Source organism: Heyndrickxia sp. MSNUG, assembly GCF_049532715.1.
Lineage (GTDB): Bacteria > Bacillota > Bacilli > Bacillales > Cytobacillaceae > Mesobacillus.
Map to the genome: position 1 here is coordinate 1626246 of NZ_CP150978.1, position 230686 is coordinate 1856931.

The 230686-nt window shown below is 41.9% G+C and carries 224 protein-coding genes, 5 pseudogenes and 1 other annotated feature (2 of these 230 only partly in view); of the genes and pseudogenes, 210 read left to right on the forward strand and 19 right to left on the reverse strand.

Features of this window, described 5'->3' with window-relative positions; genetic code table 11:
* A protein-coding gene (locus AABM38_RS07940) for a polysaccharide deacetylase family protein (protein ID WP_423409903.1) crosses the window boundary here: on the forward strand, positions 1-226 show its 3' portion. 641 nt of this gene lie to the left of the window's left edge; 226 of the gene's 867 nt are visible here — the last part of the coding sequence; its start codon lies off the left edge, out of view; the stop codon is at positions 224-226.
* Between the two features lie 59 nt (positions 227-285).
* Here the strand turns inward: AABM38_RS07940 and AABM38_RS07945 are convergent, their stop codons facing one another.
* A complete protein-coding gene (locus AABM38_RS07945; RefSeq protein WP_423409904.1) occupies positions 286-720 on the reverse strand; it encodes a DUF1885 family protein in 435 nt (144 codons plus the stop codon).
* 158 nt (positions 721-878) lie between these two features.
* Here AABM38_RS07945 and AABM38_RS07950 point away from each other — a divergent pair, with 158 nt between their 5' ends.
* Together AABM38_RS07950 and AABM38_RS07955 are read left to right on the forward strand one after the other, a co-directional pair.
* On the forward strand, positions 879-1178 hold the full coding sequence (locus AABM38_RS07950; protein WP_335379098.1) for a DUF3055 domain-containing protein: 300 nt from the start codon (positions 879-881) through the stop codon (positions 1176-1178).
* A 570-nt stretch (positions 1179-1748) separates the two neighbouring features.
* Complete coding sequence (locus AABM38_RS07955) at positions 1749-1871, forward strand: GapA-binding peptide SR1P (protein ID WP_335378247.1); 123 nt, start codon at positions 1749-1751, stop codon at positions 1869-1871.
* 39 nt (positions 1872-1910) lie between these two features.
* On the opposite strand, the gene AABM38_RS07960 is transcribed toward AABM38_RS07955, so the two are convergent.
* The gene (locus AABM38_RS07960; protein WP_423409905.1) at positions 1911-3380 is read right to left on the reverse strand and encodes an aminotransferase class I/II-fold pyridoxal phosphate-dependent enzyme; all 1470 of its coding nucleotides are present in this window, start codon (positions 3378-3380) and stop codon (positions 1911-1913) included.
* Between the two features lie 247 nt (positions 3381-3627).
* Here AABM38_RS07960 and AABM38_RS07965 point away from each other — a divergent pair, with 247 nt between their 5' ends.
* Together AABM38_RS07965 and AABM38_RS07970 are read left to right on the forward strand one after the other, a co-directional pair.
* The gene (locus AABM38_RS07965) at positions 3628-4590 is read left to right on the forward strand and encodes an NAD(P)H-dependent flavin oxidoreductase (RefSeq protein ID WP_423409906.1); all 963 of its coding nucleotides are present in this window, start codon (positions 3628-3630) and stop codon (positions 4588-4590) included.
* Between the two features lie 247 nt (positions 4591-4837).
* On the forward strand, positions 4838-5128 hold the full coding sequence (locus tag AABM38_RS07970) for a UPF0223 family protein (protein ID WP_423410689.1): 291 nt from the start codon (positions 4838-4840) through the stop codon (positions 5126-5128).
* 204 nt (positions 5129-5332) lie between these two features.
* Here AABM38_RS07970 and AABM38_RS07975 read toward each other — a convergent pair whose 3' ends face one another.
* Complete coding sequence (locus tag AABM38_RS07975; RefSeq protein WP_423409907.1) at positions 5333-5953, reverse strand: YktB family protein; 621 nt, start codon at positions 5951-5953, stop codon at positions 5333-5335.
* Between the two features lie 167 nt (positions 5954-6120).
* Here AABM38_RS07975 and AABM38_RS07980 point away from each other — a divergent pair, with 167 nt between their 5' ends.
* The 3 genes from AABM38_RS07980 (at position 6121) to AABM38_RS07990 (ending at position 8424) form a co-directional block, all read left to right on the forward strand.
* A complete protein-coding gene (locus AABM38_RS07980) occupies positions 6121-6315 on the forward strand; it encodes a hypothetical protein (RefSeq protein WP_335378242.1) in 195 nt (64 codons plus the stop codon).
* Between the two features lie 850 nt (positions 6316-7165).
* Entirely contained in the window at positions 7166-7969 is an 804-nt protein-coding gene (locus AABM38_RS07985; protein WP_423409908.1) for an inositol monophosphatase family protein, read from the forward strand.
* Positions 7963-8424, forward strand: coding sequence for a GNAT family N-acetyltransferase (locus AABM38_RS07990; protein ID WP_423409909.1), 462 nt, complete (start codon positions 7963-7965; stop codon positions 8422-8424). The genes AABM38_RS07985 and AABM38_RS07990 overlap by 7 nt, the downstream gene beginning before the upstream one ends.
* A 50-nt stretch (positions 8425-8474) precedes the next feature.
* Here the strand turns inward: AABM38_RS07990 and AABM38_RS07995 are convergent, their stop codons facing one another.
* Positions 8475-8660 carry a YlaF family protein gene (locus AABM38_RS07995; protein WP_423409910.1) on the reverse strand — a complete coding sequence of 62 codons (186 nt, stop codon included), beginning with the start codon at positions 8658-8660 and terminating at the stop codon, positions 8475-8477.
* A gap of 153 nt (positions 8661-8813) precedes the next feature.
* On the opposite strand from AABM38_RS07995, the gene typA reads away from it, so the two are divergent.
* The 3 genes from typA to AABM38_RS08010 are packed head-to-tail and all read left to right on the forward strand — an operon-like array spanning position 8814 to position 11290.
* Complete coding sequence (gene typA, locus AABM38_RS08000; RefSeq protein ID WP_335427857.1) at positions 8814-10649, forward strand: translational GTPase TypA; 1836 nt, start codon at positions 8814-8816, stop codon at positions 10647-10649.
* A 21-nt stretch (positions 10650-10670) separates the two neighbouring features.
* Positions 10671-10985: a YlaH-like family protein gene (locus tag AABM38_RS08005; RefSeq protein ID WP_423409911.1), complete on the forward strand. Its 315-nt coding sequence runs from the start codon at positions 10671-10673 to the stop codon at positions 10983-10985.
* Positions 10986-10996: 11 nt separating this feature from the next.
* Positions 10997-11290, forward strand: coding sequence for a hypothetical protein (locus tag AABM38_RS08010; RefSeq protein WP_423409912.1), 294 nt, complete (start codon positions 10997-10999; stop codon positions 11288-11290).
* A 74-nt stretch (positions 11291-11364) separates the two neighbouring features.
* On the opposite strand, the gene AABM38_RS08015 is transcribed toward AABM38_RS08010, so the two are convergent.
* Positions 11365-11565, reverse strand: a complete 201-nt coding sequence (locus AABM38_RS08015) for a YlaI family protein (protein WP_423409913.1) — start codon at positions 11563-11565, stop codon at positions 11365-11367.
* A 157-nt stretch (positions 11566-11722) separates the two neighbouring features.
* Between AABM38_RS08015 and AABM38_RS08020 the strand changes: the two genes are divergently transcribed.
* A complete protein-coding gene (locus tag AABM38_RS08020) occupies positions 11723-12178 on the forward strand; it encodes a pyridoxamine 5'-phosphate oxidase family protein (protein ID WP_423409914.1) in 456 nt (151 codons plus the stop codon).
* A 201-nt stretch (positions 12179-12379) separates the two neighbouring features.
* Here AABM38_RS08020 and AABM38_RS08025 read toward each other — a convergent pair whose 3' ends face one another.
* A complete protein-coding gene (locus tag AABM38_RS08025; RefSeq protein ID WP_423409915.1) occupies positions 12380-12964 on the reverse strand; it encodes a YhcN/YlaJ family sporulation lipoprotein in 585 nt (194 codons plus the stop codon).
* Positions 12965-13252: 288 nt separating this feature from the next.
* On the opposite strand from AABM38_RS08025, the gene AABM38_RS08030 reads away from it, so the two are divergent.
* Entirely contained in the window at positions 13253-14593 is a 1341-nt protein-coding gene (locus tag AABM38_RS08030; RefSeq protein WP_423409916.1) for a PhoH family protein, read from the forward strand.
* 127 nt (positions 14594-14720) lie between these two features.
* Here AABM38_RS08030 and AABM38_RS08035 read toward each other — a convergent pair whose 3' ends face one another.
* Positions 14721-15221, reverse strand: a complete 501-nt coding sequence (locus AABM38_RS08035; protein WP_423409917.1) for a peptidyl-prolyl cis-trans isomerase — start codon at positions 15219-15221, stop codon at positions 14721-14723.
* Positions 15222-15409: 188 nt separating this feature from the next.
* Between AABM38_RS08035 and AABM38_RS08040 the strand changes: the two genes are divergently transcribed.
* A complete protein-coding gene (locus AABM38_RS08040; RefSeq protein WP_335378230.1) occupies positions 15410-15691 on the forward strand; it encodes a YlaN family protein in 282 nt (93 codons plus the stop codon).
* Between the two features lie 210 nt (positions 15692-15901).
* Entirely contained in the window at positions 15902-17110 is a 1209-nt protein-coding gene (locus AABM38_RS08045; RefSeq protein WP_423409918.1) for an FtsW/RodA/SpoVE family cell cycle protein, read from the forward strand.
* A 282-nt stretch (positions 17111-17392) separates the two neighbouring features.
* Here the strand turns inward: AABM38_RS08045 and AABM38_RS08050 are convergent, their stop codons facing one another.
* On the reverse strand, positions 17393-18349 hold the full coding sequence (locus tag AABM38_RS08050) for a COX15/CtaA family protein (RefSeq protein WP_423409919.1): 957 nt from the start codon (positions 18347-18349) through the stop codon (positions 17393-17395).
* A gap of 619 nt (positions 18350-18968) precedes the next feature.
* On the opposite strand from AABM38_RS08050, the gene cyoE reads away from it, so the two are divergent.
* The 8 genes from cyoE to AABM38_RS08090 all read left to right on the forward strand — a co-directional run bounded on the left by cyoE (position 18969) and on the right by AABM38_RS08090 (position 26892).
* Positions 18969-19895, forward strand: a complete 927-nt coding sequence (gene cyoE, locus AABM38_RS08055) for a heme o synthase (RefSeq protein ID WP_423409920.1) — start codon at positions 18969-18971, stop codon at positions 19893-19895.
* 100 nt (positions 19896-19995) lie between these two features.
* Positions 19996-21069, forward strand: coding sequence for a cytochrome c oxidase subunit II (gene coxB, locus AABM38_RS08060; RefSeq protein ID WP_423409921.1), 1074 nt, complete (start codon positions 19996-19998; stop codon positions 21067-21069).
* Between the two features lie 31 nt (positions 21070-21100).
* Positions 21101-22972 carry a cytochrome c oxidase subunit I gene (gene ctaD / locus AABM38_RS08065; RefSeq protein WP_423409922.1) on the forward strand — a complete coding sequence of 624 codons (1872 nt, stop codon included), beginning with the start codon at positions 21101-21103 and terminating at the stop codon, positions 22970-22972.
* Positions 22972-23601 carry a cytochrome (ubi)quinol oxidase subunit III gene (locus AABM38_RS08070; protein ID WP_423409923.1) on the forward strand — a complete coding sequence of 210 codons (630 nt, stop codon included), beginning with the start codon at positions 22972-22974 and terminating at the stop codon, positions 23599-23601. The genes ctaD and AABM38_RS08070 overlap by 1 nt, the downstream gene beginning before the upstream one ends.
* Positions 23602-23605: 4 nt before the next feature.
* On the forward strand, positions 23606-23941 hold the full coding sequence (ctaF, locus tag AABM38_RS08075) for a cytochrome c oxidase subunit IVB (protein ID WP_423409924.1): 336 nt from the start codon (positions 23606-23608) through the stop codon (positions 23939-23941).
* Positions 23942-24105: 164 nt separating this feature from the next.
* Positions 24106-25014: a cytochrome c oxidase assembly factor CtaG gene (ctaG, locus tag AABM38_RS08080; RefSeq protein WP_423409925.1), complete on the forward strand. Its 909-nt coding sequence runs from the start codon at positions 24106-24108 to the stop codon at positions 25012-25014.
* A gap of 136 nt (positions 25015-25150) precedes the next feature.
* The gene (locus AABM38_RS08085; protein ID WP_335378539.1) at positions 25151-25615 is read left to right on the forward strand and encodes a DUF420 domain-containing protein; all 465 of its coding nucleotides are present in this window, start codon (positions 25151-25153) and stop codon (positions 25613-25615) included.
* Positions 25616-25716: 101 nt separating this feature from the next.
* Complete coding sequence (locus AABM38_RS08090) at positions 25717-26892, forward strand: GNAT family N-acetyltransferase (protein ID WP_423409926.1); 1176 nt, start codon at positions 25717-25719, stop codon at positions 26890-26892.
* Positions 26893-26995: 103 nt separating this feature from the next.
* Here the strand turns inward: AABM38_RS08090 and ytvI are convergent, their stop codons facing one another.
* Positions 26996-28054: a sporulation integral membrane protein YtvI gene (gene ytvI / locus AABM38_RS08095; RefSeq protein ID WP_423409927.1), complete on the reverse strand. Its 1059-nt coding sequence runs from the start codon at positions 28052-28054 to the stop codon at positions 26996-26998.
* Between the two features lie 637 nt (positions 28055-28691).
* Here ytvI and AABM38_RS08100 point away from each other — a divergent pair.
* The gene (locus AABM38_RS08100; RefSeq protein ID WP_423409928.1) at positions 28692-29048 is read left to right on the forward strand and encodes a hypothetical protein; all 357 of its coding nucleotides are present in this window, start codon (positions 28692-28694) and stop codon (positions 29046-29048) included.
* A 76-nt stretch (positions 29049-29124) separates the two neighbouring features.
* Here the strand turns inward: AABM38_RS08100 and AABM38_RS08105 are convergent, their stop codons facing one another.
* Complete coding sequence (locus tag AABM38_RS08105; protein WP_423409929.1) at positions 29125-29484, reverse strand: YugN family protein; 360 nt, start codon at positions 29482-29484, stop codon at positions 29125-29127.
* Between the two features lie 413 nt (positions 29485-29897).
* Here AABM38_RS08105 and AABM38_RS08110 point away from each other — a divergent pair, with 413 nt between their 5' ends.
* Both AABM38_RS08110 and AABM38_RS08115 read left to right on the forward strand, forming a co-directional pair.
* Positions 29898-30326: a CBS domain-containing protein gene (locus AABM38_RS08110; RefSeq protein WP_423409930.1), complete on the forward strand. Its 429-nt coding sequence runs from the start codon at positions 29898-29900 to the stop codon at positions 30324-30326.
* A gap of 517 nt (positions 30327-30843) precedes the next feature.
* A complete protein-coding gene (locus AABM38_RS08115; RefSeq protein WP_423409931.1) occupies positions 30844-31824 on the forward strand; it encodes a CAP domain-containing protein in 981 nt (326 codons plus the stop codon).
* Positions 31825-31875: 51 nt separating this feature from the next.
* On the opposite strand, the gene AABM38_RS08120 is transcribed toward AABM38_RS08115, so the two are convergent.
* Positions 31876-32241 carry a hypothetical protein gene (locus AABM38_RS08120; RefSeq protein WP_423409932.1) on the reverse strand — a complete coding sequence of 122 codons (366 nt, stop codon included), beginning with the start codon at positions 32239-32241 and terminating at the stop codon, positions 31876-31878.
* 9 nt (positions 32242-32250) lie between these two features.
* A complete protein-coding gene (locus AABM38_RS08125) occupies positions 32251-32742 on the reverse strand; it encodes a PaaI family thioesterase (protein ID WP_423409933.1) in 492 nt (163 codons plus the stop codon).
* A gap of 272 nt (positions 32743-33014) precedes the next feature.
* On the opposite strand from AABM38_RS08125, the gene AABM38_RS08130 reads away from it, so the two are divergent.
* The 3 genes from AABM38_RS08130 (at position 33015) to AABM38_RS08140 (ending at position 34239) form a co-directional block, all read left to right on the forward strand.
* Positions 33015-33416, forward strand: coding sequence for a YlbD family protein (locus AABM38_RS08130; RefSeq protein ID WP_423409934.1), 402 nt, complete (start codon positions 33015-33017; stop codon positions 33414-33416).
* Between the two features lie 13 nt (positions 33417-33429).
* Positions 33430-33669 (forward strand): YlbE-like family protein, encoded by a 240-nt coding sequence (locus tag AABM38_RS08135; RefSeq protein WP_335378529.1) that lies wholly within the window; start codon positions 33430-33432, stop codon positions 33667-33669.
* 102 nt (positions 33670-33771) lie between these two features.
* Positions 33772-34239, forward strand: coding sequence for a YlbF family regulator (locus tag AABM38_RS08140; protein WP_423409935.1), 468 nt, complete (start codon positions 33772-33774; stop codon positions 34237-34239).
* Positions 34240-34336: 97 nt separating this feature from the next.
* Here AABM38_RS08140 and AABM38_RS08145 read toward each other — a convergent pair whose 3' ends face one another.
* Positions 34337-34663, reverse strand: coding sequence for a hypothetical protein (locus AABM38_RS08145; RefSeq protein ID WP_423409936.1), 327 nt, complete (start codon positions 34661-34663; stop codon positions 34337-34339).
* A 218-nt stretch (positions 34664-34881) separates the two neighbouring features.
* Here AABM38_RS08145 and AABM38_RS08150 point away from each other — a divergent pair, with 218 nt between their 5' ends.
* Complete coding sequence (locus AABM38_RS08150) at positions 34882-35157, forward strand: YlbG family protein (protein WP_251483168.1); 276 nt, start codon at positions 34882-34884, stop codon at positions 35155-35157.
* Positions 35158-35216: 59 nt separating this feature from the next.
* Here AABM38_RS08150 and AABM38_RS08155 read toward each other — a convergent pair whose 3' ends face one another.
* Complete coding sequence (locus tag AABM38_RS08155) at positions 35217-35606, reverse strand: DUF7147 family protein (RefSeq protein ID WP_423409937.1); 390 nt, start codon at positions 35604-35606, stop codon at positions 35217-35219.
* Positions 35607-35846: 240 nt separating this feature from the next.
* Between AABM38_RS08155 and AABM38_RS08160 the strand changes: the two genes are divergently transcribed.
* The 3 genes from AABM38_RS08160 (at position 35847) to coaD (ending at position 38628) form a co-directional block, all read left to right on the forward strand.
* Positions 35847-37268, forward strand: coding sequence for a stalk domain-containing protein (locus AABM38_RS08160; protein ID WP_423409938.1), 1422 nt, complete (start codon positions 35847-35849; stop codon positions 37266-37268).
* A 295-nt stretch (positions 37269-37563) separates the two neighbouring features.
* Complete coding sequence (gene rsmD / locus AABM38_RS08165) at positions 37564-38136, forward strand: 16S rRNA (guanine(966)-N(2))-methyltransferase RsmD (protein ID WP_423409939.1); 573 nt, start codon at positions 37564-37566, stop codon at positions 38134-38136.
* Positions 38137-38628 (forward strand): pantetheine-phosphate adenylyltransferase, encoded by a 492-nt coding sequence (gene coaD, locus AABM38_RS08170; protein ID WP_423409940.1) that lies wholly within the window; start codon positions 38137-38139, stop codon positions 38626-38628.
* Positions 38629-39042: 414 nt separating this feature from the next.
* On the opposite strand, the gene ylbJ is transcribed toward coaD, so the two are convergent.
* Positions 39043-40263 carry a sporulation integral membrane protein YlbJ gene (ylbJ, locus tag AABM38_RS08175; protein WP_423409941.1) on the reverse strand — a complete coding sequence of 407 codons (1221 nt, stop codon included), beginning with the start codon at positions 40261-40263 and terminating at the stop codon, positions 39043-39045.
* 315 nt (positions 40264-40578) lie between these two features.
* Between ylbJ and AABM38_RS08180 the strand changes: the two genes are divergently transcribed.
* Both AABM38_RS08180 and AABM38_RS08185 read left to right on the forward strand, forming a co-directional pair.
* Complete coding sequence (locus AABM38_RS08180; RefSeq protein ID WP_423409942.1) at positions 40579-41370, forward strand: patatin-like phospholipase family protein; 792 nt, start codon at positions 40579-40581, stop codon at positions 41368-41370.
* Positions 41367-42392: a SepM family pheromone-processing serine protease gene (locus tag AABM38_RS08185; RefSeq protein ID WP_423409943.1), complete on the forward strand. Its 1026-nt coding sequence runs from the start codon at positions 41367-41369 to the stop codon at positions 42390-42392. The genes AABM38_RS08180 and AABM38_RS08185 overlap by 4 nt, the downstream gene beginning before the upstream one ends.
* 153 nt (positions 42393-42545) lie before the next feature.
* Here AABM38_RS08185 and AABM38_RS08190 read toward each other — a convergent pair whose 3' ends face one another.
* On the reverse strand, positions 42546-43757 hold the full coding sequence (locus tag AABM38_RS08190; RefSeq protein ID WP_423409944.1) for a nucleotidyltransferase: 1212 nt from the start codon (positions 43755-43757) through the stop codon (positions 42546-42548).
* A 146-nt stretch (positions 43758-43903) separates the two neighbouring features.
* Here AABM38_RS08190 and AABM38_RS08195 point away from each other — a divergent pair, with 146 nt between their 5' ends.
* The 4 genes from AABM38_RS08195 (at position 43904) to AABM38_RS08210 (ending at position 46317) form a co-directional block, all read left to right on the forward strand.
* On the forward strand, positions 43904-44425 hold the full coding sequence (locus AABM38_RS08195; RefSeq protein ID WP_423409945.1) for a YceD family protein: 522 nt from the start codon (positions 43904-43906) through the stop codon (positions 44423-44425).
* An 83-nt stretch (positions 44426-44508) separates the two neighbouring features.
* Positions 44509-44682: a 50S ribosomal protein L32 gene (rpmF, locus tag AABM38_RS08200; protein WP_041965520.1), complete on the forward strand. Its 174-nt coding sequence runs from the start codon at positions 44509-44511 to the stop codon at positions 44680-44682.
* Between the two features lie 151 nt (positions 44683-44833).
* The gene (locus AABM38_RS08205; RefSeq protein WP_423409946.1) at positions 44834-45604 is read left to right on the forward strand and encodes an enoyl-CoA hydratase/isomerase family protein; all 771 of its coding nucleotides are present in this window, start codon (positions 44834-44836) and stop codon (positions 45602-45604) included.
* Positions 45605-45684: 80 nt separating this feature from the next.
* Entirely contained in the window at positions 45685-46317 is a 633-nt protein-coding gene (locus tag AABM38_RS08210) for an RsfA family transcriptional regulator (protein ID WP_423409947.1), read from the forward strand.
* Positions 46318-46384: 67 nt separating this feature from the next.
* Here the strand turns inward: AABM38_RS08210 and AABM38_RS08215 are convergent, their stop codons facing one another.
* Complete coding sequence (locus AABM38_RS08215; protein WP_423409948.1) at positions 46385-46858, reverse strand: N-acetyltransferase; 474 nt, start codon at positions 46856-46858, stop codon at positions 46385-46387.
* A 241-nt stretch (positions 46859-47099) separates the two neighbouring features.
* Between AABM38_RS08215 and AABM38_RS08220 the strand changes: the two genes are divergently transcribed.
* The 48 genes and pseudogenes from AABM38_RS08220 (at position 47100) to pyrE (ending at position 98815) form a co-directional block, all read left to right on the forward strand.
* On the forward strand, positions 47100-48443 hold the full coding sequence (locus AABM38_RS08220; protein WP_423409949.1) for an acetyl-CoA carboxylase biotin carboxylase subunit: 1344 nt from the start codon (positions 47100-47102) through the stop codon (positions 48441-48443).
* Between the two features lie 13 nt (positions 48444-48456).
* Positions 48457-48669, forward strand: a complete 213-nt coding sequence (locus tag AABM38_RS08225; RefSeq protein WP_335375078.1) for an acetyl-CoA carboxylase biotin carboxyl carrier protein subunit — start codon at positions 48457-48459, stop codon at positions 48667-48669.
* Positions 48670-48690: 21 nt separating this feature from the next.
* Positions 48691-50232, forward strand: coding sequence for an acyl-CoA carboxylase subunit beta (locus AABM38_RS08230; protein WP_423409950.1), 1542 nt, complete (start codon positions 48691-48693; stop codon positions 50230-50232).
* Between the two features lie 258 nt (positions 50233-50490).
* A complete protein-coding gene (locus tag AABM38_RS08235) occupies positions 50491-51387 on the forward strand; it encodes a 2-dehydropantoate 2-reductase (RefSeq protein ID WP_423409951.1) in 897 nt (298 codons plus the stop codon).
* Entirely contained in the window at positions 51387-51776 is a 390-nt protein-coding gene (locus AABM38_RS08240; protein WP_423409952.1) for a DUF3397 domain-containing protein, read from the forward strand. Before AABM38_RS08235 ends, AABM38_RS08240 begins: the two co-directional genes overlap by 1 nt.
* A gap of 585 nt (positions 51777-52361) precedes the next feature.
* Entirely contained in the window at positions 52362-53996 is a 1635-nt protein-coding gene (bshC, locus tag AABM38_RS08245) for a bacillithiol biosynthesis cysteine-adding enzyme BshC (RefSeq protein WP_423409953.1), read from the forward strand.
* Positions 53997-54214: 218 nt separating this feature from the next.
* Positions 54215-54646, forward strand: a complete 432-nt coding sequence (mraZ, locus tag AABM38_RS08250) for a division/cell wall cluster transcriptional repressor MraZ (RefSeq protein WP_335375103.1) — start codon at positions 54215-54217, stop codon at positions 54644-54646.
* Positions 54647-54703: 57 nt separating this feature from the next.
* Positions 54704-55642 (forward strand): 16S rRNA (cytosine(1402)-N(4))-methyltransferase RsmH, encoded by a 939-nt coding sequence (gene rsmH / locus AABM38_RS08255; RefSeq protein WP_423410690.1) that lies wholly within the window; start codon positions 54704-54706, stop codon positions 55640-55642.
* A gap of 149 nt (positions 55643-55791) precedes the next feature.
* On the forward strand, positions 55792-56151 hold the full coding sequence (gene ftsL / locus AABM38_RS08260) for a cell division protein FtsL (protein ID WP_423409954.1): 360 nt from the start codon (positions 55792-55794) through the stop codon (positions 56149-56151).
* Positions 56151-58364: a penicillin-binding protein gene (locus tag AABM38_RS08265; protein ID WP_423409955.1), complete on the forward strand. Its 2214-nt coding sequence runs from the start codon at positions 56151-56153 to the stop codon at positions 58362-58364. The genes ftsL and AABM38_RS08265 overlap by 1 nt, the downstream gene beginning before the upstream one ends.
* A gap of 209 nt (positions 58365-58573) precedes the next feature.
* Complete coding sequence (locus tag AABM38_RS08270; protein ID WP_423409956.1) at positions 58574-60487, forward strand: stage V sporulation protein D; 1914 nt, start codon at positions 58574-58576, stop codon at positions 60485-60487.
* A gap of 415 nt (positions 60488-60902) precedes the next feature.
* A complete protein-coding gene (locus AABM38_RS08275) occupies positions 60903-62363 on the forward strand; it encodes a UDP-N-acetylmuramoyl-L-alanyl-D-glutamate--2,6-diaminopimelate ligase (protein WP_423409957.1) in 1461 nt (486 codons plus the stop codon).
* A 1-nt stretch (position 62364) separates the two neighbouring features.
* Positions 62365-62814: a hypothetical protein gene (locus AABM38_RS08280; protein ID WP_423409958.1), complete on the forward strand. Its 450-nt coding sequence runs from the start codon at positions 62365-62367 to the stop codon at positions 62812-62814.
* Between the two features lies 1 nt (position 62815).
* A complete protein-coding gene (gene mraY, locus AABM38_RS08285) occupies positions 62816-63790 on the forward strand; it encodes a phospho-N-acetylmuramoyl-pentapeptide-transferase (RefSeq protein WP_423409959.1) in 975 nt (324 codons plus the stop codon).
* Complete coding sequence (gene murD / locus AABM38_RS08290; protein ID WP_423409960.1) at positions 63791-65143, forward strand: UDP-N-acetylmuramoyl-L-alanine--D-glutamate ligase; 1353 nt, start codon at positions 63791-63793, stop codon at positions 65141-65143. It begins immediately after the preceding gene.
* 101 nt (positions 65144-65244) lie between these two features.
* Positions 65245-66345, forward strand: a complete 1101-nt coding sequence (gene spoVE / locus AABM38_RS08295; protein ID WP_423409961.1) for a stage V sporulation protein E — start codon at positions 65245-65247, stop codon at positions 66343-66345.
* Positions 66346-66667: 322 nt separating this feature from the next.
* Entirely contained in the window at positions 66668-67762 is a 1095-nt protein-coding gene (gene murG, locus AABM38_RS08300; RefSeq protein WP_423409962.1) for an undecaprenyldiphospho-muramoylpentapeptide beta-N-acetylglucosaminyltransferase, read from the forward strand.
* Positions 67763-67823: 61 nt separating this feature from the next.
* Positions 67824-68732, forward strand: coding sequence for a UDP-N-acetylmuramate dehydrogenase (gene murB / locus AABM38_RS08305; RefSeq protein WP_423409963.1), 909 nt, complete (start codon positions 67824-67826; stop codon positions 68730-68732).
* 292 nt (positions 68733-69024) lie between these two features.
* On the forward strand, positions 69025-69816 hold the full coding sequence (locus AABM38_RS08310) for a cell division protein FtsQ/DivIB (RefSeq protein ID WP_423409964.1): 792 nt from the start codon (positions 69025-69027) through the stop codon (positions 69814-69816).
* On the forward strand, positions 69764-70498 hold the full coding sequence (locus AABM38_RS08315; protein WP_423409965.1) for a DUF881 domain-containing protein: 735 nt from the start codon (positions 69764-69766) through the stop codon (positions 70496-70498). Before AABM38_RS08310 ends, AABM38_RS08315 begins: the two co-directional genes overlap by 53 nt.
* 151 nt (positions 70499-70649) lie before the next feature.
* A complete protein-coding gene (locus tag AABM38_RS08320) occupies positions 70650-71384 on the forward strand; it encodes a DUF881 domain-containing protein (RefSeq protein ID WP_423409966.1) in 735 nt (244 codons plus the stop codon).
* Positions 71384-71734, forward strand: a complete 351-nt coding sequence (locus AABM38_RS08325) for a small basic family protein (RefSeq protein ID WP_207498512.1) — start codon at positions 71384-71386, stop codon at positions 71732-71734. Before AABM38_RS08320 ends, AABM38_RS08325 begins: the two co-directional genes overlap by 1 nt.
* Positions 71735-71870: 136 nt before the next feature.
* A complete protein-coding gene (gene ftsA, locus AABM38_RS08330; protein ID WP_207498511.1) occupies positions 71871-73154 on the forward strand; it encodes a cell division protein FtsA in 1284 nt (427 codons plus the stop codon).
* Positions 73155-73194: 40 nt separating this feature from the next.
* A complete protein-coding gene (ftsZ, locus tag AABM38_RS08335) occupies positions 73195-74337 on the forward strand; it encodes a cell division protein FtsZ (RefSeq protein WP_335375059.1) in 1143 nt (380 codons plus the stop codon).
* A 351-nt stretch (positions 74338-74688) separates the two neighbouring features.
* On the forward strand, positions 74689-75627 hold the full coding sequence (gene spoIIGA, locus AABM38_RS08340) for a sigma-E processing peptidase SpoIIGA (RefSeq protein ID WP_423409967.1): 939 nt from the start codon (positions 74689-74691) through the stop codon (positions 75625-75627).
* 44 nt (positions 75628-75671) lie between these two features.
* A complete protein-coding gene (gene sigE / locus AABM38_RS08345) occupies positions 75672-76391 on the forward strand; it encodes an RNA polymerase sporulation sigma factor SigE (protein WP_207498508.1) in 720 nt (239 codons plus the stop codon).
* A 178-nt stretch (positions 76392-76569) separates the two neighbouring features.
* Positions 76570-77349: an RNA polymerase sporulation sigma factor SigG gene (gene sigG, locus AABM38_RS08350; RefSeq protein ID WP_335375057.1), complete on the forward strand. Its 780-nt coding sequence runs from the start codon at positions 76570-76572 to the stop codon at positions 77347-77349.
* Positions 77350-77647: 298 nt separating this feature from the next.
* Positions 77648-77920: a YlmC/YmxH family sporulation protein gene (locus AABM38_RS08355; RefSeq protein ID WP_423409968.1), complete on the forward strand. Its 273-nt coding sequence runs from the start codon at positions 77648-77650 to the stop codon at positions 77918-77920.
* 66 nt (positions 77921-77986) lie between these two features.
* Complete coding sequence (pgeF, locus tag AABM38_RS08360) at positions 77987-78814, forward strand: peptidoglycan editing factor PgeF (protein ID WP_423409969.1); 828 nt, start codon at positions 77987-77989, stop codon at positions 78812-78814.
* Positions 78815-79502, forward strand: a pseudogene (locus AABM38_RS08365) (YggS family pyridoxal phosphate-dependent enzyme).
* 1 nt (position 79503) lies between these two features.
* Positions 79504-79944: a cell division protein SepF gene (locus AABM38_RS08370; protein ID WP_335427759.1), complete on the forward strand. Its 441-nt coding sequence runs from the start codon at positions 79504-79506 to the stop codon at positions 79942-79944.
* A gap of 6 nt (positions 79945-79950) precedes the next feature.
* The gene (locus tag AABM38_RS08375; RefSeq protein WP_423409970.1) at positions 79951-80211 is read left to right on the forward strand and encodes a YggT family protein; all 261 of its coding nucleotides are present in this window, start codon (positions 79951-79953) and stop codon (positions 80209-80211) included.
* An 85-nt stretch (positions 80212-80296) separates the two neighbouring features.
* Positions 80297-81070, forward strand: a complete 774-nt coding sequence (locus AABM38_RS08380) for an RNA-binding protein (RefSeq protein ID WP_423409971.1) — start codon at positions 80297-80299, stop codon at positions 81068-81070.
* A gap of 91 nt (positions 81071-81161) precedes the next feature.
* Entirely contained in the window at positions 81162-81683 is a 522-nt protein-coding gene (locus tag AABM38_RS08385) for a DivIVA domain-containing protein (RefSeq protein WP_207498500.1), read from the forward strand.
* Positions 81684-81732: 49 nt separating this feature from the next.
* Positions 81733-81971, forward strand: a binding site (T-box leader).
* A 156-nt stretch (positions 81972-82127) separates the two neighbouring features.
* A complete protein-coding gene (gene ileS / locus AABM38_RS08390) occupies positions 82128-84887 on the forward strand; it encodes an isoleucine--tRNA ligase (protein ID WP_423409972.1) in 2760 nt (919 codons plus the stop codon).
* A gap of 181 nt (positions 84888-85068) precedes the next feature.
* Entirely contained in the window at positions 85069-85356 is a 288-nt protein-coding gene (locus AABM38_RS08395) for a hypothetical protein (RefSeq protein WP_423409973.1), read from the forward strand.
* Between the two features lie 159 nt (positions 85357-85515).
* Positions 85516-86007 carry a signal peptidase II gene (gene lspA, locus AABM38_RS08400; RefSeq protein ID WP_423409974.1) on the forward strand — a complete coding sequence of 164 codons (492 nt, stop codon included), beginning with the start codon at positions 85516-85518 and terminating at the stop codon, positions 86005-86007.
* The gene (locus AABM38_RS08405; RefSeq protein WP_423409975.1) at positions 85979-86890 is read left to right on the forward strand and encodes an RluA family pseudouridine synthase; all 912 of its coding nucleotides are present in this window, start codon (positions 85979-85981) and stop codon (positions 86888-86890) included. The genes lspA and AABM38_RS08405 overlap by 29 nt, the downstream gene beginning before the upstream one ends.
* Before the next feature lie 213 nt (positions 86891-87103).
* Complete coding sequence (gene pyrR / locus AABM38_RS08410) at positions 87104-87646, forward strand: bifunctional pyr operon transcriptional regulator/uracil phosphoribosyltransferase PyrR (protein WP_423409976.1); 543 nt, start codon at positions 87104-87106, stop codon at positions 87644-87646.
* Between the two features lie 151 nt (positions 87647-87797).
* Complete coding sequence (locus AABM38_RS08415) at positions 87798-89111, forward strand: solute carrier family 23 protein (protein WP_423409977.1); 1314 nt, start codon at positions 87798-87800, stop codon at positions 89109-89111.
* 185 nt (positions 89112-89296) lie between these two features.
* Positions 89297-90240: pseudogene (locus tag AABM38_RS08420) on the forward strand (aspartate carbamoyltransferase catalytic subunit).
* Positions 90203-91486, forward strand: coding sequence for a dihydroorotase (locus tag AABM38_RS08425; RefSeq protein WP_423409978.1), 1284 nt, complete (start codon positions 90203-90205; stop codon positions 91484-91486). Before AABM38_RS08420 ends, AABM38_RS08425 begins: the two are co-directional and overlap by 38 nt.
* Entirely contained in the window at positions 91483-92586 is a 1104-nt protein-coding gene (locus AABM38_RS08430) for a carbamoyl phosphate synthase small subunit (protein ID WP_423409979.1), read from the forward strand. The genes AABM38_RS08425 and AABM38_RS08430 overlap by 4 nt, the downstream gene beginning before the upstream one ends.
* A pseudogene (carB, locus tag AABM38_RS08435) lies at positions 92573-95784 on the forward strand (carbamoyl-phosphate synthase large subunit). The gene AABM38_RS08430 and the pseudogene carB overlap by 14 nt, the downstream one beginning before the upstream one ends.
* Complete coding sequence (locus AABM38_RS08440; protein WP_423409980.1) at positions 95781-96554, forward strand: dihydroorotate dehydrogenase electron transfer subunit; 774 nt, start codon at positions 95781-95783, stop codon at positions 96552-96554. Before carB ends, AABM38_RS08440 begins: the two are co-directional and overlap by 4 nt.
* Positions 96551-97492, forward strand: a complete 942-nt coding sequence (locus tag AABM38_RS08445; RefSeq protein WP_423409981.1) for a dihydroorotate dehydrogenase — start codon at positions 96551-96553, stop codon at positions 97490-97492. The genes AABM38_RS08440 and AABM38_RS08445 overlap by 4 nt, the downstream gene beginning before the upstream one ends.
* Positions 97464-98180 carry an orotidine-5'-phosphate decarboxylase gene (pyrF, locus tag AABM38_RS08450; RefSeq protein ID WP_423409982.1) on the forward strand — a complete coding sequence of 239 codons (717 nt, stop codon included), beginning with the start codon at positions 97464-97466 and terminating at the stop codon, positions 98178-98180. Before AABM38_RS08445 ends, pyrF begins: the two co-directional genes overlap by 29 nt.
* Entirely contained in the window at positions 98177-98815 is a 639-nt protein-coding gene (pyrE, locus tag AABM38_RS08455; RefSeq protein WP_423409983.1) for an orotate phosphoribosyltransferase, read from the forward strand. The genes pyrF and pyrE overlap by 4 nt, the downstream gene beginning before the upstream one ends.
* A gap of 57 nt (positions 98816-98872) precedes the next feature.
* Here pyrE and AABM38_RS08460 read toward each other — a convergent pair whose 3' ends face one another.
* The gene (locus AABM38_RS08460; RefSeq protein WP_423409984.1) at positions 98873-100582 is read right to left on the reverse strand and encodes an Rqc2 family fibronectin-binding protein; all 1710 of its coding nucleotides are present in this window, start codon (positions 100580-100582) and stop codon (positions 98873-98875) included.
* Positions 100583-100871: 289 nt separating this feature from the next.
* On the opposite strand from AABM38_RS08460, the gene AABM38_RS08465 reads away from it, so the two are divergent.
* The 17 genes from AABM38_RS08465 (at position 100872) to spoVM (ending at position 119792) form a co-directional block, all read left to right on the forward strand.
* Positions 100872-103562 carry a cation-translocating P-type ATPase gene (locus AABM38_RS08465; RefSeq protein WP_423409985.1) on the forward strand — a complete coding sequence of 897 codons (2691 nt, stop codon included), beginning with the start codon at positions 100872-100874 and terminating at the stop codon, positions 103560-103562.
* A 373-nt stretch (positions 103563-103935) separates the two neighbouring features.
* Positions 103936-104811 (forward strand): YicC/YloC family endoribonuclease, encoded by an 876-nt coding sequence (locus tag AABM38_RS08470; protein WP_423409986.1) that lies wholly within the window; start codon positions 103936-103938, stop codon positions 104809-104811.
* A gap of 56 nt (positions 104812-104867) precedes the next feature.
* A complete protein-coding gene (gene remA / locus AABM38_RS08475; RefSeq protein ID WP_023614949.1) occupies positions 104868-105131 on the forward strand; it encodes an extracellular matrix/biofilm regulator RemA in 264 nt (87 codons plus the stop codon).
* A 9-nt stretch (positions 105132-105140) separates the two neighbouring features.
* A complete protein-coding gene (gmk, locus tag AABM38_RS08480) occupies positions 105141-105755 on the forward strand; it encodes a guanylate kinase (protein ID WP_423409987.1) in 615 nt (204 codons plus the stop codon).
* Complete coding sequence (rpoZ, locus tag AABM38_RS08485; RefSeq protein WP_335427717.1) at positions 105756-105980, forward strand: DNA-directed RNA polymerase subunit omega; 225 nt, start codon at positions 105756-105758, stop codon at positions 105978-105980.
* A gap of 433 nt (positions 105981-106413) precedes the next feature.
* A complete protein-coding gene (gene coaBC / locus AABM38_RS08490; RefSeq protein ID WP_423409988.1) occupies positions 106414-107625 on the forward strand; it encodes a bifunctional phosphopantothenoylcysteine decarboxylase/phosphopantothenate--cysteine ligase CoaBC in 1212 nt (403 codons plus the stop codon).
* A complete protein-coding gene (priA, locus tag AABM38_RS08495) occupies positions 107622-110036 on the forward strand; it encodes a primosomal protein N' (RefSeq protein ID WP_423409989.1) in 2415 nt (804 codons plus the stop codon). Before coaBC ends, priA begins: the two co-directional genes overlap by 4 nt.
* A 393-nt stretch (positions 110037-110429) precedes the next feature.
* Positions 110430-110915 (forward strand): peptide deformylase, encoded by a 486-nt coding sequence (def, locus tag AABM38_RS08500; RefSeq protein ID WP_423409990.1) that lies wholly within the window; start codon positions 110430-110432, stop codon positions 110913-110915.
* Complete coding sequence (fmt, locus tag AABM38_RS08505) at positions 110912-111865, forward strand: methionyl-tRNA formyltransferase (RefSeq protein ID WP_423409991.1); 954 nt, start codon at positions 110912-110914, stop codon at positions 111863-111865. The genes def and fmt overlap by 4 nt, the downstream gene beginning before the upstream one ends.
* Positions 111858-113207 carry a 16S rRNA (cytosine(967)-C(5))-methyltransferase RsmB gene (rsmB, locus tag AABM38_RS08510; protein ID WP_423409992.1) on the forward strand — a complete coding sequence of 450 codons (1350 nt, stop codon included), beginning with the start codon at positions 111858-111860 and terminating at the stop codon, positions 113205-113207. Before fmt ends, rsmB begins: the two co-directional genes overlap by 8 nt.
* A gap of 1 nt (position 113208) precedes the next feature.
* Positions 113209-114300: a 23S rRNA (adenine(2503)-C(2))-methyltransferase RlmN gene (gene rlmN, locus AABM38_RS08515; RefSeq protein WP_423409993.1), complete on the forward strand. Its 1092-nt coding sequence runs from the start codon at positions 113209-113211 to the stop codon at positions 114298-114300.
* A 4-nt stretch (positions 114301-114304) separates the two neighbouring features.
* On the forward strand, positions 114305-115054 hold the full coding sequence (locus AABM38_RS08520) for a Stp1/IreP family PP2C-type Ser/Thr phosphatase (RefSeq protein ID WP_423410691.1): 750 nt from the start codon (positions 114305-114307) through the stop codon (positions 115052-115054).
* A 5-nt stretch (positions 115055-115059) separates the two neighbouring features.
* On the forward strand, positions 115060-117003 hold the full coding sequence (gene pknB / locus AABM38_RS08525) for a Stk1 family PASTA domain-containing Ser/Thr kinase (RefSeq protein WP_423409994.1): 1944 nt from the start codon (positions 115060-115062) through the stop codon (positions 117001-117003).
* A gap of 18 nt (positions 117004-117021) precedes the next feature.
* Complete coding sequence (gene rsgA, locus AABM38_RS08530; protein ID WP_423409995.1) at positions 117022-117903, forward strand: ribosome small subunit-dependent GTPase A; 882 nt, start codon at positions 117022-117024, stop codon at positions 117901-117903.
* Between the two features lie 2 nt (positions 117904-117905).
* Positions 117906-118550, forward strand: a complete 645-nt coding sequence (rpe, locus tag AABM38_RS08535) for a ribulose-phosphate 3-epimerase (RefSeq protein ID WP_423410692.1) — start codon at positions 117906-117908, stop codon at positions 118548-118550.
* 316 nt (positions 118551-118866) lie between these two features.
* A complete protein-coding gene (locus tag AABM38_RS08540; RefSeq protein WP_423409996.1) occupies positions 118867-119514 on the forward strand; it encodes a thiamine diphosphokinase in 648 nt (215 codons plus the stop codon).
* Positions 119515-119711: 197 nt separating this feature from the next.
* Positions 119712-119792, forward strand: coding sequence for a stage V sporulation protein SpoVM (gene spoVM, locus AABM38_RS08545; RefSeq protein ID WP_144475002.1), 81 nt, complete (start codon positions 119712-119714; stop codon positions 119790-119792).
* A gap of 257 nt (positions 119793-120049) precedes the next feature.
* On the opposite strand, the gene rpmB is transcribed toward spoVM, so the two are convergent.
* Positions 120050-120238: a 50S ribosomal protein L28 gene (gene rpmB / locus AABM38_RS08550; protein ID WP_023614934.1), complete on the reverse strand. Its 189-nt coding sequence runs from the start codon at positions 120236-120238 to the stop codon at positions 120050-120052.
* Between the two features lie 296 nt (positions 120239-120534).
* On the opposite strand from rpmB, the gene AABM38_RS08555 reads away from it, so the two are divergent.
* The 106 genes and pseudogenes from AABM38_RS08555 to AABM38_RS09080 form a co-directional block, all read left to right on the forward strand.
* Positions 120535-120897 carry an Asp23/Gls24 family envelope stress response protein gene (locus tag AABM38_RS08555; protein ID WP_041965977.1) on the forward strand — a complete coding sequence of 121 codons (363 nt, stop codon included), beginning with the start codon at positions 120535-120537 and terminating at the stop codon, positions 120895-120897.
* 16 nt (positions 120898-120913) lie between these two features.
* Positions 120914-122584, forward strand: coding sequence for a DAK2 domain-containing protein (locus tag AABM38_RS08560; RefSeq protein ID WP_423409997.1), 1671 nt, complete (start codon positions 120914-120916; stop codon positions 122582-122584).
* Between the two features lie 169 nt (positions 122585-122753).
* Positions 122754-123416, forward strand: a complete 663-nt coding sequence (gene sdaAB, locus AABM38_RS08565; protein ID WP_423409998.1) for an L-serine ammonia-lyase, iron-sulfur-dependent subunit beta — start codon at positions 122754-122756, stop codon at positions 123414-123416.
* 27 nt (positions 123417-123443) lie between these two features.
* Positions 123444-124331 (forward strand): L-serine ammonia-lyase, iron-sulfur-dependent, subunit alpha, encoded by an 888-nt coding sequence (gene sdaAA / locus AABM38_RS08570; protein WP_423409999.1) that lies wholly within the window; start codon positions 123444-123446, stop codon positions 124329-124331.
* On the forward strand, positions 124324-126372 hold the full coding sequence (recG, locus tag AABM38_RS08575; RefSeq protein WP_423410693.1) for an ATP-dependent DNA helicase RecG: 2049 nt from the start codon (positions 124324-124326) through the stop codon (positions 126370-126372). Before sdaAA ends, recG begins: the two co-directional genes overlap by 8 nt.
* Before the next feature lie 386 nt (positions 126373-126758).
* On the forward strand, positions 126759-127328 hold the full coding sequence (gene fapR / locus AABM38_RS08580) for a transcription factor FapR (protein ID WP_423410000.1): 570 nt from the start codon (positions 126759-126761) through the stop codon (positions 127326-127328).
* Between the two features lie 12 nt (positions 127329-127340).
* A complete protein-coding gene (plsX, locus tag AABM38_RS08585) occupies positions 127341-128339 on the forward strand; it encodes a phosphate acyltransferase PlsX (RefSeq protein WP_423410001.1) in 999 nt (332 codons plus the stop codon).
* Between the two features lie 19 nt (positions 128340-128358).
* Positions 128359-129306, forward strand: coding sequence for an ACP S-malonyltransferase (gene fabD / locus AABM38_RS08590; RefSeq protein WP_423410002.1), 948 nt, complete (start codon positions 128359-128361; stop codon positions 129304-129306).
* Positions 129303-130046, forward strand: a complete 744-nt coding sequence (gene fabG, locus AABM38_RS08595; protein WP_423410003.1) for a 3-oxoacyl-[acyl-carrier-protein] reductase — start codon at positions 129303-129305, stop codon at positions 130044-130046. The genes fabD and fabG overlap by 4 nt, the downstream gene beginning before the upstream one ends.
* Positions 130047-130398: 352 nt before the next feature.
* The gene (locus tag AABM38_RS08600) at positions 130399-130632 is read left to right on the forward strand and encodes an acyl carrier protein (protein ID WP_423410004.1); all 234 of its coding nucleotides are present in this window, start codon (positions 130399-130401) and stop codon (positions 130630-130632) included.
* Positions 130633-131014: 382 nt separating this feature from the next.
* Positions 131015-131782 carry a ribonuclease III gene (rnc, locus tag AABM38_RS08605; RefSeq protein ID WP_423410005.1) on the forward strand — a complete coding sequence of 256 codons (768 nt, stop codon included), beginning with the start codon at positions 131015-131017 and terminating at the stop codon, positions 131780-131782.
* Between the two features lie 79 nt (positions 131783-131861).
* Entirely contained in the window at positions 131862-135428 is a 3567-nt protein-coding gene (gene smc / locus AABM38_RS08610; RefSeq protein ID WP_423410006.1) for a chromosome segregation protein SMC, read from the forward strand.
* Between the two features lie 19 nt (positions 135429-135447).
* Positions 135448-136443 (forward strand): signal recognition particle-docking protein FtsY, encoded by a 996-nt coding sequence (gene ftsY / locus AABM38_RS08615; RefSeq protein WP_423410007.1) that lies wholly within the window; start codon positions 135448-135450, stop codon positions 136441-136443.
* Between the two features lie 108 nt (positions 136444-136551).
* Positions 136552-136881 carry a putative DNA-binding protein gene (locus AABM38_RS08620; protein ID WP_423410008.1) on the forward strand — a complete coding sequence of 110 codons (330 nt, stop codon included), beginning with the start codon at positions 136552-136554 and terminating at the stop codon, positions 136879-136881.
* A gap of 13 nt (positions 136882-136894) precedes the next feature.
* Positions 136895-138247 carry a signal recognition particle protein gene (gene ffh / locus AABM38_RS08625; RefSeq protein ID WP_423410009.1) on the forward strand — a complete coding sequence of 451 codons (1353 nt, stop codon included), beginning with the start codon at positions 136895-136897 and terminating at the stop codon, positions 138245-138247.
* A 109-nt stretch (positions 138248-138356) separates the two neighbouring features.
* Complete coding sequence (rpsP, locus tag AABM38_RS08630) at positions 138357-138629, forward strand: 30S ribosomal protein S16 (RefSeq protein ID WP_207498460.1); 273 nt, start codon at positions 138357-138359, stop codon at positions 138627-138629.
* A 14-nt stretch (positions 138630-138643) separates the two neighbouring features.
* Positions 138644-138874, forward strand: coding sequence for a KH domain-containing protein (locus tag AABM38_RS08635; RefSeq protein ID WP_125479141.1), 231 nt, complete (start codon positions 138644-138646; stop codon positions 138872-138874).
* Positions 138875-139274: 400 nt separating this feature from the next.
* Positions 139275-139667 carry a YlqD family protein gene (locus tag AABM38_RS08640; RefSeq protein ID WP_335375005.1) on the forward strand — a complete coding sequence of 131 codons (393 nt, stop codon included), beginning with the start codon at positions 139275-139277 and terminating at the stop codon, positions 139665-139667.
* A gap of 6 nt (positions 139668-139673) precedes the next feature.
* The gene (gene rimM / locus AABM38_RS08645; RefSeq protein WP_423410010.1) at positions 139674-140192 is read left to right on the forward strand and encodes a ribosome maturation factor RimM; all 519 of its coding nucleotides are present in this window, start codon (positions 139674-139676) and stop codon (positions 140190-140192) included.
* Positions 140189-140932, forward strand: a complete 744-nt coding sequence (gene trmD, locus AABM38_RS08650) for a tRNA (guanosine(37)-N1)-methyltransferase TrmD (RefSeq protein ID WP_423410011.1) — start codon at positions 140189-140191, stop codon at positions 140930-140932. Before rimM ends, trmD begins: the two co-directional genes overlap by 4 nt.
* Before the next feature lie 131 nt (positions 140933-141063).
* Entirely contained in the window at positions 141064-141408 is a 345-nt protein-coding gene (gene rplS, locus AABM38_RS08655; protein WP_041964491.1) for a 50S ribosomal protein L19, read from the forward strand.
* Positions 141409-141645: 237 nt separating this feature from the next.
* Positions 141646-142200, forward strand: coding sequence for a signal peptidase I (lepB, locus tag AABM38_RS08660; protein WP_335375002.1), 555 nt, complete (start codon positions 141646-141648; stop codon positions 142198-142200).
* Between the two features lie 65 nt (positions 142201-142265).
* The gene (ylqF, locus tag AABM38_RS08665; RefSeq protein WP_423410012.1) at positions 142266-143150 is read left to right on the forward strand and encodes a ribosome biogenesis GTPase YlqF; all 885 of its coding nucleotides are present in this window, start codon (positions 142266-142268) and stop codon (positions 143148-143150) included.
* Between the two features lie 77 nt (positions 143151-143227).
* Positions 143228-144010, forward strand: a complete 783-nt coding sequence (locus AABM38_RS08670; RefSeq protein ID WP_423410013.1) for a ribonuclease HII — start codon at positions 143228-143230, stop codon at positions 144008-144010.
* 12 nt (positions 144011-144022) lie between these two features.
* Positions 144023-145924 (forward strand): hypothetical protein, encoded by a 1902-nt coding sequence (locus AABM38_RS08675; protein ID WP_423410014.1) that lies wholly within the window; start codon positions 144023-144025, stop codon positions 145922-145924.
* Positions 145921-146205, forward strand: coding sequence for an EscU/YscU/HrcU family type III secretion system export apparatus switch protein (locus AABM38_RS08680; RefSeq protein WP_423410015.1), 285 nt, complete (start codon positions 145921-145923; stop codon positions 146203-146205). The genes AABM38_RS08675 and AABM38_RS08680 overlap by 4 nt, the downstream gene beginning before the upstream one ends.
* A gap of 527 nt (positions 146206-146732) precedes the next feature.
* Entirely contained in the window at positions 146733-147893 is a 1161-nt protein-coding gene (sucC, locus tag AABM38_RS08685) for an ADP-forming succinate--CoA ligase subunit beta (protein WP_423410016.1), read from the forward strand.
* 22 nt (positions 147894-147915) lie between these two features.
* The gene (sucD, locus tag AABM38_RS08690; protein WP_423410017.1) at positions 147916-148818 is read left to right on the forward strand and encodes a succinate--CoA ligase subunit alpha; all 903 of its coding nucleotides are present in this window, start codon (positions 147916-147918) and stop codon (positions 148816-148818) included.
* A gap of 144 nt (positions 148819-148962) precedes the next feature.
* Positions 148963-149749: pseudogene (dprA, locus tag AABM38_RS08695) on the forward strand (DNA-processing protein DprA).
* A gap of 250 nt (positions 149750-149999) precedes the next feature.
* Positions 150000-152075 (forward strand): type I DNA topoisomerase, encoded by a 2076-nt coding sequence (gene topA, locus AABM38_RS08700; RefSeq protein WP_423410018.1) that lies wholly within the window; start codon positions 150000-150002, stop codon positions 152073-152075.
* A gap of 257 nt (positions 152076-152332) precedes the next feature.
* Positions 152333-153640, forward strand: a complete 1308-nt coding sequence (gene trmFO, locus AABM38_RS08705) for an FADH(2)-oxidizing methylenetetrahydrofolate--tRNA-(uracil(54)-C(5))-methyltransferase TrmFO (protein ID WP_423410019.1) — start codon at positions 152333-152335, stop codon at positions 153638-153640.
* Between the two features lie 60 nt (positions 153641-153700).
* A complete protein-coding gene (gene xerC / locus AABM38_RS08710) occupies positions 153701-154600 on the forward strand; it encodes a tyrosine recombinase XerC (RefSeq protein WP_423410020.1) in 900 nt (299 codons plus the stop codon).
* Positions 154601-154620: 20 nt separating this feature from the next.
* Positions 154621-155163: an ATP-dependent protease subunit HslV gene (gene hslV, locus AABM38_RS08715; protein ID WP_423410021.1), complete on the forward strand. Its 543-nt coding sequence runs from the start codon at positions 154621-154623 to the stop codon at positions 155161-155163.
* 19 nt (positions 155164-155182) lie between these two features.
* The gene (hslU, locus tag AABM38_RS08720; protein WP_423410022.1) at positions 155183-156586 is read left to right on the forward strand and encodes an HslU--HslV peptidase ATPase subunit; all 1404 of its coding nucleotides are present in this window, start codon (positions 155183-155185) and stop codon (positions 156584-156586) included.
* A 174-nt stretch (positions 156587-156760) separates the two neighbouring features.
* Positions 156761-157540: a GTP-sensing pleiotropic transcriptional regulator CodY gene (gene codY / locus AABM38_RS08725; protein ID WP_423410023.1), complete on the forward strand. Its 780-nt coding sequence runs from the start codon at positions 156761-156763 to the stop codon at positions 157538-157540.
* Positions 157541-157994: 454 nt separating this feature from the next.
* Entirely contained in the window at positions 157995-158390 is a 396-nt protein-coding gene (gene flgB, locus AABM38_RS08730; protein WP_423410024.1) for a flagellar basal body rod protein FlgB, read from the forward strand.
* A gap of 2 nt (positions 158391-158392) precedes the next feature.
* The gene (flgC, locus tag AABM38_RS08735; RefSeq protein WP_423410025.1) at positions 158393-158845 is read left to right on the forward strand and encodes a flagellar basal body rod protein FlgC; all 453 of its coding nucleotides are present in this window, start codon (positions 158393-158395) and stop codon (positions 158843-158845) included.
* 46 nt (positions 158846-158891) lie between these two features.
* Positions 158892-159170, forward strand: coding sequence for a flagellar hook-basal body complex protein FliE (gene fliE, locus AABM38_RS08740; protein WP_423410694.1), 279 nt, complete (start codon positions 158892-158894; stop codon positions 159168-159170).
* Positions 159171-159247: 77 nt separating this feature from the next.
* Positions 159248-160843, forward strand: coding sequence for a flagellar basal-body MS-ring/collar protein FliF (fliF, locus tag AABM38_RS08745; protein ID WP_423410026.1), 1596 nt, complete (start codon positions 159248-159250; stop codon positions 160841-160843).
* A gap of 11 nt (positions 160844-160854) precedes the next feature.
* Positions 160855-161871, forward strand: a complete 1017-nt coding sequence (gene fliG / locus AABM38_RS08750) for a flagellar motor switch protein FliG (protein ID WP_335374985.1) — start codon at positions 160855-160857, stop codon at positions 161869-161871.
* Positions 161864-162631, forward strand: a complete 768-nt coding sequence (gene fliH / locus AABM38_RS08755; protein WP_423410027.1) for a flagellar assembly protein FliH — start codon at positions 161864-161866, stop codon at positions 162629-162631. Before fliG ends, fliH begins: the two co-directional genes overlap by 8 nt.
* Complete coding sequence (gene fliI, locus AABM38_RS08760; RefSeq protein ID WP_423410028.1) at positions 162631-163944, forward strand: flagellar protein export ATPase FliI; 1314 nt, start codon at positions 162631-162633, stop codon at positions 163942-163944. The genes fliH and fliI overlap by 1 nt, the downstream gene beginning before the upstream one ends.
* Positions 163945-163952: 8 nt before the next feature.
* Positions 163953-164399 carry a flagellar export protein FliJ gene (gene fliJ, locus AABM38_RS08765; RefSeq protein WP_335427629.1) on the forward strand — a complete coding sequence of 149 codons (447 nt, stop codon included), beginning with the start codon at positions 163953-163955 and terminating at the stop codon, positions 164397-164399.
* 4 nt (positions 164400-164403) lie between these two features.
* Positions 164404-165009: a MotE family protein gene (locus tag AABM38_RS08770; RefSeq protein WP_423410029.1), complete on the forward strand. Its 606-nt coding sequence runs from the start codon at positions 164404-164406 to the stop codon at positions 165007-165009.
* Between the two features lie 30 nt (positions 165010-165039).
* Positions 165040-166275 (forward strand): flagellar hook-length control protein FliK, encoded by a 1236-nt coding sequence (locus AABM38_RS08775; RefSeq protein ID WP_423410030.1) that lies wholly within the window; start codon positions 165040-165042, stop codon positions 166273-166275.
* Between the two features lie 12 nt (positions 166276-166287).
* On the forward strand, positions 166288-166920 hold the full coding sequence (gene flgD, locus AABM38_RS08780) for a flagellar hook assembly protein FlgD (protein ID WP_423410031.1): 633 nt from the start codon (positions 166288-166290) through the stop codon (positions 166918-166920).
* Between the two features lie 17 nt (positions 166921-166937).
* Positions 166938-167327, forward strand: coding sequence for a TIGR02530 family flagellar biosynthesis protein (locus AABM38_RS08785; RefSeq protein ID WP_423410032.1), 390 nt, complete (start codon positions 166938-166940; stop codon positions 167325-167327).
* A 76-nt stretch (positions 167328-167403) separates the two neighbouring features.
* On the forward strand, positions 167404-168594 hold the full coding sequence (locus AABM38_RS08790; protein ID WP_423410033.1) for a flagellar hook protein FlgE: 1191 nt from the start codon (positions 167404-167406) through the stop codon (positions 168592-168594).
* Between the two features lie 54 nt (positions 168595-168648).
* Complete coding sequence (locus AABM38_RS08795; protein ID WP_423410034.1) at positions 168649-168870, forward strand: flagellar FlbD family protein; 222 nt, start codon at positions 168649-168651, stop codon at positions 168868-168870.
* Positions 168860-169288: a flagellar basal body-associated protein FliL gene (gene fliL, locus AABM38_RS08800; protein WP_423410035.1), complete on the forward strand. Its 429-nt coding sequence runs from the start codon at positions 168860-168862 to the stop codon at positions 169286-169288. The genes AABM38_RS08795 and fliL overlap by 11 nt, the downstream gene beginning before the upstream one ends.
* A 42-nt stretch (positions 169289-169330) precedes the next feature.
* On the forward strand, positions 169331-170332 hold the full coding sequence (gene fliM, locus AABM38_RS08805) for a flagellar motor switch protein FliM (RefSeq protein ID WP_423410036.1): 1002 nt from the start codon (positions 169331-169333) through the stop codon (positions 170330-170332).
* A complete protein-coding gene (fliY, locus tag AABM38_RS08810; protein WP_423410695.1) occupies positions 170319-171554 on the forward strand; it encodes a flagellar motor switch phosphatase FliY in 1236 nt (411 codons plus the stop codon). Before fliM ends, fliY begins: the two co-directional genes overlap by 14 nt.
* Positions 171555-171572: 18 nt before the next feature.
* Positions 171573-171935: a response regulator gene (locus tag AABM38_RS08815; protein WP_423410037.1), complete on the forward strand. Its 363-nt coding sequence runs from the start codon at positions 171573-171575 to the stop codon at positions 171933-171935.
* 84 nt (positions 171936-172019) lie between these two features.
* The gene (locus AABM38_RS08820; protein WP_423410696.1) at positions 172020-172667 is read left to right on the forward strand and encodes a flagellar biosynthetic protein FliO; all 648 of its coding nucleotides are present in this window, start codon (positions 172020-172022) and stop codon (positions 172665-172667) included.
* On the forward strand, positions 172660-173325 hold the full coding sequence (fliP, locus tag AABM38_RS08825; RefSeq protein ID WP_423410038.1) for a flagellar type III secretion system pore protein FliP: 666 nt from the start codon (positions 172660-172662) through the stop codon (positions 173323-173325). Before AABM38_RS08820 ends, fliP begins: the two co-directional genes overlap by 8 nt.
* Positions 173326-173340: 15 nt before the next feature.
* Positions 173341-173610: a flagellar biosynthesis protein FliQ gene (gene fliQ / locus AABM38_RS08830; protein WP_335374970.1), complete on the forward strand. Its 270-nt coding sequence runs from the start codon at positions 173341-173343 to the stop codon at positions 173608-173610.
* Positions 173611-173614: 4 nt separating this feature from the next.
* On the forward strand, positions 173615-174391 hold the full coding sequence (gene fliR / locus AABM38_RS08835; RefSeq protein ID WP_423410039.1) for a flagellar biosynthetic protein FliR: 777 nt from the start codon (positions 173615-173617) through the stop codon (positions 174389-174391).
* Positions 174392-175477: a flagellar biosynthesis protein FlhB gene (flhB, locus tag AABM38_RS08840; RefSeq protein ID WP_423410040.1), complete on the forward strand. Its 1086-nt coding sequence runs from the start codon at positions 174392-174394 to the stop codon at positions 175475-175477.
* Positions 175478-175511: 34 nt separating this feature from the next.
* On the forward strand, positions 175512-177548 hold the full coding sequence (flhA, locus tag AABM38_RS08845; RefSeq protein WP_423410041.1) for a flagellar biosynthesis protein FlhA: 2037 nt from the start codon (positions 175512-175514) through the stop codon (positions 177546-177548).
* A complete protein-coding gene (flhF, locus tag AABM38_RS08850; RefSeq protein ID WP_423410042.1) occupies positions 177545-178726 on the forward strand; it encodes a flagellar biosynthesis protein FlhF in 1182 nt (393 codons plus the stop codon). Before flhA ends, flhF begins: the two co-directional genes overlap by 4 nt.
* Positions 178719-179585 carry a MinD/ParA family protein gene (locus AABM38_RS08855; protein ID WP_423410043.1) on the forward strand — a complete coding sequence of 289 codons (867 nt, stop codon included), beginning with the start codon at positions 178719-178721 and terminating at the stop codon, positions 179583-179585. The genes flhF and AABM38_RS08855 overlap by 8 nt, the downstream gene beginning before the upstream one ends.
* A gap of 8 nt (positions 179586-179593) precedes the next feature.
* A pseudogene (locus tag AABM38_RS08860) lies at positions 179594-180693 on the forward strand (protein-glutamate methylesterase/protein-glutamine glutaminase).
* Between the two features lie 19 nt (positions 180694-180712).
* On the forward strand, positions 180713-182761 hold the full coding sequence (locus tag AABM38_RS08865) for a chemotaxis protein CheW (protein ID WP_423410044.1): 2049 nt from the start codon (positions 180713-180715) through the stop codon (positions 182759-182761).
* A gap of 57 nt (positions 182762-182818) precedes the next feature.
* Positions 182819-183274: a chemotaxis protein CheW gene (locus AABM38_RS08870; RefSeq protein ID WP_423410045.1), complete on the forward strand. Its 456-nt coding sequence runs from the start codon at positions 182819-182821 to the stop codon at positions 183272-183274.
* A gap of 19 nt (positions 183275-183293) precedes the next feature.
* Positions 183294-183935 carry a chemotaxis protein CheC gene (locus tag AABM38_RS08875; protein WP_423410046.1) on the forward strand — a complete coding sequence of 214 codons (642 nt, stop codon included), beginning with the start codon at positions 183294-183296 and terminating at the stop codon, positions 183933-183935.
* On the forward strand, positions 183928-184425 hold the full coding sequence (locus tag AABM38_RS08880; RefSeq protein ID WP_423410047.1) for a chemotaxis protein CheD: 498 nt from the start codon (positions 183928-183930) through the stop codon (positions 184423-184425). The genes AABM38_RS08875 and AABM38_RS08880 overlap by 8 nt, the downstream gene beginning before the upstream one ends.
* 289 nt (positions 184426-184714) lie before the next feature.
* A complete protein-coding gene (locus AABM38_RS08885; protein WP_423410697.1) occupies positions 184715-185473 on the forward strand; it encodes a FliA/WhiG family RNA polymerase sigma factor in 759 nt (252 codons plus the stop codon).
* 17 nt (positions 185474-185490) lie between these two features.
* Entirely contained in the window at positions 185491-186867 is a 1377-nt protein-coding gene (locus AABM38_RS08890; RefSeq protein ID WP_423410048.1) for a FapA family protein, read from the forward strand.
* A 12-nt stretch (positions 186868-186879) separates the two neighbouring features.
* Entirely contained in the window at positions 186880-187194 is a 315-nt protein-coding gene (locus AABM38_RS08895) for a hypothetical protein (RefSeq protein WP_423410049.1), read from the forward strand.
* A 9-nt stretch (positions 187195-187203) separates the two neighbouring features.
* A complete protein-coding gene (locus tag AABM38_RS08900; protein ID WP_423410050.1) occupies positions 187204-187761 on the forward strand; it encodes a hypothetical protein in 558 nt (185 codons plus the stop codon).
* Positions 187762-187911: 150 nt separating this feature from the next.
* Complete coding sequence (rpsB, locus tag AABM38_RS08905; protein WP_251482945.1) at positions 187912-188622, forward strand: 30S ribosomal protein S2; 711 nt, start codon at positions 187912-187914, stop codon at positions 188620-188622.
* Positions 188623-188806: 184 nt separating this feature from the next.
* Positions 188807-189691, forward strand: coding sequence for a translation elongation factor Ts (gene tsf / locus AABM38_RS08910; protein ID WP_423410051.1), 885 nt, complete (start codon positions 188807-188809; stop codon positions 189689-189691).
* A gap of 86 nt (positions 189692-189777) precedes the next feature.
* Positions 189778-190503: a UMP kinase gene (pyrH, locus tag AABM38_RS08915; protein WP_335374954.1), complete on the forward strand. Its 726-nt coding sequence runs from the start codon at positions 189778-189780 to the stop codon at positions 190501-190503.
* A complete protein-coding gene (frr, locus tag AABM38_RS08920) occupies positions 190503-191060 on the forward strand; it encodes a ribosome recycling factor (RefSeq protein ID WP_335374953.1) in 558 nt (185 codons plus the stop codon). The genes pyrH and frr overlap by 1 nt, the downstream gene beginning before the upstream one ends.
* 455 nt (positions 191061-191515) lie before the next feature.
* Positions 191516-192292 (forward strand): isoprenyl transferase, encoded by a 777-nt coding sequence (locus AABM38_RS08925; protein WP_423410052.1) that lies wholly within the window; start codon positions 191516-191518, stop codon positions 192290-192292.
* Positions 192293-192311: 19 nt separating this feature from the next.
* The gene (locus AABM38_RS08930; protein ID WP_423410053.1) at positions 192312-193100 is read left to right on the forward strand and encodes a phosphatidate cytidylyltransferase; all 789 of its coding nucleotides are present in this window, start codon (positions 192312-192314) and stop codon (positions 193098-193100) included.
* 174 nt (positions 193101-193274) lie between these two features.
* Positions 193275-194417, forward strand: a complete 1143-nt coding sequence (locus AABM38_RS08935) for a 1-deoxy-D-xylulose-5-phosphate reductoisomerase (protein WP_423410054.1) — start codon at positions 193275-193277, stop codon at positions 194415-194417.
* A 62-nt stretch (positions 194418-194479) separates the two neighbouring features.
* Positions 194480-195742, forward strand: a complete 1263-nt coding sequence (gene rseP / locus AABM38_RS08940) for an RIP metalloprotease RseP (protein ID WP_423410055.1) — start codon at positions 194480-194482, stop codon at positions 195740-195742.
* A 192-nt stretch (positions 195743-195934) separates the two neighbouring features.
* Positions 195935-197638 carry a proline--tRNA ligase gene (locus AABM38_RS08945; protein ID WP_423410056.1) on the forward strand — a complete coding sequence of 568 codons (1704 nt, stop codon included), beginning with the start codon at positions 195935-195937 and terminating at the stop codon, positions 197636-197638.
* A gap of 331 nt (positions 197639-197969) precedes the next feature.
* Positions 197970-202295, forward strand: coding sequence for a PolC-type DNA polymerase III (locus AABM38_RS08950; protein ID WP_423410057.1), 4326 nt, complete (start codon positions 197970-197972; stop codon positions 202293-202295).
* A gap of 281 nt (positions 202296-202576) precedes the next feature.
* Positions 202577-203047 (forward strand): ribosome maturation factor RimP, encoded by a 471-nt coding sequence (gene rimP, locus AABM38_RS08955; RefSeq protein ID WP_335427573.1) that lies wholly within the window; start codon positions 202577-202579, stop codon positions 203045-203047.
* Between the two features lie 70 nt (positions 203048-203117).
* On the forward strand, positions 203118-204227 hold the full coding sequence (nusA, locus tag AABM38_RS08960; RefSeq protein WP_423410058.1) for a transcription termination factor NusA: 1110 nt from the start codon (positions 203118-203120) through the stop codon (positions 204225-204227).
* Positions 204228-204242: 15 nt separating this feature from the next.
* Entirely contained in the window at positions 204243-204524 is a 282-nt protein-coding gene (gene rnpM / locus AABM38_RS08965) for an RNase P modulator RnpM (RefSeq protein ID WP_423410059.1), read from the forward strand.
* A complete protein-coding gene (locus AABM38_RS08970) occupies positions 204524-204826 on the forward strand; it encodes a YlxQ family RNA-binding protein (RefSeq protein ID WP_335374944.1) in 303 nt (100 codons plus the stop codon). Before rnpM ends, AABM38_RS08970 begins: the two co-directional genes overlap by 1 nt.
* Positions 204827-204845: 19 nt before the next feature.
* Positions 204846-207140, forward strand: a complete 2295-nt coding sequence (infB, locus tag AABM38_RS08975) for a translation initiation factor IF-2 (protein WP_423410060.1) — start codon at positions 204846-204848, stop codon at positions 207138-207140.
* Positions 207140-207421: a DUF503 domain-containing protein gene (locus AABM38_RS08980; RefSeq protein ID WP_423410061.1), complete on the forward strand. Its 282-nt coding sequence runs from the start codon at positions 207140-207142 to the stop codon at positions 207419-207421. The genes infB and AABM38_RS08980 overlap by 1 nt, the downstream gene beginning before the upstream one ends.
* An 18-nt stretch (positions 207422-207439) precedes the next feature.
* Positions 207440-207814, forward strand: coding sequence for a 30S ribosome-binding factor RbfA (gene rbfA / locus AABM38_RS08985; protein WP_207498393.1), 375 nt, complete (start codon positions 207440-207442; stop codon positions 207812-207814).
* Between the two features lie 181 nt (positions 207815-207995).
* On the forward strand, positions 207996-208919 hold the full coding sequence (gene truB / locus AABM38_RS08990; RefSeq protein ID WP_423410062.1) for a tRNA pseudouridine(55) synthase TruB: 924 nt from the start codon (positions 207996-207998) through the stop codon (positions 208917-208919).
* A 66-nt stretch (positions 208920-208985) separates the two neighbouring features.
* Positions 208986-209939: a bifunctional riboflavin kinase/FAD synthetase gene (gene ribF / locus AABM38_RS08995; protein WP_423410063.1), complete on the forward strand. Its 954-nt coding sequence runs from the start codon at positions 208986-208988 to the stop codon at positions 209937-209939.
* Between the two features lie 124 nt (positions 209940-210063).
* Entirely contained in the window at positions 210064-210333 is a 270-nt protein-coding gene (rpsO, locus tag AABM38_RS09000; RefSeq protein ID WP_207498390.1) for a 30S ribosomal protein S15, read from the forward strand.
* 262 nt (positions 210334-210595) lie between these two features.
* Positions 210596-212710: a polyribonucleotide nucleotidyltransferase gene (pnp, locus tag AABM38_RS09005; RefSeq protein WP_423410064.1), complete on the forward strand. Its 2115-nt coding sequence runs from the start codon at positions 210596-210598 to the stop codon at positions 212708-212710.
* Between the two features lie 122 nt (positions 212711-212832).
* A complete protein-coding gene (locus AABM38_RS09010; RefSeq protein WP_423410065.1) occupies positions 212833-213795 on the forward strand; it encodes a polysaccharide deacetylase family protein in 963 nt (320 codons plus the stop codon).
* A gap of 85 nt (positions 213796-213880) precedes the next feature.
* Positions 213881-215113: a M16 family metallopeptidase gene (locus tag AABM38_RS09015; protein ID WP_423410066.1), complete on the forward strand. Its 1233-nt coding sequence runs from the start codon at positions 213881-213883 to the stop codon at positions 215111-215113.
* Positions 215114-215249: 136 nt separating this feature from the next.
* Positions 215250-215495, forward strand: coding sequence for a YlmC/YmxH family sporulation protein (locus AABM38_RS09020; RefSeq protein ID WP_335374936.1), 246 nt, complete (start codon positions 215250-215252; stop codon positions 215493-215495).
* Positions 215496-215679: 184 nt separating this feature from the next.
* Positions 215680-216582 carry a dipicolinic acid synthetase subunit A gene (dpaA, locus tag AABM38_RS09025; protein ID WP_335374935.1) on the forward strand — a complete coding sequence of 301 codons (903 nt, stop codon included), beginning with the start codon at positions 215680-215682 and terminating at the stop codon, positions 216580-216582.
* Positions 216579-217175 carry a dipicolinate synthase subunit B gene (gene dpaB, locus AABM38_RS09030; RefSeq protein WP_423410067.1) on the forward strand — a complete coding sequence of 199 codons (597 nt, stop codon included), beginning with the start codon at positions 216579-216581 and terminating at the stop codon, positions 217173-217175. Before dpaA ends, dpaB begins: the two co-directional genes overlap by 4 nt.
* Before the next feature lie 187 nt (positions 217176-217362).
* Entirely contained in the window at positions 217363-218412 is a 1050-nt protein-coding gene (asd, locus tag AABM38_RS09035) for an aspartate-semialdehyde dehydrogenase (RefSeq protein WP_423410068.1), read from the forward strand.
* 45 nt (positions 218413-218457) lie between these two features.
* Complete coding sequence (gene dapG / locus AABM38_RS09040; RefSeq protein ID WP_423410069.1) at positions 218458-219702, forward strand: aspartate kinase; 1245 nt, start codon at positions 218458-218460, stop codon at positions 219700-219702.
* Positions 219703-219783: 81 nt separating this feature from the next.
* Positions 219784-220650: a 4-hydroxy-tetrahydrodipicolinate synthase gene (gene dapA, locus AABM38_RS09045; protein ID WP_423410070.1), complete on the forward strand. Its 867-nt coding sequence runs from the start codon at positions 219784-219786 to the stop codon at positions 220648-220650.
* Positions 220651-221395: 745 nt separating this feature from the next.
* The gene (locus AABM38_RS09050) at positions 221396-223066 is read left to right on the forward strand and encodes a ribonuclease J (RefSeq protein WP_423410071.1); all 1671 of its coding nucleotides are present in this window, start codon (positions 221396-221398) and stop codon (positions 223064-223066) included.
* Between the two features lie 370 nt (positions 223067-223436).
* Positions 223437-224189, forward strand: a complete 753-nt coding sequence (locus AABM38_RS09055; protein WP_423410072.1) for a ClpP family protease — start codon at positions 223437-223439, stop codon at positions 224187-224189.
* Positions 224186-224398, forward strand: coding sequence for a YlzJ-like family protein (locus AABM38_RS09060; RefSeq protein ID WP_423410073.1), 213 nt, complete (start codon positions 224186-224188; stop codon positions 224396-224398). The genes AABM38_RS09055 and AABM38_RS09060 overlap by 4 nt, the downstream gene beginning before the upstream one ends.
* A 155-nt stretch (positions 224399-224553) precedes the next feature.
* Entirely contained in the window at positions 224554-226890 is a 2337-nt protein-coding gene (locus AABM38_RS09065; protein WP_423410074.1) for a DNA translocase FtsK, read from the forward strand.
* Positions 226891-227200: 310 nt separating this feature from the next.
* The gene (locus tag AABM38_RS09070; RefSeq protein ID WP_335374926.1) at positions 227201-227926 is read left to right on the forward strand and encodes a GntR family transcriptional regulator; all 726 of its coding nucleotides are present in this window, start codon (positions 227201-227203) and stop codon (positions 227924-227926) included.
* 87 nt (positions 227927-228013) lie between these two features.
* Positions 228014-229108 carry a BMP family lipoprotein gene (locus tag AABM38_RS09075; protein WP_423410075.1) on the forward strand — a complete coding sequence of 365 codons (1095 nt, stop codon included), beginning with the start codon at positions 228014-228016 and terminating at the stop codon, positions 229106-229108.
* A 192-nt stretch (positions 229109-229300) separates the two neighbouring features.
* Positions 229301-230686, forward strand: partial view of an ABC transporter ATP-binding protein gene (locus AABM38_RS09080; RefSeq protein ID WP_423410076.1) — the 5' portion only. It continues 138 nt past the right edge of the window; only the first 1386 of its 1524 coding nucleotides appear in the window; the start codon lies at positions 229301-229303; its stop codon lies off the right edge, out of view.

Below are 230686 nucleotides of genomic sequence, written 5' to 3' on the forward strand. Positions count from 1 at the left end.
TTACGGCTATGATTGGGAAAAGGCATACCAATCGAAGGAAGCTATAGCAGATATTATGGTCAATACTCCACTTCTAAGGAATGGAGCAAACCTGCTGATGCATGACAGAGAATGGACAAGCGCAGCCTTGGGTGACATTGTGAAGGGACTGCAGAATAAAGGGTATAAAATAGTTGATCCAGATCAAATAGAGACTCCTGACCGTAAAGAAACGGCTGCTCAATAGCAGCCGTTTCTTTATTGTTTAAGTCGATGTTCCTTCAATTGAAGATTGTTTTACTCTTCTTATTTTCGTGGATTGAAATACATTACTCTACCGTTGAATAAATGCAATTCACCCTGCAGTTTTTTTCCAAGGAATTTGCTGAACTCGTTAGCTTTCCCTTTGTCGCCAGCGGTAGCTGTCGGAGGAAGCGTAATTTGTATGTATGCTTGCTCGCGTTCTGTATCATTTTCATCGACGATTGTTTCTTTGTCTACTCCAAATAAAATCGCATTGTAGCGGTCTTGGGAGGAGTGTAGATAAAACCATGTCCCTTTGCCTTCTTCTTTTTCTTTTAGCTCATAAGGAAATGCGGAGTTTTCATAGTTCCAATCTACCTGGTCTCCGGTTTTAGCCGTTATTTGTTTGTAGTAATTAAATAAATCTTTGAGTTCATCGGTGGAAATGGCTTGCTGAGTTGATGATGGAACAAGTTTTATATAAGCATTACTAGACATTGTCCAATCCCCTTTTTCAATCGATTCTCCATCATTTTATCACTGAGGGAAAAGCATTGACAATAGAATATGAGCTTTTTAGCTTCATATGTCTTGCCTTTTTGGCAAAAATGAATTATAATAATATTCTAAATATTTAATTAAAAAGGAGGAGGCATATGGAACTATTCGAAAAGCTTTATGATGAACACGAAAAAGTTCAGGTCAGATTTGTGGGGTTCACAACCTATGATACTCGGTATGACTTTGGGATTGTGTTTACAAATATGTTTTTCGGAAAACCGCTCGTTGTATGTATGCAGACGGGGCGTTCAGCACTCCTCGATCCAAAGGATATTGAAGATGTAGAATTTTTGCAGAAAGCTTTCCATATCACCGAAGTACGTCAGGCTGAAGATCTCGCATTATTTTTCAATGAAGAGCTGCCAACGTCCCCATTCCAGACTCAATACGAATAACATCCTGGAGCAGGCCAAAAAGGCCTGTTTTATTTTTTTGTGTTTTCTTAAAGATTATTGTTATTAAAGTAATGCTTGAAAGTAAACGATTGAATAAATTGATTTGAACAGAATGGGACAGACTCCTGAGAAAATGCTAGCGCATTTCCATCGTGCGTGGGTGTATTCGGGGAAGCTCTTCAAAGTCTTTAGAGAGCAGCGGGACAGATGAGACCCTAAAGTACGATAAAAAGCCGAAGACGCTAACTGCATCCCATGAAGAATTTGTTTATGAAAAAGCTGGTCCTCGGGCTTTTTCGTGATTTTCTGCGGAAAGCGAATCGCCTGAAACGATAATCAACAGCCGTGTTTAACAGAGCTTTTTACTTTAAAGGGGATTTAAGGTATTGGATTAAAAGTGACATACTGATATGCTATACATCATATTATTAGTAAGTGAATAACCTAAACAACCAATAAATAATTAAAAGTGTTATACAATTAACCCTTGAAATATCAATAGTGTTATATTATTATATATCTAAAGAGGTTAAAGCGCTTTCAAAACAATATGAAAAGGGGTTTGAAAAGATGGGTACAATCGTTTGTCAAACTTGCAATTCTACAATTGACCATTTCGAAGATGAAAAAGTTTCTGTACTTTATTCAAAAAAATGCGACTGCTGTGACCATGAGGGTGCAGAAGAAAGATAAGAATATATAAAAGGGCATGCGCTGCATGCCCTTCTTTTTTTATCGAATTGCTTTATGTTCTTTGATTACCCTGAAATATTTCAATTCATCATCTTCTGGTCCTTGAACGGGCAGGCCAGCTTCCATATTTGTTTTGATATAAACAAGGTTTTCTTCGGTAATGATTTCTCCAGGAATGAAGATTGGTATCCCTGGCGGATAAACCATAACAAATTCTGCGATGATTCTTCCTTCTGATTCTTCAAATGGAACAACCTCTGTATCCGCGTAAAAAGCATCTCGAGGTGTTAGCGCCAATAACGGAATGTCTGGCAGCATGACTTCAGCATGAACTTTTTCTGCTAGATGGTGAAATTCCTTAGAAAGTTCACGCAATGCTTCAACAAGAATTTTTGCTTCCTTTTCTGTGTCACCAGGAGTTATGATGCACAGAATATTGTACAAGTCGGATAATTCAACTTCGATATTGTATTTTTCACGAAGCCAGTTTTCAACCTCATAGCCTGTGATGTTCAGATCTTTAATGCTGATCAGCACTTTTGTTGGATCAAAATCGAATGTAGCATTCGTTCCAAGCAAGTCTTCACCTGGACAATAAAGATGTTCAATCTCATTAACCTGTCCGCGGATCCATTGTGCCAATTTTATAGTGCGATCAATAATCTCTCTTCCTTCCGTCGCAAGCCTTCTCCTTGCAGTATCCAGTGAGGCAAGCAAAAGGTATGAAGTAGAGGTTGTCGTAAGCATGCTGATGATTGATTGTACGCGTTTTGAGGACACAAGTCCTTCTTTTACATTCAAGATTGAACTCTGGGTCATCGAACCACCTAGCTTATGGACACTGGTAGCGGCCATGTCAGCACCAGCTTGCATAGCTGATAATGGAAGATCTTCATGGAAGTGGATATGGACTCCATGAGCCTCGTCAACCAAGACAGGCACTTTGTAGGAATGAGCAATGTCGACAATCTTCTTTAAGTCGGCAGCAAAACCGAAATAAGTTGGATTAATGACAAGCAAGCCCTTTGCATCAGGATGCTGTTCCAAGGCTCTCTCAACAGAATCCGTTGTGATTCCGTGGGATATACCAAGGTTTTTATCAATTTCCGGATGGATGAAGATTGGAATTGCACCTGAAAATACAATGGCAGACATAATAGATTTGTGCACGTTCCTCGGGACAATAATTTTATCCCCAGGTCCGCATACAGTCATGATCATGGTCATGATCGCTCCGCTAGTACCTTGTACGGAGAAGAATGTATGGTCCGCTCCAAAAGCTTCAGCAGCCAGTTCTTGTGCTTGCTTGATGATTCCCTTCGGAGAATGGAGGTCATCAAGAGGTCCAATGTTAATCAAATCAATTGATAATGCGTTATCTCCAATGAAATTCCTGAATTCAGGATCAATTCCGCTCCCTTTTTTATGTCCTGGAATGTGAAACTGAATTGGGTTCTTTTCTGCGTGTTTTAATAGGCTAGTAAATAACGGTGTTTCGTATTGTGACAATTGATAATCACACCTCTTTATTTAATTAGATTTTATCGTTCAAATGGAAGTTATTTTTGTTTTGTTTTTAAAAAAATAAAACACATGCATTATAGCACTAATCATACCCTTTGCAAAGAAATATTCAGGACTGCATTTTATTTATGGATACATATTGAGGTGTGTGCAATGGGTGCAAAAGAAAAAAAGGAATAGCAGCAATAAGATAGAAGTAATTATAAAACAGATTAATTGAGGGAGAGAGCATATGAACTGGAAAACTGAAGTGACTGAACTATTAGGAATTAAATATCCAATCATTCAGGGGGGGCTTGCTTATTTAGCTTATTCAGATTTGGCGGCGGCTGTTTCGAACGCCGGCGGGCTAGGACAGATTACTGCTATGTCATTGCCTGATCCTGAGGCACTCCGCAGTGAAATTCGAAAAGTCAGGGGGTTAACTGACCAACCGTTTGGAGTGAATTTCGCGATTGGCCAGCATGGAAGACCATTCTCTCATTATCTGGATGTAGCGATTGAGGAAAACGTGCCAGTTATTTCGATGACAGGAGGAAATCCTTCCCCGATTTTTGAACAGCTGAAGGGAACAACTATAAAAAAAATGGTTCTTGTAGCGGCAAAAAGGCAGGCTCAGAAAGCAGAAGAGCTGGGGGCAGATGCTGTCATGGTTGTAGGTCAAGAAGGCGGAGGTCACTTGGGTAAAAGTGATATCGGTACGATGGTATTGATCCCGGCTGTGGTGGATGCAGTCGATATACCTGTCATTGCTTCAGGTGGAATTGGCGATGGAAGAGGCCTGATGGCAGCGTTAAGCCTTGGGGCACAGGGGATAGAAATGGGAACTAGGTTCATAGCGACGAAGGAATGTGTCCATGCAAATGAAGTGTATAAACGCAGATTGGTTGAAGGAACTGAAAACGATACAACAGTTATTAAAAGAACACTAGGGACGCCAGCAAGGGCTATTACAAATCCTCTAACAAAACGGATAATAGAAATCGAAAAAAATGATGGGGGCAATTATGAAGCAGTGAAAGATTTAATAAGCGGCGCTGCCAATAGGAAATATATATATGATGGTGATGAAGAGAATGGATTCGGCTGGGCAGGACAGATAATGGGTCTTATCAAGGATTCGCCAGCAGTAGGTGAATTATTTGAGAGAATAATAAAAGAAGCGGAAGAAATAAGAAGGGGCTGGGGCAATTAGGGTATTTGTTGCACTGTAGATTAATTAACTGTAAAATCTACTAAGATTAATCATTAAAATCGTACTCATTGTTGTTTTTTCTGGGATCATTAACCTTTATGTTGAATTCCCTGTAATTATTGGCACTGTAATAGATAATTATTTATTTGGAATATGTTGATTGGAATGGAATCAACAGGCAATTTCAACAGCGCCAAACTATGAAAAGCAGCAATTACATACGCAAGTCTATAAAGCAGGTGAAATGATGGATTATCAATATCCGATTGACTACACATGGTCGACAGATGAGATTGTCGATGCAATCCATTTCTTTGAATGTATCGAAAAGGCTTATGAAAATGGAATTGACCGGGACGTATTGCTGCATGCATATCGTCGCTTCAAGGAAATCGTACCGGGAAAAGCACAAGAAAAGTCACTCTTCAATGAATTTGAAGAGGTGAGCGGCTACGCTTCCTATCAGGCTGTAAAATCGATAAAAGAAATTAGCTCAGGAAAAAAGATAAAAATATCTCAACAAAAACGAAAGCATTGATCAATCAACACGAAAGGAGCCCATTTAGAATGGGCTCCTTATTTTGTTAGAAGAGCTTCCAATTGCCTGCCTATAAGGGCAAACTATTTTACTGCATAAGTACAAAAACGGCCTATCTGTGGTATGCAAGTGCAGACAACAGATAGGCCGTTTTAGGCAGGCAGCGCTTGATGGAGTTGAGAAGACGCCGCCGTTTTTCTATGTTTATGCCAATTTATATAGGGGTAATATCTCTTTAAATACAAACTCAATTTTGGAAAGCATTTCTTCACCGCTAATGTTGACGGCTTGCTCGCGGGGAATGTTCATTCCGCATAAGATTTCAGCCTTTTTCACAGTCTGAAGGCGAGTGAACATTGTAAGGAGTTCTTCCTTGGTTAATTCGCTGTGCAAGTTGGCATCTGGCTTCATATGATCGCCAGACCAGTAGAAATCCTTCGGAATCTGCTTGTAGATGGAATGTATGTTTTTTTCCAGCTTCTTGCCGAATGCTTCCTTATTAGGTGCTTCATAAATAACGGCAAACCAGATAAAAACATGGGTTTCCCATAGTCCGATTTGAAAATGAGGGAGCATTTTATAACCTCTTGGATTACTTGCAAAAGCAACCCATGTATCCTTTGGAGGATTCTTTGTTCTTCGCGCATGTTTTGCAACATGGTAATGCATTTCATCTCCTGCGAGGCTCGATAACGTTGGAGCAAAGTGCTGACCTAGCGCTTCCAGCTTGGGTCGGATTTGAGATTTCAAGGCCTCCATTCGTTCGTCGAGACCGTCAATATTAAAAACATTAAAATCAGCTTGTGTGAATCCTGAAAATGACAATATGATAACCTCCTACTGCTTTGTCAAATATTGTAGCAAAAGCTTATCGAAATTTGAAGCAACAGGCATTTTCGAAAACTAGGTATACGCACATATTTGTACCAATGCCACTTAAAAGTTCATACAATAAATAAAAATCCAGAAAATAAATAGAGGAGTGTAGAATAATGAAACAACTAATAAATTCGACAAGAAAAAAAAATGGTGAAATGCAGCGGACAGCAGTACTTAGATTGGAAATGGATTATGAATTGGCTACACTTTTTGACGCTATGAATGACTCTGATAAGCCTAAAATGAAAGAATGTAAACAAAGATTAGAAAGAATCAGACAGGAATTATTGCGGTTAAAAGCATTGTAATTTTGATAAAATGAATCAGAAAGTAAAAGGAAAAGAAATAATGAAGAAATTAGCTATACTAAACTGCAGCATCATCCGACTTTAACGAACTCCTGTATTGATGACGGAGTTCGTTTCTTATGTTTTTGGCTCTGTAAATCCTGAATGCTGATTTACATACCCTGTTGATTGTGGTGAAAGGGCGTAGACTCCTCCGAAAATGCTATCGCATTTTCATAGTGCGTGGTCAGGTTCGAGGGAACTGTTTAGAGTCTGGGGGCTCAGTGCCAGCATCTAGAAGAATTTGTTTATGAAAAAGCAGGCATAGGGTTTTGCATAATTCTTCCTCTGAAAGCGAAGCACGTGAAACGAAAATCAACAGTCTTGTTTAGCAGCGCCATTTTTAGATAAGATCATTCAATCCTTGCATGTAAGATCACCATAAGGGGGAATCCTAAAACTTGATGTGAAGGAAATAAATCCGCTAAGCTAGGATTATACTCCATACTTATGTCGGGGCTTAGAAGTGAATTAAAAACATTAACCTATATTGTTAATCATGGCCAGAAAATTTAGGCTGTGTTAACGATCAATGTTGATTTTTTAAGCTCTGTTGATTGTAGTGGAAGGAGCGCATACTCCTCCGAAAATGCTACCGCATTTTCATCGTGCGTGGGCAGATTCGAGGAAGCTATTCAGTGTCCTGCGGGCGCAGCTGGTCAGGTGAGACCACGCTGGAGCGAATGACGAGGAGACTCAACGCCAGCCCCGCGGAAAGCGAAGCGCCTGGAACGGAAATCAACAGCCAAGTTTAACACAGCCAAAATTCAAGTAATGATCTGAATAAAATAAAGGATCGGGGGAAAGCTGAATGGATTACAATTTGAAAGAGATTGATACATATGCAAAAAAATGGGTTAAAGAGGCTGGAGAAAATATAAGGGCTTCTTTTCCGAAAACATTGAATGTCACGTCAAAATCCAATCCAAATGACTTGGTTACAGATATAGACAAAGGGACAGAAAAATATTTCATCGAGAAAATCAAAGGAACTTACCCAAATCATCGGATTTTGGGAGAGGAAGGCTACGGTGATAAAGTAACCGCCCTTTCAGGGGTAGTCTGGATTATCGACCCAATCGATGGAACAATGAATTTTGTCCATCAGCAGCGCAACTTTGCAATTTCAATCGGGATTTATATTGACGGTGAAGGAATGATTGGTTTAATTTATGATGTGGTTCATGATGAACTGTACCATTGCATCAAAGGAAATGGTGTTTATTTGAATGAGAATTCAGTCCCAAACCTTGAGCCATCTATAGTGAGTGAATCCATCATTGCCCTAAATGCAACATGGGTAGCTCCTAATAAGCGAATTAACCATGAATTACTTATTCCTCTTGTCAAAGATGTACGCGGGACCCGGTCATATGGTTCAGCAGCCATGGAAATGGTCTATGTTGCAACAGGAAGAATAGATGCTTATCTCACTCCGAGACTGGCTCCATGGGATATTGCCGCAGGTATCATCATGATTAAAGAGCTTGGCGGGGAAGCTACTACACTCAGGGGAGAAGAATTCAATATGCTGCAGGAAAATTCCTTGTTTGTATCGAAACCGGGTCTTCATGCAGATATATTAAAAAATTACCTTAAGGATGGAAAATGGTAAAAGTGTTGTGGAGGGCATTCCAGAAAAGTGATCTTCCTTTTTTTCAAGAAGTCATTTCTGAAAGTGGGAAATGGCTGGAAAATGAATTGCAAGGTGCTGACCTAGAACATTATATGAATCAATATGATGAATTAGCTGGTGAATGGAGAGTATGGGAGTGGGAAGGCTCTCCAGCTGCAATCACATTCCTTTTGGAGTCAGCTCCCTCAAATCGAAAAGCCTGGCTGGGAACGATCCTGGTCAAAGCCTCGGAAAGAAGAAAAGGTATAGCAACTAAGATTTTGAATGATCTTGCTTCAGAGCTGAATGGCAGAGGGCATAGGGCGATATTCGCAGGGGTGCCGATTAATGAATATGAATGGTCAAATTTCCTTAGTGATTGTGGATTCGAACAATTTAAAGCAGAAGAAAATGATGATGAAACCTTTTTGATCATGGTTCGCCCGATTGATTAGCCGGCTGGTATTTGCAGCCGGCTTTGATTTTGATTGGCTTTATTGGAAGGTTAAAGCTCTCCGGCTTCCCTCATTTTCTTTTTCTTTTTAAAACCGAACCCCATTACGAAAATAAGAGCAACAGTACATGCGATTACACCAAGTACGCTCCGTTCCCCAATGGCAATGCCTATCCCAATCATGCATGAAGCGGCTGCAAAAGCGAAAAATAATAATGGCCATTTTATTTGCTGCAAGGTAGTTCCCCCATTCGACATTTGGTTGGAAATAATAATATATTTAATTGTACATTAAAATGCTTTTAGGTTTCTACTCAAATTATGTTATAATATGTAGGTTGTGAAAAAAGCCAATAGATAAATTATGATATTAAAGGCAGGGTGACTTTTTTGAAATTAAGAGAAGATATTAGAAATATAGCAATTATTGCCCACGTTGACCATGGTAAAACAACGTTGGTTGACCAGCTTCTGAAGCAATCAGGTACATTCCGTACCAATGAGCATGTTGAAGAACGCGCAATGGATTCAAATGATTTAGAAAGAGAACGCGGTATTACCATTCTTGCGAAAAATACAGCGATTCAATATAAGGATAACCGCATCAACATTCTTGATACACCTGGCCACGCCGATTTCGGCGGTGAGGTTGAGCGCATCATGAAGATGGTTGATGGCGTATTATTGGTAGTCGATGCATATGAAGGTTGTATGCCACAGACTCGCTTTGTTTTGAAAAAAGCACTTGAACAGCATTTGACTCCAATTGTTGTTGTTAACAAGATCGACCGTGATTTCGCTCGTCCTCAGGAAGTAGTGGATGAAGTAATTGATTTGTTCATTGAACTTGGTGCAGATGAAGACCAGCTTGAATTCCCGGTTGTCTACGCTTCAGCGATTAATGGTACTGCAAGCTTAAATCCGGAAAAGCAAGACGAAAACATGCAGTCACTTTATGATTCAATCATCGAACACATCCCTGCTCCAGTTGATAATCGCGAAGAGCCGCTTCAATTCCAGGTTGCGCTTCTGGATTACAATGACTATGTTGGCAGAATCGGAATTGGCCGTGTTTTCCGCGGAACAATGAAAGTAGGCCAGCAGGTAGCCCTAATGAAGTTGGATGGATCAGTTAAGCAATTCCGCGTTACGAAAATCTTCGGATTCTTTGGCCTGAAGCGCCAGGAAGTCGAAGTAGCATACGCTGGAGATTTGATTGCTGTTTCTGGTATGGAAGATATTAACGTAGGTGAAACAGTTTGTCCGTTTGACCAGCAGGATGCATTACCAGTTTTAAGAATCGATGAGCCAACTCTTCAAATGACATTCCTAGTGAACAACAGTCCATTTGCCGGCAGAGAGGGTAAATACTTAACTTCAAGGAAAATTGAAGAAAGACTTCGTGCTCAGCTTCAAACAGATGTAAGCTTAAGGGTTGATAACACTGATTCACCTGATGCATGGATCGTTTCTGGTCGTGGAGAACTTCACTTATCGATCTTAATCGAAAATATGCGCCGTGAAGGTTACGAGCTTCAAGTATCTAAACCTGAAGTTATTGTTAAAGATGTTGACGGTGTAAGATGCGAGCCAGTTGAACGCGTACAAATCGATGTTCCAGAGGAAAACACAGGAGCTGTTATGGAGTCAATCGGTGCGCGTAAAGGTGAAATGCTCGACATGATCAATAATGGAAGCGGCCAGGTTCGTTTGATTTTCAATGTTCCTGCACGTGGACTTATTGGATATACAACAGAATTTTTAACTTTAACTCGTGGATATGGTATCATTAACCACACATTCGATAGCTACCAGCCGATGCTTCAAGGACAGGTAGGCGGACGCCGCCAGGGTGTTCTTGTATCAATGGAGTCTGGAAAAGCTTCTACTTATGGAATCATGCAGGTTGAAGACCGTGGAACAATTTTCGTTGAGCCAGGTACGGAAATTTATGAAGGCATGATCGTGGGCGAACACACTCGTGAAAACGATATTACTGTAAATGTCACGAAGGTCAAGGCAGCAACGAATATTCGTTCTGCAAATAAGGATCAGACTTCTGTCATCAAAAAGCCAAGAATTATGACTCTTGAAGAGTCATTAGAGTACTTGAATGATGATGAGTATTGTGAAGTAACACCTGAGTCTATTCGCCTTCGCAAAAAGATTCTTGATAAAAATGAACGTGAAAGACAAGCGAAGAAGAAAAAGTTTGCTGAGATTTAAGCTTAAGTAGGGGGAAGAGGTATGGACGTAAGCCAGAGATTATCATTTTTTGCAGCACTTTTTAGAGTCGATGAGAACCCGACCGTTGGCATGTGGCTGCTGTATCTTACAATCGTAGCGTTAAGCATTGTCGTATATAAACTTGGCTTTGCTCAAAAATTGCCATTGCTCAAAAATATTTTAATTTATGCATTCTTGTCACTTGGCTCTACCGTCCTTACCTTCCTTGCTATTTTTCTTCCAATTGCTGAGGGACTGGTCGCTGCAGCGTTAATCCTGATCATTTATAAAATGAGACTGCGCCAGCATAAAAAAGAAGAAATGAATGCGAAATAGGAGTTGGCAATATGAAATCACTCCAGGATGCTATCTATAATTGGCTGACAATTAAAATTGTCAGTGATGCCCGGCCGGACGACACTGCTGCGGTTGAAACTACTCAGCTGTTTGAACAAATCCTTGCTGAAGAGCACAAAGTTGATTCTCATGAGATGAAACGCGATGCTATCATGTACTATGTAACAGTAGTTCAGGAAGGTCAATCAAAGGAATATCGGTTTCCGAGAGACCTGATTGAAGTGATGCTCGACCAAATCAGGCAGGAGCCTGACAAATATGTGAATTACCCTGAAGAAGACTAAAAAAAAATCCGCCTCGTATAAGGCGGATTTTTCATTTTAATCGGTTCACACAGTTATGTGGGAAGCCAGGACTTTTACCATTCGTCTTTTTCGACCCGTGAACGGTAGAGCCGGAAATTGCCTGTAGCCAGTCTGAGCTTTGTTTTTTCGGCAATCCTTTCATCACAGGAATTACACATATATGTATGGATCGGACGATTCCGGAGCCGCTTTGCCTGAAGGGTATCACTATTGATTGTTTCAATTTTATCGCAGAGCACACATTTTACTCTCATTACCACACCTCTTATCAATAATAATCATACATAGCATGTTTCGGATTGGATTATATTATAGTATATCATTGTTTTTAGTCTAAAAAGTGAAAAATCGTTTGATTTGCCCTGTGTAAAGGGTTCGTAGTACTATTATGATAGTTTAAGGAGGGTGTATATGGCAAATCAAGTTGAACCTAAACTGATAAAAGCTTTATTTGATGAACTGCAAAAAGAACGTTTTGTTACATTGGCGACAGTTGACCATGAAACAGGCGGTCCGAATGTAAGTGCTATTTCATGGGTGCTGGCAAAGGATGAGCAAACCATTTACTTTGCGGTAGATAACCGTTCCCGAATCATCGAGAACATTAAAAGTAACGATAAAGCGGTGATCAATTTAATCGCAAATGAATCTACATACTCAATCAGCGGGGAAGCAAGTGTAAAGCAAGAGAAGCTTGAGGATGTCCCGTTGAAGCTTGCTCTCGTAGAAATTAATATCCGTGAAGTAAGGGATGTAATGTTCTATGGGTCAAAAATTGTCGCAGAACCACAATATGACAAAACTTATGATAAAGATGCAGCCGCCCGTTTGGATAAGCAGGTTATGGATGCAATGAGAAAAGCTTAGTCTAAATGACTAAGCTTTTTTTGTTGACCCGCCGCACCGTTTATTCCAGGGAATCATAAGGTAAAATTATGACCAAATCAATTATTCTTAGAAGGAGCCAAAAATACGTTGGAATGGTCTAAGTGCTGCAGATATACCATTCGATGTCCAAGGCTAATAAGTCCTTCTCTTTCAAAATAGAGAATCTACTCCCAAAGATCACTATTTATGATAATTTGATTCTTGCTCCTGATTCTTTTCGAGTTTTTTCTTTTCTTTGTCGCTCAGCTTATTTTTAGGTTCTTCGGTCGGACTCTTTCTTTGGGGCTCAATCATGTCAGCCGGTACCTCTGGCATTACTCTTCCAGTTATGTCCGAAAGTTCATTCATGATGCCCTGGATTGGTTTTCCGTCTTTGATATCTGCTGAAATTTCTTTTAGCCGAGCAGTAACGTCTGGGTCAGCAACGACAACCGCACGTGCTCCATGTGGATCTTTTTTCAAGGTTTCAGCAACGGTGTATTTAACAGTGTCAACCTCTGATCTTTCCATTTTGTCATTAACATCAATTCCCACGATTGCATACCTTCCAATCACGACTGCTGTTGCATCATCTACATTGGGCACTCGAGTCGTCAGTCCCACCAGATGCTTTGAAATCTGCTGACCTGACTTACGGTCTACCTGTTCAATGGCAGTGTTTTGGACTTTTACTTTATGGTCATTATTTCCTTCGTTTGCATTATTCAGGGCATTACAGGCGCTCATAAATAATAATAAGGACAAAACGGCAAGTAATCTAATCATCTTAACCCCTCCGGTTATAAATTTTTTGCTGAAAGGTTGATTGGAACTTTTGGAATGTTACTTCAATCTAAAATTCATCTTTCAAGAGACCAAATGAAAAGCATCGGCCGCTCATTGCATTGCTAATTGGATAAAATACGCGGAAGTATGCTTGATAAAAGAAATCCTCAGTGGTTATTGTGCAAAATATCTTCTATCTTTATACAGGAAGTCATATATTTTACAAAAGTCACGGCCAAGGCTGCCAAGTCGGTCGGAGTCGAGATCAAGAAGGCGGGAGGCATCAATTTGAGTAAAATATACGTACTGGATACAAACGTTTTATTACAGGATCCGCATGCTATTTTCTCCTTTCAAGATAATGAAGTTGTCATACCTGCTGTAGTGCTGGAGGAAGTTGATTCGAAGAAAAGATATATGGATGAGATAGGGCGTAATGCTCGCCAGGTTTCAAGGCTTATAGATGGGATGAGGGACACAGGAAAACTGCATGAAAAGATTAACCTTGAAGGAGGGGGCACTCTCCGGATAGAGCTTAATCACCGCTCATTCCATCAGCTGCAGGAAATATTTGTAGAAAAGACAAATGATAACCGAATACTGGCTGTAGCGAAGAACTTGAGCCTTGAAGAGCAAACAAAGGAAGATGGCCGTCAGGTAATCCTTGTCAGCAAGGATGCACTGGTGAGAGTAAAAGCCGATGCGATTGGGCTGCTCGCAGAAGACTTTCTGAGCGACCGGGTAGTGGAAGTAAATCATCAGTACTCAGGTTACGCAGAGGTATATCTGGATATTTCGGTTCTTAATCGTTTTTATGAAAAGGGAGAGCTTGATCTATCAGATCTGAATGGTCAAAATTTTGTTTTTCCCAATCAATTTTTAATCATGAAGGATCTTCTAGGGAGTTCAGCATCCGCAATTGGCATGGTTGACAGCAAGAAGAAAAAAGTGAAGAAACTGGTTTTTGAACATGAAGTGAAACATATTTGGGGAATCAGACCAAGAAACGTACAGCAAATAATGGCTTTAGAGTTACTATTACGTAAAGACCTGCCTCTTATAACGCTCATTGGACGCGCGGGGACAGGTAAAACGCTGCTTGCACTGGCATCTGGCCTTATGCAGACGGAAGATCTCGGTATCTTTAAAAAACTGCTTGTGGCCCGGCCTATAGTTCCTGTTGGGAAGGACTTAGGTTTCCTTCCTGGCGAGAAAGAGGAAAAGCTAAGACCGTGGATGCAGCCGATTTATGATAATCTTGAGTATTTATTCAATACAAAAAAACCAGGAGAACTAGATGCCATCCTTGCTGGAATGGGTTCTATTGAAGTGGAAGCATTAACCTACATCAGGGGCAGGAGTATTCCAGATCAATTCATTATTATCGACGAAGCGCAGAATCTGACTAAACATGAAGTGAAAACAATTCTTACAAGGGTAGGGGAAAGAAGCAAAATTGTATTGATGGGAGATCCAGAACAAATTGACCATCCATACCTTGACGCTTACAATAATGGCCTTACGTATGTGGTTGAAAAATTTAAAGACCAGCAGATTGCTGGCCATGTGAAACTTGTGAAAGGTGAGAGATCCGCTCTCGCACAGCTTGCTGCAGATTTGCTTAAATAAAATTCGGATACGTAAACAACTATATCCGCAGTTTTTAATAACCGTGAATATACAGAAACAGTCTTAAGCAGAACTTTTTAAAAAAACGGGCATCACTCAAGATGCCCGTTCGGTTAACCCATACATATTATTCAACTGTAAATCCAGTCACTTTTTTGATTGGATTTTCCGAATTAGAGCCGTCATGATAGTAAACATGTAATGGGCCATCTTCCGTTAATGGCTTACCGTCTTTTGAAAACCCCAAAACTACCCTAGAAGCTTCTGATAAAGTAAGTTTAACATCTTCCTCCATGCCGCATTCAATAAGAACATACTTCGCATCGGATTCAGGCTCAGCATTCTCAAGAAATGGCTTGAATGGGATGCCAAAGGTACCTGTCAGCACCTTTTCCTTTTGGAACTTAACTTCTGTCTTTAATGTTGGGGGATATACAGCACCTTCCATAATTTCACGGTCCCAATGCTTAGAGATGGACTTGGTGTATTCTTCAAGATCACTGATTTGTGATTGTTCTTGCTGGAAATATGTATTCAAATCCACTTTTCGGTCGTCAAATATCCAGACTCCTGGATCTAATGTGATCTTGTATTTCACTTTGCCTTTAATAGGGATAATAGTTTCCATGATGTTCCTCCTGCTATTAGACATCTTCTTTCCTAAGTATATCGATAAATTGAAAAAATGTCATTCTGACAGGTGTTTCAGCTTGTATCCAATAATTTCTGAATCCTTAATATTCTTGCATTTTTGGTGGCTTAAGGGTAAAATTTAAAGATAGGATCGGGTAATCGCTCGGAAACGGGGGGATCAAGTTGGCGTCTGATATGATAATAAACCATCAGGAAAAAGCCCATGCCTTACTAAAGGCTGACGCTGATAAAATTTTAAAGCTGATCAAGGTGCAAATGGATAACCTTACAATGCCTCAATGTCCTCTTTATGAAGAGGTTTTGGATACGCAAATGTTCGGCTTATCAAGAGAAATAGATTTTGCAGTCAGACTCGGCTTAATCGAAGAATCGGACGGTAAAGTTATTCTTGGCCAATTGGAAAGAGAACTTTCTGCTCTGCATGAGGCTTCGTTAAGAAAATAAATTCATAAAAACTCAAACAGTCCGAAATGATTGTTTGAGTTTTTTTGTGATTATGTATTCATGAAATGAAAGACCCACTTATTTTAATTACTCCCATATGACATAGTTTAAAGATGTTTTAAGTTTTCACGAACTTTTACTTAAACTAAGGCAGGATATTTCAACTTATAGTAGAATAGATAAAACAACTTAGAAGATGGGGAAGAGACGATGTTAAAAAAAATACTGAAATCATATGACTATTCATTGATCATTGTAATTACGCTCCTATGCTTGTTCGGACTTGTCATGGTTTACAGTGCCAGCATGGTCACTGCCATCCAACGATATGATTATCCCAGCGACTTCTTTTATCAAAAACAGAAATTAAATCTAACTCTATCAGCTATTCTGTTTGTGTTTGCTGCTTTCTTTCCTTATAAAGCGATAAAAAGCACAAAAATTCTCTTGCCGATGGTCGGCTTAATTTTAGGCGGGCTTGCTGCTCTATTCCTATTTGGGAAGGTAACGAATAATGCCCTCAGCTGGTTCGAAATCGGTGCGAGAAGCGTCCAGCCTTCAGAATTTGCTAAGCTGAGCGTAATCATTTATCTGTCTGCTGTTTATGCAAAAAAGCAATCGTACATAAATGAATTTAATAGAGGCGTTGTGCCTCCTCTAGTGTATCTGGTATTGGTGTGCATCCTTGTAGCGATACAGCCGGACTTTGGTACAGCCGCCATCATTTTTGCGATTGCAGCGACGATTATTTTTTCTTCAGGAATGAACCTGAGGAATATATCTAAGCTGATCCTTATTGGTTTGGTCTTTCTTATCCCATTAGTTCTTTTGCTTCAGAATGAGATTTTCTCGAAAACGAGAATCGAGCGTTTTACTGCGTACAGCAATCCTTTTACAGATGAAAAGGATTCCGGATACCATCTCGCGAACTCTTATTATGCGATCGGTTCAGGTGGTCTGAAGGGGCTTGGACTTGGTGAAAGTGTCCAAAAGCTAGGCTATCTGCCAGAACCGCATACAGATTTTATCATTGCGGTTATATCTGAGGAACTTGGTATATTTGGAGTGGGGTTTGTATTACTAAGTCTCGCTTTTATTGTCTTAAAAGGAATATTTATAGGCTTGAGGTGCAAGGACCCATTTGGCAGCCTGCTCGCAATTGGAATTTCAAGCATGATTGGCATTCAGTCTTTTATCAACTTAGGGGGAGCTTCCGGTGTTATACCGTTAACTGGCGTACCGTTGCCATTTGTAAGCTATGGAGGATCTTCGCTGCTGCAGTTGGCGATTGCTACTGGAATTCTCGTGAACATTTCGATGTTTGTTAATTACGAAGAGAAGTATAAAAAGGATAAAACTGCCGAACCGACTCCTAAGCCTTCGATCGTAACTCAGAACACATTTAAATTCCGATCATAAAAAGAACAAAAAGCGCAAGCGCCTTGGTCAGCCCCGACAAGCGCTGGCCGACTAAAACCGCCACGTCCTGTGGCAACGTCGGCACTAAGACATCGTGTCTGTCGAAGGGCCGACCAGTGAAGTCGTTCTTTGACTTCATTGGGCGGACCGAAACTAGACAAGCGACTCGTGGGGCTAGGCGCTGGAACTGGATTAAGCAAATCCGCCTTGAGTAATCCACACCTGAAAAAATTTATAATTTCCTAATCAATAAAAAAAAGCTGCAGCAATCGCTGCAGCTTTTTATTTTGCTGTGGCAGGCGGGAGATCCACTGGTTTATGCTTTTGGATATTTGCTGCATTTTTCTTGCTTCTGGAAACAAGTAGAATAAAGTAGCTAAATACACCAAACAGTACAGAGATAAAGAATGCGTGTGCTAATGCAACATATAGGTTAAGTCTTGTAAATATGATCATTGAGCCTGCAGTTACCTGAAGGGATACAAGAATGAAAGAAATAATCCAGCCCCAATACAATACTTTCTGATCCTTGTATTTTTTAATTGCCAGGTAGGTGACATATGCAATCCATATAAAAATGAATCCGGCTGCCGCCCTGTGGCCCATCTGGACCCATTCATAAATATTAGTCGGAAGCAGTGGACCTTCATTGGTGCATAATGGCCAGTCTTTGCAAACGAGGCTGGCGTTCATATGTCTTACTAGTGCACCTGTATATACAACCATATAGCTGTATACAGAAAGCCCGATGATATGAAATTTCATTCTCTTATCAATCACAAGCTTTTCGGCCTGAAATTTTTTATCGACTTCAAAAATAAGCATGGTCAATAAAAGAACAGCAGCAAATGAGATGAGGGAAATGCCGAAATGGAGCGCCAATACAAAATCAGATTGACCCCATTTTACGGCTGCTGCACCAATCAATGCCTGGAGCATCAAAAAGAAAAACGATAATACCGATAAAAACTTTGTTTCTCGAATATGGCCGATTGTCCTCCATGTCCATATTGACAGGGCCAAGACCATTATACCGACGCTTCCGGATACAAGCCTGTGAGCAAGTTCAATGATTAATTCCGGTGTAATATCAGTCGGAACGAATTCTCCATTACATAGCGGCCAGGATCGGCCGCATCCCATGCCTGAATCTGTCTTAGTTACAAGTGCTCCTCCGAGCAAAACAAATAGCATTCCAATCGTGGTCAATACAGCAAGCCACTTAAGGGAACGTTTCATAAAACATCACCTGCTTATTTAAAGTTCGATAAGTTGTCAAATAATAATCTTGACATGTATAATAAAAGAATCTTGTAGAAAAGTAGAAATTCTATCCATATAATAACGAATTTTGACGAAAAAGGATAGAAAGCAATACTTAAGATACTACACAATAAAAGATAAATATTCAATACTTCTTGTCCTTAATGGACATTCAGGATTTTTATAGGTAAAATGTGCAGTGCAAGGCATGTACTTGTCATACAAATTAGAATACATACAAGCTTTATGGCTATCATGAAAATATTATCCAAAAATATATATATTAAGATGAAAGACAGTGAAATCATCTTGTCTTGATTTTATAGGATTATTTCTTGCAATGGAAAAGAACTTTATGGATAATGGCGGTAAGACACAAATTAGTCAAATTTTGTTCAAAAAAATTCACAAAAAAGTTGTGAAGTGTGATTTAATATACAACGTAGGTGTTATTTTTCTACACAAACAATTAACAGCCTTTACACGTTGGGATTAGTGAAAACTATCGTTAGATATAGCACTAAAAACTCTTCTTTTTTTTGTTAAAATTTGTTTACCAAATTTAACAGATTATTGGGGATGAAGGAGGATATGGATGTCTAATTCAAAAGCTTTCAGTGAAGCTGTATTAGAGGACGGACAGCCTGCAGCCGTGGGGAACACGGTGCTTAAGGACTTTCTGGCATTAATAAAAGTAGGCATTGTGAATTCAAACGCGATGACCACTTTTACTGGATTATGGCTGGCGCTTCATTTCAGTGGTGCCCATTTTCTGGATAATATTGATTTAATCCTGGTTACGTTAGTAGGATCATCCCTTATTGTCGCGGGCTCATGCAGCCTTAACAACTATATTGACCGTGACATTGACCATCTAATGGAAAGAACAAAGGGCAGGCCGACTGTGACCGGCAGGGTGCAGCCTGGCAAAGTAGCACTAATGAGTTTCCTTCTTATTGGGGCGGGAACGGCATTCTTATTAACCACTACATTAACAGCAGCGGTTATTGGGATCATAGGCGTATTCAGCTATGTAGTTCTTTATACGATGTGGTCAAAGCGCCAGTATGTTTCTAACACGATCGTCGGAAGTATATCAGGTGCGGTCCCGCCGTTAATCGGCTGGGCAGCAGTGGATGCCAATCTTGATGTGATGGCCTGGATGCTGTTTGCCATTGTATTTGTTTGGCAGCCTCCTCACTTTTATGCGCTAGCAATGAGAAGGGTAGAAGAATACCGGGCAGCTGGCATACCAATGCTTCCTGTTGTAAAAGGATTCAAGGCAACGAAGAGATCAATCTTTTTGTGGGTAACTGCATTGCTGCCATTGCCATTTTTCCTTCCAACACTTGGAATTCCATTCATCATTCTCGCTACAGTGCTGAATATTGGCTGGCTGGCTTTGGGAGTCTATGGTCTTAAGCTTAAAGATGATATAAAATGGGCGAAAATGATGTTTATCTATTCATTACAATACTTAACAGTCATGTTTGTCGCTATGGTAATTGTCACATTAATATAACCTTTGTTAGGAGATCCTCTCTTTGACGAGAGGGGATTTTTCCATATATTTTAACAACAAAATTTATAAGTTTTTTACGAAAGAGGGGTTTAATTAAGCTATGAAGATGCTTGCTAAATGGCGTCTGCTATCAGTGTTCGCAATGATAGCATTAGTCTTGTCCGGCTGTGGTGAACCTTACCTGTCTACATTAAGACCTGCAGGTGAAGTTGCGCAATCACAGTATGAACTCATGTTATTGAGTACGGCAATTATGGTGGGAGTAATTGCTGTTGTCACAATCATTTTTATTTATGTAGTAATGAAATTCCGCAGGAAGAGTGACAGTGAAATTCCAAAGCAGGTTGAAGGAAACCACAAACTTGAAATCCTGTGGACAGTTATTCCGATCTTATTGCTTCTAATTCTTGCTGTACCAACTGTTGCACAAACTTTTAATTTGGCGGATGTTTCACCAATGGATGAGAAAAACAAAGATGGTAAAACGGATGTCCTAGTTGTTAATGTTCGTGCAAATCTTTACTGGTGGGAATTCGAGTATCCGAATGAAAAAATTATTACAAGCCAGGAATTAGTGGTCCCTACAGATGAAAAGGTTTACTTTAACCTTAAAGCTTCTGATGTAAAACACTCATTCTGGATTCCGTCAATTGGCGGTAAAATGGATACAAACACAGATAACGTCAACAAATTCTGGCTGGAATTTGACAGCAAGGGTGCTGATGAAGCTGGCGGACTTTTCTATGGAAAATGTGCTGAGCTTTGCGGACCTTCTCACGCATTGATGGACTTCAAGGTTAAGGCTTTGCCACGCGCTGAATTCGATCAATGGGTAGCAGGCATGCAGACAGTTAAAGAGCCTGTTAAAGCAGAAACCCAAACTGCACAAGAAGGACAAGAAATTTTCAATAACAGCTGTATTGGCTGCCATGCTGTAACTCCGGCAAACACTGCTCCTGAAAAGGCTCGTGTAGGCCCTAACTTAACAAACTTTGGCGATCGTTCACGTATTGCTGGTGTTCTTGACCATACTCCAGCAGACCTTAAGAAATGGTTAGAGGATCCAGATGCATACAAGCCAGGCAACAAAATGACTGGTGCATATGGTGAATTATCCGATGACCAGATTGCAGCATTAACAGAATATCTGATGGGCTTGAAAGTCCAGAAATAACAGGGGATTTGTTTGAAAGGGAGGTAAAACTGTGAGTACCTATGCTCAGAAAAAAGGATTCGGCGCTACGATATGGGAGTTCTTAACAACAGTCGACCATAAGAAAATCGCGATCCTTTATCTAATTGCTGGCGGATTCTTCTTTATCCTTGGTGGATTGGAAGCGTTATTCATCCGTATTCAGCTGGCTGTACCTAACAATGATTTTGTAAGCGCAGGATTTTATAATGAAATTCTGACTATGCACGGAACAACAATGATTTTCCTTGCAGCGATGCCGCTTATTTTTGCTTTTATGAACGCTGTTATGCCGCTTCAGATTGGAGCGCGAGATGTAGCGTTCCCTTACATGAATGCATTAAGTTTTTGGCTGTTCTTCTTTGGTGGAGTTTTCTTGAACCTATCATGGTTCCTTGGCGGAGCTCCTGATGCAGGGTGGACTTCATACGCATCACTATCCATTGCGTCCTCAGGCCATGGTATCGACTTCTACGCATTGGGATTGCAGATTTCCGGTGCGGGAACACTAATGGGTGGGATTAACTTCCTGGTTACAATTATTAACATGCGTGCACCAGGGATGACTTATATGCGTATGCCGATGTTCACTTGGGCAACTTTTGTAACATCAGCATTGATCCTATTTGCATTCCCTCCGTTAACTGTTGGTTTATTCTTAATGATTTTTGACCGTATGTTCGGATCTAATTTCTTCGATGCAACGATGGGTGGTAACACAATTATCTGGGAACACCTTTTCTGGATTTTTGGACACCCTGAAGTTTATATCTTGATTCTTCCAGCGTTCGGTATTTTCTCTGAGATTTTCTCCATTTTCTCTAGAAAACGTCTATTTGGATACTCATCCATGGTATTCGCAACCGTATTGATCGGTTTCCTTGGATTCATGGTATGGGCTCACCATATGTTTACAACTGGATTGGGACCAATTGCGAACGCTATTTTCGCGGTAGCAACAATGGCAATTGCGGTTCCGACTGGTATTAAGATCTTTAACTGGATGTTCACTATGTGGGGAGGAAGCATTAAGTTCACGACGCCAATGCTGTGGGCAGTTGCTTTCATTCCTTCATTCGTTGCCGGTGGTGTAACTGGGGTTATGCTTGCATCTGCTGCAGCTGACTATCAGTATCACGACAGCTATTTCGTAGTAGCTCACTTCCACTATGTTATCGTCGGCGGTGTAGTGTTCGCGCTATTTGCAGGAGCACACCTATACTGGCCAAAAATGTTTGGAACAATGCTAAATGAAACATTAGGCAAAATTACTTTCTGGTTATTCCTTATAGGATTCCATTTAACATTCTTTATCCAGCACTTCTTGGGATTGATGGGGATGCCACGCCGTATCTTTACATTCCTTCCTGGACAAGGATTTGAAATGGGTAACCTAATTAGTTCTATTGGTGCAGGCTTCATGGCTGTTGCAGTAATCGTTCTATTAATCAACGTCATCATGACTACCGTTAAAAACGAAAAAGTTGGGAATGACCCATGGGGCGATGGCCGTACACTTGAGTGGGCTATTCCATCACCACCGCCATTCTACAACTTTAAGCAGCTTCCTTTAGTTCGTGGATTGGATGCATATTGGCTAGAAAAAATGGAAGGCAAAAAAGTCATGACTCCAGCTGAACCGCTTGGAGATATCCATATGCCTAACAATTCTTTCCTTCCATTCGTAACGTCATTTGGACTTTTCGTTGCTGCATTTGGGGCTACGTACCACGCAGAAAAAGATTGGGGACTTCTCGTTCTGATTCTCGGTATGGCTATTACTTTAGGATCTATGTTCGTACGTTCTATTAAGGATGATCATGGATTCCACATTCATAAAGAAGACTTAATTGATGAAGATAATGATAAGGGGGTAAAGGCATAATGCAAGCTGAAGAAAAATTCACTTATGAAACATGGCCTGCCGCGCCTGAAAAAGCAACCCTCGAAGCAAAGAACAAGTTTTTGGGCTTCTGGTTTTTCCTTGGGGGAGAGACGGTATTGTTTGCCACTCTCTTCGCCACTTATCTTGCACTAAAAGACAAAGTTCCAAATGCAGAAATGGCTCTTGCAAAAGACCTATTCGAAATTCCGATTGCTTTTGCAGCGACAATGCTGCTCCTTACAAGTTCTTTAACAAGTGTATATGCTATGTATCACATGAAGAACTTCAACTTCAAGAAAATGCAGCTTTGGTTAGGATTAACGATCCTTTTAGGAGCAGCTTTCCTTGGTTTGGAAATTTACGAGTTCAATCATTATGTACATGAGTTTCACCATACATTCACGAGCAGTGCATTTGGATCAGCCTTCTATACATTAGTAGGCTTCCATGGTGGTCACGTTGCTTTCGGTTTACTATGGATCACTACATTAATGGTTCGTAACTCAAAGCGTGGATTAAATCTCTACAACGCTCCTAAGTTCTATGTTGCCAGCCTTTACTGGCACTTCATCGACGTTGTGTGGGTATTTATCTTCACAGTAGTATATCTAATGGGAATGGTGGGATAATCTGATGGCGAATCAACAACCAAGTTCAGGGAACCCAAGAGTAGACATCGAATATCGTCGCAAAAAAAGCGCCGAAGAGATGAGATACCAAATCGTTTCTTTCACATTGATGATTTTCTTGACAATCATTGCCTTCGTTGCTGTAGGATATGAAGGATTTTCAGGCTGGTTTACAGTACCATTTATTCTGCTGCTTGCAGTAGTTCAGGTTATTTTCCAGCTTTACTATTTCATGCACATGAGCCACAAAGGACATGAAGCAGTTTCATTATTCCTATACTCCGGAGTACTTGTCGGAGCAATCACAGTCCTGACTTTTACGACCATTATTTGGTGGTAAGGTTTAAAAAAAATAATTCAAAGAAAAAATCGGCCAAAAAAGCCGATTTTTTCTTTGAATGCTATTGCTCTAGCATTTAATGGAAGACGCAATACGTTGAAGTTGTATTCCAATGAAAGTATAATGGAAGTAAAGTTTTTTATTTAGACGGGGTGGAAAAGATTATGCTTACTCTAGATATATTTGGATTCAGAGCCTTATGGAGCCCGTTTTTTTTCCTTGCACTAGCAGGATTATTAATAGCTTACTACCTTATTGTTTTTAAATATTTCGGACGGTTTAAGGATGGAGTACCAGCTACGAAAAAGCAGGCTGCTTATTTTACTGCCTTCATCATCGTGCTCTATTCAATAAAAGGTTCACCTGTAGATTTAATGAGCCACATCATGTTTTATATGCACATGATCCAGATGTCGGTCCTTTATTTGATTGCACCTCCTCTATTGATTTTTGGTGTGCCTAATTGGCTTTGGAGGACATTTTTAAGTCTTCCATACATTGAGCCGGTTTTTCGTTTTTTAACTAAGCCGCTGGTTGCCTTAATCATGTTTAATGGAATATTTTCAATTTATCATATTCCGCTTGTTTTTGACTTTGTCAAAACGGATATGTGGCTTCATGCCGGGTATACTTCAATTCTATTTGTTTTTGCTATACTAATGTGGTGGCCGCTCATAAATGAACTGGAAGAATATCAGACATTATCTGGTGTTAAAAAGATGGGGTATATCTTTGCCGATGGTGTACTGATAACTCCTGCCTGTGCGTTAATTATTTTTGCTGATGCTCCAATGTATGCTACTTTTTCGGATCCCAATGCATGGGCACAGGCTCTGCAATTATGTGTACCAACAACAACTCTTTCTTCGCTCAATCTTAGTGGTCCGGAAACCTTCAGTTCTATGTCGTTGCTGGAAGACCAGCGGCTGGGTGGAGTAATCATGAAAGTCATCCAGGAACTCGTTTATGGTTTCTTCCTTGGATATGCATTTTTCCAATGGTTCCGAAGTGAAGAGGACCAGACTGAGCAGGATGCTATAAATCTGGCACGTGCTCCGCAAACAGTAGAGTAATCGAGAATAAATTATGGCTTTCCAGATCGTGGGAAGCCATTTTTATTTTACATTGATTAGAATCAATGATTGAAAAAATAACTCCTGTCACCTACAATTAACCTTATGGAGAAATAATGATTGTGAGGGAATTTACATGTCGAATTTACCAATCTTGCCAACGATCAGCACATCGTTTATCGTTTTGAGTGCCATCTTTGTTGCGATCGGCTGGGCCCAGATAAAACAACGAAAAATTGAGAAACACCAAAAGACAATGATGCTGGCTGGAATATTTGCGTTAATATTCTTTATTATATACGCATCTCGGACAATCTTTATCGGCAATACATCATTTGGAGGACCAGACAATATCAAGATTTTTTACACCATTTTCTTGATCTTTCACATTTCACTGGCAACAATCGGTGCTGTTCTTGGAATTATCTCCTTGTACACAGGCTATAAGAACAAGCTTGAACGTCACCGCAAATTAGGTCCAATTACAAGTATCGTGTGGTTCTTTACCGCGATTACCGGAGTAGCAGTTTACATGCTGCTTTATGTATTTTATAAAGGCGGAGAAACTACTTCTGTTATAAAAGCCATACTTGGATTTTAATTTTCGTTTTAAAAACATTGCGTGAAGCAATGTTTTTTTATTTATTTGAAGGGTTTAAAGGTTCTGAACCGAAATATTGATAAATAAGGGGTGAGATTAGTTTGGAAATCAAAGTGTTATCAGAGAAAGATTTTATACAATCGATGAAACTATCCATGTATGCATTCCAATATCAAGTTCCGGAAAAAGATATTCCAAAGAGATTAGAAAAATTAAAACAGCATAGGCTGCTTGGCATTTTTAATGGTGAAGAGCTTGCTTCAAAGTTACATATTTTATCTTTGAGAATCAAGCTTGGTAAAATGGATTGGAAAATGGGAGGGATTGCTGGTGTGGCAACTTATCCAGAGCACAGGCGAAAGGGATATGTAAACGCGCTAATGAAAAAATCACTTGAAGTGATGTATGAAGAAAATCATATTGTTTCATTCCTTCACCCATTCGATATCCATTTTTACAGAAGGTTTGGCTGGGAAATCATCTCTGATTTTCGGACTATCCAGATTGGAAAAAACGATTTGAAACCCATTGGGGACTATACAGGTAAAATTAAGAGGTATCAACAAGAGTCCCATTCCCCTGATATAGAATTGGTTTATGATCAATATGCTGCGAGGCACAGTGCAATGCTTGAAAGGGATCTTAGCTGGTGGCAGAACAGTATATATGGCAGCCAGACTGCTGCTGTCTACTATAATTCTCAGAATGAACCAACAGGTTATCTTTTATATGATATAAGCGATCAAGTAATGAAGGTCGAGGAATACGTACCTCTAGATCATGAAGCACGGCTTGGTCTGTGGAACTACATCTGTCAGCATGATTCAATGATAGACAGGGTTGAAATGCGGCTTTCAGTGCATGAACCCTTTCCTTATTTTTTATCAACGCCTAAGCTTAAGACAGAGGTATATCCTTATTTTATGGGCAGGATTGTAAATGCTAAAAAAGCAATAGAGTCCTATCCTTTTCATGATGATGGCAGTAAAGTCTTTTTACATTTAGAAGACTCTATGGCATCCTGGAATAATGGAACCTTTTTAATAGGAGGGGAAGAGGGTGTTACATTCTATCCTGTTAAAGCAGGAAGTTCTTGTGTAAAGCCGCCGCAAAGAGGACTGCAGCTTAATGTGAACGCCCTTACCGCTATGCTATTCGGCTATAAACGGCCATTGGAGTTGTATGACATGGATATGCTCAGAGGCAATTTTGAGGAAGTAGAGGACTTGGAGAAAAAGATTCCTCTATTTAAGCCTTTTTTCTATGACTTCTTTTAATCGAGCCAAAAGTTTAGGGGAATGAGTTCATCTTCGTTTTATTCAGCCACTATATCGAAATATATTGATAAACCCGGGTGCTATAAAGCCCCGGGTTTTTTTGCTATATTTTAAATTTCATTTTAATAATGCCGGCTTCTTTAGCAGAGTTGAAGCCAATAAGGATCAGCGGACCGATGATGAAGCCCAGAATACCGAACAGTTTTAGGCCCAGGTACATGGCGATCAGTGTTGAAAGTGGGGAAAGGCCGATATGGCTTCCCATTACCTTTGGCTCCACTGTGCGGCGGATGATTAATAAAATGACTGCCAGTACTGCCAACTGGGTTCCGAGCGCAATATTGCCTGTAGCAAGGTGGAAGATGGACCATGGTGCCAATATGACAATTGAACCGATGAGCGGTATAAAATCAATCACCCATATGATAGCAGACATAACAATAGCATATTCCGGCGCAATGAAGAGCAAGCCAATCAAGGATACGATGAATATGATGACGCTGACCAGAAATTGTGCTTTTAGAAATCCAAATACGACATATGACAGCCTTGAAGTCATAAAGTGGACCTTATCAGCCGTTTTCTCAGTTAAATGGCTGTATACCCCTTGTCTTAATGCTGGTAATTCAAGCAAGAACAACACTAATGCAATCAAGTAGACAAGGAAACTGATCAGAAAGTTAGGGATATAGGTCAGCAATGCCTTCAAATTATTTATATTAATGAAGGCGATCATGTCATTTTTGAGCTTAGTCAAAAATTCCTCAGCCCGGTCGCTTATTTCTATAACTACTTCCTTAGGAAGATCATTAGCTGCTTCCACAAAACTGTTTTCTGCTTTGTACCAGGCATTCGTAACTTCATTTATGTATACTGGCGTGTTCTCGATAAGGTCTATTGCTTCTGTTACTGCCGTCGTGGTTAGGAAGTAACCGGTCACTACCATAAGCAAAACAAATAATAAAAAGATGCCGAGTACAGAGAGGCGGCGACCTATTTTGAATTTATTCTGGAAATACACAACCGCTGGTTCAAGAAATAGAGCTGTGATCAGTGCAACAATAAGCGGAATAGATACTGGCAGGATGACGTAAAGCGCTGCAGCTACAAGCATGACAATCAATGTTATGATGATGAATCGTTTAGTGAAAATACCGGACAATGGGAACTCCTTTCTATACTCCTTTTGAGTATATACCACATGACAAACAAAATATTTTGGCCCTATAAGCCTTTCAGCTAAAAATGCTGTTTATAGGTTAGTGTTGATTTGGAAACTTGTTGATTGAAGACAGCTAAAAATTAGGCTCTGTTAAAGCCCAATGTTGTTTTTAAAATCTGTTGATTGTAGTGGAAGGCGCGCAGACTCCTCCGAAAATGCTACCGCATTTCCATCGTGCGTGGGCAGATTCAAGGAAGCAAATCAATGTCCTGCGGGCTAAGCTGGTCAGGTGAGACCCCGCAGGAGCGAAGCGACGAGGAGGCTCAGCGCCAGCCCCGCGGAAAGCGAAGCGCCTGGAACGAAAATCAACAGCCTTGTTTAACAGAGCCAAAAATTAAAAAACCTTAACATTTAAATTATAGTACGCATTTAATATAAGAAACAACAAAAATCAACGTTAAACCGTTATTTCTATGCAATTTTTGAGGACAATGTTCCTTTTCTTTTCCGCCTATTTAATGAACACTTCTTTCTCGAGACATAAGAAATGAAATTGAATCTAATTAATATACGGAATAAAGTCGAAATATAAAAAGAATCTATGTGAAATCAGCCTTCAATAATAAGGGGTGGGGCAATGAAGAACACTAAGAACATCATGCCGCCATTTTTAAGGGAGGTATGCAGTGCTGTCTGTGCGATTGTTCACGCCAATATTAACGAATGCCACTATTTTAAGCAATCTAGGTTCAAGAAGAGAACAAGCATATCCTCAAAATTAAGAAAGAATGTTCTTTCTGACCATGGGGTAATAGTAGAAATTGATCAAGAAATAATAAATGTTAAAATTCATGTAAGCGTGAGGGTTAGTGAATTATCCATTTTTCACAATGCTTTGGAACTGCAGAATAAAATCATGGAGGAAATTCTGTTGTTAACTTCGTTTAAAGTGCAGCGCGTGGATATTATTATTACTGGAATACATCGGATGTAAAAAAGACGCATTTGCATGCGTCTTTTGTGTTCAGAAAGCTTGTGGGCTTCTTTTTCACATATTGGATATTTAGCTCCTATAATGCGAATTTCTCGACTTCTGCTTTAACATCTTTAAGAAGCTTATCGCACTGGCTTACAAGTGTTTTAGGGAAATGTTCACCTTCACCATATTCCACACCATGCGGATAATAATGTTTTCCAAGCAATGGAGTCATCAGCTGAATGATTGCTTTATGAGCCCCAACGTCACCTTCATGTACATGGCCTTGAACGCGAAGATAGTATGTACCTTCTTTGATCTCGTACTTCTTGTCATAAGTTACACGTTCATAATCCCATTGCCCTTCACGTACAAGACCGTGCTCAAGCATAACCTCGTCAAGACGGTTTAAGTCTGCCTTTAATGTTTCAATGCCGGTATTTTCAAATTTCATCTTATTCCCTCCTAAAAAACCACTGCTAAAATATACTAAAAAAAGATTATATCTCAGTTTCAATAATAGTAAAAAATTGAATAAGTTGCAATGAATATAAAGTGAAACTTCAATCACTTTGGTTTTTTTTCAACTGCTGATGTTTCTAAGATTCAGCCATCGGTCGTTTATCGAGAGCTGCCCAAATTTTGAGCCTTATTTTTTTCACTTGAAAAGTCTTTAAAACTGATGCACGCACTGATCGTCAATCTCGCCAAAATAATGGTCAATTTCTAGTCTTTTAACTCGCGGCAAAGATAGTATCTGATAGGTAAGCTAGAATTATGTAGACTTTCCAGCATAAAATGCCTTGTCCGGGAAATCCTAAAGTAAAGTAAAGCGAAGCAAAGCTTTTACAAAAGGAGGATCCTGAGGTGCGAAAAATTCGTGAAATCATGACTAGTGATGTTGAAACATGTACTTTGCTGGATAATGTCTTCGAGGTTGCTGTGAAGATGAAGGAATTAAATGTAGGTGCTATTCCAATTGTAGATGGAGACAGGCTGGTTGGAATGATTACCGACAGGGATATTGTCATTCGGGGCATAGCTGAGAAGCACCCGCCATCTTCTAAAGTAGAGGCAGTCATGAGCAACCATCTGGTCACTGCCACACCAGACATGTCAACACAGGAAGCAACAAAGCTTATGGCACAGCATAAGGTCAGAAGATTGCCAGTTGTGGATGGAGATAAACTTATAGGAATTGTGGCTTTGGGAGACTTTGCTATAGATGAACTTACCGATGACCAGGCGCAGCAAGCACTTTCAGAGATATCTGAACCTGGCAGCCAACTGCAGTAAAACATGGCTCAGCACCAGCCTCGCAAAAAGCGAAGGGTCTGGAGCGGAAATCAATGTCCCATTTATACTGCAGTCCTAAAAATAAAAAGAGGGTGTCCTAAAAGTTTAAACCTTTTGGGACACCCTCTTTTGTTTTCGGTTAAAGCGGACTGCTGAGTAATCCAAATGAAGATGTTTATAATGTTTTTCGCTGCGAATTCAATGCTTCTATCAAAAAGAACTCATTAAATGATATAATAATTTTAAAAATTGCTCATATAGTAATAGAAAGAATCTAGTAGGCAGATTTCTAGAAAAATGGGAATCATGGAGATAGAAAGGGTTCAGAGCATTTTGCTGCCTTGTATGTTCTTACGAATGGATCTATGCTTAATAGTTATCAACAATAAAACATTCGAACAGAGCTGAATAGAAAGGGGGTTTCCATCTGCGCACGATAGGAAGGATTTTAATCATTGCAGCAATATTTTTAATAATTGGCTTATATCTTGGGTTCACCAAGGATAACGGTGATGACTTGGTATTAGAACAGGAAACAAAGCCTAAAGTAGATGAATCTCTTGATAAAAAGGTCAGTGAACAGAGCCTTCATGGGGGAATTCGCCAGCCGGAAAAGGGTGTAGGGTCGCTTTTGGGTAAAGATATTGATGCCCTGAAGTCTGTCCTGGGAAAGCCATCAAGAGTGGATCTTTCTGCTTATGGTTTTCATTGGTGGATATTCAATAATGACCTTGACCAATATATCCAGGCAGGAGTCCTTAATGGAAGGGTCGTTACTGCTTATGGCATAGGTCCGGCTCTCAATGTAGAGCCATTCAGAATTGGACAGCCTGTAGATGAAATTTTTGCCCTTAATGTTATCGAACCTGAAGTTACATTTGAACTAAATGGAAGCACTTATAAATTTGAACTCTCAGAGCAGGATATGAATACGAGGCCAATCGTAAAAATGGGTGAATACTTCGTACAGCTGTATATAGACAAATTTACCGGGTCTGTTTCCAGCATTCGCTATATGGATAAAGACACGTTCGTAAAGCAAAGGCCGTATGAAATGGTATACAGGGGTGACTTAATAGAACCTACAGAGCCATCTGAAGAGGATTGGCAGAGAATTGAAGCTGGGACGGAAAAACAAATCCTCGATATCACTAATGTAATGAGGTCACGTCACGCATTAGGAAATCTCCAATGGGATGACCAAACAGCAGAAGTTGCATATGCTCACAGCAAAGACATGGCAGAAGAGGAATACTTTTCACATGAGTCCGAAAAATTCGGGAATCTTTCAGATCGTTTAAAAGCAGCAGATGTGTTGTACGAGCTGGCAGGAGAGAATATTGCGGCCAACTATACGGATGCCCCAGCAGTCGTAGAAGGCTGGCTGAACAGTGAATCCCACCGGGAAGCTTTACTAAATAATGAATTTACACACTTGGGAGTCGGTGTTTACCGAAAGCATTACACACAGAATTTTGTGAAACGCTGGGAAGAGTAATAGCTATCATAACTTTATCTATTTAAGGAAAAGAAGCCTGATAAATTTTTGTCAGGCTTCTTTTTCTTGTTTTATGGCACGATTGATCGAGAACTGTCCTTCTTTCCAATTCCCGTATAAATGTACAACTTCACCTGCTTTAAATACTGGTATTTGAACTTCGCTACGCAAAGGGGTCACCTTTTTTACATATATTTCTTTCACGCCAGTCTGGATCTTCATGATAGAAATATGGTTGAACCTGTGATAATAGAATCGTTCTTTCCGTTCGCTTACATCGATGATTTTTCCGCTAACAATTGCTTCTTCAGGAATATCCTCTAACTTAATCCACTCCTCGTAATTTTCCTGCATTTCTCTCCTGGTAAGCCAGTAAAAATAAGCAAGTACGATTGGGATTACAATTGCCGTAACCATTAAATCACCCTATTTGTGTTGTTTTTCCACGACGAAAAAACTTCCTGAAGAATGCGCTATTTTCTTGCCGTCAGATCTTAATACGTCCGCTTCAACAACAACTGTACTTCTGCCTTTATGGACAATAGTCGCTTTGCAGTGCAGGCGTTTTCCGATGCCAGGCGACAGATAGTGGATATTAAGCTGTGATGTGACTGCAGCATATCCTTCAGGGAGAATCTTATTCGCGAGAGTTCCCATTGCGGTATCCAGCACCGTGGCAGTAAAGCCGCCATGCACGATGCCAAGGGTATTATCGAGCATTTTCGTGATTGGTATGTCAATCTCACATGATTCATTATCCAGTCTTCTATCCATGTGAAGGAGGCCATCTATGAATGTACTGTTTTTTCCTGTAAGTTTATTTTTGACACCTGACAAAACGACCTGGAGAGTTTCTAAATCTTGTTCGCTGGAGAGTGAGATGCATTCTTCTAATAGCTGTTGCAATTCTTTTTCCATCTATCTATTTACCTCTTTCTATATGGCCCTTTTCGTATTAAAAAGGATATTTGCCCCACTTACAAACCTTGTAGCAAAAGTAGGATCTTAGCGAAAATAGCCAGCATTTACATTCTGTTTTTTATTTTAACACTTTAAAAAAAATTGATGAACAAGAACGTCTGTGAAAGATAAAAATACAGTCAATATTTATTGGGCATTTTCCTCACCAATCGGAAATGTAAATCATAAGTTATTATAGGCATTTGTTACACAGCGAGGTGAAAAAAGTGATGGCCAAAAAAAGTCTTCATCCCTCTGTTCAAAAATTCAAGGAGTTTGTGAAGGATCATCCTGAACTCATCCAGGAAGTGAGAAAAGGGAACTCGACCTGGCAGGAGTTGTACGAGGATTGGTATCTGCTTGGTGAGGATGACCCTAAATGGAGCAGCAGCAAAACCAGTGAAAATAAAGATTCAGTAGAAGGACAGGAAAAGAAAACTGATTGGCTTGGAACCATCATGGGTGCGGTGAAAAATATGGATCCAGAACAATTGCAGGGACAAATCTCTAACATCAGTCAGGCACTTGGAGCGATTCAAGGGGTACTTTCGCAGTTCCAGGGAAATAAGGGAGGCCAGCAGTCTGCAAAAAGCTCTGGTCCGGGACATCCTTTTTCATTCAGGAAGGATTAGGAAGGAGCTAACTATGAGAAAAGAGGTAATAGAGCAATTGCGGTCCAATAAAGAATTGATTGAGTTTGTCCGAGCCCAGCCACACTGGTATAGAAAGCTTAGCAGAGACCCACGTGACATTTACTCTGCTCAGATTGCTGCGCTCCACCATTTCGAGAAAACCATTCCGCATAAAGTACAGAAATTTTCTAATAGTGTCCAGATGGCATCAATGATGATGCATATGTTCTCAAGCATGAACTCCCAATCATAATGAAGCTTTCTTCTGTGTGAAGAGAGCTTTAATTTTTTGCCTCGGCTATCTTAAAATGCAGCGTACCAGAAAATTTCGCATTTCTGGCAGATTCATGGTAAAATGGGGGTTGGAGGTGAGCCAGCATTGCTTGCTGTTACATCAGAAAGAGTTATGTTATTAGAAGAAGCTGAACAACTTGTCAGCATGATTTTGCAATCTGATATTGCCGAGCATTATCGGCAATGTTTATATAGTGTTAAAAACGATCCTGAAACTCAAAGAAAGATTCACGAGTTTGTGGATATGAAGGATCGCTACGAGGAAGTCCAGCGGTTCGGAAAGTATCATCCTGACTATAAGGAAGTTATGGGCAAGATTCGCATCGTTAAAAGGGATCTTGATATGGATGAGGTCGTAGCGGAGTTCAAGAAAGCTGAGAATGACCTTCAAGGGCTTCTTGATGAAGTAAGTGTCATTATCGGCAGGTCAGTCTCAGAAAGCGTGAAAGTGCCGACTGGGAACCCTTTCTTCGAAAGCTCCTGCAGCGGCGGCTGTGGCAGCGGCGGAAGCTGTGGATGTTCCGCATAATAGATCAGCAAGAGCATGGACCGAATCCATGCTCTTTTCTTTACCCCGTTAAAGCAGTGGGGGTCTGACCCCCACTGCTTTAACGCGTTGCTGTGCGTTATTCCTGGTTTTTAAGTCTTATACAATCTGGGCATACGTTTCCGCAGCAGAACATTTTTCTCTGCGGGACATAGAAGCGATGGCGGAATACAAAGAGATGATCTTCAGTTCTGATAAACTCGGTTTCGCTATGAAGCTGTTTGCCTTTCATAGCTCCAGCTGCTGATTGCCTTATGGCTTTTTCCAGTTCATTTTTGCTTGGATGTTCATTCGCATGGATATACAAGAAGGGGATACCTGCGGACTTTTTGTAAGTTGCTTGAGCAACTGAATCGTATTCACAAAGCATTTTTAAAAATAGTTTCCATATTACTTCAATATCCATATAATCACCTTATAAAATTCTTTATTTGTCCCGCTCCAGTGAGCAGCCAGCTTTCAATTTTCATTCATCCAGGAATGCTTTTATAAGCCCTTAAGCTATTCTTAACATCATACGCAATAACCACAAAAGGGGCAAACTGGATATTCATTATTGAAAACTTAGGTTTTTATATGCTAGACTATTACAAAGCAAACGTTTACCAAAGGGGAACCAAGAATATGATAGGACAGAGGCAAGGAATAATCGTCTGGCTCTATTCACTGAAACAAGCCAAGATGCTTAGAAGATTTGGAAATGTTCATTTTGTCTCGAAAAGACTTAAATATGCCGTGATCTATTGCAACCTTGAAGAGACAGAGGCGTTAATGGAAAAGATCAGTTCATATTCATTTGTTAAAAAGGTGGAACCTTCTTATAAGCCATTCTTAAAAATGGAATTCGAAAACTCTTCACCCGATAAAGCGAAGGAATATGATTATAAAATGGGTATATAAAAAAGGTAAAAGGTGAGGAGTAACTCCTCACCTTTTTTCTGTATTTTTGCCTGATCAGGCTATTGCATGGGCGGGATATAGTGGTTCAGCCGGAGAATGCCTATTAAATATTGATAATACAAGTCTTTCTCTGCGAATTGGTTTGATGGCTTTGCATCGAACTCAATGATTGTTTTGTCCAATTCTGCTGCCAGCTCTGCAAACAAGTCATATCTTTTGTTTTTCAGCACATGCGGATTGGGAATCCCTTCCCTGCAAACATACATTGCCTGAAAGCTGCCAGGATTAGTCGGCTTAAGGATAACAATAAGTGAGGTGACGTCTTTATTATTTATCTTTGAATGGATTGCCATTAAATGCATCAGTCGATTGCGGTTCGCTTTAGCGGTTTCAATCAGTTCGTAAATATCGGAATATCCTTCGCCTAGCTCAATAAAACGCTGAATCAATCTTAAAATCCCCTTCCAACATATCATTCCATCATACTTTATCATTTACAGCTAAAAATTTGAAGGCATTCCTGATGATCTTCCATATTTGAAACTATTTTCTAAAAATAACTTACTCCTGGGCCTTGTTTTTGTTATTTTAATTATATAAAACTGTAATTTGTGGACCTATTATATTATTTAAAATTAGATTAAATATTTTATAAATACAGATTCAGAAAGACTTCAAGGAGAACGACGATGAAAAAAGTTTCCGTTCTGATCTTATCCGTTTTGTTTATCTTTCTTAGTGTAACAGTAGTATGGCAATGGATTATTTATTCGAATCATACAAGTCAGGTGGCAAGTACCCCAGATGAAAGCATAACACAGTCTGTTACAGTCAAGGTTGGCGAAAAGGGATTAACAATTAAACAGGTATTCAAAAACCTGCAAAATGGCAGCCGATATGGTGCGATAATTCCAGAGCAGGCCTCAGAACTTGTCTGTAAAGATTCAGAGGGTGTGCCTTGCCAGAATGATTTAGAAACGCAATCAATAAAAGCTAAAGGAGATGATCTTCAATTTGAATATTTCATAAAATCTGATTCAGCAGCAGTAGAGTATATCTTGAACGACTGGCTTGTTTCGTTTAGTGAGCGGGAGATAGCTTCAACAAGAATTGAAATAGTGGATAGGATCCATCGGAAAGGAACATGGGTCGCAGGTCTGCCTCTAAAGGGCTATAGGCAAATGGAAGTCGTGAAATACTATGTCTTTGAAGGATTGGGAGAAAACCCCTCCCTTTATTGGCAGAACAGGAGCCTCGAGAAATTCTCGAGTCAAAAAGGAATCCAGTACTACAGCAATTCCCAAGAACAGCCTGGAATCTACAAATTTGATAGTCTTAAAGGTCTTGCTGATAAAAATCATTTATCAGTAATCTTTAATAGTGAAAATCGCAACTTCCATGGAAATGGTCTTCTTCTTGCTGCGAGCAGCCTATCGAAAAATGAACTTGAACAGCAATTGGCGATATCTTTCCTTTCTCAGAAAATTCAAGGACTGGGCCAGAACAACAAACGGCTGCTTGAGGCACTTGCTTCATTAATCATAAAACAACCTGCATCCAATCCGAAAAGCCAGGGAATCGTTAAAGAGCTTCAAACTAAATTAACTGCCGAAGAAATAAATGACTTTACTCTTATCCTCGCAGGAGTTGAAACAAGCATTGATTATACTGAGCTTAACGATCAGCTAGCTGCAATCAAGGGAATGGAAACCAAATTCTTCACCCTAAATAAACAAGATGAATCAGGTCTTTATCCATTGCTTTTTAATGATGGCAGGAGACTCATTGTGAATGGCCAAAAGATAATGGATTGGGATATTCTATTAGAAGGAGACTCAAAATTATTCCCACTCATAAAAACAATGAGTTCATTGGGTAACCAGACAAATGTCGATTCCCGGATGACTTCGATTGAAGTGACATCTAACAACAGCAAGTATTCCTTTAATTTAAAGAATAATACTTTTGTAATGAATGGGAAAAATTTTGGCTTACTGGAAAACCCCTTTAAGATTATTAGCGGAACTGTATATATTGAGGGGCATTGGCTCCAAGCTCTTTTTAAAGTGTCGGTTGACGAAAGTGAAGAGGAAATCGCTCTATCCCTGTAATCTGGGGAAATCCTTATCTAATCTGCCTTAAAAGAAGGCAAAAAAAAGCCCTGCAAAATCTGCAGGGTCCTTCTACATCCATTTTAACAGGATAGAAGGCAAAGGGAGAGGAGAAACCGGAGGAAGAACTTATGGGGAAACGTAAGTCTTCTCCGCGGTTGGCAACAACATCCTCGAATTGATGTTGTTATTTTTCATTATTTCCACTTTAGGAAGTGTTATACACTTATTTGGTTAATTTTTTGTATGTGTGGTAGGATAAGGGAGTAATTTGCATAATTGAGGAGTACATAAGATGAGAGTTGTATCAGGTGATTTAAAGGGCCGTATTTTGAAGGCGGTACCCGGGACGAGTACGAGGCCTACAACTGACAAAGTGAAGGAATCATTGTTCAATATGATTGGTCCTTATTTTACAGGTGGAATTGCCCTGGATTTGTTTGCTGGCAGTGGAGGACTTGGAATAGAGGCTCTCAGCAGGGGCCTTGAAAAAGTCATATTCGTAGACCGTGAAGGCAAAGCGATACATATTGTCAATGAAAACCTTAAGTCATGCGGGCTTGAAAATAGCGCCGAGGTTTACAGGAATGACGCTGTCAGAGCACTGAAAGCTATACAGAAAAGGAATCTAACCTTTAATTACATATTCTTGGATCCTCCTTACAAAAAACAGCAGCTTGTTAAACTGCTTGAAATGATTGAAAAGGAAAAGCTGATCCATGAAGAAGGATTAATAGTATGCGAGCATGCTTCAGATATTCAGCTGCCTGAAAGAATAGGCGTGTTAAAGCAATCTAGAAATGAGAAATATGGAATTATCGGCATAACGCTTTACAAGCTTGATGCACAAGATGAGGGGGAAGTCTAAGTGGCAAGAATTGCTGTTTGTCCAGGAAGTTTCGATCCTGTTACTTTCGGGCATCTCGATATCATTACAAGGGCAGCAAAGGTTTTTGACGAGTTATATGTGGTGGTATTGAATAACTCATCTAAACAACCGCTATTTTCTGTGGATGAAAGAATTGAACTCATCAAGATGGTAACTAAGAATATACCGAATGCTAAAGTTGACTCCTTTCAGGGCCTGCTTGTCGACTATGCGGAAAGCGTTAATGCTAATGCGATCATAAGGGGGCTGCGCGCCGTTTCCGATTTTGAATATGAGATGCAGATCACCTCAATGAACAGAGTATTAAATGATAAAATTGAAACCTTTTTCATCATGACGAACAACCAGTACTCATTTTTGAGCTCCAGTATCGTTAAAGAAGTGGCCAAGTATGACGGGAAAATATCCGAATTAGTTCCTCCAGAGGTGGAAGAGGCACTGATCAGCAAATTTAAAGGAAATAAAGAATAACGGGCAGAATTTCTGCCCGTTATTTTTCTTTTATAAGATAAGAAACATAAAATTCACTTCAAGAAATGTCTAGCTTCAGCGCCTAGCCCCTCGAGTCGCTTGTCTAGTTTCGCCTCCTAGAAACGCAGAAACTTCAACTCCGCCGGCAGAAGCAAAAAGCGCTTCTTTGTCGGAGTCTCCAGTTTCTGCGTTTCTGGCCAGTCGGCTACACATTTCGATTTCGGTCCGCCCAATGAAGTCAAAGAACGACTTCACCGGCCGGCCCTTCGACGGACACGATGTCCTAGTGCCGACGTTGCCACAGGACGTGGCGGTTTTAGTCGGCCAGCGCTTGTCGGACTTGCACAGGATGTGCTGACGGCGACGTTGCCACAGGACGTGGCGTAGTTAGTCGCCGTTCCTTTTACGAGACGCTTACGCTTTTCTTAATATGCGGTTGCCGAGAATCAATACATACATAATTAAACTTACTATCGTAATTAGGGGACCGACAGTAATCAGCGTATTATGGGCATCAGCAAGGCGGCCACCTTCCGTTGAAAGGTATTCCATCACAGGAAGGGCATTTGATGGCTGTCCGCCTTCAAAGAACCTCACATACACCGGCTTCCATAAGATAAAGGCATAAAAAGCAGCAAAAAAACCATGCAGGATTCTGGCCACGAAAAAAGGCTGGAATCGAATGTCAGTCTGTGCGAGGATGCTTGCAACCTGGGCCTGTACGCTGAAACCGCTGAAAGCGAGAATGAAGCTCGTGATGATTGCCTGGTGCATGAGAGTAGCATCCTGAACCTGGCTGGTCATCTGGCTCCCCAGGGTGATTTCAAACAGACCTGAGATAAAGGGCATGCTGAGCATTTCAGTCATCCCAAGCATCCCTAATGCAATCTCGATGAATTTGGCTAGAAAAGCTGTGATATGTAAGTGGAATAAGAGCTTGTTGATGACAGAGAATAAAATGATGAACCCGCCGATCATTAACAGGGTTTGGATCGATGATGTCACAGCGTCACCAAGCAGCTTGCCGATTGGGCGGTTGTCTTTGATCCTTGTCCTGTGCAAGGCTGCGAAGGCAGCTCGAATAGACAGCTTTGACTCGGTTTCTTTTTGACTTTCCTCGTTTTTTCCATAAAACCTCATAATCAGTCCCACACTGATATTACCCAGATAATGTGCCAAGGCAAGGATGATTCCAAGTTGTACATTATAAAAGAAGCCCACTGATACAGCTCCAAAAATAAACAGCGGGTTTGATGAATTGGTGAAGGATACTAGTCTTTCAGCTTCTATTTTTGTCAGCTGCTTTTCCTGCCTGAGGCGTGCAGTTAATTTAGCTCCTGCAGGGTAGCCGGAAGCCATGCCCATTGCCCAGACAAATCCGCCAACACCCGGAACCTTAAACAAGGGCCTCATCAGTGGTTCGAGCAGGACACCGATAAACCGGACCACACCAAAACCAATCAGCATTTCCGAAACAATGAAAAAAGGGAGGAGGGAAGGAAAGACGATTTCCCACCACATATTTAATCCTCTGATCGAGGCATCAAAGGATTCCTGCGGAAAAGATATTAAAGATGCAGCCATTAAAGTGACAGAGGCTGCAAGGAATAGCGTTTTTAATCTGGATTTAAGCACCTTTCACCCTCCCTTTTGTGGTATGTAGCTGTGAAACTTATTTAAACAGTGGTAAAATAAAGTAAAACTTCATAAGAGGGGGATTTTCAACCCCGGCTGTTTGTTAGTTGAACAAACCATTCTTTTTTCAGCAAATGACCTTTTGAATCCTTGAATACTTCCAATTACTTTAGGAAAAGGGTTTGCAGCAACTTCATAAATATTTGTGCAGTTGTCTGCCTTGTCCTCATATAAATCAATATACTCGCTGAACAGCAAATTAGACCAAGTTTAGTTTGTATGGTTAAAATATAGGATCTAAGGGAGGAAAAAGCTTTGCCGCGTCCAAAGGTAGGTTTAGCCCTTGGTTCAGGTGGCGCAAGAGGATTTGCCCATCTGGGTGTAATAAAGGTATTGAAAGATGAGGGAATCCCCATTGATTTGATCGCGGGGAGCAGCATGGGGGCTCTTGTTGCTTCATTTTATGGAGCGGGTCTTGACATCGACAGGCTGTATAAGCTTTCAAGAGTGTTTAAACGAAAGTATTATCTGGATTTTACCGTGCCAAAAATGGGGTTTATTGCTGGAAAAAGAGTAAAAGAGTTAATTAGGATCTTTACACATGGAAAAACAATCGAAGAGCTCGATATTCCTATCGGGATCGTGGCAACAGACCTGATGTCGGGAGAGAAGGTTGTTTTTAAGAAAGGGCCAGTGGCAGAGGCTGTCAGGGCAAGCATCGCAATCCCTGGTATTTTTGTCCCGGAAAAATTGGATGGACGGCTTTTTGTGGACGGAGGGGTAGTGGACAGAATTCCTGTTTCCGTTGCTAAGGAAATGGGAGCTGACCTCGTGGTTGCCGTTGATGTCTCCCATGTAAAAGTGAACGTTGATATCACCTCCATTTTTGATGTGATCATCCAAAGCATTGATATAATGCAAATGGAGCTTGTTGCCAATCGAGAGGTTGCGTCTGATGTGATGATCAGGCCAAGAGTAGAAATGTATAATTCGAAAGCTTTTACGAATATAGAAGAAATCATTGCAATTGGTGAAGAAGAAGCGAAGAAGCATGTAGCTAAGATAAAACAGTGTATTGAGCAGTGGAAGGAGTCCCAGACGGAATGAAAAGAAAAACATCTATAAAGCTGAGCATCTTGGCAGCTATACTTTTAATGGCGAGTGCCCTATATTATTTGCCTTATTATGTCACAAAGCCGGGAATGGCGAAAGAACTAGAGCCCATTATCAAGGTTGAAGGCGGTTTTGAGGAAGAGGGAAACTTCATGCTGACAACTGTAAGGATGGGGAAGGCGAATATTTATGCTTACATCATCGCAAAGCTAAGCAAATATCAAGAGATCTATCCGGTTGAAGATATCCGGGCCGAGGATGAGTCCGATGAAGAATATAACATCCGCCAGCTTCACATGATGGCTGACTCAAAAACATCAGCAATCGAAGTTGCGTATACAAAAGCGGGAATCCCAGTGAATTACACTTATAAGGGAGTCTATGTGCTCAGGGTCATGCCTGGAATGCCAGCTGAAGGAAAATTGATGCCAGGTGACCATGTTTTTGAAATCGACGGCAAAGCATTCAAGTCTTCGGATGAGTTTATTAAATATGTCAGCTCCAAAAAGGCAGGAGAGGTCGTCAAGCTATCATATAAACGTAATGGAAAGACAGATCAGGCAGAGGTACAGCTTAAAGCATTAGAGGATGGGAGCAATCGTGCTGCTGTCGGTATCCAATTGGTAGATGACAAAGAAATCGACGTTGATCCGGATGTCACAGTACAATCAGAAGAAATTGGAGGACCATCAGCAGGTCTGATGTTCTCACTTGAAATATACAATCAGTTAACTAAAGAGGATTTGACTAAAGGTTACCAAATAGCTGGTACAGGTACAATTACACCAGATGGAATCGTAGGCAGGATTGGCGGTATCCAGCAAAAAGTAGTCGCTGCAGACAAGGCTGGTGCCGAAATCTTTTTTGCGCCTAATGAAGAGGGTGCGAAGGACTCGAATTATCAAGAAGCAATGATTGCCGCGAAGGATATCAAAACCAAAATGAAAATCGTACCAGTCAACACATTCGAAGATGCTGTATTATACCTGGAGAATTTAAAAGAAAAAACAAGCTGATTTTATCAGCTTGTTTTTTTAATACTTAAGGCTGTGTTAAAGGTCAATGTTAATCTTTAGCACCTGTTGATTGTAGCGGAAATCAACATTCCAGATTAACAGCGACATGCTTAAAGCAGGTTATTTTGTGACAGTGCAGCTTTAAACATCTAGTTACAACATTATTGGAGGTCTTGAAAATTCTTCGCGAAGAAGTTCTTCTTGTCCTTCGCCATTCTGGCCTAGTGCATAGATTCTTGACGCCTTGATATCAAGGTCAAGATCTGGATCAGAATATGCAGAAAGCTTTGATATGACAGGAAGAGTAAAAATTTTCTTATTTTGCTTTAAATATTCTCTTCCTTTTTCAGTAGCTCCTAATAATCTTAAATAATTGACGGTGTTTTTGGTTTTTTTCATCTCATCTTTTTTTGTATTGGTTAATATATGAAGGCAGACTCTTTGGAGTCGAGCCCATGTATAGCGTTTTGTTTTGATGGATTCCATAAATTCATGGAAGGATTTTGATGAAGCAGCTTTGGATAACAGCCTGTTTTCAAGGCCTTCTTCAACCTCATAAAAATCTCTTATTTCAGCAGGGCTGCTTTGGAGCAATTTATATTTTAGCAAATGCCAATAATTCTCCCAGGACTGAAATCCGCCGAACTTCTCTTTATATAGTGCCAGTTGTTCAAATGTAGAGTCTGGGACAAGGCTTTTTATTGTATCCATTTCTCCAGAGGCTCCAAATAAAGCCTTCCTTATACTAGTTGCACTGGCTATGGTTGCTGAGGAAAAATGCTCATCATGATAGCCAGCGCTTTTTCTCGTGATCGTATCAGGCAGCATCCTGCTTTCCTGCCTGTTGATTGCTTGTATGTAATGAAGACCAAGGATGTTGTTTGGACTTGAGATGTCGATGAATGTTTCTGATGGTGATAATGATTGAAAGCTTAGAGAAATGGATTTGGGATAGCTATTTCCCTTTGATGTGAAGTACTTAATATTTTCTTGAAATTGTTCGTTGTTTTTTTCGAGAAATAGGACAGTCCGCTTAAATGCACGCAAATCTCCTGATTCACTGCCGAAAATAAGGCTGCTGCAGCCGGCTGCGGAGAGAATGGACACAGCACCATCAGCAAAAATTTCCGCATGCTGGGTGGCAAATCGATAGGGAAGCTCAAAGACGATGTCCACACCGGCAGACAAAGCCATTCTGGTTCTTGCCCATTTTGAAACAAGCGCCGGTTCGCCCCGCTGCAGGAAATTCCCGCTCATAGCTGCGATTGCTATATCAGCACCCGACTGCTCTTTAGCCTGCTGCAGATGAAAAAGATGACCATTATGGAAAGGATTATATTCAACAACAACGCCAACAGCTTTCATTATTGTGCTCCTTCGTGGTAATATGGATATTGCATTATCTAGAAGTTTAATTTACAGTAATAATGTAAATTATAGTGTAAAGAAAAAATATTGACAAATGATTATACGAGTTGCTATAATTACCTTTGTTGCCTTGGGGTGATTCTATGAAATGGACAATAAGTCAAATACAAAAACATCGAAACAAGGACTTTCTAATCGACGAGATTGTTCGGATGGATTCGGTTAAGGAAACAGATCCCACGATCCGTGAGGTCTCTCCGATTCACCTCACTGGAAGGGCCGATATAAGTGCCACTAGAGTGACGTTCCATATTCGGATTGAAGGCCATCTTATCCTTCCATGTTCCCGGACATTGGTTGACGTAAATTTTCCAATTGATGTTGAAACCACGGAAACTTTCCTTTTAAACAGCCACGATTACGAGGCTGATGAGGAAGTTTATCAAGTAACAGGCGATGTCCTTGATCTTGAACCACTCATCAGGGAAATCCTGCTGCTGGAAGTTCCAATACAGGTGTTTTGTGATGATAGCGCTGGTCAGGAAGGCGCACCCCAGTCAGGTAAGGATTGGGAAGTAATCGAGGAACAGGAAAAAACTGAAAAACTCGATCCCCGACTTGCCGGACTTGCAAAATTCTTTGAGGAATCTGATTCCTCTGACTAATTAATCGATTAAAAAAGAGCGTGAAGGTCCAGATTGGACTGGCCTTCATAAACTTTCTTATTCTCTTTAAGGAGGTGGGAAGAATGGCTGTACCATTTAGAAGAACGTCTAAAACTGCGAAAAGAAAACGCCGTACTCATTTTAAATTACAGGTTCCGGGTATGGTAGCATGCCCAAACTGCGGTGAAATGAAACTTGCTCACCGTGTATGTAAGGCTTGCGGAACATACAAAGGAAAAGAAGTTGTAAACAACTAATTTTCTGTACAAAAAAGCACAGGATGCTCATGCGTCCCTGTGCTTTTTTGTTTTCTTGTGAAAAAATATATTAAGCAGGAACATTGCTTTTTCATTTTACGGAAAATTGATAAAATTTAATGGAACAAGATTAGTTTATAGGAGGGCAAGGATGGAACCGTACATAATATCCAAAGAAAATGAAGGTGTATTGCTTTTTAAGATAAATAGACCGGATAGAAGAAATGCGATAAATTTTGATGTAATGAATGGACTTGAAGAAGCGATCAGACTGGCATCCGCTGATGATGTTAAGGTTTTCGCAATCACTGGTGCGGGCAGCCAGGCTTTTTGTTCTGGAGGTGATCTAGCGGCATTTCACCTGCTTAAGACAGAGGAGCAGGCATATGGGATGCTGTCGAGGATGGCAGAAATTCTATATAAACTCCTTGTCCTCCCAAAACCGACTATTGCTATTTTAAATGGCATCGCAGTTGGAGGAGGCTGCGAAATAGCTTCTGCCTGTGATTTCAGAATCGGGAAAAACGGCATGAAAGCTGGGTTCGTACAAGCCAATTTGGCCATTACCACAGGCTGGGGCGGGGGAACGCTGCTTTTAGAAAAACTTCCGCATCCGAATGCACTTAAAATGCTCTTAGAAGCAAAAATACATTCAGCAGAAGAACTCAGGGAAATAGGGTTCCTGCATGATCTGTATGAAGGTGACCCAATGGAAGCGTGTCTCTCATTTTTAAAAGAAAGCTTAGAAAAAGAAACTGGGGTATTAGAAGCCTATAAAACTTTAGTAAATAAAAAGTGGGAGCTTTTATCGATGAAAGAAAGAATGAAGGAAGAGGCAGCCGGATGTGCTCTGTTATGGGAGGGAGAGGCACACCACAAAAAAGTGGACGAATTTATGCACCAAAAAAATAAAAATAATTAACAGTCACAAGGCATGTAATCAGTCTATCTTTCCTAGCAGATGCATATGAATGAATAAAAAACAATAGGAGGGATTTTCTGATGCCATTAACCCGTCAGGATGCCTGGTCACTAGATGAAGATTTATTACTGGCTGAAGTAGTATTGCGCAATATCCGTGAGGGCGGAACGCAATTAAAAGCTTTTGAGGAAGTAGGGAAACAGCTCTCCCGGACAGCCGCAGCCTGTGGTTTCCGCTGGAATTCCTGCGTCCGGAAGCAATATAAATCTGGTATTGAACTGGCTAAAAAGCAGAGGAAGGAAGCCAAGAAGCAGTCCAAACCTGCTGAAAAGGCAGAAGAAACTACCGCGCCAGTGCCTGAGGCTCAGACTGCTTCTCCTGTATTAGAAGAAAAGCAAGCAAATATCAGCTTGCAGCAGGTGAAACGATATCTTGAAGATCTCTATGAAAAAGCGGGCTTAGCATCCGGAAACAAAGAAAGCCTTGATGAGCATAAAGAAAAAATTCACAGCCTTGAAAAGCAAATCTATTACTTGTCTGCTGAAAATGAAAAATTAGAAACTCAACTAAAATCAATGGAAGAAGATTATCGCGCTTTGATTGATATTATGGAGAGGGCGAGGAAAAGGGTTGGCCCAAGGGAAGATGAGAAACAACAGAAAATGAAATTTCAGGTTGAACCAAAAGGAAGCCTTGAGAAAGTAGAGAAGTAGATAGCAAACAAACACCTGCCGGGCTCCCGGCAGGTGTTTGTTCTGCTTAAAAGGCGCATATGCATTTCTATTGAATCTGTTCCGTTACACCAGCAGGGTACCAGACAAGCGGATTTTCGCCACGGTCCCTTTCCATATCATAGTGGACTGGAGTGAAGTCCATTTTGTCCCAGAAATCCTGGGATTTTACACGTGGATTTGTCTTGATTGGCAAGCCGAAGCTTTTTGCGAACTCAACCAGTGTTTTGCCATAGCCTTTGCCCTGATAGTCTGGAAGAACTTCCAGCTTCCATAATTCCAGATAGTCTTGAGCCGGTTCAAAATAACGGTCAAATTGTCTCTTAACCTGATAGAGGCTCATCCTTGCGACCAGCTTATCACCAAAATAAATACCGTAAAAAGGTGAGTCGCTATCATTTTCAACAATATTCGCTTCAAGATCCTCGAGCATGGAAAGTTCTTGATGGCCATACTCCCTGAATTTTTTGAATTCCTCTAGTGTCTTATAATTGATTTTTAGTTTTTCCACTTTATTGGTCATATTACATCCCCCGCTTATGCTGCCGTAAATTTTAATGTATAAATCTATACCCAGAATATACGTATTTTAAAGGCAGCTAAAATAAAATTGTTTTTAATAACTCTTTTTTTATTATATTATAAAAACATGAAAAATTCTGCATTTGATTTTTAGAAAGCGGTTCCAATTTTTGCAGGAAAAAAACAGAATATTGTAGAATTTTAATAGTGAGTGTACTTTTTAACGGGAAAGGGGAAAAAGCGTGCAAAAAATATTAATTGCAAACAGGGGAGAAATTGCGCTTCGCATCATCCGCACTTGCCGTGAATTAGAAATTAAAACCGTGGCTGTCTATTCTGATGCTGATAAGGACCTGCCGTTCGTGAAGGAAGCGGATAGCGCGTTCAGAATTGGGGAACCTCCAGTTCAAAAATCATACTTGAATGCAGATGAGATTTTAAGGATCGCTAAAGCTGAAAATGTTGACGGCATCCATCCGGGCTACGGTTTTTTATCGGAGAATGCAGAGTTTGCCCGAAAAGTCAGGGATGCTGGCCTGACATTTATTGGACCATCACCAGATACGATTGACAAAATGGGCGATAAGATTGTTGCAAGAACAACGATGGAGATCGCTGGCGTTCCAGTTGTCCCAGGCAGTGAACTTGGTGTTAAAACGCTTGACGAGTCATTTGAGCTCGCAGCTGAGATTGGCTATCCTGTCATGCTTAAGGCTAGTGGCGGTGGTGGCGGCATCGGTATGGTGCTCTGCGAAAATGAGCAAGCGCTCGCTAAGAATTTTGATTCTACCAAAGGAAGAGCAAAAGCATACTTTGGGACAGATGAAGTTTTCATCGAAAAATACATTAAAAATGCGCGGCATGTGGAGGTCCAGGTTTTTGGTGATTCGCATGGCAACTATGTGCATTTGTTTGAACGGGACTGCTCGATTCAACGTCGCCATCAAAAAGTAATCGAAGAGGCCCCGTCACCTTTCTTGAAGGAAGAAGCAAGACAGAAGATGTATGAAACGGCAGTGAAGGCTGCTAAGGCAGTTGATTACGTTAACGCCGGCACTGTAGAATTCATCGTTGATGAAAATGAAAATTTCTATTTCCTTGAAATGAATACACGGCTTCAGGTTGAGCATCCGGTAACTGAGTCGATTACTGGTCTTGACCTCGTTAAGTGGCAGATTCTTGTGGCACGAGGTGAAAAGCTGCCTCTAATGCAGGGGGAAATTCAAAAAAAGGGCTGGGCAATTGAATTCCGTCTGTACGCTGAAGACCCTGTAAGGTTTTTGCCTTCTCCAGGAAAAATCAGTGAATTTTCCTGGATGGAATCAAATGGAGTTCGTGTTGACCCAGGATATGAATCAGGCTCAACTGTTACACCATTTTATGATCCGATGGTTGCCAAGTGCATCGTTACAGGCAAGACAAGGGACGAAGCGATCCGTTTAGGACAGGAATTCTTCGCAAAGTTAAAACTTGAAGGAATAAAGTCTAATGCACCTTTATTCGCAGAAGTTTTACAGGAAAAGGGTTTCCAGTCAGGAAATTACACAACAGCCTATTTATCAGAAAGAAAATTGGCATCTAAATAGAGGAGGAAAAAACATGAAAGAGATTACAGCAAACATGGCAGGAACCGTTCTTAATGTATTAGTGGCAGCAGGGGATACAGTGTCTGAAGGTCAAGAAGTATTGATGCTGGAATCGATGAAAATGGAGATCCCGGTTGAAAGCCTTGGAGCAGGTACAGTAGCAGAAATTAAAGTGAACATTGGTGATTTTGTAAACGAAGGCGACGTCCTGCTTGTATTAGAATAATAAGTTTTGAGGAGGGTGAAAATGACTACTGCTAAGATTCTCTCTGAAACATTAGAAGAAAAGATCAAACAAATAGAAGCAGGCGGGCATCCGAAGTATCATGAAAAGAATGCCGGCCAGAATAAGCTTTTTGTACGTGAACGTCTAAATCTTTTATTTGATGGGGGCGTTTACGAAGAAGACGGAAAGTTTGCCAACTACCAGGCAGGTGATCTTCCTGCAGACGGAGTTGTCACTGCAATCGGCATGATCAGTGGCGAGACTGTCTGTGTAATGGCAAACGACTCTACTGTAAAGGCTGGATCATGGGGAGCCAGAACGGTAGAAAAAATTATCAGGATCCAGGAAACAGCAGAAAAGCTTAAGGTGCCTTTGCTGTATCTTGTTGATTCCGCTGGTGCAAGGATTACGGATCAGCTTGATATGTTTCCTAACAGACGCGGAGCGGGCAAAATCTTTTACAATCAGGTAAAGCTTTCCGGCGTGATTCCGCAAATTTGCCTGCTTTTCGGTCCTTCAGCTGCAGGCGGTGCCTATATACCAGCCTTCTGTGACATCGTGATCATGGTAGATCAAAATGCCTCCATGTATCTTGGATCACCAAGGATGGCAGAAAAAGTAATTGGCGAAAAAGTTACATTGGAAGAAATGGGCGGCGCCCGCATGCATTGCTCGGTCAGTGGTGTTGGTGACATGCTCGTGTACAGTGAGCAGGAAGCGATTGAAGCAGCAAGGAAGTATTTGAGCTATTTTCCCTCCAACTTCCAATCCAAGACAGAGCTGATTGAGGGAGTCGCTCCAAAGGCGGGCAGGAGCCTTGAGGAGATTGTTCCTGTAAACCAGAACGCTCCATTTGATATGTACGAAGGTATTGATGCGCTGATCGATGAAGGAAGCTTTTTTGAAATCAAGAAGCTTTTTGCTCCTGAATTAATCACTGGACTTGCCAGGATTGACGGCAGGGCAATCGGAATCATCGCCAACCAGCCTAAGGTAAAGGGTGGTGTCCTGTTTGTGGATTCTGCCGACAAGGGCGCTAAATTCATCCAGCTATGCGACGCATTCCATATTCCATTGCTATTCCTTGCAGATGTACCAGGCTTCATGATTGGGACAAAGGTAGAACGTGCGGGAATTATCCGCCATGGTGCAAAGCTGATTGCTGCTATGAGCTCTGCGACAGTTCCAAAAATATCTGTAATTGTAAGGAAAGCATATGGAGCAGGGCTATACGCCATGGCCGGCCCGGCATTTGAACCTGATTGCTGCATCGCTTTGCCTACTGCACAGATTGCTGTTATGGGGCCAGAAGCTGCTGTAAACGCGGTATATTCAAATAAGATTAATGAAATTGCGGATCCTAAGGAGAAGATTGCTTTTGTCCAGGAGAAGCATCAGGAATATAAAGAGAGTATCGATATCTACAAATTGGCTTCGGAATTAATCGTTGATGATATAGTCGCAGCTTCCGATTTACGAAATGCCCTGATTGGAAGATTCAAACTATATGAAACAAAAGATATGGTATTCAGTGTCAGGAAGCATCCAGTTTATCCAGTATAATCCTAGCGGAGGTCCCTCGAAGGGCCTCCGTTTCATTTTTGTCCTCTTAGCAGCCTCTTAATATATGTGTTATAAATATTCATAGACTTTTCTAAACACTTCTTCCAAATAAAGCATTATTTCTGATAAAATATGACTAAGTCCTTTAAGGTTTATTTTATAAAAAGCCGAAATAACAGGCACTTTAATAGGTTTTAGTTTTTTAATTATTTTTTTTTACATGCAAAGGTTTTACACGGGAGGGAGCAGAAGGGTTTTATGAAGATTGCAATTATCGGGGGCGGCTCGTTGGGCTTGCTGTTCTCTTATTACCTAAGCGAGAAGCATGAAGTCCATTTGTACACCCGTACACAGCAACAAGCAGACTTAATTAATACTCATGGATTACATAGGATAAAACTTGGAGATAAGAGGACGACCCATAATGTATATGCTGCCCCACTTCATGATTGGCAGGGGACTGTAGATATGGCGATTATTGCTGTGAAACAATACCAGCTGCCAGAAATAATACCAATGTTAACTGCAAAGGCAGTTGGAAGCCTCCTATTCCTTCAAAATGGTTATGGCCATATCAAACTGCTCAAGGATTTGACTGTCCTGCCTATATTTGTAGGTTCTGTGGAACATGGTGCTGTGAGGTCAAATGGCAATACCGTAATCCATAATGGTGTCGGAGTGACCCGGGCTGCGTTATACAAGGGAAGTGAAAATCTTTTAAGAGAATTATCCGCTTCACTTGCCTCAGATTTCCCGTTGATTCATGAAGATGATTATGAGTCCATGCTGATCAAAAAGCTGGTAGTCAATTCCGTCATCAACCCATTGACAGCAATCCTTAATGTGAAGAATGGAGACCTGATCAAGAATCCTTATTACAAGGGAATTTTTGTAAACCTTTTCGATGAATGTGCACAAGTGCTTGAATTACATAATAAGGAAGACTATTTCGAGAACTTATTGAACGTTTGTAAAAAAACAGCCGAAAATTATTCATCTATGTATAAAGATCTGGAGAATGGCAGGAAGACAGAAATAGATGCCATCCTCGGCTATTTGCTGGAAGAAGCTGCAAGGAAAAATATAAAAGCTCCATTAATACATAATTATTATGATTGCATCAAGGGGAAGGAGCACGAAAGGGAGGGGGCATAATGCCGGGAATTTTCTCCGCATTCGTTGCCACATTGATCACAGTCCCAATGGTTGGTTACTTAGCTGTGTTCATTATCAGCAAGCAAATTTCAGGAAACCATCGGCGGTCAGTCAATCTTGCAATTGATTTCAGTACTTTACTGTTAGTGCTGTCCGTCCATTTTTTAATTATTACAATATGGGGAAAATCCTTTTTGTGGCTGATATTGCTTGTCTTGTTCGGACTGGCGGCAATCTTTGTCCTGATTCATTGGAAGTACAAAGAGGAAATCGTGTTGCCCAAAGTGTTCAAAGGGTTCTGGCGATTTAACTTTTTGCTGTTTTTTTCAGCGTATGTCATTCTTGTATTATTCGGCTTATTCCAAAGGCTGACATTGTTGTTTGTTTAGTCTTTTTTCGCTCTTAATTCGCTTTGGGGAGCAGCTTTCCGTGAAAAGCTGATTTTTAAGCTTTGGAAGTCGAATCGGCATTTGCACCCAATAATGATAGTACAATAACAAACTAAGAATACTTTAGTGTTGGTCCGCTCACGCAGCAGTGAGATGGTCCAGCGCTTTTTGTTTTAGGCTCTGTTTAAGCTGAATGTTGATTTCCATACCCTGTTGATTGTAATGGAAGTCGCGCAGACTCCTCCGAAAATGGTACCGCATTTCCATCGTGCGTGGGCCGGTTCGAGGAAGGTATTCAATGTCCTGAGGGCGCAGCTGGACAGGTGAGACCTAGGTGAAATGATTCTCGTGAGGAATCATTTGCACCCCGCAGGAGCGAAGCGGCGAGGTGCCTCAGCGCCAGCCCCGGGGAAAGCGAAGCGCCTGGAACGAAAATCAACAGCCTTGTTTAACAGAGCCTGTTTTAAGCAGCAAAAATAATTCTGATTTTAGAACTTTCGCAAAGCAAAGTTTTTTTCTTTTCATTTCAAACAATGCTATACTCATAACAGTGAAAATTGTTGACGAGAAAGGAAGTACACGTAAATGGAGATGTTGAATCTCTCTCTTCCGGCTGCGAACCGGTTTGCGACAGATTACCTTGCTGGAAGCACTGAACTCCAGAGCTTCTTTCATTATAATTTTAAAAATGGTGATGAATATGTTCATCGGTTAGATGAACTCAAAAATAGAACATTCATGAGAAATGAACTGGCTGACCATATACAATCGTTCATGTCACGATATGCCCATTCGGATAAAACCGGTGCTAACTTAGAGAAGCTTCGTCAGGAGAATAGTGTAGCAGTCATCGGAGGACAGCAGGCTGGCATCATGACAGGACCGCTATATACGATCCACAAAGTCATCTCTATACTTAAGCTTGCGGAACAAAAAGAGGCTGAACTTGGCGTTCCTGTTGTGCCGGTCTTTTGGATTGCAGGAGAAGATCATGATTATCAGGAAGTAAATCATGTTTATGTTATGAATAACAATAAACAGGAAAAGTGGATATACCCAGAGAAGAATCTAGAAAAGAAAATGATTTCCGAAGTCTGTATCAATAAGGAATTGTGTTATTCATGGGTTGAAGAGATTATTGAAACCTACGGTGAAACAAAGCATACAAAAGAAATTTTGTCATTTGCACTGGAATCATTGAAAACAGCTGAATCGTTTGTGGATTTTTTTGCTTCGATCATCATGGAGCTTTTCAAGGATTCAGGCTTGTTGATTGTTGATTCAGGGAACAAGGAATTGCGGAAGCTTGAAAAAGAATATTTTATGCAACAGATGAACAACCATCAGGAAATCACCGCTGCAGTTCTTAAACAGCAGCATCAGACAGAAGCTGCTGGATATCCTAATATGATCGATATAAATGAAAATGCAGCCAATCTCTTCTATTACGATGAAGAGGCAAATGAGAGGATTTTGCTCCAGTTTGACCCAGAAACTGGCGGATTTACCGGAAAAAATGGAGAGGTAAGCTTCTCTTTTGATGAATTGCAGGAGATTGCAAATGAATTTCCTGAAAAGCTTAGCAACAATGTCGTTACAAGACCGCTGATGCAGGAATGGCTTTTTCCGACTCTTGCCTTCATTGGCGGGCCGGGCGAGATTGCTTATTGGGCTGAATTAAAGCTTGTATTCGAACACTTCGGCTTAAAGATGCCTCCGTTGGTGCCAAGGCTGAATATCACCATCCTGGAGCGTTCCATCGAGACAGATTTGAAGGAACTGAACCTTGACCTTAAGGAAGTGCTCATTTCTGGAACAAACAAGCATGAATTGAAATTTATTGAGTCACTGAAAGACCGTGAAGTTGAAGAGCTTTTTGAAAATGTTAAAGTCACACTTGCTAAGCAATATACGCTTGTCAGAGAAAAATCGAAAACAATCGATCCGGTGCTTATGCCGCTGCTTGAAAAGAACGAACAAATCTTGATGAAGCAAATTAGCTTTATGGAGGGAAAAATCGTCGAAGCGGTCTGCCGCAAGCATGACCACATCTTGAAGAAATTCACAAGGGTGGAAAATGCATTAAGGCCAGGTGGCTCTCCACAGGAACGAGTATGGAATCCTTTTTACTATTTAAATAAGTACGGTTTAAATTTTGTCTCAGATTTGCTTGGGCTCCAATATGAATTCGATGGCTCTCATAAAATAATCAAAATGTAAGCGAAAGCTCCACCCAATCCGGGTGGAGCTTTTTTAGGCACGAATATCATTAAATTGTACCTCAACTCTGGGACAATGAGTTGCTAAAAAAGTGATAAGAAATTATGGAAAAAGATACTTTTAAGGAGGAAATCCAAACAGGGGGGAGAATATTTAAAATAAGGTGGTGAAAAGTGGGGGAATGTGGTACATTGTATTTAGAAAGTGGGGGTAGTGGCATGTTCATGGGCGAATATCATCATAACATTGATAGTAAAGGCCGTTTGATCATCCCTGCCAAGGTCCGTGATAACCTGGGTGAAATGTTCATTCTTACTCGTGGACTCGACCAGTGTTTGTTTGGCTATCCCGTTTCTGAGTGGTCAGTTATTGAAGACAAGCTTAAAGGCCTTCCGCTGACTAAGAAAGATGCAAGGGCATTTACCCGTTTTTTCTTTTCGGGTGCTACCGAGAGTGAAATTGACAAACAGGGGAGAGTCAATATCCCATCCCCGCTGATGCAATACGCAAAGCTTGATAAAGAGTGTGTGATTTTAGGGGTTTCCAATCGAATTGAAATTTGGAGCAAAGCAATTTGGGAAGAATATTTCTCAGAATCTGAGGAATCTTTTGCTGAAATTGCAGAAAATATGATTGGATTTGATATTTAAGGGTAACATTATTCTGATATAATATTACCTGCTCCTCGATTGGAAAGGTGGATTATGATGTTCAAACATACAACAGTTTTACTGGAAGAAACAGTAGACGGGCTTAATATCAAGCCAGATGGTACATATGTGGATTGTACTCTCGGTGGTGCCGGCCACAGTGAATTAATTTTGTCCAGGCTTTCGGAAAAAGGAAAGCTCTATGCATTTGACCAGGATGATATTGCAATCGCAAATGCTAAAGAAAAACTGGCAAGCTACGGTGACAGACTGACAATCATTAAAAGTAATTTTCTTTATTTGCAAGAGGAACTTGAAAAGCTTGGTGTGACGGAAGTGGATGGCGTTCTATATGATTTAGGAGTTTCATCACCACAGCTCGATACTCCAGAACGAGGCTTCAGCTACCACCATGATGCGCCGCTTGATATGAGAATGGACCAGGACGCGCCATTGTCAGCTTATGATGTGATCAACGATTGGCCTTATGAGAAATTGGTCAAAATCTTCTTCCAATATGGGGAGGAGAAATTTTCAAAACAAATAGCCAGGAAAATCGAAGCAGCACGGGAAACAAAACCGATTGAATCCACAGCAGAACTTGTGGAACTGATCAAAGATGCCATACCCGCACCTGCAAGAAGAAAAGGCGGCCATCCTGCAAAACGGGTATTCCAGGCTGTAAGGATTGCCGTAAATGATGAACTAGGTGTATTCGAGAAATCGCTTGAGCAGGCTATAGACTTGATTGCCGTTGGCGGCAGGATCAGTGTCATCACCTTCCACTCCCTGGAAGACAGGATCTGTAAGGTAACCTTTAAAAAAGCGAGTGAAACACCACAACTTCCTCATGGCCTGCCAATCATTCCAGAGGAATTCCAGCCAAAATTAAAACTGATTACCAGAAAACCAATCCTTCCGTCAGAGGAAGAGCTTGAGTTCAATAATCGAGCAAGATCAGCAAAACTTCGTATCGCAGAAAAATTAAAAAAATAGGCTGTGTTAAGGTCAATAAAGATTTTAACATCTGATGATTTTCCATTATCAATCTGAAATTCCCTGTAGAAGCCTCTCGAGTGAGAGGAGTTTTATAGGATTCACCAGGCGGAAACAGCCAATAAATAAAAAAATTCTCAGGAGGGAAAATGATGAGCAATCTGGCAAGAAAATTGCAGCAGGAACAGCAGCAGCGCACTGTTCAATCACCGGTAAAAGCCCCGGCAAAAAGAAATTCGATACTGACGCCTGGCGAAAAGATCATGATGTTTGTTTTCGGAGTGATGGTATGCTTCGGAGCAACATTCATGGTATCAAAACAGGCAGCTATTTACGAAGTCAACAAAGATATCCAGGTCATCGAAGGCAATATCGAGGAGCAGCAAAAAGTTAACAGTGATCTTGAAGTCCAGGTTAGCGAATTAAGTACCTATGAACGGATTAAGAAAGTAACTGAAAAGCTTGGTTTAACATTGAATGAAGACAATGTTAAGGGTGTTGAAAACTGATGATGAAGAAACAACCCAATATGAATGCAGGAGCAGCGGTATTATTCGTAATATTCAGCCTGCTCTTTTTTATCTTGATTTTCAGATTTGTGTCAATCCAGGTTACAGGTGAAGTGCATGGACAAGCACTTGCTGCCAAAGCTCAGCAAAAATACTCTAATGAAAAAGTCATTGAAGCGGTCAGGGGTACTATTTTCGACCGTAAAGGCGAAGTGGTTGCTGAGGATACAACAGCTTATACGCTTGTCGCGATTCTCGATGATTCGGTAACAACGAATAAGAAGAAACCGAAACACGTAGTCGATCCGGACAAAACAGCGAGCAAGCTTGCGAAGTATCTTGATATGAGCGAGTCTGAAATTTATAAACGACTTACAAAAAAAGGGGTATTCCAGGTTGAATTCGGCAAGGCTGGACGTGACATTTCTCATCAGACTAAAAGAGAAATAGAAGAATTGAAACTTCCTGGAATTACGTTTTTAAGAGATTCAAAGCGGTTTTATCCAAATGGCATATTTTCTTCGCACTTAGTAGGATATGTTGAAAAAGAAGAAAAGGAAGATGGAAAGTCCATCTCTACCGGCAGGCTTGGAGTGGAAAAAACCTTAAATAATGAGCTTACAGGTAAGAATGGTTCTCTTTCATTTGAGAGTGATTTATGGGGATTCCTGTTGCCTGACAGCGATAAAAAGATTACTCCTGCCCATGATGGTGATAATGTCTATTTAACGATCGATAAGAAAATCCAGACATTCGTTGAGGATGCAGTAAGCCGTGTTCAGGAAGAGTATAAGCCTAAAAAAATCATCGCAATTGTTGCTGACCCCAAGACAGGAGATATTTTAGCGATGGCGCAGCGCCCGACCTTCCATCCGACCACAAGGGAAGGTCTGGATAAAAACTGGCACAATGAGGTTGTAGAAACACCTATCGAACCAGGTTCGACGATGAAAGTCTTTACGCTTGCGGCAGCGGTTGAAGAGAAGAAATGGAACCCGGGTGAGCTTTATAAATCGGGATCTTACAGAGTAACAGAAAAATCAGGCCGAATCCATGACCACAACAATGGGGAAGGCTGGGGAACGATTTCCTATCTTGAAGGGATTCAGCGATCCTCAAACGTAGCGGTTGCCAAATTGGTAAACGAAAAAATTGGTACTGAAGTGTTCCGTCAGTATTTAACTGATTTTGGCTTTGATAAACCAACCGGCATTGACCTTCCGAATGAGGCAGTAGGGAAAATTGTATATAAATGGCCAATTGAAAAAATCACTACATCTTATGGGCAAGGATCTACCATTACGCCAATCCAGATGATCCAGGCAGCCACTGCCGTCGCTAATGATGGGAAAATGATGAAGCCGCAAGTCATTGATAAAGTGGTCGATTCCAATACAGGTGAAATCATTAAACAAAGTGAACCAAAGGTAGTGGGTCAGCCGATTTCTGCTGAAACTGCGAAAGAAGTCCGTGATGTTCTTGAAACGGTTGTGACAGCTGAACACGGAACGGGAAAATCCTATGCGATTGAAGGATATAAGGTGGCAGGCAAAACTGGTACAGCGAATATCACCACAAATGGTAAATACCTGGATGGTGCTAACGATTATCTGTTTTCTTTCCTGGGAATGGCACCGAAAGACGATCCAAAACTTATTGTATATGTAGCAGTGCAGCAGCCGGAAATCGATCATTATTTCAAAGGCTCGATTCCGACTTCAATGATATTCAAATCAGTCATGAAAAGCAGTCTCCAATATTTAAACATCAAGCCAGCTTCGCAGGAAAAAGCGGAATCTAGCTCAGTACCTGATATTAAAGGCTTTAATGCAACTGAAGCTAGCAAACTATTGGTGTCTAAAGGCTTTAAAACCGTGATAATAGGTACTGGAACCCAAGTTGATGAGCAGCTTCCAAAACCAGATACAGTGGCTTTGGAAGGTGAAAAAATCATAATCAAAACTTCAGGAACTCAAACATATCCTGATATGACGGGCTGGTCATTAAGGGATGTTATGAAGCTTGCACAAATTTCCGATGTGAAATTGAACAAGGCAGGCAGTGGTTATGTCATAAAGCAGAACCTCAAACCTGGTTCGCCAATTAACAAAGGTGAAGACTTGATTGTCTCACTTGAAACCCCTCTCGAACAATTCGAGAAATCGTTAAAAAAAGAAGATAAGAAAGAAGGAACAGAGGAAGTCGGTGACTGACCCCTCTGTTCCTTCTTTTTTTATGGGTATATATATCAATCTCCATAGTTTCAAACTCAAAACCTATATTTTCATCACTCCATCAAGCTTGTCTCTGACTTCTTGTTATATTCAAAAAAGTACAAGCATATATTTGAACTATTGAAACAGATTGTCCATAGAAATTTAACTGCTTCGGTCTTAATAGAAAAAGGAGGTTCGTTCATTTTATGCGTGTTTCCAACGTTACCGTCAGAAAACGATTGGCGCTGGTTTTGTTAATTGGGATACTGGTGTTTTTTATCATAGATGTGCGCCTTGGGTATGTACAATTCATGCTTGGTGATTTTTTGACAGGGAAGGCGAAGGACTCCTGGAGCAGGAACGTGCCATTTGAACCTCAGCGTGGTGAAATAATGGACAGGAACGGCGTTGCGCTTGCAACAAATATCAGTGCACCTACCGTCTATGCTGTACCTCGCCAGATTGAAGACCCTGCAATGGTTGCAGAAAAATTGGCTGCTGCACTGAATATGTCAAAGGAAAAGGCTTATCAGCATATCACGAAAAAATCGATGATTGAAAGGATCCCTGAAGGACGGAAAATCTCGCATGAGAAGGCTAAAGAAATCAGGGCAATGAACCTGAAAGGAATTTATATCGGCGAGGATTCAAAACGGCATTATCCTTTCGGGAGCTATCTCTCACATGTACTTGGCTTTGCTGGAGTTGATAATCAGGGCCTGATGGGCTTGGAGCTATATTATGATAAGCAACTGAAGGGAACAAAGGGTTCTGTACAATTTTATGCAAATGCAAAGGGTCAGCGAATGAATGATATGGCGGATGATTATGAACCTCCTGTTGATGGATTGGACCTCAAGCTGACAATTGACAGCAAAGTCCAGACTATCGTAGAAAGGGAGCTTGACATAGCTCAGGCAAAATATAACCCGGACGGGATTATTGCGATTGCGATGAATCCTACAAATGGCGAAATACTGGCTATGTCTAGCAGGCCAGACTTTGATCCGGCGAACTTCAGGAATGTAGCGCCAGAGGTATATAACCGGAACCTTCCTGTCTGGAGTACATATGAGCCGGGTTCCACATTTAAAATTGTTACATTGGCTGCGGCTCTCGAAGAAGGAAAAGTTGATCTTGAAAAAGATCATTTCCATGATCCGGGTTTTGTAGAGGTTGCTGGGGCAAGGATCCGCTGTTGGAAAAAAGGCGGGCACGGCAGCCAATCATTTCTTGAAGTCGTTGAAAACTCATGCAACCCGGGTTTCGTAGAACTGGGCGAGAGACTGGGTAAAGAAAAATTATTTAAATATGTGAAGGATTTTGGTTTCGGGCAAAAAACTGGTATTGACCTGCAGGGCGAAGGAAAAGGAATTATGTTTAATATTGACAGGGTAGGACCGGTCGAACAGGCAACAACAGCGTTTGGTCAAGGGGTATCGGTTACACCGATCCAGCAGGTTGCTGCGGTGGCAGCGGCTGTGAATGGAGGAATTCTTTATACCCCATATATTGCCAAAGAACTAATCGATCCGATTACAGGCGAAATTGTAATGAAGAAAACACCTGAAGCAAAAAGAAGGGTGATTTCGGAGGAAACATCAAAAGAAATCAGGCATGCACTTGAAAGTGTAGTAGCAAGAGGCTCAGGTAAGAATGCATTTGTGGATTCGTACCGGGTGGGAGGGAAAACTGGAACTGCACAGAAGGCTCAGAACGGAAGATATCTCGAGAATAACCACATCGTTTCCTTTATCGGATTTGCACCAGCAGATGATCCGCAAATCGTAGTTTACGTGGCAGTCGATAATCCGAAAGGAACGGTCCAATTCGGCGGAGTCGTGGCTGCTCCTATCGTCGGTGATATCATGGAAGACAGCTTGCATGCTATGGAAGTGCCGCCGCGAAAAGACCAAATTGAGAAAGAATTGACATGGCTGGACACGCCAATGGTTGAGGTACCAGATCTTATTGGAATGTCAAAGAAAGAGCTTCAGCAGCAACTTGTCAATTTAAAGCTGGATGTAGCTGGACAAGGCGAAAGGGTTGTGAAACAGCTTCCGTCCCCAGGGGTTAAAATTAAAGAAGGCTCTACAATCAGGATATATATGAACAATTAAACAAAGATTTTTAGTTTTAACGGGCGGCGAAAGGATGAAAATCCGCCGCCCGCTTTTGCATGTGCTTAAAAATCGTATTTAATCTGGTGCTATATAAGATAAGAAATTCCCTTTTTGTTATTCTATTGCAAAAAGATGGCTGTAAAGGGAGAAAAGTTCAAATCATTCAATCGAGGGTTCATTTGAACTTGCAAACATACTGTGCCGCGGAAAGAACTGAATGGGAGCGGAAGCAAGCGTTTGAAGAGGAAATCAACAACCGAGTATGACAGAATCATATTGATCAACAGCAAACTAGTTTTCACGAAAATTACCTTGTAAAAAAGGGCTTGGACTTTTTGTCTCAACAATGGCTAATTTTAGCCTAATCATGTAAAATAAGAGTCGCCATGTTGTTTGAGAGGATTTGATAAATATGAAATTACACGAATTGATGGGTTATTTGCACCCATTCGTGGATTACAAGGGAGAAAATCCCGAAATTACTTCGATTGAAAATGATAACCGCAGAGTGATGCCAGGAAGTTTATTCATATGTGTAAAAGGCTATACAGTTGATGGTCACGATTTTGCTGGCTCCGCTGTTAAAAATGGAGCATCCGCAGTACTGGCAGAAAGAGAGCTCCCATTAAATGTACCTGTCATTGTAGTTAAGGATACTGTTAGGGCTATGGCGGTGCTTGCTGATGCTTTTTACGGCCAGCCAAGCCACAAGCTCCATTTGATTGGAATTACTGGTACAAACGGGAAGACTACGACAAGTCTTATAATCGAAAAGATTTTTATTGATGCAAAACAGAAAACAGGTTTAATTGGAACGATGTACACTAAAATCGGCGATCAGGTTTTTGAGGCAAAAAATACAACTCCTGAAAGCCTTACACTCCAAAAGACGTTTAAAAAGATGGTCGATGAACAGGTAAAAACGGCTGTTATGGAAGTATCATCCCACGCCCTTGTTTATGGCAGGGTTCACGGGACTGACTATAATGTCGCGGTATTTACGAATTTGACACAGGACCATCTTGACTATCATAAAACGATGGAGGAATACAAGAAGGCAAAAGGTCTGCTCTTTTCACAGCTTGGAAATGCATTTAATCATGCTTACCCTAAGTTTGCCGTCCTGAATGCAGATGATCCTGCGAGTGAGGAGTTTGCCACTCTGACAACGGCACATATTCTAACTTATGGAATCGACAACCACGCTGACCTTCAGGCAACGAACATCTCGATGTCTGCGAGTGGAACATCCTTTGATTTAGTCAGCCCTTTTGGTATCCGCCGTGTAAATATACAGCTGATCGGGAAATTCAGTATTTATAATGTACTCGCGAGCATTGGAGCCGCATTGGTATCTGGATTGCCATTAGAACAAATCATTTCCGCTGTGGAAAGCGTTAAAGGTGTTTCCGGCCGCTTTGAGGTTGTTGATGCCGGCCAGGATTTTTCCGTAATTGTCGACTATGCTCATACACCTGACAGTCTTGAAAATGTCCTTAAGACGGTTCAGCAGTTCGCACAGAAACGGGTATTCTGCATTGTTGGCTGCGGCGGCGACCGTGACCGGACAAAACGGCCTTTGATGGCAAAGATTGCTTGCGACTACGCTACTGACACAATTTTTACTTCTGACAATCCTCGAAGTGAGGATCCTGGACAAATTATCAAGGATATGGAAGAAGGAGTAAAAGGAGAGGTCTATACTGCCATCCTCGATCGGAAGGAAGCAATCCAATACGCAATATGCAAAGCGTCTGCTGGAGATGTGATCCTGATTGCCGGGAAGGGCCATGAAACCTACCAGCAAATAGGTGACCGAACATTTGATTTTGATGACAGAATAGTAGCACGCGAGGCAATAGAGGAGAGGTAATATGCTGACATATCAGGATGTTTCAGGTCTGTTTCCGAAGACTTCTGGAATCAAAGATGATGCAATCCAATTTTACACTGTAAGCTGCCAAGCTGGCGCTAAACAGCCAAAAGGACTGTTTGTCCCGGTTTCAGAGGAATCGGGATCACTTCAAGAAGCAATTTCTAACGGTGCTATAGCAGCTGTCTGGCCTGAGAACGTGCCCGTTCCAGGTTATGCACCAAATCATTTTCCATTATTTTATGCAGAAAACATACTGAAAGGCTTAGAGAAAATCATGAAATCATACTTAGACTATTTAACACAACATGAAGAATTAAACGACAGTACAAAAGTCATTTTTGAACATAAAGGACTTCTTAATGAACAAGATTCAACATATGATATAGCTGTGATGGCTGAAAACATCAATAAATTTGGCTGCGGACAGACTAAGGCAGGTGAGGAATAGAATGCTGGAGCAAGTTATCTTTTTCACAATTTTAATGGGCTTCCTTATTACGGTTTTGCTTTCTCCAGTTTTTATTCCGTTTTTAAGAAGGCTAAAATTCGGGCAGAGCATCAGGGAAGAAGGGCCGAAATCACACCAGAAAAAAACAGGTACGCCAACCATGGGCGGAATCATGATTCTGCTTTCGATAACTGTGACAACTCTTGTCATGACTGGCAAGTTTTCGCAGCCTACCGTTGAAACCTACTTATTATTATTCGTAACATTAGGATTTGGCCTGCTCGGCTTCATGGATGACTTTATCAAAGTAGTCATGAAACGGAATCTTGGACTCACTTCAAAACAAAAGCTGCTTGGCCAAATCATTATTTCTGTCATTTTTTATTTTATTTTTAAGCAAAGTGAATTTTCCACTATAGTCAATATCCCGCTTACGGACTATTCTTTTGATCTTGGCTGGGGTTATGTATTATTCATCATCTTTTGGATGGTTGGTTTTTCAAATGCTGTTAACTTGACGGACGGGCTTGACGGGCTGGTGTCTGGAACGGCTGCGATTGCATTTGGAGCATTCGCCGTGCTTGCGTGGAATCAATCACAATACGAACTTTCAATTTTTTCAGTAGCCGTGGTTGGCGCAGTTTTAGGCTTTCTTGTATTCAATGCTCATCCTGCTAAAGTGTTCATGGGAGATACAGGTTCTCTTGCACTGGGCGGAGCGATTGCAACTGTTGCCATCCTGGCAAAGCTTGAGATTATTTTGATCATTATTGGCGGCATTTTTGTAATTGAAACTTTGTCTGTTATCCTTCAGGTAATCTCATTTAAGACAACAGGAAAGAGAATTTTCAGGATGAGCCCGCTTCATCATCATTATGAGCTTATAGGCTGGTCTGAATGGCGTGTAGTTGTAACATTCTGGACAGTAGGTCTTCTTTTCGCTATTCTTGGAATTTACATTGAGGTGTGGATCTAGATGAAACATATCAAAATTTATCAACATAAAAAAATTCTTGTACTTGGCCTGGCCAAGAGTGGAGTAAGCGCTGCTTCTCTTCTACATAAACTGGGTGCATTTGTAACAGTCAATGACAGTAAGCCGCTATCTGAAAATCCAGAGGCTCAAGGACTATTGGAGCAGGGAATCAAGGTTGTCTGCGGAAGCCACCCAATCGAACTGATGGACGAAGGCTTTGAACTTGTTGTAAAAAATCCAGGAATTCCATACTTTAACCCTATGATTCAAAAAGCAATCGAGAAACAAATCCCGATCATTACAGAAGTCGAACTCGCATACCAGGTTTCTGAGGCTCCTTTAGTGGGGATCACAGGAACGAATGGGAAGACAACGACTACTACTCTTATCTACGAAATGCTGAATGAAGGAAATAAAAAACCGCTGATTGCAGGAAATATCGGTACGGTTGCCTCAGGTGTTGCCCAGGAAGCAGCGCCCGACAATACAATCGTTATCGAACTATCATCCTTTCAGCTTATGGGAATAGATCAGTTCAAGCCGCGGATCGCCATGATAACAAATCTGTATGATGCCCATCTTGATTATCATGGCACGAAATCTGAGTATGTAGAAGCAAAAGCAAGGATTACAAAAAACCAGACTGAAGAAGATTATTTAATCGTAAATGCTGATCAGGATGAAGTAATGGAAATTGCCAGAAATTCTCGTGCGCAAATCGTACCTTTTTCAACGAAAAGGGTGTTAGACCATGGTGCATATGTGAAGGATGGCTGGGTTTGTTTTAATGGAGAACAAATTATTGAAACAAAGGATATTGTCCTTCCGGGAAAGCATAATCTAGAGAACATTTTATCTGCAGTAGCGGCAACTATCCTTTCAGGTGCTGATAAAAAAGCAATATACAAAGTTCTTACTACCTTTGCTGGCGTTCGCCACAGGCTGCAGTATGTTGCCAATGTGGAAGACAGAAAGTTTTATAATGATTCAAAAGCTACTAACATTTTAGCGACTGAAAATGCGCTTGCAGCATTCAATGCACCTATCGTGTTGCTTGCTGGCGGGCTTGACAGAGGCAATTCATTTGATGAACTTGTTCCATCGTTAAAAAATGTAAAAGTATTGATCACTTTTGGCCAGACAGCCGAGAAAGTTGGACAGGCTGGGCAGGAGGCAGGAATAAAAACGATTTTGCGGGTCGATAATGTTGAAAAGGCCGTTCCTGTGGCGTTTGAACATTCAGAACCTGGCGATGTTATTTTACTTTCGCCTGCCTGTGCAAGCTGGGATCAATACAAAACTTTCGAGGTCAGGGGAGACATGTTTATCGAGGCCGTGCATAAGCTTAAGTAAGGGCTTGTCTCGAGCATCATGAATCAGGTTGCCTTGGCCTGTTGCAGGCTGGATGGGAAGCGGTATATGAGCCCTAAATCATACAGCCGAGGTGTATTGCATTGCCAACGAAAAAAACCACTCCAGACATTTTTCTGATGATTGTTACCTTTACGCTTTTGGCAGTAGGCTTGATCATGGTCTATAGCGCGAGTGCTGTCTGGGCGGATTATAAGTTTAATGATTCATTCTTTTTTGCCAAGCGCCAAATGCTGTTTGCCGGGGTCGGAATCATCGCGATGTTTTTTATCATGAATATCGACTACTGGACCTGGAGGACTTGGGCGAAGGTAATAGTGATTGTTTGTTTTGTTTTGTTGATTCTGGTACTGATCCCCGGAATCGGCAACGTGCGCAATGGATCAAGAAGCTGGATTGGCGTCGGGGCATTTTCGGTTCAGCCTTCTGAATTCATGAAGATTGCGATGATTGCGTTCCTGGCCAAATTCCTTTCTGAAAACCAAAAAGCAATCACTACACTGAAGAATGGACTTTTTCCTTCATTGGGACTTGTTTTCGTAGCTTTCGGTTTGATTATGCTGCAGCCGGATTTAGGAACAGGCACTGTTATGGTAGGTACATCAGTCGTCATGATTTTTATTGCGGGGGCAAGAATTAGTCATTTCGTGGGTCTAGGGCTTATAGGTGTCGCCGGTTTCGTTGGTCTGATCATTTCTGCACCTTACAGGATGAAACGGATCACTTCATTCCTTGATCCATGGCAGGATCCGCTGGGAAGTGGTTTCCAAATGATTCAGTCGCTGTACGCAATTGGCCCTGGCGGATTGTTCGGTCTGGGACTGGGGCAGAGCAGACAAAAGTTCTTTTATCTGCCAGAACCGCAAACAGACTTTATTTTTGCCATACTGGCCGAGGAGCTTGGTTTTATCGGAGGATCCTTCATCCTTCTGCTGTTCTCCTTGTTACTTTGGCGAGGAATAAGGATTGCGCTTGGAGCCCCAGACCTTTTTGGAACCTTCCTTGCCACGGGAATTATTGCGATGATTGCCATTCAGGTAATGATCAACATTGGAGTTGTAACAGGATTAATGCCGGTAACCGGCATCACACTTCCCTTCCTCAGTTATGGAGGTTCATCCCTTACTCTGATGCTTATGGCTGTCGGTGTTCTGCTTAACATCAGCCGTCATTCCAGATACTAAAGATTGAAGACCCTGCCAGCAGGGTCTTTTATTTGTGGCAAGTAGTTTTTACGTTTTAATCGGTTGTATCAAGATAGTTATTTTAGCTGAGTATCATCGAATACCGAACACCTGAATTTTTCTAAAAAAAGGTTGCTTGGCCAATGGATTAATATAGGATTATCATCCTGTTCATGCTATATTACATTTAAATGACATTATCTTTAAAATCTGTTCTTAAGTTTTGAATATAGTAGAATAGGGTAAAACCGTGAAGTGCCTTTTTATAAAGGCTTGCCACAAGAATTTAGAGAAATAGAGATTTTTTGCTGAGGTGTGGATAATGAAGATTGCAGTTAGCGGCGGCGGTACAGGTGGGCATATTTACCCTGCGCTCGCACTGATCAGGGAGATACAAAAGAAAGATAAAAATGTTGAGTTTCTCTACATAGGGACTGAAAAAGGGCTCGAGAGCAAGTTAGTGCCCAGGGAAGACATTCCTTTCAAATCCATACATATTACAGGTTTCAAAAGAAAAATATCATTTGAGAATGTTAAAACGATTTTTCGCTTTCTAAAGGGAGTCAGAGACAGCAAGAAAATGCTTAAAGACTTCAAGCCAGATGTCGTCATTGGCACTGGGGGCTACGTATGCGGACCAGTTGTCTATGCGGCCGCAAAAATGGGGATATCTACAATTATCCATGAACAAAACAGTGTTCCTGGGCTGACTAATAAATTCTTGAGCCGATATGTAGATAAGATTGCGATTTGCTTCGAGGAAGCTAGAGAGTTTTTTCCAGAACAAAAGGTGGTGCTTACAGGTAATCCTAGAGCTTCAGAAGTGTTAGGGCAGGATGGAATCAGGGGCAGGTTGTCAACCGGCTTGAAGCTGAAGTTGCCAACTGTGCTGATTTTTGGCGGCAGCAGGGGAGCGAGACCTATTAATGAAGCGGTCATCAAAAGCTTAACAGAATTAAGTGGCAAGCCCTATCAGGTTTTGTACGTTACCGGTGACGTTCATTTTGATGAAGTTCAAAAAGAAGTTGATCTTGTTGGAAATCCAGAAAATGTGATAATAAAACCATTTATCCATAATATGCCTGAAGTACTTGCGGGCGTGGATCTAACGGTTTCCCGTGCAGGAGCGACTACACTTGCGGAACTTACATCTTTAGGCATTCCCAGCATCCTGATTCCGAGCCCGTATGTTACGGATAACCATCAGGAGAAAAATGCTCGTGCTTTAAGTGAAAATGGGGCAGCTCGCTTGCTGCTAGAAAAAGATTTGACTGGCCCTAAATTGGTTGAGAATATTGACCAAATATTAGGGAATGATGAGAGATTGGCCGATATGAAGAAAGCTGCAAAAAAGTTGGGCATACCTGACGCCGCTGAAAGACTTCACCGCTTGATGGGGGACTTAGCTAAAAAGTAGCCTGCGGGCTTGTGGCTGCATAAAATGGTCAAAATGATTGAAGCCTGAAAGGGAGGTAAATATGAAGGATCTAGCTGACAAACTTAGAGAATTGAACATCGGCTCAGTTAAGGAAAACGAGCCGCTGGCAAACCATACAACAATGAAAATTGGCGGACCTGCCGACATACTTATTGAGCCTTCATCAATCGAGAATTTAAAAAAATCAATTGATGTAATCAAAAACTCCGGACTGAAGTGGACGGTAATCGGCAGGGGATCTAACCTTCTGGTTTCGGATAAAGGAATTGAAGGGGCTGTTATTAAGCTAGGAACTGGTTTGGATGAATTGGAAATAGAGGGCAACAGAGTGACAGCCGGTGGAGGAATGTCACTTGTAAACTTCGCGATCACGATCAGCCGCAAAGGTCTGTCAGGCCTGGAATTTGCGGGTGGCATTCCAGGTTCAATTGGCGGTGCTGTTTATATGAACGCTGGCGCCCATGGGTCAGATGTTTCAAAAATCCTTGAAAAGGCCTATGTGTTATTTGAGGATGGAACACTGGAGTGGCTTACAAATGAAGAGATGAAATTCTCTTATAGAACCTCAGTCCTCCAGAAAGAACGCCCTGGCATCGTGGTTGCTGCCGTATTTCAATTGAAGGAAGGCAATAAAGAAGAAATTGTAGCTGAATTGCAAAAAAATAAAGATTACCGCAAAGAAACCCAGCCATATAATTATCCAAGCTGCGGAAGTGTTTTCAGAAACCCGCTTCCTAATTATGCTGGCAATTTAATTGAGAAATCCGGTCTGAAAGGCCATCGCATCGGTGGAGCTCAAATATCTGAACTGCATGGCAACTTCATTGTAAACACAGGGAATGCAAAGGCTGAGGATGTGCTTGGCCTCATTCAGCATGTAAAAGATACTGTCCTTGATTTACATGGAGTTAAAATGGAGACAGAGGTAGAAATAATAGGCCGAAAATAGCAGGAAATTGCTTTAAGCTGTCAAATTCTGTGATATAATATTTCATTAGATTAGATGCAAACCCTGTAGGGATACGGCATGATTTTCTTCGTGCCGTTGGTTTCTCTTTTTGTGCATGTAAAAATGCACAAAGCCTGGCGGAATCGTTATTACGAATTTTAATATATACGATGACTGTACAGGAATCCTTTAATAATATGTTGCAATATTTCAGGGCTTTAACCTGCAAAATTACAATCAAAGATGTTAGTCTTTTATGGAATGGGTACAGCCGGTAAAGAGGGGATTGAAAATGGACAAGGGGAAAATCGTCTCAATAGAAGACCGAATTCCAAAACTAAAACATCAAAGACGCAAGAAAGCAAATCGCAGGCTAATTATGCTGCTGGCTTTGTTTTTTGTATTGATTGCCGGTGTAATCTATTTTCAATCTCCGCTCAGCAAGGTGAAAAGTATTACAGTGTCAGGCAATGAATCTTATAACTATGATCAAATTGTTGAGGAGAGCGGGATTTCACTTCAAACGAATGTATGGCAGATCAACAGGGAAGAGACAGAAAAAAAACTGGAGAAGATCCAGGAAATTAAGAACGCATCAGTCAAAGTCAAGTTTCCCAATACTGTTGCGATTGAGCTTGAAGAATTCAACCGACTTGCTTACATATCAAAAGGCAAGAATTTTTATCCGGTCCTTGAAAATGGCCATATTCTTAGTGAAAAGCAAATCGATGAAATTCCCGTCAACGCACCAATTTTAATTGGCTTTAAGGAAGGGAAAGTTTTGGATGAAATGATCGATTCACTCGAGGCTCTTCCTGGAGTGGTGATTAATTCAATTTCGGAAATTCATTCAAAACCGGACAAGACGGATAAGTTCCTAATTAAGCTGTATATGAATGACGGTTTTGAAGTGAATGCCAGCCTGAGGACTTTTTCAGAAAAAATGGCACATTATCCTTCGATTGTCAGCCAGCTCGACCCTGATAAAAAGGGTGTGATCGACCTCGAGGTGGGCTCTTATTTTAAAGCTTATGAAGCAGAGGAAGCTGAGGAAGTTGAAATTGAAAAAGAAAGTGAACAGTAATCGTGTGATCCTTTCGCTCGTTTCCCTGGTGCTTGGCTTTATGGTCGCTTTTTCATTCCGTGTTACACGGAATGAAACTAACAATGGCAAAGGCTTGACAAACAAGCAGTGGGAGCAGCATTTAAACCTGAGAAACGAATTAATTGATCAGGAAGAAAAAAACCGTGAACTGCAAAAAGAGTTAAATGCTAAACAAGAAAAGGTAAGGAAAATTGAAACAAACCTTTCGAAAGAGGCACAGGTATTTTTTAACATGGCAGAAGATGCTGAAAAATACCGAATGTTTCTTGGCAAGGTGAAGGTCAGCGGTAAAGGTGTCAAAGTCACTCTTGCAGATGGAGAGTATGATCCTGACGAAGAGAATATCAATAACTATCTCGTTCATGAGCACCATGTTTTCAAAGTGATCAATGAGCTATACATTTCAGGAGCAGCTGCTATCGCCGTAAATGGGCAAAGAATTTCTCATAATTCCTATGTCTTATGCACCGGGCCTGTCATTACTGTCGATGGCTACCAGCATCCTGCCCCCTTTGAAATTACTGCTATTGGAGACCCCAATGTTCTTTCTTCCGCATTAAATATTACCGGTGGGATAAAAGATCAGCTTGTAAACGATCAAATTGTTTTTACAATGGAAGAAATGGATGATATCAAGATGGATCCGATTCTTGGGAATTGATGCTTGAAAATTCATCCTGCTTCCTAAATACTGAATTAATGTAAGCTTATGAATGTTTATAGAGGCTTTTTCATACGGGGATCCATTTCCAGGCAGCATTTTAGCAGAAGTGGCATCGTATACAGCCTTACAGAAAGCAAGGTGAATACTTTTGGGCCGCCCTAAAAATCTAAGTTTTAGCATCATTGCCGCTATAATCGGATTGATGGTCGCCATTCAGTTCCAGACCGTAAGGGAACCTGAAGTCAGGGACACGAGGGACACCTGGCAGCTTCGAGAGGATTTAATGAAAGAGAAGGAAATTCAATCCAAGCTGCTTCTTGAAATCAGGTCAAATGAAGAGAAAATCGCGAAGTATGAAACTGAGCGGCAACAGAGCAAAGAAGAAGTACTCCGTGAAACCTTGAATGAACTAAAGGTAGAGGCAGGGTTAACGGAGATAACAGGCCCAGGAATCACACTGTCAATCGCCCCGGCTTTCAATTTGATTGTGGATGGAGACGAGGTTCCCACCATTTCTCCGGACATGCTGAAAAGGCTTTTAAATGAGTTGAATATGTATGGTGCCCAGCATGTCTCCGTTGATGGAGAAAGGATTATCAATACAACGGTCATTCGTGACATCAACAGAGAAACGAAAATAAATGGGCACTCCCTGAACCGTTTTCCAATTGAAATCAAAGTTATTGCCGGGAATGCCCAGGCAGCTGAAAAGTTATACAATCGCATGAAGGTTTCAACAGTTGCCGAGGATTTCTTCATTGATAACCTAGAAGTAAAGGTGAACAGGCCTGAAAGCAAATTGGTTGTTCCGGCATATCAGGATACAATCAGGATTCGGTACATGGATCCCGTTAATAAAGATAAAGGAGGAGGCAACGGATAATGTGGCTTCCAATAATGGGGTTGATAATCGGTGTAATCATCGGGCTGTTGACCGATATAAAAATTCCGGATGAATACTCGAATTACTTGTCGATCGCAATCCTTGCTGCCCTCGATACTTTGTTCGGAGGAATTCGTGCGCAGCTTCAAAATATTTATGATGAAAAGGTTTTTGTATCAGGTTTCTTTTTTAATATAGTATTAGCTGCAAGTTTAGCTTTTCTAGGGGTTCATCTTGGTGTAGACTTGTATTTAGCAGCAGTTTTTGCCTTTGGGGTAAGACTGTTTCAAAATATCGCTGTGATTAGGCGGATATTATTAACAAAATGGTCCACTACAAGTGAAAAGTAGAAAAAAAATGATATTTTAAAAGGGAAATATTTAATTGTGACGAATAAAGTAATGTAATTAAAAGTGAAACGCAATTAGAAGTGCGGCAACAAATTGTTGTTCAAACATTAGGAATTGTTGAAGGAGGTGCCACAGAATGAACAGCAATGATATATATGTCAGTCTTGACATCGGTACATCCAGTGTGAAAGTTATCATTGGTGAAATGGTCAACGACTCTTTAAACATAATTGGTGTTGGCAATGTGAAGTCCGAAGGATTAAGAAAGGGCTCCATTGTTGATATAGATGAAACCGTTCATTCTATTAAACGGGCAGTAGAGCAAGCTGAAAGAATGATAGGTATGAAGATTAACCAGGTGATCGTAGGAGTCACCGGGAACCATGTTTCGCTCATGCCATGCCATGGTGTGGTTGCAGTATCAAGTGATAATCGCGAAATCACGAATGAAGATGTTGCGAGAGTCATTGACGCTGCACAGGTGGTTTCAATCCCGCCAGAGAGAGAGATAATAGACGTGATTCCAAAGCAATTTATCGTGGATGGCCTTGATGAGATCAATGATCCAAGAGGCATGATCGGTGTAAGGCTTGAAATGGAAGGAACGATTATTACAGGTTCTAAGACCATCTTACATAATACACTTCGCTGTGTAGAGCGGGCTGGCCTTGAAATTTTGGATATTGGCCTGCAGCCGCTTGCAGCTGGAGCTTTCGCCCTTTCTAAGGACGAAAAAAATATGGGTGTCGCGATGATTGATATCGGCGGTGGTTCTACAACAGTCGCTGTTTTTGAAAACGGGCATTTAAGAGGGACATCTGTTATTCCTGTAGGCGGGGACCATATTACAAAAGACTTGTCAATCGGCCTGCGTACAACAACGGAAGAAGCGGATAAATTGAAAATTAAACATGGACATGCTTTTTATGACCATGCTTCCGAAGATGAATTTTTCGAAGTCCCAATCATTGGCAGTGACCAGCAGCAGCAGTTCAACCAGCTGGAAGTTGCCGATATTATTGAAGCAAGGATGGAAGAGATATTCTCCTTGGTTCAGGACGAATTGAAAATCATGAACATCAGGGATCTTCCAGGTGGATTTGTCCTTACTGGAGGTATTGCAAATATGCAGGGTGTTCTGGAGCTTGCCCAAGATATTTTCCAGAGCCGTGTCAGAATTGCGATTCCTGATTATATCGGTGTAAGGGAACCACAATACACGACTGCAGTCGGATTGATACAATTTGCGTATAAAAACGCAAAATTAAAAGGAAAGAAAATGGAAGCTGCTTTCAGTGAATTAGAACCAAAAGAAAAGAGAGTTCAGAAACAGCCGCATCCAAAATCGAAGCCTGAGAAACAGCCTGAAGAAAAAGTGTCATCAAGAATGAAGAAATTTCTTGGCTACTTTTTTGAATAATCAGAGCTAACAGGAAATCGACGAATTAGGAGGATTTGTCATGTTGGAATTTGATACTAATTTAGATTCACTTGCTACTATAAAAGTTATCGGTGTTGGCGGCGGCGGAAATAATGCGGTTAACCGAATGATTGAACACGGAGTTCAGGGTGTTGAATTTATCGCGGTTAATACGGACGCACAGGCATTAAATCTTTCCAAAGCTGAGATCAAAATGCAAATCGGTGCAAAGCTCACTCGTGGACTTGGTGCCGGCGCTAATCCTGAGGTTGGCAAAAAAGCTGCCGAGGAAAGCAAAGAGCAAATCGAAGAAGTGCTTAAAGGCGCTGATATGGTATTTGTTACTGCTGGAATGGGTGGCGGAACAGGAACTGGTGCAGCCCCGGTCATTGCACAAATTGCAAGGGACCTCGGCGCACTGACTGTTGGTGTAGTTACACGTCCATTCACATTTGAAGGACGCAAGCGCGCAGGACAAGCTGGCGGCGGTATCGGCGCAATGAAGGAAGCGGTAGATACGCTGATCGTCATCCCTAACGACCGTTTGCTTGAAATCGTTGATAAGAGCACTCCTATGCTTGAGGCATTCCGTGAAGCGGATAATGTTCTTCGTCAAGGTGTACAAGGTATCTCCGATTTGATCGCAACACCAGGTTTGATTAACCTTGACTTTGCTGATGTTAAAACAATTATGTCCAATAAAGGTTCTGCCTTGATGGGTATTGGTGTAGCAGCTGGTGAAAACCGTGCTACTGAAGCAGCTAAAAAGGCAATTTCATCACCATTGCTTGAAACATCACTTGATGGAGCACAAGGTGTTCTTATGAATATCACTGGCGGAACGAACTTAAGTTTATATGAAGTTCAGGAAGCTGCAGATATCGTTGCATCAGCTTCAGACCAGGATGTAAACATGATCTTCGGTTCCGTTATTAATGAGAACCTAAAGGATGAAATCATCGTCACTGTTATCGCAACAGGTTTCAATGAAGAAGTCGTTCAGCCTAAGCCAACAAGACCGAGCTTTGGCGGCCAGCAGAAGCCGCAAATCGGTGCAATCAAGCGTGAACAGCCAAAGCGTGAAGAAATTCAGCAGGAAGCTCCAAGGAGCAATCCTTCACCACAAGGCGAAGATGCACTTGATATCCCAACATTCCTGCGCAACCGAAACAGAAGACGCTAATATCAAGATATATTATAAAAAGGCACAGCCAACAGGCTGTGCCTTTTTCGCATTAAAGCGGTGGGGGTCAGACCCCCGGTGCGGTGGTGCGTTAAAGTGGTTTTTATTGGAACAAAACTTTGGAAAAAGTTTTTCTTTACCAAGTTGGGGAGGAATCTACTTTAATAATTAATAATCTGAAAATTGACAAAATCCGAATGTAAAAGCGAAAATCTCTGTTGTTTTGTATACAGAATGTGACACACTTCATGATGCAATGACGATATACTTTTCCGTAACGGAATGATAGAGCAGGCAGCGAAGGAACATTCACCTTATAAATGTTTGTGTTTTTGGACTGGGGGAGGCAAGGTGAAGATCTATCTTGATGTTATATGGGCTCTGAATCTATTATTTGATGCATTCCTCCTGTATTTGACCGCTTTGATCCTGAAAAGGCAGGTAAAGCTTTGGCGAGTCGCACTAGGGGGCATCATTGGTTCATTGCTCATTATATTGTCAATTACTCCGTTACATGCAGCAGCGGGGCACCCGGTGGGAAAATTATTTTTCTCGATCTTCATGGTGCTGTCAGTATTTGGGTACAACAGATTGCGGTTTTTCATTAAGGCTCTAATGACATTCTATGTAACGACCTTTTTGCTCGGAGGAACGCTGACGGGTGTCCATTATTTTATCCAATTTGATATGGACCTCGCCTCCAATGTTGCTCTGAATCATATAAAAGGTTATGGAGATCCGATTAGCTGGCTGTTCGTACTATTAGGATTCCCGCTGGCATGGCATTTTTCCAGGAGGAATATAGAACAGTTTGAAATGACCAAGATTCAATATGAGTCTTTGGCAGATGTTGAGGTTCAATTCATGGGAATGTCATTTAATATCCGTGGTTTGATAGACAGCGGGAATCAGCTTTATGATCCAATCTCTAAAATGCCGGTGATGATCCTGTCCATCGCCAAATTAATGGAACAGATGCCAAAGGAGATCAGGAGGATTGCTGAGAACCCTGACGGTGTTTTGTCAGGGGAAGGGGGTTATTCTCAAGAGCTGGAAAACAAAATGAGAATAATTCCATGCAAGGTGGTTGGACAAGAACATCAATTAATCATAGCTTTTCATCCAGAGAGCATCAAAATCACAAATGGGAACGAAATTTATTTTGCAGAAAAGGGGCTGATTTCGTTTACCGCCCAGGAACTGTCAGCAGATGGCAGCTTCCAGTGTATTATCCATCCAAAGATGATGGCAGGAATGGCAAAGGCTGATTCAACCGTGAAGGTAAGTTAATATTACTATACTCAGAAATACATAATTTAGAAGGAGGACAATCAATGAAAAATTTACGGCTTCGGTTATCCTATTACTGGTATAAACTATTAATAAAACTTGGTTTGAAAACAGATGAAATATACTATATCGGCGGAAGCGAAGCATTGCCACCTCCTTTAACGAAAGAAGAGGAAGAAGTACTCCTGAACAAACTTCCAAATGGGGATAAAGCTGCGAGGTCTATCCTGATCGAGAGAAATCTGCGGCTGGTTGTTTACATTGCCAGGAAATTTGAAAACACTGGCATTAACATTGAAGATTTAATCAGTATTGGAACGATTGGTCTAATTAAAGCAGTCAACACCTTCAATCCCGAAAAGAAAATCAAACTCGCTACGTATGCATCTAGATGTATAGAGAATGAAATCTTAATGTATCTGCGCAGGAACAATAAACTGCGCTCAGAAGTGTCTTTTGATGAGCCATTGAATATTGACTGGGATGGGAACGAACTTCTTCTTTCAGACGTTCTCGGAACAGATGATGATATCATAACGAAAGACTTAGAATCGAATGTTGATAAAAAGTTGCTTGTAAAAGCACTCCAGCAGCTGTCAGACCGAGAAAAGCAAATCATGGAATTGCGGTTCGGGCTTGGCAGTGGCGAAGAAAAGACGCAAAAAGATGTAGCCGATATGTTAGGCATCTCCCAGTCTTACATTTCACGTCTGGAAAAAAGAATCATTAAGCGTCTTCGAAAGGAATTCAATAAGATGGTATAGCGATATAGGGTTTTCGCATTTAACGCAAAAAAATTTTTTTGTTGTTTAACATTGATAATCTGGGGTTTTACTGGCGCTTTCTTCCTTTAGTCTGCCAGGTACCCGGTAAATAGTGCATATTTTTCCTTCCTGCGGAGATACTGAATTTTGACAGCAGCTCCTGTGAGGAGGGAAAAGATTGACACGAAACAAAGTTGAAATTTGCGGTGTTGATACATCAAAGCTTCCCGTTCTGAAAAACGAGGAAATGAGAAAACTGTTTAGAGAAATGCAAAGTGGTGACATCACAGCTAGAGAAAAACTTGTGAATGGGAACCTAAGGCTTGTTTTAAGTGTAATCCAGCGTTTTAACAACCGGGGCGAGTTTGTCGACGATCTGTTTCAGGTCGGGTGTATAGGCCTTATGAAATCCATTGATAATTTTGATTTGGGACAGAATGTAAAATTTTCTACATATGCCGTTCCGATGATAATAGGCGAAATCAGAAGGTATTTGAGAGATAATAACCCAATCAGAGTTTCACGCTCGTTAAGGGATATAGCCTATAAAGCTTTGCAAGTAAGGGAAAGGCTGATGAGTGAGGCATCAAGGGAGCCAACTGCTGAAGAAATCGCGAAAGTTCTTGAAGTGCCTCATGAAGAAATTGTTTTTGCGCTAGATGCAATTCAGGATCCCGTTTCCCTCTTTGAACCAATCTATAACGATGGCGGGGACCCAATTTTTGTCATGGACCAGTTAAGCGATGAGCGGAACAAGGATATCCATTGGATTGAAGAAATAGCGCTAAAAGAAGGAATGAGACGCCTGAACGAAAGGGAAAAACTGATTTTAAGGAAAAGGTTTTTCCAGGGAAAAACGCAAATGGAGGTTGCTGATGAAATCGGGATCTCACAGGCACAAGTTTCCCGGCTTGAGAAGGCGGCAATTAAACAAATGAATAAAAATATCCAAAGCTAAAGCTGCCTCCCTGGCAGCTTTTTATTTTGCCATTGCTTCTCCAAAAATCATACATCTTTTTTCTTTTCATATATCTAATATAGGATCTTTTTTAGATTGGCTGGGTTATAGGACAATTTTGATTTAGCACCTTTTGGTTGGAGCGGAGGTTAATCGACTCAGCAGAAAGCGAGATCCTGGAGCTTAAATCAACAATCTGTATAAAAAAGCCTTAGTTTAATAGGCGGAATCACAAATAAATTTTTTTTGAAATAGCTATGTATCAAATAATTCAAAAGTAATATCCGGGGGGATCTGAATGGTTAAGGTGACTGAATTCCAGGTGAAAGATGTCGTGAACGTATCTGATGGGAAAAGACTCGGGAATATTGAGGATTTTGAAATCAATTTAAATACAGGGAAAATTGAAGCGGTAGTCATTGGAAGTTCTGGAAAAGTCCTGGGCTTTTTTGGTAAAGAAGACGAGGTCATCATTCCGTGGAAGAACATTCTTAAAGTTGGAGAAGACGTCATACTTGTCCGCTACAGGGACAGCGGAGAATACATTGAACCTGATGGAGGGGGACAATAGCCGTATCACTGTTGTGTTACGGCCTTGTTGTGATAAACTAGACAAAAACAGCGAGAGGTATAAAATATGGAACCATTCATCTTAACCAATAAAGAATACTTTTCCATTAAAGAGTGGATGGACCGTTATCCCGGCCTTGAAGTTGGTTTTACGACGAAAAATGGCGGTGTCAGTGAGCAGGCTTTCTCTGGATTAAACTTTGGATTTCATGTTGGAGATCAGCAGGATGCTGTATGTCAGAATCGTAACCTGTTGGCGAATAAGATCGAATTTCCCCTTGAAAGCTGGGTTGGAGCAGAGCAAACCCATGAAATTCACATCGAGAAAATCTCCAAAAACGATCAAGGAAGAGGGTCTGATGACTATGCCAGCTCTTTTTCTGGAACAGATGGTTTTTTAACAAATGAGGCAGGTATATTGCTTACCCTTTGCTATGCTGACTGTGTCCCGCTTTATTTTATCGAGCCGGACAAGAGGCTGATCGGTGTGGCCCATGCTGGGTGGAAAGGCACGGTCAACGGTATTGGAGCAGAGATGATTAGCAAATTTCAGCAAAATGGGGCAAAAATAGAAAAAATTTCTGCAGTAATTGGCCCATCAATATGCAAAAAATGTTATATTGTTGATGAGAGAGTGATTCTTTTAGTAAAAAATGTACTAGAAGGTGTCGAAAATTTACCATATAATCAAGTTAGTGAAGGTCAATATTCTCTCAACTTAAAGGAAGTGAACCGGCAGATCTTATTAAAGGCCGGTGTAAAAAGTGAAAATTTATTTGTCACCGATTATTGCACAAGCTGCCACAGTGAGCATTTTTATTCTCACAGGCGGGATAAGGGCAATGCTGGCAGAATGATTGCCTACATAGGGTGGAAGGAGGATAGCCGTCCATAAATGAAAGTATCCAGAAATCTGGAGGTTATCCAGAGTCAAATAGCAGAAGCCTGTCAAAAGGCAAATCGCAGTCCGGAAGATGTGAAGTTAATCGCGGTGACTAAATACGTATCTGCGGAACGGGCTCAGGAAGCCATTGAAGCAGGTATTGTCAATTTAGGTGAAAACCGTGATGAGGGACTCCTTGAAAAAGATCAGCCTTCTAAAGGACAAGCCTGTCTGGCATTTTATCGGTACGCTGCAAACAAGAAAAGTAAAAAATATGATTGAACATGTTACATATATCCACTCGCTTGACAGACTGTCACTTGCAAAGGAAATCGATAAGCGTGCTAGCGCTAAAATAAATTGCCTCATTCAGGTCAATGCATCTGGAGAGGAAAGCAAGCACGGATTAAAGCCTGAACAGGTAGGGGAATTCATCTCTGAATTGAAAGATTACCCGAACATCCTTGTTAGTGGATTAATGACAATGGCTCCAAATACAAAGGACGAGCTAGTGATCAGAGAGTGTTTTAAAGCACTTAAAAAGCTTCAGGGAGAAATCCAGGGCCTTAACCTTGAGTATGCTCCATGCACTGAGCTGTCAATGGGAATGTCAAATGATTTTCAAATCGCAGTTGAAGAAGGTTCTACCATGGTCCGCATCGGCACTGCGCTGGTAGGTAACGAATCGGAGGTGCAATAATATGAGCTTAAAATCAAAAATTAAGACATTTTTTTTCCTGGAAGATGAATATGACTATAATGATGAGGAAATGCTCGAAGAGGAAGCGGAGCCATTTAAGCCAAGCAAGCAGCCGGCTCAGCAAAAGCAAAATGTTGTAAGTCTCCAGAGTGTGCAAAAATCATCAAAAGTAATCCTGATGGAGCCAAGGATGTATGCTGAGGCGCAGGAAATTGCTGATCACCTGAAAAATCGCCGAGCCGTAGTCGTTAACCTTCAGCGGATTGACCACGACCAGGCTAAGCGGATTGTAGATTTCCTTAGCGGAACAGTCTATGCGATCAGTGGTGATATTCAGCGTATTGGTATGAATATCTTTTTATGTACCCCGGATAATGTGGAAGTGACAGGGAATATTTCTGAACTGATGCAGGAGCGGGATATTCAAGAGTCGAGGTGGTAGGAGTAAATGGATGTAGTAGTTGGTATTTTAGCTCAATTAATAAGTCTTTACCAGTGGGCATTGATTATCTATATTTTCATGTCATGGTTCCCTAATGCAAGAGAGACTGCGATTGGCCAGTTTTTAGCCCGTATTTGCGAGCCGTTTTTGGAACCGTTCCGCAGGATCGTCCCTTCAATTGGTATGATCGATATATCACCAATTGTAGCTTTCCTGGTATTGAAATTCGCGGTATCAGGCTTATATCAGCTGGCTCATTGGTTTTAAAATATGACTATTTTTGCAGGGTCTGTTTCAGGCCCTGTTTATTTTCTATTTAGGGATATAAGGTTTTGTAACAAAGGAGATCACAATGAACATTTATCAGCATTTTCGTCCTGAGGAACGTGAATTTATTGACCAGGTCATAAATTGGAAAGAGTACGTGGAGCAGAGCTATGCGCCAAAATTAACAGACTTTCTCGACCCTAGAGAACAGCAAATCCTAGCAACCGTCATTGGAAAACATCCTGATGTCAAATGGAAGCTTTTCGGCGGTGCTAATGGAACTGAACGAAAGCGTGCTTATCTTTATCCAGATTATATGGAAGCCCAGCAGGAGGATTTTCAAATCAAGCTATTTGGAATTGAATATGCGAAGAAATTCATTACCATCGAACATCGACAGGTACTGGGAAGCCTGATGTCGCTCGGATTAAAGCGCGGGAAATTTGGTGATATCCTCATTGAAGGCGACACCGTTCAGTTTTTTGCGGCTGCAGAGATTGCAGATTATATAAGAATGCAGCTTGAATCGATCGGAAGGGCTTCGATAAATCTGACAGAACTGGATATTGGCGAAGCCCTAGCGATTGCCGATGAATGGAATGAAATGAATGCGACAGTGACCTCCTTACGGCTTGATACGGTTATGTCATCACTGTTCAATCTTTCTAGACAGAAATCGCAGCTTTTGATCCAGCATGGCCATGTGAAAGTCAACTGGACGGCTATTGAAAACACGGCCTTTGAATGTGGGGAAGGTGACGTTCTATCTGCGCGAGGATTTGGCCGTGCGAAAATTATCGGTATAGAAGGCAAAACGAAAAAAGATAAATATCGAGTTATTGCCGGAAGGAAAAAATAATTATATAGTTATAAAAGAAGGATTTTTAGTTTTTTTGTCGAATCATTGCTTTAAGTACATATAGGACTATAACTTAATGGGAGGTGGCGTCATGCCTTTAACGCCGTTAGATATACACAACAAAGAATTCAACAAAGGATTCCGCGGGTATGATGAAGATGAAGTAAATGAGTTTCTTGATCAGGTCATCAAAGATTATGAACTTATTATCCGTGAGAAAAAAGAGCTTGAAGAAAGGCTCAACGAAATGAATTCAAGGCTTGGACATTTTACGAATATTGAAGAAACCCTCAATAAATCAATCGTAATTGCCCAGGAAGCCGGAGAAGAAGTTCGCCGCAACGCGCAAAAAGAGGCTAAGCTGATCATTAAGGAAGCAGAGAAAAATGCTGACAGGATCATCAATGAATCACTATCCAAAGCACGTAAAATCGCGTTAGAAATCGAGGAACTGAAGAAGCAGTCAAAGGTATTCCGGACCAGATTCAAGATGCTGATCGAAGCACAGCTTGATATGCTGAACACAGATGATTGGGATCACTTGCTGGAATACGAACTTGATTCTACTGAATTAAAGACTGCGCAAAGAGAAGAAGAAGATTCACTGGCTTGACGCAAGCAGTTCATTTCGCATATAATTTCATAACAAAGTGCAATACATGAAAGAAACGATGATAGGGACAGTACGGCTGTTCAAATGCTTGCCAAAAGCGAAATGGGGAAGGTGGAAGCCCATTGCGAGCGAGTAGCCTGAAAATCACCCTTTAGTTCCGAGCTGAACATTCGATTTGAATAAGTAAGCGCAGGCGTGACATTCGCGTTAAGAATGCTAAGAGGACAGAATGATTCATTCTTGTCTATTTAGGGTGGTACCGCGGGAATAAACCTTCTCGTCCCTTTTCAGGGATGAGGAGGTTTTTTTATTTTCCTGGGCTGTGTTAAAGGACAATGTTTAACACCTGTTGATTGAATCGTAAATCAACAGACAAGTTTAATGCAGCCATTTCCTAACATCGCGATCATGATTGCAGGGTAAAGAATAGGGAGGATTAATTTAATGGAGTACAAAGATACGTTGCTTATGCCGAAGACCGAATTTCCAATGCGCGGAAACCTTCCAAACAGGGAACCGGAAATCCAGGCAAAATGGGAAGAAATGAATATTTACGAAAAAGTGCAGAAACACACGGCAGACCGCCCGCTGTTCATTCTGCATGACGGCCCTCCATACGCAAACGGAGATATCCATATGGGTCACGCATTGAATAAAATTCTTAAAGATTTCATCGTGCGTTACAAATCAATGAGCGGTTTCTGTTCACCATATGTTCCTGGCTGGGATACACATGGTTTACCGATTGAGCAGGCGCTTACCAACAAAGGTGTAAAGCGTAAAGAAATGACTGTCGCTGAGTTCAGGAAGCTCTGTGAAGAGTATGCCTACCAGCAGGTTGACAACCAGCGCGAGCAATTTAAGCGCCTTGGTGTAAGGGGCGACTGGGAAAATCCATACATCACATTAAAGCCTGAATATGAAGCACAACAAATCAAGGTTTTCGGTGAGATGGCAAAGAAGGGCTACATCTATAAAGGTAAGAAGCCAGTATACTGGTCTCCTTCAAGTGAATCTGCTTTGGCTGAAGCTGAAATTGAATATCAGGATAAGCGTTCTGCATCGATTTATGTTGGCTTTAAGGTGAAGGATGGAAAAGGAGTTCTTGACCAAGATACTGAAATCGTCATCTGGACAACAACTCCATGGACAATTCCTGCAAACCTTGGAATTTCTGTCCACCCTGACTTATCTTACGTTGTAGTTGAAGCGAACGATAGGAAATTCCTTGTAGCGGAAGCATTGCTTGAAACGGTGACGAACGAAATCGGCTGGGAAAATCCAGTAACTCTTAAAAAGGTTGCAGGTAAAGAGCTTGAAGGCATTCTTGCAAGCCACCCTTTGTATGATAGAGATTCACTCGTTATGCTTGGTGAGCATGTTACGACAGATGCTGGAACTGGCTGTGTACACACCGCGCCTGGCCACGGGGAAGATGACTTCTATGTTGGTCAAAAGTATGGTCTGGAGGTTCTATGCCCTGTAGATGATAAGGGGGTTATGACTGCTGAAGCTGAAGGCTTCGAAGGATTATTTTATGATGAAGCGAACAAGCCAATCACAGAAAAGCTTGAAGAAGTTGGCGCATTGCTGAAACTTTCTTTCATCAAACATTCATATCCACATGACTGGAGAACAAAGAAGCCAGTAATCTTCCGTGCTACAGCTCAGTGGTTCGCATCCATTAAAGATTTCCGTAATGAGCTGCTACAGGCTGTTGAGGAAACGAAATGGGTACCAGCATGGGGGGAAACAAGATTATTCAATATGGTTCGCGACCGCGGTGACTGGTGTATTTCCAGACAGCGTGCATGGGGTGTTCCAATTCCGGTTTTCTATGCAGAAAATGGCGAAGCGATCATCACTGATGAAACAATTGACCATGTTTCAAATCTATTCCGCGAGCAAGGTTCAAATATCTGGTTTGAAAAGGATGCAAAGGACTTGCTTCCTGAAGGCTTTAGCCACCCTGGAAGCCCTAATGGAACTTTCACAAAAGAAACGGACATCATGGATGTTTGGTTTGATTCCGGTTCTTCACATCAGGCAGTGCTTTTAGAGCGAGATGATCTTCGGCGTCCGGCAGACCTTTACCTTGAAGGCTCTGACCAATATCGCGGCTGGTTTAATTCATCACTTTCTACATCTGTAGCGGTCACTGGCAAAGCGCCATACAAGGGAGTATTGAGCCATGGTTTTGCTCTTGATGGCGAAGGACGCAAAATGAGTAAATCCATTGGAAACGTCGTAGTACCTGCAAAGGTCATGAACCAGCTTGGTGCCGATATCCTTCGCTTATGGGTTGCGTCTGTTGACTATCAGTCAGACGTTCGTGTATCTGATGCCATCCTTAAACAGGTTGCTGAAGTGTACAGAAAGATTCGCAATACTTACCGATTCTTGCTTGGTAATTTGGCAGATTTCAACCCCGAGACGGATGCTGTGCCGTTTGAGCAGCTTCGTGAGGTAGACCAGTTCATGCTGGTGAAGCTAAATAAATTAATTAAATATGTACGGAACGCTTATGATAATTATGAGTTTGCAGGCGTTTACCATGCGGTGAACAATTTCTGCACTCTTGATTTAAGTGCTTTCTACTTAGATTTCGCTAAGGATGTTCTGTATATCGAAGCTGCTGACAACGCAGATCGACGTGCCATCCAGACTGTATTGCACGAGAGTCTCCTTGCACTAGTTAAGTTGACTGCGCCAATCCTTTCACATACAGCTGATGAGGTATGGAACTTCATTCCATCCGCGAAAGAAGAAAGTGTCCAGCTTACAGATATGCCAGAATACAAAGAAATTCCGAATGCAGTGGCACTTGAAAAAAAGTGGAATGCATTCATGAAGCTTCGTGATGATGTCCTCAAGGCACTTGAAGAAGCAAGGAATGAAAAAGTAATCGGCAAGTCATTGACAGCAAAGGTTTCTTTATATGTTAATGACAACACTAAGGAGCTTTTGGACTCCATTTCTGAAAATCTGAGCCAGCTATTCATCATTTCAGGTTTTGAAGTGGCAGGCAGCTACGACCAAGCGCCTGAAAACGCAATTAAGCTTGAAAATGCAGCTATCGCTGTAACTAAAGCTGAAGGCGAAACATGTGAAAGATGCTGGATTGTCACTCCTGAAGTAGGCCAGGTTGAAGACCATCCAACACTTTGCCCACGATGTGCAACTGTGGTAAAAGAAAATTATTAAAATGATGAAAGCTCCAGGTTTGCCTGGAGCTTTTTTTTGTCTTTAGATTATGTGCATTGATCCCTTGAACAAACAAATATCTTCCACCTTCGGGAATTCCTGCAGTACATGTAAAAAGTTTTCCTGAGTCAGCATTATGCGCGGGGAAATAATAGCTGTAAACAGGAACGGGGGCAGATATATGGAAGGTAATCTTGATTACATTTACAATGAACTCCGTGAAACGAAAACAGAACTGTTAGCGTACCTGAATTCTGAAAACACCAGTGAAAGGATCTTACAGTACATCAAGGATGAACTTGATGATATCGATTCGGCGCTTCAGAAAATTGAAAATGGTGAGTATGGAAAATGTGAAATATCAGGAGAGATTTTGCCGCCAGAGTTTTTGCAGAGTATACCAACAGCAAAATCTTCCTATGAAATTGCCCGGATAGAACAATATTGCCGCAAGCCGCTGTATTCTTAAAAACACCCACCTTCTATAAGGGGATGGTTCATGCTGCAATTTTTAAAAATATGGTATGTTAACTATAATCAACACCTGTACTCTAGAAAATCTGTCGTTTTCGTCTTATATGTGCTAAAATGCAAAGGTAATGAATTGCTGAATGTGGAGGTTACCTTTGTGTTTTATTACATAATTGCACTTTTTGTTATTTTGCTTGACCAGCTGACAAAATGGATGATCGTTAAAAACATGGAACTTGGAGATAGCATCCAGGTTATTGAAAACTTTTTTTACATCACCTCTCACCGCAATCGTGGTGCAGCATGGGGAATCCTGCAGGGGCAAATGTGGTTTTTTTATGTTATAACCATCGTTGTAATTGTTGGCCTTGTCATTTATATTCAGAAAGCAGCTAAAGGAAAGCTCTTGCTCGGTGTTTCACTTGGCTTTATGCTGGGGGGAGCGATCGGGAACTTTTTGGACAGGCTGTTCCGAAAAGAAGTTGTTGATTTCATCAACACATATATTTTCGGGTACGATTTCCCTATTTTCAATATAGCTGATTCTGCACTTGTTATTGGTGTAGGTTTGTTGATGATTGATATAATCAGGGAAGAGAGAGAGGCGAAAAGAAAAGCATATGGAGAAAATGGAACACATCATCAGTGATACCCAGGCTGGTGACAGAATAGATAAAGTTGTATCAACGCTTGATCCGGAATGGTCAAGAAGCCAGGTGCAGCAATGGATCAAGGATGGCAATGTCCTTGTTAACGGTGCTTCGGTAAAAACAAATTATAAATGCAGCTATGAAGACAGGCTTGTAATCAGCATTCCAGAACCTGAAGCGTTGGATGTTGTACCGGAAGAAATGAATTTAGAGATTTTTTATGAGGATCAGGATGTCCTTGTTGTGAACAAACCTAAAGGAATGGTTGTTCACCCTGCTCCAGGGCATATGACAGGAACACTGGTAAATGGCTTGATGGCACATTGCAAGGATTTATCTGGGATTAATGGCGTGCTGCGACCAGGAATTGTCCACAGAATCGATAAGGATACTTCAGGTTTGCTTATGGTTGCCAAAAATGATTTAGCTCATGAAAGCCTGGTGAACCAGCTTGTTGCCAAGACTGTAACCAGGAAATATAAGGCGCTGGTTCATGGTAATATCCAGCATGATTTTGGCACGATTGACGCTCCGCTTGGCAGGGATACGAAAGACCGCCAGAGTATGACGGTCGTTGATAATGGGAAGCATGCCGTTACTCATTTTAACGTACTTGAGCGTTTCAATGATTTCACGTTTGTGGAATGCCAGCTTGAGACTGGCCGCACTCACCAAATTCGCGTCCATATGAAATATATTGGATATCCGCTTGCAGGGGACCCGAAATACGGACCTAAAAAGACTCTTGATATCGGGGGACAGGCTCTTCATGCGGGACTCCTTGGCTTTAATCACCCAAGAACTGGTGAGTACGTCGAATTTGAGGCACCGCTGCCATCATATTTCGAAGAGCTTTTAATTGATTTAAGAGAAAATAGTTGACAAATTTCTACAAGTATCTTAAGATGACTATAGTTTAATAAGTCCTTTAAGAGACAGTCCCGTGAGGCTGAGAAGGAAACGGATTTGCAACAGGCATCACTGCATGTTCTGCTGCATACTTACAACGTCGTTTACCCTCTTGCCTGTACAGGCAAGAGGTTTTTTGGTTTTTAGATCCGTTTTCAATCGTAAAGAGAGAAGGAGTGAAAACAAATGACTGAAAAAGCAGTTGTGTTAGACAATCAGGGAATTAGAAGAGCACTAACGAGAATAGCCCATGAAATCATTGAGAGAAACAAGGGAATTGAAGATTGTGTCCTGGTTGGGATTCGCACTCGAGGAATTTATATTGCCCAAAGGCTGGCAGATAGAATCCGGGAGATTGAAGGAGCTGAAATGCCGGTCGGAGAACTGGACATCACACTTTATCGCGATGACCTGACGAAGAAGACAAATGACCTTGAACCAGAAGTAAGAGGTTCTGACATCCCGGTTGATATTGGGAATAAGAAGGTTATTCTAGTGGATGATGTACTGTATACAGGCAGGACAGTCCGCGCTGCAATGGATGCATTGATCGACATTGGCCGCCCTGCGACAATCCAGCTTGCAGTGCTTGTAGACCGGGGCCATAGGGAGCTGCCGATCAGAGCTGATTTTGTAGGAAAAAACATTCCGACTTCAAGCTCAGAAAAAATTGTTGTCGAACTGCAGGAAGTGGATGAAGAAGAACGCGTAAGCATTTACGAAAAATAAATAGCGCCCTTTTAATACAGTCCAGAGAGGCTGAAAAGGGGGAGCACAAGCGTTGGTTTGTGCGGGTTTTCTTACCCATACCCTCTTTGCACCTTCTGGCAAAGAGGGTTTTTTGTTTAAATAGTGTCTTAAAACGAAGGGGGAAAAAACAATGAACAAACCATTACTCGATATCACAGATAGACCAGCACCCATTCAATGGTTCACACTAAGCCTTCAGCACTTATTCGCCATGTTTGGCGCAACAATCCTTGTACCTTATCTAGTCGGGCTAAGTCCGGCAATCGCCTTGATCTCAAGCGGACTAGGAACAATCGCATTCCTGATCATCACCAAATTCCAGGTCCCAGCTTACCTTGGCTCATCATTCGCCTTCATCGCGCCTATCATCGCAGCGAAAGCAGCTGGCGGACCAGGATCGGCGATGGTTGGAACCTTCCTTGCGGGTCTTGTTTATGGAATCGTTGCCTTGATAATCAAAAAGGCAGGCTATCACTGGATCATGAGATTATTGCCGCCGGTTGTAGTCGGACCAGTCATCATCGTTATTGGCCTTGCGCTTGCGGGTACAGCAGTAAACATGGCAATGAACGTCCCTGGCACAACTGAATACAGCCTGCTTCACTTCTCAGCAGCACTTGTCACACTTGCTGCCACAATCGTGTTCTCGATATACGGTAAAGGAATGCTGAGCATGGTACCAATCCTTGCAGGGATCATCATCGGTTATGTTTATTCACTAGCAATAGGAATCGTAGATTTCTCAATCGTACAAAAAGCTGGCTGGTTTGAAATGCCTGACTTCATCTTCCCATTTGTAGATTACAAAGTAAGCATCAACCTGGATATCATCCTCCTGATGGTACCTGTAGCCATCGTAACTTTATCTGAACATATTGGCCACCAGCTCGTCCTGAGCAAGGTAGTAGGCCGTGACTATATCAAAGAACCAGGTTTGCACCGCTCCATCCTTGGCGACGGAATGGCAACAATGATTTCTGGATTGATCGGCGGACCGCCAAAAACAACATATGGTGAAAATATCGGTGTCCTGGCAATCACAAGGGTGTACAGTGTCTATGTGCTGCTGGGAGCAGCGGTTATCGCAACTGTTTTCGGATTCGTCGGTAAAATCACTGCCTTGATCAGCTCAATCCCAACGCCAGTCATGGGCGGAGTATCCATCCTGCTTTTCGGAATCATCGCTTCATCTGGTCTGAGGATGCTGGTCGACAGCAAAATTGATTTTGGTAATACGAGAAACTTGATCATCTCTTCCGTCATTCTTGTAATCGGAATCGGCGGAGCATTCATAAAGGTATCTGAGCAATTCCAAATTCAGGGTATGGCGCTGGCAGCGATCATTGGTGTAGCGTTGAACATCATCCTGCCTGGCCGCCCGGAAATTGAAGAAGATATGTTTGAAGTTGAAGCAGAAAAAAAACTGAGAAAAAGAACGATGTAGCATAGTATCACCTTTTAATAAAGTCCAGAGAGGCTTAGAAGGGTGTTATGAGCGAACCGGCTTATTCGATTACACATAAAACCGATATCAAATGGTTTTATGCCGGCAAGTTCATGGCAAAGCACCCTGTTAAAATGACAGGGTGCTTTTTTATCGGGATTAATGCTGAACGGGAGGATATAAAAATGAAAAAGGACCTTCTTACGACCTCACAGTTGAGTATAAAAGAAATCGAGGACATCTTAATGTCAGCGAGTGAATATTCAAAAGGGCAATCATGGCAGCCCAGCAAAAAAACATTTATTAGCAATTTGTTTTTCGAGCCAAGCACGAGGACAAAATCCAGCTTCGAGATGGCAGAAAGAAAGCTTGGTCTCGAAGTAATACCATTCGAGGTTCAAACCTCAAGTGTCCTAAAAGGTGAAACATTATATGACACGGTAAGGACGCTCGAAGCAATCGGCCTGGACGCCCTGGTCATCAGGCATAGCGCAGACAATTACTTCAATGAACTCGAAAAAGGTATCTCAATCCCGATCATAAATGCCGGGGATGGGCGAGGGCATCACCCAACCCAATCATTGCTTGATTTAATGACAATCCAGCAGGAGTTTGGAAAGTTCACGGGCCTTAAAGTGGCGATTATCGGCGATATCCTTCACAGCCGTGTCGCAAGGTCAAATGCTGATGCCCTTATAAGATTGGGAGCCAAGGTGATTTTTTCAGGACCGGAGGAATGGATAGGGAAAAATGAGCTTCCTGCTGGCTGTAGTTATATGGAAACTGATGAGGCAATCCAGAAAGCAGACGCAGTAATGCTGCTTCGCGTCCAGCATGAAAGACATGATGGCACTGCGCTTTTTGAAAAAAAGATTATCATAAAAGATTCGGTTTAACGATTGAAAGAGAAAAGAAGATGAAGCCTGGAAGTATCATCCTTCATCCAGCGCCAGTCAATCGCGGGGTAGAAATCGCTGATGAATTGGTTGAAAGCCCAAGATCAAGGATCTTCAAGCAAATGGAAAATGGAGTTCATGTAAGAATGGCCGTCTTGAAAAGAGCACTTGAAAATACGAATGGGGGAAACGTACATGTCGATGTTAATCAAAAATGGCAAATTGCTTACTGAAACCGGATTTGAAGCAATAGATATCTTAATAAAAGATGGGAAAATAGCACATATAGGCGTTAACCTGACAACCAATGCCAGTCAAATCATCGATGCAGGTGGAAAACTAATTGCTCCGGGATTTGTTGATCTCCATGTCCATTTACGAGAACCAGGCGGTGAGAAAAAAGAAACAATCGCTACAGGTACACTTGCCGCGGCAAAAGGCGGCTTCACTACCGTGGCTGCTATGCCAAACACAAGGCCAGTTCCTGATTCAAAAGCTCAGATGGAGTGGCTGCAGGAAAGAATCAAGGACACGGCTTCAGTCAGAGTCCTGCCGTATGCCTCGATTACGGTAAGAGAGCTTGGCCAGGAACTTACAGACTTTACAGAATTAAAAGACGCTGGAGCATTCGCATTAACCGACGATGGTGTAGGAGTACAGTCAGCTGGAATGATGCTTGAGGCAATGAAAAGGGCAGCGAAGCTTGACATGGCCGTCGTCGCTCACTGTGAAGACAATACATTAATAAATAAAGGCTCCCTGCACGAAGGGAAGAAATCTGCAGAGCTTGGATTTAACGGAATTCCTTCTGTTTGTGAGTCCGTACATATTGCAAGGGATATCCTTCTCGCTGAAAAGGCGGGCTGCCATTATCACGTATGCCATATCAGTACAAAAGAATCGGTCAGAGCTGTAAGGGATGCTAAGAGATATGGCATTAAAGTCACTGCTGAGGTAACACCGCATCATTTGCTTTTAAATGAAGAAGACATACCAGGTAACGATGGTAATTATAAAATGAATCCTCCATTGAGAGGGAAAGCAGATCAAGAAGCGTTAATCGAGGGTTTGCTCGATGGCACGATTGATTTTATCGCCACTGATCATGCACCACATACGAGCGAGGAAAAAGCAGAGGGCATAGAACTTGCACCGTTCGGTATCGTGGGACTCGAAACAGCATTCCCGCTCTTGTATACACATTTAGTGGAAACAAACATTATTACACTGAACCAGCTAATCGACTTTTTGACAGTAAAACCTGCAGCTGCTTTCGGGCTCCCGTTCGGTGAAATAAAGGTCGGGGCTGCTGCGGACTTAGTATTGATCGACCTGGATGAGAAAAGAGAAATCAATCCAGATGAATTTTTATCAAAAGGAAAAAACACACCATTTGCTGGCTGGAGCTGTAAAGGATGGCCAACATTAACGATTGCCGAAGGAAAAATAGTCTGGGATAAAGGATGTGTAACAGCATGAAGAAACAGCTGATCTTAGAGGATGGAACGATATTTATTGGAGAAGGATTCGGAAGTGAAGCATCGACTGCTGGCGAGGTTGTTTTTAACACTGGCATGACTGGCTATCAGGAAATCCTGTCAGATCCATCTTACTGCGGACAGATTGTTACCCTCACGTACCCGTTGATTGGAAATTACGGAATAAATCGTGACGACTTTGAGTCGATCAATCCGGCTGTCCAAGGACTTGTAGTAAAAGAAAATGCTGAATTCCCTTCAAACTGGCGATCTGAATTACCGCTCGACACCTACTTGAAAATGAAGAATATCCCTGCAATCGCAGGTATTGATACTCGGAAACTGACGAAAATCATCCGTCAGCACGGTACATTAAAGGGTACAATTTGCGGAATAGAAGAAAATCCTGAAGATATTATTGCTTCACTAAGAGGCAAAACATTGCCAAACGATCAGGTAAGGCAGGTATCAACGAAAACTCCGTACCCAAGTCCTGGCCGGGGGCACCGTATCGTACTGGTTGACTTTGGCCTGAAACACGGCATTTTAAGAGAATTGAATGATCGGAATTGTGATGTGATTGTTGTACCTTACAACACAACTTCCCAGGAAATCCTTAGTTTAAGCCCAGATGGCATTATGCTTTCTAACGGCCCTGGGGATCCAAAGGATGTTCCTGAAGCAATCGAAATGATCAAGGGCTTGATTGGCAGGATACCGATGTTCGGAATTTGTCTGGGACATCAACTATTCGCATTAGCATGCGGAGCTGACACGGAGAAAATGAAATTTGGTCACCGCGGCTCTAACCATCCAGTCAAGGATTTAAGTACCGGAAAAGTTGCTCTTACTTCGCAAAACCATGGCTATACCGTAAAAGAAGATTCAATCTTTGGGACAGAGCTGGAAGTCACTCATATTGCCTTGAATGATGGAACAATAGAAGGACTTTCGCATAAAAATGCTGCGGCATTTGCATTTACAGTCCAATACCACCCGGAAGCGTCCCCTGGCCCAGAAGACGCCAACGGATTATTCAATCAATTTTTAGACATCGTAGAAGCAGAGAAAAGGGAGGCTGTTGCAAATGCCAAAGCGTAAAGATGTAAACAGTATTTTAGTAATCGGGTCAGGCCCAATCATCATCGGTCAGGCTGCAGAATTTGATTATGCCGGAACACAGGCTTGCATCGCTTTAAGGGAAGAAGGCTACAAGGTCATCCTCGTCAATTCCAATCCAGCGACAATCATGACTGATACTGAAATCGCCGATGCTGTGTACATCGAGCCGCTTACTCTCGAGTTTGTGTCGAGGATCATCCGGAAGGAACGTCCTGATGCCATCCTGCCTACATTAGGAGGGCAGACTGGACTGAATCTGGCGGTGGAACTGGCAAAGTCAGGAGTGCTAGAAGAATGCGGTGTTGAAATCCTTGGCACAAAACTTGACGCGATCAACCAGGCCGAGGACAGGGAGCTATTCAGAAACCTGATGAATGAGTTAGGCCAGCCTGTTCCGGACAGTGACATCATCCACAACCTTGAAGAAGCATATGCTTTTGTAGAAAAAATCGGATATCCGGTCATAGTCCGCCCTGCGTTCACTATGGGAGGAACTGGCGGAGGAATCTGCAGCAACGAAAAGGAACTGATTGAAATTGTCACTAGCGGTATAAAGAACAGCCCAGTAGGTCAATGCCTGCTTGAAAAAAGCATTGCCGGATTCAAGGAAATTGAGTATGAAGTGATGCGGGACAGTAATGACAATGCCATTGTTGTCTGCAATATGGAGAACTTCGACCCTGTCGGAGTCCATACAGGAGACTCCATTGTCGTCGCGCCGAGCCAGACATTAAGTGACCGTGAATACCAGCTGCTTCGTAACGCGAGTTTGAAAATTATCAGAGCATTAAAGATTGAAGGTGGCTGTAACGTACAGCTGGCACTAGATCCAGACAGCTTCAATTATTATGTTATCGAAGTCAATCCACGTGTCAGTCGTTCATCAGCCCTTGCATCAAAAGCAACTGGATATCCAATCGCAAAGCTTGCAGCTAAGATTGCGGTAGGGTTGACTCTTGATGAAATGCTGAACCCAGTTACCGGTAAAACATACGCTTGCTTTGAGCCTGCACTTGACTATGTGGTTACAAAAATCCCGCGTTGGCCATTTGATAAATTCGAATCTGCCAACCGTACACTTGGCACTCAGATGAAAGCAACTGGGGAAGTAATGGCGATTGGCCGGAATTTCGAAGAATCACTTTTAAAGGCAATTCGTTCCCTCGAAGCGGACGTCACACATCTTTCTTTGAATAATAGCAGTGACATTCATGATGAACTGCTGGAAAAAGAATTCGCAAAGCTGGGGACGAAAGATTATTTTACCTTGCAGAGGCAATCAGAAGAGGAGTATCGATTGATACGCTGCACAGCTGGAGCAAAATTGATCTCTTCTTCCTTCATAAATTAGCAAGATTAATAGCTTTTGAGCAGGTAATCACTCAAAACCCGTTCGATCTTGAGACAGCGAGAACAGCAAAACAGAAAGGCTTTTCAGATAAAGTCATCTCCCAGCTTTGGGAAGTAGAAGAAAAAGATGTATATCAATGGCGATTAAAGAATGGACTGATTCCGGTCTTTAAAATGGTAGATACGTGTGCGGCAGAATTTGAGTCCGAAACATCGTATTTTTATAGCACCTATGAAGAAGAAAATGAGTCTGTAGTGACAGACAAGCCGAGCGTGATCGTTCTAGGATCTGGCCCGATCCGCATTGGGCAGGGTATCGAGTTCGACTATGCAACGGTCCATTCCGTAAAAGCCATCAAGGAAGCGGGCTACGAGGCTATCATTGTAAATAACAACCCTGAAACAGTATCAACAGATTTCAGCATATCTGATAAGTTGTATTTCGAACCACTGACAATCGAAGATGTCATGAATATCGTCAATCTGGAAAATCCAATCGGGGCGGTTGTCCAGTTTGGCGGGCAAACGGCTATAAATCTAGCTTCAAAGCTTGTGGAACGAGGCGTTAAGATTCTGGGAACGAGCCTGGAGGATCTAGATCGTGCAGAAGACAGGGATAAGTTTGAACACGCACTTTCAGACCTTAACATCCCTCTGCCAAAGGGGAAAACGGCGATGTCTGTAGAAGAGGCAGCAGAAATAGCTTCTGAAATCGGTTATCCGGTTCTTGTCCGTCCTTCTTATGTGCTTGGCGGCAGGGCAATGGAAATTGTCTATAAGGAATCCGAGCTCATGCATTACATGAAGAACGCAGTAAAAATCAATCCTGAACACCCTGTATTGATTGACCGCTATCTAACAGGCAAAGAAGTAGAAGTCGATGCGATATCAGATGGTGAAACAGTACTGATTCCGGGAATCATGGAGCATATCGAGAGAGCGGGAGTACACTCGGGCGATTCAATCGGTGTATATCCTCCTCAAAGTCTAAGCGATAATGTGAAACAAAAGCTTGTTTCCTACACAATGGATCTTGCAAGAGGCTTGAACATCGTCGGACTGCTGAATATTCAGTATGTCATTACCAATGAGGAAGTCTATGTGCTTGAGGTCAACCCGCGTTCAAGCCGCACCGTTCCTTTCCTAAGCAAAATCACGAATGTACCAATGGCAAGAATCGCAACAAAAGTGATACTTGGCCAAAACCTGAAAGAGCAGGGCTATGATTCAGGCATTGTACCGGAACAAGACGGAGTGTTTGTTAAGGTACCGGTGTTCTCTTTTGAAAAATTGCGCCGCGTTGACATTACGCTTGGGCCTGAAATGAAATCGACTGGCGAAGTGATGGGCAAGGACAGCACACTTGAAAAAGCTCTCTATAAAGGGATGATTGCTGCCGGAATGAAAATCCAGGAATTCGGTACAGTCTTGTTGACGGTTGCTGATAAGGATAAGGAAGAAGCATTGTCACTTGCCAAAAGGTTCACGAATATAGGCTACCAATTGATGGCGACAGAGGGAACGGCAAACTATCTGGAAAATGCAGGAGTCCGGGTTAAAACGGTAGGCAAAATTGGTTCAGAAGGCCATAGCCTATTGGATGTTATCCGCAGCGGTGAAGCGCAGTTTGTCATCAATACACTGACTAAAGGAAAACAGCCTCAGAGGGATGGCTTCCGAATCCGTCGTGAGTCGGTAGAAAATGGTGTGCCATGCTTAACCTCACTCGACACAGCGGCAGCAATCCTCAAAGTCATTGAATCAATGACATTTTCAGCGGAGGCACTAGCGCCAATGAAAGCGGGTAAAGTGGGTGTCCTTTCATGATCACGCAAGAAAAGTGCATGGTTATAAGTAACAGGCAAATTGCTGAAAGCATCTATGAATTAATTTTAAAAGGTGCCATTACTTCGGAGATGTCTGACCCAGGGAAATTTGTCCATGTAAAGGTGGCGGATAGTTTTGATCCGCTCCTTCGCAGGCCAATCAGCATTGCCGCAATCGATAAGGATAACGGAACATTCACAATCATATACCGTAAGCAGGGAAAAGGCACATCCCTGCTTGCTGAAAAAAGAGCTGGGGAAAGAGTAGATGTACTTGGACCTCTAGGAAATGGATTCCCTGTAAATGAAGCGAGGACGGGAGGCACAGCAGTCCTTGTTGGTGGAGGAGTAGGAGTCCCTCCGATGTTCGAACTTGCGAAACAACTTGCACAAAATGGAGTATCAGTTATCAGTATCATAGGATTCCAGTCTGCTAGTGCGGTTTTTTATGAAAAAGAGTTAGCAAAATACGGGGAAGTTTATGTTGCGACAGTAGATGGATCATATGGAAGGCAGGGTTATGTAACCGATATTCTTTCAGAAATCCATGCAGACATCGTGTTTGCCTGCGGCCCGACTCCAATGCTGAGGGCAATAGAGTCGGGACAATATGCTCCTGAAATCTATCTTTCTCTAGAAGAACGGATGGGCTGCGGTATCGGGGCATGCTTCGCATGTGTTTGCCATACGAAAGAAGATCCAAACGGCTTCTCATATAAAAAAGTATGCAGCGATGGTCCGGTATTCGCGGCAGGGGAGGTTGTCATATGAATCCATTAGCCATTCAATTGCCTGGCTTGAATATAAAAAATCCAATCATGCCTGCATCAGGCTGCTTTGGTTTTGGGAAAGAATTCAGCCAGTTATACGGCCTAAGCAAGCTTGGGGCAATCATGGTGAAAGCAACGACTCCCGAGCCTCGGTTTGGCAATCCTACTCCCAGGGTAGCAGAGACGTCTGGCGGAATGCTAAATGCAATCGGCCTGCAGAACCCAGGATTAGATAAAGTATTCGACGAAGAATTGCCTTGGCTAGAGAAGTTTGAAGTCCCGATCATTGCGAACATAGCAGGTTCCACAGAGGATGATTATATAGCTGTAGCTGAAAAATTGTCAAAAGCGCCAAATGTAAAAGCTCTGGAATTAAATATTTCCTGCCCGAATGTTAAAACTGGCGGAATTGCGTTTGGGACTGATCCCAATATGGCCAAGGCACTCACAAAAAAGGTAAAGAGTGTTTCAGATGTCCCTGTGTATGTGAAGCTGTCGCCTAATGTTACCGACATAGTGAAAATAGCCAGGGCAGTGGAGGATGGGGGTGCTGACGGACTTACCATGATCAACACATTGCTTGGTATGAGAATTGATTTAATGACAGGTCAGCCAATTCTTGCTAATAAGACCGGAGGGTTATCAGGTCCTGCCGTTAAACCAGTGGCGATCAGGATGATTTATGAGGTAAGCCAGCAGGTATCAATTCCAATTATCGGAATGGGAGGAATTCAGTCTGCAGAGGATGTAGTCGAATTTTTCCTGGCCGGGGCAAGTGCTGCAGCAATTGGAACGCAAAATTTTGTTGATCCATTTATTTGTCCGAAAATTATTGATGAATTACCAGAAATACTTACAAAGCTTGGGGTTGACCATATTTCAGAATTGACAGGGAGGAGCTGGAAGAAGAATGAGAGACTCACTTATTATCGCCCTTGATTTCCCGAATAAAGCTAAGGTACTGGAGTTCCTTCAGCCATTTGAACAAGAGCAGCTTTTTGTGAAGGTCGGAATGGAATTGTTCTACTCAGAAGGCCCAGCGATCATCGAAGAGTTGAAAATGCTGAATCACAAGATATTTCTGGACTTGAAACTTCACGACATTCCTAATACTGTCAAAAGTGCGATGAAGGTTTTAGCAAGGCTTGACTGCGATTTGGTCAACGTTCATGCGGCAGGCGGCTCAGCCATGATGGCTGCCGCTGTGGAAGGACTGGATGCAGGGACTGCAGCAGGCAGAAAGCGGCCGTATTGTATTGCTGTCACCCAACTCACTAGTACATCAGATGCTCAAGTAAGCCAAGAACAGCTGATTGGAGTGTCCCTGATAGATTCAGTAATGAACTATGCCAGCCTTGCTCAAAGTTCTGGACTTGATGGAGTAGTTTGTTCTCCACATGAGGCGCAATTGATCCAAAGCCGGTTAGGGTCACAATTTTTGACAGTGACACCCGGAATCCGCCCTGATAGCAGTGAGCTCCAAGACCAAAAGAGAGTCGCAACGCCGAAGTTTGCCCGAGAACAGGGTATATCGGCAATTGTTGTCGGCAGGCCAATTACAAGATCTGTCAATCCTCTAGAAAGCTATTTGACTATCAAAAATGAATGGAAGGGTGTTTATAAATGAAAAAAGAGATAGCAGGAGCTTTGCTTGAAATTGAAGCCGTTAGCTTACAGCCTGAAGCTCCATTCACATGGTCGTCTGGCTTAAAGTCCCCAATCTATTGCGATAACCGCCTGACCCTATCATACCCGGAAGTTCGCAGGAAAGTTGCTGATGGATTGAAAAACCTGATAGTAGAGCATTTTCAAGATGCAGAAGTCATCGCAGGAACAGCAACAGCGGGAATTCCTCATGCAGCATGGGTCAGTGAACTTATGGACCTTCCAATGAGCTATGTCCGTTCTAAAGCGAAAGAGCACGGTAAGGGCAACCAGATAGAAGGCAGGGTTACTGCAGGTCAGAAGGTTGTGGTAGTGGAAGACCTGATTTCAACGGGAGGCAGCGTGATCGAAGCTGTCGATGCGTTACGTGAAGCAGGTTGTGAAGTGCTCGGAGTAGTATCGATCTTTACATATGAGCTTGAAAAAGGTAAGCAGCAATTGCAGTCAGCCGGAATTTCAGCCCATTCACTGACAGACTTTACGACTCTTTCAAATTTAGCTGAGGAAAAAGGGCTAATCTCTAAAGAAAATTTGGAAAGTTTGGTAGAGTGGAGAAAGAACCCTGCTGAGTGGGGCGGAGCAATGAATAAACGATAATAAAGCTTTAAATGACAAAACCCGCCTGAACATAATTTAAGGCGGGTTTTGCATATCTTACTGTTTTAATTTCAAAATCATATCTTCATCAGGTGTGACATACACAGTCTGCTGCTGGTCATATATCACAAAACCAGGCTTTGCTCCAGCCGGTTTTTTCACATGGCGGACCTTAGTGAAGTCGACTGGCACAGAGCTTGAATTACGTGCTTTGCTAAAATAGGCGGCAATCTGTGCTGCTTCAAGTATGGTTTCTTCAGCAGGCTCCTTGCTCCGGATGACAACGTGCGATCCAGGTATATCTTTTGTATGGAGCCAAATATCGTCTCTTGCTGCTGCCTTATTTGTTAAATAATCATTTTGCTTATTATTTTTGCCGACAATGATTTCTGTTCCGTCTGAAGATTGATATTTCTCTAGTACAGGCTTTTGATTTTGCTTGTTTTTATTTGATTTTTTCTGTCGTGCCCGAATATATCCGCCTTCAACAAGTTCTTCTCTGATTTCCTCGATATCCTTTGGCGATGCTGCCTCTACCTGCTGGAGAAGGGCATCGAAATACGCAGCCTCCGCCTTTGCAAGCTCAATTTGCTCGATCACGATATTGACCGAATTCTTGGCTTTTTGATATTTTGTAAAATATTTTTGAGCATTTTCAGAAGGTGTTTTTCTTGGCTCAAGCGGGATAGTAATAGATGCTCCGTCTTCATCATAATAGTTCACAACAGTAATTTCCTTCATGCCTTTTTGAGCCATGAAAATATTTGCAGTCAGCAGTTCACCATATAACTGAAATTGCTCAGCCTTCTTTGCATCCTCCAAAGTAGACTCAAGCTTTTTGATTTTCTTCTCGTTTTTCTCTTTTTCATTAATGATCAACCGTTCCAAATCATTTCCCTGCTGTTTTACCCGGTCACGTTCTGCCTTGCCAAAATAAAAGCGGTCAAGAAGACTGCTTAACGAATCGTAAGTTTTTACTTCGCCTTTCAGATGTTCGAGGGGAAGGAGGTAAAAAGCTTCCTTCGTATTTCCGTAAGTTATAGATGGCTTGTAAATATGATTCTTTATATCATTCATAAAAGCGATAAACGTATTTGGAAGTGTCAATCTGTTGGCAAGGCCAGTCTTGAAGACGATCTCCCTAGCTAATATAGGCGAGATTCCAGCAAAGCTTGAAACAAGTTGTTTATCGAGATTGCCTGAATTGAAATCGATGGCTCTCAAAATATCATCGCCATTTGCTTCCAAAGGATTTAACTTGTCCTGTTGCGGAGGCATGATATATTCCTGACCAGGCATAATGGCGCGGTGTGTATTTACCGCAAAGGAAATATGTTTGATGCTATCGAGAATGACATTCCTGTTCTTATCAACAATGATGATATTGCTGTGGCGGCCCATGATTTCTACGATCAGCTGCTTGTAAGATACATCCCCGAGTTCATTCCTTCCTTTTACTTCAAAAATAATCATCCGGTCAAGACCAGATTGCTGAATATCTTCGATAATGGAGCCTTCGAGATGCTTCCGCAATAACATGCAGAACATTGGCGGTTCATTGGGATTGTCATATTGCTCATTTGTAAGCTGGACCCTGGCATAGCTCGGGTGCGCGGACAACAGCAATTTATGGTTCACTCCGTTCGCTCTGACAGCCAGGATAATCTCATTTTTATAAGGCTGGTGGATTTTATTGATACGCCCTCCTTTTAGAAGGGAGGAAAGTTCATTCGTTATAGCTCTTGTAAACAATCCATCAAATGACATTGGCAATACATCCTTTTTGTTTATGTCTTGCTCCATCGCCATTTAACAAGGCGGTGGAGTGTTTCTTATTAAAAGAATTTAAGTTGGCTAGCTCAAGGCCCATGAGTCGCTTGTCTATTTTCGCCTTCTGGAAACTCCGGTGGCGTAGTTAGTCGCCGTTCCTTTTACTACGTACTTCTGTTTCCGCTTTTCTTATCCATATTAGCATTTTTTAGGACAGGGATGAATATGATTTCTGTATATGAGGACAAACAGGTTCTATTTTTGAAGGAGGAAGTGTGATGGCCCCATGAAGTTCCATGAAATGAATGAAAACGAAATTGCCAGCGCCTTAAGAACAGATTTTACAGAAGGATTGGATGAAAAGGAAGTAAAAAGCAGACGAGAGCAGCATGGGTCTAATGTATTAGCTGAAGGGGAAAAGCAATCAGCGCTGTTATTGTTCTTTAGTCAGTTCAAGGATTTCATGGTACTTGTATTGCTAGCGGCCACCTTGATCTCTGGCCTTCTCGGTGAAATGGTTGATGCCATCGCGATTATTGCTATTGTGCTTGTGAATGGCATTTTAGGTTTTTTTCAGGAAAGGAAAGCGGAAAAATCACTAGATGCTCTTAAAGAATTGTCTGCGCCGCAAGTTCATGCTTTAAGGGATGGCGGATGGGTTAAGATCCCATCTAAGGATGCAGTCCCAGGTGACATATTGAAATTCACCTCTGGTGACCGGATTGGTGCAGATATCAGGTTGATTGAGTCCTGGAGTCTGGAGATAGAAGAATCAGCGCTGACTGGTGAATCTGTCCCTGTTCAAAAAAATACAAGCCCATTAAGAATTCCTAATCCAGGTCTGGGTGATATGGAAAATATGGCTTTCATGGGTACGATGGTTACAAGGGGAAGCGGTACTGGCGTTGTTGTAGCCACAGGAATGAAAACAGCAATGGGCCAAATTGCAGACCTTCTGCAAACAGCTGAAATCCAAGAAACACCTTTACAGCGGAGACTTGAACAGCTTGGGAAAATACTGATAACTGCTGCTTTATTCCTTACTTTATTAGTGGTAGGGATCGGTGTCCTCCAAGGGCATGATTTATACACAATGTTCCTTGCAGGTGTCAGTTTGGCGGTTGCAGCGATACCAGAAGGACTGCCGGCAATCGTTACCGTTGCATTGTCGCTTGGCGTCCAGAGGATGATCAGGAAGAATGCCATTGTCAGGAAACTTCCTGCAGTTGAAACGCTTGGCTGTGCTTCTGTTATATGCTCCGATAAAACAGGCACGATGACTCAAAATAAAATGACCGTAACACATTTGTGGAGCGGGGGTAAAACCTGGACTGTCGATGGTGTAGGATATTCACCAACAGGCTCATTCTTTCACAAAGGAAGCAGCATTGATCCTCAGTCTGAAAAATCACTTCAGCAGCTTTTGACGTTTGGCATGATATGCAATCATTCTGAAATCATTGAGAAAGATGATGAATATGCCATTGATGGGGATCCTACCGAGGGTGCACTTTTGGTAGCAGCGATGAAAGCCGGCTACCGTAGAACAAGCCTGCTGAATCAGTTTGAAATTGTTAATGAATTCCCATTTGATTCAAAGCGAAAAATGATGAGTATGATTGTTAAAGATAAAAATGGAAGAAAGTTCGCTGTCGTTAAAGGGGCCCCTGATGTGTTGATTGGTTTGAGTGATTCAATTCTTTGGGATCAAAGACAGCAATTGCTTTCCAAGGAAATGACGTCAAAAGTCCAGGCAGCGATTGATGAACTCGCTGGAAACGCATTGAGGACGATTGCGATCGCATTCAAGCCTATTTCTGAAAATACCGTGGTCCTTCATGAAAATGAAGCTGAAAAAGGGCTGACATTCATCGGATTGCAGGGAATGATTGATCCGCCGCGACCAGAGGTTAAACAGGCGGTAAAAGAATGCCGTGATGCAGGAATAAAAACGGTTATGATTACCGGGGACCATGTTATCACTGCAAAAGCAATCGCAAAGCAGCTTGGAATTCTGACTAAGGACAGTAAAGTCATTGATGGCAAGACATTGACGGAGATGTCTGTTACCGAGCTTGAAGATGTTGTAGATGACGTTTCTGTTTTTGCAAGAGTATCACCAGAACATAAGCTGAAAATCGTTAAGGCTCTTCAAAATAGAGGACATATTGTGGCAATGACCGGGGATGGGGTCAATGACGCCCCGGCGATTAAGGCAGCTGATATTGGAGTAGCCATGGGGATCACAGGTACAGATGTAGCGAAAGAAGCATCATCCTTGGTGCTGCTCGATGATAATTTTGCAACCATCAAAGCTGCCATCAAAGAAGGCCGGAACATCTATGAAAATATTAGGAAGTTCATCCGGTATTTACTTGCGTCAAATGTAGGGGAGATTCTGGTCATGTTATTCGCGATGATTTTGGGGTTACCGCTTCCCCTCGTACCGATTCAAATCCTTTGGGTCAATCTCGTGACCGACGGACTGCCTGCTATGGCACTTGGTTTGGACCAGCCCGAAGAAGATGTGATGAAGCGCTCGCCCCGCCATCCAAAAGAAGGGGTATTTGCCCGGGGGTTAGGATGGAAAGTGGTTTCAAGAGGATTCTTAATCGGTTTAGTGACGCTGATCGCGTTTATGGTTGTTTACGGGAGAAATCCAGAAGAGCTTGCCTATGCCCAGACAATTGCATTCGCCACACTAGTGATGGCACAGCTAATCCATGTGTTTGATTGCAGAAGTGAAAAATCTGTATTTGCCCGCAATCCATTCGGCAATAAATATCTCGTATGGTCAGTAATATCTTCACTTGTTATGGTTCTTGCGGTCATATACTCTCCAATGCTTCAGCCGATCTTCCATACTGTGTCCATCCTGCCTGCTGACTGGCTGTTGATCATTGGATTATCTGCAGTTCCTACATTTTTGCTTGCCGGAACATTTTTTGCAAGAAAAACAAAAAGAAATATGATATAATCCGTTAGGTAATAGAGAAGGCTCTATTGCCTTTCTTTTTTTATTAGGCACTGTTAAAGCTGAAAGTTGATTTTTAATATGTTGTTTGTAGTGGAAGGCGTGTAGAATCCTTCGAAGATGCTAACGTATTTTCATCGTGCAAGGGCAGATTCGGGGAAGCTATTCAGTGTCCTGCTGGTTCAGCGCCGGCCCCTAGAAGAATTTTATTTGAAAACCGGCAGCAGGCCGTTTTCATAATTCTTCCGCGGAAAGCGAAGCGCCTGGAACGAAAATCAACAGCCTTGTATAAAGAGCCTTATTATTAAATTATCACTTAATATAAAATACCTTCACGGATCAACTCGACTTTTTATTGAGAATGGATGTGTCTTGAATGGTCGTCAGTATGACTGGATTTGGAAGGAGTAAGGCTGAGTCGGAAAGGTTCAGCGTCAATGTTGAGGTGAAGACGGTAAACCACCGTTTTTGTGAGTTCCATATACGCATGCCTCGCCAGCTCCTGAAAACAGAAGAAAAAATAAAGAAAAAACTTGGCGAACACATAAAAAGAGGGAGAGTCGAAGTATTTGTAACTTTGGAGGGTGAAGGCATAGTAAGCCGAAGTGTACATATTGACTGGCAAGCCCTGGACGAATTAGTCCACCATATATCTGAGATTAAAAACCGTTACCGCATTGACGGTGAAATTGAGCTTCGAGACCTTGTCAACCGGGACGAAATCATTCATATTGAAGAAAATGAGACAGAGAATGAAGAGCTTGAACAGCTTGTCTTGGCTGCAATCCAGGACGCGGGAACCCAGCTGGTCCAGATGCGCCTTCTGGAAGGGACGGCACTAGAGAAAGATGTTTCTCAATACATCCAGCAGTTAAAAGGCAATCTCAGCAAGGTAAAACAATTCGCTCCAGACGTCGTAGAGCAATACAGGGACAGGCTTAGCAAGAAAATGGCTGATTTTCTTGAAGGGCAGGCTGATGAAGACCGGATTCTCACTGAAGTAGCTTTTTTTGCGGACAAAGCCGACATCAGCGAAGAAATCACGAGGCTTGAAAGCCATGTCGACCAATTTACAGAAATCATGAAGGCGAATGAACCTCTTGGCAGAAAACTTGATTTTCTGCTTCAGGAAATGAATCGCGAGGTCAACACGATTGGATCCAAAGCCAATGATTCTAGAATTGCCAGAGAAGTTGTCGAAATGAAAAGTCTCCTTGAAAAGGTTAAAGAACAAGTGCAGAATATAGAATAGCGTTTAGAATAAGCTTTGCAAGGCAAAAATAAATAACTGATGATTGGGGGACCATCATGGCAATAAAGCTTATAAATATAGGCTTCGGCAATATTGTTTCAGCGAACAGGATCATTTCAATCGTAAGTCCAGAATCCGCTCCGATTAAAAGGATCATTCAGGATGCGCGTGACCGAGGGTCATTAATAGATGCTACATATGGAAGAAGGACCAGGGCTGTTATCGTAATGGACAGCGACCACGTCATTCTCTCTGCGGTACAGCCAGAGACAGTTGCCCACCGCTTGAATGACAGGGATGATATTATTGATGAAGGGTAGGACTTTTTAATGCAGGAAAAAGGATTGTTGATTGTTCTTTCAGGGCCATCAGGAGTTGGGAAAGGAACGGTCCGGAAAGAATTGTTTTCCCAGCCGGATACAGCTTTTGAATACTCCGTTTCAGCTACAACCAGGCTCCCTCGGGAAGGTGAGAGAAATGGAGTAGATTATTTCTTCAAATCAAGGGAAGAATTCGAAGAGATGATCAAGCAGGACCAGCTGCTTGAATTTGCAGAGTTTGTCGGTAATTATTACGGAACTCCTGTCGAGTATGTCCGCGAAACTCTTGATGCTGGGAAGGATGTTTTCCTCGAGATTGAAGTCCAGGGCGCAAGCCAGGTCCGCAGGAAGTTTCCGGAAGGTTTATTTATTTTCCTTGCGCCGCCTAGCCTTTCAGAGCTTGAAAATCGAATCGTTACGCGGGGAACCGAGACGGAGGATATCATTAAAGGCAGAATGAGAGCCGCAAGAGAAGAAATTGAAATGATGGAATTATATGATTACGTTGTTGAGAACGACCAGGTGGAAAGTGCTGCTGAGCGTGTGAAAGCAATCGTAGTTGCAGAACACTGCCGCAGGGAACGAGTTCAACATCGCTATAAAAAAATGCTGGAGGTAGATTAAATGCTTTTTCCTTCTATTGATTCTTTAATGACAAAAATTGATTCAAAATATTCTTTGGTGTCAGTCGCTGCAAAGCGTGCACGCAGCATGCAGGTTCACATGGACCCGAAAATCGATAAGTATGTATCACATAAATTCGTTGGCAAAGCACTTGAAGAAATCAACGCTGAAAAGCTTCATTTCAAAACAGCTGCAAGCCATGAAGAATTAAATATCAACGAATAATTACGCGATAACAACCTATTTATTGGGTTGTTATTTTTTTGTTGTAAATATTAGGAACGTTTTCATGGTATGTCTGTGTTAAAGGTCCATGTTGATTTTTAGCAACTGTTGATTGGGCGGAGGGCGCCCGACTTCTGCCGGATGAGCGGGCAAGATGAGACCCCGCAGAAAACGAGTGTCCGGAGCTGAAATCAAGTTGACAAGTTTTACACTGCACATGGTATAAGTGACTTCAAAGAGGTAAATGGTGTCCCCTTTCTTGGAAAAAGTGTCTTCATGAAGGCAGTGGGAGCCACTGTGAACAGAGATCTAAGGGTAAAGAGTCTCCACCGAGTATATGTAAGAGCTGTCATACGCATTTCATGCTTAATCTCTGAAAAAATGTTATAGTTCAATCATAATGAAAGTTTGTGTACAATGGGGGTTCTCTGACATGATGAACGGTAAAAAAATCTTACTTTGTGTTACGGGCGGAATCGCCGTATATAAAGGGGCTGCGCTGACAAGCAAATTGACCCAGGGCGGTGCGGAAGTGAAGGTCATCCTGAGTGAATCAGCCGCCAAATTTGTTACTCCACTCACTTTCCAGGCGTTGTCCAGAAGTGAGGTATATACAGATACATTCGATGAAAAACATCCAGAAAAAATCGCCCATATCCACCTGGCAGACTGGGCAGACCTGATTATTGTGGCACCCGCAACAGCCAATATCATTGGAAAGCTTGCAAATGGGATTGCTGATGATATGATTTCGACTACTCTGCTGGCTGCTACAGCTCCGATCTGGATTGCTCCAGCAATGAACGTACACATGTACAATCATCCAGCTGTGAGAAAAAATATGGAAACATTAAGAAGCTTTGGCTGTGATTTTATCGAACCTGCTGAAGGATATTTGGCATGTGGGTATACAGGCAAGGGGAGGCTTGAGGAACCTGAAACGATTGTTGATCTTGCTATCAAGTTTTTTAATAGGGAAAACGCGGAGCTTACGGGCAAGACGGTTCTGATTACAGCAGGTCCTACCCGGGAGAAAATTGACCCAGTGCGCTTTCTTACAAACCATTCAACCGGTAAAATGGGCTATGCGATCGCATCGGAAGCAGAAAAGATGGGGGCGCGGGTTATTCTTGTTTCCGGTCCAGTGCACCTGGAAGCACCAAAAGGAGTAGAGCTTGTTTCAGTAGAAAGTGCTGAGGAAATGTACCTTGCAGCAATGGATCATTTCGAGCAGGCAGATGTCATCATTGGAACTGCTGCGGTAGCGGATTACCGTCCTAAATATGTATACGAAGAAAAAATGAAGAAGAAGGAAGGCGAGGAGTTCCTTGAGCTTGAACGTACAAAGGACATCCTCTTCGAGTTGGGCAAAAGGAAGACTACGCAAGTGATCGTTGGATTTGCCGCTGAAACCACTAACGTAGAAGAACATGCAAAAGGCAAGCTGGTGAAGAAGAATGCCGAGATAATCGTCGCGAACGATGTGAAAAAAGCAGGAGCGGGATTCGGCACTGACACGAATATCGTCACCATCTATAAAAAGGATGGAAGCAATGTCAATTTACCGTTAATGGCGAAAACCGAGGTTGCCAGAAACCTCCTTTTAGAGGTTACTCAACTGTTATCAAAGGATGATCGCCTATGAATATAGCCAGTGTGATTGTCGATGTGCCCGCAAAGCAGACAGACAAAACCTTTGACTATAAAATTCCGGGGAAATTCAAAGATATCATTAAGCCTGGAATAAGGGTGATTGTCCCTTTTGGCCCACGGAAAATCCAGGGCTTTGTCACAGAGCTTAAAAATGAATCGAGCTTTTCTAAATTGCGTGAAATCGTTGAGCCCCTTGATTTGAATCCTGTATTAAATGAAGAATTGCTTGAACTTGGAGAATGGTTAACGGAGCATACATTAAGCTATAAGATTTCCTCCTATCAGGCAATGCTCCCGGCTGCACTGAAGGCGAAATATGAGAAAAAAATAGTGCTTTCCAAATCTGCTGATTTAGAAAATGTCCACGAAAAGCTTAAGAATCTTTTTATGGAAAGCCGTGAAATAAAATGGGAGGACGCTGTTTCACAGGGGCTTGTCCAGCAGCTTCATGAGGAAGCGGCAGAAGGCAGGATTGAAGTCATCTATCAAGTAAAGGACAGGGTGCGCAAAAAGCTGCTTAAACACGTCTTGCCGGCTGTAGGTCCAGAGAAGCTGACAGAAATCAGGGACAATCTCCCCGCCCAGGCATCGGGACAGCAGGCAATCATTGATTTTTTTCTTGAGCATCCTGAACCGGCTGAACAAAGACAAATCCTTACTACACTTGGTATCTCACAAGCATCCATCAATTCGCTCGTGAAAAAAGGGATTTTAAAGACAGAAGAATTAGAGGTTTACAGAGATCCTTACGCAGAACGGGATTTTGCTAAGAAAACAGCTTTGACGCTTACTGTGGAACAGGAAAGGGCAATCAGTCCTGTTCTTGATTCAATCGAAAATGAACAGCATGAAGTATTCCTCTTATACGGTGTGACGGGGAGCGGTAAAACGGAGATTTATCTTCAATCCATTCAAGAGGTTTTGAACAACGGAAAAGAAGCGATTGTTCTTGTACCGGAAATTGCGCTTACTCCACAGATGGTCACACGTTTTAAGGAGCGGTTCGGTGATTATGTAGCGGTTATGCACAGCGGTCTGTCTGCCGGAGAAAAATATGATGAATGGCGGAAAATCCAGCGTAAGGAAGTAAAGGTTGTAGTAGGAGCAAGGTCAGCAATCTTTGCTCCGTTTGAAAACTTAGGAATCATTATCATTGATGAAGAGCACGAAACTAGCTATAAACAGGAAGAAAATCCTCGCTATCACGCAAGGGATGTGGCAATCCAGAGAGCAATAACGTATAACTGCCCTGTGGTCCTTGGCAGCGCAACCCCATCACTTGAATCATTCGCGCGTGCGCAGAAGGGGAGGTACACATTGCTGTCCCTTCCGAAGAGGATGAACAACCAGGCTCTTCCGACTGTCGAAATAGTCGACATGAGAGAGGAACTCCGCACAGGCAACCGGTCGATGTTTTCAGTAAAACTGTTTGAAAAATTAAAGGACCGGATTGAGAAAAAAGAACAGACTGTCCTGTTTTTAAATAAACGTGGCCACTCATCATTTGTCATGTGCCGGGATTGCGGATATGTGATGAACTGTCCGCATTGTGATATCACCCTGACCTATCACCGATATAATGAACAGATGAAATGCCACTATTGCGGTCATGAAGACAGGGTTCCAACTATATGCCCTGAATGCAATAGTGAGCATATCCGCTATTTTGGCACTGGAACGCAAAAGGTGGAGGAAGAACTCAATAAGCTGCTGCCAGAAGCGAGGGTCATCCGCATGGATGTGGATACAACAGGAAGGAAGGGCTCTCATGAGAAGCTTTTGACTGCTTTTCAGGAAGGGCAGGCGGACATTTTACTTGGCACTCAAATGATCGCAAAAGGGCTTGATTTTCCCAATATTACACTTGTTGGCGTTCTCTCTGCTGATACAATGCTGCATTTGCCAGACTTTCGCTCGTCAGAAAAAACATTTCAGCTGCTTACCCAGGTGAGCGGCAGGGCAGGCAGACATCTGCTTCCCGGTGAAGTTGTCATCCAGACATATTCACCGGAGCATTATAGTGTCGAGCTTGCTGGAACTCAGGATTATGATCTGTTCTACCAGCAGGAAATGATGGTTAGGAAAGTCCATCTTTATCCGCCATTTTATTTTCTTTCACTGGTCACAGTCAGCCACCAGGAGTTAATGAAGGTAGTGTCAGTCACTGAAAAGATAGCTAAATTCATTTCTTCCAGGCTTTCGAGGGAAGCGGTCGTCCTGGGGCCAGTCGCATCCCCGATTCCACGTATCAACGATAGATATCGGTATCAATGTTTGATAAAATACAAAAAGGAACCAGACCTGAATAAGGCACTAAAGGCTATACTTGATCATTACCAGCAGGAGATGGGGAAAGAAGGACTGCAAATTTCCGTAGATCTCAACCCTTATATCTTGATGTAAAAGACCAGGATGCCCCGATTAATCAGGTTTTATATATTTGCTGAAAAACATGAAGTTTACGGTAAAAGGCTCTTGAACAAACTAAGATTTAAACGATTGGCTATCTAAAAGATGTATATCTCAGCACCTGTTGATTGTAATGGAGGGCGCGTAGACTCCTCCGAAAATGCTAACGCATTTCCATCGTGCGTGGGCAGATTCCAGGAAGCTATTCAATGTCCTGCGGGCGCAGCTGGTCAGGTGAGACCACGCTGGAGTGAAGCGACGAGGAGGCTTAGCGCCAGCGCCGCGGAAAGCGAAGCGCCTGGAACGAAAATCAACAGCCTTGTTTTATAGCGCCAATTTAATAGCCAAACGATTAAAATATTTAATGGATTTATTGGAGGATTTATTTTGGCAGTACGTAAAATAGTTAACTACCCGGCAGATATTTTGGAGCAGGAATGCGAAATGGTTACAGTTTTTGATAAAAAGCTCGCAAAACTGCTGGATGATATGTATGATACAATGATTGAATTTGATGGGGTTGGCCTGGCTGCCCCGCAAATAGATATAAAAAAGCAAATTGCGATTGTTGATATTGAAGATGAGCATGGAACGATTGAACTGATCAATCCGGAAATCATTGAAACAAGCGGTCAACAGACCGGACCTGAAGGCTGTTTAAGCTTTCCTGGTTTATACGGCCAGGTCACACGTCCAAATTATGTAAAAGTCAAAGCGAAAAACCGTAAAGGCAAAAGCTTTGTAATAGAAGCTGAAGAATTTCTGGCCAGGGCAATCCTGCATGAAATCGACCATTTGCATGGAGTGTTATTTACCTCAAAGGTAACTAGGTATTTGGAAGAAGCTGAATTAGAGGAGCTGAACCAGGAATGACAAAAATAGTTTTCATGGGAACTCCGGATTTTTCTGTTCCTGTTTTAAGAAGGCTGATTGATGACGGATATAATGTGCTCGCCGTAGTTACCCAGCCTGACCGTCCAGTTGGCAGGAAACGAGTGCTGACACCCCCTCCTGTTAAGTCAGAGGCACTGAAGCATGACATCCCTGTTTATCAGCCGGAAAAAATTCGCCAGCAGGAAGAACTGGATAAAATTCTTGCATTGGAGCCGGATTTAATTGTGACGGCAGCATTTGGGCAGATTTTGCCAAAACAATTGCTTGAGGCTCCAAAATATGGATGTATTAATGTCCATGCATCGTTGCTCCCCGAGCTTCGCGGCGGTGCGCCGATTCATTACGCAATCATTCAGGGGAAAGAAAAGACAGGTATTTCGATTATGTATATGGTTGAAAAACTGGATGCTGGTGATATTCTTACACAAATTGAGGTGCAGGTAACTGATACAGATACGGTTGGAACGCTTCATGATAAAATGAGTGCTGCAGGTGCGGACTTATTATCAGAAACTGTTCCAAAGCTGTTAAAAGGTGAGCTTACACCTGTCCCTCAAAATGATGAAGAGGCAACATTTGCATGGAACATTAAACGTGAACAGGAGAAAATTGACTGGACGAAGCCGGGAGAACAAATTTATAACCATATCCGCGGCATGAATCCATGGCCAGTTGCCTATACGACCATGAATGGTGCAGTACTGAAAATTTGGGGATCCGAAAAGTCACCCCATTCAGGAAACCAGGAGCCAGGAACAATTGTTAAACTTGAAGAGGATGGTTTCATTGTTGCTGCTGGGAATGAAACTGGAATAAAAATAACTGAGCTGCAGCCTGCGGGCAAGAAGAAAATGGATGCAAGGCAGTTTTTGCTTGGTGCAGGTTCGAGCATTGAGCCTGGTCGTAAGTTAGGAGATCAAGATGAGTAAAAAGAAAAATGTAAGGGACGCCGCAGTCCAATTGTTGGAGTCAGTTGAAAAGAATCAGGCATACAGCAATTTGCTGCTGAACAGCGCGATTGAAAAAAATGAAATCAACCCTATCGATATTGGACTGCTGACTGAGTTGGTCTATGGCACACTCCAGCGAAAGATGACTCTCGATTTTTACCTCAAACCTTTTATTGAGGATAATAAGAAGCTGCAAAGCTGGGTCATCAATCTGCTTCGCATGACGGTTTATCAGATGGTGTACCTAGATAAAATTCCAGACAGAGCTGCTATATTCGAAGCCGTAGAAATCGCTAAGCGCCGCGGTCATAAAGGCATAGCGAGCCTTGTGAATGGAGTTCTTCGCAGCATCCAGAGAAAAGGGCTGCCGAGCTTGGATAGCATAACAGGCCCTGCAGAGAAAATATCAATTGAGACAAGCCATCCATTATGGCTCGTCAATAGATGGGTCAGCCAATTCGGAATTGAAAAGACACGTGAAATGTGTGAAGTGAACCTGACAGCCCCGCTGCAAACGGCAAGAGTCAATTTGACAAGAACAACTCGTGAAGAGTGCCTTGACTTGCTTGAGGACGAAGGCTTTGAAGTTGAACCAAGTCCGATCTTACCAGAAGCAATCAAATGTCTGCGGGGGAACCTCGCATCTTCAAAGGCCTTCAAATATGGATTGTTGACTATCCAGGATGAAAGTTCGATGCTTGTTGCGCATGCACTTGATATCAAAGAAGAAGAAGTAATCCTCGATGCTTGTGCAGCTCCTGGCGGAAAATCGTCACACATAGCTGAAAAGCTTGGCAACAGTGGGAAAGTCATCTCTCTAGATCTTCATGAGCATAAGGTTAAGCTGATTGTAAAGAATGCGGAGCGTCTTGGATTAGAAAATATTGAAGCTAAGAAAATGGACAGCAGGCAAGCTGGAGAACATTTTGAAAAAGAGTCTGTCGACCGGATTCTGCTTGATGCTCCATGTTCTGGTCTCGGTGTAATGAGACGTAAACCCGATATGAAGTATACTAAAAAAGAGAATGATTTGTCTCAGCTTCAGTCCATTCAGCTTTCACTGCTAGAATCGGTAGCACCGCTTCTAAAAGCAGGAGGCATACTTGTCTACAGTACTTGTACTGTTGATAAAGAAGAGAATCAAGAAGTCGTGAATAAATTTATACTTGAGCATCAAGAATTTGAAGGAGATCTTGAATTTGTGAAAAGAATGCCGGAAGCAATCAAACCATTGATCAATGGATTTGATGTTCAGATTCTTCCGCAGGATTTTGGCTCTGATGGATTCTATATTGCTTGTTTAAGAAAGAAGGTAGAATAACATGGAACAGGAAAATTCAACGAGAAATGCCACAACGGAAGATACAGGGAATCAGTCCATTTATTCACTTCAGCTAGAAGAGCTGAAAAATTGGCTGAAGGAGCAAGACGAAAAACCATTTAGAGCTGAACAGATCTTTGACTGGCTCTATAAAAAAAGAGCTGCCTCCTTCGAGGACATGTCAAACCTTTCGAAGGAATTAAGGGACAAGCTTAGTCAGCATTTTGTACTGACTACCATGAACACAATTGTCCAGCAGACATCTTCTGATGGTACAATTAAGTTCCTTTTTGAGCTTCATGATGGGGTTTCAATTGAAACAGTTCTGATGAGGCATGAGTATGGGAATTCTGTCTGTGTCACAACACAGGTTGGCTGCCGAATCGGATGTACTTTCTGTGCATCTACACTTGGCGGATTAAAAAGAAACCTGGAAGCAGGAGAAATCGTTGCCCAGGTCGTAAAAGTACAACAGGCATTAGACGAAACAGAAGAAAGAGTAAGTTCGATTGTTATCATGGGAATCGGTGAGCCGTTTGATAACTATGATCATATGCTTTCATTCCTGAAAATCGTCAACCATGAAAAAGGCCTGAATATCGGTGCACGCCATATCACCGTATCAACAAGCGGAATCATACCAAAGATATATCAATTCGCGGATGAGAATATGCAGATCAATTTTGCGATTTCTCTGCACGCGCCGAATTCGGAGCTTAGAAGCAGACTAATGCCAATCAACCGTGCGTACAAGCTTCCTGATCTAATGGATGCGGTCCGTTATTATGTAAATAAAACGGGCAGAAGAATCAGCTTTGAATATGGATTATTTGGCGGTGTCAATGATCAGGTGGAGCATGCCGAAGAGTTGGCAAACCTGGTAAAGGGTCTCAAATGCCATATCAATCTGATTCCTGTAAATTATGTTCCTGAACGGGATTACGTAAGGACTCCGAAAACCCAGATCTTCAAATTCGAACGCACGCTGCGTGACAGGGGTGTGAATGTTACAATTAGAAGAGAGCAAGGGCATGACATTGAAGCAGCTTGCGGACAACTTCGAGCGAAGGAAAGAAAAGAAGAGACGAGGTGAAAAGATGAAGGCTGTTTTCATGACGGACAGGGGAAAAGTTCGCCTGCATAATGAAGACAACGGCGGCATCTTTATAAATCCTGACGGGCAGCGCCTTGCCATCGTAGCAGATGGCATGGGCGGCCACCGTGCAGGAGATGTGGCCAGTGATATGACAATCAAACATTTAAAAGGCCTCTGGGAACAATCATCTAAGATACATACAGCAGAAGAAGCAGAAAAATGGCTCAAAGAAGCGGTGTTAGAAGTTAATAAGCAATTATTCCAGCATTCATTAAATAATACAGAGTGTGAAGGGATGGGGACAACTGTAGTCGGTGCCATCTGCACTAATATTTTTGCCACAGTCGTGAATATCGGGGACAGCCGCTGCTATTTATTGAATGAGTCAGGTTTCAAGCAATTGACTGAGGATCATTCACTCGTCAACGAGCTTGTTCGTTCAGGCCAAATCACAAAAGAAGACGCCGAAAATCATCCGCGCAAAAATGTGCTGTTAAGGGCATTAGGTACCGAGGAATCCGTAGAAATGGATTTAAAAACGATTACCTTTGAAGAAGGCGATGCATTACTTCTATGTTCTGACGGTCTATCTAATAAAGTAGGCCTAGAGGAAATGGAAAGTGTCATTAAGAATGAACTGTCTTTAGAAGAGAAGGCAGCAGAATTTATCAAAAGGGCCAACCAATACGGCGGCGAAGATAACATCACTCTTGCTATCGTCGAATATCAGGAATTCAACGAGGGCAGGTGAAGAAAATGATTATCGGAAAAAGAATCAGCGGACGCTATAAAATATTGGATATGATTGGCGGCGGCGGTATGGCGAATGTCTATCTAGCCCACGACATGATTCTTGACAGAGATGTCGCTGTCAAAATGCTGCGTCTGGATTTTGCCAATGATGAAGAATTTATCCGCAGATTCCACAGGGAAGCTCAATCGGCTACGAGTCTTGCTCACCCAAACATTGTCAGTATTTATGATGTGGGAGAAGAGGATGGGCTATACTATATAGTAATGGAATATGTTGACGGGCAGACGCTTAAACAATACATACAGCAGCATGCTCCGGTCCCGGTACAGGAAGCGCTTGATATTATGAAGCAGCTGACTTCAGCGATTTCACATGCCCATCATAACCATATTGTCCATCGTGACATAAAGCCTCACAATATATTGATTGACAGTAATGGAACAGTGAAAATCACGGACTTTGGTATTGCTATGGCTTTGAGTGCCACTAGTATTACCCAGACAAATTCGGTGCTCGGATCTGTTCATTATCTTTCACCTGAACAGGCCAGAGGTGGGATGGCGAATAAAAAGTCGGATATTTATTCGATCGGGATCGTCATGTTTGAGCTGCTTACAGGCAGGCTGCCATTCTCTGGAGAGTCGGCTGTCTCAATCGCTCTGAAACATTTGCAATCGGAAACGCCTTCTTTAAAGCGATGGAACCCGGAAATTCCTCAAAGTGTGGAAAATATCGTTTTAAAGGCTACGGCTAAGGATCCCTTCCATAGATATGACAATGTAGATGAAATGGAAGATGATTTAAGGACTGCACTTGATGCCCATCGCCTTAATGAAGGGAGATTTTTCATTCCTGTTGATGATGAAGCAACAAAGGCAATACCTATTATAACGAACGATCGACCTTTCCATAACATGGATGAAACGATTGTCAGGAAAGAACAGCCCGTTTCGACTGACAAAACCAACCAGTCAAAGCCAGTTAAAAAGAAATGGCCGATTATCTTAACTTTATTATTTTTACTGATTGCAGCTGCAGGAATTATCGCAGTGACAATGGGGCCTGATTTGTTCGGACCAAAAGAGGTTGAAGTTCCTGAAGTAAGCGGAATGGAACTTGAAGAGGCAGTCGCAAAATTGATGGCTGCTGGCTTTACCATTGGAGAACAGAAGGAAATAAGCGATGAAGAGGTAGAGGAAGGTCGAATCATAAAGACTAATCCAAAAGCTGGTAAGATGATCAAGGAAGGCAATGAAATTGATCTTTATATCAGTTCCGGTAAAGAGGAACTGGAGCTTTCGGATTACCGCGGGCGATTATACGATGATGTAGTACCGCTTCTCGAAAATAAAAACTTCAAGGATATCGAAAAGACCGGAGAGCATGATGATAGTGAGCCAGGAACCATTCTGGACCAATATCCTCCTGATGGCGAATCGGTGATTCCTGAGGAAACGACTATTGAATTTACAGTCAGCCTTGGCCCTGAGCTAATTACTCTTGAAGATCTCATTGGATCGAATCAAAAGGGGCTTCAAGTTTACGAGGATACTTATGGACTCGAGATTGAGTCAACAGAAGAGTACAATGACGAATTCCCAAAGGGAGAAGTCATTTCTCAGGTTCCGGCACCAGGAACTCAATTGAAGAAGGGCAGCACGGTGAAAGTTGTCATTTCAAAGGGAATTGAGGAGCTTCCAAAAAGAGTGAAGGAAGAAATTAATATTCCTTACGACACTACTTTAGCTGGACAGCCGCAAGAAGTCCAAATTTTCATTAGTGATTTAGAACATGAGGAAAATGTTCCAGCAGAAACTTTGAAAATCATGGGTGATACGAAACATACAATAGAATTATATATTCCGCCTGGTGGAAAAGGTCATTATAAAGTAATGTCGAACGGTTCAGTCATCCTTGAGGATGCAGTTGATTATCCAAAAGAATAACAGACAGGGAGTGTTGCTATGCCTGAGGGCAAAATCATTAAGGCGCTGAGCGGGTTTTATTATGTTGCGAACAAGGATGGAATTGTTCAATGCCGCGGTCGTGGTGTATTCCGAAAGAATAAGGTGAATCCTCTGGTAGGGGACGAGGTCGTGTTCCAGGCAGACAATGCTACCGAGGGCTATATCCTTGAGGTGAAAGGGCGGAAAAATGAGTTGGTCCGCCCTCCAATTGCCAACGTAGACCAGGCAATCCTTGTTTTTTCAGCAGTTGAACCTGATTTCAGCACTGCCCTGCTTGACCGGTTCCTGGTGTTAGTTGAGTACAACCATATCCAGCCGATCATATGCATTACGAAAATGGATTTGACTTCTGAAGAACAAAAAAAGCGGCTTGAAACATTTGCTGCTGATTACCGCAAAGCGGGTTATGAGGTTATCTTTACCTCATCTGAAACATCTTCTGGCCTGGAAGAGTTAAGTCCCCATCTTGAAGGGAAGATCTCCGTTTTTGCAGGTCAGTCGGGTGTTGGGAAGTCCTCCCTGCTTAACGCGATCCGCCCTGACCTGGAATTGAAAACCGATGATATCTCTTCCTATCTGGGACGGGGAAAGCATACTACAAGACACGTAGAGTTAATCACAATAAATAATGGACTTGTTGCGGATACCCCTGGTTTTAGTTCATTGGAGTTTACCGAAATTGAGGCTGAAGAACTGAACTCCTGTTTTCCGGACATTTACGAAATCAGTGAGTCATGCAAGTTTCGAGGCTGTCTCCACATGGCAGAGCCTAAATGTGCTGTAAAAGCAGCGGTTGAAGCCGGAACTCTGCCTGAATACAGGTATGAGCATTATAAGGACTTTTTATTGGAAATAAAGGATAGAAAGCCGAGGTACTAATGATGGTGAAAATAGCACCTTCAATTTTGTCAGCAGACTTTGCCAGGCTTGGCGATGAAATAAAGGATGTCGAGGCGGGCGGAGCAGATTATATCCATGTTGATGTAATGGATGGCCATTTTGTGCCAAATATTACGATCGGCCCGCTTATTGTGGAAGCAATCCGTCCTGTTACTAAGTTGCCGCTTGATGTTCATTTAATGATTGAAAATCCTGATCAGTATATTGAAGCTTTTGCCAAGGCGGGTGCAGATTACATTACCGTTCATGTGGAAGCATCCAGACATTTGCACAGAACCATCCAATTGATCAAATCGACAGGTGTCAAGGCTGGTGTCGTAATCAATCCAGCCACACCAGTGGAAAGCTTGAAACATATCATTGAGGATCTGGACATGGTCCTGCTTATGTCAGTCAACCCAGGGTTTGGCGGCCAAAAATTCATCTCTTCTGTTCTTCCGAAAATTAGGCAGGTAAAGGAAATGGCAGATGAGGTGAACCAAGATCTTGAAATTGAAGTTGATGGCGGAGTAAATGAAGAAACTGCCAAGCTTTGTGTAGAAGCCGGCGCCACAGTGCTTGTAGCAGGTTCTGCAGTCTTCAATAAGGAAGACCGGGCAGCTGCAATTGCCATGTTAAAGAAATAATTTAAAAGCCAGCCGGATGACCGGCTGGCTTTTCTTTAGAGAATCTTTTGGATTTGTAGAACGGTGCCCCGTAACAAGAATAAATGGAAGCAACAGAGCCCCAATTTAAAATCGGCCAAATTAGAAACCGTGTTACCGTTAGGAAAGTCCAGTTATATAGTTATCATTATGGCTCTGTTAAAGCTGAATATTGTTTTATAAGCCTGTTGATTGTAGTGGAAAGCGAAGCGCCTGGAACGAAAATCAACAGCCTTGTTTAACAGAGCGATAATTATTGAATCATACTTGTCTAGCTTTGTATAAGGAGAAAAATACAATGAAAATTAATCTTGTAGCCGGAGGACCATTAAACTTAATTCCAGATCTGCAGGCTTTTGATGGCAGAGATGTCGAATGGGTTGGAATTGACAGGGGTGTATTCTATTTGCTGAATGCGGGAATCAAGCCTGCTATGGCCTTTGGTGATTTTGATTCCGTGTCAGAGGAAGAGATGGCGGAAATAGAAATGGAAGTTGAGCATCTTAAGAAGTTTAAGCCGGAAAAAGATGAAACCGATATGGAACTCGCCTTAAATTGGGCAATAGCGCAAAATCCAGATTCAATCATGATCTTTGGTGCGACCGGCGGCAGACTGGACCACCTGATGGCAAATGTGCAGCTTTTGACAAAGCCGCTGAACCAGGATATCGACATCCAAACAGAGATTATTGATAAAAATAATATTTTATTTATAAAAAAACCCGGTACCTATAACGTTGAAAAGATAGCTGATTTTAAATATATTTCATTCCTTCCAGTAACGCCTGAAATCCTGGGGATGACGCTTGGAAATTTCAAATATCCTTTAAATGACTGTCATATTCCTATGGGATCGACACTATGTATTAGTAATGAACTTATTAGAGGTCATGGTACTTTTTCATTTTCGGAAGGCATATTATTAGTTGTAAGGAGCAGGGATTGAAAAGTCTGCTGCAAAAGCTCATCTTCTTTGAGGAACTCGAAAAGAGCATGAAACCAATTAGAATGCGGTAAGAGGTCATCCTACTTAAAACAACAATCAATGCGAGAACAGATTAAGCAAATTTTGTACACTCCCGAATATACTAGTAGGGATACAAAAAGAAGACTGGATTGCGAGAGATGGTGAGGAGGGACGGTATGAGATTCTATACAATCAAACTGCCGAGATTTTTAGGCGGCCTCGTACGGGCGATGTTAGGTGCTTTTAAAAAGGATTAATAAAACGATAAGTGAAACAATATGCAGACTGAAAACATTTAATGTGCAAGTAATTTGGCGCCCTGGGGACAGGGTGCTATTATTTTGCCCTGATTGGGGAAGAATGGGCAATAGGAGCAGCTTTAAGCTTGTGAGTGGATTTGGAATTCCCAGGAGGTCTTGGAAAAAATATGGCCAATAAAAAAGGCACCCAATTAAGGATGCCGTGCATCTGTCCAGAGTGCCAAGCGGCCTTTCTAAACATCTGCGGTTTTTAATTATACGCGTTCAACTTTACCTGATCTTAGAGCTCTTGCAGATACCCAAACACGCTTAGGCTTACCGTCTACAAGAATACGTACTTTTTGAAGGTTAGCACCCCATGTACGCTTGTTAGCGTTCATTGCGTGGGAGCGTGCGTTACCAGAACGAGTTGATTTACCAGTTACTACACATTTACGTGGCATATGATTTCCCTCCTAACTCACAAAAGCTAAAACTATGATTTTTGCTACAATAATTTGCATATCGTCAGAACTGCGAATTTAACAGGATAACCTTATTTCTGACATACTTTAATAATTTATCATAGAAATTTGCCATTTGCAATAGTTCTGCCGAAAGCTATAAAGAAAAAAACCTTGACATACAGTTAAGATTCTTGCTGAATAATAAGTGGTAGGGCAGAATAACTTTAAAAATTGCTTGGCTTATAGTAAAATAACTGTAGCATATAGCTATTTTTCCAAAGGGGGAACGATTCATGTCCATTGAGCTTAAAACGAAGTACGGACAAATTGATATATCAAATGATGTCATTGCAACGATTGCAGGCGGTGCAGCAGTTGATTGTTATGGTATTGTCGGCATGGCTTCAAAGAATCAGATCAAAGACGGATTAACAGATATTCTGCGCAGGGAAAATTTCACTCGCGGTGTCATCGTTCGCCAGGAAAATGAAGAAGTACATATCGATATGTATATTATTGTGAGCTATGGAACGAAAATTTCCGAGGTTGCCCACAATGTCCAGTCAAAGGTGAAATACACCCTTGACAAAACAGTCGGGCTGGCTGTTGACTCGGTCAATATTTACGTTCAGGGAGTTCGTGTAACGAACCCGTAGTGAGGAGGAAAGATTTGTGTCTATTAAAGTTCTAGACGGAAAACGTTTTGCGGAGATGGTAATACAGGGCGCCAATCATTTAGCTGCAAATGCCCAGTATGTCGATGCGTTGAATGTCTTCCCTGTTCCTGATGGTGATACAGGAACGAATATGAATTTATCCATGACTTCCGGGGCAAAGGAAGTAAAGAGCAATGTGCAGGAGCATATTGGCAAAGTAGGTTCTGCACTTGCAAAGGGTTTGCTGATGGGAGCAAGGGGAAACTCAGGTGTTATCCTGTCCCAATTGTTCCGCGGCTTTGCGAAAGCAATCGAAGTTAAGCCAACCATTACTTCGCTGGAATTTGCTGCAGCATTGAATGCTGGAGTAGAAACAGCATATAAAGCAGTAATGAAGCCTGTAGAAGGCACGATTTTAACAGTGGCAAAGGACGCTGCCAAGCATGCTGTTGCTGTTGCCAAAAACCACGAGGACATAATCGGCCTGATGGAAGAGGTTCTTAAAGAAGCTAAAGCATCACTTAGCCGTACGCCAGACTTGCTGCCAGTCCTAAAGGAAGTAGGAGTAGTGGATAGCGGCGGTCAGGGACTTGTGTTTGTATATGAGGGGTTCCTTGCCGAACTAAAAGGAGAAAAGCTTCCGGATTCTCCTGCAACAATGCCTAATATGAATGAGCTGGTCAGCGCTGAACACCACAAAAGTGTGCAGAGCCATATGAATACCGAGGATATTGAATTCGGCTATTGTACTGAATTCATGGTAAGGCTTGAAGGGGAAAAAACTTTTTCTGAAGAAAATTTCCGTCAGGACTTGAGCAAATATGGTGATTCTTTATTAGTTATTTCGGATGAAGAAGTTGTAAAAGTTCATATCCACTCTGAGCAGCCTGGTGAAGTACTTACTTATGGCCAAAAATATGGAAGTCTCATCAACATGAAAATTGAAAACATGCGTCAGCAGCATTCAAATATTGTTGGTGAATCAACGACACCACTTCGTACAGAGGGTAACCTGCCAAAGAAAGAAAAGCAGGAATACGGAGTCGTAGCTGTATCAATGGGCTCTGGAATTGCCGAGCTCTTCCGCAGTATCGGTGCGAACGCTGTAATTGAGGGCGGCCAGACGATGAACCCAAGTACAGAGGATATCGTCAAGGCAATCAAGGAAGTCAACGCCAGAAAAGTGATCATCCTGCCTAACAATAAAAATATCATCATGGCTGCTGAACAGGCTGCTGAGGTTGCAGAGGAAGAGGTAGTTGTTATCCCTTCGAAAACAGTGCCTCAGGGGATGACTGCATTGTTGTCATTTAACCCATCTGCAGACAGCTCTGCAAATAAAGACACAATGACTGAAGCGATGCAACATGTAAAAACAGGCCAGCTGACTTACGCAGTTCGCGACACAAGCATCGATGGTCTTGAAATCTCAACAGGTGATTTTATGGGTATTTCTGATGGTAAAATTGTTCTGAAGGACCAGGATAAAGTTAAAGCGGCGAAAGACCTTTTAAGCCAAATGCTTGATGAAGATTCAGAAATCCTGACAATCCTTAAAGGGGAAGACGCTTCTGACGAAGATGTCGACTCAATTGTCGGGTTTGTTGAAAGCGAATTTGAAGATGTTGAAATCGAGGTTCATAATGGAGAACAGCCATTATATGCCTTTATCTTTGCGATTGAATAAAAATATCTGTTTTAATTTGATCAAGCTGTAATGAACTCCAGCTGGACAAATAAAATTATAATATGTTACCAAGGAATAGAAGGGGAATACCCTTCTATTTCGTTATGTATAAATGTTTTTTCCTTTTTAACAGATTTCCTTTAACAATATGGGTAAAGGAGTGTGCGGGATGAAATACAAAAGTGTATTCGACATAATCGGACCAGTAATGATCGGTCCATCAAGCTCCCATACTGCTGGAGCAGCTAGAATTGGACGTGTGGCAAGAAGCTTATTTGGCAGGGAGCCTAAATGGGCCACAATTTCGTTCTATGGATCTTTCGCCAAGACTTATAAAGGCCATGGAACTGATGTGGCGATGGTCGGAGGCCTGCTTGATTTCGATACCTATGATGAGCGAATCATCAAGGCGATTGAGATTGCTAAAAACTCTGGAATGAAAATAAAATTTATTGAAGAAGAAGCCATTACCGACCATCCCAATACGGCCCGGGTACTCATAGGTGATGATAAGGGAGAACAAGAGCTAGTAGGTATATCGATTGGTGGCGGAAAGATTGAAATCATTGAGCTGAATGGCTTTGAATTAAAGCTGTCAGGTCACCATCCGGCCATCCTCGTTGTTCATAATGACCGGCACGGAGCCATTGCCGCGGTTTCTAACATTCTTGCCAATGAAGAAATCAACATTGGCCATATGGAAGTCTCGCGCAAGGAAAAAGGGAAAATGGCGTTGATGACTATTGAGGTTGACCATAATATCGGTGATCATGTCATTACACAATTAGAACAGCTGCCCAATGTTTTGCAGGTCACAAAGATTGTCGACTAATTTGCAGGATTAGGAGGGAAGACTAATATGTTTCGAAATGTAGCAGAGTTAGTGGAGCTAGCTACCAGTAAGAATAAAAAGATATCCGAATTGATGATTGAACAGGAGGTAGAAGTGACTGGACGGAGCCGGGAAGAGGTCCTTGCGATGATGGACCGGAATCTGACGGTCATGGAGCAGGCAGTCGAGAGAGGAATTAAAGGTGTTAAATCTCATTCTGGCCTTACAGGCGGGGATGCTGTCCTCCTTCAACAATATATTGAAAAAGGAAATTTCCTTTCTGGTGAAACGATTTTGGATGCTGTCAGCAAAGCTGTGGCAACAAATGAAGTGAATGCAGCGATGGGAACAATTTGTGCAACGCCCACTGCTGGCTCTGCCGGAGTCGTACCCGGAACTTTATTTGCCGTAAAAAGCAAATTGAACCCTACAAGGGAACAGATGGTTTCTTTCCTTTTTACAGCAGGTGCTTTTGGCTATGTAGTTGCCAACAATGCCTCGATTTCCGGCGCAGAAGGCGGATGTCAGGCAGAGGTTGGTTCAGCTTCAGGGATGGCTGCTGCTGCAATAGTTGAAATGGCGGGTGGAACACCAGAACAATGTGCAGAGGCGATGGCGATCACTCTCAAAAATATGCTGGGATTAGTCTGTGATCCAGTTGCAGGCCTTGTTGAAGTTCCGTGTGTAAAAAGGAACGCGATGGGGGCCGCGAATGCAATGGTGGCGGCTGATATGGCGCTCGCAGGGATTACGAGCAGGATACCTTGTGACGAGGTGATCGATGCCATGTATAAAATCGGCCTGTCCATGCCATCCGCACTTAGAGAAACGGCGCAGGGAGGGTTAGCGGCAACACCGACAGGCCGTGAGCTTGAGGCCAAAATTTTCGGCATACCGCTTGATAAACGTGAATGATATTCTGAAACAGCCAGTTACGGCAGTTAAAGGAATTGGCGATGAAATGGCAGAGACACTCGCGGACATGAATATCAGGTCAGTCAGTGACTTGCTAGAGTATTTCCCATACCGTTATGAAGATTACCGCCTAAAGGACTTGGCGGAGGTCAAGCATGACGAAAAAGTAACGGTTGAGGGGAAGGTTCACAGTGAACCTTCTCTTGTCTATTATGGACGCAAGAAAAACCGCCTTACCGTCAGGGTTCTTGTGGGAAGGTATCTTATCATCGCAACCTTTTTCAATCAGCCGTATTTAAAACAAAAAATAAAAATAAACGAAACAGTGACTGTTACCGGCAAATGGGACCAGCACCGACAAACGATTACTGCAAGTGAAATGTCAGTAGGAGAGAATGCGAAAAGCCAGGATTTTGAACCAGTTTATGCTGTAAAAGGTAAAATGACCGTAAAAACGATCAGAAGACTGATCAAGCTGGCCTTTTCCCAATTTGGTCATGAAATAACTGAAGTTCTGCCTGCTGAACTGCTGCAGAAGTATAAATTGTTAAATCGAAGAGAAGCATTGAGAATCATGCATTTTCCTGCTGGGGCAGATGAGATGAAGCAGGCAAGAAGAAGATTTGTATATGAGGAATTCCTATTGTTCCAGCTGAAGATGCAATCTTTAAGAAAAATCGAGCGTGAACAGACTCCGGGAATAGCAGTTTCATATAAATTGGACGAGCTAATGTCGTTCATAAACGGATTGCCATTCCCGTTGACAGGAGCGCAAAAACGAGTTGTTAACGAAATTCTTGGCGACATGAAGTCACCTTTCCGTATGAACCGGCTGCTTCAAGGAGATGTAGGGTCAGGTAAGACAGTTGTCGCGGCTATAGCGCTCTATGCAGCAAAGACTTCAGGCTACCAGGGTGCATTGATGGTGCCGACGGAAATCCTTGCCGAACAGCACTCCCAATCTTTGTCGCAGCTGCTTGAACCTTTTGGCGTAAAAACCGCACTCTTGACAAGCTCTGTAAAAGGAAAGCGAAGAAAGGAAATTCTTGAGCTTCTGAAGCAGGGAGAAATCCATGTCCTAATTGGTACGCATGCATTGATACAAGATGAGGTTAATTTTAATAACCTTGGATTAGTCATCACGGATGAGCAGCATCGCTTTGGGGTGGAACAGAGGCGGGTCTTACGGGAAAAAGGTGAAAATCCCGATGTCCTGTTCATGACGGCCACACCGATCCCGAGGACTCTTGCCATCACTGTGTTCGGGGAGATGGACGTTTCGGTCATCGACGAGATGCCGGCAGGAAGAAAGACGATTGAAACATATTGGGCAAAACACGAAATGCTTGAAAGGGTGCTCGCTTTTATGGAGAAAGAGCTGGCCAAAGGCAGACAAGCCTATGTTATTACTCCATTGATAGAAGAATCCGATAAACTTGATGTCCAGAATGCCATCGATGTCCACAGCACTTTAAGCTTTTATTTTCAAAATCGTTACAAGGTCGGCCTTATGCATGGTCGTTTGCATTCTGATGAAAAAGATCAAGTGATGAAAGCTTTCAGCGAAAATGAAGTCCAAGTCCTCGTGTCAACTACAGTTGTTGAAGTTGGTGTGAATGTGCCAAATGCGACTGTCATGATGATATATGATGCCGAGAGGTTTGGGCTTGCTCAGCTCCACCAGCTAAGAGGACGGGTTGGCAGGGGAAGCGATCAATCCTATTGTATTTTGCTTGCCGATCCAAAAAGCGAAGTTGGGAAAGAACGTATGAAAATCATGTCCGAAACAAATGATGGATTCGTTTTAAGTGAAAAGGACCTTGAGCTTCGCGGCCCAGGGGATTTCTTTGGGAAAAAACAAAGCGGACTTCCAGAGTTCAAGGTAGCGGATATGGTTCATGACTACCGTGCCCTTGAAACGGCAAGAAATGACGCAGCATTACTAGTGCAATCATCTGCTTTTTGGCAGGCTGACAAGTACCATTCTCTCAGGGAATATCTGAAGGAGACTGGTGCACTTGCAACTGAAAAGCTTGATTAAACTATATTACTATCATTAAAGAATAATAGGATCTGATCAGTATGCCGTCAAAGATACTGTTCACCGATTAAAGATGGTCCCTGTTGGTTGATTGAAGTGGGAGGAGCAAAGACTCCTGCGGAATCACCGGAAGCCCAGCGGAAAGCGGAGTGCATGGGACGAGAGTCAACAGACTAGTATTTTAGATCACCTAAAAAAAGCTATAGCTAACCTTGCTTTTCAGAGTTTGGCTATAGCCTGAGCAGATCCTGCTTGGGTCTGCTTTTTTTCTTGGAATTAGCTTTCATGGATTAAAGCAACAGTATATTTTTTCTTGCAATCTTATTTCATAGTATATATACTACTATTAGTACCTAGTCTTAATAGCTCGGGCGGTGTGAAAAGTAATGAAGCGTAACAAAAAAGATCGACAGTCTATGTTGACTGAAACGATAAAAGAAAATCCATTTATCACTGATGAAGAGCTGGCTGAAAAATTCACAGTCAGCATCCAGACAATCAGGCTGGACCGACTTGAATTATCAATCCCAGAATTAAGGGAAAGAATAAAGAACGTTGCTGAAAAACGTTTCGAAGATGAAGTCCGTTCCCTGCCTCTTGAGGAAGTAATTGGTGAGATTATTGATATAGAACTAGATAAAAGCGCAATTTCGATTCTTGACATAAAAAGAGAACATGTGTTTAAGCGCAATAAAATCGCCAGGGGTCATCATTTATTTGCCCAGGCAAATTCGCTGGCTGTTGCAGTCATAAATGATGAATTGGCGCTTACGGCGAAGGCGAATATCCAGTTCACCAGGTCGGTAAAAGAGGGTGAGCGAGTAATTGCCAAAGCAAGAGTCACCAATATTGACAGCGACAACGGCAGGACCATAGTAGAAGTACTGAGCTATGTGAACAATGAGCTCGTATTTAAGGGTGACTTTGAAATGTATCGATCTAAAAATGAAAAGTAAGGGATGAAAGCAATGAGGCTTGCAGTAGACGCTATGGGCGGAGATCACGCACCAAAAGAAATCGTCCTCGGAGCAATGAAAGCAATCGAGAATTATAAAGATGTACATATCGTCCTTGTAGGAGACGAGAAGAAAATCAGGGAACACTTGACGAATGAAGAGAGGATCGAAATTCTCCATACAGAAGAAGTGATTCTTGGAACAGATGAGCCAGTTAGGGCGGTGCGGAGAAAGAAGACGGCATCCATGGTTCTTGCAGCACAGCAGGTTGCTGATGGCCATGCCGATGCCTGCATTTCTGCTGGAAATACGGGAGCATTGATGGCGGCAGGCCTATTTATTGTCGGACGGATTGAAGGTATTGAACGTCCAGCTCTTGCACCAACACTTCCGACAGTAAACGGAGAAGGCTTCCTGCTTCTGGATGTTGGCGCGAATGCAGATGCTAAGCCTGAACACCTTGTACAATATGCGATCATGGGCTCAATATACAGTGAAAAGGCCAGAGGAATCTCTAGCCCTCGTGTAGGGCTGCTGAATATCGGAACAGAAGAGAAAAAAGGCAATGAACTTGTCAGGAACACATTCGAATTGCTAAAGGATGCAGACATTAACTTCATCGGCAATGTAGAATCAAGGGATTTGCTGGATGGTGCAGCTGACGTTGTTGTAGCAGATGGCTTTACTGGAAATATGGTTTTAAAGACAATCGAAGGAACGGCAATGTCAGTGTTTAAGATGTTGAAAACTGCTCTTACTTCAAGTTTTAAAAGCAAAATGGCTGCTGCTGTCCTAAAGCCGGATTTAGTTGTTCTAAAGAATAAGATGGATTATACGGAGTATGGCGGTGCTGGCTTGTTCGGCCTTAAAGCTCCTGTTATTAAAGCGCATGGATCATCTGATGCGAACGCAGTATTCAATTCCATTCGCCAGGCAAGGGAAATGGTTGAAAATGATGTTTCCGGAACCATCAAAGCAGCAATCGAAAAGAGTGATGGGATAAAACTATAAGAGTAAAGGGGAATCTTTCATGGGAAAAATCGCGTTTTTGTTTCCAGGACAGGGCTCGCAAACTGTAGGGATGGGACAAGCTCTAGCGGCGAAAGACGAGTCAGTCTCTGAAACTTTCAAAAAAGCCGACTCCGTTCTTGGCGAAAGTTTAAGCAGCTTAATTTTCGAAGGTCCTCAGGAAAAGCTGACACTGACTACGAATGCTCAGCCGGCATTGCTTACGACAAGTATTGCGATTCTGAATCATTTTAGTGAGTACGGAATAAAACCTGATTATACCGCTGGACACAGCCTTGGAGAATATTCCGCTTTAGTCGCTTCAGGTGCCTTATCATTTGAAGATGCGGTATACGCCGTCCGCAAACGCGGCGAGTTTATGGAAGAGGCGGTCCCAAACGGTGAGGGAACAATGGCAGCTGTTCTCGGGATGGACCGCGAGAAGCTAATGGATGTTACTGAAACTGTTACTGCGGAAGGATATCCTGTACAGCTTGCTAACTTGAACTGCCCAGGACAAATCGTGATTTCAGGATCCAAAAAAGGTGTAGAGGAAGCCTCTGCTAAGGCAAAGGAAGGCGGAGCGAAGCGTGTGATTCCACTTGATGTAAGCGGACCGTTCCATTCTTCACTTATGAAGCCAGCAGCTGAAAGATTCGAGGCTGTGCTTGACAGCATTTCTCTCCAAGATGCAGATGTCCCGGTTATTGGCAATGTAACTGCACTGCCGATGCTGGATGCAGCCGAAATCAAGAAGAGATTAATCGAACAGCTTTATTCCCCAGTTCTATGGGAAGACTCAGTAGCAAAGATGCTTGAGCTTGGCGTTGATACTTTCATTGAAATCGGTCCAGGGAAAGTCCTTTCAGGATTAGTTAAAAAAGTGGACCGCTCAGCACGGACATTCGCAATATATGACGAGGAAACTTGTGCCGCAGCAGTCGCTGCTTTGAAGGAGGAAACAAAATGAGACTAGAAGGAAAAGTTGCACTTGTAACAGGGGCCTCCAGGGGCATTGGGCGTGAAATCGCATATGAACTAGCCAGAGAAGGCGCATCAGTTGCAGTCAATTATGCTGGAAGTGAAGCAAAGGCGCTGGAATTGGTTAACGAAATAAAAGCGATGGGACGAGAAGCATTCGCAATCCAGTCGGATGTATCAAACTCTGATTCCGTAAATGGTATGGTGAAAGAAACTGTAGAACGTTTTGGAAAGCTTGACATACTTGTTAATAATGCGGGTATAACAAAGGATAATCTATTAATGAGAATGAAAGAGTCCGAATGGGATGATGTTATCAACATTAACCTAAAAGGCGTTTTCCTTTGTACAAAAGCGGTGACTAGACAGATGATGAAGCAGCGCAGCGGCAGGATCATCAATATCTCTTCCATTGTCGGAGTAAGCGGAAATGCAGGACAAGCCAATTATGTAGCAGCAAAATCCGGGGTAATCGGTTTGACGAAGACGGCTGCAAAGGAACTTTCATCTAGAGGGATTACCGTTAATGCCATCGCGCCAGGCTTTATTACAACTGATATGACAGATAAGCTGAATGAGGAAGTAAAGGCTGAAATGCTAAAGCAGATTCCGCTTGCGCGTTTCGGGGAGCCGAAGGATATTGCCCGCGCGGTCGTATTCCTTGCGTCTGAAGACAGCAATTATATGACTGGCCAGACACTGCATATTGATGGCGGAATGGTCATGTAGATCGGAACAGTATAATAAATCTATTTCATAGCTCGTTCAAAGCTTTTATAAAATGGCTCTGTTAAAGCTGAATGTTGATTTTAAAACCCTGTTGATTGTAGTGGAAGGCGCGTAGACTCCTGCCGGTGCAGCTGGTTAGGTGAGACCCCGCAGGAGCGAAGCGACGAGGAGGCTCAGCGCCAGCCCCGCGGAAAGCGAAGCGCCTGGAACGAAAATCAACAGCCTTGTTTAACAGAGCCTATAAAAAAATGAAAATGTTAATCGTTAAGCGATAAATTTTTCTAAAAAAGCTGGCAGCCATTTATTATTTAAATAAAATCATCTATAATTGCTTGAGGGGAGGTGAACGAGCATGGCAGATGTTTTAGAACGTGTAACAAAAATTATTGTTGACCGTTTGGGAGTAGATGAATCTCAAGTAACTTTGGAAGCATCTTTTAAAGATGACCTTGGTGCTGATTCCCTAGATGTTGTTGAATTAGTTATGGAATTGGAAGACGAGTTCAACATGGAAATTTCTGATGATGATGCTGAAAAAATCGCTTCAGTTGGTGACGCTGTGAATTACATAAATAGCCAAATATAACTGTTGGATTTGTTAAGAAGCTCCGTTTAATTAAACGGGGCTTTCTTATGTATTATGTAAATGGCTGTTTGAAAGGTAAATACTGATATATAGCACCTGACGCCATGTTAATTTTAAAACCCTGTTGATTGTAGTGGAAGGCGCGTAGACTCCTGCGGGCTCAGCGTCAGCCCCGCGGAAAGCGAAGCGCATGGAACGAAAATCAACAGCCTAGTTTAACAGAAAGATATCCTTTCAAGGAAGGTGCTGGAATAAAGCGAAGTTTTTTTGCTTTATAGGCGTTTTTTTTTGTAAACTGTTAGTAGTCTGTATATGAGCTCTTTAAGTAAAACAACAATTTAAGCGAAATCATCTTTAAATTACGAGCAAGGTGGAGTAAAACATGCGCAACAACGGAAGAGAAAGAGATAAAAGGAACATCCGCGCAAAGGAAAATAAATTTAAAGGGTTTCAGGACAAACTTGGAATTCAATTTGAAAGTGAAAAACTTTTAAAACAGGCCTTTACGCATTCATCCTATGTGAATGAGCATCGCAGAAAGCCTCATGAAGATAACGAGAGGCTTGAATTTCTTGGAGACGCCGTTTTGGAATTGACTGTATCCCAATTTTTATTTAAAAAATACCCAATGATGAGCGAAGGGGAACTGACAAAGCTTCGTGCTGCAGTGGTTTGTGAGCCGTCGCTTGTGGCATTTGCCAATGAACTTGTCTTCGGCGAGCTTGTCCTTTTGGGCAAGGGCGAAGAAATGACAGGCGGCCGTACAAGGCCAGCTCTTTTAGCTGATGTCTTCGAAGCATTTATCGGTGCCTTGTATTTAGATAAAGGGATTGAAACAGTTACGACATTCCTAGAAAAAATCGTGTTTCCAAAGATTAATGACGGTGCTTTTTCTCATGTGATGGATTTTAAAAGCCAGCTTCAGGAATTGGTCCAGCGGGACGGCGCGGGTGCGCTAGAGTACCGGATCCTTAAGGAAATTGGGCCAGCACATAGCCGGGAATTCGAGTCCCGCGTGTTTTTAAACGGCGAAGAGCTAGGAACAGGGATGGGCCGGTCCAAGAAGGAAGCAGAACAGCATGCTGCCCAAATGGCACTCGAAAAGCTTAAAGCGCATATAGAAGCAGTCACTGAACAGAAAAATAAATAAGTACAGCAATTTAATTCATTTAATAAATATGACGATCTGACAGCTTAGAATAAGTTTTTACTGGAAAGGGAGAGCAATATTGTTTTTAAAACGATTAGATGTGGTCGGCTTTAAGTCCTTTGCTGAAAGGATTTCGGTTGAGTTTGTCCCTGGAGTGACCGCTGTAGTCGGGCCTAATGGGAGCGGGAAAAGCAATATTACGGATTCAATCCGCTGGGTTTTGGGTGAGCAATCAGCCAAATCACTCCGCGGATCAAAAATGGAGGATATCATTTTTGCCGGAAGCGATTCACGGAAGCCGCTGAATTTTGCCGAAGTAACGCTAACTCTGGATAACGAAGACCAATCACTGCCGCTAGACTACAATGAAGTGAGTGTAACAAGGCGTGTCTACCGTTCAGGGGACAGCGAATATTTGATTAATAAACAAAATTGCCGGCTGAAGGATATAGTCGATTTGTTTATGGACTCTGGTCTTGGCCGTGAAGCCTTCTCAATCATCAGCCAGGGAAGAGTTGAAGAAATACTCAACAGCAAACCAGAGGATCGCCGGACGATATTTGAAGAGGCAGCTGGTGTTCTTAAATATAAATCCCGGAAAAAGAAAGCCGAAAGCAAGCTGTTTGAAACACAGGAGAATTTGAACAGGGTATCGGATATCATCCATGAACTTGAAGGCCAGGTTGAACCTTTAAAGATTCAGGCTTCGATTGCGAAGGATTTTCTTCAGCAAAAAGAAGAATTAGAAAAAATTGAAGTTGCATTGACTGCATATGAAGTTGAGGAATTGCATAGCCGCTGGGAAAAGCTGTCCAAACAGCTCGAGCAGCATAAGGAAGATGAAATTAAACAGTCTTCAGAGCTGCAGAAAAAAGAAGCGGAAATTGAAAAAATGCGCGATCATTTAGCGGCATTGGATGAATCAGTAAGCGATCTCCAAAATGTTCTTCTGCATGCAAGCGAGGAGCTCGAAAAGCTGGAAGGAAGAAAAGAAGTCCTGAAGGAACGAAAGAAGAACGCTTCACAGAATAAAGGGCAGCTCGAGAAGAATATTGAAGAACTGACTGCCTCCATCGACCATCTGGATAAACAGAGGCGAGAATATGAGAGGAATGCTGCCGAGCTTACTCAAGAGGCAGCAGAACTGCAGAAGAAGCTTGGAGAAAAGCAAGAGCAGCTGAAGCTATACAGCGAAGATGTTGAGCAGAAAATCGATTCGATCAAGAGCGATTACATTGAAGTCTTGAACCAGCAGGCAAACGCCAAAAACGAAAAGATCTATATTGAGCAGCAGCTCCAGCAGCAGTCCTCAAAAGGGTCAAGGCTTGACAGTGAAAATGACCGTTATGTTTCTGTACGTGATGAAATAAACAAAAAGAAAGCCGAGACTGAGCAAAAGGTTGCAGCGTCACAACAGGAGCTTGATGAGCAGACAAAGCTTTATTATGACGAACAAAGGAAGCTTGAATCCTTAAAAAATAATTATCAAAAACAGGAAAAAACACTCTATCAGGCGTATCAGTTTTTACAGCAGGCAAAATCAAAAAAAGAAATGCTTGAGGAAATGGAAGAAGATTACTCCGGCTTTTTCCAGGGAGTAAAAGAGGTATTAAAGGCGAGGGATGGACGCCTGAAGGGTATTGAAGGAGCGATTGCTGAGCTTGTTCAAGTGCCTAAACAATATGAAACAGCAATCGAGACGGCTCTAGGAGGCGCGATGCAGCATATTGTTGTGCAAAATGAAGAGAATGCGAGAACAGCAATCCAATACCTTAAGCAAAAATCGTTCGGAAGGGCAACATTCCTGCCGCTAAGTATCATTAAAGGGAAAGCATTGGCTGTGTCACAACTTACGATGCTTTCCAGTCATGAATCATATATCGGTACTGCCGCTGATTTAGTTCAGTTCAATGAAAAATATGCGGATGTTGTGAAAAGTCTATTAGGCAATGTTGTCGTTGCCAAGGATTTAAAAGGCGCCAATGAGATTGCCAAAATCCTGCAATACCGCAGCAGGATCGTCACTCTTGAAGGTGATGTTGTCAATCCTGGAGGTTCGATGACTGGCGGAGCTGTAAAGCAAAAATCTTCTTCACTTCTTAGCCGTAAAGGAGAGCTTGAAGATTTGACCAAAAAACTTGTTGAAATGGAAGAAAAGACAAGCTTGCTCGAATCGCGTGTCAAGTCATTGAAATCTGAGGTGCAATCCAGCGAAACAAAGCTGGAGGAGCTGCGGAAAAAAGGTGAAGACCTCCGTCTGAAGGAGCAAACACTTAAAGGCGATTTGCGTGAAGTAGAGCTGGAACAGAAAAACATCAATGAACGCTTATCTGTCTATGACTCTGAGAAAATCCAGCTCGATTCAGACAAGGTGAAGCTTGAAGAAAGATTGCTTCAGCTTTCGGAAATGTTAGGTAAATACCAGGATGACCTAGAAGGATTTGATAAGGAAATAGTCCGGCTGACGGAGCTGAAAACCTCGAATTCTACTTCAAAGGAAAGTCTGGCAACTGAAATCAGCGATTTAAAGATAAGTCTTGCAGCCAAGAAGGAGCAGCTTTTCCATGTGAGGGAAAAGCTTGATTCAGCCATATTGCAAGCTGACGATCAAACAAAAAAACTGGAGCTTTATAAAGAGGATCTATCCTTGCTTTCATCCGAAATGACTGACAGTTCATCTGGTGAAATGCAGCTTGAAGAAGCAGCAAAAAGAAAACTTCAGGATAAAAATGAAACTCTTAAGCTTATAGCTTCTAGAAGGAACGAACGCCTTGAGCTGCAAAATAAGCTTGAAGACCAGGAACTGGAATCAAAGGAATTAAGAAGGCTGTTAAAAGGCGTAAGTGAAGTACTGAAGGATGAGGAAGTGAAGCTTAACAGGCTAGACGTCGAACTAGACAATAAGCTTGCGCATCTTCGTGAAGAATATCTTCTTTCCTATGAGGCGGCAAAAGAACAGTATCCATTAATGATTCCGGCTGATGAAGCGAGAAGAAAGGTCAAGCTTATCAAGCTGGCTATCGAAGAACTCGGCACAGTGAACCTTGGCGCCATAGAAGAATACGAGCGAGTTTCAGAACGGTATGAATTTTTGCTGGAGCAAAAGAATGACCTTCAAGAAGCAAAGGATACACTTTTCCTGGTCATTGAAGAGATGGATATTGAAATGAAGAAGAGATTTGAGCAAACCTTCACTGCGATCCGCTCACATTTTGAATCTGTTTTCCAGGCGTTATTTGGCGGTGGCAGAGCTGACTTGAAGCTTACCCAGCCAGACGATTTGCTTAATACTGGTGTAGAGATTGTGGCGCAGCCTCCGGGCAAGAAGCTGCAAAACCTTGGGCTCCTTTCTGGCGGAGAGCGTGCTTTGACAGCAATCGCACTTTTGTTCTCGATCCTAAAGGTCCGACCTGTGCCATTCTGCATCCTCGATGAGGTAGAAGCTGCATTGGATGAGGCCAATGTATACAGATTCAGTCAATACTTGAAGAAGTACAGTGCTGAAACGCAATTTATCGTGATTACTCACCGCAAGGGCACTATGGAAGAAGCGGATGTCCTTTATGGTGTCACAATGCAGGAATCAGGAGTTTCCAAGCTTGTGTCAGTCCGGCTTGAGGATTCAAAGGAACTAGTAAAATCGTAATTAGAAAGGCGATGGAACCGTGAGTTTTTTTAAGAAATTAAAAGAAAAATTAACTACGCAGACAGAGAGTGTTACCGAGAAATTCAAAGAGGGCTTAACGAAAACGAGAGATAGTTTTTCAGGAAAGGTCAATGACTTAGTTTCCCGCTACCGAAAAGTAGATGAGGAATTCTTCGAAGAACTCGAGGAAATTTTAATTCAGGCCGATGTTGGTTTTGACACGGTCATGAAATTGGTCGAGGAGCTAAAGAAAGAAGTAAAGCGCCGGAATATCCAGGATACAAAAGAGGTCCAGGCGGTCATCTCTGAAAAGCTAGTCGACATATACCAGGGTGGCAGCGATGAATCTTTTGACCTGAACATCCAGGAAAACGCCTTGACAGTCATTTTATTTGTAGGGGTGAATGGTGTTGGCAAAACAACGACCATCGGAAAGCTGGCACATAAATTCAAGAGTGAAGGCAAAAATGTACTTCTTGCTGCGGGCGATACATTCCGTGCAGGGGCAATCGAACAGCTTGAGGTGTGGGGAGAACGTGTAGGCGTGGATGTCATCAAGCAAGCTGAAGGCTCGGATCCGGCTGCTGTCATGTATGACGCGGTACAGTCTGCTAAGTCGCGTAAAGCTGATATTTTGCTTTGCGATACAGCTGGCCGCCTCCAAAATAAGGTCAATTTGATGAAGGAACTAGAAAAGGTTAAACGCGTTATCGAACGTGAAGTCCCAGGTGCACCGCATGAAGTGCTGCTGGTTCTTGATGCAACGACAGGGCAAAATGCATTGATCCAGGCGAAAACGTTCAAAGAAACAACAGAAGTTAGCGGGATTGTCCTTACTAAGCTTGATGGCACAGCTAAAGGCGGTATCGTCATTGCGATTCGAAATGAACTCGACATTCCGGTTAAATTCGTAGGTCTTGGTGAAAAGATGGATGACCTGCAGGAATTCGATGCTGAAAGATACGTTTACGGGCTGTTCGCAGATCTGGAAGAGGAAGAAAAAAACGCTGAATAATACTGATTTACCAGCATCTTGCTGTAAAGAACTTTTCTTGACAGAAAAGTTGAACGTGTGTAAACTGTCTTTATGTAAAGGTATTTGACTTAACATGGGGGAATCGAAATGCTTGAGAAAACGAACCGCATGAATTATTTGTACGATTTTTATCAGGCATTATTAACTCCTAAACAAAGCAGTTACATGGCTCTTTACTATCTTGATGACTATTCCCTTGGCGAAATCGCCGAAGAGTATGATGTTAGCCGCCAGGCTGTATACGACAACATCAAACGGACGGAAGCGATGCTTGAGGAATACGAAGCGAAGCTGTTATTGTTCGAGAAATTCCAGAAGCGCAGTGAGCTGATTTCAAAAATGAAAGATCTCATGGGTGATAGTCCGGACAATCAGGTTTTAAGTGAAATGGTAGCCGAGCTTGAGAAATTAGACTAGGGAGGCGCATGAAATGGCATTTGAAGGATTGGCCGACCGACTGCAAAATACAATGCAAAAAATCCGCGGAAAAGGCAAGGTAACAGAAGCGGATGTAAAAGAAATGATGCGAGAGGTCCGTCTGGCGCTGCTTGAGGCCGACGTTAACTTTAAAGTAGTAAAAGATTTTGTAAAAAAAGTCACTGAACGGGCAATCGGTCAGGAAGTAGTAAAAAGTCTTACTCCCGGCCAGCAGGTTATTAAAGTAGTTAAAGAAGAATTAACCGAGTTGATGGGCGGCGAGCAAAGCAAGATTGCAGCCTCCAACCGACCACCGACAGTCATAATGATGGTCGGACTTCAAGGTGCAGGTAAAACGACCACAACCGGTAAGCTTGCCAATCTTCTGCGCAAAAAATATAACCGAAAGCCTATGCTTGTTGCAGCGGATATTTATCGTCCAGCTGCGATCAAACAGCTGGAAACGCTGGGCAAGCAGTTAAGCATGCCGGTATTTTCGTTAGGTGACCAGGTCAGCCCCGTTGAAATTGCCAAACAGGCAATCGCTAAGGCCAAAGAAGACCATAATGACTATGTTCTAATCGATACAGCAGGCCGTCTGCATGTTGATGAAAATCTGATGGATGAGCTGAAGCAGATAAAAGAGCTCTCAAAGCCAGATGAAATCTTCCTAGTAGTCGATGCGATGACAGGTCAGGATGCTGTGAATGTGGCGCAAAGCTTCAATGAACAGCTTGGGCTTACAGGTGTTGTACTGACAAAGCTTGATGGCGATACACGAGGCGGTGCTGCACTTTCAATTCGTGCCGTGACAAACACGCCAATAAAATTTGTCGGTTTAGGCGAAAAGCTGGACGCTCTTGAACCTTTCCATCCTGAGAGGATGGCATCCCGTATCCTAGGTATGGGCGATGTGCTTACCCTTATTGAAAAAGCCCAGGCGAACGTCGATGAGGAAAAAGCAAAAGAGCTTGAGAAAAAAATGCGGACTGCATCATTCACCCTTGAAGATTTTCTGGACCAGCTTGGCCAGGTAAGAAAAATGGGGCCTTTGGATGAAATCCTAAAAATGATGCCAGGCGCAAATAAAATCAAAGGCATGAACAATCTTCAAATCGATGAAAAACAGATCTCTCATGTAGAAGCGATCATCCAGTCGATGACGAAGAATGAAAAAACGCATCCTGAAATCATCAATGCCAACAGGCGGAAGCGCATCGCCAAGGGCAGCGGTACATCCATCCAGGAAGTAAACCGCTTGCTCAAGCAGTTCGAAGACATGAAAAAGATGATGAAACAGATGACGAACATGCAGCAAAAAGGCAAGAAAAAAGGCGGATTCAAATTGCCTTTCAACCCTTTTTAACAAGTAATTTTAGGAAAAATCATGCTGTAAAGAAAAAAACCTTTACAAGCTGTTTTCAATTTGGTATTATTCTATCTTGTGTGAAACTATTCGGAGGTGCTTATTTAAAATGGCAGTAAAAATTCGTTTAAAACGTATGGGAGCAAAAAAATCTCCTTTCTATCGTATTGTAGTAGCTGATTCACGTTCACCACGTGATGGCCGTTTCATCGAGTCTGTAGGAACTTACAATCCAGTTGCTCAACCAGCTAAGGTTGAACTTAACGAAGAGTTAGTTCTTAAGTGGCTTAAAGATGGAGCTAAACCATCTGATACAGTGCGCAACTTGTTCTCTAAGCATGGTATCATGGAAAAATTCCACAACGCTAAGCTTAGCAAGTAATGTTGGACGCGCCCATGAAAGAATTAATTGAGACGATCGTGAAACCCCTTGTTGATTTTCCAGAAGATGTTCATGTAAATGTACACGAAGAGGATCAGCGCGTAACCTATAAGCTTTCCGTCAACAAAAGTGATATGGGCAAAGTAATTGGAAAGCAGGGACGCGTTGCAAAGGCGATACGAACAGTAGTCTATGCAGCAGGTTCATCACAGCAAAAGAAGATTTTCTTAGAAATCGTCGAATAACCGCCAAAAGCTCAGTAATGAAGAAGCGAACTTCCTCAAACCGCTAAAACTAGTTTTAGCAAAATGATTAAGCTTGCTTATGCAATGCTGATGCAGGTACAGGCTCTTGTTTGTACAATGGCATTTTGATTGGAGGGGATAACCCTCCTTTTTTTCTTTTTAAAATTAGGCTGTGTTATAGGGCAATGTTGATATTTAACACCTGTTGATTGTAGCGGAGGGCACTCGACTCCTGCGGGATTAGCGGCAAGGTGAGACCCCGCCGGAGGAAAGCGAGTGCCTGGCGCGGAAATCAACAGACAAGTTTAACACAGCCTAATAAGTACGATATAATTACGTAACCAGGTTACAATTTCATCGTTTCTGATTTATGGCTATAGTGGCGTGAGGGGGAAATGCTTTGAAGGTACTGCAAACAATCGTGGTCAAACAAGTACTGACAGAAGAAAGCAAGGATCGGATCCACCAAAAATATCACTCCAGGAAACTCCAGCTGCAAAAAGAATGCGACCAGCTAAGATTCGAATTGAAAAAGCTTGAGAAATCCAAAAAATTTCCTCCTGAGACCTTGAAAAAACATTTTGAACAAGAAATCAAGGTACATAAAGAGAAAATTAAACTGTTGGATTTTCAGATAGAGCAACTACATATTCTTCCACTTGGAAGCGAAATTAAAGAAACAGAATTACAGGGTCTAGTCGAAATAAATGAAGGGGATCAATGGGATGAGTTCCTTTCGGGAAAGACTATAATAGTGAAAGACGGAATCGTGACCGAAATACGCGAGAGGTGATCAAGTATGGAAAATTATTTTAATGTTGGAAAAATTGTTAATACACATGGAATCCGTGGAGAAGTAAGAGTTATATCTAGAACGGACTTTCCGGAAGAACGCTATAAAGTAGGCAATACTTTGCTTTTATTCTTGCCTGGTTCAAAGGAACCTATCGAGCTTACTGTTAAAAGCCACAGGACACATAAAAACTTTAATTTGCTGACATTTGAAGGCTATGACAATGTCAACCAAGTTGAAAAGTTAAGGGACGGAATCCTTAAGGTTCCTGAAACCCAGCGTGGTAAACTGGAGGAAGGCGAATTTTATTTCCAGGATATTATCGGCTGCCTGATGTTTACAACAAAAGGGGAAGAAATCGGCAAGGTGGTTGAAATTTTAACTCCTGGTGCCAATGATGTCTGGGTGGTTAAGGATGGAAAAGGCAAGGAGATTCTAATTCCTTATATCGGAGACATCGTAAAAAAAGTCGATGTTAAAGAAAAAATCATCCTGATTGAACCTATGGAAGGGCTTCTGTCATGATGCACATCGATGTCCTGTCCATCTTTCCGGAAATGTTTGAAGGTGTTTTCGGGCACTCGATATTGAAAAAAGCTGCTGAAAAAGAAGCCGTTCAATATAATGTCGTCAACTTTCGAGACTTTGCGGACAATAAACATCAAACTGTTGACGATTATCCATATGGGGGCGGGGCGGGGATGGTTCTTAAGCCACAGCCGATTTTTGACGCTGTTGCTGACCTTAAGAAACGTGCGAAAAGCTCTGCTCCCCGTGTCATTCTTATGTGTCCCCAGGGAGAGCGGTATACTCAAAAGAAAGCAGAAGAGCTGGCAAAGGAAGAGCATTTGATTTTCATTTGCGGGCACTATGAAGGCTATGATGAGCGGATTCGGGAGCATGTGATTACCGATGAGATTTCGATTGGTGATTATGTTCTGACAGGTGGAGAACTAGGTGCCATGGTTGTCATTGACAGTGTGGTGCGCCTGCTGCCAGGAGTGCTCGGTAGTGAAGAATCTCATATCCAGGACTCTTTCAGCACGGGTCTTCTTGAACACCCTCACTATACCAGGCCATCTGATTTCCGAGGCATGAAGGTGCCTGATGTACTGATTTCAGGAAATCATCGTTTAATAGAAGAATGGCGCATGAAGGAAAGCCTTAAGCGTACCCTTGCACGCCGGCCAGATTTGCTAGAAGAAGCAGAACTGACCGATCAGCAAAAAAAATGGCTGGATGAGCTTTCAAAACTTCAAGATTGATATTGCAGTCACCGTTAGTTTATGGTAAGATACTTCTTGTGGCTAAAAGCGAAAGTGCTTATGCCGCTTATAACGATGTTCCGCTGCAATGAAACGTTTTGCAAGAGCATTTGTGGGAGGAGATGAAAACGATGCAACAACTAATCGAAGAAATCACAAAAGCACAACTTCGCACTGATCTTCCATCTTTCCGTCCTGGTGACACAGTACGTGTACACGTTAAGGTTGTCGAAGGAACTCGCGAACGTATTCAGTTGTTTGAAGGTGTAGTGATTAAGCGTCGTGGTGGTGGAATCAGCGAAACTTTTACAGTCCGTAAAATTTCTTACGGAGTAGGCGTTGAGCGTACTTTCCCTGTTAACACACCAAAAATTGCGAAGCTAGAAGTAATCCGTCGCGGTAAAGTACGCCGTGCGAAACTTTACTACCTACGTAACCTACGTGGTAAAAAAGCTCGTATCAAAGAAATCCGATAAGATTGAATGTAAAAAAGGAGCTTGCCTAGCCAAGCTCCTTTTTCATACTCAAGTAAGGGTTAGAATGTTCAAAGATGTTGCAAGACAACTCTTTGACTATTTCAAGCTTTAAGAAAAATGGGGAAACAATATTAAGTTTATTTTAAAAATCATTGCCCTTCGTGTTTATCTTGCCAGACTTATGTAAAATAAAGTTATGTATTCAAACAACCTATATTTTAGAATGGTGGGGAAAGAATGGCTGAGAAGAAGAAAAACGAATTATGGGAATGGACGAAAGCCCTATTGATTGCTGTAGTGCTCGCAGCTGTTATTCGATATTTTTTATTTGCACCGATTGTTGTTGATGGATTGTCGATGATGCCGACATTGCATGACCAGGACCGTATGATTGTAAACAAGATGAGCTATAAAGTAGGCGAACCAGAGAGATTTGATATCATCGTCTTTCATGCGCCGGAAAACAAAGATTACATAAAAAGAGTGATCGGCCTTCCAGGAGATAGAATCGAATATAAAAATGACACACTTTATGTCAATGGAGAGGCATATCCAGAACCTTACTTGGAAGAATATAAAAAACAAGTGATAGATGGTCCGCTGACTGATCCTTTTACCCTTGAAGAGAAGATCGGCAGAGAAACAGTTCCTGAAGGCCAGCTTTTTGTGATGGGGGATAACCGCCGCTTCAGCAAAGACAGCCGTCATATTGGTACGGTTCCGTTCGAAAAGGTGCTAGGAAAGACAAATGTCATCTACTGGCCTATTGACGATCTGCGCACAATAGACTAGAAATAGCCTTCATCCTAATATATAGGCAAGTGGATGGCTGGCAAAAGAGATAGGAGGTGGCTGCTTTGACAATCCAGTGGTTTCCTGGCCATATGGCCAAAGCTCGCAGAGAGGTCACAGAGAAATTAAAGCTCGTTGATGTTATTTTTGAATTGGTGGACGCAAGAATTCCTTATTCATCAAGAAATCCAATGATAGATGAAATCATCCAGCATAAGCCAAGAATTGTATTATTGAATAAAGCTGACATGGCTGATAGGGCTGTTACTGATGAGTGGCTCCGCTTTTACCGCCAAAAAGGGATAACTGCGCTAGCAATTAACTCACAGGCTGGAACAGGCTTGAAGCAGATCGTGCAGGAGTCAAAGGTTCTGTTGAAGGATAAACTTGACCGGTTAATTTCCAAGGGTGTCAAACCTCGTGCAATCCGCGCGATGATTGTGGGAATACCAAATGCGGGGAAATCCACATTGATTAACAGGCTGGCAGGCAAAAACATAGCACAGACAGGCAATAGACCAGGTGTCACCAAGTCACAGCAGTGGATCAAGATGGGCAAAGAGCTAGAATTGCTGGATACTCCAGGGATACTATGGCCAAAGTTTGAGGACCAAGAAGTGGGAGTCAAGCTTGCAATTACTGGGGCGATTAAGGATACGCTCTTGAATCTTCAGGACTTAACTGTCTATGCTCTAAGGTATTTGGAAAAACATTACCCTGAACGCCTGCAGGAGAGGTACAAGCTAGAACAGCTGCCAGAAGATGTTGTCGAGCTTTTTGACCTTATTGGTGATTTTCGTGGCTGCAGGATGTCAGGCGGTTATGTTGACTATGATAAAGTCGCGGAACTTGTGATCAGGGAAATCCGTACTGAAAAATTAGGGCCGTTATCCTTTGAACGTCCTCAAGACTTAATAAAACTTGATGAGATTGATGAAAATGAAAAATAAAGGTCCTGGATCCAGGGCCTTTATTTTTCGTTTTAATCGCCGATACATACAAGAGAAGCAAAATTAGGAGAATTTTTATGGGAAAATGGACAATTATTGAGATTGAGCAACAATTATTTGGTACAAATCACGTGGAGGAAGACTTCCTTGTGGCCTTGAAACAAGATGAGCGAAAAGGTGTGCAGCGAATGCTTGCCAAGTGGGAGAAACAAAAGCAGCGAAAGATGGAGTTGCATGAACAATTTGTCACAATGACATCCTTTGAGCAGAAATATAGGGCAGAAGGCTATAAGTATATAACCGGTATTGATGAGGCAGGAAGGGGCCCTCTAGCTGGGCCAGTAGTTGCTGGGGCAGTCATTCTGCCTGAAGATTTTTACCTTCCTGGACTAAATGACTCTAAAAAAATCTCTGGAGCGAAAAGAGATGAGTATTTTGAAGTAATCAATAACAAAGCACTGGCAGTAGGCATCGGAATCATTAGTGCATCTGAAATCGATGAAATAAACATCCTGCAGGCATCAAAAAAGGCAATGCTTTCAGCAGTTAGCCAGTTAGGAGTCACACCGGATTTTCTTTTAGTTGATGCAGTGAAATTGGAGACACCTTTCCCTTTTGAAGCGTTAATAAAAGGCGATGCAAGAAGCATTTCAATAGCAGCGGCCTCCATTATAGCCAAGGTTACGAGAGACAGGTTGATGAAGGAATTAAGTCAGGAATACCCTCAGTATGGATTCGGTGCGAATATGGGATACGGAACAGCTGAGCATATGAAAGCAATCAGGGAGCACGGTGTCACTCCGTTTCACAGAAAAACGTTTGCTCCAGTAAGAGAATGTATCGAGAATCATCTTGTATAAAGCAGGTGAATCATGGAAACAGGAGTACTGCAAAGTCTATTCAATTATAATCCATCACAGCAAGTAAAAACTGCGTCGCTGCGGTCGGGGCAAATTATCAATGGGAAAATCATTAAGCTCTTTCCAGAACAAATTGCCGAAATTCAAATCGGTAGCCAAAAAATGATTGCCCAATTAGAAACACCTCTTTCAGCAAATGAACGATACTGGTTTCAGGTCCAGCCAGGTGAAGGGAAAGTTCGCTTGAAGGTGATCGCAACTGGCAGTGAGGAGGGAAAGCAGCAAGAGAGCTTATCCAGGATTCTCGGAGGATTTTCATTGCCCTCGAATAAGGAAAACCTTGAATTGGTACGGTTCTTTTTAAAAGAACAGCTTCCTGTCAGCAGGGAAATCCTGCAACAGGCTTCCGAATGGCTGAAAAGCGCGACACCGCGAAGTTCAGGACTTGAAGCAATCCAAATGATTTTAACCCGAGGGCTGCCGCTTTCAGAAGCAACATTTTCCGCTTTATATACGGCCAATAAAGAGCCATCGATAACACTGTTAATTGAAAATCTCATAAAAGCAATTGAACAGGAATCTACTACGGATACAATGAGTAAAATTAAACACTTGCTGAGCGAGCTTGTATCTTCGAATGAAACAAATGCTGCCAGGTACGTGTTGGGACAGATTGCTGCTGCTTGGCTTAAGGGCCACAATTCAGAAGGGCAAGCTGCCTTTGGACTGCTCCAGCAAACTGCTGGGTTTCCTGCTCAGAAAAGCGAGAGTATGGTCTTGCAGCAAATGCTTTCAAACATGAAAAGTGAGGAGATAATGAAAGACGAAATCCCAGCAGAGCTGCATTTTGCTAAGAAACTGATTGCCCTTTTAGAAAAGGGTGAAATTACTCTAGCGAAACAATTAATAGACAACTTTAGCAAAGATGATCCTAAAGGTACAATCTTTAAAAATGGGCATTTAACCGAGCTAGTCGATCCGTTGCGGCAGTTATTCGCAGGTTCTCTTGTAAAGGAGGCTGATCGACAGGAAGGCTTGCAGGCATTTAAACAATTAATGGGGATGGTATTAGGAGGAATTGATGATTCTAAGTCAGCACTAAAGTGGTTATCAATTTTACTCCCGGAAAAAGAAAATTTTTTAAGTGCAGGAGCAGAATTGCTGAAAGCTGCAGGTAATGCTGAGAGGTCAGGTTTATCTATTCAGCAAAGCGAACTTCTGAAAAAAGCAATCAATAATGCTGAACAGGGTATGGCACTTTCCGATGAAGAGCCCGCAATCTTCACAACTGAAAAAATAAAGTCCTTCTTGTCATCTCTTGGCCTATCATATGAACGGGACCTTGCCGAAGCTTTTAAAGACTCTATTGAAGACAAGACTCAGCCTGCAGAGAGTTTGAAACCGCACCTGATACGTCTGTTAAATGAAAACCCTCCCCATGCTGTTAAGGAGGCTGCAGAGCAGCTTTTAAACAAGATTACCGGTTTCCAGCTGCTTTCACAAGAGACCGGGCCTATCCAGCAGTTAATCGTGCAAATGCCGTTTATCATTGGGGGAAAAATGTCTGAGGTTACCGTTCAGTGGAGCGGCCAAAAAACGGAAGACGGTAAAATCAACGCAGATTTTTGCCGTGTACTCTTTTATCTGAAACTCGAGCATTTGGATGAAACGATTGTTGATATGCAAGTCCAGAACCGGATCTTGAGCATGCAGGTCATCAATCAGCATCCTTCATTAAAAACAGTGGCAGATCAGCTCTTGCCAATGTTAAAAAACAAACTAGCAGAAGTGAGTTATCATTTGTCATCGGTAAATTTCCTGGTCCCAGGGGTGTCTAAGCATCAAGGTGACCAAAAGAAATTGGCAGAACTGTATAGCAAAAAAGATTACAGCAGGGTGGATATCAAAATATGAAACCTCAGAAATCAACACGAAAAACGGCAGTAGCACTCGGTTATAATCCAGCCACCCATGATTCTCCCAAAGTAATGGCAAAGGGAAAGGGCCTTGTAGCTGACCAGATCATTGAAAAAGCGAAAATTCATGACATACCGATCCAGCAGGACCCATCCCTTGTAGAAGTCCTAAGTCAGCTTGAGTTGAATGAGCGTATACCTGAGGAGCTATACCAGGCAGTTGCTGAAGTGTTTTCTTTTATCTACAGGCTTGACCAGCAGGCGGGAAAACCAAAATAACTAGACTGTTATGATCAATATTAAATTAGGTAAATTCATCCATTTTTAGACTTTGGAATCCATTTTATTACATACTCTGTTAAAGGTCCTTGTTGATTTCTAGCCCTTGTTAATGGATGTGGAAATCAACAAAGTAATTTAACAGATCTATACATTTTAAGGTCATATTTGTAAATGGCACAATTTATTGTAAAAACTAAATTAATATTTTCATGTTAAATATAAAGAGAAAGAAAATAATTTTTTTCAGCTCATTTATCTCCTTAAAAGTCGAGAAAAGGCTAAATCTCGGCTTTTTATGCTTCCTTTTTATCAGGGTGATACTTTTTTGCAATATTTAAAATGGCAAAATATTTAAATCATAAAGGTAGACAATCAATATTTCATTATATAAAATGAAAGCGCAGTCTATTTTTTAAAAATTTAAATGAATTATATTTTCTACTTAGAAAAGCTAGATGCGGGTGAGGAAAGCTTGTAGATCCTCTTAGATGTGCACTCTTTTCTAATAGATAGGAGGATGGGAAATGAATGTCCATGAGTATCAAGGAAAAGAAATCCTCAGAAAATATGGGGTAAAAGTACCGAATGGAAAGGTAGCTTTTACAGTTGAGGAAGCTGTTGAAGCAGCGCAAGAGCTAGGTTCATCAGTTGTCGTCGTGAAAGCTCAAATCCATGCTGGCGGAAGGGGTAAAGCTGGCGGGGTCAAGGTAGCAAAGAACCTTGATGAAGTGCGTACATATGCAACTGAAATCTTAGGGAAAACATTGGTTACTCACCAGACTGGACCAGAAGGCAAGGAAGTTAAGCGCCTGCTGATCGAAGAAGGCTGTGACATCAAGAAGGAGTACTACGTAGGACTTGTTCTTGACCGTGCTACTGCCCGTGTTGTACTAATGGCTTCAGAAGAAGGCGGAACGGAAATCGAAGAGGTTGCAGAAGCAACTCCAGAGAAAATCTTCAAAGAAGAGATCGATCCTGTTGTAGGCCTAATGCCATACCAGGCTCGCCGTATTGCATTCAATATCAACATCCCTAAAGAACTTGTAAACCAAGCTGTTAAGTTCATGATGGGTCTTTACAACGCTTATATTGAAAAAGATTGCTCAATCGCAGAGATCAACCCGCTTGTTGTTACAGGCGACGGACAGGTTATGGCGCTTGATGCTAAATTGAATTTTGACGCGAATGCTCTATACCGCCAAAAGGATATTCTTGAATACCGTGACCTTGAGGAAGAAGATGCAAAGGAAATCGAGGCTTCAAAGTATGACCTAAGCTATATTTCCCTTGATGGAAACATCGGCTGCATGGTTAACGGTGCAGGTCTTGCGATGGCAACAATGGACATCGTCAAGCATTACGGCGGAGACCCGGCCAACTTCCTTGATGTTGGGGGCGGTGCAACTGCTGAGAAAGTAACAGAAGCATTTAAAATTATCCTTTCAGATCCGAATGTTAAGGGTATCTTTGTTAATATCTTCGGCGGCATAATGAAGTGCGACGTTATCGCTACTGGTGTAGTTGAAGCAGCTAAGCAAGTTGGACTGGAAGTTCCTCTTGTAGTTCGCCTTGAAGGTACTAACGTAGATCTTGGAAAACAGATTCTGAATGAATCTGGCTTAAATATCATTGCTGCTGAATCAATGGCAGACGGCGCTGAAAAAATCGTTTCATTAGTTAAGTAGGATCGAAAGGAGAGAATTTGACGTGAGCGTATTCATTAATAAAGATACAAAGGTCATTGTTCAAGGTATTACGGGTTCTACAGCCCTTTTCCATACAAAACAAATGCTTGAATATGGTACAAAAATTGTTGGAGGAACATCTCCAGGCAAAGGCGGTATTGAAGTAGAAGGCGTTCCTGTATTCAACACAGTAAAAGAAGCTGTTGATGCTACAGGTGCTAATGCTTCTGTCATCTATGTACCTGCTCCATTCGCTGCCGATGCAATCATCGAAGCAGTTGATGCAGACTTAGATTTAGCAATCTGTATCACTGAACATATTCCTGTTCTGGATATGGTAAAAGTGAAGCGCTACATGGAAGGCAAGAAAACTCGCCTTGTAGGCCCTAACTGCCCAGGGGTTATCACTCCTGAAGAATGCAAAATCGGCATCATGCCAGGATATATCCACACTAAAGGCCATGTTGGCGTTGTTTCCCGTTCTGGAACATTGACTTACGAAGCAGTACATCAGTTGACACAAGCTGGAATCGGCCAGTCTACTGCAGTAGGTATCGGTGGAGACCCTGTTAACGGAACAAACTTCATCGATGTCCTAAAGGCATTCAATGAAGACCCAGAAACATATGCTGTCATCATGATCGGTGAAATCGGCGGTACTGCTGAGGAAGAAGCAGCTGAGTGGGTCAAGGCAAACATGACTAAACCAGTAGTGGGCTTCATCGGCGGAAGAACTGCACCTCCAGGAAAGCGCATGGGCCATGCTGGTGCAATCATTTCCGGTGGCAAAGGTACAGCGGATGAAAAAATCCGTGTAATGAACGAGTGCGGCATCAAAGTTGCAGACACTCCTTCTGTAATGGGTGAAACACTGATTGGCGTATTGAAGGAACAAGGCTTATACGACAAGTGTAAAACACACTAAGTTATTCTGATGGACAGTCCCTCTGTATAGAGGGACTGTTTATTAATCTGAAAAACAATTCTGGGGGTAAATATGGATCATCTTAAAAGCAAATTGATCACACTGATCCATGGCAAGCATTCGAGCTGGAAAGCTATATACGCCATGCTAAAATCGGATTCTTTGCATGATAATATATATGAAGAAAAAAATTATTTTTCATTTTCATCACACCACTCCAACAGTCCCCAAACTAACCCACATGACCTGCCAGTCGACAGACTTCTCTCCGAATATGCATCGAAAAATATCCATCTTATAACTTTTTTCGACAATATCTATCCTGAATGCCTTAAGACGATATACCAGCCGCCCTGGGTGCTCTTCGCAAAAGGCGATCTCACCCTGTTAAACTCAAAAAAAATTCTGGCAGTAGTAGGTTCCCGTGATGCGTCCGATTATGGGCTGAAAACAATCGATTATTTGTTTCCAGAACTAATCGAGAAAAAAACAGTCGTTGTCAGCGGCCTTGCAAAAGGAATTGATGCCTATGCACATAAAACGGCAATCAAGCTCGGAGGGAAAACAATCGGCGTCATTGCAGGAGGATTTAATCATATCTATCCAAAGGAAAATATGAAGCTGGCAGAGTTTATGTTGCAGAATCAATTAGTCATTTCCGAATATCCACCTGCTACAATTCCGGAAAAGTGGCATTTTCCTATGAGAAATAGAATAATAAGCGGGTTAGCGAAAGGGACACTCGTGGTTGAAGCAAAAAAAGAGTGGTTCATTGATCACCGCAGAATTTGCATTGAATGAAGGACGCGAAGTTTTTGCTGTTCCGGGAAGCATATTGACACCAAACTCTGACGGAGTCCATGAATTAATTCAGCAAGGAGCAAAACTAATCAGAAATTCCAAAGAGATTCTAGAGGATCTGAAAAGATAATATGGAATGATATTAAAAAAACCATATATAATTCATCAATATTGTTGCCTTTTTTTCAAGTTTTCTTCTCATTTATATAAAATTTACAACAAAAAGGTTGAAATAATTTTCATTCTGTTATACATTTTGCATCAGGTATTTTAAAATCCCCAAATAAGATGAAAACGTTTACTTAGTGGTACAATTTGACAATGTTAAGCTTTGTAGACAATAATAATGATAATTTTATACCTCTAAGGAGGACAATTGGATGTCAGAGTTTTTAGTAATCGTTGAATCCCCTGCAAAGGCAAAGACGATTGAGCGTTATCTAGGAAAAAAATATAAGGTTAAAGCTTCAATGGGCCACTTGCGCGATTTGCCAAAGAGCCAGATGGGTATCGATGTAGAAAATAATTATGATCCTAAATATATTACGATCAGAGGCAAAGGCCCTGTTTTGAAAGAATTAAAATCTGCTGCGAAAAAAGCAAAAAAAATCTATCTCGCGGCTGACCCCGACAGAGAAGGGGAAGCGATTGCCTGGCACCTTGCCCACACTCTCAATGTCGATATACATTCAGATTGCAGGGTCGTCTTCAATGAGATCACGAAGGATGCAATTAAGGAATCCTTTAAACACCCTCGCTCAATCAATATGGATCTGGTAGACGCACAGCAGGCTCGACGAGTATTAGACAGGCTTGTAGGATATAACATCAGTCCGCTATTGTGGAAAAAAGTCAAGAAGGGCTTAAGCGCGGGACGTGTCCAATCTGTCGCGATGCGAATGATCATTGACAGGGAAAAAGAAATACTTGATTTCGAACCGGAAGAGTATTGGACGATCGGTGCAGACTTCCTAAAAGGAAAAGATGCCTTTGAAGCTTCGTTTTACGGTATTGGTTCCGAAAAAGCAGAATTGAAATCTGAACAGGATGTCAACAACGTCTTAAGTCAGCTGAAGGGAAGTAAATTCAAGGTTGCTTCGGTGACGAAGAAAGAGAGAAAACGTAATCCAGCACCTCCATTCATCACTTCTTCATTGCAGCAGGAAGCAGCACGCAAGCTAAACTTCCGTGCAAAGAAAACGATGATGCTCGCACAGCAGCTGTATGAAGGGATTGATCTTGGCAAAGAAGGTACAGTTGGATTGATCACTTATATGAGAACCGATTCTACAAGGATTTCTGAGGTTGCGCAGGCTGAAGCAAGCCAGTACATCATAGGCGAGTATGGGCAAAATTTTGTACAGACAGAAACCCGGAAAGAAAAGAAGCAGTCAAATACCCAGGATGCTCATGAAGCCATCCGGCCTACGAGCACGATGAAAGTGCCGGATAAGGTTAAGGAATTCCTGTCACGTGACCAGTTCAGGCTTTACAAGCTGATTTGGGAACGTTTCATTGCCAGCCAAATGGCACCGGCGATCATGGACACGATGAGCGTAGATCTTAAGAATGGTGATGTTACTTTCAGGGCTACTGGATCAAAAGTTAAATTTTCAGGATTCATGAAGGTATACGTTGAAGGTTCCGATGACCAAGTAGAAGAAAAGGATAAATTCCTGCCGGATTTAAAGGAAGGCGACGAGGTAGTTAAGAAAGACATCGAACCAAAGCAGCATTTTACTCAGCCGCCGCCAAGGTATACAGAAGCACGGCTGGTAAGGACGCTAGAGGAACAGGGAATAGGCCGTCCGTCAACATATGCTCCAACACTAGATACGATTCAGAAAAGAGGATATGTATCGCTAGATAATAAGCGCTTTGTTCCAACAGAGCTAGGTGAAATTGTTGATGGCTTGATAAGAGAATTTTTTCCGGATATACTTGACCTCGAATTCACAGCCAAAATGGAGCAGGACCTGGATCATGTCGAAGATGGAAAAGTCAATTGGGTGAATGTTATTGATGAGTTCTATCAAGATTTTGAAAAGCATCTCGCCAAGGCTGAAAAGGAAATGCAGGAAGTTGAAATCAAGGACGAACCAGCTGGTGAAGATTGCGACCAATGCGGCAGCCCAATGGTATTCAAAATGGGAAGATACGGCAAATTCATGGCCTGCAGCAATTTTCCTGATTGCCGCAATACGAAGGCAATTGTAAAAGATATTGGGGTAAAATGCCCGAAATGCGAGGAAGGAAACATCATCGAGCGAAAAAGCAAGAAGCGCCGAATCTTTTTCGGCTGCGATCGCTTCCCAGAGTGTGACTTCCTATCATGGGATAAGCCGCTGGCACGCAGCTGCCCTAAATGTGACAAACTGCTGGTCGAAAAGAAACTTAAAAAAGGCGTGCAGGTGCAATGTACCGAATGTGATTATAAAGAAGAACCACAAAGCTAGAGTGAGCCTTAGGCTCACTCTTTGTGCTTGTTTTTAGGGTTTAAGCTAAGAAAAACGCACCTGATACGCTGATTTTAAGCTGATTTGAAACTTTTTTCTTTCTTTTTCGTAAAGTAAAGTGCAAAATGATACAAGTATCAGGGAAAAGTAATGGAGATTGAAGTATATAATAGAAGATTTATGTGCAGGCAGATGATATAATAAATCTTTTGATGAACCTTTGAACAATTTTTTAATAGCTACTGGAGGAAAAGGATATGACTGAAGCAACAGTAAATGTCGTCGGTGCCGGCCTTGCAGGCAGTGAAGCAGCATGGCAGTTGGCTCAAAGAGGCATTAAAGTTAACTTATATGAAATGAGACCTGTTAAACAGACGCCGGCTCATCATACAGATAAATTTGCTGAATTAGTCTGCAGTAACTCATTGCGTGCTAATACATTAACGAATGCAGTCGGTGTTTTGAAAGAAGAAATGAGAATGCTTGATTCAGTGATTATCGGTGCTGCAGATGCATGTGCAGTTCCTGCGGGGGGCGCATTGGCTGTTGATCGTCATGAGTTCGCTGCGTACGTAACGGATCGAGTAAAACAGCATCCAAATGTGACTGTTATTAATGAAGAAATTACTCGAATTCCAGAAGGACCTACTGTCATCGCTACCGGACCATTGACTAGCCCGGCGCTATCTGAGCAGTTAAAAGCGCTGACTGGTGAAGAATATCTGTACTTCTATGATGCCGCTGCGCCAATCCTTGAAAAAGACAGCATCGATATGGACAAGGTTTACCTGAAATCAAGATATGATAAAGGGGAAGCTGCTTATCTTAACTGTCCAATGACCGAAGAGGAGTTCGATCGTTTTTACGAAGCTTTGATCACAGCTGAAACCGTGCCGCTAAAAGAATTTGAGAAAGAAATTTTCTTTGAAGGCTGTATGCCAATCGAGGTGATGGCTCAAAGAGGAAGAAAGACGATGCTGTTTGGTCCTTTAAAACCAGTTGGTCTTGAAGACCCGAAAACTGGGAAGCGTCCTTTTGCAGTGGTCCAGTTGCGCCAGGATGATGCTGCGGGTACACTTTACAATATTGTAGGTTTCCAAACGCATTTGAAATGGGGACCACAGAAGGAAGTGCTTCAGCTTATTCCTGGACTGGAGAATGCTGAAATTGTTCGCTATGGTGTTATGCACAGGAACACATTCATCAATTCTCCAAAGGTTTTAAAAGCTACGTATCAGTTCCAAAACAGACAAGATCTTTTCTTCGCAGGACAAATGACTGGTGTGGAAGGATATGTTGAGTCTGCTGCCAGTGGTTTGATTGCTGGAATTAATGCAGCAAGACTTGTTTCTGGAGAAGAACCATTGGAATTCCCTCATGAGACAGCTATGGGAAGCATGGCTCGTTATATCACGACGACCAATGCGAAAAACTTCCAGCCTATGAATGCAAATTTCGGACTTTTCCCTGATTTGCCTGAGAAAATCAGAGGCAAGCAAGAACGCAACGAAAAACATGCTACACGAGCATTAGAAACAATTCAGAAATTTGTGAAAAATTTGTAATTTTTATTGCGAGGGCTATTTAAATATGTTACTATTTAGTAGCCCTTGTGAGGTGACGAAATGGAATCAAATGTGAACAATTCTTTAAAGTTGTTTATAGAATATTTACAAATCGAAAAAAATTACTCACAATATACTATTGAACATTATCAACATGATATTAGGGAATTTTTCATGTTCATGTCTGAACAAGGACTGAATAGTCTGGATGATATCGAGTACTCTGATACGAGGATTTACCTGACCAAATTATTTGACGAGCAGCTGTCGAGAAAGTCAGTAGCTCGCAAGATTTCCTGTATGCGAAGTTTTTTCAAGTTTTTGCTGCGGGAAAGAATTGTTAATGATAATCCGTTTTCGCTTGTTTCAATCCCAAAATTAGAAAAACGTCTTCCAGACTTTTTTTATGAGGAGGAGCTCTCAGAGTTATTTAAGGCATGTGAAACTGAAACAGCTTTAGGTAAAAGGAATAAGGCCATTCTCGAATTGCTTTATGCCACGGGAATCCGGGTTGGTGAGTGCTGTAAGATCCAGATGAAAGATGTAGATTTATCGCTTTCAACTGTATTGGTTCACGGGAAAAGAAAAAAAGAAAGGTATGTTCCTTTCGGCAGCTTTGCTCATGACGCACTTGAGGAGTACATATTGAATGGAAGACCTGATCTTCGAAAAAAAGAAGATCACGATTATTTATTTGTTAATTTTCGCGGCGGACCTTTGACGGACCGGGGCATAAGGGAAATATTAAATAAATTGATTGAAAAGTCTACTCTGACCGGTAAAATCCATCCGCATAAACTCCGCCATTCGTTTGCAACCCATATGATGAGCAATGGTGCGGACATGAGGACGGTTCAAGAATTGCTAGGCCATGCGTTCCTCTCATCAACGCAAGTCTACACGCATGTTACGAAAGAGCATTTACGAAATATCTATATGTCACATCACCCGAGGGCATAAGCCAGAAGGAGGACAAAGGGATGTCAGAATTCCACTCTACAACGATATTTGCCGTACAGCATAAAGGCCAATGCGCGATGTCAGGCGATGGTCAAGTAACCTTTGGAAATGCAGTTGTGATGAAACATACAGCAAAGAAAGTAAGAAAGTTGTTTAATGGTAAAGTAATTGCCGGATTTGCTGGTTCTGTTGCTGATGCTTTTACATTGTTTGAGATGTATGAAGGAAAGCTTGAGGAATTCAATGGCAATCTCCAAAGGGCAGCTGTAGAGCTTGCGAAGCAATGGAGGAGCGATAAAGTGCTTAGAACACTTGAAGCAATGCTGATCGTCATGAACGAAACAGACATGCTCTTGATCTCAGGCACTGGTGAAGTAATTCAGCCTGATGACGGTATCCTTGCCATCGGCTCAGGCGGGAATTATGCCTTGTCTGCTGGCAGGGCTCTAAAGCAATACGCTGGCGACCATTTGACTGCGAAGGAAATAGCAAAATCCTCATTGGAAATTGCTGCTGACATTTGTGTGTACACTAACCACAATATAATCGTAGAAGAACTGTAACGGAAAAGGAGTGTTTAGATTGAAACAGACAACCAATTTAACTCCAAGGCAAATCGTAGAAAGGCTCGATCAATATATTGTCGGCCAAAAGGATGCTAAAAAAGCTGTTGCAGTAGCTCTAAGGAATAGATACCGCAGGGGCTTACTTGCTGAGAATATTAGAGATGAAGTAATTCCTAAAAATATCTTGATGATAGGACCAACAGGGGTAGGTAAAACTGAAATTGCCAGAAGAATGGCGAAACTGGTAGGTGCGCCTTTTGTAAAGGTTGAAGCGACCAAATTCACCGAAGTTGGATATGTTGGCCGCGATGTAGAGTCAATGGTCAGGGATCTTGTAGAAACATCGATCAGACTTGTAAAAGAGGAAAAAATGCAGCGTGTTAAAGAGCCTGCAGAGGAAAATGCTAACCGCCGTTTAGTCGAGCTTCTCGTTCCTTCTGCAAAAAAATCGGCGAACTATAAGAACCCTTTGGAAATGCTGTTTGGCGGTGGAAACCAGACTGACCAGGAAACAAACCAGACAGAAGACTTAGGATTGTATGAGAAGCGCAAAATAATCAAGCAGAAGCTTGAACTAGGCGAACTTGAGGATGAACTAATCACGGTTGAGGTTGAAGAGCAGGCACCGTCGATGTTCGACATGCTTCAGGGATCTGGCATGGAGCAGATGGGCATGAACATGCAGGATGCTTTGGGAGGCCTGATGCCCAAAAAACGAAAAAAACGCAAGCTGCCTGTACGTGAAGCAAGGAAGGTATTGATCAACGAAGAAGCTCAAAAGCTTATTGATATGGATGAAGTGACGCAGGAAGCAACATTCCGTGCAGAACAGGCGGGTATTATCTTCATTGATGAGATCGATAAGATTGCCAGCAAGAATTCCGGCGGTTCCAGTGCAGATGTCTCACGTGAAGGTGTACAGCGTGACATCCTGCCAGTAGTAGAGGGGTCAACGGTGAATACTAAATATGGCCCTGTTAAAACAGACCATGTCTTATTCATAGCAGCTGGTGCATTCCATATGGCTAAACCATCGGATTTAATTCCCGAGCTTCAGGGCCGTTTCCCGATCAGGGTAGAGTTGACGAAGCTTACGGTCGATGATTTCTACAGGATTTTAGTCGAGCCTGACAATGCCTTGACGAAGCAATATCAAGCATTATTGGAAACTGAAGGTATACAAATTGAATTTTCTGACGATGCTATACGTAAGATTGCTGAAGTGGCATTTGAAGTTAACCAGAACACTGACAATATTGGAGCTAGAAGGCTTCAGACAATACTTGAAAAACTTCTTGAGGATCTTAGCTTCGAAGCACCCGATATTAATCTAGAGAAAGTGGCGATCACTCCTCAATATGTTGAGGAGAAGCTAGGCGCCATTTCTCGGGATAAAGATTTGAGCCAGTTCATTTTATAAGGTTCATTTCCATAAAACCACCAATACAGGCGCAAACAGCCTTTTAATGGTTTACCGTTTTATTGCATACGCAACAGGGTAGACAAATAAAGGCTGCCTATTGTGCTTATGTATTGAAACTAGCCATGAAAAAATAACAGTATTTTTTGTTGAAGCAAATAGGAGGAAGAAACAATGGACTTACTAACGAAAACTAGAAAAATTAACGCCCTGCTCCAAAAAGCTGCCGGCAAACCGGTAAACTTTAAAGAAATGTCAGAAACACTTAGTGAAGTAATCGAGGCGAACATCTTTGTTGTTAGCCGCCGAGGCAAACTTTTAGGCTTTGCGATTAACCAACAAATTGAGAATGAGCGTATGGTACAAATGCTTGAGGACCGCCAATTCCCAGAAGAATACACGAAGAACCTTTTTAACATCCAAGAAACATCACCGAACCTTGATGTGAACAGTGAATATACTGCATTTCCAGTTGAAAACAAAGAGCTTTTCAAAAACGGTTTAACTACAATTGTGCCAATCATCGGCGGCGGTGAACGTCTTGGAACATTGATTCTTGCGCGCTTAGAAGAGCAGTTCCACGATGATGACCTTATTCTTGGCGAGTATGGCGCAACGGTTGTAGGTATGGAAATCCTTCGTGAAAAAGCTGAGGAAATCGAAGGTGAAGCACGAAGCAAAGCGGTTGTTCAAATGGCGATCAGTTCTTTATCATATAGTGAACTAGAGGCTATTGAGCACATTTTTGAAGAATTGAATGGCAAAGAAGGTCTGCTGGTTGCTTCAAAAATTGCAGACAGAGTTGGAATAACACGTTCCGTAATTGTAAACGCACTTCGTAAACTTGAAAGTGCTGGTGTCATTGAATCTCGCTCACTTGGTATGAAAGGGACTTATATTAAAGTCCTAAATGATAAGTTCTTATTTGAACTCGAAAAACTTAAGAACAATTAAATATACACAAAAAACCCGCTGTTAAACCAGCGGGTTTTTTGTGTATTTAGTTAGTTAATTATTTCAAAAATATTTCTTTTCTTTTACACGCGAAACCTCAATTCTAGTAAATACTTCCAATTTAATACCTAGAATTACCTTATACCCCTGAGGGTTTAATGGGTAAAAAGGCATAAATTTTCAAAATATAAGATGGATATTTCAATACGTTTTTCCTATTTGATGGAATTTTTTAATAAGGGTTTTGGATAATTGTCATATTATATTCCATTTTAAGTTAAAAATTAGTACTTTTATCCTGATTATTAAAATAAGTCAATTGCAGCACAAAAATTAACCGAAAGTACATAGACAGTTTATTTCAGATTCTTTACAATAAGGTGTATATGACGGGATTCTCCAAAGAATTACAAAATTCAGCAAAAGCTTGCTTAACAACTGAGGGGTGAAAATATTGAAGTTGTTCTCGAATACCGTATCAACCCTGGAAAATGCGTTGAACTATTCATCCTTGAAACAGAAAATTGTTTCTCAAAATATCGCGAATGTCGACACACCAAATTATAAGGCGAAAGATGTCAGTTTCAAAGCAGTGTTTCAAGAGACGCTAGGGCAGTCGTTCGAGGCTAAAAGGACTGACGGACGCCATTTTGTATTTAAGAGCCGTAATGGAGCTTTTCCAGGCACAGTCATTAAAAATAATGTTAACTACAATGAGAATGGCAATAGTGTTGACTTGGATAAAGAAATGTCCGATCTTGCAACGAATCAAATTTATTTTAATGCATTAACCGAAAGGATTAACGGAAAGTTCAATTCTCTTCAGACTGTTATAAGAGGTGGGAAATAATTATGACGATGTTCCATAGCATGAATACAACTGCCTCAGCCTTAACAGCACAACGGCTTAGAATGGATGTTATATCTTCCAATATGGCGAATGTCGATTCAACCAGGGGGGCTGACGGTAAAGCATATCACCGAAAAATGGTTGTTTTGGAACCTAAGGAAGGCAGTTTTTCATCTTTTTTAAACAGGGCAATGGGAAGCCGAAGTGAGAATGCAGCAGGGAATGGAGTAAAGGTATCACAAATAAAAGAAGATACCAGGACACCAATGAAAATGGTATATGATCCTGAGCATCCTGATGCAGATCCTGAAACTGGCTATGTAGAGTATCCTAATGTCGATCCTTTAAGGGAAATGGTTGACTTAATCAGCGCTACAAGGTCCTATGAAGCAAACGTAACCGTCTTCAACGCTTCTAAGGGAATGATGATGAAGGCACTCGAAATCGGGAAGTAAGGAGAGATATTAGATGAATACATTAGGGATCAATTCAGTTAGCCAAATGGTCAGGCCATTTGAGACAAATAAGCCCACTCCCACATCTACAGCATACGAAGCACAACAAAGTTTTACGTCCGTACTTAAGAAATCAATCGAACATCTAAATCAATCTCAGGTTCAGTCAGACATCATGACAGAAAAATTAGCTCGCGGTGAAAATGTAGATCTCCATCAAGTAATGATTGCGAGCCAAAAAGCGAGCATTACGATGCAAGCTACATTAGAAGTGAGAAATAAAGTTATAGAAGCTTATCAGGAAATGATGAGAATGCAAGTCTAATAATATTGGCTAAAAACTAAAGTTATAGCGGTTATTAGCTGTATAAAAAGAAGAGACTTAATAACCGGGGGATTGAAATGAAAGAAACCGTTCAAAAGTATTTAAATACAATGAAGGATTTCTGGCAAGGGCGCACCAGAAAGCAAAAAATCAGTCTGGGTGCGTCACTTTTCTTGATAGTGGCTGTTGCTGCACTAACAGCCTTCTTTACAACCAGGACTTCCCTTGTGCCTTTATATAGCAATCTATCGCCTGCAGAAACGGGGACAATAAAAGAAAGCCTTGATGCAAGAGGTATAAAATCTGAAATTGCTGATGGCGGGAAAACAATACTAGTGCCGGAAGAGTCGGTAAATAGTTTGAAAGTTGAGCTTGCTGCAGAAGGAATTCCTAAATCAGGCAGCATTGATTATTCATTTTTCAGCCAGAATGCTGGTTTAGGAATGACAGACAATGAATTTAACGTTCTTAAGCTGGAAGCTATGCAAACAGAACTAGCTGACCTGATGAAGGGCATTGAAGGAGTTAACGATGCAAAGGTTATGATTAACCTTCCTGAAAAAGGGATTTTCGTAAATGACAGCGCTGAGCAAGCTTCAGCCTCGATTGTCTTGAATACCAGTCCGGGCTATCAATTCAAAGAAGAACAGATTAGAACGCTTTATCACCTCGTTGCAAAGAGCGTTCCAAATCTTCCCACAGATAATATCGTCATCATGAATCAATTCTTTGAGTATTTTGATTTAAAAAATGATGAAAATTCTAATGGAGCAACATTTGCTTCACAGCATGAAATTAAACAGCAAATTGAACGAGATGTACAAAGACAAGTTCAGAACATGCTTGGAACCTTGATGGGACGTGACAAGGTCGTTGTATCCGTTACTGCAGATGTTGATTTCACCCAAGAAAACAGGGAAGAAAATCTCGTTGAGCCAGTAGACAAGGAAAACATGGAAGGAATCGCAATCAGCGCACAGCGGATTACTGAAACTTTTTCAGGAAATGCTGAACAGGCTGGCGGAATTCCTGAAGGCGGAAATCCTGCTGATACGACGGGCTCGCAGTATCTTGAAGGTGCAAATGGCAATGGAGACTATGAAAAGGTCGAAGAAACGATCAACAATGAGGTTAGCAGAATACGCAAGGAAATTACCGAGAGTCCTTATAAAGTAAGAGATTTAGGAATTCAGGTAATGGTCGAACCTCCAACACCGGATGATCCAAATTCTCTTCCACAGGAACGGGTGGACGATATCACGAAAATTCTTGGAACGATTGTGAGGACAACAATTGATAAAAATGCTTCAGGAATAGAACTTACAGATGAAGCGATTCAAGATAAAGTGGTGGTCTCTGTTCAGCCGTTCAATGGCAAAGTAACCTTTGAAAATGAAGTGGTACAGAAACTGCCTTGGTGGATTTACCTGGTTGGCGGAATCCTGCTGGCAATTATCGCATTGCTGCTTGTTCTTTTCTTGCGCTCACGCAAAGCAAAGGAAGAAGAAAAGGAAATCTTCTTTGAAGAGCGGGCAGAATCAGTCTATGTACCGGATGTTAATAAAGAGTTTGAAACTGAAGGCACAATGAAGAAAAAGCAGCTTGAAAAAATGGCGAAAGAAAAGCCGGAAGACTTTGCTAAATTATTGCGTACATGGATTGCGGAAGATTAGGAGGAGGACATATGGCAAGGAAAGACCAGAAAGAACTTACTGGAAAACAGAAAGCGGCAATCCTCCTGATATCGCTTGGGCCTGATGTTTCTGCTTCAGTATACAAGCATTTAAGTGAAGAGGAAATTGAAAAGCTTACACTTGAAATTTCAGGTGTGAAAAAAGTAGATTCTTCTGCGAAAGAAGAGATATTGGAAGAATTTCATAACATTGCACTGGCACAGGATTATATAACCCAAGGGGGGATTGGCTATGCCAAGACGGTCCTTGAAAAGGCGCTGGGAGCTGACCAGGCTGCAGTTATTATTAATAGACTGACTTCGTCCTTGCAGGTGCGTCCTTTTGACTTTGCCAGGAAAGCGGACGCAGGTCAAATTCTGAATTTTATCCAAAATGAGCATCCTCAAACAATTGCACTTATTCTATCTTATTTGGATTCTGCTCAGGCTGGACAAATACTGTCAGAACTTCCTCAGGAAGTACAGGCCGATATTGCGCGAAGAATTGCCGTTATGGATAGCACCTCACCGGAAATCATAAATGAAGTAGAACAAATACTTGAAAGAAAGCTATCTGCGACAGTTACTCAGGATTATACACAAACTGGCGGGATAGAAGCTGTCGTTGATGTTTTGAATGGGGTTGACAGGGCAACAGAAAGAACAATCCTTGATGCCCTTGAGATCCAGGATCCTGAACTTGCAGAAGAAATCAAGAAAAGGATGTTCGTATTCGAAGATATCGTTACTCTTGATAATCGTGCGATTCAGCGAGTGATTCGTGACTGTGAAAATGAAGACCTTATGCTTGCACTTAAAGTTTCTAGTGATGAAGTGAAAGAAATTGTCTTTAAGAATATGTCCAAGCGCATGGTAGAAACATTCAGGGATGAAATGGAATACATGGGCCCTGTACGTTTGCGGGATGTTGAGGAAGCTCAATCAAGAATTGTTGCGATCATCCGCCGTCTGGAAGAAGCTGGTGAAATCGTCGTAGCCCGCGGCGGAGGAGATGATATCATTGTCTAGGCTTATAAAATCACACTTCACCGTACCCGCAGATGCGGAGAAAAAAGTGATTTCTATCAAGTTGATGGAAACAAATGCTCCCGATGAGGAAACTAAACCAGTTTTTACACATACAGAAGCAGAGCGAACTCAGATCCTCAGAGAGGCAGAGCAGGAAGCAGAGAAGATTTTAGCCCAGGCTTTGGAAGAAGCACGGCTTATCAAAGAGCAAGTAATACATGAACAGCAGATATGGGAGCATGAGAAGGAATCTATAGCGGAGGATGCCCGGGCAATCGGGTACGAGCGCGGGCGTGAGGAAGGGAATACTCGGGGATATGACGAGTGCCACCAATTAATTCAGTCTGCACAAGAAGTTGTAGAGGCATCGAGACAGGATTATTACAGCCATATCGAGTCAGCTGAAAAGGTCATTCTTGATTTAGGAATGAAGGTGGCCGGTAAAATACTCGGCAAAAAGATTTCAGAAAATGAAGAAGAGTTTATCTATCTTGTGAAAAGAGCTCTGAAGAATGCTAGGGATTACAAGGATATACAGCTTCATATTCATCCCAATCATTATCAATATATTCTGGGACAAAAGGAAGAACTAATAGCCCTTTTTCCAAAGGAAGTAGATTTTTACATTTTTCCGGATGATGATTTGACTGAGGACTCTTGTATTATCGAATCTGAAAATGGCAGGATTGATGCTTGCGTTGACAGTCAGCTTGAAGAAATCAAACAAAAGCTGTTTGAAATGTTGGAGAGTGAGCAATAGTGAAGGCTTCTGATTTACTTGAGCATATCGACTTTATAGATAGCTTCAAAAGATTTGGAAGAGTCAAAAGAGTTGTAGGCCTGATGATTGAATCCCAGGGTCCTGAGAGCTCGATAGGTGATGTTTGCTTTATCCATGTAGGTACAAAAAAAAGACGCAAGATCCAGGCAGAAGTTGTCGGGTTCAAAGATGAAAATGTTATTTTGATGCCTTATACATCCCTTCATGATATATCTCCAGGCAGTCTGGTCGAGACGACAATGAAGCCTTTAGAAATTAAAGCAGGACCTGGACTTATAGGGAAAGTTGTCGACTCGCTCGGGGTCCCTTTGGATCAATCAAGCCTTCCAAAAGGTCTGGCATCTGTTCCTACAGAACAGGATCCACCAAACCCATTGAGCAGGCCGCCGATTTCGGAACCAATCGAAGTTGGGGTAAGAATGATAGACAGCTTGCTGACTGTAGGGAACGGGCAGCGTGTCGGGATCTTTGCCGGTAGTGGTGTAGGTAAAAGTACATTACTGGGAATGATTGCCCGGAACACAACTGCAGACCTGAATGTAATAGGGCTAATTGGTGAACGGGGCCGTGAGGTAAGAGAATTTATTGAAAGAGACTTAGGACCAGAAGGCTTGAAAAGGTCAATTGTTGTCGTAGCTACCTCAGACCAGCCAGCACTTATGAGAATTAAAGGTGCCTATACTGCAACAGCAATCGCCGAGTATTTTCGAGATAAAGGACTTAATGTCATGCTTATGATGGATTCCGTCACAAGGGTGGCAATGGCACAGCGGGAAGTAGGCTTAGCTGTCGGTGAGCCTCCAACAACGAAAGGATATACTCCTTCAGTTTTCGCGATTCTTTCCCGGCTGCTTGAAAGAACAGGGACAAATGAACACGGATCAATCACTGGTTTCTACACGGTTCTTGTAGATGGAGACGATATGAATGAACCAATCGCAGATACAGTACGAGGCATTTTAGATGGTCATTTCGTTCTTGACCGGAATTTAGCTAACAAGGGGCAGTATCCTGCAGTAAATGTTCTGAAGAGCATCAGCAGGATCATGAATAATATTGTTAGTGAGGATCATGTAAAAGCGGCCGAAAGATTGAGGGAATTATTGAGCACCTATATAAACTCAGAGGACCTGATCAATATCGGTGCTTATAAAAAAGGTTCTTCAGCTGAAATTGATGAAGCAATCATGCGTTACCCCCAGATACTCAATTTTTTAAAGCAAGGTACAAGTGAAAAAGTGTCCATCGATGAAAGTATTCAGGAACTGTTGCAATTAGTAAGGAAAGGTTGATGGGTTCTATGCAATATCATTATAAATTTGATAAAATCCTGTCACTTAAGTCCAGGGAAAAAGATGAGGCCCAGGTAGTTTACCAGGATTCAGTCAAGAAATTTGAGGAAGCCGCTGACCGACTTTACCATCTGCTCAAGAAAAAAGAGGATCTCGAAAGCTATCAATCAGGAAGACTTGTCAGCGGGCTCCCAGTACAGGAAATTCGCCATCATCAACAGTTCATCGGAAACCTCGAAAAATCGATTGAACACTACCAGAAGGTCGTTATGAATGCCAGGAATATCATGAACTTTCAACAAATGCAGCTTATGGAAAAGAATGTTGAAGTGAAAAAGTACGAAAAGATCAAAGAAAAGGACCATCATCAATTCCTAGCTGAGGAAAAGTATGCTGAGAGCAGGATGATGGACGAGATCTCGATTCAGCAATATATGAACCGGGAAATTAGGTGATTTAATGGAAAAGAGTTTGGAAGAAAAAGAGGGGCAGCGGGTTAATCGGTTCCAATGGTTTTTGTTTGTGATTGCTATTCCGGCATTATTTGCAATTGTCGTGGCTTTAGTAGTCTTATCATTTGCGGGTATTAATGTCTTTCAGACAGCAAATGAACTGGGCGGAAAAATCCCGTTTGTTTCAAAAATGCTGAAGGAAGATAAGCAAGCATCAGTGGAAGAATATGAGAAGAATATTATAAGCTTGGAAGCGGAGATACAGGACAACGAAGCCAAAATGGAACAGCTCGAAGCAAAAATTGAAAGCAAAGACATGGAAGTAGAACGAATGAAGCTTGAGAAGACACAGCTTGAAGCACAGATTGAAGAATTGACGGCCATACAGGAAGAAAATAAGAGAGCTTTCAAGGATATCGTAAAAACCTACGAAACGATGTCAGCAAAAAAAGCTGCTCCTATCATTGCTGAAATGGAAAATGATGAAGCACTTAAAATTTTAACGAATATAAAAGCCGAATCACTTGCAGCAATCATGGAAAAGCTCCCATCAGAAGTAGCGGCGAAATATACAGAACAGCTGACCAATGAATCTAGCAAACAGATGCCATAAAACAATCTCGAATTGAAAGGAGGTGAAAAAGTGGAAGTTGGAGCAATAGCAGTTAAGCAAAATTCTCCTGTCCGCTCTTTGGAGTCGACATCCGTAAAGGGAAAGTTTTCTGAGGCACTGTCTGATGTTCAAACAAGAGACCCTCATTCAGACAATGTTACAAAAGAGTCAGCGAAAACAGATGAAAAAAGTGAAATGTCAAACGGAACGAAGGAAACATCAATCTTACTTCAGAAAGAGAATATAACAGAACTCGAAGCGGGAATGGATATTCCAGAAGGCATGGATACTGCTGATGTGGAAGCACTGCTTGAAAAAATTCTCGAACAACTAGGAATAAGCAGCAGCCAATTAGATGTTTTTATTCAAAAGTGGACGAGTCATAGTGACGAAGAGGCACCATTTCAGGAGGATGTTGTTCAGCAGATTGCAAAATTACTTTCTGAAATAGCAGATCTGCCTCAGAAGGAATTGGCAAATAAGCTTGATAAAAATGATCTGCAAATTCTAAAGTCCTTGAAATTCCATGCCCTTTTCGTAAAAAATGCTCCTTCTCCAGGAGAAAAAGTCACGATTGATTTAGACGAACTTCTTCAGGGAATCGGTGAGAAATTAGGGAGCCTGACCGAGCCGATAAAGGTGAAAACAGATATTATCCAAATGAGGTTTACCCGTTTAGCCGCAGAGTTAAACATGGAAGAACCTAAAAAGGTCAATTTAGAAGTGAATTTTGAAGCTGAGAGTCCAGCCGTACAAAAAACGGAAAGCGCTAGTAATCAATTAGGATTCCTTCCGCAAATTGGCAGATTAGAGCAATTGAGCATCATGCGAAAGGGCCCTGAAAAGATGGTTTCCGGGGAGGCTTTAATGAAGCAGTTTGAGTCAATTCTTTCTAAGTCTCAGTTTTTGAACTCAGGTGGTACACAAAAGCTGTTCATTAAATTATTTCCTGAACACCTAGGCAGTGTGAGGGTTGAACTGTTCCAAAAAGACCAGACAATGATAGCTCGGATCATCACTACGACTGGAACGGCCAAGGATGCACTGGAATCCCATGTGAATGGGCTTAAACAGGCGTTCGCAGCACAAAACATTACAGTGGAAAGAATTGAAATATCCCAGCAGAGCTCACAGCAGGAAAGATTTTTGAACAGAGATCCACATCAGCAGCATAGACAGCCGGACAGGCAGGAGCAGGACAGCAAAGAAGATCAAGGAGATTTTAATCTCTCTTTTGAGGAAGCGCTTCTTAATACAGAAGCATAGGAGGTTCTAAATATGGTAAATGGAATCAATTCTTCTTATTTACTTTCTAATCTTCAGAAGGAACGTAAGAGTTCAGGTTCTGATGTTTTAGGGAAAGACGATTTTTTAAAAATACTAATGACACAGCTCCAAAACCAGGATCCGTTAAATCCAATGCAGGATAAAGATTTTGTCGCTCAAATGGCTACTTTCTCAACACTTGAACAAATTACGAATATGGGGAAATCAATCGATCGGTTTGTGCAGGCTGAAGAGCAAAATAGGATGATTTCATACAGCCAGTTTGCTGGCAAAGAAATTACCTGGCATAAGATTGAGGAGCAGAATGGGCAGGAGATTGTAAAAGAAGGTACCGGGAAGGTAGCTTCCGTACAATTTAAAGAGAACGATGTACTCTTCATCCTTGAGGATGGAACTGCTCTGGAACCTGGAAATATTTCGCAAATCAATGAGCTTTCCCAAGAGAATCATATGTTGCAGGCAAGCATGCTGATCGGAAAGACCATTACGTATCTAGATGCCAATAAACAAGAGCAAACAGCCGTGGTGCAATCTGTTTCATTTAAAAACGGTAAAACCTCATATGTAATGAATGATGAAAATGGTACAAGCATTGTATCTTCACAAATAACAAAAATTCAATAATGTTGGGAAGTGATGTTATGGAAAAGGCGCATTTTCGTCCAATCCAGTCACTGCCTGTAAGCAGGAGTCACCAAAAGCCAATTAAAACCAACCAGTCTGCCCAATCGCCATTTTCTCTTCAGCTTCAGTCAGCAATCCAAAGTAACAGCAAGCTTACTTTAAGCAAGCATGCAAAGGAAAGGCTGGCACAACGAGGAATTGAAATCAACCAGGAACGCTGGACAAAGATTGAAGATAAAGTGAGACAGGCAAAGGCGAAGGGTGTAAATGATTCACTTGTGCTCTTGAAGGATGCTGCTTTAATCGTCAGTGCAAAGAACAATACCGTCATTACAGCCATGGGTCGCCAGGAGGCTGCTGAACAGATTTTCACTAATATTAACGGGACAATTGTTTTAGAAAATTAAATAGGCTGGACCTTTACGGAGGCCTGGGGCTGTGGACCGACAGAAACAGCCCGCAAATTAGGAGGGAGTCAACAAAATGCTTCGTTCAATGTATTCAGGAATCAGCGGAATGAAAAACTTTCAGACAAAGCTTGACGTAATTGGAAACAACATTGCAAATGTAAATACTTTCGGCTTTAAAAAGGGCCGTGTGACTTTTAAAGATACGATGAACCAGATGGTATCCGGTGCTAGTGCAGTGCAAAACAATCGTGGCGGAAGAAATGCGATGCAAGTAGGACTAGGTTCCACAATGGCGAGCATTGATACAGTCGATACACAAGCAAGCTTGCAAACGACAGGACGCGCACTTGACCTTGCGATCACGGGCGATGGTTATTTCATTGTCAAACAAGGACAGCAGGAATTTTACACTCGTGCCGGCAATTTCTATCTTGATGACTATGGAACGCTTGTAACAGGTGATGGTTTGAAGGTGCAATCTTTAAATAAAAAAGGCGCTCTTGAAGACGTCACAGTAAACGTTAATGCGCTTCTGCCAGCTAAAACGACTACTGAACTTGTTATGAAAGGTAACTTGCCTAAGGATGCAAAGGGTGAGTCGGAAACTTTGCAGCAAATTAAGGTAGTTGATAATGATGGAGTCGAGCATGTCATTGATATGACGATTAAACCAGTTAATCCAATTACCGGGGATTGGACACTTTCGTTTGTTGACAAGTCAGTAGATCCAGCTACTCCAATTGATAAAGCAATAAAAGTACCTACCACTAATGGACTTCCTAGTTTTAATTTGGTTGTTGGAAATGGAAATGGTGGTACTAAAAATGTTGCAGTAACTGTCTCACTCGAAGACTTGACTATTGAAGGCGGCAGCATGGATGCAAACGCATATCCAGACGGTAATACACAAGGATTGCTCGAAAGCTTCAATATTGGGTCAAGTGGGGAAATCAACGGGGTATACTCAAACGGATTGATCATGACGATTGGCCAATTGGCGCTTGCTAAGTTCAGCAACCCTTCAGGTCTTATCAAGGCAGGGAATAATACATTCCAGGAATCAGTTAACTCAGGACAGAGGAATATTAACGTTCCTGGTGAGGGCCGCGGGACAATCGCTGCGGGTGCCCTTGAAATGTCAAACGTTGACCTTTCTGAGGAGTTTACCGAGATGATTACTGCACAGCGTGGTTTCCAGGCAAATACTAGAATCATCACTACTTCGGATGAAATCCTGCAGGAGTTAGTGAACCTTAAACGATAGATTAAGAGAGGAGCAGGGCTGAGAGCATCATGCTTTTAGCCCCTGTGATTTATAGTGATAAAGGTAACGAAGTTAAATGGGAAAACGTTTAGAATAAATCCTCTATTAATTGAGACGGTTGAATCCTTTCCTGATACGACGATCATGCTGACGAACGGCAGGAAATATGTGGTTAAGGAAAGCGAATCGCAGGTCAGTGCTTTTATAAAGGAATTTTTTCAGATTGTCGGCCTTCTTGGAAGGCGTACTTTGGAGGAACATGAAGATGAAGAATAATAAGCTTGTTATGATTATGCTGATCATGCTTGTAGCAATCATGCTGGTTGGTACGGTTGCTGTTGTCGCTGTAATGAAACTGACTGGCGATGATGGAAAAAAAGAACCAACGATCGATGAGGTGTTAGAAGCATCAGTTGATATTCCGGAAGTGACGACAAACCTGGCTTCAAATGATTTTATTAAAATATCTTTTAAAATTGAGACAGACAGTGAAAAAGCGAAAGAGGAATTGCAAAAGCGAGACTTCCAAGTAAGGAATCTCATTATTTATGAGCTGTCTGAAAAGAAATCTGAGGAGCTTCAAGGAAAGGAAGGCAAGAAGAACCTGGAAGAAAGTCTAAAAGCCAAATTAAACAGCTTGATGCAAGAAGGCAAAATTAAGCATGTATATATAACTGGATCTCTCCTCCAATAAGAACTAGAACTAACCAAACATAATGAAAACGGAGGTGAGGATATGTCGGGAGAGGTATTATCACAAAGTGAAATTGATGCTCTTCTATCTGCTTTGTCAACGGGGGAGATGGATGCAGATGAATTAAAGAAAGAGCAAGTTGAAAAGAGAGTCAAAGTTTACGATTTCAGAAGGGCGTTGCGTTTTTCAAAAGACCAGATCCGCAGCCTCACAAGAATACATGAAAATTTTGCGCGACTTCTTACGACTTATTTTTCAGCGCAGCTACGAACATATGTCCAAATAAGTGTTGCCTCTGCGGATCAGATTCCCTATGAAGAATTCATCAGGTCAATTCCGAAAATGACCATTTTGAATGTATTTGATGTTCCGCCTTTAGATGGCAGAATCCTGATGGAGATAAATCCTAATATTGCATATGCGATGATGGACAGGATGCTAGGCGGGCGAGGAACAAGTCATAATAAAATTGAAAATCTTACAGAGATTGAAACGAAAATTATGTCTAATATGTTTGAAAAAGCTTTTGAAAACTTCCAGGAGGCTTGGGGTTCAATATCTGAAATTGATCCGCAGCTGACAGAGTTTGAAGTGAATCCGCAATTTTTACAGATGGTTTCTCCAAATGAAACAGTAGTTGTTATTTCACTTAATACGACAATTGGGGAAGCTAGCGGAATGATCAATATGTGTATCCCTCATGTGGTGCTCGAGCCGATTATGCCGATGCTGTCTGTGAAGTATTGGATGCAAACAGATAAGAAGGAAGGCTTGCCAATAGAGTATGAAGTACTGCAAAAGGAAATCCATAAGGCTGATGTCCATATCACTGCAGAAATCGGGTCTTCCGAAATTTCTATCCAGGATTTCCTGATGTTTGATATAGGGGATGTAATTGAATTAAACCAGCAGATTGATCAGCCTATGATGATCAAAATCGGTGGAATTCCAAAATTCGTCGGGCAGCCAGGAAAAATCAACAAAAAATTAGCCATTCAAGTATTGGATACTTTGAAGGGAGGAGACGATGATGGTGAGCGATGACATGTTATCTCAAGATGAAATCGATGCGCTTTTAAGAGGTACATCTGATGATGCATATGAAAAAGAGGAACCAATAAATGTGGATGATTACTTTTCATTTATGGAAAGAGATGCACTCGGAGAGATAGGAAATATCTCTTTTGGAAGTTCTGCTACGGCATTATCGACTTTATTGAATCAAAAGGTAGAAATTAATACACCAACTGTGTCGGTCGTGCATAAAACAAAGCTTGAAGAAGCATTCCCGGATCCATATGTGGCTGTTCAGGTACATTATACGGAAGGGTTTATTGGCAGCAACATGCTTGTCATAGAGCGACAGGATGCAGCCATTATTGCCGATTTAATGCTCGGCGGAGATGGCCTGAATCCGAAGGACCTGTTGGATGAAATCCAGTTGAGCGCAGTCCAGGAAGCGATGAATCAAATGATGGGATCTGCGGCAACGTCAATGTCGACCGTGTTCAATAAAAGGGTTGATATCTCACCACCTAATATCAACCTGCTGAATGTGGTTGAAGGCGAAGGAACAGAAACAATTCCTGAAGATGATATTTTGGTCAAGGTTTCTTTTTCATTAAAGATTGGAAGTCTAATAGATTCAAATATTATGCAGCTTCTGCCTGTCAAATTCGCAAAAAGTCTTGTAGATGAATTATTGAACCCTGGTTCTTCACAAGAAACGAGTAAGCAGCAAACCATGCTTGATTCACAGGCGAATGTGTACTCACCGCCAGAGCTGCCGAACCAGCCGCAGCAGCAAGTACAGTATCAACAGCCTGAACAGATTTATTATCAGCCGCCTGCACAGCAAGCTATGCCTGCAGAAGCATGGAGCCACCAGCCGCCTGCTCAAACAACTGGACCACAGCATTTTGGCAGCGTGATGACCGGTGCTCAGCCAACTGTACAGCCAGCGGTTTTCTCAAGCTTTGAGACATTCCAGCCGCAGCAAACTGAAACAAAAAACCTTGATATGCTTCTGGATATTCCTTTACAGGTAACGGTTGAACTTGGAAGAACCAAACGGTCCGTCAAGGATATACTGGAACTTACTACAGGGTCGATCATCGAATTGGACAAACTCGCCGGAGAGCCAGTCGATATCCTCGTCAACAATCGCCTGATTGCCCAGGGAGAAGTTGTGGTCATTGATGAGAATTTCGGAGTACGTGTAACAGATATAATCAGCCAGAGTGACAGAATCAAAAAATTGAGATAAGACACAGGAGGAACTTCAATGGCAAAGAGAATTTTAGTCGTGGACGATGCGGCTTTTATGAGAATGATGATTAAAGACATCTTAACAAAGAATGGTTTTGAGGTTGTTGCTGAAGCAGCAGATGGGATGCAGGCACTTGAAAAATATAAGGAGTTACAGCCGGACCTCGTAACGATGGATATTACGATGCCCGAAATGGATGGAATCTCATCTTTAAAGGAAATCAAAAAAGTGAATCCTAACGCAAAGGTTATCATGTGTTCAGCTATGGGTCAGCAAGCGATGGTTATCGATGCGATCCAGGCGGGCGCGAAGGATTTTATTGTTAAACCGTTCCAGGCAGACCGAGTGATTGAAGCGATCTCAAAAGCATTAAGCTAATCATCTATTAAGTTCCTAAATAGGGTCAAAAAATCTTAAGGTTATGAAAAGAGCCTACTTTAGAGGGTGCGGCAATTGTTAAGAATGATACGAACTGCCTCAATAGTCCTTTTCCTATTAGCTGCTCTGTTAAGCCCGCTAGGCATGGCGTATGCGGAGCAGCTAAATACAAGTGTAAAGGATTGTCTGGAAAAACCTGATTCCTGTGATGATGGCCAGTCAGGCAAAACAAAGAATCAAACAGAAAATACTGACACAAAAATAGGGGTTACATTTTTAGATTTTCTTAGGATGATTATTGCCACAGCATTTGTAGCAGGACTTTTATATTTCCTGCTTAAATTCATCAATAAAAAAAGCATGTCATACAAGAGCTCCCAGCTGGTAGAAAATCTTGGGGGGGCAAGCCTTGGTGCTAACAGGTCAATCCAGATTGTCAAAGCAGGCAAAAGGCTGCTCATTGTTGGTGTCGGTGAAAATATACAACTGTTAAAGGAAATTGACGATCCCGATGAGTACAGTCAAGTCCTCCAGGAATATAACAACAAAGCGGAACAGCTTGTACAGCCAAGCGATATTGTGACAAAGTTCCTTAAAAGAGCGAATAAGGATGGCAGCAAGGAAAGTTCCTCTTTTTCCGCGGTATTAAAACAACAACTGAATGGCATGGCAAGCGGAAGAAAGAAAATGCTTGAAGAGATTCAAAAGAGAGGGTCAGAAAAAAATGAATGAGTTTATGGAGTTTTTCAACAGCAGCGCTCCTGAGAATGTATCAACTTCAGTAAAGCTGATGCTCCTTCTGACTGTACTTTCTCTTGCGCCAAGCATCTTGATTTTAATGACGAGTTTTACAAGGATCATTATCGTTCTTTCCTTTGTCAGAACGGCGCTTGCAACACAGCAGATGCCGCCCAACCAAGTGTTGGTTGGGTTAGCCTTATTCTTGTCCTTCTTCATCATGGCCCCTACCTTTCAGGAAGTGAATAAACAGGCGCTGACACCATTGTTCAACGAAGAGATAAATCTGGAGCAAGCTTATGATAAAGCATCCATTCCATTTAAAGAATTCATGAGCGCTCATACAAGACAGAAGGATCTCGCCTTATTTCTCGAATATTCAAAGGCAGAACCTCCTAAATCAGTCGAAGACATACCATTGACTTCACTTGTTCCTGCATTCGCGATTAGTGAAATCAAAACAGCTTTTCAAATAGGATTCATGATTTTTATCCCTTTTTTGGTCATTGATATGGTAGTAGCCAGTGTCCTGATGTCGATGGGAATGATGATGCTTCCGCCGGTAATGATTTCACTTCCATTTAAGATCCTTCTATTTGTAATGGTGGACGGATGGTATTTAGTTGTGAAATCCTTATTACAAAGTTTCTAAGCAGGTGATTAAATAATGACTTCAGAAGCAGTCATCTCAATAGCTGAACGGGGAATCTATACGGTGCTGATGATTTCTGGCCCGTTGCTCGCGCTTGCACTGGTAGTGGGTTTGATTGTCAGCATTTTTCAGGCAACAACTCAAATTCAGGAACAGACATTGGCTTTTGTTCCAAAGATTGTTGCCGTATTGATAGGCATCGTTTTTTTCGGTCCGTGGATGCTCAGCTATATGCTCTCATATGCCAGCGAGATTTTCTCAAATTTGACCAGGTTTGTCGGATGAAGCCATGATTGATTTCATTCCTTCATTTCCGGCATTTCTGCTTATTTTCGTCAGGGTCACGTCATTCTTCTTGATGATGCCGTTGTTTTCTTACCGAACGATTCCAGCTTCACATAAAATTGGACTGGGTTTCTTCCTTTCTATTATTATGTTTTCGTCTGTTGGTGCTCCAGATATCGTAATAGACGGTACTTATTTCTTATTGATTATTAAAGAGGCCCTTGTTGGCCTGCTCATCGGTTTTATAGCCGCATTGATGATGTCGGGAATCCAAATTGCCGGCGGGTTGATAGACTTCCAAATGGGCTTTGCAATCGCTAACGTCATAGACCCCCAGACGGGTGCCCAGAGCCCCTTGATGGGACAATATTTATATACAATCGCTCTGTTATTTTTGCTGACAGTGAATGGACATCACTTGCTGCTTGATGGCATTTTTTATAGCTATAATTTTGTCCCTATGGATCAGGTTATGATTCCTTTCGGTAATCAAGACATCGCCGAGTATATCATTCTGGCATTCAATAAAATGTTCATTATTGCATTCCAAATGTCTCTTCCCGTTGTCGGCAGCCTGTTCCTGGTAGACGTCGCTCTGGGAATAGTAGCAAGGACTGTACCTCAGCTGAATATTTTCGTTGTCGGTCTGCCTGTAAAAATAGGAGTCAGTTTTGTAGTCCTTATCGCAGTTATGGGTGTGCTGATGATGGTCATTTCCGATCTGTTTTCTACCACACTGGGAACTATGAGAGGTTTGATGGAGTTAATTGGAGGAGCTTAAATGGATTTTTTAACATTGGATCTGCAGTTCTTTGCTGGCGAGAAAACTGAGAAAGCCACTCCTAAAAAGAAACAGGATGCAAGAAAAAAAGGCCAGGTTGCCAAAAGTCAGGATGTCAACACTGCAGTTGTTCTTCTAGCAGTCTTTTTATTTTTAATGTTCTTTGGAAAAACGATGACTGAGAGGATGATAGGGGTCCTCCGGCAAGCCTTGCAAAATTATATGCTTATGGATCTCACTGAAAAAAATATTGAATCGATATTGTTTGAAATCCTTGCTGAACTAGCGATTTTTCTTGGTCCAGTGATGATGGTTGCCCTGATAGCCGGGGTGGCTGCAAACTATGCCCAGGTTGGCTTCATGTTTTCAACAGAAGCCATTCAAATGAAATTAGAAAAGATTAACCCGATCAGCGGATTTAAACGGATCTTTTCGATGAGGGCGATTGTTGAATTAATAAAGTCCATCCTTAAAATCAGCTTTATTGGGCTGATTGCTTTCTCAATTCTATGGTCGAGGATGGATGAGGTTTTGCTGCTATCGAGCAAGAGTTTGGCGGCGGCACTCGGTACAATTGCCAGCCTGACTCTTCAAATGGGACTTTTTTCCTCCGGAGCATTGCTATTTTTATCCTTATTGGATTACCTATACCAAAAATACGATTTTGAAAAAAGTATCCGCATGTCTAAACAGGACTTAAAGGATGAGTATAAGAATATCGAAGGAGATCCGCTCATCAAATCAAAAATCAAACAAAGGCAGAGAGAGATGGCAATGCGGCGGATGATGCAAGAGGTTCCGAAGGCTGATGTGGTCATAACAAATCCAACCCATTTTGCCATAGCCCTGAAATATGATGATCAGAAATCGGATGCACCGATCGTGGTAGCAAAAGGGGTGGACTTCGTTGCCCAAAAAATAAAATTAATTGCCAAGGAAAATGAGGTTGTCACCGTTGAAAACCGGCCGCTGGCAAGAGCGTTGTACAGCCAGACAGAAATCGGAGATGCCATTCCGGAGGAATTTTTCAAAGCGGTAGCAGAAATTCTCGCTTTTGTTTACCAGACAAAAAATAAAGTGCTGTAAGTTCTAGGTTATGCAGTGTTAGGAGAGAAGAAATATGTCAGCAAGAGATTTATCCGTCATATTTGGTGTCATTTTAATAGTGGCGATGTTAATCATTCCTTTTCCATCATGGCTGTTAAGTATACTGATCATGATAAATATATCCATCGCGCTTTTAGTGCTGTTGAACACAATGAATATGACGGAACCTCTGCAATTTTCTGTTTTTCCTTCATTGCTGTTAATTCTAACTTTATTCCGATTGGGCCTTAACGTTTCAACGACACGTTCTATCCTTTCGCATGGAGAAGCTGGAGGTGTAGTCGAGGTTTTCGGCTCGTTCGTAGTCGGCGGCAATGTAGTGGTAGGGATGGTTGTTTTCCTCATCCTGATCATTATTCAATTTATTGTTATCACAAAGGGTTCTGAACGTGTATCAGAGGTTGCAGCAAGGTTTACGCTCGATGCGATGCCAGGTAAGCAAATGAGTATTGATGCAGATTTGAATGCTGGAATGATTTCAGAGCAGCAAGCCCGTGAACGGCGCGAAAAGGTTAGCCGTGAAGCTGACTTTTACGGGGCGATGGACGGTGCCAGCAAATTCGTAAAGGGTGACGCGATTGCAGGTATCATTATCGTTCTGATCAATTTAATTTTTGGAATAGTCATCGGAATGACTCAACAAGGATTAGCAATTGGTGATGCGGCACAAAGATATTCATTGCTGACAGTGGGGGATGGGATCGTCAGCCAAATTCCTGCGCTATTGATTTCCACTGCTACAGGTATTGTCGTCACACGCGCTGCGTCAGATGGAAATCTAGGATTTGATATTACCTCTCAGCTTACTGCTTATCCAAAAATGCTGTATGTTGCAGGAGGAACAATATTCCTGCTTGGCTTGTTCACTCCAATCACGGATATACTCACGATTCCGCTCGCGGCGTTGTTGGCAGTTGGAGGCTATGCATTCTCACGTGTGCCTGAACCCGATAAACAACAGCTTGAGGACATGGAAGAAGATATCCAGATGGATGAAATGAAGAGTCCGGAAAGTGTTGTCAACTTGCTGAATGTTGATCCAATCGAATTTGAATTCGGTTATGGTTTGATTCCCTTGGCAGATACAAATCAAGGAGGAGACTTGCTCGACAGGATTGTCATGATCAGGAGACAGCTCGCGATTGAGTTAGGTCTAGTTATTCCTGTTGTCAGAATTCGCGACAATATCCAGCTCCAGCCGAATGAATACAGGCTAAAAATCAAAGGGAATGAAATGGCCAGAGGTGAGTTGCTTCTAGACCATTATCTGGCAATGAGTCCGGGAATAGATGATGAATCCGTGGAAGGGATCGACACAATAGAGCCAAGCTTCGGACTTCCAGCTAAGTGGATTACCGAAGAAATGAAGGAACAGGCTGAAATATTTGGCTATACAGTGGTTGATCCACCATCCGTCGTTTCTACACATATTACCGAGGTCATAAAAGCAAATGCGCATGAACTGCTTGGCCGACAGGAAACGAAGCAGCTGATTGACCATTTACGGGAAAGTTATCCAATCCTTGTGGAGGAGGCGACACCCAATCCATTGTCTGTCGGTGAAATCCAAAAGGTACTGGGAAAACTGCTTAAAGAAAATGTTTCAATCAGAAACTTGCCGATCATTTTCGAAACACTTGCTGATTATGGAAAGGTGACAACTGATACTGAGATTTTGGCAGAATATGTTCGCCAGGCGCTTGCTAGACAGATAACGAATCAGTATTCAAGAATGGGAGATACATTGAAGGTCATTACACTTTCAGGACGAGTCGAGAAATTGATTGCCGAAGGTGTTCAGCAAACAGAGCATGGTAACTATCTATCACTCGATCCGGCTGTTTCCCAGGGGATACTGGAATCGGTGGCAAGTCAGGTGGAACAATTGAGTATTATGGAACAAACTCCTATCGTTCTCTGCTCTCCTGCTGTCAGAATGTATGTGCGTCAATTGACCGAAAGGTATTTTGCTCAAATCCCTGTATTGTCTTATAACGAATTAGAAGCAAATGTTGAAGTCCAAAGTGTCGGAGTGGTGAATGTAGAATGAAAGTAAAAAAGTATACAGCTTCATCCATGCCCGAAGCAATGAAACAAGTGAGAGCGGAGCTGGGAAGCGATGCGGTGATATTAAACTCACGAGTCATCCAGACAGGCGGTTTCATGGGTTTTTTTCGTAAAAATAATATAGAAGTCATCGCGGCTATAGATCCTGATACAGAAATAAGCATAAAACCTGCATTGCAGGAGAAGTCTCAGAAAGACCCTTTGATAAAAAAATCTCTAACAGCGAATGAGCATCAGCCTGTTCTGCAACAGGCAAGTCCGGCAATTCAGGTTCCAAATGGAAATAGTGAGTTAATAAGGGAGATTGCACAGTTAAAGGAATTGCTGAAAAGTAATAGTTCACAGTCTGATATACCTGTGTCTTTGCCTGAGCCAGTCAGCAGGCAGCTGCAGTACTTAAAAACCCAGGAGGTGGAGACAGGATTAATCGATGAGCTGTCACCAACGCTTCTAGAAAGATGGTATTTAGGGGGAGCATCTGCTAACACTGAAGAAATCAGAAAATGGAGCGCGGAAGCCATCACTCGAAAGCTGGCTGGCCAACCATTTGGGGGGATTTCTTTTCAAAAGAAATTCGTCAATGTGATCGGTCCGACGGGTGTGGGGAAAACCACGACTCTCGCGAAGATTGCAGCGGAATGTGTATTGAAGCATCAAAAAAAAGCAGCGTTTATCACGACTGATACATATCGGATTGCTGCAATTGAACAATTAAAAACATATGCGAAAATTCTCGATGTACCGATTGAAGTCTGTTATAACATCGAAGACTTTCAGACAGCGACAAATAGGTTCAAGGACTATGATGTCGTTTTTATCGATACAGCCGGCAGGAACTTCAGGAATCAAAAATATGTCAGCGATTTAAAAAATGTGATTGATTTTAATAATGACATGGAAACCTTCCTTGTGCTTGCTTTAACTTCGAAACAAAAGGATATGGAAGAAATCCGAAACCAATTTTCGCTCATCACCATCGACAAATTCATCTTTACCAAATTAGATGAAACATCCGTTTATGGAGCGATGCTGAATATGTCACATAAGTTCTCGACGGGCATCGCCTATTTGACGAACGGCCAGGACGTGCCCGATGATTTGATAGAAGCAAATCCGGAAATCATCGTTAATACTATTCTTGGGGTAAGCAGCTATGAGTGACCAGGCAGAGAAACTAAGAGAACGGCTAAAACAAACAACCCCGAATCAGGAAGCGAAAACGCTGGCCGTAGTAAGCGGAAAGGGAGGGGTTGGCAAGTCAAATTTTTCACTGAATTTCTCAATATCCTTAGCAAGGAAGGGACATAAGGTGCTGTTATTTGACCTTGATATCGGGATGGGGAATATTGAAATATTGATGGGAAGAAGCACTCATCTATCAATCGCCGACTTTCTTTCAGGTAAGTCTTCCTTGGAAGAAATTATTTTTCAGGGACCAGAAGGAATCGAATATATTTCTGGTGGTACAGGCTTAAGCCAGTTAATTAAAATGGATCGTAATACCGTCGATTATTTCACATCAAGCCTCGGAGAAGTCCTGAAAAAATATGATTATCTTATATTTGATATGGGGGCAGGTTTGAACGAAGAAACGCTGTCAATCCTTCTATCAGTCAATGAAATATTTGTGATTACTACAACAGAACCTACTTCACTAATGGATGCTTATGCGACCATGAAATATATCCATATGGCTGATTCAACTTTACCATTTTACCTGGTTGTCAACAGGGCTGGAACAGTAAAGGAAGGAAATGAAACCCTTTCTCGGCTGGAAGATGTTTTAAAGAAGTTTCTCGGCCGATCAACGATTAAGCTTGGGATGCTTCCGGATGACAAAAGTGTTCATGAGGCGGTAAAAAGGCAAATTCCATTTGTATTGTTCAATGAACGGTCACAAGTTTCAAAGGGAATGGCCGCCATTTTGGAAAAATATATGGACAAAGTTAACTACAATGCCGAAAAGAGAGATAACAGAAGTTTTACAGCAAGATTAAAGCAATTCCTTTTCGAAAGGTAGTGGTCGAATTGGCAAAAATTAAGGTTCTCATCGTAGATGATTCGGCTTTTATGAGAAAGCTGATTAGCGACTTTTTATCTGAACATTCCAGGATTGAGGTTATTGGCACTGCGCGCAATGGAGAGGATGCAATTAAGAAATGGCGGGCCTTGCGTCCGGATGTCATTACTCTGGACGTCGAAATGCCAATTATGAATGGACTGGAAGTTTTAAAGGTAGTGATGAAGGAAAAGCCGATACCTGTCGTCATGCTGTCTAGCACAACCAAGGAAGGTGCGGATACGACCCTTCAGGCAATACAGGCTGGTGCAGTGGATTTTGTAGCAAAACCTTCCGGCTCCATTTCAATCGACCTACATAAAATTAAGGCGGAGCTGATTGAAAAGATTCTTTCCGCAAGTAAAGCTAATCTGCCTAAAATTACGCATATTCATCAAGATCATAACCTTTCCGCTTCAAAGTATAAAAAAAGGTTCATCACTTCAGAAAAAAAGCGTCAGAAAAGCAGTCTTTTACAGGGAACAGAAATGATGCCAATGCAAAAAAAATTGTATGTATCGGTACTTCCACAGGTGGTCCAAGAGCTCTGCAGCAAGTTTTGACATCATTGCCAAAGGATTTTGGCTCACCAATTCTGGTGGTACAGCATATGCCTGCCGGCTTTACAAAGTCCCTTGCCAACAGGCTTGATTCCTTAAGTGAAATTAAAGTAAAGGAAGCTGAGGACGGAGAGCTGCTGCAAAAGGGAACAGCTTATATCGCTCCAGGTGGTTTGCATCTTGAGGTGAAAAGTATTGGGACGAGCCTCGCTGTCAGTCTTGGACAATCTGCACCACGCAATGGCCATCGCCCCTCAGTGGATGTTCTGTTTGAGTCGGTTAGCAGTTTGAAGCATGTTTCAAAAATAACAGTCATCATGACGGGAATGGGATCGGACGGAGCCGAGGGTCTTATCGAAATGAAGAAAAACGGGAATGTAAAAGCAATTGCTGAATCACAGGAAACTTCTATTGTCTTTGGGATGCCCAAATCCGCTATTGCAACGAATTTGGTGGATGAAGTGGTGAATGTAGAAAATATAGCAGAATCAATCATGAATTATATTTAAGGCCGGGGGTGCGGAGCACATGGAATTAAATCAATATCTTGAAGTTTTTATTGAAGAAAGTAAAGAACATTTGCAGGCCTGTAATGAACAATTATTAGAACTTGAAAAGAATCCTGAAGATTTGACGATCATCAATGAGATATTCAGATCTGCTCATACCTTAAAAGGGATGTCTGCAACAATGGGGTACGAAGACTTGGCAAGCCTGACTCACCAAATGGAGAATGTGCTGGATGCAATCAGGAACAGCCGTTTGAAAACGAGCCCTGAATTACTTGATGTCATTTTCCTAGCAGTTGACCACCTTGAAGAGATGGTCCAATCGATTGCAACAGGCGGTGACGGGAAAATGGATGTCTCTGAAGCTGTCGCCAAATTGAAATTGATTGAGATGGGCGAGCATCCTCAAACACATGCTAATGCAGAGGCAGCAGCTACAATTGCTGTAGAAGCTCCATTACTTTCAAACTATGATGAATTTGAACTCACTGTGCTGAAGCAATCAAAGGAGCAAGGGTTTGGCGTTTATGAAATATCGATCGGGTTGCGAGAAGATTGTCTTTTAAAAGCAGCCAGGGTATATATGGTTTTTGAGGTATTGGAACAGATTGGCGAAGTAATTAAAGCGAATCCTTCTGTAGAGCAGCTGGAAGAAGAACAATTTGATTCTGAATTTTCTGTGACGATAGTGTCTAAAGAAAACCAGGATGACATTAAAGGGAAAATCATGAAGGTATCCGAAGTGGTCAAAACGAATGTGAGATCACTTGAATTGGATGACTTTAAAGCTTTAACTAATGACCTAGAAGCACTAGTGATCGAGCAGAATGAAAACACTGCTGAAATGGTCAGGATTGAGCATTCAGTTGAGGCGGAAGTGCTTCCTGCAGCAGAAAAAAAGAATAATAGCAAGACTAACAGCAGCAAGACAATCCGAGTAAATATTGAGCGTTTGGATATACTGATGAATTTGTTTGAAGAACTGGTCATAGACAGAGGCAGGCTGGAACAAATTTCAAAGGAACTCGAAAATACTGAACTAACCGAAACTGTCGAGCGAATGTCAAGGATCTCTGGAGACTTGCAAAATATCATTTTAAATATGCGTATGGTTCAAGTAGAAACAGTATTTAATAGATTCCCTCGCATGATCCGCCAGCTCGCGCGTGATCTGAACAAAAAAATCAATCTGGAAATTGTGGGCGCGGAAACGGAATTAGACCGTACGGTTATTGATGAAATCGGTGACCCCCTTGTCCACCTTCTGAGAAATTCTGTTGACCATGGAGTAGAATCACCTGAAGAGCGCCGGGCGAAAGGGAAGAGCGAGGAAGGAACGGTAGTCTTAAGAGCCTTCCATAGCGGAAACCACGTATTCATAGAAATTGAAGACGATGGAGCTGGGATCAGCAGAGAGAAAGTTTTGAAAAAAGCTGTCAGCAAAGGGATTGTATCTGAGCAAGCGGCACCAGCTATGACAGATAAGCAAGTGTATGAATTAATCCTTTCCTCGGGTTTTTCAACAGCTGAGAAAATCTCCGATATCTCTGGCCGGGGAGTAGGCTTAGATGTTGTCAAAAATACAATCGAATCATTAGGCGGGTCCATTTCAATTGATTCAAAAGAAAACGCTGGAACGATTTTCTCTATACAGCTACCGCTTACATTATCAATTATTTCTGTCATGCTAGTTGAGATCCAGAAGGAAAAATTTGCGATACCTCTTTCATCGATTATTGAAACAGCAATAATCAAAGATACAGATATTTTAAAAGCCCATAACCAAAAGGTTATCGATTTTAGAGGCAAGGTGGTTCCACTTCTGTTTTTGAAGGAGATTTTTGAAGTTCCTTCTGAACCACAAGATGACCAATTCCATTCTGTGATCATTGTCCGGAAGGGTGATAAGATGGCAGGATTGGTTGTAGACTCATTTATCGGCCAGCAGGAAGTAGTTCTGAAGTCACTTGGGAACTATTTAACAAATGTATTTGCAATTTCTGGTGCAACAATCCTCGGAGATGGTCAGGTAGCATTAATCGTAGACTGCAATGCATTAATTAAATAATCGCTGAACTGAGCTTATGATCGATATGTGCATGCTGAAAATATAGGAGTGAACAAAATGGCTGAAATGCTGGTATCAGACTTGAAGGTAATTGTCTTCCAATTAAATGAAAAAGAATATGCTGTTCCCGTTGGCCAGGTGAAATCGATTGAAAAAATCATGCATTTCACAAGAGTGCCCCACACTTCACCTTTTGTAAAAGGTGTCATGAATCTTAGAGGAGTCGTCACACCATTGATCGATCTGCGGGTCCGTTTTGGCATTGAGGAACAGGGTTATACAGATAGCTCTCGGGTGATCATTGTCTCGGTTGCGGAAGCTGAAGTTGGCCTCATTGTCGATGGAGCAAACGATGTAATTGATATTCCTTCAAGCATCGTTGAACCGCCTCCCGAAATCGTAGGTGCGGAAGCAGCTGAATTTATCAACGGAGTAATCAAACTAGACAAACGCCTGCTAATTTTAATAGATTTAGAAAATATTCTTGGAGTTATAGGGGAAAAAGACCTGTAAAGGCTGAAGGGGTCATAATATGTCGTTTCATATAAAAATATCTGATATGCATATTGATATATTAAAGGAAGTTGGCAATATCGGAGCAGGTCATGCAGCTACAGCACTTTCTACATTATTAAATAAAAAGATTGATATGAAGGTTCCCAATGTCAGGGTTGTCAGCTTTGATGAAATGATGGAAATGGCTGGTGGAGCAGAAAGCGTCATTGCGAGCGTTTTCTTGCGAATTGAAGGAGACGCTCCTGGAAGCATGTTTTTTGTCCTGCCATTACAGCAGGCGGAGAAATTCATTCGTCTGTTGATTGATGATCAGACATTTTCCTTTTTAGATTCGGAAGTGAATGAATTAGCGCTGTCTGCATTGCAGGAAATGGGAAACATCCTGTCAGGTTCCTACCTGAGCTCATTATCTGATTTTACACAGTTAAATCTTATGCCGTCAGTTCCTGCTCTGAGTATTGATATGGCTGGTGCTGTCATAAGTTCTGGGCTGCTTGAACTATCGCAGGTCAGCGATTATGCAATTGTGATTGATACAGCATTAAATGAAGATGAGGGTCAGGCTGATGAGAGTGTAAAAGGACATTTCTTTCTCCTGCCAGATCCTGAATCCTTTAATACCATTTTCAAAGCTTTGGGAGTACTGGTTGATGTATAGTACTGTAGAAATTATAAAAGTTGGTATTGCTGATCTTAACACGGTGAAATCGCCTCATTTAATCAAGACAACAGGTCTTGGGTCATGTGTTGGAGTTGTTTTGTATGACCAGGGCAGGGAATTAGCTGGACTAGCCCATGTAATGCTTCCGGATTCATCACTGTCAAAATCAGGTCCAGTAAATGAGGCTAAATATGCTGACACAGCAATTAAAGCGCTATATGCCAAGCTGCTAAAGTTGGGAGCAAGGCCAGCCTGGATGAAAGCCAAGCTTGCAGGTGGTGCTCAAATGTTCCAATTTTCCGGCAGCAGCGATTTGATGAGAATTGGCCCGAGGAATGTGGATGCAGTCCTTCATGAATTAAAGGTTTTAAGAATTCCGGTAGTAGCCCACGATGTTGGCGGAAACAGCGGGCGAACGATAGAATTCAATCCAAAAACGGGTTTGATGCAAATCAGGACAGTTAATAAGGGTAATAGTGAGATATGAATTTGTTAAATGTATAAGCTACCTTGCTAAATTCGACTGTTGACTTCTTTTCCAGGTCCAGGCGCTTCGCTTTCCTCGGGAGGCGCGCTATCCAAACGAATAAACAGGGCTGCTATAATCAACATCGAACGAAACAGCCAATCCATAAAAAGCTTGTTCGCGGAAGCTGTATCAAAGCACTTTTTGAAAGAAGAAAATCATCAAGGCTTACTTCGCAAACTTGCAGCAAGCAAATGCGAAAGCCCACAACCAAGAATAATGCGGTATGCGCGTGAGGAGGATTACAATGGTGCGGGGATCGACTTCGGAAGATCAGATAACATGGGACAAATGGGTACAATCCCGTGATCCGGATGCAGGTAATTTACTGATAAAAAAATATATGCCGCTTGTATCCTATCATGTGCAGCGAATATCGGTAAATCTTCCAAAAAGCGTTTCAAGGGATGATCTAAAAAGCCTAGGGATGATTGGCTTGTATGATGCTCTTGAAAAATTTGATCCGAAACGGGATTTGAAATTTGATACATATTCTTCATTTCGCATTCGCGGAGCCATTTTAGATGGGTTAAGGAAAGAAGATTGGCTCCCAAGGAGTACGAGGGAGAAAGCGAAAAAGATCGATGCTGCAATTGAAAAGCTGGAACAGCGTTTTATGCGCAACGTAACAGTAGAGGAAATTGCCCAGGAATTAAATATGGATGAAGGTGAAATTTGCACCACCATCAATGAACACTTTTTCGCTAATGTTCTATCGATCGATGAGCAGCCAAATGACCAGGATGACCGTGACAATCAATCCTTTTCCATTAAAGATGAAAAATCGGAAATCCCAGAAGAAAAGCTAATAAAATCTGAAATGATTGAAGAAATGACGGCAATGGTTTCTCAATTGAATGATAAAGAACAGCTTGTTCTAAGTTTATTTTATAAAGAAGAATTGACACTTACAGAAATAGGTCAGGTTATGGATTTATCTACATCCAGGATTTCTCAAATACACTCTAAAGCAATCTTTAAATTAAGGAAATGGCTAGAGAAAGTGTAATAGGGCAGGGGATACAGATGGTAAAAGCTTATGAGGTAAAGCTGACAAAGGATCGTTTGACAGCAGTGCTGGATGTAAGGAAAGACGAAAAGATCGATTCGGTCTCAGTCGACAGTCTTTCAGAGCTGTTAATGGAAAATCACATCACAGTTGGAGTCATGCAGGATGTATTAGAGTCAGTCGCTCTCAATCCTTCCTCCGTCCAATATCCCATTACTGTAGCGGTTGGAAAGCCAGCGGTAAATGGAGCAGATGCATATTTACGCAATGAAATTAATGAGATGACTCATGCAGATAAGGAAGCATTCAATTTTAGGGTTGTCCTTCTTATACCGTCAGTTACAAAAGGCCAGCTCCTTGCAACCGAGATTCCAGCTGGCGAGGGGATAAATGGTCTTGATGTAACAGGGCGGCAGATTCGTGGCAGGAATGGCCGTCCTCTGAGAATCAAGGCAGGAAACAATGTTTTAAATAAATCAGGCAAGTTTTATTCTATGATAGACGGCAAGGTCAGTATTACGAATACATCCATCTCCGTGAACCCGGTTTTTGAGGTCAAGGGTGATTTGGATTTAAAAACGGGGAATCTTGATTTTGTTGGAAATATCACGATTAAAGGAAATGTACCTAGTGGATACGAGCTCAAGGCTGGTGGGGACATATGGGTTTATGGCCTGGTGGAGGCATCATCACTGCATGCTGCTGGAAATATCATCATTCACGGCGGAGTGGCCGGCGGAATGAAAGGAAGTATAACAGCAGGCGGAAATGTACTAGTTAATTACCTTAATCAGGCGAATGTAAAAGCGGGACAAGATGTGATCGTTAAAACATCAATCCTTCACAGCAGGGTAACCGCTGGCGGTAACGTTGACTGCAGAACAGGGACGTTGATAGGCGGAACTATTTCTGCAGGCAGGAATATTTTCGTTAAGGGATTAGGGAATGAACTATTTACAAAAACAGAGCTTGCAGTAGGTTGGGATCCGACTCTGGAAAAATCAGAATTGGAAACAATCCAGTCTATCGAAAAAGCAAAAGCAAACATCAAAAAGCTTACCGAAATAGAAGTGAAGATTACTGAACTTGTTAAACACACAGGTAAACTTACAGATGAGCAGCAAAGAATGATCAGTAAGCAGCGAGCCACAAGACAAAGCATTGAGAGCAGCTTATTAGAATTGAGTGATGAACTACATGTCCTGCAAGCTGAAAAACAAGATCGATTAGACTCTACATTAATGGTTTTTGACAGAGTATTTCCGAATACAAAGATGTATTTTGGGAAGTATGCCCAGGTGACAAACCAGGTTTACAAGCAGGTCAGGTTTAACCTTGACCATAGTGAAATCAGCATCCATCCATTAGCAGAAGGAGAAAAAGTCAACCGTTAAGGAAGTGACAGGATGAGCCTCAAGGCAATCGAAATGCAGATTGCGCTTCCGAGGACACAGGATGCCGGCAAGATTCAGGAACAACTTCAGCAGCGTGGGCAGCATCTTCAGCAACATGCCGCACAAAGTGTAACAAAGGAAGATGAATTAAAACGCAAAACAGTGATCAAAAACAACCAAAAGCAAGAAGCACGTCTTAATAAAGATGATGGATCTTCAAATCATCATCAGGAGCAAAGGAATCCTGACAAAAACAAAAATAGCGAAACCCAGCACATACACCCAAACCATCCCTATAAGGGAAAGGTAATTGATTACAGCGGATAGAGGGATGTTATGACTACTTTTCTACTACTCCTTAGCCTCATACTAAACGCAGCAGCCATCTTCGCAATTATCCTTTTATATTTAAGGCAAAACAGGCTTGTTGAAGCAGAGAAAAAGCAGGGAAGAATCATTGGGGAAATTGAAGAAGTATTTTCCTCGTACCTGCTGGAGATGAAGGAAGAAAACGAAAAATTCATCGATAATATAAAGACTACGAATATCGTCAGAAAAACCGGTATCGAATTTGATAGCCAACCCAACAATAGTCCTTACAAAGAACAAAAGGAGGAACTCCCACCGAGAATTGGCAAAGGGGTTTCCTATCATGCAGCAAAGAGAGCCTATAAGCAAAATAGCGATAAATCGACATTGAAGGAAGATAAGGCAGAAAGCAACTTGGAAGATACGCTCATCATCGATGAATCCTCAGAATTACAGCAATTAAGCTTTGTAGAACGTGTTATTTACCTGAAAAATAAAGGTTTCTCTGTAGATGAGATTGCACGTGACCTTAATAAAGGAAGAACAGAAATAGAGCTTTTGCTAAAATTTCGTCAAAAAACGTAAGAATAACTTGATTGTCAGTTTTATATATGCTATATTATCTCATGGTGTTAATACACACGTTCATTGATTTGGCCATCTGGTGCTGTTTCGACAGTTGCTGGCTAAAGATGACATGGACGGAGGAAATCAAAACCATTAGGAGGAAACAACATGTCAGTAATTTCTATGAAGCAACTGCTTGAAGCTGGTGTACATTTCGGTCACCAGACTCGCCGTTGGAACCCAAAGATGAAGAAGTATATCTTCACTGAGCGTAACGGCATCTACATCATCGACCTTCAAAAAACAGTTAAGAAGGTAGAAGAAGCTTACAACTACGTGAAAGAACTTGCTGGTAACGGCGGAACTGTTCTTTTTGTAGGAACTAAGAAACAAGCTCAAGATTCTGTTAAAGAAGAAGCAGCTCGTTCTGGTATGTACTATGTTAACCAACGCTGGTTGGGTGGTACTCTAACTAACTTCGAAACAATCCAAAAGCGTATCTCTCGTCTTAAGAACATCGAAAGAATGTCTGAAGACGGAACTTTTGAAGTGCTTCCTAAGAAAGAAGTAGTTCAATTGAAGAAAGAGCAAGAGCGTTTAGAAAAATTCTTGGGCGGAATCAAGGACATGAAGGGCCTTCCAGATGCTCTTTTCATCATTGACCCACGCAAAGAACGCATTGCTGTTGCTGAAGCTCGCAAATTAAACATTCCTATCGTTGGAATTGTTGATACAAACTGTGATCCGGATGAAATCGACGTAGTTATCCCTGCGAACGATGACGCAATCCGCGCTGTTAAATTGCTTACTGCTAAAATGGCTGACGCTATTATCGAAGCTAAGCAAGGCGAAGAAACTACAGAAGCTGTAGAAGCTTAATTTGAAAAAGGTGATATAGGGAAGCACCCTTTATCACCTTTTTTTAAGACTTGGCTCTATAAAAGCTTTTTTATTTGAGCATAAGTTAGTCAATCCTTTATAACACCTGCTAAGGTTTATAATGGCTAAATGAAGTAAAAATTAAGTATAGTTACATAATCATGATTCTAGGAGGAATTTCATTATGGCAATTACTGCACAAATGGTAAAAGAACTACGTGAAAAAACTGGCGCAGGTATGATGGACTGCAAAAACGCACTTACTGAAACAGATGGTGATATGGACAAAGCGATTGATTACCTTCGTGAAAAAGGAATCGCGAAAGCTGCTAAGAAAGCTGACCGTATTGCTGCTGAAGGAACAACTTACATCCTTGCAGAAGGTAACGAAGCTGTAATCCTTGAAGTAAACTCTGAAACAGATTTCGTTGCAAAGAACGAAGGATTCCAAGTTCTTGTAAAAGAACTTGCTGAGCACCTTTTAAAGAACAAGCCAGCATCTGCAGAAGAAGCAAACGCTCAAACAATGGAAAACGGTGCAACAGTTGAAAGCCACATCAACGCTGCTATCGCTAAAATTGGTGAAAAGCTTTCACTTCGCCGCTTTGAAATCAAGACTAAAACTGACAATGATGCATTCGGTGCATACCTTCACATGGGCGGACGCATTGGCGTATTAACTGTTCTTGAAGGAACTACTGACGAAGCATCTGCTAAAGATGTGTCTATGCATATCGCTGCATTAAGACCTAAATATGTATCTCGTGACGAAGTTTCTCAAGAAGAAGTTGAACACGAGCGCCAAATTCTTACTCAACAAGCTCTTAACGAAGGCAAGCCAGAAAACATCGTTGCTAAAATGGTTGAAGGCCGTCTAAGCAAATATTTCGAAGATGTTTGTGTTCTTGACCAGACTTTTGTTAAGAACCCAGATCAAAAGGTACGTCAGTTCGTTGAATCAAAAGGCGCAACAGTACGTGAGTTCACTCGTTATGAAGTAGGCGAAGGCATCGAAAAGCGTGAAGATAACTTTGCTGAAGAAGTAATGAACCAAGTTAACAAGAAATAATTATTACTAGCCTATGTAATTGCAGGGAACACTTTGTGTTCCCTGTTTTTGGACATAGCTTTAGAAATTACATATGGAGGTACCCTATGACCAGCCCAAAATACAAAAGAGTTGTTTTAAAGTTAAGTGGAGAAGCTTTAGCCGGAGAACAAGGATTTGGCATCAATCCGTCGGTAATTAAAAATGTTGCAGACCAGATAAAAGAGATTGCAGAACTTGGTGTTGAAGTCGCCGTTGTTGTAGGCGGTGGAAATATCTGGAGAGGCAAAATCGGTGAAGAAATGGGAATGGACAGAGCGACGGCAGACTATATGGGCATGCTCGCAACGGTCATGAATTCCCTATCTTTACAGGACAGCCTGGAACAAGCAGGGATCGAAACAAGGGTTCAAACTTCCATTGAAATGCGCCAGGTGGCTGAGCCTTACATCAGAAGAAGAGCAATCAGGCATCTAGAGAAAACTCGTGTTGTCATATTCGCAGCAGGAACAGGAAATCCATACTTCTCAACAGATACGACAGCTGCGTTACGCGCTGCCGAAATTGAAGCAGATGTAATCCTGATGGCGAAAAATAATGTTGATGGCGTATATTCTGCAGACCCACGGGTTGATAAGAATGCGACTAAATATGATGAACTATCTTATTTGGATGTCCTAAAGGAAGGCTTAGCTGTAATGGATTCCACAGCTTCATCATTATGCATGGACAATGATATCCCATTAATTGTTTTCTCAATCATGGAGAAAGGTAATATCAAAAGGGCAGTAATGGGAGAAACAATTGGAACTATTGTGAGGGGGAAAAACTAATGCCAAAACAAGCAATTGCTAATGCAAAAGAAAGAATGACAAAAGCGATTCAAGCATATACTCGCGAACTGGCCAGCATTCGTGCGGGCAGAGCCAGCGCCTCTCTTCTTGACAGAATCCAGGTTGATTATTACGGAGCGCCTACTCCAGTAAACCAGCTTGCAGGTATTTCTGTACCTGAGGCTCGTCTGCTTGTAATCCAGCCTTATGACAAGACAATTCTTGGTGAAATTGAAAAAGCGATTTTAAAATCCGATTTAGGATTGAATCCGTCAAATGACGGTTCGATCATCAGACTTGCTATTCCTCAGCTTACAGAAGAACGCCGTAAAGAGCTTGCGAAGCTTGTGAAAAAGGAAGCAGAAGATGCAAAAATTGCAGTCCGCAATATTCGCCGAGATGGCAATGAAGACTTGAAAAAGCTTGAGAAGAACGGTGAAATCACCGAAGATGATCTGCGCGGCTACTCTGATGACATTCAAAAAATGACAGATGAACACATCGCTAAAATCGATCAGATTACGAAAGAAAAAGAAAAAGAACTATTGGAAGTATAATTTTGGCTTGAATTTAGCCGGCTTCTAGTAAGTCTGCTTCCACACTATGCATCATTTACGAAAACCCTCTGTTTTCCAGGGGGTTTTTTCTCTATACATATATTAGCTAGAGAAGGACTAAGCTTACGGCATAAAAGATAGACTATAAAAATGCCGGATCTTATTCTTTATCACATAACATGTACATAATCTTTATGTAAGGCTCTTTCTGCATAAAATAAAATGGTATAAGCCGGATTAAAACAATTGCTTGATCCCATCCATTTATAGAGATATCTTTTTTCTTTTTTGGTATGATAGTGGCATGCGGAAATAGCAGAGATTAATAAGAAATATCATTAAATGTTTTTCTTCGAGAGTTGTCCAGCTTTAGCGCCTGGTCTCAAGTGTTCCATACAGGCGTTTACGCTTTTCTGATCGGAGCTAAAGATTATCTTTTTGGGGGAGCTGTCCTAATGTTAAAAAAAATGAATCTATGGAAGAACCAGAATAATTCTTCCAGTCTCCGAGATCGTATTCAACAAATTATAGACCACGAAGTACCTTCCCATGTAGCCATTATTATGGACGGGAATGGACGATGGGCAAAAAAGCGTGCTTTACCTCGAGTCGCTGGCCATCATGAAGGTATGAAGGTTGTTCGGAAAATAACAAAGCTTGCAAACGAACTTGGTGTTAAGACTTTGACAGTATATGCTTTTTCAACTGAAAACTGGAAACGACCGAAAATGGAAGTGGATTTTCTTATGAAACTGCCAGAAGAATTTTTGGGCACTTTCCTGCCCGAATTGATTGAAGAAAATGTACGGGTTGAAATGATCGGCTATATGGATAAGCTTCCTGAGCACACCCGGAAAGCAGTTAGTAAAGCGATGGAGGATACAAAGGGAAATACCGGGCTTGTCCTTAATTTTGCTCTTAACTATGGGAGCCGTGCAGAAATTCTTGATGGCGTCAAGAGAGTCTTGGCTGACGTTCAAAGTGGTATAATGGATGAAGATGAACTAAACGAGGAAGTTTTCTCTTCCTATTTAATGACAAAAGAGCTAAATGATCCAGACTTATTAATCAGGACAAGCGGAGAAATCCGTCTAAGCAATTTTATGCTATGGCAGCTTGCGTATTCCGAATTCTGGTTCACCGATGTTCTATGGCCTGATTTTAACGAAGAGCATTTTGTCGAAGCAATCGAAGCATTCCAGAGCCGCCAGAGGCGTTTTGGAGGAGTATAATAAAGGTGTGAATGAATAGATGAAGCAGAGAATCATTACAGCAGTCGCAGCAGCAGCAGTTTTCCTTCCAATCGTTATATTTGGAGGTTTGCCATTTATTGTAATGGTATATCTTATCGCTTCCATTGCTTTATATGAAGCGTTAAAGATGAGAAAGTTAAAGCTGTTTTCAGTTTCTGGAATTATATCATTACTACTACTATGGATATTCATGATTCCAGAGCAGTACCAGGGCATCTTTAATCGCTTGAATTATGAAAAAAACGAGCTATTCATGCTAGGTTTGCTTATATTTTTGACCTACACAGTCATTACCAAGAACCGTTTTACATTTGAGGATGCAGCATTTTCGATTCTGTCCGTTTTATATGTAGGACTAGGCTTTTTCTATTTTATTGAAACGAGAGAAGCGAGTTTAACATACGTGTTCTATTCACTATTCATGATATGGGCTACCGATTCTGGAGCATATTTTATCGGCCGGGCGTTTGGCAAACATAAGCTATGGCCTGAAATCAGCCCGAATAAAACGACAGAAGGCTTTTTTGGCGGCGTACTATCAGCCTTGATCATAGCAGTATTGTTCAGTGTCTTCGCTGACATGGAAGTGTCCGCTATTCTGCTGATTGCTGCGACAGCGTTCTTATCTGTTTTTGGACAAATCGGAGACCTGGTGGAGTCAGCAATGAAAAGGCATTATAATGTGAAAGATTCAGGCAATATTTTGCCAGGACACGGCGGAATGCTTGACCGTTTTGACAGCTTGCTGTTTGTATGGCCGTTAATCCATCTTTTCCATTTGCTATAAGCTGATAATAAACGATTTGGATAGCAACTAGTGCGAAGAGACAATTACAGAGCCAAAAAAATAAAGAAAATCAATGCATTTCATTAAGCCATCGACTCTGTTACGGTGAAGTCGAATAGGGGAAGAACTGGTGAAGCCAGCAATACCCGTTTATGTTGTTTAGGAGTGAAGTTTGTGAAGAAAATCAGCTTGTTAGGTGCTACAGGATCGATTGGAATTCAAACCCTCGATGTAATCAGGGAGCATCCAGAAGAATTTAAACTAGTATCAATGTCTGCTGGCCGAAATATGGATCTTACCAGAAAAATTATTAGTGAATTTTACCCGGAGTTAGTTTCCGTCCAGGAAATGTCAGATGCTGAAACTTTAAAAAGTGAATTCCCGAATATAAAAATTGTTTATGGGAGTGAGGGCCTTGAAGAGGCAGCTGTCTTCCATAAGTCCGAGATCCTTGTTAACGCAGTCCTAGGCAGCGTGGGTTTAAGCCCAACATTAGAGGCGATAAAAGCAAAAAAAACGATTGCCATTGCCAATAAGGAAACTCTGGTTACAGCCGGGCACATTGTCATGGAGGAAGCGAAGCGCCATAATGTTTCTATATTGCCTGTAGACAGTGAGCATTCTGCTATTTTTCAAGCCTTGCAAGGCGAAAGGGAAAAAAATATTGAGAGGCTGATTCTGACTGCTTCTGGAGGCAGTTTCAGAGACAGAAAGAGGGAAGATTTAAAAGGTGTAACTAAATCAGATGCCTTGAACCATCCAAATTGGTCCATGGGGGCGAAAATAACCATTGATTCAGCTACAATGATGAATAAAGGACTTGAAGTAATTGAAGCACATTGGCTATTTTCATTGCCATATGACAGAATATCAGTCCTGCTCCATCGAGAAAGCATCATCCATTCAATGGTAGAATTTCATGATACGAGCATCATTGCCCAACTCGGAACCCCAGATATGAAGGTTCCTATACAATATGCTCTTACATATCCAGACAGGCTGCCGCTAAGGTCGGGAACAAGACTCAATCTTGCTGAAATCGGCAAGCTGCATTTTAAGGAAATGGATTATGATCGTTTTCGATGTCTAAAATTTGCATACGAAGCCGGAAAATCGGGCGGTACTTTGCCGGCAGTTATGAATGCGGCTAATGAAGCGGCAGTCGCTGCCTTTTTGGAGGACAAAATCACTTTCCTGCAAATTGAAGACATGATCGAAAAAGCTATGGACGGCCACAAAATTATAAAGAACCCAAGCCTTGAAGTGATTCAAGAGGTTGATAAAGAGACGAGAAGCTTTATTCTTTCACTGTTATAAAGCAATAGATACTCTAGATTCAAAGAAGTGGATTCTTATCCTTAAAAAGGTGGTTAGATAATTTGAATACAGTTATTGCCTTTATTGTCATTTTTGGAGCCCTTGTATTCTTTCATGAATTGGGGCACTTAATCTTTGCCAAGCGCGCAGGCATCCTATGCAGAGAATTCGCAATCGGCTTCGGCCCCAAGGTATTTTCACATAAGAAAAATGAAACTACCTATACTATTCGTCTTTTGCCAATCGGCGGATTTGTCCGTATGGCAGGCGAAGATCCAGAAATGATTGAGATTAAACCCGGTCATCGGGTAGGCTTATTGTTCAATGGCAACGAAGAAGTTACCAAAATCATCCTCAATAACAAGGAAAAGTTTCCTGATGCACGAATTATTGAAGTTGAGAAAGCTGATATCGAACGCGATCTCTATATTAAAGGGTATGAAGAGGGCGAAGATGACACGCTTATCAAATCGTTCCCGATCAGCAAGACAGCAGTGCTAGTCGAGAATGGGACTGAAACCCAAATCGCTCCATTTGACAGGCAATTTGGTTCTAAAACATTAGCACAGAGAACAATGGCCATTTTTGCTGGACCGATGATGAACTTCTTGCTTGCTATGGTCATTTTTATCATTCTTGCCCTTTTCCAGGGGATCCCGTCTAATGAACCTGTATTAGGCAAATTGACGCCAGATGGCAGTGCGCTCGATGCAGGCTTAAAAGAAGGAGATATCGTAAACAGCATTGAAGGCTCTGAAGTTTCGAGCTGGCAGGATGTTGTGGAAATCATTCGCAAGAATCCGGGAAACGAACTTGATTTTTCCATTGTCCGTGATGGAGAAAATATCGAGCTGCCTGTAACACCAGAATCAAAAACTGTCGAAGGTGAAAAAATCGGACTGATCGGGGTATATAGCCCTGTTGAAAAATCACCATTAAAATCAATTTCCTATGGGATTAAAGAAACCTATTTCTGGACGACAGAAATCTTTTCTATGCTTGGTAAACTGATCACCGGCCAATTTTCGATTGATGCTCTATCTGGTCCGGTCGGGATTTATGTTTCAACAGATACAGTTGCGAAGTCAGGGATCTTTTATTTAATGAAATGGGCAGCAATCCTGAGCATTAACCTTGGAATCATGAATCTCTTGCCTTTCCCAGCCCTTGATGGAGGAAGGCTGACATTCTTTGCAGTTGAAGCATTAAGAGGAAAGCCAATCGACAAGCAAAAAGAAGGTATGGTGCACTTTATCGGATTCGCTATTTTAATGCTGCTGATGCTCGTTGTAACCTGGAACGACATCCAGAGATTCTTTTTATAAAACCATATTTTGAACTAAGCAGTTATTTCTTTCCTGCCTGGATTTTACCAGGCAGGACAATTTTTTAATAAGTAGGCTGTGTTAAAGTTCAATGTTGTTATTATTGCACCTGTTGATTGGAGTAGAGATCAACAGACAAGTTTAACAGAGCCAATAAGTAAAATTTTCTATATCCTAATGAGGTGTAAATCAATGAAGCAAAGTATGACGCTTATTCCTACTTTAAGAGAAGTACCATCAGACGCAGAAGTAAAAAGTCACCAGCTGCTGCTGCGTGCGGGGTTTATCCGCCAAAATGCTAGCGGTGTGTATACATATATGCCTTTAGGACGGAAAGTCCTTCAGAAGGTTGAAGCGATCATCAGGGAAGAAATGAATCATGCAGGTGCTGCAGAATTGTTCATGCCTGCATTGCAGCAGGCAGAACTTTGGCAGGAATCAGGCCGATGGTATTCCTATGGTCCTGAGCTAATGAGATTAAGAGACCGTCATGATCGTGAGTTCGCCCTTGGAGCAACCCATGAAGAGGTCATCACGAGCCTTGTTCGTGACGAAGTGAAATCTTATAAGCGTCTGCCATTAACTCTTTATCAAATCCAGACAAAATTCCGGGATGAAAAACGTCCTAGATTTGGTCTTTTGCGTGGCCGTGAATTCATTATGAAGGACGCATATTCCTTCCATGCAACCCAGAAAAGCCTTGATGAAGTGTACGAGCGTCTTTTCCAGGCATATACAAATATATTTAGACGCTGCGGCCTGAACTTCCGTGCAGTTATTGCCGACTCAGGTGCAATGGGCGGGAAGGATACACATGAGTTCATGGTTCTTTCCGAAATCGGTGAAGATACAATTGCTTATTCTGATACATCTGATTATGCAGCCAATATTGAAATGGCTCCAGTCACCGCTGTATATGAAAAGAGCGGGAAGCAAGCAAATGAGCTTGAAAAGATCCATACAGAAAACAAGAAGTCAATTGAGGAAGTATCCGCGTTCCTGCAAGTAGAGGACAAGGATTGCGTGAAATCATTGCTGTTTAAAGTAGATGACAGACATGTACTAGTCTTGGTCAGAGGCGACCATGAAGTAAATGAGATCAAGCTGAAAAACTTCTTCGAAGCATCAGTTGTGGAATTGGCAGATGCCAATACGACTAAGGAAGTTCTTGGCTGCTCAGTTGGTTCACTTGGACCTGTTGGAGTTGGAAATGTTGAAGTTGTAGCTGATCACGCTGTTAAAGGAGTTGTCAACGGAGTTTGCGGTGCGAATGAAGAAGACTACCACTATCAAAATGTAAATCCTGAACGCGACTTCAAAGTGAGTGCATATGCTGATTTCCGTTTTATTAAGGAAGGGGATCCTTCTCCGGACGGAAACGGAACAATCGTTTTTGCCAAGGGCATTGAAGTTGGACATGTCTTCAAGTTAGGAACAAGATACAGCGAGGCAATGAATGCTGTATTCCTTGATGAAAACGGCAGGACACAGCCAATGATCATGGGCTGCTACGGTATCGGTGTTTCTCGTACAATGGCAGCTGTAGCGGAACAATTCAATGATGAGAACGGTCTGGTGTGGCCGCAGAATATATCTCCTTTCGATGTCCATCTTATTGCAATAAATATGAAGGATAAAGAGCAGGCTGCTTTAGCAGAAGAGCTGTATGCTAATATGAAGACTTCCGGACTGGATGTGCTTCTGGATGACCGCCAGGAACGTCCAGGCGTGAAATTCGCTGATTCCGACTTGATTGGCCTGCCAGTCAGGGTAACGGTTGGCAAAAAAGCGAGCGAGGGCATTGTGGAAGTGAAAATCCGAAAAAATGGCGAAATGCAAGAAATCCATAAGGATCAGCTTGCTGAAGCGCTTAAGACAATATTGCAAGAACTTTAGTAGTGAAGCGGGTCCTAATTCGGGACCCGCTTTTTACATGTAAGGTTCTGAAAGCTAATTTAAATACCTCCTGTGCAAAAATTTCGCAGGGGTGCCACTGTGAAAGGATATTGTTGACTATTAATTTTGTTGATTGGAGCAGAAAACAACAGTCGTAATTAGCTGAATCAAATGGAAAATCCAAACACCGATAACCGCAGAGTCATTTTGTGATATAATAACCTTTGCTTATATTGAACTCATAATGATTTAAATATTGATATTAGGCTAATGCCTGTCAGATAGAAAAAGAGAAATATTACATGCTTTTCAGATGGGAGGAGATGTAACCATGAGTGATCTTTCTACGGGGAAAAAGGAAAGGTTTCAGCTCCTGCTGCAGCAGCTGCAGCTTACAGAGGATACAATTGTCACTCATTTTCGCAATGCTGAAATTGATAGAGTGATTGTTGAAAAACAGGCAAGGAAGTGGCATTTTTATTTTCAATTTGAAAATATCATTCCTTGCGATCTATATAGCAGGTTCACGAGCGAGCTTGAACGAGCTTTTTCACATATAGCAAAAATTTCATACACGGTAAATGTGCTTGAACAAGCAATTAATGACCAGCTAATACTTGAATACTGGAAATCTTGTGTGAAAGAAATAGATGGAATCGCACCTCCGCTTTTAAAACTTTTAAATGAACAAAATCCTACCATCCAGGGCACGAAAATCATTTTAAGTGTAAGAAATGAAACAGAAGGCCTTGCAATAAAAAGAAAATATGCAAGTATTATTACGGATATTTACCAGAGTTTTGGTTTTCCTTTAATGACTATTGATACGGAAGTAGTCGAAAACAGCACTTCTGATGAATATGAAAAATTCATGAAGGCGAAAGAGAAGGAAGATCAGGAACGCGGATTGATGGCCATGATTGAAATGCAGAAGAAGGAAGCGGAAAAAGCGCAGGGTGATGGTGCAGCGCAGGATGGCCCTCTTACAATCGGCCTTACGATCAAGGATGATGCTGACTTCCGCAAGCTGGAAGAAATCGTCGATGAAGAACGCCGAGTAGCGATTGAAGGATTTGTTTTCTTTGCAGAAACGAAGGAACTGCGAAGCGGCCGTACTTTACTTACCTTTAAAATTACAGACTATACTAGCTCGATCATGGTTAAAATGTTCTCTCGTGATAAGGAAGATGCCGCTCTATATCAACGCGTCACCAAGGGAATGTGGCTTAAGGTACGCGGCAGCATTCAGAATGATACATTCGTCCGGGACCTTGTCATGATAGGAAATGATATTAATGAAATTAAGGCGAAGGGCAGAATTGATTCAGCTCCTGAGGGAGAAAAAAGAGTAGAACTTCACCTTCATTCACCGATGAGCCAGATGGATGCAGTCACACCTGTCAGCGCACTAGTCGCTCAGGCTGCTAAGTGGGGCCACAAAGCTGTTGCCATTACAGACCATGCAGTTGTTCAGTCCTTCCCGGAGGCTTACGGGGCAGGTAAGAAAAATGGTATCAAGATTCTGTATGGTGTTGAAATCAACCTGGTTAATGATGGTGTACCGATTGCCTATAATGATGCGCATCGCATGCTGGCAGAAGATACGTATGTCGTTTTTGACGTAGAAACAACGGGTCTTTCAGCAGTTTACGATACGATCATTGAACTCGCTGCTGTCAAAATCCGCAATGGCGAAATCATTGACCGATTTGAGTCATTTGCCAACCCGCATCACCGTCTGTCAGCGACAACAATCAATTTAACCGGAATCACCGATGATATGGTACGCAACGCTCCGGAAGTAAGCGAGGTGCTTCAAAGGTTCCATGAGTGGACGGAAGACAGCGTACTGGTTGCGCACAATGCTTCGTTTGATATGGGCTTCTTGAATGTTGGCTATAAAAAAATCGGTATAGGTAAAGCGCCTAATCCGGTTATAGATACACTTGAATTAGGACGATTCCTTTATCCAGATATGAAGAACCACCGACTGAATACATTGGCAAAGAAATTTGATATCGAATTGACCCAGCATCACCGTGCGATTTATGATGCTGAGGCAACCGGCTACCTTTTGCTAAGGATGCTGAAGGATGCCGCTGAAAAAGGGCTGGAGTACCATGACCAGCTGAATGACAATATGGGGCAAGGGAAATCATACCAGCGTGCTCGTCCTTACCATGCTACTTTGCTTGCACAAAATGAAGCCGGTTTGAAAAACATCTTTAAATTAGTATCTATCTCACACATAGATTATTTTTATCGCGTCCCCAGGATCCCAAGGTCTGTTTTAAATAAGCACAGAGAAGGTATCCTGATTGGCTCTGGTTGTGATAAAGGTGAAGTATTTGAAGGCATGATGCAGAAGGGCCCAGAAGAGGTGGAGGAAGCAGCGCAATTTTATGATTATTTAGAAGTACATCCTAAACAGGTTTATGCCCATCTGCTTGAAATGGAATTGGTGCGTGATGAAAAAGCTCTCGAGGACATCATTTCAAATATCGTCAAACTTGGAGAGAAATTAGAATTGCCGGTCACAGCAACCGGAAATGTCCATTACTTGAATGAAAATGATAAAATCTATCGCAAGATTTTAGTCAGCTCTCAGGGCGGTGCCAACCCGCTGAATCGGCACGAACTGCCGGACGTTCATTTCAGGACAACAAACGAAATGCTAGATGCCTTCAAATTTTTGGGCGCTGAAAAAGCGAAAGAAATAGTGGTAGAAAACACAAATAAAATTGCTGATATGATTGATGTCATTAAGCCGATCAAAGATGATCTTTACACACCGAAAATCGAAGGTGCCGATGAAGAGATGCGGAGCATGAGTTATGGAATGGCTCGCCGTATCTATGGGGACGAGCTTCCGGAAATAGTAGAGGCACGGCTTGAGAAAGAACTGAAAAGTATTATTGACAACGGATTCGCAGTTATCTATCTGATATCGCATAAGCTTGTTAAGAAATCGCTGGATGATGGATATCTAGTAGGATCACGTGGTTCTGTCGGATCTTCCTTTGTAGCAACGATGACCGAAATTACAGAGGTAAACCCGCTGCCGCCGCATTATGTTTGTCCAAAATGCAAAAAGTCAGAGTTCTTTAATGACGGATCTGTAGGTTCCGGTTTTGACCTTCCTGACAAAGACTGCCCAGATTGCGGCATAAAGTACACAAAAGATGGCCACGATATACCATTTGAGACCTTCCTTGGATTTAAAGGGGACAAGGTTCCCGATATTGACTTGAACTTCTCAGGGGAATATCAGCCAAGAGCGCATAATTACACGAAGGTCTTGTTCGGGGAAGAATATGTTTATCGTGCAGGAACAATTGGCACGGTCGCTGATAAAACTGCGTACGGATACGTAAAAGGTTATCAGGGCGACAATAATCTACAGCTCAGGGGTGCTGAAATTGACCGGCTTGCTTCTGGATGTACCGGCGTTAAAAGAACGACAGGACAGCACCCGGGTGGAATAATAGTAGTTCCAGATTATATGGATATTTATGATTTTTCGCCTATACAGTTTCCAGCGGACAGTAATACATCTGAGTGGAAAACGACCCATTTTGATTTCCATTCAATCCATGACAATCTTTTAAAGCTCGATATTCTTGGACACGATGACCCAACTGTGATCAGGATGCTTCAGGATTTGAGCGGTATTGATCCTAAGACTATCCCTACGGACGATCCAGAAGTCATGAAAATATTCAGCGGTACGGAATCACTTGGGGTCACAGAACAGCAAATAATGTCTAAAACTGGTTCGCTTGGTATCCCTGAATTTGGTACACGTTTCGTTCGCCAGATGCTTGAAGATACAAAACCAACTACATTTTCTGAGCTAGTACAGATCTCCGGTCTTTCTCACGGAACAGACGTATGGCTGGGAAATGCCCAGGAATTGATTCATAACAAGACCTGTAATTTAAGCGAAGTTATCGGATGCCGTGATGATATCATGGTTTATCTGATCTATCAGGGACTGGAGCCAGCTTTCGCTTTTAAAATCATGGAATCGGTTCGTAAAGGTAAGGGCTTGAGTGATGACATGGAAGAGGAAATGCGCAAAAACAAGGTGCCGGAATGGTATATTGATTCTTGTAAAAAAATCAAGTACATGTTCCCTAAGGCCCACGCAGCTGCCTATGTACTGATGGCAGTGAGGATTGCATATTTCAAAGTCCATCATCCACTTATGTACTATGCAGCCTACTTTACGGTAAGAGCAGATGACTTTGATGTCGATGCAATGGTACGCGGTTCCGAAAGCATCCGCGCAACGATTGAGGAAATAAATGCAAAGGGACTTGATGCATCTACAAAGGAAAAGAACTTGATGACTGTAATGGAACTTGCTCTTGAAATGTGCGAGCGTGGATTCAGCTTTGCCAAAGTTGACTTATATAAATCCAGTGCATCTGAATTCATCATTGAGGGAAACACCTTGATCCCGCCATTTAATGCAATACCTGGGCTTGGCACGAATGCAGCCATCAATATTGTCAAATCGAGGGAAGAAGGAGAATTCCTGTCTAAAGAAGACCTTCAGCAGCGCGGTAAGATTTCCAAAACGATTCTTGAGTATCTCGACAACCATGGCTGCCTGCAAGGGATGCCAGATCAGAATCAGTTAAGCTTGTTCTAAAAAATTCCTGATGCTTACATGACACACACCATTGTAACGAGAAGGCGAAAACTTTTTGAAACAGCTAAATGATAAGCCTTGACAATGCCTTCGGATTGGTATGTATTTGCATTAAATACCTGGTTATGTTATATTTTTATTGGAAATACTACGGATAACTCTGGCAGATGAGAGTGGGGAAACCCACTCTTTCGTGTTGTTACGCACTTTTTCGTGATAAAGAGTCATTAAGTATTGATGCTAATGAATGGTAAAAGATGTTGTGTCAAAGGAGGGATTTTATGAGCAAGGTTACCGAAACAGTGGAAGAGCTAGTAACTCCCATCTTAACTGAAAATGGACTAGAATTGGTTGACATCGAATACGTAAAAGAAGGAAAGAACTGGTTCCTGCGCGTATACATTGATAAGGACAACGGTATTGATATTGAAGAATGCGGCATAGTCAGTGAGCGACTGAGCGAAAAGCTTGATGCCCTTGATCCAATCCCGCATAACTACTTTTTGGAAGTTTCATCACCTGGTGCAGAACGTCCGCTTAAAAAGGAAAAAGATTATCAAAGAGCAATTGGGAAGAATGTCTTTATTAAAACTTATGAACCATTTGATGGTGAAAAGGCTTTTGAAGGAATTTTAACCGATTACAATGGTGAAACCGTAACTGTTGAAGTGAAAATCAAGACGCGCAAGAAAACGGTTGTTCTCCCATTTGATAAGATTGCCAGCGCAAGGCTTGCAGTCACTTTTTCATAATCTGTCTAGAAATAATCTATAGTCTATTTATAAATAATGTTGGGAAGTAAAAAAGGGGGATTTATATCTCATGGCCAGCGAATTGTTGGATGCTCTTACAATTCTTGAAAAAGAAAAAGGCATTTCCAGGGACATTTTAATTGACGCGATTGAAGCAGCACTAATCTCTGCATATCGCCGCAACTTTAACCAGGCACAGAACGTCCGGATTGATCTTAATCTTGGCAATGGTTCAATGCGTGTTTTTGCGAGAAAAGAAGTTGTGGATGAAGTATTCGATCCACGCCTGGAAATTTCATTAGAAGATGCCCAGAGAATCAATCCAAATTACCAGGTCGAGGATGTCGTTGAACTTGAAGTTACACCTAAAGACTTTGGGAGAATTGCAGCGCAGACAGCGAAGCAGGTAGTAACCCAGCGTGTGCGTGAAGCAGAAAGAGGCATCATCTATTCTGAATTTATCGATCGTGAAGAAGACATCATGACAGGTATCGTTCAGCGTCAGGATCCAAAATTCATCTATGTAAGCTTAGGTAAAATCGAAGCAATCCTGCCGGCAAATGAACAAATGCCAAACGAGCATTATAAGCCTCACGACCGCATCAAGGTATTTATCACTAAGGTTGAAAAAACCACTAAAGGTCCGCAAATCTTCGTTTCCAGAACCCACCCGGGACTGTTAAAGAGACTTTTCGAGATTGAAGTTCCTGAAATCTATGATGGTACTGTAGAAATTAAATCTGTTGCACGTGAAGCTGGTGACCGTTCTAAAATCTCCGTTCATTCTGATAATGCAGAAGTTGATCCAGTCGGTTCATGCGTTGGACCAAGAGGAACGCGTGTACAGGCGGTTGTCAATGAGCTGAAAGGCGAAAAGATTGACATCGTCAAGTGGTCTGAAGATCCAGTTGTTTTCGTAGCCAATGCATTGAGCCCATCTAAGGTTCTTGATGTCATTGTCAATGAAGAGGATAAGGCTACTACAGTCATCGTTCCGGATTACCAGCTTTCACTTGCGATTGGGAAACGCGGACAAAATGCGCGTCTTGCTGCTAAATTGACTGGCTGGAAGATTGATATTAAAGCAGAGGCTGAGGCTAGAGAGTTAGGCATCTATCCTCGTGATAATGAACCATTGTTATCAGCGAATGATGATTATGATGATGAAGATATTGATTAATTGAGGTGAATGATCGTGAACAGCCGTAAAAAAGTTCCTATGCGAAAATGTGTCGCTACCGGTGAAATGAGACCGAAAAAAGAACTCGTTCGCATCGTTCGCTCCAAAGAGGGAGAAGTATCCATTGATCTGACAGGGAAAAAATCAGGCCGTGGTGCATATCTTTCAAAAGAAAAAGAAGCTATTCAGCTTGCAAAAAAACGGAATATATTGTCCAAACAACTAGAAACAGCTGTGGACGATGCAATATACGATGAGCTCAATGAACTTATCGAAAAGGAGAACAGACTATCCTGATGAATTCGAATCAATGGATGTCATTGCTTGGCTTAGCCAATCGAGCACGGAAAATTATTTCAGGGGAAGAGCTTTCCGTTAAAGAAATCCGAAGCGGCAAAGCGAAACTCATTTTGCTTTCAGCGGATGCATCCGCAAATACTACAAAGAAAATTACCGACAAGTGCAATTCCTATAAAGTACCTTGCAAGGTGGTACCCGACCGGTATCAGCTTGGTCAGGCTATTGGGAAGGATGCCCGTGTTGTAGTAGCCCTACTGGACGAGGGTTTTGCAAAAAAACTGTTGACGTTGCTCGATTAATTCTAGCGGGGGTGAAAATATGAGTAAAACACGCGTTTACGAATATGCAAAGAAGCATAATTTATCGAGTAAAGACGTGATTATAAAATTAAAAGAAATGAACATCGAGGTTTCAAACCATATGACTGCCATGGAAGATGAAACTGTGAGGAGACTAGACGCCATTTATAATACAAAAGAAGAAAAACAACAAACACAAACCAAACCTCAGCAGCAAAGCCAGCCGAAAGCTGCACAGGGACAGAACCAAGGACAAAAACAAGCCCAGAATCAAAATAGCAGCCAAGGTCAAAACCAGCAGAGAAATAATCAGGTTCAGCCTAAGGCTCAGCTAAAAACAACAGCAAGTGCTTTTTCGGACGATGAGCGCCGTGCAACAACTCCTGAAAAAGTAAAAAGCGGAGCTGCAGCTAAAAAACCTGGTAACTCACAGCCTTTTAATAAAAACAATAAAAATAAGCCAAACAACAACAATAACAGAAATAGAAACCAGCAAAACCAAAACAGAGGAAAACAAAACCAGCAGCAAGCTGCACAGCCTCAAGTGAAAAAGGTAAAAGAGCTTCCCGCTAAAATTACTTTCAGTGAGTCTTTGACAGTCGCTGAGCTTGCTAAAAAGCTGTATCGTGAGCCATCAGAAATCATCAAGAAGTTATTCATGCTTGGTGTCATGGCAACGATCAACCAGGATCTTGATAAAGACGCAATTGAATTGATTGCTACTGATTATGGTGTTGAGGTTGAAGAAGAAATTAAAATCGATGCAACTGACCTTGAAGTTTACTTCACTGAGGATGAAGAAGGATCTTTAATTGAGAGACCTTCAGTTGTTACAATCATGGGCCACGTTGACCATGGTAAAACAACACTTCTTGACTCAATTCGCAACACAAAGGTTACAGCAGGAGAAGCTGGCGGAATCACTCAGCATATTGGTGCTTATCAAGTCGAAGAGAATGGCAAGAAAATCACCTTCCTTGATACGCCTGGTCACGCGGCATTTACTACAATGCGTGCACGTGGCGCGAAGATCACTGATATCACAATCTTGGTTGTAGCAGCAGATGATGGTGTTAAACCGCAGACTGTTGAAGCTTTGAATCATGCTAAGGCAGCCAATGTACCAATCATCGTAGCTGTAAATAAAATGGACAAACCAACTGCAAACCCTGATCGTGTTATGCAGGAACTTACGGAATATGGCCTGGTTCCTGAAGCATGGGGAGGAGAAACAATCTTTGTTCCGATTTCCGCACTAACAGGAGAAGGTCTTGACAGCCTATTAGAAATGATTTTGCTTGTTGGAGAAGTTGAAGAATATAAAGCAAATCCTAATAGGAACGCTATTGGTACTGTAATTGAAGCGCAGCTTGACAAAGGCCGCGGCTCAGTTGCTACGCTGCTAGTTCAAAATGGTACGCTAAAGATCGGTGATCCGATTGTAGTAGGTAATACTTACGGCCGCGTACGTGCTATGGTAAATGATCTCGGACGCCGTGTTAAAGAAGCAGGTCCTTCTGCTCCTGTTGAAATCACTGGCTTAAATGATGTTCCACAGGCTGGAGACCGTTTTGTAGTATTTGATGACGAGAAGACTGCACGCCAGGTCGGAGAAATCCGTTCATCACAAGCGGTTCAAGCTCAAAGAAGCGAAAAAGCCCGCGTAAGTCTTGATACTTTGTTTGAACATATGAAACAAGGGGAAATGAAAGACTTAAATCTAATCATTAAAGCCGATGTTCAAGGTTCAGTAGAAGCACTTGCAGCAGCATTGCAAAAACTGGACGTTGAAGGTGTAAATGTAAGGATCATTCACACTGGTGTTGGTGCGATCAATGAGTCTGATATCACATTAGCTGCAGCTTCAAACGGTATCGTTATCGGTTTTAACGTTCGCCCTGATAATAATGCGAAGCGTGCTGCGGAATCAGAAAAGGTTGATATCCGTCTGCACCGTATTATCTACAAGGTAATCGAAGAAATCGAATCTGCGATGAAGGGAATGCTTGATCCAGTTTATGCTGAAAAGATTATTGGGCAGGCTGAAATCCGCCAGACTTTCAAGGTTTCAAAAATTGGAACGATTGGTGGTTCATATGTCACTGACGGTAAAATTACCCGTGACAGCGGTGTTCGCCTGATTCGTGACGGCGTCGTCATCTTCGAAGGACAGATTGATGCGTTAAAACGCTTCAAGGACGATGCTAAAGAAGTAGCACAAGGATACGAGTGCGGTATTACCATTAAAAACTTCAATGACCTTAAAGAAGGCGATGTCGTTGAAGCATATATCATGGAAGAAGTGGAACGTTAATGATAGTAGGCTTAGCAGCCTGTGAGTGCATTATATATGATGCTCATTCTCTAAAAGAAAAGAGAGCAGTACTGCAGCGGATTATCTCTAGACTGAAGCAAAAATATAATGTTTCAGTATCGGAAGTTGACCATCAAGATGTATGGCAGCGGACAACAATTGCTGTTGCTGCTGTCTCATCATCAAAGGTTGCGACTGAAAGAGAGCTGCAAAATGCTATTAAAATGATTGACTCTTTTCCGGAGATCGAACGTACCATCACCGAAATAGAATGGCTTTAATAGAACGAGGTGATCGAGATGGGTCATAGAGTAAATCGTGTTGGGGAACAAATGAAGAAAGAACTCGGCGATATCATCAGCCGCAAGATCAAGGACCCCCGCATCGGATTCGTAACAGTTACGGATGTACAAGTTACTGGCGATCTACAGCAGGCAAAGGTATATATATCTGTTTTAGGTGACGAGGAACAGAGAGAAAATACTTTAAAAGGATTAGCGAAGGCAAAAGGTTTCATTAGGACCGAAATTGGCCAGAGAATCCGCCTTAGAAAAACGCCTGAACTGATATTCGAATTTGACGAAACGATGGCATACGGCAACAGAATTAATTCCCTCATTCATGAGCTGCAAAGAGAAGAGCAAGCTGATGAAGAAAAGGAAGAAAAAGAATGATTAACTTTGCCAGCTAAATCAGGCAAATCTTCAAACATTAAAAGAGATGGATAGACACCTTGTCTATCCATTTTTTTGAATAAAGAAAGGTTAGCAGGTATTTCATGTAAAGGACGATAAACATGAGGATACCACCATATACGAAAATTACATAACAACAACGAATACAGGAGGGATGAGCATGGAGGGAATTCTGCCTCTTTTTAAACCGGCGGGTATGACATCACATGATTGTGTCTTTAAGCTAAGGAAGCTGTTAAAGACCAAAAAGGTAGGCCATACTGGAACGCTTGACCCGGATGTAACTGGTGTCTTGCCAATATGTGTAGGCAGGGCTACAAAGGTTGCTGAGTACATCACGGACGCAGGTAAAGCCTATGAGGGTGAAGTGTCACTTGGCTATACAACAACAACAGAGGATGCCTCTGGAGAAAAAATAGAGGAAAAAGCTGTTGACCGGATCATCTCAAGAAGCGAAATCGAAGCAGCTTTGCAATCCTTCATTGGTCAAATAGAACAGACTCCGCCAATGTACTCTGCGGTAAAAGTGAATGGAAAGAAACTTTATGAATATGCAAGGCAAGGAATTGAAGTTGAACGCCCTGCCAGGAAGGTAACAATCTACAGCATTAAGCTTCTTGATGACAGAGACGAGTTTAAGGGTGAAGAAGTAAGCTTTAAATTCCGGGTTTCCTGCAGCAAAGGTACATATATCAGGACACTGGCTGTCATGATTGGCGAAAAGCTTGGCTATCCTGCGCATATGTCTTCATTAATAAGAATTCAATCCGCAGAGTTTACAATAGAGGATTGTTTCACATTCGAACAGCTTGAAACAATGGTTGAAGAGGGAAGCGTTCAAAAAGCTTTACATCCTTTGGAGGCGGGTATTTCTTATTTGCCGAAATATCGCATAAATGATACAGTAGCAGAGAAAGTGAAAAACGGTGCATTGCTCGAGATTCCGCAAAATTTGGCGGAAACTGATGGTACAATTGTGGTTGAAACAGAAAGCGGATTAGCGCTTGCGATATACCGGAAGCATCCAACCAAAATTGGGCTAATGAAGCCGGATAAAGTATTAAGAAATGATCAGTTAGGATAATTACGATTTTCTATTACGGTTTGGCCATTATTAAGAGCATCTGGGTCAGAAAAGGTGAGTAAAAACGTGGAATTGATTAAGCTAAATCATCCTCATGGATTAGAAAAGCAGGAGTTTCCCGCCATGGCAATGGCACTTGGTTACTTTGACGGTGTCCATCTAGGACATCAGAAAGTAATTAAGGAAGCAAAAAGAATGGCAGGTGAAAGAGGGTTAAAAAGTGCTGTTATGACCTTTGATCCCCATCCATCTGTTGTTCTTGGGAAGAGTGTCCAGCATATAGAATACATTACACCTATTGAAGAAAAAGCCCGAGTTATTGAGCATCTTGGTGTGGACTATTTATTTGTCATTCATTTTACAGCCGAATTCTCTAGTCTGCTTCCACAGGAATTTATCGATCAGTATATTATTGATTTGAATGTCCAGCATGTCGTAGCTGGATTTGATTATTCCTATGGCAAAATGGGCAAAGGTACGATGGAGACACTTCAATTCCATTCGCGGAACAAGTTTGAATTCACAGTAGTTTCCAAGTTGGCAAGAGCAAATGATGAAAAGATCAGTTCGACACTGATCCGAAGCTTGCTAAGGGATGGGAAAGTGGATTCTATGCCAGATCTGCTGGGAAGGTTTTACAAAACACAAGGCATAGTCATTAACGGTGAAAAACGAGGACGGACAATAGGTTTTCCAACAGCAAATGTTCAAATGGATGACCAATACATCCTTCCGCCAACTGGGGTATATGCGGTAAGAATCCAGATTGAAGGTGTATGGTACGAAGGTGTCTGCAATGTAGGATATAAGCCTACATTCCACCGTGAAAAGAAGGAAAAGCCATCTGTTGAGGTCCATATTTTTAATTTCAACGAAGAAATCTATGGGAAAACTGCACATGTTGAATGGCATTTGCGTCTTCGAAGTGAACGGAAGTTCGACGGTATTGAACAGCTCGTATCCCAAATAGATAAAGATAAGCAGGAAGCCATTATCTACTTTGAAAAAAACAAGGGTTAGACTTGCTTTTTGTCGTAAAAAGATGTATTCTTATTAACGTATCAAAAAAGAACCTTTGCTTGGCAAGTCGAGTCACCGACGCTTGCTCGGTAACAGGGGATTATAATTCAGGAGGTGAACACGGATGGCAATCACAAAAGCACGTAAAAACGAACTTATCAACGAATTCAAGGTTCACGAAAGTGACACTGGATCTCCAGAAGTTCAAATCGCTGTCCTTACTGCAGAAATCAACACATTGAACGATCACTTACGCGTTCACAAAAAGGACCACCACTCACGTCGCGGTCTTTTGAAAATGGTAGGTAAGCGTCGTAATCTTTTGACTTACCTTCGTAACAAAGACGTTTCTCGTTACCGCGATTTAATCAACAAGCTAGGTCTACGTAGATAGTCTGTCAAAGCGGGATTTATCCCGCTTTTTTATTAGGAAAAATTTTGGAAGATACATAACAAACTCATGATATTAAGCGCTGTTAATTAGCGCATACTATAACATAAAAGTTATTTAAGCAAGCTTTAATTATGTCTTGCATTGAAAAGTTTATTTTTAATGATTTTGGATATTTGTTAATAAGACAGGCATAGGTGCTGTTTTAAATAATTCCCAGGCTTCAGTCCTGGATGGATTTTATGGTAGAGAGGGGCTTAAAAGCATGGAACAACAAAAACAAAGTTTCTCCTTTGACTGGGCAGGGCGCAAGCTTACAGTCGAAATCGGACAGCTTGCTAAGCAGGCAAATGGCGCAGTGCTTGTCCGTTATGGCGACACAGCAGTTCTAAGTACAGCAACTGCATCAAAAGAACCAAAGAACTTAGATTTCTTCCCGCTTACAGTCAATTATGAAGAAAGATTATATGCTGTAGGGAAAATCCCAGGTGGTTTTATTAAGCGTGAAGGACGTCCAAGTGAAAAGGCGATTCTAGCAAGCCGTTTGATCGACCGTCCAATCAGACCATTATTCGCGGATGGATTCCGTAATGATGTCCAGGTTATCAGTATTGTAATGAGTGTGGATCAGAACTGCTCATCTGAAATGGCAGCAATGTTTGGTTCATCCCTTGCGCTTTGTGTATCGGATATCCCGTTTGAAGGACCAATTGCAGGTGTTACAGTTGGACGAGTAGATGGTAAATTCATCATTAATCCATCTGTTGAAGAAACTGAAAAGAGCGATATGCACTTAGTTGTTGCTGGTACAATGGATGCAATCAACATGGTTGAAGCTGGTGCTGAAGAAGTTCCTGAAGAAGTCATGCTTGAAGCAATCATGTTCGGCCATGATGAAATTAAGCGTTTAATTGCGTTCCAACAGGAAATCGTAGCACAGGTTGGTAAAGCGAAAAGAGAAATCACTCTTTATGAGCTCAACAAAGAACTAGAAGCTGAGGTTCGCGGGATTTGTGAACAAGACATGCTTGCTGCCATCCAGGTTCAAGAAAAGCATGCACGCGAAGACGCAATCAAAGAAGTTAAAAATGCAGTTGTTGCTCGTTACGAAGAGCAGGAAGTTGACGCAGACCAGATGAAAATGGTTAAGCAAATACTTGATAAAATCGTCAAAGGCGAAGTTCGCCGATTGATCACTGAAGATAAAGTCCGTCCAGATGGACGTAAATTAGAGGAAATCCGCCCGCTTTCATCTGAGGTTGGATTGCTTCCTAGAACTCACGGTTCAGGATTGTTCACAAGAGGACAGACACAGGCTTTGAGCATCTGTACGCTTGGAGCAATGGGTGATGTACAAATCCTTGATGGACTTGGAATCGAAGAAGAAAAACGTTTTATGCACCACTATAACTTCCCGTTATTCTCCGTTGGGGAAACTGGACCAATCCGTGGACCTGGTCGCCGTGAAATCGGTCATGGAGCATTAGGTGAAAGAGCTCTTGAACCAGTTATTCCAAATGAAAAAGATTTCCCTTATACTGTCCGTCTAGTTTCAGAAGTTTTGGAATCAAACGGTTCAACTTCACAGGCTAGTATTTGTGCTAGTACATTAGCTTTAATGGATGCTGGTGTGCCAATTAAGGCGCCAGTAGCTGGTATTGCAATGGGTCTTATTAAATCAGGAGAGCATTATTCAATCCTGACAGATATCCAGGGTATGGAAGATCATCTTGGTGATATGGACTTCAAAGTAGCAGGTACTTCTAAGGGTGTTACGGCACTGCAGATGGATATCAAGATTGATGGCTTATCCCGCCAGATTCTTGAGGAAGCATTGCAGCAAGCGAAAATTGGCCGTATGCAAATTCTTGATTCAATGCTTGCAACGATTCAAGAACCACGTGAACAGCTTTCTAAATATGCGCCTAAAATCATTTCAATGTGGATCAAGCCAGATAAAATCCGTGATGTTATTGGGCCAAGCGGAAAACAGATCAATAAAATCATTGAAGAAACTGGCGTGAAAATCGATATCGAACAAGATGGTACGGTATTTATCGGATCAGTTGATGAAGAAATGATTCAAAAGGCTAAGAAAATCATCGAAGACATCGTCCGCGAAGTAGAAGTCGGAGAGATGTACCTTGGTAAAGTTCGCCGCATCGAAAAATTTGGTGCTTTCGTTGAGCTCTTCCCAGGTAAAGATGGACTTGTTCACATTTCCGAACTAGCTGAAGAGCGAGTTGGAAAAGTGGAGGATATCTTAAAGCTTGGGGATGAAATCCTTGTTAAGGTAACAGAAATTGATAAACAAGGAAGAGTAAACCTTTCACGTAAAGCAGTTTTAAAAGAGCAGCGTGAAAAAGCTGAAAAGGAATAATAGATGAAAAAGGCCAGGGCCAGCCCTGGCCTTTTTATATGTATTTTCTTATCTGGGGCCATACCTTTCGTTCTACCTTGTCCTCCCGTTTCATATTTTTTAATAAAAGGGAGGCATAGAACATGAGAAAGATTGCGTTGATTTCTGTCTTGTTAATTGGTGCGTGGATTTCTGTGAGCAATCCATATTCCAATACATATGTAGCTAGTCTAAAAACGGAAGTTGTGCCTGTTGTCGGACATGAAAATTCCTTGATGAAGGAAATTGAACTAAAAGCGAAGGAATACGAGGTTGAGCCCTCGAATGCCAGGAAGGATCCAGTATGGAGAGGCATTCCTGGCTACAATGGATTAAAAGTTAATACTGAGGAATCCTATAAAAAAATGAAAAAGGACGGCAAGTTTAACCCAGATAAGCTTGTTTATGAGCAAGTATCGCCAGATGTCCATTTAAACGATCTTCCGCCAATGGCCATTTATAAAGGTCACCCCGAAAAACCAATGGTCAGTTTCATCATTAATGTTGCGTGGGGAAATGAATATTTATCAGGTATGCTTGCCACGCTGAAAAAATATAACGTATCAGCCAGTTTCTTTCTCGAGGGTCGCTGGGTTAAAAATAACCCTGGAATGGCTAAAATGATTGCCGAGGCTGGACACGAAATAGGCAATCATTCCTTTACCCATCCAAATATGAAGGAACTTTCTGCTCCTGAAATTAATGAAGAAATCAAAAAAACCAATGATGTAATAGAGGCTGTAACAGGGGTACAAACAAAGTGGTTTGCTCCCCCAAGCGGATCTTATAAGGAAGAAGTAGTCCAAATTGCAGCTGCGCATAAGTTAGGTACTGTAATGTGGAGCGTTGATACAATCGACTGGCAAAAACCCACACCTGAAAAATTGATCAACAGGGTGATGGGGAAGGTCCATAATGGTGCTTTAATATTGATGCATCCAACCGAATCTACAGCAGCTTCTCTTGAACAGCTAATCATTCAAATAAAGGCCCAAGATATGCAAATTGGAACAGTTTCAGATATGTTGAGTGAAAATAGGGTTATGGCAAAAAAAATGAAAGAATAGCTTTGTATTTGGAAAAAGTAAGATAAATGAACTATACTTATTAAATGCAGTATTTTTAGCAGCAGGTTCCAGAGGAGGAATATAATTGATTAAGAAATATACATGCCAAAACGGTGTAAGAATCGTCCTTGAACAAATCCCTACTGTTCGTTCTGTCGCGATTGGAGTTTGGATCGGAACAGGATCACGTAATGAGAATCCAGAGAATAACGGAATCTCACATTTCCTTGAGCATATGTTCTTTAAGGGAACGAAGACAAGATCGGCAAGGGAGATAGCGGAATCCTTCGACAGCATAGGCGGACAGGTGAACGCATTCACTTCAAAAGAATATACTTGCTATTATGCAAAGGTTCTGGACAATCATGCACCATTTGCATTAGAAGTTTTAGCTGACATGTTCTTCAATTCCACTTTTGTTGCTGAAGAATTGAATAAAGAGAAAAACGTTGTAAATGAAGAGATTAAAATGTATGAAGATACACCTGATGATATCGTACATGATTTGCTCAGCAAGGCGATTTACAACGAGCATCCACTGGGATATCCGATATTAGGAACAGAGGAAACGCTCCAAACATTTACGGGTGAAAAATTGGAACAGTATATGCATGAAACCTATACACCTGAAAATGTCGTCATTTCGATCGCAGGGAATGTTCCAGAAGCCTTCATCAAGAATGCAGAGGAATTCTTTGGCTCTTATGAGGCTAGCAAAGAACAAATTGAACATGTAAGGCCAGAATTCCATGCAAATAAAATTTCACGCAAAAAAGAAACGGAACAGGCTCACCTTTGCCTTGGGTTTGAAGGATTGCAAATCGGCCATAAGGATGTATACAGTCTGATTGTCTTGAACAATGTCCTTGGAGGCAGCATGAGCAGCCGTTTGTTCCAGGATGTTCGTGAACAGCGCGGCCTTGCCTATTCAGTATTCTCCTACCATTCAGCTTATCTTGACAGCGGGATTGTAACGATTTATGGAGGCACAGGAGCTAAACAGCTCGATGTATTATACGAGACGATTCAAGAGACGCTTTCTAAACTGACCGCTGATGGCATTACCGAAAAAGAGCTTAACAACAGCAAAGAACAGCTTAAAGGCAGCTTGATGCTCAGCCTGGAAAGCACAAACAGCCGGATGAGCAGAAACGGTAAAAATGAGCTTTTGCTTGGCAGACACAGATCCCTTGACGAAATTGTTGAACAAATTGACCAGGTGACTAAGGATAGCGTGGATAGCATGGGTAAAAGTATCTTTACCGATAACTATTCCGTTGCCCTTATCAGCCCGGATGGCGAATTGCCAAAAGTATAATTCGTACAGCAGCTTCCTTGTGAAGCTGCTGTTTTTAATATTGGCTATAATCATTGCCTTTTTATTTACTTGGGTATTCTAAATCAGCTCATTTCTCGATACATATATAGTAAGGACAAAGATTCGGGAGGGCAAAATGAAATTAAGTGAACTTGGCGGAAAGGAAATTGTCGATGTAAAAAGAGCCGAAAGATTGGGAATCCTCGGGCAGACAGATTTGGAGATCAATGAAAGAACAGGGCAGATTGAGGCATTGATTATTCCATCGCTAAAGTGGTTCGGATTGCGTAAGCATGGCGGAGAAGTCAGGGTGCCATGGAAGCATATAAAAAAGATTGGGGCCGACATGATTATTATTGATATACCAGATGAAGAAGAATGAAAGCCAGCTGCCATGCTGGCTTATTTTTTTTGCACTTTTAAATTAGTCTGTTGATTTCCACCACGGAAGCTTTTCTTTTTAGTGGAAAACTCACCTATTTCTAGGTAGATACATATGATGTTGAAGTAGTTCTAAATGATTGATATTTATTCCAGGATTAATGGAAAAGAAGGTGATTGTTCTCATGCTGACAGGGATGCAAATCGCGGTTATTGGCGGTGATGCGAGACAGCTGGAGATTATTCGCAAGCTGACAGAGCTTGATGCAAAGCTTTCTTTAATAGGCTTCGAGCAGTTGGATCATGCTTTTACAGGTGCCTCAAAAGAAAAGATAGATGAAGTGGATTTTTCAGTACAGGATGCTTTAGTTTTGCCAGTTCCAGGAACGAGTCTGGATGGGCAGGTCGAGACCATATTCTCGAATGAAAAAGTAGTGCTTATAAAAGAAATGCTTGAACGTACTCCGGCACATTGCACGGTTTATTCAGGCATAAGCAATGCGTATTTAACTGGTATTACGAAACAGGCCAACCGCAAACTCGTACAGCTGTTTGAACGTGATGATGTGGCGATCTATAACTCTATTCCGACAGTGGAAGGCACGATCATGATGGCCATCCAGCATACAGACTTCACGATTCACGGATCTAAGGTTGCTGTCCTCGGTCTAGGCCGAGTCGGTATGAGTGTTGCGCGTACATTTCATGCACTTGGTGCAAAAGTGAAGGTTGGAGCGCGAAAAAGCGAACATATCGCAAGGATTGCGGAAATGGGACTTGAGCCTTTCCAACTATCTGATCTAGGCAGTGCAGTAAGGGATACAGACATTTGCATCAATACGATACCGCATTTAATCGTAAACGCTTCTGTGATTTCAAGGATGCCAGCTCATACTTTGATCATTGACCTTGCATCTAAACCAGGTGGAACGGATTTTCGCTATGCAGAAAAGCGGGGAATTAAGGCATTGCTTGCTCCTGGTTTGCCAGGAATCGTAGCACCGAAGACGGCTGGACAAATTTTAGCAAACGTTCTTTCTCAGCTGCTTATGGAAGACTTTAATGACCGAAAGGAGAAAGAAGCATGAGTTTACAAGGAAAGAAGATCGGATTTGGATTAACTGGATCCCACTGCACGTATGATGCAGTATTCCCGGAAATCGAAAAACTGGTGAATGCAGGAGCGGAAGTGTTGCCAGTCGTTACATTCACCGTGCAAAATACAGAAACACGTTTCGGCAAGGGGGAAGACTGGGTACACCGTATTGAAGAACTGACAGGGAATAAAGTAATCGATTCAATTGTAAAAGCGGAGCCACTTGGCCCTAAAATTCCGCTGGATTGCATGGTGATTGCGCCTTTGACAGGAAATTCAATGAGCAAATTTGCGAATGCAATGACAGATTCACCTGTTCTGATGGCAGCTAAAGCTACACTCAGAAATGGCATGCCTGTAGTGCTTGGCATCTCCACCAATGACGCTTTAGGGCTGAATGGTGTTAATCTGATGAGACTAATGGCAACAAAAAATATTTTCTTCATTCCATTTGGTCAGGATGATCCTGTCAAGAAACCAAATTCAATGGTAGCAAGGATGGGAATGCTTTCTGAAACAATCATTTCGGCAATAAATGGGAGCCAGCTGCAGCCAGTACTTGTTGAGCGCTACAAGGATAGTTAAATATGGTAACGCTTTTCTCCGGCAGTGAAGCAAAATGTTTCTTTCCTTAATGATTGATTATGATAAAATATAGGATAATAAACAAGGCGGTTATTTCGTATGAACCGCCGTTTTATACTTATATTACCAACAGCCCGGCACCAGCCGGATTAAAAACACAATATTTGTAGTGGAAGGGGAAACAGCAATGTCAGAGAGAAAAGGTTACAGAGTAGCAGTGGTTGGAGCAACAGGAGCAGTCGGTCAGCAAATGATCCAGACATTGGAGAACCGTGATTTTCCTGTGTCAGAACTTTTATTACTGTCATCATCAAGATCAGCTGGTACAAAGGTTACTTATAAAGGGGAAGAAGTGACAGTCCAGGAAGCAAAGCCTGAAAGCTTTGAAGGGATAGATATCGCTCTTTTCAGTGCTGGAGGAAGTGTATCCAAGGCATTGGCACCAGAAGCTGTTAAGCGTGGTGCTATAGTAGTCGACAACACTAGTGCTTTCCGTATGGATGAGAATATCCCGCTTGTAGTGCCAGAAGTAAATGAATCAGACTTGCATTCCCATAATGGAATCATTGCAAATCCAAACTGCTCGACAATCCAGATGGTTGTTGCTTTAGAACCTTTACGCCAGAACTTTGGCCTTGAAAAAATCATCGTCTCTACGTACCAGGCTGTATCTGGTGCTGGAGCAGCTGCAGTACAGGAGCTTGAAGAACAGACTCAGGCAATTCTTAATGGGGACCAATATGAACCGAAAATCCTGCCAGTAAAGTCTGCAGGAAAGCATTATCAAATTGCCTTCAATGCCATCCCACAGATTGATAATTTTGTGGATAATGGTTTCACATATGAAGAAATGAAAATGATCAACGAAACAAAGAAAATCATGCACATGCCGGACCTTCAAGTGGCTGCAACCTGTGTACGCCTGCCGGTTGGCACTGGCCATTCGGAATCTGTATATTTTGAACTGAGCCAAAAGGGTGTATCGGCTGCCCAGGTAAAAGAATTATTAGCAGATGCACCAGGAGTCGTCCTGCAGGATGATCCTGAACAGCAGGTATATCCAATGCCAGCTTTCTGTGTAGGAAAAAATGATGTATTCGTAGGCCGAATCAGGAAAGACCTTGATAATGATGCAGGTTTCCATATGTGGGTCGTTTCCGATAACCTGCTAAAAGGTGCAGCATGGAACTCAGTACAAATTGCTGAGAGCCTGATAAAGCTAGGGATTGTAAAATAAGTAAAATCTAACCGAATTAATGACAGAAACTCTTGAGGTGTTACGATGAAAATAATCGTTCAAAAATTTGGCGGTACTTCTGTGCGTGATAAAGAAAGTCGAAGTCATGCTATGAGCCATATTAAAAAGGCGATTTCAGAAGGGTATAAAGCAGTTGTCGTAGTATCCGCGATGGGAAGGAAAGGCGATCCTTACGCAACGGATACACTTTTAAGCATGATTGGAGGAAATAACAGTTTGATCAGCAAGCGGGAGCATGACCTGCTACTCTCTTGCGGAGAAACGATTTCCAGTGTGGTTTTTTCCAATATGCTTCTGGAAAACGGAATCAGTGCCACCGCCCTTACTGGATCCCAGGCAGGGTTTAGGACAAACAACGAGCATACGAATGCCAGAATCCTAGACATGAAGTGCGATCGGCTGCTCCGCGAACTGGAACAGGTGGATGCAGTTGTTGTCGCAGGTTTCCAGGGCGCAGCTAAAAATGGTGACATCACTACGATTGGCAGGGGCGGCAGTGATACGTCCGCTGCTGCGTTAGGTGCAGCATTGAATGCCGATTGGATTGATATATTTACGGATGTAGAAGGAATCATGACTGCTGATCCGAGGATTGCTGAAAATGCTAGACCTCTATCCGTTGTCACGTATAATGAAGTCTGCAATATGGCATACCAGGGTGCAAAGGTCATCCATCCCCGTGCAGTGGAGATTGCCATGCAAGCCAAAGTTCCAATCAGGATCAGATCAACTTATTCTGAAAGTCCCGGTACACTTGTGACGTCTTTAAATCGTGAAAATAAAGGTACCGATATCAAAGAGCGCCCGGTAACTGGAATTGCACATGTTTCCAATGTAAGCCAGATTAAGGTGTTTGCGAAAAAAGATCAATACAATCTCCAATCTGAAGTTTTCAAAGCCATGGCTAATGAAAACATCAGTGTCGATTTTATCAATATTTCACCAAATGGCGTCGTATACACAGTTTCTGATGAAATGACCAGCCGTGCAGCAAAGGTGCTTGAGGGGTTGGGGCATACTCCACAGATTGAAAGAAACTGTGCGAAAGTTTCAGTTGTTGGTGCGGGTATGGCAGGTGTGCCTGGTGTAACTTCGAAAATAGTTACTGCCCTTTCTGAAAAAGGAATCCGCATCCTGCAGTCTGCAGATAGCCATACAACGATTTGGGTGCTCGTGAAGCAAGATGATCTCAGCAAGGCTGTAAATGCTTTGCATGATGCATTCCAGCTTGATGAGGAAAAAGCAGAATTTGAGCGTCATGATATTTAAAGTGATTATCTTGTTTTTACTGCCGGAGGCTGAGAATGTGCCCTCCGGTAGTAGAAGCCTGAGAGAAGAGGAGTGAACAGAATGGTTCAATTCGGAAGAATATCTACAGCAATGGTAACCCCATTTGACCATAAGGGGCACATTGATTTCGCAAAAACGACACAGCTAGTAAACCATTTGATTGATAATGGAACTGATTCCCTTGTAATAGCTGGTACAACAGGTGAATCTCCAACGCTTTCCAAAGAGGAAAAGGTCGCTCTATTTCAGCATGTAGTAAAAGTTGTTGATAAGCGAATACCTGTCATTGCAGGAACGGGGAGCAACAATACTTACGCTACAATTGAATTGACAAAAAAAGCTGAACAGCTTGGTGTCGACGCCATCATGATTGTTGCGCCATACTATAATAAGCCAAACCAGGAAGGTTTATATCAGCATTTTAAAGCTGCTGCTGAAGCGACATCTCTTCCTGTCATGGTTTACAACATTCCGGGAAGATCCGTAGTAAATATTCATCCTGAAACAATTATCAAACTGGCCGAGATTCCGAATATAGTAGCGGTTAAGGAAGCCAGTGGTGATTTGAATGCCATGACGAAAATCATTGCTGAGACACCAGATGATTTCCTTCTTTACAGCGGCGATGACGGTCTCACTCTGCCTGTCCTTGCTATTGGCGGAGCAGGAATCGTGTCTGTTGCTTCACATGTAATTGGAAATGAAATGCAAGCAATGGTAGATGCGTTCTTGAGTGGAAGGAATGCTGATGCAGCAAAACTTCACCAGCGCCTTCTGCCAATCATGCAGGGACTCTTTGCAGCCCCAAGCCCGGGCCCGGTAAAAACGGCATTGCAGCTAAAAGGGCTGGATGTTGGCTCAGTAAGATTGCCAATGGTGCCACTGACTGAACAGGAACGAAGTGCAGTTGCAAAATTATTCTCATAATGATTGATTTTCGGACCAACCTATAAGGTTGGTCCGTTTGTATTTATAGTATTATTCTCCTAAAACTTCTTATCTCCTAAATGTGTTTCTTGGGAATGAAATGTGAAGTGAAAATATATAATTTCCCTAAATAGGATAGTCCAAGAATATTTGGTGATGGAAATATAGCATTTTTAAAATTGTTCTTGTAAGCTCCCCAAGACAACTCGCTGCGTAAATTCCGATTTGAGGTGTTCACGTAAGTTCCCCCAAGACAACTCGAAGCGTTAATTTCGAATTGAGTTGTTGTCGTAAGCTTCCCCAGGACAACTCGTAGCGTTAATTTCGAATTGAGTTGTTCTCGTAAGCTTCCCCAAGACAACTCGAAGCGTTAATTTCGAATTGAGTTGTTCTCGTAAGCTTCCCCAAGACAACTCGAAGCCTTATTTCGAATTGAGGTGTTCTCGTAAGCTTCCCCAAGACAACCCGAAGCGTTAATTTCGAATTGAGTTGTTCTCGTAAGTTTCCCCAAGACAACTCGAATCGTTGATTACGATTTAAGTTGTTATCGAAAGTTTTCCCAAGACAACTCGCAGCGTTATTTTCGATTGAGTGGAAAGCTTCTGCAATATACAAAACAGTCTAATTAAGCTTATGTGCAGCCTGCTCAGCCTCTGGAGAATAAAGTTGTAAAGATTTTCTTGCATCAAGTATAATGATTTTAATTGGTAAGGGTCGGCACAAATAACGTAGGAGGAGCGTAAATTTGAATACGAATAAAAATGAGAATATTAAAATCATCGCACTTGGTGGCGTGGGGGAAATCGGTAAAAATATGTATGTCACCGAAGTGGACGGAGACATATTTGTAGTAGACGCTGGGCTGATGTTCCCTGAGGATGAAATGCTTGGAATTGATATTGTCATTCCCGATTTCGCCTATTTAACAGCAAACAAAGAAAGAGTAAAAGGCATTTTCCTTACTCATGGACACGAAGATCATATGGGGGCATTGACGTATGTTCTTCGGAAGATGAATGTACCTGTTTTTGGCACAAAACTTACGCTTGCACTTGCAAGAGAAAAGATGAGAGAACAGGAGTATTCCGGCGCAGTTGACTTCAGGGAAATTAACTCTGAAACGATGCTCGACTTCGGCACGGTAACGGTTTCTTTCTTCAAAACAAATCACAGTATCCCTGATTCTGTCGGGATAAGCATCAATACATCAGAAGGATCAATCGTACATACTGGTGATTTTAAATTCGACCAGGCAGCTACTGCTCTATATAAGCCTGAAATTGGTAAAATGGCCACAATCGGGGAGAAAGGTGTGTTATGCCTTTTATCAGATAGTACAGATGCTGAAAAACCAGGATATACACCATCGGAAGCAACTGTGGTTGAGGAATTATCAAATGTGTTTTATAACGCTCAGGGCAGGATCATTGCAGCATGCTTTGCCTCTGATATCAACAGGATCCAGCATCTTTTTGACAGCGCCAAGAATAATGGGCGAAAAGTGGCGGTTGTCGGCAAAAGTCTGAAAAGAGTTTATGATATAACACTTGAACTAGGTTACTTAAGTGTTGCGGATGATTTAATCATCCCAATTACAGAAATTAATAATTATCCCGATAATGAAATCGTCATCGTAACTACCGGCAGTCAGGGCGAGCCAATTGAGGCCCTGCAAAAAATGGCTAAACAAGGTCATCCTCAGGTTAATATTCAGGAAGGGGATACTGTCTTGATCGCTGCTTCACCGCTAAAGGGAAGCGAGGTTTTTATTTATAAAACCATTGATATGCTTTTCCGTGCAGGGGCCTCAGTAGTTTCAGGCAAAAGAAGTGTTCAGGTTTCCAGCCATGGCAGCCAGGAAGAATTAAAATTCATGATCAACCTTATGAACCCGAAATTTTTCATTCCTGTCCATGGAGAATACAAAATGCTGAAGGCACACAAAAAGGTTGCGATGGCCAGTGGAATTCCAGAGAAAAATATTTATATACCAGAGCGTGGAGATGTTATCGAAATTGTTGGAGGCAAGATACGTTCCACAGAACGTGTCCCGGCGGGAAACACACTGATTGATGGAATTGGTGTAGGGGATGTCGGCAATATCGTCCTACGTGATCGCAGGCTTCTTTCGCAGGATGGGGTTTTAATCGTCGTAGTCACTCTGAACAAAGCTGGTAGAAAAATTGCTGCCGGACCAGAAATTATTTCACGAGGGTTTGTTTATGTTCGCGAATCAGAAAAGCTTATGGCTGATTCATCAACCCTCGTTCGGGAAATCGTTGAAAAGAACCTTTCCAGGGAATCTTTTGATTGGAACAGCATAAAACAAGACATCCGTGATTCTCTAAACCACTATTTATTCGATAAAACAAAACGCCGCCCGATGATCATGCCAATCATAATGGAAGTGAAATAAAGAATAGAAAGCACTGGTTTTCCAAACTCAGCTTGTCCACTAAGATACAGGTCACAGCTCGGTTATTAAAAACCTATTGCCTGGAACGGAAATCAACAGACCTGTTATACTTCCCACACAAGATCAAAAAACCTTAGACATGCTCGCTTTAATCGTGTTTGTCTATAGTGTCTGAGCACTGGTTTTCCCAGTGCTTTCTTTATTTGCTAAGTATATGCTGGGAAGGCTTGGGTGCTGTTGAATTTATTATAAAAGATAATTAGTAATATTAGTCCCATCAATCTGTGGTCACATACTGCCATACTGTACCGAATGAAAAAGCGCATGATGTTCATACTAACACTATCATGCCTGAAGGGAGCAGTAATGGATGGAAAAGGAAATGAATATCATTAACTCTGTTAACCAGGAAGGCCAGGATCCACAGAAGGAAGATAAACCATCTGGCCTGTTAGAAAAAATCCAGCAGCTAGGCCAAACGAATGTGCCCCAGTTGTCACAGGATTCAAAAATACATTGCCTGACGATTGTTGGTCAAATTGAGGGGCATATGCAGCTTCCGCCTCATAATAAAACAACAAAGTATGAACACCTGATTCCTCAGATTGTTGCAATCGAACAAAATCCTAATATTGAAGGCTTGCTAGTTATTTTAAATACAGTTGGGGGTGATGTTGAAGCTGGCCTGGCTATATCTGAGATGCTTGCTTCTCTTTCAAAACCGACTGTTTCATTGGTCCTGGGCGGAGGGCATTCCATTGGTGTGCCAATCGCGGTATCATGTGATTATTCCTTTATCGCGGAAACCGCAACAATGACAATTCATCCGATCCGTCTTACCGGTCTAGTCATTGGCGTTCCGCAGACCTTTGAATATCTGGACAAAATGCAGGAGCGAGTGGTTAACTTTGTTACGAAGCATTCCAATATTACTGAGGAAACATTTAAAGATTTAATGTTTGCTAAGGGAAATCTGACGAGGGACATTGGAACAAATGTCATCGGCAATGATGCTGTCCAATCGGGCTTGATTCACGCAGTCGGAGGTATCGGGCAGGCGATGAAGAAACTGAACGAGCTAATAGACTTAAACAAACAAAAGAATGAAGTGATTGTGCAATGATCCTTTATACGATGATGCCTCATGAGCAGGTATTTCCGCCATCTGAGAAAGAACAGGCTAACCAAATCTTGATAACCTATAATGGCATACCGGTAATGGCTGAATGGACGGAAAACCATGAATATCGAGTGATACGTGTGATGAGCACGGATCCGAACCATTTTATGGACCCAGGCTGCATGCCAGGATCGAAAATTTCACTTTCTTAGTCCAAAGGATTGTCCCAGTTAAACTGGCAAATATGATATAATATGGATACACTCAGCATTAGCAGCCGATTATGGCTGCTTTTCTTCTTAATGAAGTTTGAGAAAAGGTATGAATGATTATGCTGTTAGTGAAGCTATAAATATAAGGTGATAAAATGGCAAAAAAGAAAAGACGGCAATCCAGAAAGAAAAATAATCCTTTAAAAACGACTGTTCAATATGAGCTTGCCGGGTTAGCACTGCTTGCGCTGTCCATCATTGCGATGGCTGATCTTGGTGCTGTTGGAAGGGCGACCGTCATGTTTTTTCGCTTTTTTTCCGGGGAATGGTTTATGCTTAATCTGATAGGACTTGTAGTCTTCAGCATTTATATAATGTGGAAACGAAGTCTTCCATTTATCTTTCATACAAAGTTAATTGGTACATATTTGATTGTAAGTGCAATATTGTTATTAAGTCATGTCACGTTGTTTGAATTATTATCAAATGGCGGTAAGTTCGAGAATCCGAGTGTCATAAAAAATACCTTTGATTTATTTGTCATGGAAGCGAAAGGTGAAACAAGTACAACGGATCTAGGCGGCGGAATGATTGGCGCGATCATGTTCGCGTTGTTTTATTATTTATTCGATGCAGCTGGATCCCAGCTTGTTGCATTTGTGTTAATCATCATTGGAACTGTTCTTGTTACTGGTAAAACCTTCGGCGAGGCAGCAGGGAAAATCTTTTTGCCAATAGGCCGGTTTGTTAAGGACCAGTGGAATTCATTTATTGAGGACCTTAAACAATGGAAAGAGAACCAACAGCAGAAGAGCGCGACTAGGCGAGAAGAACGCCAAACACAAAGAACAAACAGCCGTCAGGTGCCTGTCACTAAAGAACCTGTGAACCGTACAGTTGAATTAGCTGAAGAACCGGCAGCGCCTGAACCAATTATTTCTAGTTTTGCCGAACGTGCATATGCAAGTCCGGAGGCTAACCAGCAGCCTGCTAATTCTGAAAAGCCTAAAAAGGATAATCAGAATGATGGTGAAGAGCTGCAGCAGCCAATCACTTTTACCGAAGTTGAAAATACTGCTTATGAGCTGCCGCCATTAAGTATTTTAAAGCTTCCAAATAAAACAGATCAAAGTGGAGAATACGAATTAATTCATGCAAATGCAGCTAAGCTTGAAAGGACTTTTCAGAGTTTCGGTGTAAAAGCAAGGGTTACACAGGTTCATCTTGGACCGGCTGTTACTAAGTATGAAGTACATCCAGATGTAGGGGTTAAAGTCAGCAGAATCGTAAGCTTGAATGATGACCTTGCACTTGCTCTGGCAGCCAAGGATATCCGGATTGAAGCGCCAATTCCAGGGAAATCGGCTATAGGGATTGAAGTCCCAAATTCTGAAGTAGCAATGGTTTCATTAAGAGAAGTAATCGACTCGAAGCAGCATAATAAGCCAGGATCAAAGCTGCAGATCGGATTAGGCAGAGATATCACGGGCGAAGCGGTACTGGCAGAGTTAAATAAAATGCCCCATTTACTAGTAGCCGGTGCAACGGGAAGCGGTAAAAGTGTCTGTATCAATGGAATTATCACAAGCATTCTCATGAGGGCAAAACCACACGAGGTAAAGCTGATGATGATTGACCCAAAAATGGTTGAATTGAATGTCTACAATGGAGTTCCGCATTTATTGGCACCTGTTGTTACAGATGCGAAGAAAGCCTCTCAGGCACTTAAGAAAGTTGTCAACGAAATGGAAAGGCGCTATGAACTCTTCTCACATACGGGTACTAGAAATATAGAAGGCTATAACGAATATATTAAAAGATACAACAGTGAAGAAGAGGCTAACCAGCCATTGTTACCTTTTATCGTCGTCATCGTAGATGAGCTTGCTGATTTAATGATGGTAGCATCTTCTGATGTAGAAGATTCAATCACACGTTTGGCACAAATGGCCCGTGCAGCAGGAATCCATCTGATCATCGCGACCCAGCGTCCGTCTGTCGATGTCATAACTGGTGTCATCAAAGCCAATATTCCTTCGAGGATTGCTTTTGCTGTATCTTCCATGACTGATTCCCGTACCATACTTGATATGGGCGGTGCAGAGAAGCTTCTAGGCAGAGGGGATATGCTGTTCCTGCCTGTTGGAGCTTCGAAGCCTGTAAGGGTACAAGGAGCATTCCTGTCAGATGAAGAGGTGGAAGAAGTCGTCAACTATGTAATAGGACAGCAGAAGGCGCAGTATCAAGAGGAAATGATTCCTGAGGATATTCCTGAAAACACATCTGAAGTGGAAGATGATTTATATGGTGATGCAGTCGACCTTGTTGTCGAGATGCAAACCGCATCAGTCTCCATGCTGCAGAGAAGGTTTAGGATTGGTTATTCCAGAGCGGCCAGGCTGATCGATGAAATGGAGCTGCGAGGAGTAGTGGGTCCTTACGAGGGAAGTAAACCAAGGAATGTGCTTGTTGCAAAGTCTGAAGAAGCATAAGCTGAAAACGAATCACAAGTGGAAAAAGCCGGACAAGCAAGTCCGGCTTTTTATATTCGTGTAGTACATTCTTATCAGAGGCATATAATAATGTCATACTATTAAAAACGCTTACAAAATATAATTATACCAAAAATATAGGCTTTTGGTACCGGAAAAAAAGGCATTTCTGTTTATCATAGCTTTTTTCGACAAAATGTTGAAACTCTATTTATTTATGTGAAAAAAAGTGTTATAGTATTTTCGATTAGTAGGAATGCTATACATCAGATGTCTGATGTCTTTGAGCAAAAAGGTTGGAGGAAGCCTCATGTCGATCAAGTCAGATAACCGGCACCTGTATTTACAAGTAATTGATCACCTGAAGCAAGATATTCAAAAGGGTGTTTATAAAGAAAGAGAAAAATTACCCTCAGAATTTGATCTTGCTAAACAGCTTGGAGTAAGCAGGGCAACACTCCGCGAAGCTTTGCGTATTCTTGAAGAAGAAAACGTTATTATCCGCAGACATGGAGTAGGAACCTTTGTGAATGCCAAACCGCTGTTTTCATCAGGTATCGAACAGCTTAACAGTGTGACGGCGATGATTGAGCAGGCTGGAATGACGCCTGGTACAATCTTCTTAAACTCAACGACTACAGGACCTACCGAAGAGGATATCCGCCGTTTCTCATGTTCGATGGATGACGAAATCACTTTGATTGAAAGGGTGCGGACTGCCAATGGGGAACCTGTTGTCTATTGCTTAGACAAAATTCCCGAGAAAATCCTGCCAGGCGATTTCTCTCATGAAGATGAATCATTACTTCATCTGCTCGAGATTAAATCGAACAGGAAAGTTACATACGCAGTTGCCCAGATTGAGCCAATTGGCTATCATGAGAAGATTTCGCCCATTCTTGAATGTGACCCTGAAACTGCCCTGCTCGTTTTGAAGCAGATGCATTTCGATGAAAACGACGTGCCGATCCTATATTCGGTCAACTATTTTAAAGCCGATAAGTTCAGTTTTCATGTCCTTAGAAAAAGAGTTTAATTTTTTTAAGGAAATGAAAACGCTAACTGAATGGTTTTTCAGAACATTCCTGCGAAATCCACAAACATTCTCTGGGGGGTACAAACCTTGAAAAAGCGTAAATTTGGTTTGGTAATGTCATTGCTTTTGGCAGCAGGCACAATGTTAGCTGGCTGTGGCGGCGATGATAAAGGCGGCGACAATGACAAGAAGTCCGATTTAAAAGTTGGTATGGTTACTGATTCAGGTACAATTGATGACAAGTCGTTCAACCAGGGTACTTGGGAAGGAATCCTAAAGGCTGAAGATGAGTTTGGAGTAAGCACAAAGTACCTAAAGCCAGCAGGTAATACTGAAGCTGAATACTTAAAAGAAATGGGTAACTTATACGACGCAGGATATAAGTTTATCGTTACACCGGGCTTTAAGTTCGAAACGGCTGTTTTCAAAGCCCAGGATAAATATAAAGATGCAAAATTCGTCATCCTTGATGGAAATCCACATAATGGAGACTACAACCCTGTAGTGAAAGAAAACACAGTTGCTGTATTCTTTGCAGAGCATGAGTCAGGTTTCCTTGCAGGTGTTGCAGCTGCTCTTGAATTAAAAGAGGGCGAAGCAGGCTTCATCGGCGGTATGGAAATCCCTGCTGTACAAAAGTTCAACTGGGGCTTCCAGCAAGGTCTTAAATATGCAAACGAAAACCTTGGAACAAACGTAACAATCAAAGCTGAAAACGTAATTTACCAAGGATCATTCGACAACGCTGCAGCTGGCGGACAAATTGCTGCTCAATATTATGACCGTGGCGTTGATGTAATCTTCACAGCTGCTGGCGGTGTTGGTGTTGGTGCGATCAACGAAGCTAAGAACCGTGCTAAAGCTGGCGAAAAAGTTTGGATCGTTGGTGTAGACGTGGACCAGTATGAAGATGGAAAATACGATGGCGACAAATCTGTTATCCTGACTTCTGCTATGAAGAAACTTGACCAAGTTTCTTACGACATGGTTAAGGCTGAGTTAGACGGTAAATTCCCTGGTGGACAAACATTGACTTTCGATGCGAAAAACGATGGTGTCGGTCTTCCTGAAAAGAACCCTAACTTGAGCGACGAAACAACAAGCAAGGTTAAGGAAGTTTTCGAAAAGATTAAATCTGGTGATGTTAAGGTCTCTGCTGAACAAGGAGATTTGTTTAAGTAAATTAGAGCGAAAGAGACGGTGGCTTCCGTCTCTTTTGTCTATCAAAGTCCGAACGGTAAATATTTGAAATTTAGGGCCGGAATATTTTTAATCTTTCAAGTCTTTAAATGTTTTTACCTGAAGTACTGTTCCAGTATAGGGGACTCCCTATTTTAAAAAGGTATAGAGTCTATTACAAAGGTGAGTGCTACTATGAGTTATGTTGTAGAAATGTTAAATATCCGGAAAGAGTTTCCAGGTATTGTAGCCAACGATAATATCACCCTAACGCTTAAAAAAGGGGAAATTCATGCACTATTAGGGGAAAACGGTGCAGGAAAGTCTACCTTGATGGGTGTTTTATTCGGCATGTATCAGCCAGAAAGAGGCGTCGTTAAAGTAAATGGTAAAGAAGTGCGCATTACGAACCCAAATGTTGCTAACCGTCTAGGAATAGGGATGGTGCACCAGCATTTTAAACTGGTAGAAAATTTTACCGTGACTGAAAATATCATATTGGGCAGCGAACCACTTAAAGGCATGGTGCTTGATATTGATAAGGCAGCTAAAAGAATTGAAGAATTGTCCAAGCATTATGGATTGAATGTAGATCCTCACGCGAAAATTGAAGATATATCAGTAGGTATGCAGCAAAGAGTAGAAATTTTGAAAATGCTTTACCGAGAAGCGGATGTCTTAATATTGGATGAACCAACAGCAGTTCTTACACCATCGGAAATCGAAGAATTGATGAAGATTATGCGCAACCTTATCAAAGAAGGAAAGTCTATCATAATTATCACTCATAAACTGAAAGAAATTAAAGCAGTAGCTGATCGCTGTACGGTTATTCGCCGTGGGAAAGGAATCGGCACTGTCAATGTGGCTGAAGCAAGTGAGGCGAGCCTTGCAGAAATGATGGTAGGCCGCCATGTTTCATTCAAAGTGGATAAGAAAGAAAGTACTCCTGGAGAGGTAGTACTAAAAATAGATTCTCTGTCTGTGAAAAATAATAGAAAAGTAATGGGTCTTAAAGATTTTTCACTTGAAGTAAGAGCAGGTGAAATAGTAGGAGTCGCTGGTGTTGAAGGCAATGGTCAAACAGAACTTGTTGAGGCGATAACAGGATTAAGAAAGGCTGAGTCGGGGACAGTTCTCGTAAGTGGCCAGGAAATCACAAACCTCCCTATTCGCGAGAGACTTGAACAAGGAATTAGCCATATTCCTGAAGACAGGCATAAACGCGGGCTTGTACTGGACTATACTTTAGAATCAAACATGGTATTGCAAATATACAATAAACTGCCTTTCTCAAAGTATGGAATCTTAAATCCATCAGCAATGAAAACGTATGCACAAAACATCCTGACGAACTTTGATGTGCGTTCAGGTGAAGGTGCTGCTTCGATTGCAAGGACCCTCTCAGGTGGTAACCAGCAGAAAGCTATTATCGGCAGGGAGCTGGAGTTGGATCCTAAGCTTTTGATTGCGGTTCAGCCAACACGTGGTTTGGACGTGGGATCAATAGAATACATCCATAAGAGAATAATAGAACATCGAGATAAAGGAAACGCTGTATTATTGATTTCATTAGAGCTG

Coding starts and splice junctions, on each gene's coding strand:
- AABM38_RS07945 (WP_423409904.1), bottom strand. CDS start 720: ATGTCTAGTAATGCTTATATAAAACTTGTTCCATCATCAACTCAGCAA.
- AABM38_RS07950 (WP_335379098.1), top strand. CDS start 879: ATGGAACTATTCGAAAAGCTTTATGATGAACACGAAAAAGTTCAGGTC.
- AABM38_RS07955 (WP_335378247.1), top strand. CDS start 1,749: ATGGGTACAATCGTTTGTCAAACTTGCAATTCTACAATTGACCATTTC.
- AABM38_RS07965 (WP_423409906.1), top strand. CDS start 3,628: ATGAACTGGAAAACTGAAGTGACTGAACTATTAGGAATTAAATATCCA.
- AABM38_RS07970 (WP_423410689.1), top strand. CDS start 4,838: ATGGATTATCAATATCCGATTGACTACACATGGTCGACAGATGAGATT.
- AABM38_RS07980 (WP_335378242.1), top strand. CDS start 6,121: ATGAAACAACTAATAAATTCGACAAGAAAAAAAAATGGTGAAATGCAG.
- AABM38_RS07985 (WP_423409908.1), top strand. CDS start 7,166: ATGGATTACAATTTGAAAGAGATTGATACATATGCAAAAAAATGGGTT.
- AABM38_RS07990 (WP_423409909.1), top strand. CDS start 7,963: ATGGTAAAAGTGTTGTGGAGGGCATTCCAGAAAAGTGATCTTCCTTTT.
- AABM38_RS08005 (WP_423409911.1), top strand. CDS start 10,671: ATGGACGTAAGCCAGAGATTATCATTTTTTGCAGCACTTTTTAGAGTC.
- AABM38_RS08010 (WP_423409912.1), top strand. CDS start 10,997: ATGAAATCACTCCAGGATGCTATCTATAATTGGCTGACAATTAAAATT.
- AABM38_RS08015 (WP_423409913.1), bottom strand. CDS start 11,565: ATGAGAGTAAAATGTGTGCTCTGCGATAAAATTGAAACAATCAATAGT.
- AABM38_RS08020 (WP_423409914.1), top strand. CDS start 11,723: ATGGCAAATCAAGTTGAACCTAAACTGATAAAAGCTTTATTTGATGAA.
- AABM38_RS08025 (WP_423409915.1), bottom strand. CDS start 12,964: ATGATTAGATTACTTGCCGTTTTGTCCTTATTATTATTTATGAGCGCC.
- AABM38_RS08035 (WP_423409917.1), bottom strand. CDS start 15,221: ATGGAAACTATTATCCCTATTAAAGGCAAAGTGAAATACAAGATCACA.
- AABM38_RS08045 (WP_423409918.1), top strand. CDS start 15,902: ATGTTAAAAAAAATACTGAAATCATATGACTATTCATTGATCATTGTA.
- AABM38_RS08050 (WP_423409919.1), bottom strand. CDS start 18,349: ATGAAACGTTCCCTTAAGTGGCTTGCTGTATTGACCACGATTGGAATG.
- cyoE (WP_423409920.1), top strand. CDS start 18,969: ATGTCTAATTCAAAAGCTTTCAGTGAAGCTGTATTAGAGGACGGACAG.
- coxB (WP_423409921.1), top strand. CDS start 19,996: ATGAAGATGCTTGCTAAATGGCGTCTGCTATCAGTGTTCGCAATGATA.
- AABM38_RS08070 (WP_423409923.1), top strand. CDS start 22,972: ATGCAAGCTGAAGAAAAATTCACTTATGAAACATGGCCTGCCGCGCCT.
- ctaF (WP_423409924.1), top strand. CDS start 23,606: ATGGCGAATCAACAACCAAGTTCAGGGAACCCAAGAGTAGACATCGAA.
- ctaG (WP_423409925.1), top strand. CDS start 24,106: ATGCTTACTCTAGATATATTTGGATTCAGAGCCTTATGGAGCCCGTTT.
- AABM38_RS08085 (WP_335378539.1), top strand. CDS start 25,151: ATGTCGAATTTACCAATCTTGCCAACGATCAGCACATCGTTTATCGTT.
- AABM38_RS08100 (WP_423409928.1), top strand. CDS start 28,692: ATGAAGAACACTAAGAACATCATGCCGCCATTTTTAAGGGAGGTATGC.
- AABM38_RS08105 (WP_423409929.1), bottom strand. CDS start 29,484: ATGAAATTTGAAAATACCGGCATTGAAACATTAAAGGCAGACTTAAAC.
- AABM38_RS08120 (WP_423409932.1), bottom strand. CDS start 32,241: ATGGTTACGGCAATTGTAATCCCAATCGTACTTGCTTATTTTTACTGG.
- AABM38_RS08125 (WP_423409933.1), bottom strand. CDS start 32,742: ATGGAAAAAGAATTGCAACAGCTATTAGAAGAATGCATCTCACTCTCC.
- AABM38_RS08130 (WP_423409934.1), top strand. CDS start 33,015: ATGGCCAAAAAAAGTCTTCATCCCTCTGTTCAAAAATTCAAGGAGTTT.
- AABM38_RS08135 (WP_335378529.1), top strand. CDS start 33,430: ATGAGAAAAGAGGTAATAGAGCAATTGCGGTCCAATAAAGAATTGATT.
- AABM38_RS08140 (WP_423409935.1), top strand. CDS start 33,772: ATGGGGGTTGGAGGTGAGCCAGCATTGCTTGCTGTTACATCAGAAAGA.
- AABM38_RS08145 (WP_423409936.1), bottom strand. CDS start 34,663: ATGGATATTGAAGTAATATGGAAACTATTTTTAAAAATGCTTTGTGAA.
- AABM38_RS08150 (WP_251483168.1), top strand. CDS start 34,882: ATGATAGGACAGAGGCAAGGAATAATCGTCTGGCTCTATTCACTGAAA.
- AABM38_RS08160 (WP_423409938.1), top strand. CDS start 35,847: ATGAAAAAAGTTTCCGTTCTGATCTTATCCGTTTTGTTTATCTTTCTT.
- rsmD (WP_423409939.1), top strand. CDS start 37,564: ATGAGAGTTGTATCAGGTGATTTAAAGGGCCGTATTTTGAAGGCGGTA.
- AABM38_RS08185 (WP_423409943.1), top strand. CDS start 41,367: ATGAAAAGAAAAACATCTATAAAGCTGAGCATCTTGGCAGCTATACTT.
- AABM38_RS08190 (WP_423409944.1), bottom strand. CDS start 43,757: ATGAAAGCTGTTGGCGTTGTTGTTGAATATAATCCTTTCCATAATGGT.
- AABM38_RS08195 (WP_423409945.1), top strand. CDS start 43,904: ATGAAATGGACAATAAGTCAAATACAAAAACATCGAAACAAGGACTTT.
- rpmF (WP_041965520.1), top strand. CDS start 44,509: ATGGCTGTACCATTTAGAAGAACGTCTAAAACTGCGAAAAGAAAACGC.
- AABM38_RS08205 (WP_423409946.1), top strand. CDS start 44,834: ATGGAACCGTACATAATATCCAAAGAAAATGAAGGTGTATTGCTTTTT.
- AABM38_RS08210 (WP_423409947.1), top strand. CDS start 45,685: ATGCCATTAACCCGTCAGGATGCCTGGTCACTAGATGAAGATTTATTA.
- AABM38_RS08215 (WP_423409948.1), bottom strand. CDS start 46,858: ATGACCAATAAAGTGGAAAAACTAAAAATCAATTATAAGACACTAGAG.
- AABM38_RS08225 (WP_335375078.1), top strand. CDS start 48,457: ATGAAAGAGATTACAGCAAACATGGCAGGAACCGTTCTTAATGTATTA.
- AABM38_RS08230 (WP_423409950.1), top strand. CDS start 48,691: ATGACTACTGCTAAGATTCTCTCTGAAACATTAGAAGAAAAGATCAAA.
- AABM38_RS08235 (WP_423409951.1), top strand. CDS start 50,491: ATGAAGATTGCAATTATCGGGGGCGGCTCGTTGGGCTTGCTGTTCTCT.
- AABM38_RS08240 (WP_423409952.1), top strand. CDS start 51,387: ATGCCGGGAATTTTCTCCGCATTCGTTGCCACATTGATCACAGTCCCA.
- bshC (WP_423409953.1), top strand. CDS start 52,362: ATGGAGATGTTGAATCTCTCTCTTCCGGCTGCGAACCGGTTTGCGACA.
- mraZ (WP_335375103.1), top strand. CDS start 54,215: ATGTTCATGGGCGAATATCATCATAACATTGATAGTAAAGGCCGTTTG.
- rsmH (WP_423410690.1), top strand. CDS start 54,704: ATGTTCAAACATACAACAGTTTTACTGGAAGAAACAGTAGACGGGCTT.
- ftsL (WP_423409954.1), top strand. CDS start 55,792: ATGATGAGCAATCTGGCAAGAAAATTGCAGCAGGAACAGCAGCAGCGC.
- AABM38_RS08265 (WP_423409955.1), top strand. CDS start 56,151: ATGATGAAGAAACAACCCAATATGAATGCAGGAGCAGCGGTATTATTC.
- AABM38_RS08270 (WP_423409956.1), top strand. CDS start 58,574: ATGCGTGTTTCCAACGTTACCGTCAGAAAACGATTGGCGCTGGTTTTG.
- AABM38_RS08275 (WP_423409957.1), top strand. CDS start 60,903: ATGAAATTACACGAATTGATGGGTTATTTGCACCCATTCGTGGATTAC.
- AABM38_RS08280 (WP_423409958.1), top strand. CDS start 62,365: ATGCTGACATATCAGGATGTTTCAGGTCTGTTTCCGAAGACTTCTGGA.
- mraY (WP_423409959.1), top strand. CDS start 62,816: ATGCTGGAGCAAGTTATCTTTTTCACAATTTTAATGGGCTTCCTTATT.
- murD (WP_423409960.1), top strand. CDS start 63,791: ATGAAACATATCAAAATTTATCAACATAAAAAAATTCTTGTACTTGGC.
- murG (WP_423409962.1), top strand. CDS start 66,668: ATGAAGATTGCAGTTAGCGGCGGCGGTACAGGTGGGCATATTTACCCT.
- murB (WP_423409963.1), top strand. CDS start 67,824: ATGAAGGATCTAGCTGACAAACTTAGAGAATTGAACATCGGCTCAGTT.
- AABM38_RS08310 (WP_423409964.1), top strand. CDS start 69,025: ATGGACAAGGGGAAAATCGTCTCAATAGAAGACCGAATTCCAAAACTA.
- AABM38_RS08315 (WP_423409965.1), top strand. CDS start 69,764: ATGAAGCAGAGGAAGCTGAGGAAGTTGAAATTGAAAAAGAAAGTGAAC.
- AABM38_RS08325 (WP_207498512.1), top strand. CDS start 71,384: ATGTGGCTTCCAATAATGGGGTTGATAATCGGTGTAATCATCGGGCTG.
- ftsA (WP_207498511.1), top strand. CDS start 71,871: ATGAACAGCAATGATATATATGTCAGTCTTGACATCGGTACATCCAGT.
- ftsZ (WP_335375059.1), top strand. CDS start 73,195: ATGTTGGAATTTGATACTAATTTAGATTCACTTGCTACTATAAAAGTT.
- sigE (WP_207498508.1), top strand. CDS start 75,672: ATGAAAAATTTACGGCTTCGGTTATCCTATTACTGGTATAAACTATTA.
- AABM38_RS08355 (WP_423409968.1), top strand. CDS start 77,648: ATGGTTAAGGTGACTGAATTCCAGGTGAAAGATGTCGTGAACGTATCT.
- pgeF (WP_423409969.1), top strand. CDS start 77,987: ATGGAACCATTCATCTTAACCAATAAAGAATACTTTTCCATTAAAGAG.
- AABM38_RS08370 (WP_335427759.1), top strand. CDS start 79,504: ATGAGCTTAAAATCAAAAATTAAGACATTTTTTTTCCTGGAAGATGAA.
- AABM38_RS08375 (WP_423409970.1), top strand. CDS start 79,951: ATGGATGTAGTAGTTGGTATTTTAGCTCAATTAATAAGTCTTTACCAG.
- AABM38_RS08380 (WP_423409971.1), top strand. CDS start 80,297: ATGAACATTTATCAGCATTTTCGTCCTGAGGAACGTGAATTTATTGAC.
- AABM38_RS08385 (WP_207498500.1), top strand. CDS start 81,162: ATGCCTTTAACGCCGTTAGATATACACAACAAAGAATTCAACAAAGGA.
- ileS (WP_423409972.1), top strand. CDS start 82,128: ATGGAGTACAAAGATACGTTGCTTATGCCGAAGACCGAATTTCCAATG.
- AABM38_RS08395 (WP_423409973.1), top strand. CDS start 85,069: ATGGAAGGTAATCTTGATTACATTTACAATGAACTCCGTGAAACGAAA.
- AABM38_RS08405 (WP_423409975.1), top strand. CDS start 85,979: ATGGAGAAAATGGAACACATCATCAGTGATACCCAGGCTGGTGACAGA.
- pyrR (WP_423409976.1), top strand. CDS start 87,104: ATGACTGAAAAAGCAGTTGTGTTAGACAATCAGGGAATTAGAAGAGCA.
- AABM38_RS08415 (WP_423409977.1), top strand. CDS start 87,798: ATGAACAAACCATTACTCGATATCACAGATAGACCAGCACCCATTCAA.
- AABM38_RS08425 (WP_423409978.1), top strand. CDS start 90,203: ATGTCGATGTTAATCAAAAATGGCAAATTGCTTACTGAAACCGGATTT.
- AABM38_RS08430 (WP_423409979.1), top strand. CDS start 91,483: ATGAAGAAACAGCTGATCTTAGAGGATGGAACGATATTTATTGGAGAA.
- AABM38_RS08440 (WP_423409980.1), top strand. CDS start 95,781: ATGATCACGCAAGAAAAGTGCATGGTTATAAGTAACAGGCAAATTGCT.
- AABM38_RS08445 (WP_423409981.1), top strand. CDS start 96,551: ATGAATCCATTAGCCATTCAATTGCCTGGCTTGAATATAAAAAATCCA.
- pyrF (WP_423409982.1), top strand. CDS start 97,464: ATGAGAGACTCACTTATTATCGCCCTTGATTTCCCGAATAAAGCTAAG.
- pyrE (WP_423409983.1), top strand. CDS start 98,177: ATGAAAAAAGAGATAGCAGGAGCTTTGCTTGAAATTGAAGCCGTTAGC.
- AABM38_RS08460 (WP_423409984.1), bottom strand. CDS start 100,582: ATGTCATTTGATGGATTGTTTACAAGAGCTATAACGAATGAACTTTCC.
- AABM38_RS08465 (WP_423409985.1), top strand. CDS start 100,872: ATGAAGTTCCATGAAATGAATGAAAACGAAATTGCCAGCGCCTTAAGA.
- AABM38_RS08470 (WP_423409986.1), top strand. CDS start 103,936: ATGGTCGTCAGTATGACTGGATTTGGAAGGAGTAAGGCTGAGTCGGAA.
- remA (WP_023614949.1), top strand. CDS start 104,868: ATGGCAATAAAGCTTATAAATATAGGCTTCGGCAATATTGTTTCAGCG.
- gmk (WP_423409987.1), top strand. CDS start 105,141: ATGCAGGAAAAAGGATTGTTGATTGTTCTTTCAGGGCCATCAGGAGTT.
- rpoZ (WP_335427717.1), top strand. CDS start 105,756: ATGCTTTTTCCTTCTATTGATTCTTTAATGACAAAAATTGATTCAAAA.
- coaBC (WP_423409988.1), top strand. CDS start 106,414: ATGATGAACGGTAAAAAAATCTTACTTTGTGTTACGGGCGGAATCGCC.
- priA (WP_423409989.1), top strand. CDS start 107,622: ATGAATATAGCCAGTGTGATTGTCGATGTGCCCGCAAAGCAGACAGAC.
- fmt (WP_423409991.1), top strand. CDS start 110,912: ATGACAAAAATAGTTTTCATGGGAACTCCGGATTTTTCTGTTCCTGTT.
- rsmB (WP_423409992.1), top strand. CDS start 111,858: ATGAGTAAAAAGAAAAATGTAAGGGACGCCGCAGTCCAATTGTTGGAG.
- rlmN (WP_423409993.1), top strand. CDS start 113,209: ATGGAACAGGAAAATTCAACGAGAAATGCCACAACGGAAGATACAGGG.
- AABM38_RS08520 (WP_423410691.1), top strand. CDS start 114,305: ATGAAGGCTGTTTTCATGACGGACAGGGGAAAAGTTCGCCTGCATAAT.
- pknB (WP_423409994.1), top strand. CDS start 115,060: ATGATTATCGGAAAAAGAATCAGCGGACGCTATAAAATATTGGATATG.
- rsgA (WP_423409995.1), top strand. CDS start 117,022: ATGCCTGAGGGCAAAATCATTAAGGCGCTGAGCGGGTTTTATTATGTT.
- rpe (WP_423410692.1), top strand. CDS start 117,906: ATGGTGAAAATAGCACCTTCAATTTTGTCAGCAGACTTTGCCAGGCTT.
- AABM38_RS08540 (WP_423409996.1), top strand. CDS start 118,867: ATGAAAATTAATCTTGTAGCCGGAGGACCATTAAACTTAATTCCAGAT.
- spoVM (WP_144475002.1), top strand. CDS start 119,712: ATGAGATTCTATACAATCAAACTGCCGAGATTTTTAGGCGGCCTCGTA.
- rpmB (WP_023614934.1), bottom strand. CDS start 120,238: ATGCCACGTAAATGTGTAGTAACTGGTAAATCAACTCGTTCTGGTAAC.
- AABM38_RS08555 (WP_041965977.1), top strand. CDS start 120,535: ATGTCCATTGAGCTTAAAACGAAGTACGGACAAATTGATATATCAAAT.
- sdaAB (WP_423409998.1), top strand. CDS start 122,754: ATGAAATACAAAAGTGTATTCGACATAATCGGACCAGTAATGATCGGT.
- sdaAA (WP_423409999.1), top strand. CDS start 123,444: ATGTTTCGAAATGTAGCAGAGTTAGTGGAGCTAGCTACCAGTAAGAAT.
- fapR (WP_423410000.1), top strand. CDS start 126,759: ATGAAGCGTAACAAAAAAGATCGACAGTCTATGTTGACTGAAACGATA.
- plsX (WP_423410001.1), top strand. CDS start 127,341: ATGAGGCTTGCAGTAGACGCTATGGGCGGAGATCACGCACCAAAAGAA.
- fabD (WP_423410002.1), top strand. CDS start 128,359: ATGGGAAAAATCGCGTTTTTGTTTCCAGGACAGGGCTCGCAAACTGTA.
- fabG (WP_423410003.1), top strand. CDS start 129,303: ATGAGACTAGAAGGAAAAGTTGCACTTGTAACAGGGGCCTCCAGGGGC.
- AABM38_RS08600 (WP_423410004.1), top strand. CDS start 130,399: ATGGCAGATGTTTTAGAACGTGTAACAAAAATTATTGTTGACCGTTTG.
- rnc (WP_423410005.1), top strand. CDS start 131,015: ATGCGCAACAACGGAAGAGAAAGAGATAAAAGGAACATCCGCGCAAAG.
- AABM38_RS08620 (WP_423410008.1), top strand. CDS start 136,552: ATGCTTGAGAAAACGAACCGCATGAATTATTTGTACGATTTTTATCAG.
- ffh (WP_423410009.1), top strand. CDS start 136,895: ATGGCATTTGAAGGATTGGCCGACCGACTGCAAAATACAATGCAAAAA.
- rpsP (WP_207498460.1), top strand. CDS start 138,357: ATGGCAGTAAAAATTCGTTTAAAACGTATGGGAGCAAAAAAATCTCCT.
- AABM38_RS08635 (WP_125479141.1), top strand. CDS start 138,644: ATGAAAGAATTAATTGAGACGATCGTGAAACCCCTTGTTGATTTTCCA.
- rimM (WP_423410010.1), top strand. CDS start 139,674: ATGGAAAATTATTTTAATGTTGGAAAAATTGTTAATACACATGGAATC.
- trmD (WP_423410011.1), top strand. CDS start 140,189: ATGATGCACATCGATGTCCTGTCCATCTTTCCGGAAATGTTTGAAGGT.
- rplS (WP_041964491.1), top strand. CDS start 141,064: ATGCAACAACTAATCGAAGAAATCACAAAAGCACAACTTCGCACTGAT.
- lepB (WP_335375002.1), top strand. CDS start 141,646: ATGGCTGAGAAGAAGAAAAACGAATTATGGGAATGGACGAAAGCCCTA.
- AABM38_RS08670 (WP_423410013.1), top strand. CDS start 143,228: ATGGGAAAATGGACAATTATTGAGATTGAGCAACAATTATTTGGTACA.
- AABM38_RS08675 (WP_423410014.1), top strand. CDS start 144,023: ATGGAAACAGGAGTACTGCAAAGTCTATTCAATTATAATCCATCACAG.
- AABM38_RS08680 (WP_423410015.1), top strand. CDS start 145,921: ATGAAACCTCAGAAATCAACACGAAAAACGGCAGTAGCACTCGGTTAT.
- sucC (WP_423410016.1), top strand. CDS start 146,733: ATGAATGTCCATGAGTATCAAGGAAAAGAAATCCTCAGAAAATATGGG.
- topA (WP_423410018.1), top strand. CDS start 150,000: ATGTCAGAGTTTTTAGTAATCGTTGAATCCCCTGCAAAGGCAAAGACG.
- trmFO (WP_423410019.1), top strand. CDS start 152,333: ATGACTGAAGCAACAGTAAATGTCGTCGGTGCCGGCCTTGCAGGCAGT.
- xerC (WP_423410020.1), top strand. CDS start 153,701: ATGGAATCAAATGTGAACAATTCTTTAAAGTTGTTTATAGAATATTTA.
- hslV (WP_423410021.1), top strand. CDS start 154,621: ATGTCAGAATTCCACTCTACAACGATATTTGCCGTACAGCATAAAGGC.
- codY (WP_423410023.1), top strand. CDS start 156,761: ATGGACTTACTAACGAAAACTAGAAAAATTAACGCCCTGCTCCAAAAA.
- flgC (WP_423410025.1), top strand. CDS start 158,393: ATGACGATGTTCCATAGCATGAATACAACTGCCTCAGCCTTAACAGCA.
- fliE (WP_423410694.1), top strand. CDS start 158,892: ATGGTCAGGCCATTTGAGACAAATAAGCCCACTCCCACATCTACAGCA.
- fliF (WP_423410026.1), top strand. CDS start 159,248: ATGAAAGAAACCGTTCAAAAGTATTTAAATACAATGAAGGATTTCTGG.
- fliG (WP_335374985.1), top strand. CDS start 160,855: ATGGCAAGGAAAGACCAGAAAGAACTTACTGGAAAACAGAAAGCGGCA.
- fliJ (WP_335427629.1), top strand. CDS start 163,953: ATGCAATATCATTATAAATTTGATAAAATCCTGTCACTTAAGTCCAGG.
- AABM38_RS08770 (WP_423410029.1), top strand. CDS start 164,404: ATGGAAAAGAGTTTGGAAGAAAAAGAGGGGCAGCGGGTTAATCGGTTC.
- flgD (WP_423410031.1), top strand. CDS start 166,288: ATGGTAAATGGAATCAATTCTTCTTATTTACTTTCTAATCTTCAGAAG.
- AABM38_RS08785 (WP_423410032.1), top strand. CDS start 166,938: ATGGAAAAGGCGCATTTTCGTCCAATCCAGTCACTGCCTGTAAGCAGG.
- AABM38_RS08790 (WP_423410033.1), top strand. CDS start 167,404: ATGCTTCGTTCAATGTATTCAGGAATCAGCGGAATGAAAAACTTTCAG.
- fliL (WP_423410035.1), top strand. CDS start 168,860: ATGAAGAATAATAAGCTTGTTATGATTATGCTGATCATGCTTGTAGCA.
- fliM (WP_423410036.1), top strand. CDS start 169,331: ATGTCGGGAGAGGTATTATCACAAAGTGAAATTGATGCTCTTCTATCT.
- fliY (WP_423410695.1), top strand. CDS start 170,319: ATGGTGAGCGATGACATGTTATCTCAAGATGAAATCGATGCGCTTTTA.
- AABM38_RS08815 (WP_423410037.1), top strand. CDS start 171,573: ATGGCAAAGAGAATTTTAGTCGTGGACGATGCGGCTTTTATGAGAATG.
- AABM38_RS08820 (WP_423410696.1), top strand. CDS start 172,020: ATGATACGAACTGCCTCAATAGTCCTTTTCCTATTAGCTGCTCTGTTA.
- fliP (WP_423410038.1), top strand. CDS start 172,660: ATGAATGAGTTTATGGAGTTTTTCAACAGCAGCGCTCCTGAGAATGTA.
- fliQ (WP_335374970.1), top strand. CDS start 173,341: ATGACTTCAGAAGCAGTCATCTCAATAGCTGAACGGGGAATCTATACG.
- fliR (WP_423410039.1), top strand. CDS start 173,615: ATGATTGATTTCATTCCTTCATTTCCGGCATTTCTGCTTATTTTCGTC.
- flhB (WP_423410040.1), top strand. CDS start 174,392: ATGGATTTTTTAACATTGGATCTGCAGTTCTTTGCTGGCGAGAAAACT.
- flhA (WP_423410041.1), top strand. CDS start 175,512: ATGTCAGCAAGAGATTTATCCGTCATATTTGGTGTCATTTTAATAGTG.
- flhF (WP_423410042.1), top strand. CDS start 177,545: ATGAAAGTAAAAAAGTATACAGCTTCATCCATGCCCGAAGCAATGAAA.
- AABM38_RS08855 (WP_423410043.1), top strand. CDS start 178,719: ATGAGTGACCAGGCAGAGAAACTAAGAGAACGGCTAAAACAAACAACC.
- AABM38_RS08865 (WP_423410044.1), top strand. CDS start 180,713: ATGGAATTAAATCAATATCTTGAAGTTTTTATTGAAGAAAGTAAAGAA.
- AABM38_RS08870 (WP_423410045.1), top strand. CDS start 182,819: ATGGCTGAAATGCTGGTATCAGACTTGAAGGTAATTGTCTTCCAATTA.
- AABM38_RS08875 (WP_423410046.1), top strand. CDS start 183,294: ATGTCGTTTCATATAAAAATATCTGATATGCATATTGATATATTAAAG.
- AABM38_RS08880 (WP_423410047.1), top strand. CDS start 183,928: ATGTATAGTACTGTAGAAATTATAAAAGTTGGTATTGCTGATCTTAAC.
- AABM38_RS08890 (WP_423410048.1), top strand. CDS start 185,491: ATGGTAAAAGCTTATGAGGTAAAGCTGACAAAGGATCGTTTGACAGCA.
- AABM38_RS08895 (WP_423410049.1), top strand. CDS start 186,880: ATGAGCCTCAAGGCAATCGAAATGCAGATTGCGCTTCCGAGGACACAG.
- AABM38_RS08900 (WP_423410050.1), top strand. CDS start 187,204: ATGACTACTTTTCTACTACTCCTTAGCCTCATACTAAACGCAGCAGCC.
- rpsB (WP_251482945.1), top strand. CDS start 187,912: ATGTCAGTAATTTCTATGAAGCAACTGCTTGAAGCTGGTGTACATTTC.
- tsf (WP_423410051.1), top strand. CDS start 188,807: ATGGCAATTACTGCACAAATGGTAAAAGAACTACGTGAAAAAACTGGC.
- pyrH (WP_335374954.1), top strand. CDS start 189,778: ATGACCAGCCCAAAATACAAAAGAGTTGTTTTAAAGTTAAGTGGAGAA.
- frr (WP_335374953.1), top strand. CDS start 190,503: ATGCCAAAACAAGCAATTGCTAATGCAAAAGAAAGAATGACAAAAGCG.
- AABM38_RS08925 (WP_423410052.1), top strand. CDS start 191,516: ATGTTAAAAAAAATGAATCTATGGAAGAACCAGAATAATTCTTCCAGT.
- AABM38_RS08930 (WP_423410053.1), top strand. CDS start 192,312: ATGAAGCAGAGAATCATTACAGCAGTCGCAGCAGCAGCAGTTTTCCTT.
- AABM38_RS08945 (WP_423410056.1), top strand. CDS start 195,935: ATGAAGCAAAGTATGACGCTTATTCCTACTTTAAGAGAAGTACCATCA.
- AABM38_RS08950 (WP_423410057.1), top strand. CDS start 197,970: ATGAGTGATCTTTCTACGGGGAAAAAGGAAAGGTTTCAGCTCCTGCTG.
- rimP (WP_335427573.1), top strand. CDS start 202,577: ATGAGCAAGGTTACCGAAACAGTGGAAGAGCTAGTAACTCCCATCTTA.
- nusA (WP_423410058.1), top strand. CDS start 203,118: ATGGCCAGCGAATTGTTGGATGCTCTTACAATTCTTGAAAAAGAAAAA.
- AABM38_RS08970 (WP_335374944.1), top strand. CDS start 204,524: ATGAATTCGAATCAATGGATGTCATTGCTTGGCTTAGCCAATCGAGCA.
- infB (WP_423410060.1), top strand. CDS start 204,846: ATGAGTAAAACACGCGTTTACGAATATGCAAAGAAGCATAATTTATCG.
- AABM38_RS08980 (WP_423410061.1), top strand. CDS start 207,140: ATGATAGTAGGCTTAGCAGCCTGTGAGTGCATTATATATGATGCTCAT.
- rbfA (WP_207498393.1), top strand. CDS start 207,440: ATGGGTCATAGAGTAAATCGTGTTGGGGAACAAATGAAGAAAGAACTC.
- truB (WP_423410062.1), top strand. CDS start 207,996: ATGGAGGGAATTCTGCCTCTTTTTAAACCGGCGGGTATGACATCACAT.
- rpsO (WP_207498390.1), top strand. CDS start 210,064: ATGGCAATCACAAAAGCACGTAAAAACGAACTTATCAACGAATTCAAG.
- pnp (WP_423410064.1), top strand. CDS start 210,596: ATGGAACAACAAAAACAAAGTTTCTCCTTTGACTGGGCAGGGCGCAAG.
- AABM38_RS09010 (WP_423410065.1), top strand. CDS start 212,833: ATGAGAAAGATTGCGTTGATTTCTGTCTTGTTAATTGGTGCGTGGATT.
- AABM38_RS09020 (WP_335374936.1), top strand. CDS start 215,250: ATGAAATTAAGTGAACTTGGCGGAAAGGAAATTGTCGATGTAAAAAGA.
- dpaA (WP_335374935.1), top strand. CDS start 215,680: ATGCTGACAGGGATGCAAATCGCGGTTATTGGCGGTGATGCGAGACAG.
- dpaB (WP_423410067.1), top strand. CDS start 216,579: ATGAGTTTACAAGGAAAGAAGATCGGATTTGGATTAACTGGATCCCAC.
- asd (WP_423410068.1), top strand. CDS start 217,363: ATGTCAGAGAGAAAAGGTTACAGAGTAGCAGTGGTTGGAGCAACAGGA.
- dapG (WP_423410069.1), top strand. CDS start 218,458: ATGAAAATAATCGTTCAAAAATTTGGCGGTACTTCTGTGCGTGATAAA.
- dapA (WP_423410070.1), top strand. CDS start 219,784: ATGGTTCAATTCGGAAGAATATCTACAGCAATGGTAACCCCATTTGAC.
- AABM38_RS09055 (WP_423410072.1), top strand. CDS start 223,437: ATGGAAAAGGAAATGAATATCATTAACTCTGTTAACCAGGAAGGCCAG.
- AABM38_RS09060 (WP_423410073.1), top strand. CDS start 224,186: ATGATCCTTTATACGATGATGCCTCATGAGCAGGTATTTCCGCCATCT.
- AABM38_RS09065 (WP_423410074.1), top strand. CDS start 224,554: ATGGCAAAAAAGAAAAGACGGCAATCCAGAAAGAAAAATAATCCTTTA.
- AABM38_RS09070 (WP_335374926.1), top strand. CDS start 227,201: ATGTCGATCAAGTCAGATAACCGGCACCTGTATTTACAAGTAATTGAT.